The 224,039-nt window shown below is 69.5% G+C and carries 219 protein-coding genes, 1 tRNA gene, 1 pseudogene and 1 riboswitch (2 of these 222 only partly in view); of the genes and pseudogenes, 129 read left to right on the top strand and 92 right to left on the bottom strand.

Going from position 1 to position 224,039, the window contains the following annotated elements:
- Together pheS and pheT are read left to right on the top strand one after the other, a co-directional pair.
- Nucleotides 1-726, top strand: the 3' portion of a protein-coding gene (gene pheS / locus ACIA03_RS06705; RefSeq protein WP_396980506.1) for a phenylalanine--tRNA ligase subunit alpha. It extends 381 nt beyond the left edge of the window; only the last 726 of its 1,107 coding nucleotides appear in the window; its start codon lies beyond the left edge, outside the window; it ends in the stop codon at nucleotides 724-726.
- Nucleotides 723-3,218 (top strand): phenylalanine--tRNA ligase subunit beta, encoded by a 2,496-nt coding sequence (gene pheT / locus ACIA03_RS06700; RefSeq protein ID WP_396980504.1) that lies wholly within the window; start codon nucleotides 723-725, stop codon nucleotides 3,216-3,218. The genes pheS and pheT overlap by 4 nt, the downstream gene beginning before the upstream one ends.
- A gap of 69 nt (nucleotides 3,219-3,287) precedes the next feature.
- On the opposite strand, the gene ACIA03_RS06695 is transcribed toward pheT, so the two are convergent.
- The 3 genes from ACIA03_RS06695 to ACIA03_RS06685 all read right to left on the bottom strand — a co-directional run bounded on the left by ACIA03_RS06695 (nucleotide 3,288) and on the right by ACIA03_RS06685 (nucleotide 7,502).
- The gene (locus ACIA03_RS06695) at nucleotides 3,288-5,471 is read right to left on the bottom strand and encodes an acyltransferase family protein (RefSeq protein ID WP_396980502.1); all 2,184 of its coding nucleotides are present in this window, start codon (nucleotides 5,469-5,471) and stop codon (nucleotides 3,288-3,290) included.
- Between the two features lie 61 nt (nucleotides 5,472-5,532).
- Nucleotides 5,533-6,564 (bottom strand): threonine aldolase family protein, encoded by a 1,032-nt coding sequence (locus ACIA03_RS06690; protein WP_396980500.1) that lies wholly within the window; start codon nucleotides 6,562-6,564, stop codon nucleotides 5,533-5,535.
- Nucleotides 6,561-7,502, bottom strand: a complete 942-nt coding sequence (locus tag ACIA03_RS06685) for a GntR family transcriptional regulator (RefSeq protein WP_396980498.1) — start codon at nucleotides 7,500-7,502, stop codon at nucleotides 6,561-6,563. Before ACIA03_RS06685 ends, ACIA03_RS06690 begins: the two co-directional genes overlap by 4 nt.
- Before the next feature lie 147 nt (nucleotides 7,503-7,649).
- Here ACIA03_RS06685 and ACIA03_RS06680 point away from each other — a divergent pair, with 147 nt between their 5' ends.
- Together ACIA03_RS06680 and ACIA03_RS06675 are read left to right on the top strand one after the other, a co-directional pair.
- A complete protein-coding gene (locus ACIA03_RS06680) occupies nucleotides 7,650-8,768 on the top strand; it encodes an FAD-dependent monooxygenase (RefSeq protein WP_396980495.1) in 1,119 nt (372 codons plus the stop codon).
- A gap of 152 nt (nucleotides 8,769-8,920) precedes the next feature.
- Entirely contained in the window at nucleotides 8,921-11,902 is a 2,982-nt protein-coding gene (locus ACIA03_RS06675) for a BTAD domain-containing putative transcriptional regulator (protein ID WP_396980493.1), read from the top strand.
- Here ACIA03_RS06675 and ACIA03_RS06670 read toward each other — a convergent pair.
- From ACIA03_RS06670 to ACIA03_RS06605, 14 genes are all read right to left on the bottom strand, one after another.
- Entirely contained in the window at nucleotides 11,899-12,717 is an 819-nt protein-coding gene (locus tag ACIA03_RS06670; RefSeq protein ID WP_396980491.1) for an ABC transporter permease, read from the bottom strand. The two genes, ACIA03_RS06675 and ACIA03_RS06670, sit on opposite strands and share 4 nt — an antisense overlap.
- A 1-nt stretch (nucleotide 12,718) precedes the next feature.
- A complete protein-coding gene (locus tag ACIA03_RS06665; protein ID WP_396980489.1) occupies nucleotides 12,719-13,717 on the bottom strand; it encodes an ATP-binding cassette domain-containing protein in 999 nt (332 codons plus the stop codon).
- Nucleotides 13,718-13,784: 67 nt separating this feature from the next.
- The gene (locus ACIA03_RS06660; protein ID WP_396980487.1) at nucleotides 13,785-14,339 is read right to left on the bottom strand and encodes a TIGR00730 family Rossman fold protein; all 555 of its coding nucleotides are present in this window, start codon (nucleotides 14,337-14,339) and stop codon (nucleotides 13,785-13,787) included.
- Nucleotides 14,340-14,349: 10 nt separating this feature from the next.
- A complete protein-coding gene (locus ACIA03_RS06655; RefSeq protein WP_396980485.1) occupies nucleotides 14,350-15,180 on the bottom strand; it encodes a maleylpyruvate isomerase family mycothiol-dependent enzyme in 831 nt (276 codons plus the stop codon).
- A 99-nt stretch (nucleotides 15,181-15,279) separates the two neighbouring features.
- Entirely contained in the window at nucleotides 15,280-16,074 is a 795-nt protein-coding gene (locus tag ACIA03_RS06650; RefSeq protein ID WP_396980483.1) for a GntR family transcriptional regulator, read from the bottom strand.
- A 90-nt stretch (nucleotides 16,075-16,164) separates the two neighbouring features.
- Nucleotides 16,165-16,935, bottom strand: a complete 771-nt coding sequence (gene fabG, locus ACIA03_RS06645; RefSeq protein WP_396980481.1) for a 3-oxoacyl-ACP reductase FabG — start codon at nucleotides 16,933-16,935, stop codon at nucleotides 16,165-16,167.
- 29 nt (nucleotides 16,936-16,964) lie between these two features.
- Entirely contained in the window at nucleotides 16,965-17,963 is a 999-nt protein-coding gene (locus ACIA03_RS06640) for a phosphotransferase enzyme family protein (RefSeq protein ID WP_396980479.1), read from the bottom strand.
- The gene (locus tag ACIA03_RS06635; RefSeq protein ID WP_396980477.1) at nucleotides 17,963-18,613 is read right to left on the bottom strand and encodes a microcompartment protein; all 651 of its coding nucleotides are present in this window, start codon (nucleotides 18,611-18,613) and stop codon (nucleotides 17,963-17,965) included. Before ACIA03_RS06635 ends, ACIA03_RS06640 begins: the two co-directional genes overlap by 1 nt.
- Before the next feature lie 33 nt (nucleotides 18,614-18,646).
- On the bottom strand, nucleotides 18,647-18,928 hold the full coding sequence (locus ACIA03_RS06630; RefSeq protein ID WP_396980475.1) for a BMC domain-containing protein: 282 nt from the start codon (nucleotides 18,926-18,928) through the stop codon (nucleotides 18,647-18,649).
- 79 nt (nucleotides 18,929-19,007) lie between these two features.
- On the bottom strand, nucleotides 19,008-19,301 hold the full coding sequence (locus tag ACIA03_RS06625; RefSeq protein WP_396980473.1) for a EutN/CcmL family microcompartment protein: 294 nt from the start codon (nucleotides 19,299-19,301) through the stop codon (nucleotides 19,008-19,010).
- The gene (locus ACIA03_RS06620; RefSeq protein WP_396980471.1) at nucleotides 19,301-19,795 is read right to left on the bottom strand and encodes a hypothetical protein; all 495 of its coding nucleotides are present in this window, start codon (nucleotides 19,793-19,795) and stop codon (nucleotides 19,301-19,303) included. The genes ACIA03_RS06625 and ACIA03_RS06620 overlap by 1 nt, the downstream gene beginning before the upstream one ends.
- A complete protein-coding gene (locus ACIA03_RS06615; RefSeq protein ID WP_396980469.1) occupies nucleotides 19,792-20,394 on the bottom strand; it encodes a BMC domain-containing protein in 603 nt (200 codons plus the stop codon). The genes ACIA03_RS06620 and ACIA03_RS06615 overlap by 4 nt, the downstream gene beginning before the upstream one ends.
- Before the next feature lie 5 nt (nucleotides 20,395-20,399).
- The gene (locus tag ACIA03_RS06610) at nucleotides 20,400-21,980 is read right to left on the bottom strand and encodes an aldehyde dehydrogenase family protein (RefSeq protein WP_396980467.1); all 1,581 of its coding nucleotides are present in this window, start codon (nucleotides 21,978-21,980) and stop codon (nucleotides 20,400-20,402) included.
- Nucleotides 21,980-23,266: an aspartate aminotransferase family protein gene (locus ACIA03_RS06605; protein WP_396980465.1), complete on the bottom strand. Its 1,287-nt coding sequence runs from the start codon at nucleotides 23,264-23,266 to the stop codon at nucleotides 21,980-21,982. Before ACIA03_RS06605 ends, ACIA03_RS06610 begins: the two co-directional genes overlap by 1 nt.
- A gap of 196 nt (nucleotides 23,267-23,462) precedes the next feature.
- Between ACIA03_RS06605 and ACIA03_RS06600 the strand changes: the two genes are divergently transcribed.
- The 10 genes from ACIA03_RS06600 to ACIA03_RS06555 all read left to right on the top strand — a co-directional run bounded on the left by ACIA03_RS06600 (nucleotide 23,463) and on the right by ACIA03_RS06555 (nucleotide 34,138).
- Nucleotides 23,463-25,043: an APC family permease gene (locus ACIA03_RS06600; RefSeq protein WP_396980463.1), complete on the top strand. Its 1,581-nt coding sequence runs from the start codon at nucleotides 23,463-23,465 to the stop codon at nucleotides 25,041-25,043.
- Nucleotides 25,044-25,369: 326 nt separating this feature from the next.
- Nucleotides 25,370-26,407 carry an N-acetyl-gamma-glutamyl-phosphate reductase gene (gene argC, locus ACIA03_RS06595; RefSeq protein WP_396980461.1) on the top strand — a complete coding sequence of 346 codons (1,038 nt, stop codon included), beginning with the start codon at nucleotides 25,370-25,372 and terminating at the stop codon, nucleotides 26,405-26,407.
- On the top strand, nucleotides 26,404-27,345 hold the full coding sequence (gene argB, locus ACIA03_RS06590; protein WP_396980459.1) for an acetylglutamate kinase: 942 nt from the start codon (nucleotides 26,404-26,406) through the stop codon (nucleotides 27,343-27,345). Before argC ends, argB begins: the two co-directional genes overlap by 4 nt.
- Complete coding sequence (locus tag ACIA03_RS06585) at nucleotides 27,342-28,595, top strand: acetylornithine transaminase (protein WP_396980457.1); 1,254 nt, start codon at nucleotides 27,342-27,344, stop codon at nucleotides 28,593-28,595. The genes argB and ACIA03_RS06585 overlap by 4 nt, the downstream gene beginning before the upstream one ends.
- A complete protein-coding gene (argF, locus tag ACIA03_RS06580; RefSeq protein ID WP_396980455.1) occupies nucleotides 28,592-29,515 on the top strand; it encodes an ornithine carbamoyltransferase in 924 nt (307 codons plus the stop codon). The genes ACIA03_RS06585 and argF overlap by 4 nt, the downstream gene beginning before the upstream one ends.
- Nucleotides 29,512-30,039 carry an arginine repressor gene (locus ACIA03_RS06575; protein WP_396980453.1) on the top strand — a complete coding sequence of 176 codons (528 nt, stop codon included), beginning with the start codon at nucleotides 29,512-29,514 and terminating at the stop codon, nucleotides 30,037-30,039. Before argF ends, ACIA03_RS06575 begins: the two co-directional genes overlap by 4 nt.
- A 26-nt stretch (nucleotides 30,040-30,065) precedes the next feature.
- Nucleotides 30,066-31,523, top strand: a complete 1,458-nt coding sequence (gene argG, locus ACIA03_RS06570; protein ID WP_396980451.1) for an argininosuccinate synthase — start codon at nucleotides 30,066-30,068, stop codon at nucleotides 31,521-31,523.
- Nucleotides 31,523-32,947 carry an argininosuccinate lyase gene (gene argH / locus ACIA03_RS06565; protein ID WP_396980449.1) on the top strand — a complete coding sequence of 475 codons (1,425 nt, stop codon included), beginning with the start codon at nucleotides 31,523-31,525 and terminating at the stop codon, nucleotides 32,945-32,947. The genes argG and argH overlap by 1 nt, the downstream gene beginning before the upstream one ends.
- Nucleotides 32,947-33,516, top strand: coding sequence for a DNA-3-methyladenine glycosylase (locus tag ACIA03_RS06560; RefSeq protein ID WP_396980447.1), 570 nt, complete (start codon nucleotides 32,947-32,949; stop codon nucleotides 33,514-33,516). The genes argH and ACIA03_RS06560 overlap by 1 nt, the downstream gene beginning before the upstream one ends.
- 202 nt (nucleotides 33,517-33,718) lie before the next feature.
- Entirely contained in the window at nucleotides 33,719-34,138 is a 420-nt protein-coding gene (locus ACIA03_RS06555) for a single-stranded DNA-binding protein (RefSeq protein WP_396980445.1), read from the top strand.
- Here the strand turns inward: ACIA03_RS06555 and ACIA03_RS06550 are convergent.
- Entirely contained in the window at nucleotides 34,135-35,295 is a 1,161-nt protein-coding gene (locus ACIA03_RS06550) for a DUF1015 family protein (protein WP_396980443.1), read from the bottom strand. The two genes, ACIA03_RS06555 and ACIA03_RS06550, sit on opposite strands and share 4 nt — an antisense overlap.
- Nucleotides 35,296-35,360: 65 nt before the next feature.
- On the opposite strand from ACIA03_RS06550, the gene ACIA03_RS06545 reads away from it, so the two are divergent.
- The 7 genes from ACIA03_RS06545 to ACIA03_RS06515 all read left to right on the top strand — a co-directional run bounded on the left by ACIA03_RS06545 (nucleotide 35,361) and on the right by ACIA03_RS06515 (nucleotide 44,123).
- The gene (locus tag ACIA03_RS06545; RefSeq protein WP_396980441.1) at nucleotides 35,361-36,410 is read left to right on the top strand and encodes an HAD-IIA family hydrolase; all 1,050 of its coding nucleotides are present in this window, start codon (nucleotides 35,361-35,363) and stop codon (nucleotides 36,408-36,410) included.
- Nucleotides 36,407-36,679, top strand: coding sequence for a hypothetical protein (locus ACIA03_RS06540; RefSeq protein ID WP_396980439.1), 273 nt, complete (start codon nucleotides 36,407-36,409; stop codon nucleotides 36,677-36,679). Before ACIA03_RS06545 ends, ACIA03_RS06540 begins: the two co-directional genes overlap by 4 nt.
- An 11-nt stretch (nucleotides 36,680-36,690) precedes the next feature.
- A complete protein-coding gene (locus ACIA03_RS06535) occupies nucleotides 36,691-37,554 on the top strand; it encodes a TlyA family RNA methyltransferase (protein ID WP_396980437.1) in 864 nt (287 codons plus the stop codon).
- Nucleotides 37,551-38,546 (top strand): NAD kinase, encoded by a 996-nt coding sequence (locus ACIA03_RS06530; RefSeq protein ID WP_396980435.1) that lies wholly within the window; start codon nucleotides 37,551-37,553, stop codon nucleotides 38,544-38,546. Before ACIA03_RS06535 ends, ACIA03_RS06530 begins: the two co-directional genes overlap by 4 nt.
- On the top strand, nucleotides 38,539-40,302 hold the full coding sequence (gene recN, locus ACIA03_RS06525) for a DNA repair protein RecN (RefSeq protein WP_396980433.1): 1,764 nt from the start codon (nucleotides 38,539-38,541) through the stop codon (nucleotides 40,300-40,302). Before ACIA03_RS06530 ends, recN begins: the two co-directional genes overlap by 8 nt.
- A gap of 168 nt (nucleotides 40,303-40,470) precedes the next feature.
- Nucleotides 40,471-42,396: a putative cytokinetic ring protein SteA gene (gene steA, locus ACIA03_RS06520; RefSeq protein ID WP_396980431.1), complete on the top strand. Its 1,926-nt coding sequence runs from the start codon at nucleotides 40,471-40,473 to the stop codon at nucleotides 42,394-42,396.
- A gap of 14 nt (nucleotides 42,397-42,410) precedes the next feature.
- On the top strand, nucleotides 42,411-44,123 hold the full coding sequence (locus ACIA03_RS06515; RefSeq protein ID WP_396980429.1) for a CTP synthase: 1,713 nt from the start codon (nucleotides 42,411-42,413) through the stop codon (nucleotides 44,121-44,123).
- A gap of 64 nt (nucleotides 44,124-44,187) precedes the next feature.
- On the opposite strand, the gene ACIA03_RS06510 is transcribed toward ACIA03_RS06515, so the two are convergent.
- Together ACIA03_RS06510 and pepN (ACIA03_RS06505) are read right to left on the bottom strand one after the other, a co-directional pair.
- Entirely contained in the window at nucleotides 44,188-44,661 is a 474-nt protein-coding gene (locus tag ACIA03_RS06510) for an SRPBCC family protein (RefSeq protein WP_396980427.1), read from the bottom strand.
- 94 nt (nucleotides 44,662-44,755) lie between these two features.
- A complete protein-coding gene (gene pepN, locus ACIA03_RS06505) occupies nucleotides 44,756-47,194 on the bottom strand; it encodes an aminopeptidase N (protein WP_396980425.1) in 2,439 nt (812 codons plus the stop codon).
- A 22-nt stretch (nucleotides 47,195-47,216) separates the two neighbouring features.
- Between pepN (ACIA03_RS06505) and ACIA03_RS06500 the strand changes: the two genes are divergently transcribed.
- The 17 genes from ACIA03_RS06500 (at nucleotide 47,217) to der (ending at nucleotide 63,657) form a co-directional block, all read left to right on the top strand.
- Nucleotides 47,217-47,858 (top strand): NUDIX domain-containing protein, encoded by a 642-nt coding sequence (locus tag ACIA03_RS06500; RefSeq protein WP_396980423.1) that lies wholly within the window; start codon nucleotides 47,217-47,219, stop codon nucleotides 47,856-47,858.
- Nucleotides 47,859-47,989: 131 nt separating this feature from the next.
- The gene (gene ald, locus ACIA03_RS06495) at nucleotides 47,990-49,105 is read left to right on the top strand and encodes an alanine dehydrogenase (protein WP_396980421.1); all 1,116 of its coding nucleotides are present in this window, start codon (nucleotides 47,990-47,992) and stop codon (nucleotides 49,103-49,105) included.
- A gap of 165 nt (nucleotides 49,106-49,270) precedes the next feature.
- Complete coding sequence (xerD, locus tag ACIA03_RS06490) at nucleotides 49,271-50,167, top strand: site-specific tyrosine recombinase XerD (protein WP_396980419.1); 897 nt, start codon at nucleotides 49,271-49,273, stop codon at nucleotides 50,165-50,167.
- Complete coding sequence (locus ACIA03_RS06485) at nucleotides 50,164-52,785, top strand: DEAD/DEAH box helicase (RefSeq protein ID WP_396980417.1); 2,622 nt, start codon at nucleotides 50,164-50,166, stop codon at nucleotides 52,783-52,785. The genes xerD and ACIA03_RS06485 overlap by 4 nt, the downstream gene beginning before the upstream one ends.
- A 30-nt stretch (nucleotides 52,786-52,815) precedes the next feature.
- Entirely contained in the window at nucleotides 52,816-52,962 is a 147-nt protein-coding gene (locus tag ACIA03_RS06480; protein WP_160146579.1) for a hypothetical protein, read from the top strand.
- Between the two features lie 411 nt (nucleotides 52,963-53,373).
- Nucleotides 53,374-54,210, top strand: a complete 837-nt coding sequence (locus tag ACIA03_RS06475; RefSeq protein WP_396981776.1) for a ParA family protein — start codon at nucleotides 53,374-53,376, stop codon at nucleotides 54,208-54,210.
- On the top strand, nucleotides 54,192-54,563 hold the full coding sequence (locus ACIA03_RS06470; RefSeq protein WP_396980415.1) for a hypothetical protein: 372 nt from the start codon (nucleotides 54,192-54,194) through the stop codon (nucleotides 54,561-54,563). The genes ACIA03_RS06475 and ACIA03_RS06470 overlap by 19 nt, the downstream gene beginning before the upstream one ends.
- An 11-nt stretch (nucleotides 54,564-54,574) precedes the next feature.
- Nucleotides 54,575-55,465 (top strand): segregation and condensation protein A, encoded by an 891-nt coding sequence (locus ACIA03_RS06465; protein ID WP_396980413.1) that lies wholly within the window; start codon nucleotides 54,575-54,577, stop codon nucleotides 55,463-55,465.
- Nucleotides 55,458-56,138: an SMC-Scp complex subunit ScpB gene (gene scpB, locus ACIA03_RS06460; protein WP_396980411.1), complete on the top strand. Its 681-nt coding sequence runs from the start codon at nucleotides 55,458-55,460 to the stop codon at nucleotides 56,136-56,138. Before ACIA03_RS06465 ends, scpB begins: the two co-directional genes overlap by 8 nt.
- Nucleotides 56,135-56,902, top strand: a complete 768-nt coding sequence (locus ACIA03_RS06455) for a pseudouridine synthase (protein ID WP_350828288.1) — start codon at nucleotides 56,135-56,137, stop codon at nucleotides 56,900-56,902. The genes scpB and ACIA03_RS06455 overlap by 4 nt, the downstream gene beginning before the upstream one ends.
- Before the next feature lie 205 nt (nucleotides 56,903-57,107).
- Nucleotides 57,108-58,364, top strand: a complete 1,257-nt coding sequence (gene thrS, locus ACIA03_RS06450) for a threonine--tRNA ligase (protein WP_396980408.1) — start codon at nucleotides 57,108-57,110, stop codon at nucleotides 58,362-58,364.
- A 112-nt stretch (nucleotides 58,365-58,476) separates the two neighbouring features.
- Complete coding sequence (locus ACIA03_RS06445) at nucleotides 58,477-59,262, top strand: helix-turn-helix domain-containing protein (protein ID WP_396980406.1); 786 nt, start codon at nucleotides 58,477-58,479, stop codon at nucleotides 59,260-59,262.
- A gap of 16 nt (nucleotides 59,263-59,278) precedes the next feature.
- Nucleotides 59,279-59,662 (top strand): VOC family protein, encoded by a 384-nt coding sequence (locus ACIA03_RS06440; RefSeq protein WP_396980404.1) that lies wholly within the window; start codon nucleotides 59,279-59,281, stop codon nucleotides 59,660-59,662.
- A 103-nt stretch (nucleotides 59,663-59,765) separates the two neighbouring features.
- Entirely contained in the window at nucleotides 59,766-60,866 is a 1,101-nt protein-coding gene (locus tag ACIA03_RS06435; protein WP_396980402.1) for a prephenate dehydrogenase, read from the top strand.
- A 10-nt stretch (nucleotides 60,867-60,876) separates the two neighbouring features.
- Nucleotides 60,877-61,572 carry a (d)CMP kinase gene (gene cmk, locus ACIA03_RS06430; protein WP_396980400.1) on the top strand — a complete coding sequence of 232 codons (696 nt, stop codon included), beginning with the start codon at nucleotides 60,877-60,879 and terminating at the stop codon, nucleotides 61,570-61,572.
- Nucleotides 61,569-62,279, top strand: coding sequence for a lysophospholipid acyltransferase family protein (locus tag ACIA03_RS06425; protein ID WP_396980398.1), 711 nt, complete (start codon nucleotides 61,569-61,571; stop codon nucleotides 62,277-62,279). Before cmk ends, ACIA03_RS06425 begins: the two co-directional genes overlap by 4 nt.
- Nucleotides 62,272-63,657, top strand: coding sequence for a ribosome biogenesis GTPase Der (gene der, locus ACIA03_RS06420; RefSeq protein ID WP_396980396.1), 1,386 nt, complete (start codon nucleotides 62,272-62,274; stop codon nucleotides 63,655-63,657). Before ACIA03_RS06425 ends, der begins: the two co-directional genes overlap by 8 nt.
- Before the next feature lie 91 nt (nucleotides 63,658-63,748).
- On the opposite strand, the gene ACIA03_RS06415 is transcribed toward der, so the two are convergent.
- Nucleotides 63,749-64,240, bottom strand: a complete 492-nt coding sequence (locus ACIA03_RS06415) for a MarR family winged helix-turn-helix transcriptional regulator (RefSeq protein WP_396980394.1) — start codon at nucleotides 64,238-64,240, stop codon at nucleotides 63,749-63,751.
- A 101-nt stretch (nucleotides 64,241-64,341) separates the two neighbouring features.
- Here ACIA03_RS06415 and ACIA03_RS06410 point away from each other — a divergent pair, with 101 nt between their 5' ends.
- Complete coding sequence (locus ACIA03_RS06410) at nucleotides 64,342-64,836, top strand: VOC family protein (protein ID WP_396980392.1); 495 nt, start codon at nucleotides 64,342-64,344, stop codon at nucleotides 64,834-64,836.
- A 16-nt stretch (nucleotides 64,837-64,852) separates the two neighbouring features.
- On the opposite strand, the gene ACIA03_RS06405 is transcribed toward ACIA03_RS06410, so the two are convergent.
- From ACIA03_RS06405 to ACIA03_RS06395, 3 genes are all read right to left on the bottom strand, one after another.
- Nucleotides 64,853-65,449: a hypothetical protein gene (locus tag ACIA03_RS06405; RefSeq protein WP_396980390.1), complete on the bottom strand. Its 597-nt coding sequence runs from the start codon at nucleotides 65,447-65,449 to the stop codon at nucleotides 64,853-64,855.
- Between the two features lie 81 nt (nucleotides 65,450-65,530).
- Nucleotides 65,531-66,919, bottom strand: coding sequence for a GntP family permease (locus ACIA03_RS06400; RefSeq protein WP_396980388.1), 1,389 nt, complete (start codon nucleotides 66,917-66,919; stop codon nucleotides 65,531-65,533).
- Nucleotides 66,916-67,416, bottom strand: coding sequence for a gluconokinase (locus tag ACIA03_RS06395; RefSeq protein ID WP_396981774.1), 501 nt, complete (start codon nucleotides 67,414-67,416; stop codon nucleotides 66,916-66,918). Before ACIA03_RS06395 ends, ACIA03_RS06400 begins: the two co-directional genes overlap by 4 nt.
- Nucleotides 67,417-67,565: 149 nt before the next feature.
- Here ACIA03_RS06395 and ACIA03_RS06390 point away from each other — a divergent pair, with 149 nt between their 5' ends.
- On the top strand, nucleotides 67,566-68,279 hold the full coding sequence (locus tag ACIA03_RS06390; protein ID WP_396980386.1) for a FadR/GntR family transcriptional regulator: 714 nt from the start codon (nucleotides 67,566-67,568) through the stop codon (nucleotides 68,277-68,279).
- 26 nt (nucleotides 68,280-68,305) lie between these two features.
- Here the strand turns inward: ACIA03_RS06390 and ACIA03_RS06385 are convergent, their stop codons facing one another.
- A complete protein-coding gene (locus tag ACIA03_RS06385; protein ID WP_396980384.1) occupies nucleotides 68,306-68,626 on the bottom strand; it encodes a hypothetical protein in 321 nt (106 codons plus the stop codon).
- Nucleotides 68,623-69,030 (bottom strand): hypothetical protein, encoded by a 408-nt coding sequence (locus tag ACIA03_RS06380; RefSeq protein WP_396980382.1) that lies wholly within the window; start codon nucleotides 69,028-69,030, stop codon nucleotides 68,623-68,625. Before ACIA03_RS06380 ends, ACIA03_RS06385 begins: the two co-directional genes overlap by 4 nt.
- 155 nt (nucleotides 69,031-69,185) lie before the next feature.
- Between ACIA03_RS06380 and ACIA03_RS06375 the strand changes: the two genes are divergently transcribed.
- From ACIA03_RS06375 to ACIA03_RS06365, 3 genes are all read left to right on the top strand, one after another.
- Nucleotides 69,186-69,842 carry a response regulator gene (locus tag ACIA03_RS06375; RefSeq protein ID WP_396980380.1) on the top strand — a complete coding sequence of 219 codons (657 nt, stop codon included), beginning with the start codon at nucleotides 69,186-69,188 and terminating at the stop codon, nucleotides 69,840-69,842.
- Nucleotides 69,839-71,629: a histidine kinase gene (locus ACIA03_RS06370; protein WP_396980378.1), complete on the top strand. Its 1,791-nt coding sequence runs from the start codon at nucleotides 69,839-69,841 to the stop codon at nucleotides 71,627-71,629. The genes ACIA03_RS06375 and ACIA03_RS06370 overlap by 4 nt, the downstream gene beginning before the upstream one ends.
- Nucleotides 71,630-71,732: 103 nt before the next feature.
- Nucleotides 71,733-71,806, top strand: a tRNA-Pro gene (locus tag ACIA03_RS06365).
- Between the two features lie 236 nt (nucleotides 71,807-72,042).
- Here the strand turns inward: ACIA03_RS06365 and ACIA03_RS06360 are convergent.
- A complete protein-coding gene (locus ACIA03_RS06360; RefSeq protein WP_396980376.1) occupies nucleotides 72,043-72,429 on the bottom strand; it encodes a hypothetical protein in 387 nt (128 codons plus the stop codon).
- A 391-nt stretch (nucleotides 72,430-72,820) separates the two neighbouring features.
- Between ACIA03_RS06360 and ACIA03_RS06355 the strand changes: the two genes are divergently transcribed.
- From ACIA03_RS06355 to ACIA03_RS06345, 3 genes and pseudogenes are all read left to right on the top strand, one after another.
- Complete coding sequence (locus tag ACIA03_RS06355) at nucleotides 72,821-73,888, top strand: hypothetical protein (RefSeq protein WP_396980374.1); 1,068 nt, start codon at nucleotides 72,821-72,823, stop codon at nucleotides 73,886-73,888.
- A gap of 3 nt (nucleotides 73,889-73,891) precedes the next feature.
- Nucleotides 73,892-74,335: a transposase gene (locus tag ACIA03_RS06350; RefSeq protein ID WP_396980372.1), complete on the top strand. Its 444-nt coding sequence runs from the start codon at nucleotides 73,892-73,894 to the stop codon at nucleotides 74,333-74,335.
- Nucleotides 74,274-74,858: pseudogene (locus tag ACIA03_RS06345) on the top strand (IS3 family transposase); the annotation flags it as partial. The gene ACIA03_RS06350 and the pseudogene ACIA03_RS06345, both read left to right, overlap by 62 nt.
- 320 nt (nucleotides 74,859-75,178) lie before the next feature.
- On the opposite strand, the gene ACIA03_RS06340 reads toward ACIA03_RS06345, so the two are convergent.
- Genes ACIA03_RS06340 through ACIA03_RS06325 form a run of 4 tightly spaced genes read right to left on the bottom strand, consistent with a single transcriptional unit; the run spans nucleotide 75,179 to nucleotide 79,391 of the window.
- Complete coding sequence (locus tag ACIA03_RS06340) at nucleotides 75,179-75,964, bottom strand: crotonase/enoyl-CoA hydratase family protein (protein WP_396980370.1); 786 nt, start codon at nucleotides 75,962-75,964, stop codon at nucleotides 75,179-75,181.
- A complete protein-coding gene (locus tag ACIA03_RS06335) occupies nucleotides 75,961-77,778 on the bottom strand; it encodes an AMP-dependent synthetase/ligase (protein WP_396980368.1) in 1,818 nt (605 codons plus the stop codon). The genes ACIA03_RS06340 and ACIA03_RS06335 overlap by 4 nt, the downstream gene beginning before the upstream one ends.
- Before the next feature lie 7 nt (nucleotides 77,779-77,785).
- Nucleotides 77,786-78,580: an enoyl-CoA hydratase/isomerase family protein gene (locus tag ACIA03_RS06330; RefSeq protein WP_396980366.1), complete on the bottom strand. Its 795-nt coding sequence runs from the start codon at nucleotides 78,578-78,580 to the stop codon at nucleotides 77,786-77,788.
- A gap of 58 nt (nucleotides 78,581-78,638) precedes the next feature.
- A complete protein-coding gene (locus tag ACIA03_RS06325; protein WP_396980364.1) occupies nucleotides 78,639-79,391 on the bottom strand; it encodes an alpha/beta fold hydrolase in 753 nt (250 codons plus the stop codon).
- Between the two features lie 1,001 nt (nucleotides 79,392-80,392).
- On the opposite strand from ACIA03_RS06325, the gene ACIA03_RS06320 reads away from it, so the two are divergent.
- Nucleotides 80,393-81,166 carry an AraC family transcriptional regulator gene (locus ACIA03_RS06320; RefSeq protein WP_396980362.1) on the top strand — a complete coding sequence of 258 codons (774 nt, stop codon included), beginning with the start codon at nucleotides 80,393-80,395 and terminating at the stop codon, nucleotides 81,164-81,166.
- A gap of 276 nt (nucleotides 81,167-81,442) precedes the next feature.
- Here ACIA03_RS06320 and ACIA03_RS06315 read toward each other — a convergent pair whose 3' ends face one another.
- Entirely contained in the window at nucleotides 81,443-82,345 is a 903-nt protein-coding gene (locus ACIA03_RS06315; protein WP_396980360.1) for an alpha/beta hydrolase, read from the bottom strand.
- A gap of 370 nt (nucleotides 82,346-82,715) precedes the next feature.
- On the opposite strand from ACIA03_RS06315, the gene ACIA03_RS06310 reads away from it, so the two are divergent.
- The 8 genes from ACIA03_RS06310 (at nucleotide 82,716) to ACIA03_RS06275 (ending at nucleotide 91,335) form a co-directional block, all read left to right on the top strand.
- A complete protein-coding gene (locus tag ACIA03_RS06310) occupies nucleotides 82,716-83,606 on the top strand; it encodes an MBL fold metallo-hydrolase (protein ID WP_396980358.1) in 891 nt (296 codons plus the stop codon).
- Nucleotides 83,607-83,791: 185 nt separating this feature from the next.
- Complete coding sequence (locus ACIA03_RS06305) at nucleotides 83,792-84,640, top strand: alpha/beta fold hydrolase (RefSeq protein ID WP_396980356.1); 849 nt, start codon at nucleotides 83,792-83,794, stop codon at nucleotides 84,638-84,640.
- Nucleotides 84,641-84,707: 67 nt separating this feature from the next.
- Nucleotides 84,708-85,754 carry an AraC family transcriptional regulator gene (locus tag ACIA03_RS06300; RefSeq protein ID WP_396980354.1) on the top strand — a complete coding sequence of 349 codons (1,047 nt, stop codon included), beginning with the start codon at nucleotides 84,708-84,710 and terminating at the stop codon, nucleotides 85,752-85,754.
- A gap of 234 nt (nucleotides 85,755-85,988) precedes the next feature.
- The gene (locus tag ACIA03_RS06295; RefSeq protein WP_396980352.1) at nucleotides 85,989-86,429 is read left to right on the top strand and encodes a tautomerase family protein; all 441 of its coding nucleotides are present in this window, start codon (nucleotides 85,989-85,991) and stop codon (nucleotides 86,427-86,429) included.
- Nucleotides 86,430-86,563: 134 nt separating this feature from the next.
- On the top strand, nucleotides 86,564-87,616 hold the full coding sequence (locus ACIA03_RS06290; RefSeq protein WP_396980350.1) for a thioesterase family protein: 1,053 nt from the start codon (nucleotides 86,564-86,566) through the stop codon (nucleotides 87,614-87,616).
- Between the two features lie 94 nt (nucleotides 87,617-87,710).
- On the top strand, nucleotides 87,711-89,621 hold the full coding sequence (locus ACIA03_RS06285) for an NAD(P)-binding domain-containing protein (protein WP_396980348.1): 1,911 nt from the start codon (nucleotides 87,711-87,713) through the stop codon (nucleotides 89,619-89,621).
- Nucleotides 89,618-90,565, top strand: a complete 948-nt coding sequence (locus ACIA03_RS06280) for a dihydrodipicolinate synthase family protein (protein ID WP_396980346.1) — start codon at nucleotides 89,618-89,620, stop codon at nucleotides 90,563-90,565. The genes ACIA03_RS06285 and ACIA03_RS06280 overlap by 4 nt, the downstream gene beginning before the upstream one ends.
- On the top strand, nucleotides 90,562-91,335 hold the full coding sequence (locus ACIA03_RS06275; RefSeq protein WP_396980344.1) for an alpha/beta fold hydrolase: 774 nt from the start codon (nucleotides 90,562-90,564) through the stop codon (nucleotides 91,333-91,335). The genes ACIA03_RS06280 and ACIA03_RS06275 overlap by 4 nt, the downstream gene beginning before the upstream one ends.
- Nucleotides 91,336-91,508: 173 nt before the next feature.
- Here ACIA03_RS06275 and ACIA03_RS06270 read toward each other — a convergent pair whose 3' ends face one another.
- A complete protein-coding gene (locus tag ACIA03_RS06270) occupies nucleotides 91,509-91,907 on the bottom strand; it encodes a bile acid:sodium symporter family protein (protein ID WP_396980342.1) in 399 nt (132 codons plus the stop codon).
- Between the two features lie 188 nt (nucleotides 91,908-92,095).
- Between ACIA03_RS06270 and ACIA03_RS06265 the strand changes: the two genes are divergently transcribed.
- Both ACIA03_RS06265 and ACIA03_RS06260 read left to right on the top strand, forming a co-directional pair.
- Nucleotides 92,096-92,620: a hypothetical protein gene (locus ACIA03_RS06265; protein ID WP_396980340.1), complete on the top strand. Its 525-nt coding sequence runs from the start codon at nucleotides 92,096-92,098 to the stop codon at nucleotides 92,618-92,620.
- Nucleotides 92,620-93,615, top strand: a complete 996-nt coding sequence (locus ACIA03_RS06260) for a DUF5937 family protein (protein WP_396980338.1) — start codon at nucleotides 92,620-92,622, stop codon at nucleotides 93,613-93,615. Before ACIA03_RS06265 ends, ACIA03_RS06260 begins: the two co-directional genes overlap by 1 nt.
- 36 nt (nucleotides 93,616-93,651) lie before the next feature.
- On the opposite strand, the gene ACIA03_RS06255 is transcribed toward ACIA03_RS06260, so the two are convergent.
- Together ACIA03_RS06255 and ACIA03_RS06250 are read right to left on the bottom strand one after the other, a co-directional pair.
- Nucleotides 93,652-95,274, bottom strand: a complete 1,623-nt coding sequence (locus ACIA03_RS06255; RefSeq protein WP_396980336.1) for a LuxR C-terminal-related transcriptional regulator — start codon at nucleotides 95,272-95,274, stop codon at nucleotides 93,652-93,654.
- A gap of 32 nt (nucleotides 95,275-95,306) precedes the next feature.
- Nucleotides 95,307-96,407, bottom strand: coding sequence for a flavin-containing monooxygenase (locus ACIA03_RS06250; RefSeq protein WP_396980334.1), 1,101 nt, complete (start codon nucleotides 96,405-96,407; stop codon nucleotides 95,307-95,309).
- A 150-nt stretch (nucleotides 96,408-96,557) separates the two neighbouring features.
- Here ACIA03_RS06250 and ACIA03_RS06245 point away from each other — a divergent pair, with 150 nt between their 5' ends.
- The 6 genes from ACIA03_RS06245 to ACIA03_RS06220 all read left to right on the top strand — a co-directional run bounded on the left by ACIA03_RS06245 (nucleotide 96,558) and on the right by ACIA03_RS06220 (nucleotide 103,036).
- Nucleotides 96,558-97,649 carry a threonine aldolase family protein gene (locus ACIA03_RS06245; RefSeq protein ID WP_396980332.1) on the top strand — a complete coding sequence of 364 codons (1,092 nt, stop codon included), beginning with the start codon at nucleotides 96,558-96,560 and terminating at the stop codon, nucleotides 97,647-97,649.
- Nucleotides 97,650-97,743: 94 nt separating this feature from the next.
- A complete protein-coding gene (locus ACIA03_RS06240) occupies nucleotides 97,744-97,968 on the top strand; it encodes a heavy-metal-associated domain-containing protein (protein ID WP_396980330.1) in 225 nt (74 codons plus the stop codon).
- An 18-nt stretch (nucleotides 97,969-97,986) separates the two neighbouring features.
- The gene (locus ACIA03_RS06235; RefSeq protein WP_396980328.1) at nucleotides 97,987-99,165 is read left to right on the top strand and encodes an aminotransferase class V-fold PLP-dependent enzyme; all 1,179 of its coding nucleotides are present in this window, start codon (nucleotides 97,987-97,989) and stop codon (nucleotides 99,163-99,165) included.
- A gap of 3 nt (nucleotides 99,166-99,168) precedes the next feature.
- The gene (locus ACIA03_RS06230; protein WP_396980326.1) at nucleotides 99,169-100,383 is read left to right on the top strand and encodes a copper chaperone; all 1,215 of its coding nucleotides are present in this window, start codon (nucleotides 99,169-99,171) and stop codon (nucleotides 100,381-100,383) included.
- Nucleotides 100,380-101,756, top strand: a complete 1,377-nt coding sequence (locus tag ACIA03_RS06225; protein WP_396980324.1) for an alanine racemase — start codon at nucleotides 100,380-100,382, stop codon at nucleotides 101,754-101,756. The genes ACIA03_RS06230 and ACIA03_RS06225 overlap by 4 nt, the downstream gene beginning before the upstream one ends.
- Before the next feature lie 2 nt (nucleotides 101,757-101,758).
- Entirely contained in the window at nucleotides 101,759-103,036 is a 1,278-nt protein-coding gene (locus tag ACIA03_RS06220) for a pyridoxal-phosphate dependent enzyme (protein WP_396980322.1), read from the top strand.
- Nucleotides 103,037-103,046: 10 nt separating this feature from the next.
- Here the strand turns inward: ACIA03_RS06220 and ACIA03_RS06215 are convergent, their stop codons facing one another.
- The 5 genes from ACIA03_RS06215 to ACIA03_RS06195 all read right to left on the bottom strand — a co-directional run bounded on the left by ACIA03_RS06215 (nucleotide 103,047) and on the right by ACIA03_RS06195 (nucleotide 107,865).
- On the bottom strand, nucleotides 103,047-103,655 hold the full coding sequence (locus tag ACIA03_RS06215) for a DUF5134 domain-containing protein (RefSeq protein WP_396980320.1): 609 nt from the start codon (nucleotides 103,653-103,655) through the stop codon (nucleotides 103,047-103,049).
- Between the two features lie 144 nt (nucleotides 103,656-103,799).
- A complete protein-coding gene (locus ACIA03_RS06210; RefSeq protein WP_045551770.1) occupies nucleotides 103,800-104,057 on the bottom strand; it encodes an HPr family phosphocarrier protein in 258 nt (85 codons plus the stop codon).
- 30 nt (nucleotides 104,058-104,087) lie between these two features.
- The gene (locus ACIA03_RS06205; protein ID WP_396981772.1) at nucleotides 104,088-106,145 is read right to left on the bottom strand and encodes a fructose-specific PTS transporter subunit EIIC; all 2,058 of its coding nucleotides are present in this window, start codon (nucleotides 106,143-106,145) and stop codon (nucleotides 104,088-104,090) included.
- Complete coding sequence (locus ACIA03_RS06200) at nucleotides 106,142-107,101, bottom strand: 1-phosphofructokinase family hexose kinase (protein WP_396980318.1); 960 nt, start codon at nucleotides 107,099-107,101, stop codon at nucleotides 106,142-106,144. The genes ACIA03_RS06205 and ACIA03_RS06200 overlap by 4 nt, the downstream gene beginning before the upstream one ends.
- Complete coding sequence (locus tag ACIA03_RS06195; RefSeq protein ID WP_396980316.1) at nucleotides 107,098-107,865, bottom strand: DeoR/GlpR family DNA-binding transcription regulator; 768 nt, start codon at nucleotides 107,863-107,865, stop codon at nucleotides 107,098-107,100. The genes ACIA03_RS06200 and ACIA03_RS06195 overlap by 4 nt, the downstream gene beginning before the upstream one ends.
- A 121-nt stretch (nucleotides 107,866-107,986) precedes the next feature.
- Between ACIA03_RS06195 and ptsP the strand changes: the two genes are divergently transcribed.
- Nucleotides 107,987-109,663: a phosphoenolpyruvate--protein phosphotransferase gene (ptsP, locus tag ACIA03_RS06190; RefSeq protein ID WP_396980314.1), complete on the top strand. Its 1,677-nt coding sequence runs from the start codon at nucleotides 107,987-107,989 to the stop codon at nucleotides 109,661-109,663.
- A 14-nt stretch (nucleotides 109,664-109,677) separates the two neighbouring features.
- The gene (locus tag ACIA03_RS06185) at nucleotides 109,678-110,112 is read left to right on the top strand and encodes an SRPBCC family protein (protein ID WP_396980312.1); all 435 of its coding nucleotides are present in this window, start codon (nucleotides 109,678-109,680) and stop codon (nucleotides 110,110-110,112) included.
- Here the strand turns inward: ACIA03_RS06185 and ACIA03_RS06180 are convergent.
- Nucleotides 110,109-111,287, bottom strand: coding sequence for an Ig-like domain-containing protein (locus ACIA03_RS06180; RefSeq protein WP_396980310.1), 1,179 nt, complete (start codon nucleotides 111,285-111,287; stop codon nucleotides 110,109-110,111). The two genes, ACIA03_RS06185 and ACIA03_RS06180, sit on opposite strands and share 4 nt — an antisense overlap.
- Nucleotides 111,288-111,386: 99 nt before the next feature.
- Between ACIA03_RS06180 and ACIA03_RS06175 the strand changes: the two genes are divergently transcribed.
- The 4 genes from ACIA03_RS06175 to ACIA03_RS06160 are packed head-to-tail and all read left to right on the top strand — an operon-like array spanning nucleotide 111,387 to nucleotide 118,192.
- The gene (locus tag ACIA03_RS06175; protein WP_396980308.1) at nucleotides 111,387-112,910 is read left to right on the top strand and encodes a DUF3375 domain-containing protein; all 1,524 of its coding nucleotides are present in this window, start codon (nucleotides 111,387-111,389) and stop codon (nucleotides 112,908-112,910) included.
- Nucleotides 112,903-113,640, top strand: coding sequence for a DUF4194 domain-containing protein (locus tag ACIA03_RS06170; protein ID WP_396980306.1), 738 nt, complete (start codon nucleotides 112,903-112,905; stop codon nucleotides 113,638-113,640). The genes ACIA03_RS06175 and ACIA03_RS06170 overlap by 8 nt, the downstream gene beginning before the upstream one ends.
- 2 nt (nucleotides 113,641-113,642) lie before the next feature.
- A complete protein-coding gene (locus tag ACIA03_RS06165) occupies nucleotides 113,643-116,999 on the top strand; it encodes an ATP-binding protein (RefSeq protein WP_396981771.1) in 3,357 nt (1,118 codons plus the stop codon).
- A complete protein-coding gene (locus ACIA03_RS06160; protein ID WP_396980304.1) occupies nucleotides 116,996-118,192 on the top strand; it encodes a Wadjet anti-phage system protein JetD domain-containing protein in 1,197 nt (398 codons plus the stop codon). The genes ACIA03_RS06165 and ACIA03_RS06160 overlap by 4 nt, the downstream gene beginning before the upstream one ends.
- Nucleotides 118,193-118,210: 18 nt before the next feature.
- On the opposite strand, the gene ACIA03_RS06155 is transcribed toward ACIA03_RS06160, so the two are convergent.
- On the bottom strand, nucleotides 118,211-119,332 hold the full coding sequence (locus ACIA03_RS06155) for a calcium:proton antiporter (protein ID WP_396980302.1): 1,122 nt from the start codon (nucleotides 119,330-119,332) through the stop codon (nucleotides 118,211-118,213).
- 166 nt (nucleotides 119,333-119,498) lie between these two features.
- Here ACIA03_RS06155 and ACIA03_RS06150 point away from each other — a divergent pair, with 166 nt between their 5' ends.
- From ACIA03_RS06150 to ACIA03_RS06070, 17 genes are all read left to right on the top strand, one after another.
- Nucleotides 119,499-121,139 carry an ABC transporter substrate-binding protein gene (locus tag ACIA03_RS06150; protein WP_396980300.1) on the top strand — a complete coding sequence of 547 codons (1,641 nt, stop codon included), beginning with the start codon at nucleotides 119,499-119,501 and terminating at the stop codon, nucleotides 121,137-121,139.
- Complete coding sequence (locus ACIA03_RS06145; RefSeq protein ID WP_396980299.1) at nucleotides 121,139-122,092, top strand: ABC transporter permease; 954 nt, start codon at nucleotides 121,139-121,141, stop codon at nucleotides 122,090-122,092. Before ACIA03_RS06150 ends, ACIA03_RS06145 begins: the two co-directional genes overlap by 1 nt.
- Complete coding sequence (locus ACIA03_RS06140) at nucleotides 122,089-122,961, top strand: ABC transporter permease (RefSeq protein WP_396980298.1); 873 nt, start codon at nucleotides 122,089-122,091, stop codon at nucleotides 122,959-122,961. The genes ACIA03_RS06145 and ACIA03_RS06140 overlap by 4 nt, the downstream gene beginning before the upstream one ends.
- Nucleotides 122,958-124,742 (top strand): gamma-glutamyltransferase family protein, encoded by a 1,785-nt coding sequence (locus ACIA03_RS06135; RefSeq protein WP_396980296.1) that lies wholly within the window; start codon nucleotides 122,958-122,960, stop codon nucleotides 124,740-124,742. The genes ACIA03_RS06140 and ACIA03_RS06135 overlap by 4 nt, the downstream gene beginning before the upstream one ends.
- Nucleotides 124,726-126,324, top strand: coding sequence for a dipeptide ABC transporter ATP-binding protein (locus tag ACIA03_RS06130; protein WP_396980294.1), 1,599 nt, complete (start codon nucleotides 124,726-124,728; stop codon nucleotides 126,322-126,324). Before ACIA03_RS06135 ends, ACIA03_RS06130 begins: the two co-directional genes overlap by 17 nt.
- Nucleotides 126,305-127,054 carry a GntR family transcriptional regulator gene (locus tag ACIA03_RS06125; protein ID WP_396980292.1) on the top strand — a complete coding sequence of 250 codons (750 nt, stop codon included), beginning with the start codon at nucleotides 126,305-126,307 and terminating at the stop codon, nucleotides 127,052-127,054. Before ACIA03_RS06130 ends, ACIA03_RS06125 begins: the two co-directional genes overlap by 20 nt.
- A 368-nt stretch (nucleotides 127,055-127,422) precedes the next feature.
- Nucleotides 127,423-128,562 (top strand): DUF222 domain-containing protein, encoded by a 1,140-nt coding sequence (locus ACIA03_RS06120; protein ID WP_396980290.1) that lies wholly within the window; start codon nucleotides 127,423-127,425, stop codon nucleotides 128,560-128,562.
- Complete coding sequence (locus ACIA03_RS06115; RefSeq protein WP_396980288.1) at nucleotides 128,559-130,394, top strand: recombinase family protein; 1,836 nt, start codon at nucleotides 128,559-128,561, stop codon at nucleotides 130,392-130,394. Before ACIA03_RS06120 ends, ACIA03_RS06115 begins: the two co-directional genes overlap by 4 nt.
- 390 nt (nucleotides 130,395-130,784) lie before the next feature.
- On the top strand, nucleotides 130,785-130,985 hold the full coding sequence (locus ACIA03_RS06110) for an excisionase family DNA-binding protein (protein WP_396980286.1): 201 nt from the start codon (nucleotides 130,785-130,787) through the stop codon (nucleotides 130,983-130,985).
- The gene (locus ACIA03_RS06105) at nucleotides 130,982-131,194 is read left to right on the top strand and encodes a hypothetical protein (RefSeq protein WP_396980284.1); all 213 of its coding nucleotides are present in this window, start codon (nucleotides 130,982-130,984) and stop codon (nucleotides 131,192-131,194) included. Before ACIA03_RS06110 ends, ACIA03_RS06105 begins: the two co-directional genes overlap by 4 nt.
- 300 nt (nucleotides 131,195-131,494) lie before the next feature.
- A complete protein-coding gene (locus ACIA03_RS06100) occupies nucleotides 131,495-132,622 on the top strand; it encodes an AAA family ATPase (RefSeq protein WP_396980282.1) in 1,128 nt (375 codons plus the stop codon).
- 763 nt (nucleotides 132,623-133,385) lie between these two features.
- Nucleotides 133,386-134,258, top strand: a complete 873-nt coding sequence (locus tag ACIA03_RS06095; protein WP_396980280.1) for a hypothetical protein — start codon at nucleotides 133,386-133,388, stop codon at nucleotides 134,256-134,258.
- 229 nt (nucleotides 134,259-134,487) lie between these two features.
- The gene (locus ACIA03_RS06090; protein ID WP_396980279.1) at nucleotides 134,488-134,883 is read left to right on the top strand and encodes a hypothetical protein; all 396 of its coding nucleotides are present in this window, start codon (nucleotides 134,488-134,490) and stop codon (nucleotides 134,881-134,883) included.
- A 237-nt stretch (nucleotides 134,884-135,120) separates the two neighbouring features.
- The gene (locus tag ACIA03_RS06085) at nucleotides 135,121-135,714 is read left to right on the top strand and encodes a hypothetical protein (RefSeq protein ID WP_396980278.1); all 594 of its coding nucleotides are present in this window, start codon (nucleotides 135,121-135,123) and stop codon (nucleotides 135,712-135,714) included.
- Between the two features lie 594 nt (nucleotides 135,715-136,308).
- Nucleotides 136,309-137,544, top strand: coding sequence for a helix-turn-helix domain-containing protein (locus ACIA03_RS06080; RefSeq protein WP_396980277.1), 1,236 nt, complete (start codon nucleotides 136,309-136,311; stop codon nucleotides 137,542-137,544).
- 43 nt (nucleotides 137,545-137,587) lie between these two features.
- A complete protein-coding gene (locus ACIA03_RS06075; RefSeq protein WP_396980276.1) occupies nucleotides 137,588-138,106 on the top strand; it encodes a hypothetical protein in 519 nt (172 codons plus the stop codon).
- Between the two features lie 362 nt (nucleotides 138,107-138,468).
- Nucleotides 138,469-138,804 (top strand): DUF1048 domain-containing protein, encoded by a 336-nt coding sequence (locus tag ACIA03_RS06070; RefSeq protein WP_396980275.1) that lies wholly within the window; start codon nucleotides 138,469-138,471, stop codon nucleotides 138,802-138,804.
- 164 nt (nucleotides 138,805-138,968) lie between these two features.
- On the opposite strand, the gene ACIA03_RS06065 is transcribed toward ACIA03_RS06070, so the two are convergent.
- On the bottom strand, nucleotides 138,969-140,582 hold the full coding sequence (locus ACIA03_RS06065) for a GMC oxidoreductase (RefSeq protein ID WP_396980274.1): 1,614 nt from the start codon (nucleotides 140,580-140,582) through the stop codon (nucleotides 138,969-138,971).
- A 243-nt stretch (nucleotides 140,583-140,825) separates the two neighbouring features.
- Between ACIA03_RS06065 and ACIA03_RS06060 the strand changes: the two genes are divergently transcribed.
- The 10 genes from ACIA03_RS06060 (at nucleotide 140,826) to ACIA03_RS06015 (ending at nucleotide 148,946) form a co-directional block, all read left to right on the top strand.
- Entirely contained in the window at nucleotides 140,826-142,214 is a 1,389-nt protein-coding gene (locus tag ACIA03_RS06060; protein WP_396980273.1) for a hemolysin family protein, read from the top strand.
- Entirely contained in the window at nucleotides 142,214-143,272 is a 1,059-nt protein-coding gene (locus ACIA03_RS06055; protein WP_396980272.1) for a hemolysin family protein, read from the top strand. The genes ACIA03_RS06060 and ACIA03_RS06055 overlap by 1 nt, the downstream gene beginning before the upstream one ends.
- A gap of 49 nt (nucleotides 143,273-143,321) precedes the next feature.
- On the top strand, nucleotides 143,322-144,014 hold the full coding sequence (locus ACIA03_RS06050; protein WP_396980270.1) for a CDP-alcohol phosphatidyltransferase family protein: 693 nt from the start codon (nucleotides 143,322-143,324) through the stop codon (nucleotides 144,012-144,014).
- The gene (locus ACIA03_RS06045) at nucleotides 144,007-144,945 is read left to right on the top strand and encodes a DUF881 domain-containing protein (RefSeq protein WP_396980268.1); all 939 of its coding nucleotides are present in this window, start codon (nucleotides 144,007-144,009) and stop codon (nucleotides 144,943-144,945) included. Before ACIA03_RS06050 ends, ACIA03_RS06045 begins: the two co-directional genes overlap by 8 nt.
- On the top strand, nucleotides 144,942-145,274 hold the full coding sequence (locus tag ACIA03_RS06040; protein WP_396980266.1) for a small basic family protein: 333 nt from the start codon (nucleotides 144,942-144,944) through the stop codon (nucleotides 145,272-145,274). Before ACIA03_RS06045 ends, ACIA03_RS06040 begins: the two co-directional genes overlap by 4 nt.
- 19 nt (nucleotides 145,275-145,293) lie before the next feature.
- Nucleotides 145,294-146,604, top strand: coding sequence for a DUF881 domain-containing protein (locus tag ACIA03_RS06035; RefSeq protein ID WP_396980264.1), 1,311 nt, complete (start codon nucleotides 145,294-145,296; stop codon nucleotides 146,602-146,604).
- A 93-nt stretch (nucleotides 146,605-146,697) separates the two neighbouring features.
- On the top strand, nucleotides 146,698-147,084 hold the full coding sequence (gcvH, locus tag ACIA03_RS06030) for a glycine cleavage system protein GcvH (RefSeq protein ID WP_378901631.1): 387 nt from the start codon (nucleotides 146,698-146,700) through the stop codon (nucleotides 147,082-147,084).
- A gap of 113 nt (nucleotides 147,085-147,197) precedes the next feature.
- Nucleotides 147,198-147,680 carry an FHA domain-containing protein gene (locus ACIA03_RS06025; protein WP_091042036.1) on the top strand — a complete coding sequence of 161 codons (483 nt, stop codon included), beginning with the start codon at nucleotides 147,198-147,200 and terminating at the stop codon, nucleotides 147,678-147,680.
- 3 nt (nucleotides 147,681-147,683) lie between these two features.
- The gene (locus tag ACIA03_RS06020; protein WP_396980262.1) at nucleotides 147,684-148,436 is read left to right on the top strand and encodes a MerR family transcriptional regulator; all 753 of its coding nucleotides are present in this window, start codon (nucleotides 147,684-147,686) and stop codon (nucleotides 148,434-148,436) included.
- Nucleotides 148,437-148,478: 42 nt separating this feature from the next.
- Complete coding sequence (locus ACIA03_RS06015) at nucleotides 148,479-148,946, top strand: bifunctional nuclease family protein (protein ID WP_040755456.1); 468 nt, start codon at nucleotides 148,479-148,481, stop codon at nucleotides 148,944-148,946.
- A 6-nt stretch (nucleotides 148,947-148,952) separates the two neighbouring features.
- Here the strand turns inward: ACIA03_RS06015 and ACIA03_RS06010 are convergent, their stop codons facing one another.
- Entirely contained in the window at nucleotides 148,953-149,789 is an 837-nt protein-coding gene (locus ACIA03_RS06010) for a helix-turn-helix transcriptional regulator (RefSeq protein WP_396980259.1), read from the bottom strand.
- Between the two features lie 142 nt (nucleotides 149,790-149,931).
- On the opposite strand from ACIA03_RS06010, the gene ACIA03_RS06005 reads away from it, so the two are divergent.
- The 3 genes from ACIA03_RS06005 (at nucleotide 149,932) to gcvP (ending at nucleotide 155,223) form a co-directional block, all read left to right on the top strand.
- A complete protein-coding gene (locus ACIA03_RS06005; protein WP_396980257.1) occupies nucleotides 149,932-151,332 on the top strand; it encodes an MFS transporter in 1,401 nt (466 codons plus the stop codon).
- A gap of 152 nt (nucleotides 151,333-151,484) precedes the next feature.
- Nucleotides 151,485-152,102, top strand: a complete 618-nt coding sequence (locus tag ACIA03_RS06000; RefSeq protein ID WP_396980255.1) for a MerR family transcriptional regulator — start codon at nucleotides 151,485-151,487, stop codon at nucleotides 152,100-152,102.
- 82 nt (nucleotides 152,103-152,184) lie between these two features.
- A riboswitch (glycine riboswitch) is annotated at nucleotides 152,185-152,275 on the top strand.
- A 59-nt stretch (nucleotides 152,276-152,334) separates the two neighbouring features.
- Nucleotides 152,335-155,223, top strand: a complete 2,889-nt coding sequence (gene gcvP / locus ACIA03_RS05995; RefSeq protein ID WP_396980253.1) for an aminomethyl-transferring glycine dehydrogenase — start codon at nucleotides 152,335-152,337, stop codon at nucleotides 155,221-155,223.
- A gap of 78 nt (nucleotides 155,224-155,301) precedes the next feature.
- On the opposite strand, the gene ACIA03_RS05990 is transcribed toward gcvP, so the two are convergent.
- From ACIA03_RS05990 to pepN (ACIA03_RS05960), 7 genes are all read right to left on the bottom strand, one after another.
- The gene (locus ACIA03_RS05990; RefSeq protein ID WP_396980251.1) at nucleotides 155,302-155,631 is read right to left on the bottom strand and encodes a hypothetical protein; all 330 of its coding nucleotides are present in this window, start codon (nucleotides 155,629-155,631) and stop codon (nucleotides 155,302-155,304) included.
- 106 nt (nucleotides 155,632-155,737) lie between these two features.
- Nucleotides 155,738-156,253, bottom strand: a complete 516-nt coding sequence (locus ACIA03_RS05985) for a DUF302 domain-containing protein (RefSeq protein ID WP_396980249.1) — start codon at nucleotides 156,251-156,253, stop codon at nucleotides 155,738-155,740.
- Between the two features lie 48 nt (nucleotides 156,254-156,301).
- A complete protein-coding gene (locus ACIA03_RS05980) occupies nucleotides 156,302-157,174 on the bottom strand; it encodes an alpha/beta fold hydrolase (protein WP_396980247.1) in 873 nt (290 codons plus the stop codon).
- 84 nt (nucleotides 157,175-157,258) lie between these two features.
- Nucleotides 157,259-157,834, bottom strand: a complete 576-nt coding sequence (locus ACIA03_RS05975) for a TetR/AcrR family transcriptional regulator (protein WP_396980245.1) — start codon at nucleotides 157,832-157,834, stop codon at nucleotides 157,259-157,261.
- A gap of 92 nt (nucleotides 157,835-157,926) precedes the next feature.
- Nucleotides 157,927-160,848 carry an AAA family ATPase gene (locus ACIA03_RS05970; RefSeq protein WP_396980243.1) on the bottom strand — a complete coding sequence of 974 codons (2,922 nt, stop codon included), beginning with the start codon at nucleotides 160,846-160,848 and terminating at the stop codon, nucleotides 157,927-157,929.
- Entirely contained in the window at nucleotides 160,848-162,047 is a 1,200-nt protein-coding gene (locus ACIA03_RS05965; RefSeq protein WP_396980241.1) for an exonuclease SbcCD subunit D, read from the bottom strand. The genes ACIA03_RS05970 and ACIA03_RS05965 overlap by 1 nt, the downstream gene beginning before the upstream one ends.
- 61 nt (nucleotides 162,048-162,108) lie before the next feature.
- Nucleotides 162,109-164,559: an aminopeptidase N gene (pepN, locus tag ACIA03_RS05960; RefSeq protein ID WP_396980239.1), complete on the bottom strand. Its 2,451-nt coding sequence runs from the start codon at nucleotides 164,557-164,559 to the stop codon at nucleotides 162,109-162,111.
- 37 nt (nucleotides 164,560-164,596) lie between these two features.
- On the opposite strand from pepN (ACIA03_RS05960), the gene ACIA03_RS05955 reads away from it, so the two are divergent.
- The gene (locus tag ACIA03_RS05955) at nucleotides 164,597-165,034 is read left to right on the top strand and encodes an OsmC family protein (RefSeq protein ID WP_396980237.1); all 438 of its coding nucleotides are present in this window, start codon (nucleotides 164,597-164,599) and stop codon (nucleotides 165,032-165,034) included.
- Nucleotides 165,035-165,044: 10 nt separating this feature from the next.
- On the opposite strand, the gene ACIA03_RS05950 is transcribed toward ACIA03_RS05955, so the two are convergent.
- Both ACIA03_RS05950 and ACIA03_RS05945 read right to left on the bottom strand, forming a co-directional pair.
- A complete protein-coding gene (locus tag ACIA03_RS05950; RefSeq protein ID WP_396980235.1) occupies nucleotides 165,045-166,106 on the bottom strand; it encodes an S-adenosylmethionine:tRNA ribosyltransferase-isomerase in 1,062 nt (353 codons plus the stop codon).
- Nucleotides 166,103-166,801: an SDR family NAD(P)-dependent oxidoreductase gene (locus ACIA03_RS05945; RefSeq protein ID WP_396980233.1), complete on the bottom strand. Its 699-nt coding sequence runs from the start codon at nucleotides 166,799-166,801 to the stop codon at nucleotides 166,103-166,105. Before ACIA03_RS05945 ends, ACIA03_RS05950 begins: the two co-directional genes overlap by 4 nt.
- A gap of 61 nt (nucleotides 166,802-166,862) precedes the next feature.
- Between ACIA03_RS05945 and soxR the strand changes: the two genes are divergently transcribed.
- Nucleotides 166,863-167,336, top strand: a complete 474-nt coding sequence (gene soxR / locus ACIA03_RS05940; RefSeq protein WP_396980231.1) for a redox-sensitive transcriptional activator SoxR — start codon at nucleotides 166,863-166,865, stop codon at nucleotides 167,334-167,336.
- An 84-nt stretch (nucleotides 167,337-167,420) separates the two neighbouring features.
- Here soxR and ACIA03_RS05935 read toward each other — a convergent pair whose 3' ends face one another.
- Nucleotides 167,421-168,149: a peptidylprolyl isomerase gene (locus ACIA03_RS05935; protein WP_396980229.1), complete on the bottom strand. Its 729-nt coding sequence runs from the start codon at nucleotides 168,147-168,149 to the stop codon at nucleotides 167,421-167,423.
- Between the two features lie 186 nt (nucleotides 168,150-168,335).
- On the opposite strand from ACIA03_RS05935, the gene ACIA03_RS05930 reads away from it, so the two are divergent.
- Nucleotides 168,336-168,806 (top strand): GNAT family N-acetyltransferase, encoded by a 471-nt coding sequence (locus ACIA03_RS05930; RefSeq protein WP_396980227.1) that lies wholly within the window; start codon nucleotides 168,336-168,338, stop codon nucleotides 168,804-168,806.
- Here ACIA03_RS05930 and ACIA03_RS05925 read toward each other — a convergent pair.
- From ACIA03_RS05925 to ACIA03_RS05905, 5 genes are all read right to left on the bottom strand, one after another.
- Nucleotides 168,761-169,288 carry a MauE/DoxX family redox-associated membrane protein gene (locus tag ACIA03_RS05925; RefSeq protein ID WP_396980225.1) on the bottom strand — a complete coding sequence of 176 codons (528 nt, stop codon included), beginning with the start codon at nucleotides 169,286-169,288 and terminating at the stop codon, nucleotides 168,761-168,763. The two genes, ACIA03_RS05930 and ACIA03_RS05925, sit on opposite strands and share 46 nt — an antisense overlap.
- Nucleotides 169,285-169,476 carry a hypothetical protein gene (locus ACIA03_RS05920; protein ID WP_396980223.1) on the bottom strand — a complete coding sequence of 64 codons (192 nt, stop codon included), beginning with the start codon at nucleotides 169,474-169,476 and terminating at the stop codon, nucleotides 169,285-169,287. Before ACIA03_RS05920 ends, ACIA03_RS05925 begins: the two co-directional genes overlap by 4 nt.
- Before the next feature lie 98 nt (nucleotides 169,477-169,574).
- Nucleotides 169,575-170,699 (bottom strand): endonuclease/exonuclease/phosphatase family protein, encoded by a 1,125-nt coding sequence (locus ACIA03_RS05915; RefSeq protein WP_396980221.1) that lies wholly within the window; start codon nucleotides 170,697-170,699, stop codon nucleotides 169,575-169,577.
- A 9-nt stretch (nucleotides 170,700-170,708) separates the two neighbouring features.
- The gene (locus ACIA03_RS05910; RefSeq protein ID WP_396980219.1) at nucleotides 170,709-171,458 is read right to left on the bottom strand and encodes a VOC family protein; all 750 of its coding nucleotides are present in this window, start codon (nucleotides 171,456-171,458) and stop codon (nucleotides 170,709-170,711) included.
- A gap of 96 nt (nucleotides 171,459-171,554) precedes the next feature.
- On the bottom strand, nucleotides 171,555-171,830 hold the full coding sequence (locus tag ACIA03_RS05905) for a Fe-S cluster assembly protein HesB (protein WP_336737993.1): 276 nt from the start codon (nucleotides 171,828-171,830) through the stop codon (nucleotides 171,555-171,557).
- A 279-nt stretch (nucleotides 171,831-172,109) separates the two neighbouring features.
- On the opposite strand from ACIA03_RS05905, the gene ACIA03_RS05900 reads away from it, so the two are divergent.
- A complete protein-coding gene (locus ACIA03_RS05900) occupies nucleotides 172,110-172,529 on the top strand; it encodes an SPW repeat protein (protein WP_396980217.1) in 420 nt (139 codons plus the stop codon).
- Nucleotides 172,530-172,592: 63 nt separating this feature from the next.
- Here the strand turns inward: ACIA03_RS05900 and ACIA03_RS05895 are convergent, their stop codons facing one another.
- A complete protein-coding gene (locus ACIA03_RS05895) occupies nucleotides 172,593-173,015 on the bottom strand; it encodes a PPOX class F420-dependent oxidoreductase (RefSeq protein ID WP_396980215.1) in 423 nt (140 codons plus the stop codon).
- Nucleotides 173,016-173,132: 117 nt separating this feature from the next.
- On the opposite strand from ACIA03_RS05895, the gene ACIA03_RS05890 reads away from it, so the two are divergent.
- From ACIA03_RS05890 to ACIA03_RS05880, 3 genes are all read left to right on the top strand, one after another.
- Nucleotides 173,133-174,554 carry a S28 family serine protease gene (locus tag ACIA03_RS05890; RefSeq protein WP_396980212.1) on the top strand — a complete coding sequence of 474 codons (1,422 nt, stop codon included), beginning with the start codon at nucleotides 173,133-173,135 and terminating at the stop codon, nucleotides 174,552-174,554.
- 68 nt (nucleotides 174,555-174,622) lie between these two features.
- Nucleotides 174,623-175,501 carry an LLM class F420-dependent oxidoreductase gene (locus ACIA03_RS05885; protein ID WP_396980210.1) on the top strand — a complete coding sequence of 293 codons (879 nt, stop codon included), beginning with the start codon at nucleotides 174,623-174,625 and terminating at the stop codon, nucleotides 175,499-175,501.
- A 96-nt stretch (nucleotides 175,502-175,597) separates the two neighbouring features.
- A complete protein-coding gene (locus tag ACIA03_RS05880) occupies nucleotides 175,598-176,101 on the top strand; it encodes a DUF5994 family protein (protein WP_396980208.1) in 504 nt (167 codons plus the stop codon).
- Here ACIA03_RS05880 and ACIA03_RS05875 read toward each other — a convergent pair.
- The gene (locus ACIA03_RS05875; protein WP_396980206.1) at nucleotides 176,098-177,594 is read right to left on the bottom strand and encodes an acyl-CoA carboxylase subunit beta; all 1,497 of its coding nucleotides are present in this window, start codon (nucleotides 177,592-177,594) and stop codon (nucleotides 176,098-176,100) included. The two genes, ACIA03_RS05880 and ACIA03_RS05875, sit on opposite strands and share 4 nt — an antisense overlap.
- An 86-nt stretch (nucleotides 177,595-177,680) precedes the next feature.
- Here ACIA03_RS05875 and ACIA03_RS05870 point away from each other — a divergent pair, with 86 nt between their 5' ends.
- Nucleotides 177,681-178,193, top strand: coding sequence for a hypothetical protein (locus tag ACIA03_RS05870; protein WP_396980204.1), 513 nt, complete (start codon nucleotides 177,681-177,683; stop codon nucleotides 178,191-178,193).
- Between the two features lie 54 nt (nucleotides 178,194-178,247).
- Here ACIA03_RS05870 and ACIA03_RS05865 read toward each other — a convergent pair whose 3' ends face one another.
- Nucleotides 178,248-178,751, bottom strand: a complete 504-nt coding sequence (locus tag ACIA03_RS05865) for a hypothetical protein (RefSeq protein ID WP_396980202.1) — start codon at nucleotides 178,749-178,751, stop codon at nucleotides 178,248-178,250.
- A gap of 290 nt (nucleotides 178,752-179,041) precedes the next feature.
- Here ACIA03_RS05865 and ACIA03_RS05860 point away from each other — a divergent pair, with 290 nt between their 5' ends.
- Complete coding sequence (locus tag ACIA03_RS05860; protein ID WP_396980200.1) at nucleotides 179,042-179,416, top strand: hypothetical protein; 375 nt, start codon at nucleotides 179,042-179,044, stop codon at nucleotides 179,414-179,416.
- 19 nt (nucleotides 179,417-179,435) lie between these two features.
- On the opposite strand, the gene ACIA03_RS05855 is transcribed toward ACIA03_RS05860, so the two are convergent.
- Together ACIA03_RS05855 and ACIA03_RS05850 are read right to left on the bottom strand one after the other, a co-directional pair.
- Nucleotides 179,436-179,876 carry a DUF3592 domain-containing protein gene (locus tag ACIA03_RS05855; RefSeq protein WP_396980198.1) on the bottom strand — a complete coding sequence of 147 codons (441 nt, stop codon included), beginning with the start codon at nucleotides 179,874-179,876 and terminating at the stop codon, nucleotides 179,436-179,438.
- Between the two features lie 133 nt (nucleotides 179,877-180,009).
- Nucleotides 180,010-181,371, bottom strand: coding sequence for an FAD-binding oxidoreductase (locus tag ACIA03_RS05850; RefSeq protein WP_396980196.1), 1,362 nt, complete (start codon nucleotides 181,369-181,371; stop codon nucleotides 180,010-180,012).
- Nucleotides 181,372-181,564: 193 nt separating this feature from the next.
- Between ACIA03_RS05850 and ACIA03_RS05845 the strand changes: the two genes are divergently transcribed.
- Nucleotides 181,565-182,341 (top strand): class I SAM-dependent methyltransferase, encoded by a 777-nt coding sequence (locus tag ACIA03_RS05845; RefSeq protein WP_396980194.1) that lies wholly within the window; start codon nucleotides 181,565-181,567, stop codon nucleotides 182,339-182,341.
- On the opposite strand, the gene ACIA03_RS05840 is transcribed toward ACIA03_RS05845, so the two are convergent.
- Both ACIA03_RS05840 and ACIA03_RS05835 read right to left on the bottom strand, forming a co-directional pair.
- On the bottom strand, nucleotides 182,342-183,361 hold the full coding sequence (locus ACIA03_RS05840) for a tyrosine-type recombinase/integrase (RefSeq protein ID WP_396980192.1): 1,020 nt from the start codon (nucleotides 183,359-183,361) through the stop codon (nucleotides 182,342-182,344). It abuts the gene before it with no gap.
- Between the two features lie 71 nt (nucleotides 183,362-183,432).
- Nucleotides 183,433-183,822, bottom strand: a complete 390-nt coding sequence (locus tag ACIA03_RS05835; RefSeq protein ID WP_396980190.1) for a DUF1304 domain-containing protein — start codon at nucleotides 183,820-183,822, stop codon at nucleotides 183,433-183,435.
- Nucleotides 183,823-183,891: 69 nt separating this feature from the next.
- On the opposite strand from ACIA03_RS05835, the gene ACIA03_RS05830 reads away from it, so the two are divergent.
- Nucleotides 183,892-184,032, top strand: coding sequence for a hypothetical protein (locus ACIA03_RS05830; RefSeq protein WP_396980188.1), 141 nt, complete (start codon nucleotides 183,892-183,894; stop codon nucleotides 184,030-184,032).
- 7 nt (nucleotides 184,033-184,039) lie between these two features.
- Here the strand turns inward: ACIA03_RS05830 and ACIA03_RS05825 are convergent, their stop codons facing one another.
- Entirely contained in the window at nucleotides 184,040-184,342 is a 303-nt protein-coding gene (locus tag ACIA03_RS05825) for a hypothetical protein (RefSeq protein ID WP_396980186.1), read from the bottom strand.
- Nucleotides 184,339-185,244: a LysR family transcriptional regulator gene (locus tag ACIA03_RS05820; RefSeq protein ID WP_396980184.1), complete on the bottom strand. Its 906-nt coding sequence runs from the start codon at nucleotides 185,242-185,244 to the stop codon at nucleotides 184,339-184,341. The genes ACIA03_RS05825 and ACIA03_RS05820 overlap by 4 nt, the downstream gene beginning before the upstream one ends.
- 84 nt (nucleotides 185,245-185,328) lie before the next feature.
- Here ACIA03_RS05820 and ACIA03_RS05815 point away from each other — a divergent pair, with 84 nt between their 5' ends.
- Nucleotides 185,329-186,264 (top strand): EamA family transporter, encoded by a 936-nt coding sequence (locus ACIA03_RS05815; protein ID WP_396980182.1) that lies wholly within the window; start codon nucleotides 185,329-185,331, stop codon nucleotides 186,262-186,264.
- Here ACIA03_RS05815 and ACIA03_RS05810 read toward each other — a convergent pair.
- Both ACIA03_RS05810 and ACIA03_RS05805 read right to left on the bottom strand, forming a co-directional pair.
- The gene (locus tag ACIA03_RS05810; RefSeq protein WP_396980180.1) at nucleotides 186,261-186,776 is read right to left on the bottom strand and encodes a putative immunity protein; all 516 of its coding nucleotides are present in this window, start codon (nucleotides 186,774-186,776) and stop codon (nucleotides 186,261-186,263) included. The genes ACIA03_RS05815 and ACIA03_RS05810 overlap by 4 nt on opposite strands.
- Nucleotides 186,773-187,162 carry an MmcQ/YjbR family DNA-binding protein gene (locus tag ACIA03_RS05805; RefSeq protein WP_396980178.1) on the bottom strand — a complete coding sequence of 130 codons (390 nt, stop codon included), beginning with the start codon at nucleotides 187,160-187,162 and terminating at the stop codon, nucleotides 186,773-186,775. The genes ACIA03_RS05810 and ACIA03_RS05805 overlap by 4 nt, the downstream gene beginning before the upstream one ends.
- Before the next feature lie 183 nt (nucleotides 187,163-187,345).
- Here ACIA03_RS05805 and ACIA03_RS05800 point away from each other — a divergent pair, with 183 nt between their 5' ends.
- From ACIA03_RS05800 to ACIA03_RS05790, 3 genes are all read left to right on the top strand, one after another.
- The gene (locus tag ACIA03_RS05800) at nucleotides 187,346-188,275 is read left to right on the top strand and encodes a zinc metalloprotease (RefSeq protein WP_396980176.1); all 930 of its coding nucleotides are present in this window, start codon (nucleotides 187,346-187,348) and stop codon (nucleotides 188,273-188,275) included.
- 146 nt (nucleotides 188,276-188,421) lie between these two features.
- A complete protein-coding gene (locus ACIA03_RS05795) occupies nucleotides 188,422-189,045 on the top strand; it encodes a GyrI-like domain-containing protein (protein ID WP_396980174.1) in 624 nt (207 codons plus the stop codon).
- Between the two features lie 87 nt (nucleotides 189,046-189,132).
- Nucleotides 189,133-190,473 carry a lipase family protein gene (locus ACIA03_RS05790; RefSeq protein WP_396980172.1) on the top strand — a complete coding sequence of 447 codons (1,341 nt, stop codon included), beginning with the start codon at nucleotides 189,133-189,135 and terminating at the stop codon, nucleotides 190,471-190,473.
- On the opposite strand, the gene ddaH is transcribed toward ACIA03_RS05790, so the two are convergent.
- Nucleotides 190,464-191,234 (bottom strand): dimethylargininase, encoded by a 771-nt coding sequence (gene ddaH, locus ACIA03_RS05785; protein ID WP_396980170.1) that lies wholly within the window; start codon nucleotides 191,232-191,234, stop codon nucleotides 190,464-190,466. The two genes, ACIA03_RS05790 and ddaH, sit on opposite strands and share 10 nt — an antisense overlap.
- 104 nt (nucleotides 191,235-191,338) lie before the next feature.
- Between ddaH and ACIA03_RS05780 the strand changes: the two genes are divergently transcribed.
- A complete protein-coding gene (locus tag ACIA03_RS05780) occupies nucleotides 191,339-191,971 on the top strand; it encodes a class I SAM-dependent methyltransferase (RefSeq protein WP_396980168.1) in 633 nt (210 codons plus the stop codon).
- On the opposite strand, the gene ACIA03_RS05775 is transcribed toward ACIA03_RS05780, so the two are convergent.
- From ACIA03_RS05775 to ACIA03_RS05750, 6 genes are all read right to left on the bottom strand, one after another.
- Nucleotides 191,968-192,450 carry a GNAT family N-acetyltransferase gene (locus ACIA03_RS05775; RefSeq protein ID WP_396980166.1) on the bottom strand — a complete coding sequence of 161 codons (483 nt, stop codon included), beginning with the start codon at nucleotides 192,448-192,450 and terminating at the stop codon, nucleotides 191,968-191,970. The genes ACIA03_RS05780 and ACIA03_RS05775 overlap by 4 nt on opposite strands.
- A gap of 33 nt (nucleotides 192,451-192,483) precedes the next feature.
- Nucleotides 192,484-193,326, bottom strand: a complete 843-nt coding sequence (locus tag ACIA03_RS05770) for an alpha/beta fold hydrolase (RefSeq protein WP_396980164.1) — start codon at nucleotides 193,324-193,326, stop codon at nucleotides 192,484-192,486.
- A 62-nt stretch (nucleotides 193,327-193,388) separates the two neighbouring features.
- Entirely contained in the window at nucleotides 193,389-193,859 is a 471-nt protein-coding gene (locus tag ACIA03_RS05765; RefSeq protein WP_396980162.1) for a VOC family protein, read from the bottom strand.
- 45 nt (nucleotides 193,860-193,904) lie between these two features.
- Nucleotides 193,905-196,277 (bottom strand): ATP-binding cassette domain-containing protein, encoded by a 2,373-nt coding sequence (locus tag ACIA03_RS05760; RefSeq protein ID WP_396980160.1) that lies wholly within the window; start codon nucleotides 196,275-196,277, stop codon nucleotides 193,905-193,907.
- A 49-nt stretch (nucleotides 196,278-196,326) separates the two neighbouring features.
- Nucleotides 196,327-196,749 (bottom strand): VOC family protein, encoded by a 423-nt coding sequence (locus ACIA03_RS05755; protein ID WP_396980158.1) that lies wholly within the window; start codon nucleotides 196,747-196,749, stop codon nucleotides 196,327-196,329.
- A 5-nt stretch (nucleotides 196,750-196,754) separates the two neighbouring features.
- Nucleotides 196,755-197,243, bottom strand: coding sequence for a helix-turn-helix transcriptional regulator (locus tag ACIA03_RS05750; RefSeq protein WP_396980156.1), 489 nt, complete (start codon nucleotides 197,241-197,243; stop codon nucleotides 196,755-196,757).
- Nucleotides 197,244-197,355: 112 nt separating this feature from the next.
- Between ACIA03_RS05750 and ACIA03_RS05745 the strand changes: the two genes are divergently transcribed.
- Nucleotides 197,356-197,520 carry a hypothetical protein gene (locus ACIA03_RS05745; protein WP_396980154.1) on the top strand — a complete coding sequence of 55 codons (165 nt, stop codon included), beginning with the start codon at nucleotides 197,356-197,358 and terminating at the stop codon, nucleotides 197,518-197,520.
- Here ACIA03_RS05745 and ACIA03_RS05740 read toward each other — a convergent pair.
- Both ACIA03_RS05740 and ACIA03_RS05735 read right to left on the bottom strand, forming a co-directional pair.
- A complete protein-coding gene (locus tag ACIA03_RS05740) occupies nucleotides 197,517-198,188 on the bottom strand; it encodes a response regulator (protein ID WP_396980152.1) in 672 nt (223 codons plus the stop codon). The two genes, ACIA03_RS05745 and ACIA03_RS05740, sit on opposite strands and share 4 nt — an antisense overlap.
- Complete coding sequence (locus ACIA03_RS05735; protein ID WP_396980150.1) at nucleotides 198,185-199,378, bottom strand: sensor histidine kinase; 1,194 nt, start codon at nucleotides 199,376-199,378, stop codon at nucleotides 198,185-198,187. The genes ACIA03_RS05740 and ACIA03_RS05735 overlap by 4 nt, the downstream gene beginning before the upstream one ends.
- 132 nt (nucleotides 199,379-199,510) lie before the next feature.
- Between ACIA03_RS05735 and ACIA03_RS05730 the strand changes: the two genes are divergently transcribed.
- From ACIA03_RS05730 to ACIA03_RS05710, 5 genes are all read left to right on the top strand, one after another.
- A complete protein-coding gene (locus ACIA03_RS05730; RefSeq protein ID WP_396980148.1) occupies nucleotides 199,511-200,419 on the top strand; it encodes an ABC transporter ATP-binding protein in 909 nt (302 codons plus the stop codon).
- Entirely contained in the window at nucleotides 200,416-201,261 is an 846-nt protein-coding gene (locus ACIA03_RS05725) for an ABC transporter permease (protein WP_396980146.1), read from the top strand. The genes ACIA03_RS05730 and ACIA03_RS05725 overlap by 4 nt, the downstream gene beginning before the upstream one ends.
- A gap of 148 nt (nucleotides 201,262-201,409) precedes the next feature.
- Complete coding sequence (locus ACIA03_RS05720) at nucleotides 201,410-202,348, top strand: MetQ/NlpA family ABC transporter substrate-binding protein (RefSeq protein ID WP_396980144.1); 939 nt, start codon at nucleotides 201,410-201,412, stop codon at nucleotides 202,346-202,348.
- The gene (locus ACIA03_RS05715) at nucleotides 202,345-203,391 is read left to right on the top strand and encodes a methionine ABC transporter ATP-binding protein (RefSeq protein ID WP_396980142.1); all 1,047 of its coding nucleotides are present in this window, start codon (nucleotides 202,345-202,347) and stop codon (nucleotides 203,389-203,391) included. The genes ACIA03_RS05720 and ACIA03_RS05715 overlap by 4 nt, the downstream gene beginning before the upstream one ends.
- Complete coding sequence (locus tag ACIA03_RS05710; protein WP_396980140.1) at nucleotides 203,391-204,065, top strand: methionine ABC transporter permease; 675 nt, start codon at nucleotides 203,391-203,393, stop codon at nucleotides 204,063-204,065. The genes ACIA03_RS05715 and ACIA03_RS05710 overlap by 1 nt, the downstream gene beginning before the upstream one ends.
- A 10-nt stretch (nucleotides 204,066-204,075) precedes the next feature.
- On the opposite strand, the gene ACIA03_RS05705 is transcribed toward ACIA03_RS05710, so the two are convergent.
- The 4 genes from ACIA03_RS05705 to ACIA03_RS05690 form a co-directional block, all read right to left on the bottom strand.
- Nucleotides 204,076-204,867 carry a class I SAM-dependent methyltransferase gene (locus ACIA03_RS05705; protein ID WP_396980138.1) on the bottom strand — a complete coding sequence of 264 codons (792 nt, stop codon included), beginning with the start codon at nucleotides 204,865-204,867 and terminating at the stop codon, nucleotides 204,076-204,078.
- A gap of 47 nt (nucleotides 204,868-204,914) precedes the next feature.
- Entirely contained in the window at nucleotides 204,915-205,217 is a 303-nt protein-coding gene (locus ACIA03_RS05700; protein WP_396980136.1) for a hypothetical protein, read from the bottom strand.
- A gap of 105 nt (nucleotides 205,218-205,322) precedes the next feature.
- A complete protein-coding gene (locus ACIA03_RS05695) occupies nucleotides 205,323-205,820 on the bottom strand; it encodes a DUF4919 domain-containing protein (RefSeq protein WP_396980134.1) in 498 nt (165 codons plus the stop codon).
- Between the two features lie 118 nt (nucleotides 205,821-205,938).
- Nucleotides 205,939-206,961, bottom strand: coding sequence for an LLM class flavin-dependent oxidoreductase (locus ACIA03_RS05690; protein ID WP_396980132.1), 1,023 nt, complete (start codon nucleotides 206,959-206,961; stop codon nucleotides 205,939-205,941).
- A gap of 710 nt (nucleotides 206,962-207,671) precedes the next feature.
- On the opposite strand from ACIA03_RS05690, the gene ACIA03_RS05685 reads away from it, so the two are divergent.
- The gene (locus ACIA03_RS05685; RefSeq protein WP_396980130.1) at nucleotides 207,672-208,361 is read left to right on the top strand and encodes an alpha/beta fold hydrolase; all 690 of its coding nucleotides are present in this window, start codon (nucleotides 207,672-207,674) and stop codon (nucleotides 208,359-208,361) included.
- 10 nt (nucleotides 208,362-208,371) lie between these two features.
- Nucleotides 208,372-209,259 (top strand): transglycosylase SLT domain-containing protein, encoded by an 888-nt coding sequence (locus ACIA03_RS05680; protein WP_396980128.1) that lies wholly within the window; start codon nucleotides 208,372-208,374, stop codon nucleotides 209,257-209,259.
- On the opposite strand, the gene ACIA03_RS05675 is transcribed toward ACIA03_RS05680, so the two are convergent.
- Together ACIA03_RS05675 and ACIA03_RS05670 are read right to left on the bottom strand one after the other, a co-directional pair.
- Nucleotides 209,256-209,759, bottom strand: coding sequence for a GNAT family N-acetyltransferase (locus ACIA03_RS05675; RefSeq protein ID WP_396980126.1), 504 nt, complete (start codon nucleotides 209,757-209,759; stop codon nucleotides 209,256-209,258). The two genes, ACIA03_RS05680 and ACIA03_RS05675, sit on opposite strands and share 4 nt — an antisense overlap.
- A 57-nt stretch (nucleotides 209,760-209,816) precedes the next feature.
- Entirely contained in the window at nucleotides 209,817-210,845 is a 1,029-nt protein-coding gene (locus ACIA03_RS05670; RefSeq protein WP_396980124.1) for a zinc-dependent alcohol dehydrogenase family protein, read from the bottom strand.
- A 139-nt stretch (nucleotides 210,846-210,984) separates the two neighbouring features.
- On the opposite strand from ACIA03_RS05670, the gene ACIA03_RS05665 reads away from it, so the two are divergent.
- From ACIA03_RS05665 to ACIA03_RS05650, 4 genes are all read left to right on the top strand, one after another.
- Nucleotides 210,985-212,511: a UDP-N-acetylglucosamine 1-carboxyvinyltransferase gene (locus ACIA03_RS05665; RefSeq protein WP_396980122.1), complete on the top strand. Its 1,527-nt coding sequence runs from the start codon at nucleotides 210,985-210,987 to the stop codon at nucleotides 212,509-212,511.
- 137 nt (nucleotides 212,512-212,648) lie between these two features.
- Nucleotides 212,649-213,482 (top strand): glycerophosphodiester phosphodiesterase, encoded by an 834-nt coding sequence (locus ACIA03_RS05660; protein ID WP_396980120.1) that lies wholly within the window; start codon nucleotides 212,649-212,651, stop codon nucleotides 213,480-213,482.
- Nucleotides 213,479-214,834 (top strand): MFS transporter, encoded by a 1,356-nt coding sequence (locus ACIA03_RS05655; protein ID WP_396980118.1) that lies wholly within the window; start codon nucleotides 213,479-213,481, stop codon nucleotides 214,832-214,834. Before ACIA03_RS05660 ends, ACIA03_RS05655 begins: the two co-directional genes overlap by 4 nt.
- A gap of 242 nt (nucleotides 214,835-215,076) precedes the next feature.
- On the top strand, nucleotides 215,077-215,463 hold the full coding sequence (locus ACIA03_RS05650) for an RNA polymerase-binding protein RbpA (protein WP_008359714.1): 387 nt from the start codon (nucleotides 215,077-215,079) through the stop codon (nucleotides 215,461-215,463).
- 98 nt (nucleotides 215,464-215,561) lie between these two features.
- On the opposite strand, the gene ACIA03_RS05645 is transcribed toward ACIA03_RS05650, so the two are convergent.
- The 6 genes from ACIA03_RS05645 to ACIA03_RS05620 form a co-directional block, all read right to left on the bottom strand.
- A complete protein-coding gene (locus ACIA03_RS05645) occupies nucleotides 215,562-216,038 on the bottom strand; it encodes an FxsA family protein (protein ID WP_396980115.1) in 477 nt (158 codons plus the stop codon).
- A complete protein-coding gene (locus tag ACIA03_RS05640; protein WP_396981769.1) occupies nucleotides 216,035-216,787 on the bottom strand; it encodes a polyprenol monophosphomannose synthase in 753 nt (250 codons plus the stop codon). Before ACIA03_RS05640 ends, ACIA03_RS05645 begins: the two co-directional genes overlap by 4 nt.
- A gap of 498 nt (nucleotides 216,788-217,285) precedes the next feature.
- Nucleotides 217,286-217,684 (bottom strand): hotdog domain-containing protein, encoded by a 399-nt coding sequence (locus tag ACIA03_RS05635; RefSeq protein ID WP_396980113.1) that lies wholly within the window; start codon nucleotides 217,682-217,684, stop codon nucleotides 217,286-217,288.
- Nucleotides 217,681-218,421, bottom strand: a complete 741-nt coding sequence (locus tag ACIA03_RS05630) for an OAM dimerization domain-containing protein (protein WP_396980111.1) — start codon at nucleotides 218,419-218,421, stop codon at nucleotides 217,681-217,683. The genes ACIA03_RS05635 and ACIA03_RS05630 overlap by 4 nt, the downstream gene beginning before the upstream one ends.
- A complete protein-coding gene (locus ACIA03_RS05625; protein ID WP_396980109.1) occupies nucleotides 218,418-219,974 on the bottom strand; it encodes a lysine 5,6-aminomutase subunit alpha in 1,557 nt (518 codons plus the stop codon). The genes ACIA03_RS05630 and ACIA03_RS05625 overlap by 4 nt, the downstream gene beginning before the upstream one ends.
- Nucleotides 219,971-221,017 (bottom strand): L-erythro-3,5-diaminohexanoate dehydrogenase, encoded by a 1,047-nt coding sequence (locus ACIA03_RS05620; RefSeq protein ID WP_396980107.1) that lies wholly within the window; start codon nucleotides 221,015-221,017, stop codon nucleotides 219,971-219,973. The genes ACIA03_RS05625 and ACIA03_RS05620 overlap by 4 nt, the downstream gene beginning before the upstream one ends.
- Nucleotides 221,018-221,128: 111 nt before the next feature.
- On the opposite strand from ACIA03_RS05620, the gene ACIA03_RS05615 reads away from it, so the two are divergent.
- Nucleotides 221,129-222,508, top strand: coding sequence for a KamA family radical SAM protein (locus tag ACIA03_RS05615; RefSeq protein ID WP_396980106.1), 1,380 nt, complete (start codon nucleotides 221,129-221,131; stop codon nucleotides 222,506-222,508).
- 26 nt (nucleotides 222,509-222,534) lie between these two features.
- Here the strand turns inward: ACIA03_RS05615 and ACIA03_RS05610 are convergent, their stop codons facing one another.
- Nucleotides 222,535-222,978, bottom strand: coding sequence for an Lrp/AsnC family transcriptional regulator (locus ACIA03_RS05610; protein ID WP_396981767.1), 444 nt, complete (start codon nucleotides 222,976-222,978; stop codon nucleotides 222,535-222,537).
- A 195-nt stretch (nucleotides 222,979-223,173) separates the two neighbouring features.
- Here ACIA03_RS05610 and ACIA03_RS05605 point away from each other — a divergent pair, with 195 nt between their 5' ends.
- A protein-coding gene (locus ACIA03_RS05605) for a 5'-3' exonuclease H3TH domain-containing protein (RefSeq protein WP_396981765.1) crosses the window boundary here: on the top strand, nucleotides 223,174-224,039 show its 5' portion. It continues 43 nt past the right edge of the window; 866 of the gene's 909 nt are visible here — the first part of the coding sequence; its start codon is at nucleotides 223,174-223,176; its stop codon lies off the right edge, out of view.

Raw genomic sequence — 224,039 nt, 5'->3', positions numbered from 1 at the left:
ACCGGCGCCGAATACATCGCCGACATCTTCGTGGCGATGGGCTGGGAGGTCGCCGAGGGTCCGCTCATCGAGGCCGAGTGGCTCAACTTCGACGCCCTCAACCTGGGCCCGGACCACCCTGCTCGCACCATGCAGGACACCTTCTGGACCGAGCCGGCCGAGAACCACGTGGTCCTCCGGACCCACACCAGCCCGGTCCAGGCGCGCACGATGCTCACCCGCGAGGCGCCGATCTACGTGGTGTGCCCGGGACGGGTCTTCCGCACCGACGAGTACGACGCGACCCATTCGCCGATGTTCCACCAGGTCGAGGGGCTGGCCATCGACGAGGGCATCTCGATGGCGAACCTGAAGGGCACCCTGGACCACTTCGCCACCCAGATGTTCGGCGAGGGCATCGTGACCCGGTTCCGCCCGTCCTACTTCCCCTTCACCGAGCCCTCGGCCGAGGTCGACCTGACCTGCTTCGTCTGCCGTGGCGCCCAGGTGATCGACGGCGTGACTTGTCGCACCTGCAAGGGCGAGGGCTGGATCGAGTGGGGCGGCTGCGGGATCGTGAACCCGCGCGTGCTGGTCGCGTGCGGCGTCGACCCGGAGAAGTACAGCGGCTTCGCGTTCGGGATGGGCATCGACCGCACCCTGATGTTCCGCACCGGCCTCTCCGACCTGCGCACCCTGTTCGAGGGTGACGTCCGGCTTACTACTGCATTCGGGAGTGAACTGTGAAGGCCCCCCTCTCCTGGATCAAGGAGTACGTTTCGCTGCCCGAGGGTCTCGGGGTCGAGGAGATCACCGACCGGCTGACCGCGCTCGGCCTCAAGCTGGAGGCGATCGAGACCTCCGGCGCCGGCATCGAGGGCCCGCTCGTCGTGGGCCAGGTGCTCACCGCCGAGAAGGAGCCGCAGAAGAACGGCAAGACGATCAACTGGTGCACCGTGGACGTCGGTGACGCCAACGGCACCGGCGAGCCGCAGGGCATCGTCTGCGGTGCGCACAACTTCGTCCCCGGTGACAAGGTCGTCGTGATCCTGCCCGGTGGCGTGCTGCCCGGCAACTTCCAGATCTCGGCCCGCAAGACCTACGGCCACCTGAGCGCCGGAATGATCTGTTCCGCCCGCGAGCTCGGCCTGGGGGAGGAGGCCGACGGCATCATCGTCCTGCCCGCCGACGCCCCCGCGCCCGGGACCGACGCCCGCGAGGTGCTCGGGCTCGGTGAGGAGGTCATCGAGTTCGAGATCAACCCGGACCGTGCCTACGCGCTCTCGATGCGCGGCATCGCGCGGGACACGGCGCTGGGCTTCGACGTACCGTTCCACGACCCGGCGCAGCGGGATGTTCCGCTCGCCAACGCCGATGGTTACCCGGTGAGGATCGAGGACGAGACCGGCTGCGACTACTTCGTCGCTCGCACGGTGACCGGGTTCGACCCGACCGCTCCGACGCCCGAGTTCATCAAGAAGCGCCTCGAGCAGGTCGGCGTACGCTCCATCTCGCTGGGCGTGGACATCACCAACTACGTGATGTTCGAGCTCGGTCACCCGATCCATGCCTACGACCGGGCCAAGCTGACCGGTCCGATCGTGGTCCGCCGGGCGCACGAGGGAGAGAAGCTCACCACCCTCGACGACACCGTGCGCGAGCTCGATCCCGAGGACCTCGTCGTCTGCGACGACACCGGTCCGATCGGGATGGGTGGCGTGATGGGTGGCGCCTCGACGGAGATCTCCGAGACCACCACCGACCTGCTCGTCGAGGTCGCCCACTGGGATCCGCGCTCGATGTTCCGCACCGGCCGCCGGCACAAGCTCACCAGTGAGGCCGGAAAGCGCAACGAACGAGGCGTCGACCCGCTGCTGCCGCCGATCGCTGCCGACCGCGTCGTGGAGCTTCTGGTGGAGTACGGCGGGGGCGTTGCCGAGCCGGGCGTGACCGAGGTCGGTCCGGGTGCCTCGCCCGAGACGCGCAAGCCGCTCACGACGATCACCATCCCGACGTCGCTGCCGGCGAGGATCATCGGCATCGACCTCGGCGAAGACACCGTGGTCAAGTGCTTGGAACTGATCGGAGCCCAGGTGCAGGTCGAGGGTGACATGCTCACCGTGACCGTCCCGACCTACCGCACCGACCTCAACGACCCCTACGACCTGGTCGAGGAGGTCGCCAGGATCGTCGGCTACGACCAGGTCCCCTCGGTGCTGCCGCGGCGGGCAACCGGTCGCGGTCTGACCCGCGCCCAGCAGCTGCGCCGCCGCATCGGCCGTGCGCTCGCCGGTGCCGGGCTGGTGGAGGTCGTCGACTTCCCGTTCGTGGGCGAGGCCGACTTCGATCGCCTCGGGCTGCCCGCCGACGACGTGCTGCGGCACACCGTGAAGCTGGCCAACCCGCTCAGCAGCGAGGAGCCGGGCTACACGACGACCCTTCTCCCCGGGTTGCTGAAGGTCGCCGCCCGCAACATCTCCCGAGGTCAGGACGGGGTCTCCCTCTTCGAGACCGCGACGGTCGCCTTCCCGGTGGACCAGGCCGCGCCGATCTACGGCGTCGACCGTCGCCCGACCGCCGAGGAGCTCGACAAGCTCCTCGCCGCGATCCCGCGGCAGCCGCTGCACCTCGGCGTCGTGCTCGCCGGGGAGCGTACGCGGGGTGGCTGGTGGGGCTCCGCCGAGGCCGCCTCGTGGGCCGACGCCATCGACGTCGTACGCCGCCTGGGCGCCGAGCTCGGGGTTCCGGTCGAGGTCGCCTCGGCCTCGCGGGCGCCGTGGCACCCGGGTCGCTGCGCGGTCGTCTCGGTCGATGGGGTCGAGTTCGGCCACGCTGGGGAGCTGCACCCCAACGTGTGCAAGGCGTTCGGGCTGCCGGCCCGCTCGGCGGCGGTCGAGATCGACCTCGACTTCCTGATCTCGAAGGTGCCCGCCACCGTTGCCGGCCCGGTCTTCTCGACCATGCCGGTCGCGAAGGAGGACGTCGCGCTGACCGTGTCTGTCGATGTCACCGTCGCGGCCGTCGAGGCGGCGCTGCGTGAGGGCGCCGGCGAGCTGCTGGAGACCGTGCGGCTCTTCGACGTCTACGAGGGCGACCAGGTCGGCGAGGGCAAGAAGTCGCTCGCCTTCGCGCTGCGCTTCCGCGCTCCCGACCGCACCTTGACGGCCGAGGAGACCGCGGCCGCACGCGGCGCGGCGGTCGCCAGGGCGGCCGAGCTCACCGGCGCCGTCCAGCGCTGAGGATCGTCTGAACCGAGGAGGGCCGCTCGCGCGTCGTCGCGAGCGGCCCTCCTCGGTTGCGTACGGCGCCTATCCGCGGTCGCCGAGACCCATCCTGCGGGCCAGCGGCCTGGCGAGCCGGGGTGCGTACTGGTGCGACATGTGCGTGTCGTCGTAGTGGGTGATCGTGTCGCCGACGACAGCGGGGCAGGAGCCGTCCCAGCAGAAGTAGGAGCTCATGTCGACGACGTCGACACCGACCTTCTCGGCTGCCCGGACCTGCACGTCGATCGACTTCTCCCGCTCCTCGTCGGCGTCCATCAGGCAGTCGCCCAACGTGGCGCCGGGCCGGGACAGGCAGGTCCCGGCGTTGGTGTCGAAGGCCTGGATGTCGCGGATCAGCACCGTACGCCCGGTGTGCTTCTCCACCTTGCGCAGGAAGCGGGTGTAGGCCGGGCGCATCAGCTCGTCGACCCGGCGGGTGTCGCCGACCCAGGTGCCGTCCTCGTCGAACACGCCCTGGATGGGTGGCGCGGTGGAGACGACGGTCAGGTCGGGGTCGAGGCGCTTGAACTGTTTGAAGGCCCAGCGGTTGAAGTCGTCGCACTCGGTGTAGGGGTCCTTCTCCTCGCCGCGGTCGGTGGTGATCGAGGCGGAGACGCAGCGGTTCTTGACCAGGAAGTAGACCCGGAAGCCGTGCTTCTTCGCGACCCGGTTCAGCGTCGGCACCCAGTGCAGGGCGTGGGAGTTGCCGAAGACCACCATCGTCCGGTCGCCATCGGGGTCGCCGTCGACGCACAGGTCGCGCTCGGTGTCGTCGGTGTAGTCGCACCGGGTCCGGTGTGGCTTGAGCGAGTCGAGGTCGGTGAGCGGCGGACGCAGCTCGGTCGGGATCGGCGTGTTGTCGCGCGCTGCGAGCACCGACGCCCGCACCAGCGCCTCCTGCCTGTCCAGCGACGGGTCGGCCGCGGGCACGTCGGCGAGGGTCACCGCCGGCTGGTAGGAGCCGCGGGTGGCCTCGAAGTCGGCGTAGGCGGTGCCGCCGAACGCGATGGCCGCCACGAGCGCGATGCTGACCGGGTAGAAGGTCAGCGCACGCCGGGTCGGCCGCCAGAGGGCCCCTTCGCGGAACGGCGCCTCGACAAGCCGGAAGGACACGTACGCCAGGACGAACGCGCCCGCGACGGCCGCTCCGCGTTCGGGCCAGGTGAGCTCACGCTGGAGGGCGATCTCGGGCACCACCAGGAGCGGCCAGTGCCACAGGTAGAGCGAGAAGGACCAGCCACCGATCGCCCGCATCGGCGGAACCGACAGCAGGCGGGCACCGAACGTCGCGGCTCCCGACCGCACGGCGCCGGCGAGGATGACGGCCGCCGAGCCGAGCACCGGGAGGGCGGCGTGGTAGCCGGGGAACGGGGTGGACTCGTCGTAGGTCAGGCAGGCGAGCACGATCGCGGCGAGCCCGGCCAGGACGAGCACCTCGCGGGCCCAGCGAGCGCCAGCGAGGCGCTGCATCACCCGGCCGCTGGTGACCAGGATCGCCAGCGCCGCGCCGATCCCGAGCTCCCAGGCACGGGTGAGCGAGGAGAAGTAGGCCGCGGTGGCCTCCCCGGGGGTGTGGACGACCGACCAGGCCAGGCTCGCGACGGTGATGAGAGCGATCGCGGCGAGCAGAAGACGGCGCGCACGGGCGGAGCCCTGTTCGCCGCCTCGGGACGCGCCGACCCTGCCCGCCAGGACGATGCAGATCAGCGCGACGAGCGGCCACACCAGATAGAACTGCTCCTCGACGGCCAGGGACCAGAAGTGCTGGACCGGTGAGGGCGGCAGCTCGGCCTGGAAGTAGTCGGTCCCGGAGATGGTCATGCGGATGTTGGCGGCGAACGCCGAGGCCCAGACCGCGTCGACGGCGAGCGGGGCGACCTGGGCCGGCCCCAGCAGGAGGACCGCGGCGACCACGGTGGCCGCGAGGGTGAGGGTGGCGGCCGGGAGGATGCGCCGGGCCCGGCGCGCGTAGAACCGCCGCAGGGATATCCGGCCGGTGCGGCCGAGCTCACCGACGAGCTGCTGGGTGATGAGAAAGCCGGAGATCACGAAGAAGACGTCGACGCCGACGAAGCCGCCGGCGAACCAGGAGACGCCTGCGTGGGCGGCCAGGACGGTCAGGATCGCGACGGCGCGCAATCCCTGGACGTCGCCACGCAGCTGTTTCGCCGGGGGTTTCGAATCGGTCGCGCCGTGGGTCGGAAGGGGGACCTGGAGGTCATGAGACATAGGCGGACGAGGCTACCGAGTTCACCCCCGTGTATCCCAGATTTCGACTGTGGGCCGCGTCTCAGCCCTGGCCGGCGGCGCCGAGGAGGCGCAGGACGGTCCGGATCTCGTCGGTCGTGGTCTGCCACGACGTCACGAACCGGACCTGGCCGTCGAGGCGGTGGAAGAGCACCCCGGCGGCCTCCAGGTGGTCGGCCGTCTCCTCGGGGAGGGCGACCCAGGCGAGGTTGGCGTCGACCGAGTTGGTGATGCGTACCCCTGCCGTCCGGAGGCCGGCGGCGAGCTCGGCCATCCGCTCGTTGGCGTTGCGGGCGTTGCGGAGCCAGAGGTCATCGGTCAGGTAGGCGAGCAGCTGGGCCGACTGGTAGCGCATCTTCGAGGTGACGTGCCCGCTGCGCTTGGTGCGGTAGACGAGCTCGTCGGCGGGGGCGTCGGTGAAGCACACGATCGCCTCGGCCGAGAGGGCGCCGTTCTTGGTCGCACCCAGGGAGAGTACGTCGACGCCGGCCCGCCAGCTGAGGTCGGCCGGGGTGGCGCCGGTGGCCACGACGGCGTTCGCGAAGCGGGCGCCGTCCAGGTGCACCCGCAGGTCGCGGGTCTTCGCGATGGCGGTGAGGTCGGTGATCTCCCGAGGCGAGTAGACCGTGCCGTAGTCGGACGGTGAGGTCAGCGAGAGGACGGCCGGCTGGGACTGGTGCGGGTCGCCCCAACGTACGCCGTCCAGGTGGGTCTGCAGCGCCTCGGGCGCCATCTTGTAGTCCTCGCCGGCGATGCCGGTCATCACCGCGCCGCCGCTGAGGAAGGAGGTGGCGCCGCCCTCGCTGCCCAGGATGTGCGCGGTCTGGTGGCACACCACCGAGCCCCAGGGCGGGGTCATCGCAGAGAGCGAGAGCGCGTTGGCGGCGGTGCCGCTGAGCACCGGGAAGACGCGCGCCGTCGGGTGCTCGAAGACCTCTCGGACCCGCTTCTCGAGCGCAGCGGTGACCTCGTCACCTCCATAGGCGAGCGCGGAGCCGGAGTTGACGGCGGCCATCGCCTCCAGGATCGCGGGGGAGACGGCGGCGGCGTTGTCTGAGCGCAGTTCGACGGTCACGGACCCATTCTGGCCTGCCGCTGGGCGTACGCCTCGATGCCGTCGAGCAGGAGGCCGAAGCCGAGCTCGAAGAGCTCGTCGATGTCCATGTCGTAGCCGTCGGCGAGCAGGGAGGTCGGGCCGAAGAGGCGGGCGACGTGCGGGAAGCGGTCGCGGAAGACGTCGTCGCTGAAGTGGGGGACGTACTGGCGGTCGGTCCACTCCTCGGCCGAGACCCCGGTCAGGGACATCGCCTCGTCCTCACGCTCGATGTTCGCGGCCAGCCCGGCGACGTGGTTGTAGAGCAGCACGTGCATGTCGAACTGGGTCTTCGGGGGCAGCCCGAGGCCCTCGAGCGCGCCGAGGAGGCGGTCGCCGAAGCGGAGCAGGTTGGGGAGCAGCATCGGGCGGGTCAGCGGCTGGGTGCGGCCCAGCCACGGGTGGTCGCGATGGAGCCGCCACAGCTCGCGGCCGAGCGACTCGGCACGCTCGCGCCACGGGGCGTCGGGATCGAGGGCGAACGGGGAGGCCGCATAGACCGAGTCGGCCATCGCCGCGACCAGCTCGTCCTTGCCCTCGACGAAGCGGTACAGCGACATCGGGGCGACGCCGCAGCGTCCGGCCACCGCACGCATCGAGACCGCGTCCATGCCCTCGGCATCGGCGATCGCCACGGCCTCGGCGAGGACCTGACGGCGGGTGAGCGCCTTGGCCCCGGAGCCGCGTGAGGTGTCGGTGCGTGGCGCGACCACGGTGCCCGAGCGCGGGCGGGTGATCACGAGCCCACCGGCCCGCAGCACGTCGAGCGCCTTCGTCGCGGTCGCGAGCGCGACGCCGAACTCCTGGGCGATCTGGCGGGTCGAGGGCACCTTGCCCCCGGGCGCGATCTCGGCCTGGTCGATGCGCCGGGTCAGCTCGGCGGCGATGCGGACGTACGTCGGTTCGGTCGAGCCGGCCACGGTGGCCTCCTTCATCTCTGTGCTAGGACAGATTCTAGCCTCAACTGCACTGTGCTAGTCCAGAAGAATATGTGTATTGCCAGGTCAGAGGCGAGTTCGCTACGGTCTTTCCCAACCTAGATATACAGCGTATCGGAAGGATCTCCCATGACCACCGCCCTCATCTCCGGCTCCAGCATCGCCGGCACCGCTCTCGCCTTCTGGCTCCGCGAGCAGGGCCTGACACCCGTCGTGGTCGAGCGCGCGCCGGCGCTGCGGCGAGGCGGCCAGGCCGTCGACGTCCGCGGCGCCGCACTCACCGTCCTGCGCCGCATGGGGCTCGAAGCGCCGGCCCGGGCGTTGAAGAACGAGTCCCTCGGCATGAACATGCTCGACGCCGACGGCAACGAGCTGATGCGCTCGGAGGAGTTCGCGCTCTCCTCGGGCCAGCTCGACTCCGAGGACATCGAGATCCTCCGCGAGGACCTCGTCGACCTCGTCCACGCCCGCCTCGACGGCGTCGAGCATCTCTTCGGCGACTCGATCACCGCGATCCGGGAGGAGGCCGACGGTGTGCTGGTCGAGTTCGAGCACGCCGACCCCCGCCGCTTCGACCTCGTCGTCGGCGCCGACGGTCTCCACTCCAACACCCGCCGCCTCGTCTTCGGGCCCGAGGCCGACTACATCCACCACCTCGGCACCTACCTGTCGGTGTTCAGCCAGGACAACTTCCTCGGGATGGACCGCTGGCAGACCTGGATCAACAACGGTCGCGACGGCGGTGCCGTGATGACCGTGCGCGACAACCAGGAGCTGCGGATCTTCCTGGGTTTCGCGGCCGACCCCATCGACTACGACTACCGCGACATCGATGCGCAGAAGCGGCTCGTCGCCGAGCATGTGACCGGCTTCGGCTGGGAGGTGCCCCAGCTCCTCGAGCGGATGTGGACGGCCGAGGACTTCTACTTCGACTCGATGGCCCAGATCCGGATGGACTCCTGGTCCCGCGGTCGCACCGTCCTCCTCGGCGACGCCGCCCACTGCGCCGCGCCGCTGTCGGGCCAGGGCACGAGCCTCGCGCTCGTCGGCGCGTACGTGCTCGCCCTCGAGCTGGGTCGCGCGGCGGACCACGCCGAGGCCTTCGCGAGCTACGAGAAGCGGATGCGGCCGTTCGTCGAGGCCAACCAGGAGCTCGCCCTCATCGACCGCCAGGCGGTCGACCCGGACGAGGCGACGCGCCGCGTCGATGCCGTCAAGGACCTGATCGAGCTGGACGCGGTCGGCTAGAACGCGGGGTAACACGTTGTTCGTAGGACTGCTCGCCCTATCTAATGGGGCGAGCAGTCCTACGAACGACGTGTTACATGCGGGCGGCGCGTCGAGGAGAGGCTGATTTATCCCGTACGTACGCGATATATCGCTATGACAGAATGGCGGCTGTGACGACGCTGAGTGTGCTGGACGAGGTGACCTGGGCGGGGGCGCCGGTGGCCGGCGAACGAACCCGGGCGCTGCTGCGCGCCCTGGTCGAGGCCGGTCCGCGGGGTGCCTCTGAGGAGGCTCTGGTCGAGGAGATCTGGGGTCTCGACGACGTTCCCGCCAACCCGTCCAAGGCGCTCCAGGTGGTGGTCTCCCGAGCCCGGACGGCCACCGAGGCCGGCGCGATCGAACGTACGCCGCGGGGCTACCGCCTCAGCCTCGGCCCTGGCGAGGTCGATGCCTGGTCGCTGCGGCCGGAGGCACTGAGGCTGGCCGCCGAGAAGCGCTATGCCGACGCGCTCCCGCTGCTCGAACGTCTCGACCGGATCGACCCCGACGAAGAGGTCACCGAGGCGCTGCTGCGGGCGGTCGCGGCGGCGCACGGTGTGCCGGCGGCGCTGGAGCGCTTCGAGACCTACCGGTCCGGGCTGGCCGACGGGCTCGGTGTCGACCCGAGCCCGCGGCTGCGGGCGGTCCACACCGAGCTGCTCGCTCGCGACCGGCCGGTGCGCTCGGGGCTGCGCCACGACGCCGACGTGCTGATCGGCCGGGAGCAGGACACCGCCGAGGTCTCGGCTCTGCTGAAGAGCTCGCGGGTGGTCACGATCCTCGGGCCCGGTGGGCTGGGGAAGACCAGCCTCGCCCAGGTGATCGCCCACGGCGCCGAGCAGCCGGTCGTCCACTTCGTCGAGCTGGTCGGGGTGACCGCTCCCGACGACCTGGTCAGCGAGGTCGGCTCGGCGCTCGGCGTCCGCGACTCGGTCGCCCACCGTGACCGGCTCACGCCCGAGCAGCGGGCCGACGTGCGCTCGCGGATCGCGCAGCAGCTCGACGGCGCGCCCACGCTCCTCGTGCTCGACAACTGCGAGCACATCGTGGCCGTCGTCGCCGACCTGGTCGCCTTCCTGGTGGCGACGGTCCGCGACCTGACCGTCCTGACCACCTCCCGCAGCCCGCTCGCCATCGGGGCGGAGCGGGTCTACCCGCTCGGCCGGCTGGGGACGTACGACGGCAGTGAGCTGTTCCGCCGCCGCGCGGTCGCGGCGCGACCGGGCGTCCACCTCGACGAGGCACGGGTCGACGAGATCGTCACCCGGCTCGACGGCCTGCCGCTGGCGATCGAGCTGGCCGCGGTGAAGGTGCGGGCGATGTCGGTCGACGACATCGCGCGGCGGCTGGAGAACCGCTTCGAGCTGCTGCGCGGCGGTGACCGCAACGCCCCCGACCGCCACCAGACCCTGGTCGCGGTCATCGACTGGTCCTGGAACCTCCTGGCCGACCGCGAGCGGCGGGCGATGCGCTGGCTCTCGGTCTTCCATGACGGGTTCACCCTCGCGGCGGCCGAGGCGATGCTCGGCGCCGACACGTTCGCCGCGATCGAGGAGCTCGTCGACCAGTCGCTGCTGACGGTGGTCGAGGCACCGCTGGGGTTCCGCTACCGGATGCTGGAGACCGTCCGCGAGTTCGGCCGGGTGCAGCTGATCGACGCCGGTGAGGACGCCGCGGCCCGGGCGGCGCAGCGCGCGTGGGCGCGGGACTACGCGGACGCGAGCGCGGGCCGGGTCTACTCCCCGGAGCAGTTCGACGCCATGGACGAGCTGCGCGCGGAGGAGAGCAACCTCGCCGACATCCTGCGCCAGGTCCTGGCCGACGACGAGGCCGAGTCCGTGATCCGGCTCTTCTGCGCGATGGGCGTCTTCTGGACGATCGCGGGCGAGCACCAGCGGGTGATCATGCTCGCCGGGCCGGTCGCCGATCTGCTCGCCGAGTGGGAGCCGCCTGCGGAGTTGCTGGAGAAGACCCGGCTCGTGCTGGCGCTGCTGCTCTTCGGTGCCGCCGTCACCGGTGGCACCGGTCTCGAGCGGCTGATGACGATCCTCGCCCGGGTCGGCGCCGAGGCAGCGGACCCACAGCTCAGGGTCATGCTGAGGGTCATGCAGGCGATGGCCGGTTCCGTCGCCCGCAGCGGTCCCGCCCGGCCGCTGGGGGACGAGCTGGCCGACCTGGTCACCGACCCCGACCCGGAGGTGCGGGCTCGTGCCTACACCTTCCTCAGCCACGAACGCGAGAACCTCGGCGATCCCGAGGGCGCGGTCGACGCGGGGAAGGAGGCGCTGCGCCTGACCGGCACCGCCGGCGGCCCCTGGCCGCGGGCGATGCTGCATGCCCAGCTCAGCGGCCTCTACGCCCAGATCGGCCGCCTCGGCGAGGCCGCGCACCACGCTGCCGAGGCCGTCCCGGTCCTGCGCCGCCTCGGTGCCGACGACGACCTGGTCCAGACCCACGCGATCCTGGTGACGTACGCCATCGAGCAGGGCCGCCTCGAGGAGGCCGCCGAGATCCTCGCCGAGCTCTCCGAGAAGCAGCCGCGCGGCGGCTTCGGCTCCCGAGGTGCCGTCCACGGCGCCCGGGCCCAGCTCTTCCTCGCCCAGGGGCGGGTCGGCGAGGGCCTGGCGCTGTTCCGTGAGGTCGTGGCGACGATGGGCGAGATGCCGTTCCCCGGGTTCACCGACGACCCCGATCTGGTGCCGTGGCGCGTCGCCGCCGAAGCGGTCACCGTGGTCACCTGCGCTCGGCATGGGGACGGCGCCGACGGCGCCGATCTCTTCGATGCCCTGATGGACAAGGCACCGCGTCTGCTCTCCGAGGAGCGCAGGTCTCAGGACTATCCCGTCACCGGGATGGTGCTGTTCGCCCTCGGGCTGTGGGGTCTGCGGCGCGACGCGGTCCCGCGCGAGGAGTCGGTGCGGCTGCTGGTGCTGGCGGATCGGTTCGGCTACTCCCGCTCGTTCCTCGACATGCGCTGGGAGTCGGCCGTCGCCGACGCGGCCCGGCTCGCGCCGGGCGTACTCGAACGGGTCTCGGAGGAGTACGGCGAACGCCGCGGGCTCGCCCTGGTGGACGAGGCCCGCGGCGTGGTCGCGCGTTTGGCTCCGGTCTAGAGCTTCTTGCTGTAGCTCCACACCGAGATCGGCGCGAAGATCGCGACGACGACGGCGCAGCCGGCGAGCGCCCACACGACACTCAGGGTGAGGTCGCCGGCGTTCATCAGGTCGCGGGTGGCGTTGATGACCAGCGTGACCGGGTTGACGTCGACGAAGTGCTGCAGCCAGTTCGGCATGGTCTCCTTCGGTACGAACGCGGGGGAGAGGAAGGTCAGCGGGAACATGATCATCATGCCCAGGCCCTGCACCCCACCGGCGGTCTTCAGGACCGTGCCGAGCCAGGTGAAGATCCAGCTCAGCGACCAGCCGGCGAAGATGGTCAGCGCCCAGCCGGCGATCACACCGCCGACGCCACCACCGGGCCGGTAGCCCATCAGCAGGCCGACCAGGATCGTCAGCGTCGCCGCGATCCCGTAGCGGAGCAGGTCCGCGACGGCCGGTCCGGCCAGTGGCGCGATCCGGGCGATCGGGAGCGCCTTGAACCGGTCGAAGACGCCCTTGTCCATGTCCTCGCGCAGCTGGGTGCCGCGAGCCATCGAGGCGGTCAGCGCGGTCTGGGCGAGGATGCCGGTGATGATGGTCGGCAGGTAGGTCCTCACGTCACCGGAGATCGCGCCGCCGAAGATGTAGGCGAACATCGCGGTGAACAGCAGCGGCTGGATCGTCACGTCGAAGAACTGCTCGGGGTTGCGCATCATCTTGATCAGTGCGCGCCGGGCCATGGTGAGGGTCTGGGAGATCGTCTCGCCGACGCCGGGGTGGGTCTTGAGCGGGCGGTCGGCGACGGCGTACGTGGAGATCAGTGCAGCCATCTCAGGCCACCTCCTCGGTGTGGATGTCGGTGTGGTCGGGGTCTTGCGAGGTCTCGGTGCCGTGGCCGGTCAGGGCGAGGAAGACCTCGTCCAGGGTCGGCTGCTGCACGTTGGCGGTGGTGATCGAGATGTCGGCGTGGCGAAGGCCGATGAGCACGTCGGCGGCCCGGTCGGCATCGGCCAGCGGTACGTTGACGCCGCCCGCCTCGGGGGTGAGGACCGGATGCTCGCCGGTGACCTTCTCGACCACGGCCGCGGCGGTGGCGACCTGCGTCTTGTCGCTCAGGCGCAGGTGCAGGGTGGAGTTGCCGACGGAGGTCTTGAGCTCCTCCGAGGTGCCCTCGGCGACCTTGACGCCGCGGTCGATGACCGCGATCCGGTCGGCGAGCTGGTCGGCCTCGTCGAGGTACTGCGTGGTCAGCAGGACGGTGGAGCCGCCGGCCACCAGCGTACGGATGGTGTCCCACATCTGGCCCCGGGTGCGCGGGTCCAGGCCGGTGGTCGGCTCGTCGAGGAAGATCAGCGGCGGGCGGGAGAGGAGCGAGGCGGCGAGGTCGAGACGCCGGCGCATGCCGCCGGAGAACTTCGAGATCTGCCGCTTGGCCGCCTCTTGCAGCCCGAAGGACTCCAGCAGCTCCTCCGAGGCGGCCCGGGCAGCCTTGCCGGACATGCCCAGCAGGCGGCCGAAGAGGACCAGGTTCTCGGTGGCGGTGAGGTTCTCGTCGACGGAGGCGTACTGCCCCGTCACGCCGACGAGCTGACGCACCTGGTGGGGGTGCGCCTTGACGTCGACCCCGAAGATCTCCGCCTTGCCGGCGTCGATCGGGAGCAGGGTCGCGAGCATCTTGAGGGTCGTGGTCTTGCCGGCGCCGTTGGGGCCCAGCACGCCGAAGACCTCGCCGCGGCGGATCTCGAGGTCGATCCCGTCGACCGCGGTGAAGTCGCCGAAGGTCTTGACCAGACCTGAGGCCGATACGGCCAGTTCGGTGTTGGTTGTCATGCTCCCACAGTGAGGCGCCCCGGTTTCAGCGCGCCTTCACCGTGGTTTCACGACTCCTCGGCCGGTTTCAGCGGGCCGCGTCGAGGCGGGAGAGGACGTCGTCGAGGTCGTCGCCGACCACCAGCGTCTCGGCGGGGGAGCCGTGCAGGAACCCCGCGGCGGCGATGCGCTCCATCATCTCCACGAGCGGGTCCCAGAAGCCGTTGACGTTGAGCAGGCCCACCGGCTTGCCGTGCAGCGACAGGGTCTGCCAGGTCCATACCTCGAAGAGCTCCTCGAGCGTGCCGATCCCGCCGGGAAGGGCGAGGAACGCCTCGGCGCGCTCGGCCATCATGGCCTTGCGCTCGTGCATCGTTTCGACCACGACCGTCTGCATCCCCGGCGCGCCTTCGACGCGACCCCACTCACGGTCGACCATGAACCGCGGGATCACGCCGAAGACCTTGCCGTCGCCGTCGATGGCGCCCTGGGATATCTGGCCCATCAGGCCTCCGCCGCCCGCTCCGTAGACCAGCTCGATCTCGCGCTCGGCGAGCCCCTTGCCGACCTCGTAGGCCAACTCCCCGAAGGCCGGGTCGTTGCCGTCGCGGGAACCGAGAAAGACCGCCAGGTGCTTGATCATGCGGCGAAGATTAGTCGTCGGTGATCGGCTGGTTCGTCAACGCGCGGAAGCGGTCGTAGATGTCCTTCTCGCCGGTCACCCTGATACCGGCGTCGTCGCGCCGGCGCCAGAGCCAGGCGTCGAGGTCACCGGCGGTGCCCTCGATGACGACGTCGGGCTCGATGCCGGCCGGGACATCCTCGTGGGCGACGACGCTGAGGTCGGGCTCGTCCTCGAGGCGGTCGCCGTTGGGCCGGGTGCCGGAGACGAGGCCGAGCTGGACCCACGTCTGGGTGTCGGTGTCGATCGCGTCGACGCGCACGTAGTGGTCGCCACCCGCGAAGCTGGCCCAGTCGGGCTTGCCGCCGTAGAACACGTCGAGGAGCTCGTCGATCCCGTCCGCGGCGAGCGCGGGGTCGAGGGGCGTCACGGTGCCCGCGGTGAGCTCGGCGTCGAGACGGTGGATGAGGATCTCGTGGGCCTGTCGCCGATAGGTGAACCCGGCGGTCCGGTCGTTCGACCAGGACCAGGTCGGCTCCTCGGGCGCGGTCTGCTCGAGCGTCTTGATGAACCGGTCGCTGAGCTCGTCGAAGTGGGCGAGCCGCTCCTGGTAGGTCGCGTCCTCGGGGCGCTCCGGACCTGCATAGGTATCCTCGGTCGGCTCCGCCGGCCGGCTCTCCAGGACGTACGTCCAGAAGTGCTGCACCTCGGCGGCGACGTGCCACAGCAGGTCGGCGGCGGTCCACTCCGGAGCGCTCGGGACCGGGGCGGTGGGGTCCGTGTCCGCGAGTACGGCACGGAAGCGCGCCGACTCCGACCGGATGTGGTCGAGGTAGGCGGTGGGTGCGAGGCGGGTTGTCATGGAGCGAACACTAGAGGATTGATGCAACGGCCGATCTGGGGTTTATGGGGTCAGGGTCCCTAGGACCGGGGCTCTGACGCGGTCGTTGTGCCAGATCGGTCAACCAGTCACGGGTACGGAGGAGATGGTCGCGAAGTGCGAGGCGTCGCTGTGCTCGGAGGCTCCGCGCAGCCCGCGGCCTGGCGTGCGGACCGTGATCCGGATGCGGTCGGAGCGGAACAGGTCGTGCGAGAACTCGATTGCTGTGCCTGTGGTGTCGTAGGTCGTCCGCGTGATCGACACCAACGCGTCACCGACAGCAACTGCCAGCAGAGCGGCCTCCTCGTCAGTTGCGTGCACGACCTCGACGATCTCTTCGGCGTCCGCAATTCGTACGCCGTAATGCTTCTCGATGAGCTCGTAGAGCGATCCGCCGAGAGACTGTTCGAGCAGGCCCGGGAAGCGATCGGCCGGAAACCGCGCGTGGTCCAGCGAGAACGGCGTGCCGTCGGCGAGCCGCAGGCGTCGAACGTCGACCACGAGGTCGCCCTCGCCGAGCTGGAGGGCGCGACGGGTCGGGACATCCGCGACGCCCATCCTGGTGGCGACCACGCGCGTGCCGGCGGAATACCCCTGTCTTGCGAGGTAGGCCGGCACGCCGACCACCTTGGTCAGGTCGTGCTCGACCTTGGCGTGATTTACGAACGTGCCGCCGCCGCGGCCCGCCACGCGGCGAACCAGTCCGGCCTCCTCGAGTGCCGCGAGAACCTGTCGCAGCGTGGACCGGCTCACGCCGTAATGGTCGGCAAGCTCGCGCTCGCTGCCCAGGCGTGCGCCCGGCGGCAGGGTGCCGGCACTGAGCTCCGTCAGCATCCGGCGGCGAAGGCTCTCTGCGACGGCGTGCTCGGTGGCCATGGCTCCGTTCCTCTCATTACCGTCCGCGTCGGTCTGTCCGATCCGACGAATGGTCCGACCAGACAATCTACCTTGTGTACTGCATCGGATTCAGATCTCCGCCAGGGCCTGCAGCGACTCCGGTAACACCTGCCCGCCGTCGACGACGAGCGTCTGCCCCGTGATGTAGGAGGCCTCCTCGGTCGCGAAGAAGAGGGCGGCGTTGCCGATGTCGGTGACTGCACCGAGCCGCCTCTGCGGGATGCTGGCGGTCATCGCGTCGAGGTAGTCCTCCCCGAGCCCGTCGAGTCCCTCGGTAGCGATGTTGCCCGGCAGTACGGCATTGATGGTGATGCCGCGCGGCGCGAGCTCGAGGGCCGCCGTGCGGACGAAGCCGAGTTGGGCCGCCTTGCTGGCGCCGTAGTGGGACCAGCCTGGGTAGCCGGTGTGTGGGCCGGTGATCGACGAGGTCACCACGACGCGCCCGCGCCCGGTGGTGGTCAGCGCGTCCAGGCAGGCCTGGACCGCGAACACTGTGCCGTTGAGATTCGTCGCGATCACCCGATTGAGATCGGCGGCCGTCATCTGGTCAAGCCGCGCGGCTGGGAAGATGCCCGCGTTGGCGCAGAGGACGTCGATGCCGCCGTGCCGTTCGATCGTGGTCGCGGCCATCCGGTCGCAGTCTTCGCGAAGGCTCACGTCTCCGATGACGTACGAAGTGGCGCCGCCGATTTCGTTGCAGGCGGTCTCGAGGGAAGCCTTGTCTCGTCCGGTGACGACAACCCGAGCGCCGGCACGGGCGAAGGCGGTGGCGATGCCTCGGCCGATGCCCTTGCTGCCACCGGTGACGACGACGGAGCGTCCGGCGATTGATGTGAACATTGATTTCTCCGATTCGTTGAGCGACCTGGTCAGCTGATGGAGGCGCCGTCCGACGCAACGTACCGCCGCGCCAGTTCGACTGAGTTGGCGGTGTAGCCGGGACCCAGCTCCTGACACTCGCGAGAGTGCGCGTGCGAGCCCATCCATGCGACCAGGAGCAGCCGGCGCAGCATCACGAAGGTCGTGAGCATCGCCTCGTGTTCGCTCGACAGGTCGGTGACGGAGCGGTAGCCGCGCAGCCACGCGGCCTGCCAGTCCGGCAGCCTCGGATCGTGTTCGATGAAGGACACAGCGGTGCCGAAGTCGTACATGAACCACGAGAGGCCGCAGTCGTCGAAGTCGATCACCGTGACGAGGTCGCCTTCGACCAGAAGGTTTGCCAACCGGAGGTCGGCGTGCACGAGACCGAATCGGTCAGGTTCTGTCCCGTATGACGAGAGCCGCTCACGCACGACCTGCACCGCTGCGCCGAGCGCCGTCTCCTCCACCGGTCCGACGTCGATGCCGTCTTGCCAGCGTCCCCAGCGCGGTGTGTCACCGAGGGTGTGCTCCCAATCCCAGCTGAACCGGTGGAAACCCGGCGGTGGTGTCCACCCGCGGGCGTGCTGGTGCATCTGTGCGGTGATCGTGCCGAGCGTCTCGAAGTCCGAGGTGCCGAGAGCGATCTCGTCCGGCTCGGTCCCGGGCACGACGTCGAAGAGGACCGCGTGCCGCTCCACGCCGTCGACGACAACCGTGGTGACCAGCTCGTCGTCTGTGTTCGGCAGCACCCTGGACGTCGCAACGCCGGACTCCTCGCGCAGCGCGGCGAGCCAGGACAGCTCGCTCTCGATGTCGGCGCGCGTGTGGTAGCCCACCCGATGCACGCGGAGGACTGCGCTCCGGTCGTCGTCATGGACCAGGAAGGTGGCGTTCTCCGACAGGTTGATCATCCGCAGTGTGTGCTCCGGCCCGAAGCCGTAGCGCGGCAGCGCCTGCTCGGCGACGCGGGTGTCGAGTGCGGCGGTGGCGGCCGTAGCGGGACTCATCAGTGCTCCCGTCCCTCGATCGACTCCAGCACCTTGGTGATCCTGTCCCGGGCCACCTCGACGTCCTCGGTGCTGCCACTGAGGTAGAGCCGTCCGGCGGCGCCGATCATCTGCACGTCGACCACGGTGATTCCTGGCGCGGCGCGCTCGGCCTCGTTCGCGGCGACCGCGGCGAAGAGGGCGGGCGTCATCTCGTACACGAGTAGCGATTCTCCCGGCATCACCATCGAGCCTTGCCGGTTACGGTTGAGGATGACCGCATGCTGGTCAGTGACCTGCTCGATGATGTCGTGGTAGAGCACCCGCGGGCGTAGCTGGTCGCCGGCCGAGCTGCCGGTGCCCTCGAGCACCGCCTGGCCGGCGGCGGTGACGTCCGCCAGCGAGGCACCGTGCAGCTCGAGGACGCCGAACTGCCGCTCGACGAAGAGGATTCCCGGCTCGACGCTGGGCATCTCGCGCATCGCCAGGTCGATCACCCGCTCGATCGCCAGCGCCGGCGCCACCTCGATGACGAGCGCGTGGTCGCCGGCGAAGGGTGGGTAGCCCCGTGCCCTGGTGGGCGTGCCGAGGTATGCGGCGAACTGCTGCTGGAGGTCCTCCACCATGAGGTAGACCCGCAGCTCGGTGCGCCTGGTGGTGTCGTCGGGCATGGCGCCCCTCTCGTCGTAAGGCGGAAGCGGGTGCTACTTCGAGCTGACGTCGAAGTGGTTGCCGAGCTCTGCGTGTGGCCGCGGGATCACGTAGACGCTGACGAGTTCGCCGATCTGCGAGGCGGTCTCCGCGCCGGCCTCGGTGGCGGCCTTGACCGCGCCGACCTCGCCGGCCACGACGACCGCGACCAGGCCGTCGCCGACCTCCTGGCGATCGGTGATGGTCACGTTCGCGGCCTTCACCATGGCGTCCGCGGCCGCGAGAGCAGCGACGAAGCCCTTGGTCTCGATCATGCCGATGGCGGTGCTGGACATGTGTTGCTCCTTGTTGTGCTGCAGCGGCTGCTGCGGTGGATGGGTCGGCCGGGCCGGTGGCGCCGGACGTTCTGGTAAGTCAGCCGGCCGTCTTCGCGGTCCGGCGAGTGCGGCGGGTCGCGGGCTCAGCGGGCATCGCGTCGACCGAGCCGATGATCAGCGCGTCTACCGGCGGCGGTGCGCCGGGGAACCAGGTTGCGGCCACCGAGCCCAGGGCCACCAGAACCTGCTCGCCGATGCCGCTGCCGAGGACGTCGAAGGCGACGATCTTCGCGCCGTCGCCGTGCAGCTCGACCTCGAGGAAGGCGCCGTTCGGCAGGCCGTCGATCCGTTTTGTCGACCAGACGCTGCCGGTCACTACTGCTCTTTGCATCATGGCTCCTTCTCGATTGGAACCCCCAGGGTGCGAGCCCTCTCGCGCCCCAGGGGAGTTAGCACGGCGCGGCGGCCGAGCACGAGCCTGTGGCCTGCCTCTGCGGCGGCCTTGACCTGCCTCTCGGTGACGGCACCACTGTCGACCCGGGTGGCCGGCCGGTCCGCCGGCACCGCGGTCGTGCTGCCGCGATCTAGCCGGAACCGGAGGCGTCCGGCGCGCAGGTCCTGACGGTTCTTCGGGTTCTCGAAGAGTGCCAGCAGGTGCCGGGCGAACTGGTCCAGGTCAGAGTCGTCGGTGATCCGTACCCTGTCGGTTCGGATCCGTCCGTCTGCCGGTACGGGGGCGGCAGCCACCGACGGGGAGACCGGTGGTGCTGGCGCCGCCGGCCCGCCGGCGAACTGCTGGCGGGCCAGGTCGCCGACCGCCTCGGCGACGAGCTCGCGAACCGTCTCGGCGAGCAGCGCGCGCAGGTCGAGCGGGGGAACGGTCATGAGAGACCTCGAAGCGCGTCCTCGGCCGCCTCGGCCGCCTGGCGGACGTCGGCTTCCTTGCCGGCGAGGTAGACCCGGCCGGTGGCGCCGATCATCCGGTAGTCGACGACCTTGATGTCCGCGGCCTTCTCGGCCTCGTTGGTCGCCACGATCGCATACGAGGCGGGCTGGACCTCCAGCACGTACATCGACTCACCCGGCAGCACCATGGAGCCGATCTTGTTGCGGTTGATCAGGAACGCGTGCTGGCGGTCGACCGAGCTGATGATCTTGCTGGCCAGGATGGTCGGCCGCACCGCGCTGCCGGAGTCTGCCCCGAGCTCGTCGAGGACGCCGTCGGCGGCGGCCTTCACCGCGCCGGTCTCGCCGTGGAACTCCAGGTAGCCGAACTGCCGCTCGACCACCAGGACGCCGGCGGCCACCTCGGCGTGCTTGAGGGCCACGTCGGTGATCGGCTCGATGTCGAGGCCAGGGGCCACCTCGATGATCTGTGCGGCGACGTCGGCACGCGGCAAGGTGCCCTTGATCCAGGTGCCGAGGTAGCACATCGTCTGCGGCTGGAGCCGGTCGATGAAGATGAAGGAACGCAGTTCAGCCATGTCGATCAGCCCTTGATGAGGTGGGAGAGTTCTTCGGCGACGAGGCGACGGATGTCCTCGCGGAACGCGGCGTCGGCTCCCGCTGGAGCGGTCGCTGCTATCCGGGAGGCGACCCGGTCGAGGTAGGAGGTTCGGTCGAGGGGTGGCAGCGCCGCGCGCTCGTCGTTGGACGCCAGCGGGTAGGCCGGCACCGGCCGGTCGTGGTCCTCCCACGGACTGAGCCCGTCGTAGGTGGGCATCGGCTCGGCGGCGTCGGCGTTGTAGGCGATCCTGGTCCAGTTCACCAGGTGCTTGGGCTCCAGGTTCTCGCCGAGCGAGCTGCGGCCGACGAAGCCGGTGCCGATCGTCATCGTCGTGGCCAGGTTGGTGTCGAGGCCGGAGCTGCCGGTGCTGTTGCCGACGTTCACCGAAACCCGGAGCACCGGCACCTCGGCGGCGTACCGCATCACCGTGGCCGGGTCGGACGAGTGCACCGCCGCGCTGTGCCCGGCACCGGCGATTCGGACGATCGCTCGAGCCGTGGCTATGCCTGCGGCGGCGTCCGGGACCCGGATCATGCCGAGCACCGGCGAGAGCTTCTCGGAGGTGAGCGGCTCCTCGGGTATAGCGACGTCGAACGGCGCCACCAGAACCTTCGTCCTCGGGCCGACCCGGATTCCGGCCTGCTGGGCGATCCAGGAGGCGTCCTTGCCGACCACGTCGACGTTGAGACGGCGGAGCGGGAACATGTAGTCGCGCAGCCGCTGGGCGCCGTCGGCGTCGAGGAAGGCAGCGCCGGCCCGCTCCATCTCGCGGGTCAGCCGGTCGGCGACTGCTTCCTCGACGATGAGCACCGACTCGTTGGTGCAGAGCACCGAGTTGTCGAAGGCCTTGCTCTCCACGAGCCGTTTGGCCGCGGCGCGCACGTCCGCGGTGGCGTCGACGAGCACCGGGACGTTGCCGGGGCCGACGCCGATCGCGGGGTTGCCCGAGCCGTACGCCGCCCGCACCATGCTGGTGCCGCCGGTGGCCAGGATGACGTTGGTGCGTACGTCGGCCATCAGCGCCTCGACCAGCGGGATCGTCGGCTCGGCGACACACTGGACGACACCGTCGGGAGCGCCCGCCTCGACCGCGGTCTTGGCGAGCAGCCGCGCCGCGTCGTGGCAGCACTCCTTCGCCATCGGGTGCGGGCTGATCACCACGGCATTGCGGGTCATCAGCGCGAGCAGCACCTTGAAGTACACAGTGGCCACCGGGTTGGTCGACGGGGTCAGCGCGAGCACCACGCCGGCCTGACGGGGGACCTCGACGATCTTGGCGTCGTGATCGATCCGCGGGGTGACGAAGTCGTGCCCTGCGTAGGTGTCCACGATGCCGCGCGAGCACGCCTCGTTCTTGCGCACCTTGTGCTCGACCACGCCGAACCCGGTCTCGCGGACCGCCCACTCGGCGTACTTGGCGGCGTTGGCGTGGGCGACCTCGGCGACGGCGCGTACGATCCTGTCGACGTCGCGGGCGGAGTAGGTGGCGTAGGCGCGGGCCGCCCACCGGGACCGCTCCAGCATGTGGCCGGCGGCGGCAAGCGCAGAGCTGGTCTCGGACATCAGCTCGCCTTCCGTCCGGACCCGGCGGCGGTGTGTGCCGCGCGGGCGATGGCCAGGGACGTTCGGTCGAGGAGCTCCTCGACGAGATCCGGGGCCATCAGGATCCCCGGCTTGTACTGCAGGACGCGCGGGTCGAGCGTGGAGAAGATCGCCCAGACACCCAGCTGATAGAGCTCGCGCATCACGAACTTGGCGCCCTCCGGGTGGGCGAACTCCAGGCCGAGGACCACACCGTTCTGGCGGATGGCGGTGAACCACTCCGGGTGCGCGGCCTGCACCTCCTGCAGCCCGGAGCCGACCAGGTCGGCGATGTAGTGCACCATCGAGCGGACCTCGGGACGGTTGCTGATCTCCAGGGTCTTGAGCGCCGCCACGCAACCGAGCTCGGCACCGCCGAAGGTGGAGATGTGGCCGAACCCGTCCTCGCGCAGCCACGCGCCGGACTGCTCACTGAGCAGCACCGCCGCGATCGGATAGATGCCGCCGGAGAGACCCTTCCCGGTGACCAGGATGTCCGGTGCGATGTTGTGCTTGGCGATGGCCCAGAGCTCGCCGGTGCGCATCAGCCCGGTCTGCACCTCGTCCGCGATGTAGAGGGCCCCGTACTTCTCGCAGATGACCTTGACCTGCTCCAGGTAGCCCGGCTGCGGCAGCGGAAACCCGTACGTCGCCGGAATTGTCTCCATGATCACCGCGGCGACGTCGCGTCCCGACAGGGCATGTTCCATCGCGGCGATGTCGTTGAAGGGGACTTGGGGGAACTCCGCCGGCCGGTCGGCCAGGAAGAGCTTGGAGAAGCGGTCGTCGCCGGTGGCCACGGCCAGGCCGGTGTGGCCGTGGTACGCCTTCACGATCGAGACGATCTTGCGCTTCTGGGTGGCGTGCCGGGCGCTCTTGATGGCGATGTCGATCGCCTCGCCACCACCGGAGGCGTAGGCGACCTTCGTCAGTCCCTCGGGCGCGGTGGAGATCAGCGCCTCGGCCAGGGCGGTCCGGCCGAGGGAGGGGAAGTGGTGGTTGCCGATGTCGAATTGGTCCATCGCCGCCTTAACCGCGCCGACCACTTCGGGGTTGCGGTGGCCGAGGTTGTACGTGCCACCGTTCAGGTGCACGTCGATGAGCCGGCGGCCGTCCATGTCCCAGAGCAGGTAGCCCTCCCTGCGGTCGATCACAAGGTCGACGCCGCTGTCGGACCAGAACCGGGTCTTGTCCGGGTTCCAGTACTGCTCGGACTTCTCCAGCATCTCTGCCTTCGAGTCGAAGCGGAACGTGTCGTAGTCGTGCATCGCCATCCTGTCGCCGAAGCCTGCGTAGAGACCAATGTGGCTGGTCCGACCAAAAAAGTCAATGGTCTGAAACAGACCCGAAACGTTTGGCTTGGAGACTTGATTTGGTCTGATAGGTAGTGCCAATATTCGGTCTCGATGTGAGACAGCTCACAATGTCTGAACGTGCCGTCGAGGCACGGGAGAGAAGGTCCTTATGTCCGCAGACGACACGCGCGCAGTGTCCGAGGAGGGGGCTGTTCCGGGCGCCAGTTCGACGCAGCGCCTCAAGCCGAACGCCGTCGGCCTGATCGGAGTTCTGTTCATGGCGGTGGCCACTGCGGCACCGATCACCGCGATGGTTGGCAACGTGCCGATCGCCATCGGGTTCGGCAACGGCAGCCACGCGCCCGCCGGGTACCTGGTTGCGACCATCGTGCTCAGCCTGTTCTCGCTGGGCTACTCGGCGATGGCCAAGCACATCACCGCGACCGGCGCCTTCTACGGGTTCATCTCCTACGGCCTGGGCCGCATCGTCGGCATGGGCGCGGGCGCGCTGACCACCCTGGCGTACGTCGTCTTCGAGGCGTCCCTGGTCGGCATCTTCGCGTTCTTCGCGAAGACCTTCGCCTCGGCGCACCTGGGACTCGAGGTCAGCTGGATCTGGTTCGCGCTGCTGATGCTCGCCGTCAACGCGCTGCTCACCTACTTCGACATCAACCTGGCCGCCAAGGTGCTCGGCCTCTTCTTGGTAGCCGAGATCCTGATGCTCGGCCTGATGACGCTGACCGTGCTGTTCTCCGGTGGCGGCCCCGACGGCTGGACGCTGGACTCGCTGAATCCGATCGCGGCCTTCCAGAACCTCTCCGCCAATGTCACCGGTCCGGACGGCAAGACCATCGCCGCCACTGGCTCCGCGGGCATCGGCCTGTTCTTCGCGTTCTGGTCTTGGGTGGGATTCGAGTCCACCGCCATGTACGGCGAGGAGTCGCGCGAGCCGAAGAAGATGATCCCCAAGGCGATCATGCTCTCGGTGGTCGGCATCGGCCTGTTCTACGTCATCGTCTCCTGGTCCGCCATCGTCGGGACCGGCCCGGACCGCGCGATCGCGCTTGCCCAGGACAGTGCCACCGCGGGACAGATCTTCTTCGGCCCGGTCGAGCAGCACCTCGGGCACTGGGCCGTGGTCATGTTCGACTTCCTGCTGATGACCGGTTCATACGCCTGCGGCATGGCCTTCCACAACTGCGCCGCCAGGTACATCTACGCGATCGGCCGTGAGGACCTTGTGCCCGGCTTCGGCAAGACCATCGGCGCCACCCACCCGGTGCACGGATCACCGCATGTGGCCGGCTTCGTGCAGACCGCCATCGCCACGGCCATCGTCGGCTGGTTCTTCCTCACGGGCCGCGATCCGTACGGCCAGCTCTATGCGCTGATGGCCATCCTCGGCACCACTGCGATCCTGATCGTGCAGGCTCTGGCGGCCTTCTCCAGCATCGCCTTCTTCCATGTCGGCAAGGACCGGCCCAGCGGCGCACACTGGTTCCGCACCTTCATTGCCCCATTGATCGGCGGCATCGGGATGCTCTACGTCATCTGGCTGCTGATCCAGAACGCCGGCTTCGCGGCCGGCGCGGCCTCCAGTGACATCGTGTTCAAGCTGACCCCGTGGATCGTGGGCGCGGTTGGCATCGGCGGGGTGCTCTTCGCGTTGTGGTGCCGCCAGTTCTCCTCGGAGCGCTATGAAATCATCGGGCGCGTCGTCCTGGATGACGTCCAAGTGCGCGAGGAGTGAGCGGATCGGGCGGTTCGTGCCCGGGGCCGGCACTTCGACGATGCTGAGCTGGTCACGTCGGCGGTAATGCGGGCGTTGAGGTGAAGCAGGCGTTGTGGCAGATCCCGAAGGAGCCTCGGATCTTGCGGTTCGCCCGGGCTTGGCTGCTTGCGATGTCCCGACGCTGCCGTTCCAGTCGACCTACAACCGGCGCCTCCGGGCGCTCGCGGCGACGATGGGCTGGCTGGCCGGGATGCTCGCGGGCCGGGTTTTCGTTCGGCGACGCGCCCGGTGTGTCTCAGCCGGCGAACAGACTTTGCCAGATTCATGCAGTGTGACGTATGTTCATGCACATGACGAAGAAGCGCGTCGCCGTCGCCGGTGCCAGTGGATATGCCGGAGGTGAGCTGCTCAGGCTGCTGCTGGCCCACCCCGAGGTGGAGATCGGTGCCCTGACCGCCGCCTCCAGCGCGGGCAAGACCCTGGGGAGCCTCCAGCCCCACCTGCTCCCGCTCGCCGACCGAGTGCTCGAGCCCACCGATGCCGAGACCCTGGCCGGTCACGACGTCGTCTTCCTGGCGCTGCCGCACGGCGAGTCCGGTCCGATCGCGGCCGGCCTCCCCGACGACGTCGTCGTGATCGACTGCGGCGCCGACTACCGGCTCGCCGACGCCGAGACGTGGACGAAGTTCTACGGCACCGACCACGCCGGTACCTGGCCCTACGGCCTTCCCGAGCTGCCCGGGCAGCGCGCAGCGCTCTCCGCGGCCAACCGGATCGCGGTGCCGGGCTGCTTCCCGACCGTCTCCACCTTGGCTCTGGCTCCGGCGGTCGAGGCCGGGATCGTCGACCCCGACGTCGTCGTGGTCGCCGCCACCGGCACCAGCGGCGCCGGGAAGTCGTCCAAGCCGCACCTGATCGGTGCCGAGGTGATGGGCAATGTGAGCGCCTACGGCGTCGGCGGCGTCCACCGCCACACCCCCGAGATCGTCCAGAACCTCTCCGCGCTGGTCGACGGCGAGGTGACGGTCTCCTTCACCCCGGTCCTGGTGCCGATGCCGCGCGGCATCCTGGCCACCTGCTCGGCCAAGCTCGCCGCCGGCGTGACGGCGGCGGATGCTCGCGCCGTCTATGAGAAGGCGTACGGGGACGAGCCCTTCGTCCACCTGCTCCCCGAGGGCCAGTGGCCGCAGACGCAGGCGGTGCTCGGCTCCAACGCGGTCCACCTGCAGGTGACCGTCGACGAGGCCGCCGGGCGGCTGGTCGTCGTCGGTGCCGAGGACAACCTCGCCAAGGGCACCGCCGGGGGAGCCATCCAGTGCATGAACCTCGCGCTCGGCCTCGAGGAGACCACCGGGCTGAGCACGGTCGGAGTGGCCCCGTGATCGATCTCGAGACGATCGCCCACGAGCCGGGTCGCCCCGACCCCGCCAAGGCCCGCACCCTCGCCGGCGCCCTGCCGTGGCTGAAGGAGTATCACGGCAAGATCGTCGTGGTGAAGTACGGCGGCAACGCCATGACCGACGACACGCTCAAGCGCGCCTTCGCCGAGGACATCGCCTTCATGCGGTTCGCCGGCTTCAAGCCGGTCGTCGTCCACGGCGGCGGCCCGCAGATCTCGAGCATGCTCGACCGGCTCGGCATCGAGTCCGAGTTCCGCGGCGGGCTGCGGGTGACCACCCCCGAGGCCATGGACGTCGTCCGGATGGTCCTGGTCGGCCAGGTCCAGCGCGAGCTCGTCGGGCTGATCAACGAGCACGGCCCGCTCGCGGTCGGGCTCTCCGGCGAGGACGCCGGCCTCTTCACCGCCGAGCCGGCCAGCACCGTCATCGACGGCGAGGAGATCGACCTCGGCCAGGTCGGCGAGGTCGTCGACGTACTGCCCGCCGCCGTCCTCGACATCATCCAGGCCGGCCGGATCCCGGTCGTCTCCAGCGTCGCCCCCGACGCCGACGGCGTGATCTACAACGTCAACGCCGACCGCGCCGCCTCGGCCCTCGCGATCGCGCTGGAAGCCGAGAAGCTGCTGGTCCTCACCGACGTCGAGGGTCTTTACCTCGACTGGCCCGACCCCGAGGAGGTCATCGGCGAGATCAGCCCCGAGGCCCTCGAAGGCATCCTCCCCGACCTCGCCAGCGGGATGATCCCGAAGATGAGCGCCTGCCTCGAGGCGGTCAAGGGCGGCGTCAAGCGCGCCACCGTCGTCGACGGCCGCGAGCAGCACGCCGTGCTGCTGGAGCTGTTCACCGCCGAGGGAGTCGGCACCCAGGTGCTCCCCGGCGTCACCACCAAGACCCGCAAAGCAAGGGAGCTGGACCGATGAGCACCTATGGAGAGCGCTACGCCGCCTCCCTGATGAACACCTTCGGCGCTCCCAAGCTGGTCCTCACCCGAGGCGAGGGCGCCCACGTGTGGGACGAGAACGGCAAGGAGTACGTCGACCTGCTGGCCGGCATCGCGGTCAACGCCCTGGGCCATGCCCACCCGGCGCTGGTCTCCGCGGTGACCTCCCAGATGGAGACCCTCGGCCACGTGTCCAACTTCTTCACCTCCCACCCGCAGGTGGAGCTGGCCGAGGCGCTGCTGGCCCGGGTCCCCGGAGGCGAGACCGGACGGGTCTTCTTCGCCAACTCCGGCACCGAGGCCAACGAGGCCGGGTTCAAGCTGACCCGGCGCACCGGCCGCAAGCACATCGTGGCCGCCACGGGCGCCTTCCACGGCCGTTCGATGGGTGCGCTCGCGCTGACCGCCAAGGAGGCCTACCGGGCTCCCTTCGAGCCGCTTCCGGGCGAGGTCACCTTCGTCCCCTACGGTGACGCCTCGGCGTTGGCGGCAGCGGTCACCGACGAGACCGCCGCGATCATCCTGGAGCCGATCCAGGGCGAGGCCGGCGTCGTCGTCCCGCCCGCCGACTACCTGGCGGCCGCGCGGGCCGCGGCCGACGAGCACGGCGCGCTGCTGTGGCTCGACGAGGTGCAGTCCGGCCTGGGCCGCACCGGCCGCTGGTTCGCCCACGAGACCTCCGGCGTCACCGCCGACATCGTCACCCTCGCCAAGGGCCTCGGCGGCGGCTTCCCGATCGGTGCCTGCATCGGCCTGGGCCGCGCGGCCACGCTCTTCGAGCCCGGCAACCACGGCACCACCTTCGGTGGCAACCCGGTCGCCTGCGCAGCGGGGCTCGCGGTGATCGAGACCATCGAGTCCGAGGGGCTCCTCGAGCACGTCACCGTGCTCGGGCAGAAGCTGCGCGACGGCCTCGCCGCCGACCCGCGGGTCGCGCGTGTCGATGGTGAGGGCCTCTTCATCGGAGTCGTGCTCGCCGGTCCCGACTCGGGCGCCGTCGCGGCGGCCGCGCTCGAGGCCGGGTTCATCCTCAACAACGCCACCCCCGAGCGGATCCGGATCGTCCCGCCGCTCGTGCTCACCTCGGACGACGCCGAGAGCCTTCTGGCCGCGTGGCCCGCCATCCTGGACAAGGCGGAGACGACCGAAGCGAGGTCGAGCGGCGAGCTTGCTCGTCCGCTCGCGCCGAGCGAGGGAGTGACCGAGCGCAGCGAGGAGGGGGCGAAGTGACCAGACACTTCCTTCGCGACGACGACCTCACCCCGGCCGAGCAGGCCGAGGTGCTGGCGCTCGCGGCGGCGATGAAGCAGGATCCGTACGCCGCCAAGCCCCTCGCCGGTCCGGTGACCGTGGCCACGATCTACGACAAGCCGACGCTGCGCACCCAGGCGTCGTTCTCCTCCGGGATCGCCGAGCTCGGCGGCCACTCGATGCTCGTCGACGGCCGCCTCGCCGGGATCGGTGAGCGGGAGTCGGTCGCCGACGTCGCCCGGGTGCTCGGCCGGCAGGCGGGCGAGATCGTGTGGCGTACGTTCGCACAGAGGGACCTCGAGGAGATGGCCGCCCACTCCGGGGTTCCGGTCGTCAACGCCCTCACCGACGAGTTCCACCCCTGCCAGCTGCTCGCCGACCTGCAGACGCTGCAGGAGCACAAGGGATCGCTGACGGGGCTGACCGCGGCCTTCCTCGGCGACGCTGCCTGCAACATGGGCAACTCCTGGGCGCTGGCCGGAGCGATCGCCGGGATGCACGTCCGGTTCGGCGCGCCGGAGGGCTACGCGCCCGACGCGGAGGTGCTGGTCAGGGCGAAGGAGATCGCCGAGGAGACCGGCGGCTCGGTCACGGTGACCTCGGACCCGGTCGCGGCGGCAGCCGGGGCCGACGTACTCATCACCGACACCTGGGTCTCGATGGGCAAGGAGAGCGAGGCGGCCGCCCGGATCGCGGTGTTCTCGCCCTACGCGCTCACCAGCGAGCTGCTCGGCCACGCCGACGCCGACGCGGTCGTGCTGCACTGCCTGCCCGCCTACCGCGGCAAGGAGATCGAGGCCGAGGTGCTCGACGGTCCGCGGAGCCTGGTGTGGGACGAGGCGGAGAACCGCCGCCACGCCCAGAAGGCGATCCTGGCCTTCTTGTGGGAGCGACGATGACCGCGAATGAGACCCAGCGGCCGGCGACCAAGGGAGCGCGCCAGTCCCTGATCGTCGACATCATCTGGGGCCGGGAGATCCGGTCCCAGACCGAGCTCTCCGAGGCGCTGCTCGCCCACGGGGTGCACGTCACCCAGGCGACGCTGTCGCGCGATCTGGACGAGCTCGACGCGGTGAAGGTGCGGGCACCATCCGGCGCGCTGGTCTATGCCGTCCCCGGCGAGGGCGGTGACCGCACCGCGGTGGCCCCGGGGGAGTCGGCCAGCGGACGCAGCAAGCTCGGCCGACTCGCCCGCGAGCTGTTGGTGAGCGCCGACGGGAGTGCGAACCTGGTGGTGCTGCGTACTCCTGCGGGTGGCGCCCAATACTTCGCCTCCGCGATCGACCGGGCCGAATACCCCGACATCCTCGGCACCATCGCCGGCGACGACACCGTGCTCGTCATCGGCCGCGAGCCCAAGGGTGGAGCGGCGCTCGTCAACCGCTTCCTCAGCCTCGCCGGCAAGACCACAGACATTCCGTAAGTTTTCAGATCAAGGAGCAACATCTCGTGAGCAAGGTCCTGACCTCCCTCCCCAAGGGTGAGCGCGTCGGCATCGCCTTCTCCGGAGGCCTCGACACCTCCGTGGCGGTCGCCTGGATGCGCGACAAGGGTGCGGTTCCGTGCACCTACACCGCCGACATCGGGCAGTACGACGAGCCCGACATCTCCGGCGTCCCGGACCGCGCGATGGCCTACGGCGCGGAGATCGCCCGCGCCATCGACATCAAGCCGCAGCTCGTCGAGGAGGGTCTGGCCGCGCTCGCCTGCGGCGCCTTCCACATCCGCTCCGGTGGCCGTGCCTACTTCAACACCACGCCCCTGGGGCGTGCCGTCACCGGCACCATGCTGGTGCGCGCCATGCACGCCGACGACGTCAACATCTGGGGCGACGGCTCGACCTTCAAGGGCAACGACATCGAGCGGTTCTACCGCTACGGCCTGATGGCCAACCCCGAGCTGCGCATCTACAAGCCGTGGCTCGACGCCGACTTCGTCCACGAGCTCGGTGGCCGCCACGAGATGTCGGAGTGGCTGGTCGCGCACAACCTGCCCTACCGCGACTCCACCGAGAAGGCCTACTCCACCGACGCCAACATCTGGGGCGCCACCCACGAGGCCAAGACGCTGGAGCACCTCGACGTCTCCCTGGAGACCGTCGAGCCGATCATGGGCGTGAAGTTCTGGGACCCCTCGGTGGCCATCGAGACCGAGGACGTCTCGATCACCTTCGTCGAGGGCCGCCCGGTGGCGATCAACGGCAAGTCCTACTCCGACGCGGTGGAGCTGGTCTACGAGGCCAACGCGATCGGCGGCCGCCACGGCCTGGGCATGTCGGACCAGATCGAGAACCGGATCATCGAGGCCAAGTCCCGTGGCATCTACGAGGCGCCGGGCATGGCGCTGCTGTGGGCGGCCTACGAGCGGCTGCTCAACGCGGTGCACAACGAGGACACCATGTCCAACTACTACAACGAGGGCCGCAAGCTCGGCCGGCTGCTCTACGAGGGTCGCTGGCTCGACCCGCAGGCGCTCATGCTGCGCGAGTCGATCCAGCGCTGGATCGCCTCGCTGGTCTCCGGCACGGTCACCCTGCGGCTGCGCCGCGGCGAGGACTACACGATCCTCAACACCGAGGGTTCGCACTTCTCCTACCACCCCGAGAAGCTCTCCATGGAGCGTGTCGAGAACGCCGCCTTCGGCCCCGTCGACCGCATCGGCCAGCTCACCATGCGCAACCTCGACATCGCCGACTCGCGCTCCAAGCTGGAGATCTACGCCGGGCATCCGTTGGATCAGGGCACGGTTCTGGTCGAGCACGGCACCCTCTTCGGCGAGCTGCCCGCCGGTGGGTTCGACCGCATCGCCGCCGCCGACGGCAAGCCCTCCGCGGCTCTCCCGGTCGAGGAGGCCGTCCTGGACGACACCGTCCTCGACGACGTCGCGATCGAGTCGGGCAACGACTGATGTCGAACACACCTGCCAACACCACGAATGAGGGCAAGCTCTGGGGCGGCCGGTTCGCCGGCGGTCCCTCGCCCGAGCTCGAGGCGCTCTCGCGCTCGACGCAGTTCGACTGGCGGCTGGCGCTCTACGACATCGCCGGGTCGCACGCCCACGCCAAGGCGCTGGGGGCGGCCGGGCTGCTGAGCGGTGACGAGGAGAACGAGATCCACCGGGGTCTCGACGTACTCGCCGACCGGTTCACCGCCGGACGGCTTCTTCCGGCCGCCTCCGACGAGGACGTGCACGGCGCGCTGGAGCGGCTGCTGATCGAGGAGATCGGTCCAGAGGTCGGCGGCAAGCTGCGCGCCGGGCGCTCCCGCAACGACCAGATCGCGACCCTCTTCCGCAGCTACCTGCTCGATCACGAGCGGGTGCTGCGTGGGCTCGTGCTCGACCTGATCGACGCGCTCGCCGCCCAGGCGGAGGAGAACATGGGCGCGATCATGCCGGGACGTACGCACCTCCAGCATGCCCAGCCGGTGCTGCTCTCGCACCACCTGATGGCCCACGCCTGGTCGCTGCTGCGCGACGTCGACAGGCTCAGCGACTGGCAGGCGCGGGTGGTGTGTGACTCGCCCTACGGGTCCGGGGCGCTCGCGGGACAGTCGCTCGGGCTCGACCCCGAGCTGGTCGCCGCCGAGCTCGGCTTCACCGGGTCGAGCGCCAACTCGATCGACGGCACCGCCTCGCGCGACTTCGTCGCCGAGTTCGCCTACGTGTGCGCCCAGATCGGCGTCGACATCAGCCGGATCGCCGAGGAGATCATCCTGTGGGCGACCAAGGAGTTCGACTTCGTCACGCTGCACGACTCCTGGTCGACGGGCTCGAGCATCATGCCGCAGAAGAAGAACCCCGACATCTCCGAGCTCGCCCGCGGCAAGGCCGGACGTCTGGTCGGCAACCTGACCGGGTTGCTGACGACGCTGAAGGCGCTGCCGCTGGCCTACAACCGTGATCTGCAGGAGGACAAGGAGCCGGTCTTCGACTCCCTGGACACCCTGGAGGTGCTGCTCCCGGCCTTCACCGGGCAGGTCGCGACGCTGGTCTACAACACCGACCGGATGGCCGAGCTGGCCCCGCAGGGCTTCTCGCTGGCCACCGACATCGCCGAGTGGCTGGTCCGGCAGGGCACCCCGTTCCGGATCGCCCACGAGCTCGCCGGCGCCTGCGTCCAGGCGGCGGAGAAGCGAGGCGTGGAGCTGGACGCGCTCACCGACGAGGAGTTCGCGACGATCTCGCCGGCGCTGACTCCTGACGTACGTCTGGTGCTGACGATCGAGGGATCGGTCTCCTCGCGCGACGGCCGCGGCGGGACGGCTCCCGGCCGGGTCGCCGAGCAGCTCGCCGAGCTGCGGGCCAAGGCAGCCGGGTTCCGTCCGTCCTAGTGCGACTCACGGACCTGTTGCACCAGCGCCCCGAGGTGACCGCTCCGCGGCTCCTCGGGGCGACGCTGTCGTTCGACGGGGTGACGGTGCGGCTCACCGAGGTGGAGGCGTACGCGGCCGACGACCCCGGCTCGCACGCCTTCCGGGGCGAGACGAACCGCAACCGGGTGATGTTCGGGCCGCCGGGACGGCTCTACGTCTACTTCACCTACGGGATGCACTACTGCGCCAACCTCGTCTGCCATCCGGCCGGCGAACCCGGCGGCATCCTGCTCCGTGCCGGTGAGGTGACCGAGGGGATCGAGGTCGCCCGGGAACGACGTGGATCCGTACGCGACGTCGACCTCGCCCGGGGACCGGCGCGGCTCGCCTCGGCGCTGGGCCTGGACCTGTCGATGAACGGGACCGGCGACTTCGAGCTGGACCTGGCGCCCGAGGAGACCTGGGCGGGGATCGAGGTGGCCGCCGGACCGCGGGTCGGGCTGCGCCTCGCCCCGGAGCGCCCATGGCGGTTCTGGGTGGCTGGTGACCCGACGGTCTCGCGCTACCGGCCGGCGAAGGCTCTCTGAGCCTGGCTCGGTCGGAGAGCCGGAGCGAACGGCTCAGTCCGCCGCGTCGCCCGCTCGGGTTGGTGGATCCAGGCCACGAGGTCGCCGGACGGGCCGTTCACCGTCCACAGGCCCTGTTCGGACCGGGGTTCTCCACAGGCCGCGACGGCCCGGGCAGAATTGTCGGCGCCCCCGCACAGGATGGTGGTCGGAGGTGATCGAGATGACGGTCGCAAGGGTAGAGAAGGAGCCATCACCGGATGATGGCGAGCGGGTGGTGCCGGCCGGTGGGCTGGCGACGGTCAACGAGGTGCGGTTGATCGGCCGGCTCTCGCTGGCCGCGGAGGAGAAGGAGCTGCCGAGCGGCGACCAGCTCACCGCGTTCCGGGTGGTCGTGAACAGGCCACGCGACAAACGCCGGGGGAGCCGGGTGCAGATCGACGCGCTCGAATGCCACACCTGGGTCGCCCGGGTCCGCCGGGCGGCGATGACCTGGCAGGTCGGAGACGTGATCGAGGTCAACGGCGCTCTGCGCCGCCGGTTCTTCAAGACCGGTGGTCGGCTGCAGTCGATGACCGAGGTGGAGGTGCAGTCGGCCAGGCGGGTGAGCCGCGCCGCCGCGGCGGCCAGACAGGCCAGCTAATGACGCGACTTCTCCAGGCGCGCGGCATCGAGGAGCCGGATGAGCACACCAGGATGCGGCTTCGGCTGGAAGGAGGTGGCCTTCTCCGGGAGCAGCTGCCCGATCGAGGCGGAGGAGAGGATGGTGTCGAAGGTCGGCGCCGCCAGCAGGACTGCGACGTCGCGGCCCGGGCGGGCCCGTTTGAGGGCGGCATCGACCTGGTGCGCGTGCAGCACCCGCGACGGCTGCCGGCTCAGCGCGGGGAGGAGCCGGTCGTGCAGATAGCCGACGTCGCCGGTGATCGGACCCGCAGAGGTATCGATGTCGAGCGTGGCCCAGCCACGGCCGTCACTGAGCACGATGACGCCGGGCCCGAGCCTGCCCAGAGCGGCGTCGCGACTGCCCGCGGTCCACTCGGCGCCGACGGACTCTGCCGCGGACCGTAGGTCGCGCAGATTCACCCCGGGGAGCACCCGGTGGATCGCACCGAGCTGCAACGGCGTGTCGTCCTGGTCGATGAGCATCGCCAGGCCGAAGTCCGTCGCGGCCTCGTCACCGGGCTCGGCGAGCCCCTGGAGCTCGGCGTACGCCGCGTAGCGGTGGTGTCCGTCGGCGATCAGCGCCTGCTGGGTCGACCACGTGTCGCGGAGCTGGGCGATCAGCGCCTTGTCCGTGATCGCCCAGACCCGATGGTGCTGGCCGCCGTGGTCGTCGTACTGCTCCTCGGGAGGGCTGCTCTGCACCCGGTCGAGCAGCGCGGCGACGCCGTCGGGCGCGTGGTAGGTGAGCAGGATCGGCGCCGGGTGCACCCGCATCTGACGCATCCGGGAGGCGAGCTGCTCGGCCTGTGCGGTGTGTACTCCCTCGTGGGGGAGGACGGCGGCCTCACCGGGGTCGTCGGTGCGGTGGGAGACGTCGAGGATCCCGACGACGCCACGCACGACGATCCCGGCAGCGGTGTACTCGTGGAGGTAGAGCGCGAGCTCCTGGTGCTCACGCAGATCGCCGCGCGCCAGCCAGGAGCTGATCCGGGAGGCGACCCCGCGATAGGGGCGGGAGTAGAGCCGTGCCGAGGTCGGGTCCCCGATCCGCGACGGCGCCAACGAGAGCGCTCGAAATGGCTCCAGGCGCAGCGGACGCCGGAGGTACGGCGCCCTGACCACACCCGTATCGTCCATCCGCACATCGTAGGGTCACACTGGTGCCATTCGCCGAACCCCCGACTCAGAGTAAGGAACTCCGTGTGCTGACCGGCCATCAGTTGAAGGGCTCAGAACAGCCACTCGCCTCCGTCTACGACGTGGCGATGCTCGACCTCGACGGGGTGGTCTACATCGGTGGCGCCGCGGTCCCGCGCGCTCCCGAGTCGCTCGCCGCGGCACGCGAGGCCGGGCTGCATGTGGCGTTCATCACCAACAATGCCGCCAGGACTCCGGCCAAGGTCGCCGCGAACATCCGAAACCTCGGGATCGAGACGACCGCCGAGGACGTGGTCACCTCGGCGCAGGCCGCCGCTCATGTTCTCGCCGAGCGACTCGCCCCGGGTGCGAAGGTGGTCAACCTGGGCGCCGCCGGCCTGCGCGAGCCGCTCGAGGCCGCCGGCCTGGTGCCGGTGGCCGTCGACGAGGACGCCGAGGCGATCGTGACGGGCTACAACCCCGAGCTGCTGTGGAAGGACATCCTCCGTGCGGCCGTACGGATCAAGGACGGGCTCTTCTGGGTCGCCAGCAACACCGACATGACCTTCCCCGCGGCCTACGGGATCGCGCCGGGTCACGGTGTCCTGGTCGACACCCTGCGCCGGTTCTCCGGCGTCGAGCCGGTCGTCGCGGGCAAGCCGTCGCGGCCGCTGCTCGAGGAGACCATCCGACGCACCGCGGCCGAGCACCCGCTGATGGTCGGCGACCGGCTCGACACCGACATCGAGGGTGGCCGCAACATCGGCATCGACACGCTGCTCGTGCTCACCGGCGTCACCGATCTCGCGCACCTGGTGGCGGCCGAGCCACAGCGGCGGCCGTCCTACATCTCCTCCGACCTGGGCGGGTTGCTGGAGACCCACGCCGCGCCGGAGACCGACGACACGACGGCGCGACTCGGTGGCTGGACGGCAGAGGTACGCGACGGGGAGCTGCTGGTCACCGGCCAGGGACACCCCGACGACTGGTGGCGGGTCGCCGCGGCCAGCGCCTGGGCCCACCTGGACGCCTCCGGATCGGTGGTCACGATCGGCGCACAGGCCGTGCCGCCTGGCCCGGATGCCGACGGCGGGACGGTAGTCTCGGCCTCATGAGCGAGCAGCACTTCGACGAGACTCCGGCCGAGGCCTCGGCCGGGCTGGGTGGCACCGGCAGGGCGCCGCACACCGGTGTCGCCCGCGTCGACGCGGTCCTCGAGACGCTCGACCGGCTCGACGAGCTGCCGCTGACCGAGCACGTCGGCGTCTTCGAGGCCGCCCACACCGAGCTGCGCCGCGCACTGGACCCCGACACCGAGGCCCACGACGCGATGGCCCGGATCGCCGCGGCGTCCGGCGAGCCGCAGCCGACCGACCAGCCCTGAGAGGCGAGCGCATGCCTCCTCGCCGCCTGCGTCTCGACGCCGAGCTGGTCCGGCGCAAGCTGGCCCGGTCCCGCGAGCACGCCAGCGAGCTGATCGCCGCCGGCCGGGTCACGGTCTCGGGAAACCGCGCCACCAAGCCGGCCACGGGCGTCACCACCGACGTCGCCATCGTGGTGACCGAGGACCCCGACCGTCCCGACTTCGTCTCCCGCGGCGGCCACAAGCTCGCCGGAGCACTCGCCGCGTTCAAGCCGCTCGGACTCTCGGTCGCGGGCCGCCGCTGCCTGGACGCCGGCGCATCGACGGGCGGGTTCACCGACGTACTGCTGCGCAACGAGGCCCGACAGGTCGTCGCCGTCGACGTCGGCTACGGCCAGCTCGCCTGGCGGCTGCAGCAGGACGAACGGGTGATCGTCCACGACCGCACCAACATCCGCGACCTCTCCCTCGAGGTCATCGGCGACCCCGTGGACGTCGTCGTCGGGGACCTCTCCTTCATCTCCCTCGAGCTCGTCCTGGACGCACTGATCCGGGTCACCAGCCCCGACGGCGACCTGGCGCTGATGGTCAAGCCGCAGTTCGAGGTCGGCAAGGACCGCGTCGGGAAGGGCGGCGTCGTCCGCGACCCGGCGCTGCGCGCCGAGGCCGTCAACGCTGTCGCCGCGGCCGCCGCGCGGCGTGGCTGGGGCGCCCGCGCGGTCACGACCAGCCCGCTTCCGGGCCCGTCGGGCAACGTCGAGTTCTTCCTGTGGCTGCGCCGCGGCGAGGCCACCATCACCGAGGACGAGATCGAGGAGGCCGTGCGCGAACAGCGCGGCCTGGAGAGCCCCGCCACCGGGATTGTGTCGGTGCCGTCTGAGAAGGTTGATCCGTGACCGACGCCGATACCCCTGCTGTGGACCCAGCTCCCGTGGACCCAGCCGAGGTCCGGCGCGTCCTGATGCTCATCCACACCGGCCGCGAGGAGGCCCGCGAGGTCGGCCTCGCCTGTGCCAAGTCGCTCGCGGTCCACGGGATCGTGGTCAGGATGCTGGCCAGCGAGGCCGCCGACCTGGGCATCGACCCGGCGGCGTACGAACCGAAGCTCGAGCTCGCCGACGGCGAGGACGACGCGAGCCGCGACTGCGAGCTGGCGCTCGTCATCGGCGGCGACGGCACCATCCTGCGGGCCGCGGAGATCGTCCAGCCGCATCGCACCCCGGTGCTCGGGGTCAACCTGGGACATGTCGGCTTCCTGGCCGAGGCGGAGTACGACGACGTCGAGTCGACCATCGAGGCGATCGTGCAGCGTCGCTACACCTCCGAGGACCGCCTCGCGCTGGAGGTCAGCGTCTTCGAGGACGGCCAGAAGGTCTTCCGTACGTTCGCGGTCAACGAGGCCAGTGTCGAGAAGGCCGCCCGCGAGCGGATGCTCGAGGTGGTCGTCGAGATCGACGGCCGGCCGCTGTCGAGGTGGGGCTGCGACGGCGTCGTCTGCGCGACCCCGACCGGTTCGACGGCCTACAACTTCTCCGCCGGCGGCCCGGTCGTCTGGCCGGGCGTCGAAGCGTTGCTGCTCACCCCGATCAGCGCCCACGCGCTGTTCGCGCGGCCGATGGTGGTCGCGCCGACCTCGGTTCTCGCGGTGGAGGTGATCACCCGGGCCGACGGCGCCGGAGTGCTCTGGTGCGACGGCCGGCGCTCCTACGAGCTCGGCCCGGGCGCCCGGATAGAGGTCACCCGGGGGGCGGAGCCTGTCAGACTCGTCCGCCTGCACCAGGCCCCGTTCACGGATCGTCTGGTGCGGAAGTTCGGACTGTCCGTGGAGGGATGGCGAGGCGCCGCTGAACGGCGTCCGTTCAGGATGAACGGAGGCGAGAATGCTTGAGGAGATCAGGATCTCCGGGCTCGGGATCATCGAGTCCTCGACCCTGGAGCTCGGACCGGGGCTGACCGTGGTGACCGGTGAGACCGGTGCGGGCAAGACGATGATCGTGACCGCGCTCGGGCTGCTCCTGGGCGGCCGTGGTGACGCCGGCTCGGTCCGCAAGGGCAAGAAGGCGGCCCGGGTCGAGGGTGTCATCGACGCCCGCTCGCTGCCCGGCGTCGTCGATGCGACCGAGGAGGCCGGGGGAGAGGTCGAGGAGGGCCGCGTCCTCGTCGCCCGCACCGTCGCCGCCGAAGGACGCGCGAGGGCGTACGTCGGTGGAGCGACCGTCCCGGTCGCGACCCTCGGTGCGGTGACCTCACCGCTGGTCGCCGTCCACGGCCAGTCCGACCAGCACCGGCTGCTGCAGCCGCGTGCCCAGCGCGACTCGCTGGACCGCTTCGGCGGCGAGGCCGTCGCCAAGCTGATCGCGGCCTACGGCGACATCCACGCCCAGCTCCAGAAGGTCGAGCGCGAGCTCGACGAGGTCACCACCCACGCCCGGGAGCGGGCGCAGGAGGCCGACCTGCTCCGCTTCGGCCTCGGTGAGGTCGAGGAGGTCTCGCCCGAGTCCGGCGAGGACGTCACGCTCGCTCAGGAGGAGGAGAAGCTCGGCTACGCCGACACCCTGCGCACCGCCGCGGAGCAGGCCCGCGAAGCGCTCTCCTCGGAGGTCGACGCCCCCGATGCCCTGGGTGCGATCTCCGCGGCGCGTCAGGCCCTCGACGGGGTGCGCGACCACGACCCCGACGCGGCGTCCCTGGCCGACCGCCTGGCGGAGGTCTCCTACCTGCTCTCCGATCTGGCCGCCGACGTGGCCTCCTACGCGACCGCGATCGAGACCGACCCGGCCCGGTTGTCCGTCGTCTCCGAGCGGCGCGCGGCCCTGACCGCGCTGACGAGGAAGTACGGCGAGACCATCGATGAGGTGCTCGCCTGGGCCGAGACCGGCGCCAAGCGTCTGCTCGAGCTCGACTCCGACGACGACCGGATCGAGGAGCTTCGCGGGGAGCGCACCCGGCTGCGGGCCGCCCTCGCCGAGGCCGGTCTCGCGCTCTCGGCGGCGCGCACCGACGCCGCCGGTGCCCTGGCCGAGGCGGTCAGCGACGAGCTCACCGGGCTGGCCATGCCGCATGCGCGACTGGTGGTCGACGTACGCCAGAAGGAGACCGACGCGCCCGCCTCCGAGGACGAGCCACACGCCCCGCTGAAGGTCGGCTCGGGCAAGAACCACCGCTGGCTGCGTTACGGATCCAACGGCCTCGACGAGGTCGAGCTGCTGCTGGCGGCCAACACCGGCTCCGAGCCGCGCCCGCTTCACAAGGGCGCCTCCGGCGGTGAGCTCTCCCGGGTGATGCTGGCCATCGAGGTGGTCCTGGCTGCCACCAGCCCGGTTCCGACCTTCGTCTTCGACGAGGTCGACGCCGGTGTCGGCGGCACCGCCGCGGTCGAGATCGGTCGCCGCCTCGCCCACCTCGCGCGCACCGCCCAGGTCCTGGTCGTCACCCACCTCCCGCAGGTCGCCGCCTTCGCCGATCACCACGTCGCGGTCGAGAAGACCAGCGACGGCGTGGTCACCAGCTCCGGCCTCACCGTCCTCGACGACGAGTCCCGCGAGCGCGAGCTCTCCCGGATGCTCGCCGGGCTGACGGCCTCCGACACGGCCATCGCGCACGCCCGCGAGCTCCTCGAGGTGGCCCGCGCCGCCAAGGCCTGACCCGCCGAGACCTCAGTTGTGGCGGGCGAGTCCGCAGTTGTGGCCAACGACACACGCCACAACTGCTGATTCGGCCGCCAAACGCGCGCATCCGGCCGCCACAGCGACCGACTCGCCGGATGGGAGATCCGGGGACGCGCACGGATACCGGGGGAGGATTGACGAGCCATGAGACTGCCTACTCGCCAGATTCCTTCCGTACTCCCGGGCATCCGCGGCACGCTCCGCTCGGGGCGGCCCACCCGGGCGCTGATCCCGCGGCTCAAAGAGGGCGACATCGCGGTCATCGACCACGTCGACCTGGACCGGACCACCGCGCTGGCGATCGCCGCCAAGGGCGTGATCGCCGTGGTCAACGCCCAGCCGATGGTGTCGGGGCGCTACCCCAACAGGGGTCCGCAGACGTTGGCCGATGCCGGCATCGTGCTGATCGACAGGATCGGCGAGGCGGGTCTGGAGAAGCTGGTCGACGGGCGGAAGGCCCGGCTGCTCGACGGCGAGGTCTTCGACGGTGAGCAGCTGCTGACCTCAGGCCGGGCGCTCGACCAGGAGTCGCTCGAGAGCGACCTCGAGAACGCCAAGCGAGGCCTGAGCTCACACCTGGACCTCTTCACCCACAACAGCAGCGAGCTGCTCAAGCGCGAGGAGGAGGTGTTGCTGCACGGCAGCGGCGTACCTCCTCTCGACACGCCGCTGGCCGGCCGCCCCGTCGTGGTGGTCGCCGACCATCCCGACCTGGACCGGTTCCTGGGCGACCTCGACGGCTTCCTGCGCGAGCGGCGCCCGGCGATCATCGCGGTGGGTGCCGCGGCGAAGAGGCTGACCAAGAAGCAGGTACGCCACGCCGTGCTCGTCCTGGGCCCGGACCCCGACACCTACCCCGAACCGAAGGTGCTCACCGGCGCCGCCGAGGTCGTCCTCGCGCCCGGCGCCTCCGCGAGCGACAGCGCCGCCGAGCTCCTCGACCGGGTCGGGGTGCAGCCGAAGCGCTTCGAGTCAGCCCTCGCCCCCGAGGACGCGGCCCTCCTGGTCGCCTACGCGCAGCACCCCTCGCTGGTCATCGGGGCCGGGCTGAGCACCACCCTGACCGACTTCCTCGAGGACCAGCGCCCGGGCCTGGCCGGCACCTATCTGACCCGGCTCGCGCTTGGCCCGACGCTGATCGACGCCTCCGCGGTCCCGGTGGTGCGCCGCAAGGAGTCGCGTGGCCGCCGGCTCGTCCTCCCGGTCCTGGCCGTGGTGACGGCGCTGGCGATCGGCGTACCCGCCGGCATCTGGGCCGCCGACCACGACCTCACCGCGATCGGCGCCGGACTCGGGGCCGGCGACGGAGCCGAGGCCAGCACCACCTCCGGCGAGAGCGGGCCAGGCACCGGGAAGGACCCGCAGCCCACCGCCGAGTCGCGGTTCGTGGAGGAGGCAGGCGCAGCGCTGCTGCCCGGCAAGCTCACCGGCCGAAAGGTCGCGGTCCTCACCTTCCCCGGTGCGGACCGGAAGACGGTCGAGGCGCTCACGACCAACATCAAGACGGCCGGTGGCGCGACGACGGGGGTGCTCGACGTACGACCGAACCTGCTGGACCCGGACCGCCGCCAGTATGTCGACAGCCTGGCCACCCAGCTGGTCAAGCAGCTCGGCCGCGGCGACGCCGAGCAGGCCACCTACCAGCGGATGGGGCAGGTGATCGGCGAGACCTACGCCGGGAAGACGCCGCCCGCAGAGTTCGACCAGCCCGCCAAGACCGCCGCTGTGGCGTTGCTCACCGGCGACCTGGTCAAGGCCCAGGGGCGACCCACCGGACCGGCCGACCTCGTCCTGGTCGTCCTCGGCGAGGACAGCCAGGACACCACCGCGGTCGAAGGCCTGACCGAGGGACTCGGAGCGACCACGAAAGGGCTGGTCGTGACGGCTCCCACCGATTCCGAGGACCTCGAGAAGCTCCGCGCCAACGACTGGCCGGGATGGTTCGCGTCGGTCGACGGGATCGAGACCCTCAGCGGCCAGGTGGCCGCACCGCTCGCGCTGGCTCGGCAGACCAGCCAACAAGGTGGCGATTTCGGTGCGTCAGGTTTCGGTGGGCTGCTGAAGCGTTGATAGGATTGAGGCCCATGAAGTCGGCGAGCTTGACCAAGCACATTTTTGTCACCGGGGGCGTCGCCTCCTCATTGGGAAAGGGCCTGACGGCATCGTCCCTCGGCCGTCTTCTCCGTTCGCGTGGCCTGAGCGTCACCATGCAGAAGCTGGACCCGTACCTCAACGTGGACCCCGGCACGATGAACCCGTTCCAGCACGGTGAGGTCTTCGTGACCAACGACGGGGCCGAGACCGACCTCGACATCGGCCACTACGAGCGGTTCCTCGACACCGACCTGGTCGGCCACGCCAACGTGACCACCGGACAGGTCTACTCCAACGTGATCGCCAAGGAGCGTCGCGGCGACTACCTGGGCGAGACCGTCCAGGTGATCCCGCACATCACCGACGAGATCTCCGAGCGGATCCTCGCGATGCACGGCCCCGAGGTCGACGTGGTGATCACCGAGATCGGTGGCACCGTCGGCGACATCGAGTCGCTGCCGTTCCTCGAGGCCGCCCGCCAGGTGCGCCAGCGCCTCGGCCGCGACAACGTCTTCTTCGTCCACGTCTCCCTGGTGCCCTACATCGGCCCGTCCAAGGAGCTCAAGACGAAGCCGACCCAGCACTCGGTGATGGCTCTGCGCCAGATCGGCATCCAGCCCGACGCCATCGTGTGCCGCGCCGACCGCGAGCTGCCCGAGGGCATCAAGCGCAAGATCGCGCTCATGTGCGACGTCGACGAGGACGCCGTGGTGACCGCCGCCGACGCGCCGAGCATCTACGACATCCCGAAGGTCCTCCACCGCGAGGGTCTGGACGCCTACGTGGTCCGCAAGCTCGACCTGCCCTTCCGCGACGTCGACTGGGCGCTGTGGGAGGACCTGCTCCGCCGGGTCCACCACCCCAAGGAGGAGCTCACCATCGGTCTGGTCGGGAAATACATCGACCTCCCCGACGCCTACCTGAGCGTCGGCGAGGCGCTGCGCGCCGGCGGCTTCGCCAACGAGGCCAAGGTCAACATCCGCTGGATCCCCTCCGACGAGTGCGAGACCCCCGAGGGCGCCGCCAAGAACCTCCACGACGTCGACGCCGTCTGCGTCCCCGGCGGCTTCGGCATCCGTGGCCTGGAGGGCAAGCTCGGCGCGCTGACCTACACCCGCACCCACCAGATCCCGACCCTGGGCCTGTGCCTGGGCCTGCAGTGCATGGTCATCGAGTACGCCCGCAACGTGCTCGGCCTGGAGAAGGCCGACTCCACCGAGTTCGACGCCGAGACCCCCGAGCCCGTCATCGCCACGATGGAGGAGCAGAAGGCGTACGTCGAGGGCGCGGGCGACCTGGGCGGCACCATGCGCCTGGGGCTCTACCCGGCCGAGCTCAAGAAGGGCTCGATCGCGGCCGAGGTCTACGGCCAGACCTCCATCGAGGAGCGTCACCGCCACCGCTACGAGGTCAACAACTCCTACCGCGACCAGCTCGAGGACGCCGGCCTGGTCTTCTCCGGCCTCTCACCCGACAACCAGCTCGTCGAGTTCGTCGAGCTGCCCCGTGACGTACACCCCTACTACGTCTCCACCCAGGCCCACCCCGAGCTCCGCTCGCGGCCGACCCGCCCCCACCCGCTCTTCGCCGGGCTTGTGAAGGCGGCCCTCGACCGGCAGAAGGAGCAGCGGTTCCCGATCGACGAGACCAACCTGCGCCGTGAGGTCAGCGAGGTCGAGCTGCCGGAGCCGGCTGAGGCCTGAACATCCACTGACAGAGCCCCTGGGGTCGGCGTGCGCCGGATCCAGGGGCTCTGCGTCTGTGTTTCTAGCGACGTACCTCGCCGGTCGGCTTCACCTCGCCGCGCCAGGCACCGGACTCGGTGCCACGCTCCTCGATGAAGTCCTTGAACCGCTCGAGGTCTCCCTTGGCTCGCATGTCGACGATCTTGAGCAGGTCGCCGGTCTTCTCGACCGCGCCCTCGGGCTCGTACTCGAGGCGCAGCGTCACCTGGGTCGCCTTGCCCATCTCGTCCGGGGAGAACGACACCGTGCCCTGGTTCTTGGTGCCCTCGACGGCACGCCAGGTGATCCGCTCGTCGGGCACCTGGTGGACGATCTCGGCGTCCCACTCCCGGGTGACGCCGCCGATCTCGGCCTTCCAGTGCAGGTGCTTGTCGTCGAGCTGCTGGACCGACTCGACGCCCTCCATGAACTGAGGGAAGGTCTCGAACTGGGTCCACTGGTCATACGCGGTGTGGACCGGAACTCCGACGTGAACGCTCTTCTCGATCGTGCTCATGTCTCTGGTCTCCTCTCGATTGCGTACGACACCCGGGGTACCCGACAACCCCGGGAGCCATACCTTCTCGAGACCTTCTCGAGCCGGAACGAGCTCACCGAGCGCGAGCCGCGACCTGCCGCGAGTGCACGTCGGCCAGGCGGACGATCGTCTGACGCACGAACGGGACCAGGGCGTCGCCCTCGCAGGCCTTCCGGGCGGCAGCTGCCACGTCCTCACCGGCCTGCGCCGGGTAGAACCGGAGCTGGAGCCCGTAGGCGAGCAGGCCACCACCCCTGATCTCGCGCGCGGCGTCGAGATAGCGCTGTGCGTACGGCGCCAGGATCTCGTCCTGGCCGGGCCGCCAGAACGCCGAGCTCAGCGCGTAGGCGCTGTCGGTGCGCGGCAGCCGACGCTCGACCATGGTCACCTGCCAGGCCTCCTCCTTGGCCTCGGCGAGCGGCTGCGCGGTGCGTACGCCCAGGGCGCTGACCCACGACTCGGGGTCCGGGTCGCGGGCCTCGAGGGCGGCGACCGCCTCGGCGTCGTAGTCGCCCAGCTCGGCGCGTCGGCCGAGTAGCCGCCAGGCCACCTGTACGTCCTCGGCGGCGCCGGTCTCGGCCAGGGCGAGCTGCTCGGGCGTGGTCGCGTGCGAGGCGAGGACACGCATCGCGGTGTCGCGGTTGGCCGGGTCCTCGGCGAGCGCCGCGGCGGCTCCGGCGACCAGCGCACGCTGCTCGGCCACCCGGTCGGGCGCCGTCCAGAGCTCCGCCGCGCCCACGGCCATGCCGAGGAACTCGCCGGTGACCTGCGGGTTCTTCTCGCGCTCCAGCACCGACAGGACCCGCGAGACGACCTCGGGACCGCCGATCTCGCCGCGGAAGAGCGCCGACCAGGCGCTGTTGACGGCGACCGCTCGTGCGACCGCGTCCGGCAGCAGCCCGGCGTGCTGACCGAGCCACGCCTCGCTGGCCTCGTCGGAGCGGACCGCCGCGAAGGTCACGTCGGTGGCGTTGACCAGGTGGGCGGCCGCGTCCGGGAGCGAGACCGCGACGGGCTCGCCCTCGACGGTGACCGGCGTGGTCGCGAGCAGGGCGCCGGAGTTGTCGTAGGAGGCGATGTCGAGCCGGTGCGGACGTACGGTGCCGTCGGCGCTGGTGACCGACACCTTGCCGTCGGCGAGGGTGATCACGTCGGTGCCGGCGTGGTCGAGCCACGCCGTCGTCCAGCCGGAGAGGTCCTTGCCGGCGGCCGCCCCGAAGGCGCCCATCAGGTCGTCGAGGACGGTGTTGCCGTAGGCGTGCTCGGCGAAGTAGGCCTGCAGCCCGGCGAGGTAGGCCTCCTCGCCGATGTAGGCGTGCAGCTGCTGGAGCACCGCCTGGCCCTTCATGTAGGTGATCGCGTCGAAGTTGGCCATCGCGACGTCGACGCTGGGCACGACCCCGCGGATCGGGTGGGTGGCGGGCGTGGCGTCGATGTCGTAACCCGCCTTCTTCTCGGTCAGCGCGATCGAGGCCCACACGTCGGCGTAGTCGGGGAGCGCCGCCGAGGCCCACACGGCCGCCCAGGAGGCGAACGCCTCGTTGAGCCACAGGTCGTCCCACCAGCGCATCGTGACCAGGTCGCCGAACCACATGTGTGCCATCTCGTGCAGGATCACGTTCGTACGCTCGGTGCGATCGGCGTGGGTCGGTGCCGTGCGGTAGAGGAACATGTCGCTGTGGGTGACCGCGCCCCAGTTCTCCATCGCACCACCCATGTCGGGCACGAAGATCTGGTCGTATCTGGTCTGCGGGAACGGCATCGCGAACTTGCTCCCGAACCAGGCCAGCCCGTGCTCGGTGACGTCGAGGATCTCCTCACGGTCCCGCTCGAGCTGGCTCGCCAGCGACCGACGGGCGTAGAGCCCGAGGTCGTAGCCACCGCGCTCGGCGCGGACCTCCACGAACGGACCGGCGTTGACCACCACGACGTACGTCGAGAGCGGGGGAGTGTCCTCGAAGACCCAGGTCCGCGCCCCCTCCGCCGGGTCCGAGACGTCCGCCGGTGCGGTGTTGGACAGGACCGTCCACTCCTCGGGCGCGGTCACGGTGAACGCGTGCACCGCCTTGAGGTCGGGCTGGTCGAAGCAGGCCCACAGCCGGCGGGCGTCGTCCGGCTCGAAGGAGGTCCACACGTAGACGTTGCCGTCGGACGGGTCGACAGTTCGCAGCACGCCCTCGGAGGAGGCGGTGTCGGACTGGGAGGCGGTGACGACCAGGGTGTTGGTCTCGGCGAGGTCCTCGAGCGGGATGCGTCCGGCGCTGATCGTGGCCAGGTCGAGCTCCGCGCCGTTGAGGGTGGCAGCCGAGACCTCGGCCACGCAGTCGACGAACGTGCTCGATCCAGGGGTCGCGGAGAAGGTGATCGTGGAGACGCTGGAGAGCGTCTCGCCCTCCAGCAGGCCGGTCATGTCGAGCGAGATGTCGTAGTGCTCGACGGTGACCGTGGCGGCCCGCGCGGCCGCCTCCTCCTGGGTCAGTGAGGCAGGGGCGGCGGGGGAGGTGGCAGACATGAGCCGAGGGTAGCCTCGGGCCATGACATCGGACGCACGAATTTCGGACTCGCCCGTGCCGCTGGACCAGGGACCGCTCACCGAGTGGGACACCCCCGAGAGCTGGCCGGTCGCCTCGAGCGAGGACCTCCACCGCGACGGTTGGGTGGTCGCGCTGCGCGCCGACCGGATCAACCGCCCCGGTCACGAGGACGAGGAGCCGTTCCGGCGCCTGGTGGTCGAGCACCCGGGTGCCGCGGTCGTGCTGGCGCTTGACGAGGAGGAGCGGGCCCTGGTCATCACCCAGTACCGTCATCCCGCCAAGCGGCGCTTCGTGGAGCTGCCGGCCGGCCTGATCGACTATCCCGGCGAGGACCCGCTCGATGTCGCCGTGCGCGAGCTGCGCGAGGAGGTGGCCCACGAGGCGGCCGAGTGGACGCCGCTGCTCTCGACGTACGCCTCACCCGGGCTCACCGAGGAGATCCACCACTTCTTCCTCGCCCGCGGCCTCACCGCCAGTGACCGCGACGGCTTCGAGCTCGAGCACGAGGAGGCCGAGATGAGCGTCCACTGGGTGCCCTTCGAGGAGCTTCTGGAGGCCGTGCTGAGCGGTCGCGCGACCGACTCGCCGGTGGTCCAGGCCGTCCTTGCGTACGCCACCCTCAAAGCACGTGGCAGAGTCTGATCAGGCGACTGGTCGATGACCGAACGACGTGGTTTTGGTGACTTGCGCCACACCGGGTTAGACATGCCGCATCAGGCGGCGAACATCCGGCTGACCCGTAACCCACGGACCACCACATTCAGGGGAGAGACATGAGAATCGGCGTACCCAAGGAAGTCAAGAACCACGAGTACCGGGTGGCGATCACCCCCTCGGGCGTTCACGAGCTGGTGGCCAACGGCCACGAGGTCTTCGTCGAGGCCGGTGCCGGCGTCGGCTCCTCGATCTCCGATGGCGAGTACGCCGCGGTGGGCGCCAAGATCCTCGGCGACGCCGACGAGACCTGGGGCAACGCCGACATGGTGCTGAAGGTCAAGGAGCCGGTCGCGGAGGAGTACCACCGCCTGCGCGAGGGCCTGACCCTGTTCACCTACCTCCACCTGGCCGCCGACAAGCCGCTGACGCAGGAGCTGTTGGCCAAGAAGGTCACCGCGATCGCGTACGAGACCGTGGAGCTGCCCAACCGGGCGCTGCCGCTGCTCTACCCGATGTCGGAGGTCGCCGGCTGCCTGGCGCCCCAGGTCGGCGCCTACAACCTGCTCAAGGCCCAGGGCGGCCGCGGCACGCTGATGGGTGGTGTCGGCGGTGTCGCCAACGCCAAGGTCGTCATCATCGGTGCCGGCGTCTCCGGCCAGAACGCCGCCAACATCGCTCTCGGCATGGGCGCGGACGTCACCCTGCTCGACACCGACCTGGAGAAGCTGCGGATGTCGTTCTGGCGCTACTCCAACCAGGTCCACGGGCTGGCGTCGAACAAGCTCGCGCTGGAGGAGCAGGTGCTCGGTGCCGACCTGGTCATCGGCGCTGTGCTGATCCCGGGCGCGGCCGCGCCGAAGCTGGTCAGCAACGACCTGGTCTCGCGGATGAAGCCGGGCTCGGTGCTCGTCGACATCGCCATCGACCAGGGTGGCTGCTTCGAGGACTCCCACGCCACCACCCACGCGGACCCGACCTACCAGGTCCACAACTCGACGTTCTACTGCGTGGCCAACATGCCCGGTGCGGTGCCGAACACCTCGACCTACGCCCTCACCAACGCGACAATGCCGTACGCCGTCGCGCTGGCCAACAAGGGCTGGGCCCAGGCGCTGCGTGACGACGCCGCGCTCGCCAAGGGCCTCAACACCCACGCCGGCCAGCTGACCAACGCGCCCGTGGGCGAGGCCGTCGGCATCGACGCCGTCGCGCTGGAGACCGTCCTCGCCTGACGCCGAGTCGGCGCGTTCTGACGTGCAAACCCGCCGAGTCGGCTCGTCATGACGAGCCGACTCGGCGGCATTTCTGGTCAAGATGAGCCGACTCGGCGGTGTTTTCGGTCAGGATGAGCCGACTCGGCTGGTTGGATGGGGAGGGTGACAGCGGTGGAGCACGCGATGCGTACGTATCTCGACCACCTCACGGTCGAGCGGGGGCTTGCGGCCAACACGCTGTCGTCCTACCGGCGCGACCTGAGGAGGTACGCCGAGTTCCTCGCCCAGCAGAGCGTCGATGACCTCGCCGGGGTCTCGGAGGCGACGGTGTCGGGGTTCCTGGCGCACCTGCGCGAGGGCAGCGAGGAGCATCCGGCGCTGAGCGCGACCTCGGCGGCGCGGACGGTGGTCGCGGTGCGCGGGTTCCACAAGTTCGCGGTGGCCGACGGCCTGGTCGAGGCCAACCCGGCCGGCCACGTGAAGCCGCCGCGCGCGGAGAAGCGGCTCCCGAAGGCGCTCCCGCTGGCCGACGTCGAGGCGATCCTGGAGGCGGCCGGCGCCCCCGGCACCCCGCTCGCGCTGCGCGACCGGGCGCTCCTGGAGGTGCTCTACGGCACCGGCGCCCGGATCTCCGAGGCGGTCGGGCTCGACGTCGACGACCTCGACCGGGTCGACCATGTCGTCCTGCTGCGCGGCAAGGGCGGCAAGGAGCGGATCGTCCCGGTCGGCTCCTACGCCATCGAGGCGGTCGAGGCCTACCTGACCCGCGCCCGTCCCGACCTCGCCTCCACCCGCTCGGGAGGCGCGCTCTTCCTCAACGCCCGCGGCGGCCGTCTCTCCCGCCAGTCGGCCTGGACGGTCCTGACCCGTGCCGCCGAGCGCGCCGGGATCGACAAGGACGTCTCGCCCCACACCCTGCGCCACTCCTTCGCCACCCACCTGCTGGACGGGGGCGCCGACGTACGTGTGGTGCAGGAGCTGCTGGGCCATGCATCGGTGACCACGACGCAGATCTACACTCTTGTCACCGTGGACAATCTCCGAGAGGTCTTCGCGACCGCACACCCGAGGGCCCTGTGACAGACATCGCGACGGGCACGACCGACTGGATCCCCAAGGTCGGCGCGAGTGCCGACGACGTCTACGAGGCGGTCGTGGAGTGGGCCGAGGGGAGTGGCCGCAGCCTCTACCCCCACCAGGACGAGGCGATCATGTCCATCCTGGCCGGCGACAACGTCATTCTGGCGACGCCGACCGGCTCGGGGAAGTCGCTGGTCGCGGCGGCGGCGCACGCGGCGGCGCTGGCCGAGGACAAGGTCTCCTTCTACACCGCGCCGATCAAGGCCCTGGTCAGCGAGAAGTTCTTCGACCTGGTCGAGACCTTCGGCGCCGAGAACGTCGGCATGCTCACCGGCGACGCGTCGGTCAACGCCGACGCCCCGATCATCTGCTGCACCGCCGAGGTGCTCGCCAATCTGGCGCTTCGTGAGGGCAAGCACGCCGACGTCGGGCTCGTCATCATGGACGAGTTCCACTATTACGGCGAGCCCGACCGTGGCTGGGCGTGGCAGGTGCCGCTGCTCGAGCTCCCGCAGGCACAGTTCCTGCTGCTGAGCGCGACCCTGGGTGACACCAGCGCCCTCGCCAAGGACCTGACCAGGCGAAACGGCCGCGAGACCGTGCTGGTCGACCAGGCGGAACGACCCGTTCCGCTGACCTTCGACTGGCGCCTGACCCCGCTCCCGGAGACCCTCGAGGAGCTCGTCACCACCGGACAGGCACCGGTCTACGTCGTCCACTTCACCCAGAAGGACGCCGTCACCCACGGCACCTCGCTGCTCAACGCGAGCTGGCTGAAGCTCTCCACCGAGGAGAAGGACCAGATCGCCCGGCGGCTCGAACCGGTCCGCTTCGCGGCCGGTTTCGGCAAGACCCTGGCCAAGCTCCTGCGCAAGGGCATCGGCGTCCATCACGCCGGCATGCTGCCCCGCTACCGGCGGCTGGTGGAGCAGCTGGCCCAGGCCGGTCTGCTCAAGGTCATCGCCGGCACCGACACCCTCGGCGTCGGCATCAACGTCCCGATCCGCACGGTGCTCTTCACCGGCCTCGCCAAGTTCGACGGCCGCCGCCAGCGCATCCTGCGCACGCGGGAGTTCCTCCAGATCGCCGGCCGCGCCGGCCGGGCCGGCTTCGACACCCAGGGCTACGTCGTCGTCCAGGCGCCCGAGCACATCATCGAGAACGAGAAGGCCAAGGCGAAGTCCGAGGAGCGCCGCAAGGCCGGCAAGAAGAACTCCAAGGCCCAGCTCAAGAAGCCGCCCGAGGGCACGGTCGTGTGGACCGAGGCGACCTTCACCAAGCTCGTCGACGGCGCTCCGGAGCCGCTGCAGAGCCGGATGAAGGTCGACAACTCGATGATCCTCAACGTCGTCGCCCGCGACGAGGACGCGTTCGCGGTGATGCGCCGGATCACCATGGACAACCACGAGGACCGGCGCACCCAGCTCAAGCTCGCCCGCCGGGCCCTGCGGCTGACCCGCTCGCTGGTGCACAGCGGGGTGCTCACCCGGCTGGCCGAGCCCGACGCGTACGGGCGCCGCTATGTCCTCACCGAAGCGCTCCCGGCCGACTTCGCGCTCAACCAGCCGCTGGCCCACTTCGCCCTCGCCGCGCTGGACACGCTCGACCCGGAGTCGCCGGAGCACACCCTGGAGATCGTCTCGGTGATCGAGTCGGTCCTCGAGCCGCCGCGCCAGATCCTCTTCGCCCAGCAGCACGAGGCCCGCGGCAAGGCGATCGAGAACCTGAAGGCCGACGGTGTCGAGTACGACGAGCGGATGGCTCTCATCGAGGAGATCACCTGGCCCAAGCCGATGGCCGAACGGCTCGAGGCCCTCTTCGAGGTCTACCGCGGCACCCACCCGTGGCTGCCTGAGGACGCCCTCGACCCGAAGTCGATCCTGCGCGAGATGTACGAGCAGGGCATGACCTTCACCGACGTCGTACGCCGCTACCAGCTCGCCCGCTCCGAGGGCCTGGTGCTGCGCTACCTGACCGACGCCTACCGCACCTTCCGGCACACGGTCCCCGAGACCTACAAGACCCCCGAGGTCGAGGACCTGATCGAGTGGCTGGGGGAGACCATCCGGCAGACCGACTCGAGCCTGCTGGACGAGTGGGAGGCGCTCTCCGATCCCGAGCACATCCCCTCGGCGGTGGCCCACCACGAGGCACCGCCGCCCCCGCGGTCCCTGTCGCAACAGCTTCGCGCCTTCGAGATCATGGTTCGCAACGCGATGTGGGCCCGGGTCGACGCGGTCTCGCGCGACGACCTGGACGGCCTGATGCGTCTGGAGCGCGCGGCTGCCGACCGCTTCGAGCCCGCGCGCGAGGTCGTGATGACCCGGTCCCGCTGGGACGACGCCCTGGAGGCCTACTTCGCCGAGCACGACGACGTCGGCATCTCCGCCGACTCGCGCTCCCCGAAGCTGCTCACCTGGACCGCCGAGCGGGGCGCGCCGGCGGGCGTGGACGAGGACGACGAGACCCATGACGACACCCGGGTCTGGCGGATCACCCAGACCATCGACGACCCCGCCGGCGACCACGACTGGGTGATCGAGGCGGTGGCCGATCTGGATGCGAGCGACGAGGCCGGCGAGCTGGTTCTGGCGACCGTGTCGATGCGTCGGCTGTGACTGGTTGCTTGCTTCCGCTAGCGTTGAGGCGTGCGCAAGCTACTGAAGAACCCCGTCGTCGTCGCGGCGATCGCCAAGATCGCCGACGAGGCTCGCAAGCCCGAGAACCAGAAGAAGATCAAGGACGCTGCGAGCAAGGCGTACGACCAGTTCCAGAAGCGCCGTCGGTCGCGCTGAGGGCGGCCGATCGAGCGGAGATCCGTCCACAGGTTTCTCCACATCGAAGGCCCTTCCTGTGGGCCAGGCGCGGCGCCAAGTGCACAGGTCATCAACAGATTCGGATCGCGTAGCAGAATCACCTGGATTTGCCTTGTGACACGCCCGGCGCGGCTCCTAGAGTCGCGCAGATCTGGGTCTTAGAGTCGCCGTGTCGACATATAGACCCGCACGCCGTGATCGTTCCAGGGCCGCGGCAACTCAACCGGGGGTGGAGGAATGGAAGACAGCTATTTCGGAGCAGGTGGCGCGACAGCGCCGCAGATGCCTCCGCAGACGCCGGCGCCGCCGGCCTATCCGCCCTCGGCCCGGCTGCGCGCCAACGCCCCCGAGCCCGATGCGGGTTCCTTCGATTCCCCGGGCAAGAACAAGATGGGTCCGACCGGTCGGCCCTGGCCCCACCTCCCCGAGCCCGGCCCCGCCACCGGCGGCCCGGCGCGTACGGTCGCGATGGTCAACCAGAAGGGTGGCGTCGGCAAGACCACGACCACCATCAACCTGGGTGCCGCGCTGGCCGAGCACGGCCGCAAGGTCCTCCTCGTCGACTTCGACCCGCAGGGGTCGCTCTCGGTCGGTCTGGGGCTCCAGCCCAACGAGATCGAGCTGACCGTCTACAACCTGCTGATGGAGCGTGACATCACGCTCGAGGACGTCGTCGTCCCCTCCGGCATCGACGGCGTCGACCTGCTCCCGGCCAACATCGACCTCTCCGCCGCCGAGGTGCAGCTGGTCCAGGAGGTCGCCCGCGAGCAGACCCTGGCCCGCGCCCTGGCTCCGGCCGTCGCCGACTACGACGTCATCCTCATCGACTGCCAGCCGAGCCTGGGGCTGCTGACCGTCAACGCGCTGACCGCCTCCGACTCCGTGGTCGTGCCGCTGGAGTGCGAATACTTCGCGCTGCGCGGCGTCGCGCTGCTCAAGGACACCATCGACAAGGTTCAGGAGCGGCTCAACCCGCGTCTGAAGATCGACGGAATACTGGGCACGATGTACGACAGCCGCACCATGCACAGCCGCGAGGTCATGGAGACCCTGGTCAACGGCTGGGGCGACCGGGTCTTCCACAGCGTCATCCGCCGCACTGTGAAGTTCGCCGACTCCACCGTGGTCGGCGAGCCGATCACCGAGTACGCGTCCAGCTCCACCGGTGCCGACTCCTACCGGATGCTCGCCAAGGAGGTGCTGGCCCGATGGCAACGAGGCGAGTGAGGGTTCCCGCCGCTGACGACCTCTTCCGGCGTACGTCCGACGGTGCTGCCACCGCGGCGGCTGCCGAGGCGAAGGCCCGCCCGGTGCACGCCGTGCCCGAGCCGGCCGAGGAGGCGCCGGCCGCGAAGAAGCGGTCGAGCGGCCGCGTACGTCATGACGAGAAGATGACGGTCTACATCACCTCCGAGGAGCTGCTCGACCTCGAGCACGCCCGGCTCAACCTGCGCGCCAAGCACGGCATCGCGGTCGACCGCGGCCGGCTGGTGCGCGAGGCGCTCGCGATCGTGCTGGCCGACCTGGAGGAGTACGGGGACGACAGCGCCCTCGTGCACCGGCTCGCCGACCCACGGTGACGGCAACACAGATGACACCAGCCCCGGACGGGGCCGAGGAGCAGGAGTCGAGCGGCGCCGGTGGTTTCGAGGTGCACCTCGGCAACTTCGAGGGCCCCTTCGACCTGCTGCTCAGCCTGATCGCCAAGCACAAGCTCGACATCACCGAGGTCTCCCTGGCCACGGTCACCGACGAGTTCATCGCGTACGTCAAGAAGGGTGCCGCCGAGAGTGGGAAGGGTGCCTGGGACCTCGACCAGACCTCGAACTTCCTGCTGGTCGCGAGCACGCTGCTCGACCTGAAGGCGGCCCGGCTGCTGCCGCAGGGCGATGTCGAGGACGAGGAGGACCTCGCGCTGCTCGAGGCGCGTGACCTGCTCTTCGCGCGGCTGCTGCAGTACAAGGCGTTCAAGCAGGTCGCGGCCGTGTTCGGCGATCGGCTGGCGAAGGAGTCCAAGCGCCACCCGCGCTCGGTCCAGCTCGAGCCGCGCTACGCCGGCCTGCTGCCCGAGGTGCTCATCGGGATCGGGCTGGACCAGTTCGCCCAGCTCGCCGCGGCGGCGATGGCGCCCAAGCCGGGGCCGCCCGAGATCGGGCTGGCGCACATCCACGGCTCGAGGGTGTCGGTCAAGGAGCAGGCGGCCCTGGTCATCGAACGGCTGCGCGCCTCGGGACAGGTCACCTTCCGCGGCCTGTGCGCCGACTCGCCCGACACGCTGACCACCGTGGCCCGGTTCCTCTCGCTGCTGGAGCTCTTCCGCGAAGGTGCGGTCGCGTTCGACCAGGTCACCGCGCTGGGCGAGCTGACCGTACGTTGGACCGGCGACGAGGCGCTCGATGTCGACGAGCTGATCCAGGACGAGTTCGAGGGGCAGCCGCCCGTGGAGGGCGGCGCCGAGGATGGGGAGAAGGACGATGACTGAGGCCTCCGAAGAGACGCTGGCGATCGAGCTGGCCGACCTGCGTCCGGCGCTCGAGGCGGTGCTGATGGTCGCGGACGAGCCGCTCGAGGCGGCCGCGCTGGCCTCGGCCGTGGCTCATCCGACGGCGACGGTGGTCGAGGCCCTGGAGGGTCTGTCCGCCGAATACACCGAGCAGGGGCGCGGCTTCGACCTGCGCAACGTCGCGGGTGGCTGGCGGTTCTACACCCGTGAGGAGTACGCGAGCGTCGTCGGGGGCTTCGTGCTCGAGGGCCAGCAGGCCCGGCTGACCCAGGCGGCCCTGGAGACGCTGGCCGTGGTGGCCTACAAGCAGCCGGTCTCGCGCGCCCGGGTCTCCGCGATCCGCGGAGTCAACGTCGACGGTGTGATGCGCACCCTGCTCACCCGCGGTCTCGTCGAGGAGGCCGGCCAGGACCACGAGACCGGCGCCAACCTCTACCGCACCACCGGCTACTTCCTCGAGCGGATCGGCATCACCGACCTCGGTGAGCTGCCCGAGCTCGCTCCCTACCTGCCCGACCTCGCCGACATGGAGGAGGAGCTGACCGAGCAGGTCAGCCAGGAGGCGCTCGCCGCGCAACCGGAGGCTGGGCCGGATCTTGGGTCAGCGACGAATGGGCCCGACTCCGAGGATGCGGGAGAATCCAACTCGTGAGTGACCTTCCTGAGCGTGACGATCTGCCGCTGGACGACGAGGGCCTGATCCGGCTCCAGAAGCTGCTGGCCCTGGCCGGCATCGCGTCGCGCCGCGGCAGCGAGATCCTGATGCTCAACGGCTCCGTCGAAGTCAACGGCGAGGTCGTCACCCGCCTCGGCACCAAGGTCGACCCCGGCAAGGACGTCGTACGCGTCGACGGCAAGCGTCTCCCGCCGATCTCCGGCAAGGTCTACCTCGTCCTCAACAAGCCGCGTGGTGTGGTCTCGACGATGAGCGACCCGGAGGGCCGGCGCAACCTGTCGGACCTGGTCGCCGACCGCCCGGAGCGGCTCTTCCACGTCGGCCGGCTCGACACCGACACCGAGGGCCTGATCATCCTCACCAACGACGGTGACTTCGCCCACCGGCTGGCCCACCCCAGCTACGAGGTCGACAAGACCTATGTCGCCGAGGTCAAGGGTGAGATCTTCCCCAACGTACGCAAGCGGCTGCTCGCCGGCGTCACCCTCGAGGACGGCCCGGTCACCGTGACCAAGGCTCGGATCATGGAGACCCGCAAGGACAAGTCGATCATCGAGCTGGTCATCCACGAGGGCCGCAACCGCATCGTGCGCCGCCTCCTCGACCACGTCGGCCACCCGGTCACCCGCCTGACCCGCACCCGGATCGGCCCGGTCCGGCTCGGCACGATGAAGCCGGGCGACATGCGCGACCTCTCCCGCGAGGAGCTGGGCGAGCTCCTCGACAACACCGAGCTCTGAGGCTCGAATCCTGGATGCGTACGCCATCTCGAACCGCTAAGGTGAGTGACATGCAGCAGCGCGCGATGAGCACGACGACGCCGGACCCACTCCGGCGCTGACCTGCTGTCCACCCTTTTCGCAGACCGCCCCGGAGCAGTGCTCCGGGGCGGTTCTTCGTCCTCGGCGGTGATGCTCCCGGGCCCTTGAACTCTGGAGCACATCCATGAACCTCGACCCTGCTGACCGTCTCGGGCTTCGCTTCGACCATCGAGACCTCAATCGCGACCTCGACATCTTCGCCACCGACCCGCTGGCCGGCTCCGGGCTGCCGTTGTGGCTGCCAGACGGCGCCATCGTCTTCGCCGAGCTGGAGCGGCTGGCCGCCGAGCTGGCCAGGGCCGACGGCTGCGTACCCGTCAAGACCCCGGTGCTCGGCAAACGCGCGCTCTTCGAACGCTCGGGACACTGGGCGAAGTTCGCCGAGGACATGTTCCCGCCGATGTCGATGGGAGTGGGGGCGGAGGAGGACGACCTGGTTCTTCGTCCCGCCAACTGCCCCCACCATGCGCTGGTCTACAAGGCGCGCCCGCACTCCTATCGTGAGCTCCCGATCCGGCTCCACGAGCTCGCCCCGATGTTCCGCGCCGAACGGTCCGGGGTGCTGTCCGGTCTGAGCCGGGTACGCCAGATCAACCTCGACGACACCCATGTCTTCTGCCGCCCCGACCAGGTCGCCGACGAGGCGGGGAAGGCGTTGCGTTCGGCGCTGAAGGCGCAGCGGATCCTCGGCCTCCGGGTCGACTACGTACGCCTCTCCCTCCGCGACTCCTCGCCGTCCTACCTCGGCTCCTCCGAGCAGTGGCGCGATGCCGAGGAGGCGCTGCGAAAGGCTGCGTCCGAGGCTGGTGTCGAGGTCGTCGAGGCGCCGGGTGAGGCCGCCTTCTACGGCCCCAAGCTCGACCTCCAGGTCGGCGACGCGGCTCACGAGGAGACCATCGCCACCGTCCAGGTCGACTTCAACCAGCCCGAGCGCTTCGACCTCAGCTACGACGCCGCCGACGGCTCCCGGCAGCGGGTCGTGATGGTCCACCGCGGCACCGTCGGTTCCATGGAGCGCGTCACCGCGGCGGTGCTCGAGCGCTACCAGGGCCGCCTCCCGCTGTGGCTCGCGCCCGTCCAGATCGCCGTCCTGCCGGTCTCCTCGTCCCAGGACGATGCTGCCCGGGCGCTCGTCGACGCGCTCCTCGCCGAAGGCCTCCGCCCGCGTCTGGATCCTGGCGGGTCGCTCGGCGCTCGCATCCGCGACTCCCGGCGTCGGCGTGAGCCGCTCATCGCGGTCATCGGGGCGAACGAGGCCGAGGCGGGGGAGGTGCAGGTACGCGACGTCGCGGCCGGGGGCGAGCACCGGCTCTCGGTTGCTGGGGTGGTAGGGGCGATGAAGGACGCCTATCGCGCACGTGCGAGTGAGGTCTGCTGGTGAGGTTGGGGTCGGCTGCCGACCTTGCCAACACCGCGCCGCGCTATCGCACGGCCGACCCGCCACCGGCGATAGTGCATGGGCAACCCGCACCGACCGTGGCACCATCGAGGACATGACCGTGCCGGAGGTCCTGCGGCCCTACGTCACCTCGCTGGTCGCCTACGACGTGGACTTCGGGGCGCCGGGGGTGCACCGCGGGATGCCGTCGACCGAAGTCACCTTCGTGCTGCCGGTCGACGACCCGCTGGTCACCTCCTGGGGGAGCGGGACGGAGCCCGTGACGGCGTGGTCGCTGGTCTCGGGCCTGCACACCCGGTCGGCGGCGATCCACCATCCCGGGCATCAGCGGGGCGTGCAGCTGGGGCTGACCACTGCCGGGGTGCGGGCGTTGTTCGGGATGCCGGCCGCGGCCTGGCGGGGTGAGCTCCTGGCGCTCGAGGAGGTGACGGCACCTGGTGGCGTACGGCATCTTCCGGAGCGGCTGGCCGAGGCAGATCCGCGGCGCTGGGAGCGGTTGGTCGTGACCGGCCTGGTCGACGCGCTGGCTCGGCACGGCGAGGCGGGGCCGAGAGCCGAGGTCGGGCGGGCGCTGGCGCTGCTGACCGGGGGAGCGGGGGTGCAGGAGGTGGCCGACGACGTGGGCTACAGCCGCCGGCGGATCAGCGACCTGGTGCGCGCGGAGACGGGGGTTGCGCCGAAGCAGTTCCAGCGGCTGGCACGCTTCGACCGCTCCCGCGGCCTCGTCGTCGAGCGGGTGTCGCTGGCGGAGACGGCGAGCAGATGCGGTTACGCCGACCAGGCGCACCTGACGCGGGAGTGGCAGGAGTTCGCCGGGTGTACGCCGACGACATGGCTGCGGGAGGAGTTCCCATTCGTTCAAGACCTCGCCGACCGCTGAGCGGTTGACTCGAGGCATGAACGAGGTAGCGAAGATCAAGTACTGGCAGTCGATGGCGTTCCGGGACGCCGAGGCGATGATGACGTGGCTGAGCGCCGTCGGCTTCGTCGAGCACGCCACCTACCGCGAGGGTGGCATCGTGATCCACGCGGAGTGGCTCTGGCCCGGCGGGGGAGGGCTGATGTTCGGGCAGGTACGCGAGGACGGCGGCATCAAGTCCACCGGCGGCTCCTCGGCCTACCTGATCGACGACGACCCCGACGCCGTCTTCGAGAAGGCGGTCGCCGCCGGCGCCACCGTGGACCGGCCGATGGTCGACCAGGACTACGGCGGCCGCGGCGGCACGGTCACCGACCCCGAGGGCAACTCCTGGTCCTTCGGCAGCTACCAGCCCTCCTGATCGCAAGGCGATATCGCACACCCTGGTCGTCGGCGGCGATAGCGCACCAACCGCCGCTGAGACGAAGAGGGCCTTGCGCGAGCGACCCTTTAGCCTTGGATGCATGAGAAGGACCGGGGAAGCAGGGGGAGGGCAGTCGACTCTGACCGGCCCGGTCGAGATCGTCGGGGTCGGGCTGCTCGGCACCTCGGTCGCACTGGCGTGCGCGGCGGCCGGCGTCGACGTGCTCCTCAGCGACTCGGTCGCCAGCCACGTACGCACCGCGACCGGCCTCGGCGCCGGCCGCCGGCGCAAGCCCGGCGACACGCCGCAGCTGGTCGTCGTCGCGGTCCCGCCGGCCCACCTCGGTGAGGTGATCACCCGAGCCCTCGCCGACAGCCCGGGCGCGGTCGTCACTGACGTCGGCAGCGTGAAGGCGTCGCCGCTGGCGTTCGTGCGCGAGCACGGCCCGGACGACGTACGCCGCTACGTCGGTGGCCACCCGATGGCCGGCAGCGAACGCTCCGGCCCGCTGGCCGCGACGGCGACCCTGTTCGAGGGCCGGCCGTGGGCGGTCACGCCGCACACGGAGGCCGATCCGGGCGCCACCGAGCTCGTCGAGCAGCTCGCCACGCTGTGCGGCGCCGTGCCGCTCACCCTCAGCCCGGAGGAGCACGACCAGGCGGTCGCCCGCACGTCCCACGTACCGCACCTGATGGCCGCCCTCGTGGCCGGCCGGCTCGCGGTGGCCCCCGAGGGACACCTCGGCCTCAGCGGCCAAGGGGTGCGCGACGTGACCCGGGTCGCGGCCGGCGACCCCGGCCTCTACGGGCAGATCGTGGCCGGCAACGCCCGGGCGGTGACCGACTTGCTCACCGAGGTGCGCGCCCAGCTCGACGAGATGATCACGGCCGTCGGCACCGGTGACGCGGCTGCCCTGGACGTACTGCTCAAAGAAGGTCAGGCCGGGACACGAGCGATCCCGGGTAAGCACGGCGGCCCGCAGACCGCGCAGGCGAGCGTCTATGTCACGGTTCCCGACGAGCCCGGCAACCTGGCCCGGCTCTTCGCCGACGCGGGGGAGAGCGGCGTCAACATCGAGGACGTACGCATCGATCACGACCCCGGTCGCCCGGTCGGTGTCATGGAGCTGATCGTGGCCGACGACGCGGCCGACCGGATGCAGGCGGTTCTGGAGTCCCGGGGTTGGGTCGCTCACCGGTAGGCTCCCGCCCGTGAGCAGCAGCAACCCCATCAGTGACCCCGTACGCATCGTCATCGCCGTCGACGGCACCTCCGGCTCCGGGAAGTCGAGCACCTCGCGCGGGGTCGCCGACCGCCTGGGGATGCGCTACCTCGACACCGGTGCGATGTACCGGGCGATGACCTGGTGGATGCTCAGCAACGACATCGACGTGCACGACGCCGACGCGGTCGCCGCCGCGGCCGGCAAGCCGGTGATCACCTCCGGCACCGACCCGCTCGGCCCCACGATCGCCCTCGACGGAGCCGACGTATCGGTCGAGATCCGCAGCGACCGGGTCAACGCCGCCGTCTCCCCGGTCGCCACCGTCCCCGAGGTCCGCGCCCGCCTGATCGCCCTCCAGAAGCAGGAGATCGAGCAGACCCTCGCCGCCGGCTCCGGCATCGTGGTCGAGGGTCGCGACATCGGCACCGCGGTCTGGCCCGAGGCCGACCTGAAGCTGTACGTCACCGCCGACCCCGCCGCCCGCGCCGCCCGCCGCGCGGCCGAGGAGGGCGGCACCGACGCGGAGGCCGTCCGTGCGTCGCTGGAGAACCGCGACAAGATCGACTCGACCAAGGGCGGTGCGGCGGTGCCGGAGGGCGCCACGCATCTCGACACGACGCCCTACACGCTGGAGGAGGTCATCCAGCAGGTGATCGAGCTGGTGCAGAAGGCTGGGGAGTGAGCGACCTTCCGCGCACGGATGGAGTCGAGCACCCCACCCGCTGGCCGCTCTATCACCTCAACGTCTACGCCCGGTGGCTGATCCGGCGCCGATTCGACGTCCGGCTGCACGAGACAGCCAACATCCCGGCGACGGGGCCGGTCGTCTTCGCCTCCAACCACATCGGCATCATCGACGGTCCGCTCCTGGCGATCTTCACGCCACGTCCGGTGCATGCGCTGACCAAGCTCGAGATGTTCGAGCACTGGTTCCTCGGTCCGTTCCTGCGCTGGGCGGGCCAGGTGCCGCTCTACCGGCTGGGCAGCGACCCGGCGGCGGTGAAGACGACGCTGCGGGTCTTGCGCGAGGGCAACGCCGTGGGGATCTATCCGGAGGGCCACCGGGGCGCGGGCGACCTGGCGCGCTTCAAGCGAGGGGCGGCCTACTTCGCGCTGGTCTCCGGTGCCCCGGTGGTGCCGGTGACCATGCTCGGCAGCCGCGACCCGGGTGGCGGCGTCTCGTCGTTGCCGCACAAAGGTGCCCGGATCGACATCGTCTATGGCGAGCCTTTCCACGTCGAGCGCGTAGGCTGGCCGCGTACCAGGGAACAAGTCGGGCATGTCTCGGGTTTGCTCCAGAAGCACATGCAGGTCCAACAGGACCATGCCCTGGCGTTGACCGGTCGCGAATTGCCCGGTCCGCTACCTACCGAGGAGAACGATGACTGACCCCGACGTTTCGTACGAAGAGGTACGAGACACCACCGAGACCGACGAGACCCCGACCGGCCCGCTGCCGGTGCTGGCGGTCGTCGGCCGCCCGAACGTCGGGAAGTCGACCCTGGTCAACCGGATCATCGGCCGCCGCGAGGCGGTCGTCCAGGACGTACCCGGCGTGACCCGCGACCGCGTCTCCTACGACGCCGACTGGAACGGCAAGGCGTTCACGCTGGTCGACACCGGCGGCTGGGACCCCGACGCCCAGGGCCTGGCCGAGCGGATCGCCGCCCAGGCCGAGATCGCGGTCTCCCTGGCCGACGCCGTGCTCTTCGTGGTCGACGCGACGGTCGGCATCACCGACGCCGACGAGGCAGTCGTACGCATCCTGCGCAAGTCCGGCAAGCCGGTCGTCCTGGCCGCCAACAAGGTCGACGACCTGCGCACCGAGGCCGAGGCGGCCGCGCTGTGGAACCTCGGGCTCGGTGAGCCCTGGCCGGTCTCCGCGCTGCACGGCCGTGGCTCGGGCGACATGCTCGACGCGATCCTCGCAGTGCTGCCCGACCCGCCGCCGCTCCCGGAGGGCGCCGAGATCGGTGGCCCGCGAAGGGTCGCGCTGGTCGGCAAGCCCAACGTCGGCAAGTCGTCGCTGCTCAACAAGCTGGCCAAGGAGGAGCGGGCGGTCGTCGACAATGTCGCCGGCACCACGGTCGACCCGGTCGACGAGCTGATCGAGCTCGGTGGCCGCGAGTGGCGCTTCATCGACACCGCCGGGATCCGCAAGCGGGTCAAGGAGGCGTCGGGCCACGAGTACTACGCGTCCCTGAGAACCACGACCGCGATCGACCGCGCCGAGGTGGCCGTGCTGGTCCTCGACGGCGGCGAGAAGATCTCCGAGCAGGACATCCGCATCCTGCAGACCGTCCGCGAGGCCGGCCGCGCGCTGGTGATCGCTTTCAACAAGTGGGACCTCGTCGACGAGGACCGCCGCTGGCAGCTCGACCGTGAGATCGAGCGCGACCTCGTGCAGGTGCAGTGGGCGCCGCGGATCAACATCACCGCGCGCACCGGCTGGCACGTCGACCGGCTGGTCCCGGCTCTCGACAAGGCCCTCGAGGGCTGGGAGACGCGCATCGGCACCGGCGCGCTCAACTCGTTCCTGGGTCGCCTCGTCGCCGAGCACCCGCACCCGGTCCGGTCCGGCAAGCAGCCGAAGATCCTCTTCGGCACCCAGCCCTCGACCGCGCCGCCGACGTTCGTCCTGTTCACCAGCGGCAAGCTCGACGCCTCCTACGAGCGCTTCATCGAGCGCCGTCTGCGCGAGGAGTTCGGCTTCGTCGGCACCCCGATCGTGCTCCAGCAGCGGGTTCGGGAGAAGCGCAAGCGCTAGTCGCCGGCAGCGCAACGAACAGGCCCGCAGGTCACCGGTGGTGACCTGCGGGCCTGCCGTACGTTCTGGGCTGCCTGTGTGGGCTGCCGGGCTAGGCGGCGGAGCCGTCCGCTGTGACCGAGGGAGCCTTGACCTCGAGGCGCTCCAGCACGCCCTGGTAGAGCTTGGTCAGGGCGGCGACCTCCTCGGGGGTGAACGCGTCGAACATGACCTGGCGGATCAGCTTCACGTGCTCAGGGGCGGCCGCCTCGATGGCCTCGAGCCCGGCCGGGGTGAGGTCGACGTAGGCACCACGCCGGTCGTCGAGGCACTCGCGGCGCTCGACGAGGCCGCGTGCGGCCATCCGCATCACCTGGCGCGAGAGCCGGCTCTTCTCCCACTGCAGCTTGTCGCCGAGCTCGAACATCCGCAGCGACCGGTCGGGGACGTCGGTCAGGTTGACCAGGACGTCGTAGTCGGCGAGGGAGAGTCCGTTCTTGGCCTGGAGGTCGCGGTTCATGCGTGCGGTGAGCTGTGCGTTGACGGCGAGCCAGGAGCGCCACGCGACCTGTTCGTCGTTGCTGAGCCACTTGACCTCGTCCATGAGGTACACCTTACCGAGTCGGAACCGGCGTCTTCAGCAGCACCGCCCGCTCCCGCAACGGTTGATGCAGCAACTAGACTCGGGTGCATGAGGAGCGCACGATGAGCATCGACATGGACTTCATCACGAAGGACCGTGAGCGGATCAAGCAGGAGTACCTCCGCGAGGAGGGCGCCCGCCCGGCCAGCACGGCCCGGGGGATCCACCACACCGCGCTGCTCTCCTCCGACGTACGCAGGTCGATCGACTTCTACCAGGGGCTCCTGGAGTTCCCGCTGACCGAGATCTTCGAGAACCGCGACTACGCCGGCTCCGACCACTTCTTCTTCGACGTCGGGGCGGGCAACCTGCTGGCCTTCTTCACCCTCCCGGGGCTCGACCTGGGTCCGTACGCCGAGGTGCTCGGCGGGCTGCACCACATCGCGATCTCGGTCACCCGGGAGAAGTGGGACTACCTGCGCGCCAAGCTGGACGACGCGAAGGTCGACTACATCGTCGAGTCGAAGTCGTCGATCTACTTCAACGGACCCGACGGCGAGCGGCTCGAGCTCCTCGCCGACCCCCTGGGGGAGATGTACGGCACCAAGGTGCTCTGAGCCGTCGCCGATCCGGTCACGGACGATCGAACGGGTCCTCGGGCACCTCGAGCTCGAGCTGCTCGGCGTAGACCTGCTCCTCGGCCCGCCGGTCGGCGAGCCACGCGGTCAGCGCCACCACGACCAGCTGCGAGCGGGACTCCGCGGCCATCTCGTGGACCATGGCATCGAGCACGTCGACGTTCGTTGCCAGCAGGCGCAGGGGCATCGTGACGTACGGGTCCTCGAGGCGTTTCGGCTGCGGGACGGTGCGCAGGAAGGTGCCGTCGGAGACGGGCCTGGTCTTCTCGCGCAGCGCGGCCTGGTGGGCCCGCAGGAGGACCGGGAGCCGGGGGCGGGTCGCGGCGACGGCGTCGAGCATGACGTCGACCAGCGAGCGCGGGACCTCTTGGCTGTAGGTCTTCCACTGCGCGGCCAGCGATGCCGGCACGGAGAGGCTGATCGCCTGCACCGGCATCCCCTGACGCCGCCCAGCGCCCTCCCGCTTCGACCTCGTGCGGTGGGCAGGGGTGCCCTTGCGGGAGATCGGGTCGAGCTTGCCGGAGAGCGCTGGGCTGTCGGTCGAGTCGGTGCTGGTCGGGGCTGTGTTGGATGGGGAAGGTGTATCCGACACGGTGTGCTCCTGTGGTGGGTGTGATCCATGTGTCAGGAGTGATTGTGTCGGACACCACCGACAGTTTGGTGAGGGTGGGTGTCAGATCACCAGGCTCAGCGCCAGCACGAACACCAGCCCGGACACCGAGAGCACCGTCTCCATCAGCGACCAGGACTTGATCGTCTGGACCACGTCGAGGCCGAAGTACTCCTTGACCAGCCAGAACCCGGCGTCGTTGACGTGCGAGAAGAACACCGAGCCGGCGCCGACGGCCAGCACCACGAGCGAGACCTCGGCGGTGGGCATGTTGGCGACCAGATCGACCACCAGCGAGGAGGCGGTGATCGTGGCGACGGTCGCCGAGCCGGTGGCGAGGCGGATGAGGACCGCGAGCACCCAGGCGAGGACGATCGCGGAGACGCCGGATCCCTGGGCCCACTCGGCGAGCTGGGTGCCGATGCCGGTGTCGATCAGCGACTGCTTGAACCCGCCGCCGGCGGCGACGATGAGCACGATGCCCGCGATCGGCGGGAGCGACTGCTCGACGGTCTTGGCGATCTCACGGCGGTCCATCCCGGCGCCGCGGCCGAGGGTGAACATGGCGACGACGACCGCGATGGTCAGCGCGACGAGCGGGTAGCCGATCACGTCGAAGATCTGCTGGACCTGGTTCTCCGGGTCGTTGACGACGATGTCGACGATCGCCTTGGCGAGCATCAGGACGAGCGGCAGCAGGACGCTGAACAGGGTGACGCCGAAGGAGGGGCGGCGAATGTCGCCGGAGCCTTCGGTCACCGGCGAGGCGTCGAAGGTGTGCGGCGCCTCGACGACGACCCAGCGGCCCGCGAGCCGGCCGAACAGCGGACCGCTGACGACGATGACCGGGATGGCGACGAGTACGCCGAGCGCGAGCGTCGTGCCGAGGTCGGCCTGGAGCGCTCCGATGGCGGCCAGCGGACCCGGGTGCGGCGGCACCAGGCCGTGCATCGCGGAGAGGCCGGCGAGGGTCGGGATGCCGACCGTGATCAGTGAGACCTGGGCGCGACGGGCGACCAGGTAGATGACCGGCATCAGCAGCACCAGGCCGATCTCGAAGAACATCGGCAGGCCGATGATCGCGCCGACGAGCGCCATCGCCCACGGCAGCGTACGCACCGAGGACTTGCCCACGATCGTGTCGACGATCTGGTCGGCGCCGCCGGAGTCGGAGAGGAGCTTGGCGAACATCGCGCCCAGCGCGATCAGCAGGCCGACGCCGGTGGCGGTCGAGCCGAAGCCTTCGCCGAAGGAGGTGATCACGTCCATCACGTTGCGCCCGGACAGCACGCCGACCGCGATGCCGCCGAGCAGCAGCGCGAGGAACGGGTGCAGCTTGACGTAGGTGATGAGGACGACGATCAGCGCGATCGCGGCCAGGGCGGCGGCGAGCAGCACGCCTCCTGAGGCGACCGGTGCGACCGGCTCGATCGCGGCGGCGAGGATGTTCATGCGGATTCCTTGTTCAGGTTCGAAGTGGGGTTGAGGGTGGCCAGGTAGCGCTCGACGATCGCATCGATGTCCTGATCGATGTCGATGGTCGTGCCCTGCTCGTCGGGAGCGAGGGGCTCGAGGGTCGCGAACTGCGAGCGCAGCAACGAGGGTGGCATGAAGTGGCCCGCACGGGCGGCGAGGCGAGCCTCGACCACCTCCGGGGTGCCGCTGAGGTGGAGCAGCCGGAGGCCGCGCGCCCGACGGTGGAGCAGGTCGCGATAGCTGCGCTTGAGCGCCGAGCAGCTCAGCACCGCACCGGTGTGCTCGTGCTCGGCGAGCCAGCCGCCGAGCGTGTCCAGCCAGGGTTGCCGGTCGTGATCGTCGAGCGGACGGCCCGAGGCCATCTTCGCGATGTTCTCCGGCGGGTGGAAGTCGTCGGCGTCGGCGAAGGGGACCCGGAGGCGCTGGGCGATCGCCGCGCCGACGGTCGACTTGCCGGAGCCGGAGACTCCCATGACGACGAGGAGGCGGTGTCCTGAGCCTGTCGAAGGGGGGTTCTGTGTCACGCGTCACAGCGTGCATCAAAAGGCATCCGTTTGGCAAGGCGAGGCGGTGTAAAGGATTCTGATTGCGGCCGACTGGGGGATGATGCGACGATGCGACCGTGACGACTTCGAGCGGTGAGTCCGCCCATCGACTGCACCAGAGCGTCCGGGACGCCTTGGGACGCCAGATCGTCTCTGCCGAGCTGCCGCCAGGCTCGGTGCTCACGCTGGAGGGGATCCAGGCGACGTACGAGGTCTCGCGGCCGGTCGCGCGGGAGGCGGTGCGTGTCCTGCAGTCGATGAGCCTGGTCACGACGCGGCGACGTGTCGGGATCACCGTCCTGCCGCGGCAGGAGTGGAACGTCTTCGACCCGCTGGTCATCCGCTGGCGGCTCGACGGTGAGGGCCGGCGCGAGCAGCTGCTGTCGCTCTCCGAGCTCCGGCTCGGGTTCGAGCCGATCGCGGCCCGGCTCGCCGCCGAACGGGCGGAGCCGGCGCACCACGGCGAGCTGGCCCGAGCCGTGGCCGACATGGTCGTCCACGCCGCCGCCGGTGATCTGGAGGCCTATCTCGAGGCCGACACGATCTTCCACCGCGTGCTCCTCAACGCCTGCGGCAACGACATGCTCGCCGCGTTCGGCGATCTTGTCGCCGAGCTGCTCGCCGGACGTACGCACCACCACCTGATGCCGGCGAAACCGAACCCCACCGCCATCGAGCTGCACGAGAAGGTCGCCCTCGCGGTCCGCAACGGCGACCCGGACGCTGCCGAGGCAGCCATGCGGGCCATCATCGACGAGGCCGCCGAGGCCCTCGCGTCCGCTGAGGACTGAAGGGCTGCGGCGGCTTCATGGTGGCCTCAGTCCGTGAACGCCACCTTGTCCCGCTGGTGCACCGGGACGGTCCTGCCGCGCCGCGCGGCGACAAACCGGCCGAGTGCGACCAGCCCGAACCCGGCGACGAAGATCCCGAGCGCGACCACGCCGTACGACAGCGGGAACTCGCCCACCTCGAACGCGGGTGCCGACGCATCCGGCTGCAGCGTGTCGAGCATGAGGTACAGCGTCTGGAAGACGAACGCCCACAGATAGGCGATGGCGTAGGTGGTGTTGGCGGCCAGGTGGGACCGCAGGAAGTAGCCCAGCGGGAAGGCGGCCAGGAGGGTGATCACCGCGATCATCGGGGCTCACCGCCCTCGAACGCCGTCGATCGGGGAGAGGCCGCGAACATCAGGTAGACCGCGGCGACGGTCCACAGGACCGATACGCCGACCAGGATCCTGACGCCCGCTGGAATGCCTTCCACGAAGAAGGCCGGCAACCCGGTCAGGGTCGCGATGATGAGGGCGCCGGCGGCGATCCGCGCGGCGACGCGGTTGCCGCGCCATGCCACGAACACCGCGGCCAGGCCGACGATGCCGAGGACCGAGCCGGCCACGAGGACTCCGATCGGCGGCCCAGCTTCACCGTCGGGTGTCGGGAACAGGACGCTCGAGATGTTGCCGGCGCTCATCAGACCGGCCAGGACCAGGCCGACCTTCTGACGGGTGCTGGGCCCGGTGTGACGAGTGGTCATGGTGCTCATGGTGACTCCTTCGGTGAGTGGGTGTGTCCCCAACCTGCGCCTTTCGGGGTTCCTGGAGTCAGGTCCGAACCACCCGCGTCGTTCCCGAGGCATCCCGGTCATCACGGGAAACAGTTCCTGGGACGGCGTGCAGGGGCGGCGTACATGATGGGTTCATGACCGTGCGGATCCTGCTCGCCGACGACCATCCGGTCGTACGCGGCGGTCTGCGCGCGCTCCTCGAGACCATCGACGGGCTCGAGGTCGTGGGCGAGGTCGGTGACGGAGAGGCGGCCGTACGCGAGGTCCAGCTGTCCCGGCCCGACGTGATCCTGATGGACGTACGGATGCCGGTGCTCGACGGGGTCGAGGCGACTCGGCGGATCCGGGCCGCGGTGCCGGAGACCGCCGTGCTCATGCTGACGATGTACGACGACGACGCGACCGTGTTCACCGCGATGCAGGCCGGCGCCCGCGGCTATCTCCTCAAGGGCGCCGAGCAGGACGAGATCGTCGGAGCGGTCCGGGCCGTCGTCGCCGGGCAGGCGATCTTCGGGCCAGGCGTCGCGGCGCGGGTGCTCGCCCACTTCAGCGCTGCCCCTGCCCGGGTCGAGGTCCCGTTTCCCGAGCTGACCGAACGTGAGCGCGAGATCCTCGACCTGCTCGCCGCGGGGTCGCGCACCGGTGCGATCGCCCAGCAGCTGTTCCTGTCGCCGAAGACCGTGAGCAACCACCTCACCAGCATCTTCGCCAAGCTCCAGGTGGCCGACCGCGCCGCTGCGATCATCCGGGCTCGCGAGGGCGGGCTGGGTGAGGGCGGCCGGGCACCATGACGTATCCCGAGCTCGTCGGCATCGCGGCGCTCGGGCTCAGCACGCTGGTCAGCGGTGTGGCGATGCTGGGCAGGACTCGGGCCGCGGCACCGGGCGTGCCGCTCGCCCTGGGCGGGTTGGCCATCCTCGCCGGCGCCCTCGCGTGGCGGGCCGACCCAGGCCTCGCCCGGTGGGCGTTCGTCGGCGGAGGTTCGCTGTTGCTGCCGCTGGCCGTCACGGCTTACCCCCGGCTGCGCTGGCGGAGCCCCGTCGACTTCGTGGCCCTGGTGGTCGTGTGCGGAGCCGGGCTGTTCGCGGTCGCCTCGCTGAGCCTGACCGGCCCCTGGGGCTATTCCGGCGTCCTGCTGCCGGCCGGGGTCACGACCGCGGTGACCTGCCTCTTGCACATCTGGTGGAAGCTCGAGCGCAGCGACGGCGCCGACCGCCGGGCGCTGACCTGGATGGGGCTGAGCCTGGTCAGCGCCGGCGTGGTCTTCTTCTTCATCGTGTTCGCGCTGGACGGCGTGACCGGCCGGAGCACCGGAGCCGGGATCGTCTACGGCGCGGGGTTCGCGCTCTTCGCCGTCATTGGCCCCGCGATGTTCGTCGGGCTCAGGAGGCCGGAGGTCGTCGACGTACGCGGGCTCGTCGTCCAGGCCGTTGTGCTCCTGACCGCGGTCGTCGTCTACATGGCGGTGTACGCCACGATCGAGGGAGTCCTGGAGCTGCTCGGCGGTCGCCCGCCGAGCGTGGGCACGATCGCGCTCGCCGCGGCGCTGGCAGCCGCCCTGTTCCACCCGCTTCAGCTCGCCATGCGCGGCGTCATCGACGAGCTGCTGTTCGGCACCCGTCCGGACCCGCTCGGCGCCGCCGGCCACGTCGCCGAGAACATCGGTGACGACCCCGCGCTGGCGCTGCGCGTGATCCGGGAGGCCCTCGTGCTCTCCTACGGCGAGCTCCGGGTCGAGGGCGTGGTGATGGCCACCTCGGGCACGGCCGTCACCCACACCCGTACGCTGCCGCTCGACATCGGAGACGGTCGCACCGGCGAGCTCGTGGTCGGGCTCCGAGCAGGTGACCTCGCCCTGACCGCCGGCGACAAGCACGTGCTCGATCTCGCCCGGCCACTGCTCGCGCAGCTGCTGCGCGCCGGGATGCTCGCCGACCAGCTGCAGGAGTCGCGTGAGCAGACGGTCAGTGCGATCGAGGAGGAGCGGCGGCGGCTGCGGCGGGAGCTCCACGACGGCCTCGGGCCACGGCTCTCCGGGATCGCCTTCACCGCCGACGCCGCGCGCAACACGATGCGCGAGGACCCGGAGTCGGCGGCCGGTCTGCTGCGCGCGCTCCGGGCCGAGACCGGCACGGCCATCCGCGAGATCCGCGAGCTGGTCTACGGCATGCGCCCACCCGCCCTCGACGAGCTCGGCCTGGTCTCGGCCGTACGCCAGCAGGCCGAGACGCTGCGTACGCCGGACGGGCGGTCGATGCGGATCACCATCGCCGCCGCCGACCTCCCACCGCTCGCCGCGGCCGTCGAGGTCGCGGCGTACCGGATCACGGTCGAGGCGCTCCGCAACGCTGCTCGGCACAGCGGTTCGCAGGTAGCTGAGGCCACCCTCCGTGTCGATGGTGGCGATCTGGTCGTCACGGTGCGCGACCACGGCTCGGTGGGGCAGCCGTGGACCCGCGGCGTCGGGTTGACCTCGATGCGCGAGCGCGCCGAAGAGCTCGGCGGCACCCTGGAGGCGGGCTACGCCGACGGCGGCGGCCGTGTCGTCGCCGTGCTGCCCCTGTCGCCGTCAGGTTGACGGCCTTCGCCGATGACGCGCCGAGGGGATACCGATTGGTGAGCGCGTGGCGCCGTGCGGTAATGTTCGGAGCGCTTCGAGGGGAGTTATCCACTCGCAGTTTCGGGCTGTGGCGCAGCTTGGTAGCGCACTTGACTGGGGGTCAAGGGGCCGCAGGTTCAAATCCTGTCAGCCCGACCGAAGCAAACTGGCTCTGACCTGGGTAAACGGGTCAGAGCCAGTTCGCTTTTGCCGGTCTGTCACGGACGAGCCACCAAACCGGATTCTTGTCCGATCTTGTCTCGAACGTCGAACGGTTTGGTGCCTCCGTTGCGACGCGATTGCGAGGTGCGTCAGGCGCACCTCGCTCGTGTCACGACCCGACAGCGAGGAGCTCGCGACGTCGACGAGAAGGTGGCGCTTGCCAGTAGGAGTTACTCGCGCCGCTCGACGCGTCCGATCGGCGCGAGGCAGAGTACGAGGCCGATCGAAAGAAGCAGCGTCGGGAGGAAAATCCATTGCCGCTTCTCCAGCGTGGCCAACGCACAGTCGGCGCGGATGCGGTCATCGCTGATGCTGTCGCTGACCTTGTTGCGGTCGCCGACGTACGCGCGGCGCTCGTAAGTCCGGACCACAGGTGTGGTGTCGGTCGGCTCGTACCTGTCCCATACGCAGCGGAGCTTGACTGGCCGGGGGTTCTCGCTGCCGCTCCCGGCCTCGTCATAGGTGACCGAGGTGGGCCACAGAAGCAGGACGATGCCAATCAGGCCCAGGACGGTGAGGGCGATGCCGTTGGTCTTGATCTTGCGTCGCTCGGTCATGCATAGGGCATATCTCGCCGCGCGGCAGAAGGGACGCTGATCACGCGTGTGTCGCCGAGAACGGGTCCAGTTTGGCCAAAGGCGTCAATGCTTCGCCGAATCAGTAGCTCCATCGGACCCGACCAGAGTCCTCACGACGGCGATCGTCATGATGGCCAGCATAGGCGACCTATTCACTGGCCTACTGGGCGGCAGTGTGAACCGGAGCGGCGGACAGCCGTTAGCCGGTTAGGGAGCGGATCGGACTGCTGCAGGATCGTCGCAAGCATCGCGATCTTGGGCTGCAGTCAAGATGAGGGCGCGCGGTGGCGCCGTGCGGGGGCGGTGGCATGGCACTGTTTGCGTCGACAACAGGAAGCGGTCGAACAAAGTATTCGGATCGGAGACACCGATGAGACTCATGCTCGGGGTTGGGGTCGCAGGCTTGGTGCTGGGTCTGTCGGGGTGCGGGCCGTTTGATGGGGACGCAGCCTTGGAGAAAGACCTCCTGAAGATGTCCGGAGTCGAGAAGGTCGATGTCGATGACCAGCGGGTGGTGTTCTCTGACGTCAAGGAGAGCGACCTGAAACCGGTCGCCGATCGGATCGCCGAGTGGGACGACGACGGAGGTCTCGCGACCGGGCTTGATGGCTGGGATCTGATGAGCAACGGCGTGGTCGTGGGCTCTGACGTGGCGCAGCAGCAACTACCCAACGACGCCGTTGCCGGGTTCGTGGAGTTAGCGGGTCTGGGCCTCGATCGATACACCTCTGAGGAGATCAAGCCGTTTGGTTCGGGAGGGATCGATGACTCTTTCCGGGTGTCGCTGAAGGGCGTTGAGGACCCGATGGGAGTCACCATCAGTGTGCTGAAGGCACTGGGGGACCATGCGACTCGTTACGGCACGCTTTCAGTCGAGGCACCGGGAGGATTTCACGTCCTGGTGGCGATGGACAAGCTCGACGGGAGCCTGATCGGCAGCGTCGTGACGGACCTTGAAAGCCTGCCGGACTGGAGTGCCTATGACGGCGCGTCGGTTCAGGTCGGCGGCCTCAATGAGAAGCCGAACAAGATCGGACTCCACTTCAATGTTCCCTTGGCCGACACGGTCGATGCCAACAGGTCGGGTCTCGCGGCGCAGGCGAAGCTGACCAACCCGAACGACCTTTTCGTGTCGGTCACCGACGTGCCTTCTAACGGAATCCTGCTTGTGATGGGCACGGTCGCGGAGGTCGAGGCTGAGGTTGCGGTGCTCGAAGGTTTGAAGGATTCGCCGATCGCGAGCGTCACCTTCATCGGCGGTGGGACCGACACTTGGTTGGTGCTGACCGTCAAGACGCAAGCTGACCTCCTCGCCGTCGCACAGGACGCGGAGCGGGTCGGCGTCAGCCGGCTGGAGATGTCGATCGAAGGGCAGGACCCGCTCGGTGACAAGGTCGAAGGTACGCCGGCGGAGTTGATCAAGCAGCTGAGCCGCTAGGCAATGCGTGGTCGGGCATCGTCGTGTTCGGGATTCGTCAGGGGCCAGTACCCGCTGGAGTTGAGGGAGCGGGCCACGCGTTTGGCGGTGGAGGCGCGGCAAGATCCGGCGGCGCGGGTGGGTGCGGTGAAGCGGATCGCGGACCAGCTTGGGGTTCATCCGGAGGCGTTGCGGACGTGGGTGAAGCAGGCGGAGGTCGACGCCGGCACGGTGCCGGGCGGGACGAGCAGCGAGGCTGCCAGGATCGCTGAGCTGGAGCGGGAGAACCGTGAGCTGCGTCGGGCGAACTCGATTCTGAAGTCGGCAGCCTCGTTTTCGCGGCGGAGTTGGACCGTCCGACGAGGTAGAGCTACCGACGGTGTTGAAGGTCGAGTTCGTGGACGCGATGAGCGAGGTCCACGGCGGCGTCCAGCCGGTCTTGGCGGCCCTGGAAGGGTCGCCAGCTGAGATCGCGTCGTCGACCTACTACGCCGTCAAGGCCCGGCCGCCATCGGCCAGGTCGATCCGGGATGCGCAGTTGATCGAGGAGATTCGCCAGGTGTGGGTGAAGAACAAGCAGGTCTACGGGGCCACGAAGGTCTGGCACGAGTTCGGCCGTCAGGGACGCCCCGTGGCGCGGTGCACCATCGAGCGCCTGATGCGTCAGGCCGGGCTCAGGGGTGTGGTCCGGGATCAGTCACCGCGGACCACGAGGCCGGCTGCGGAGACGGAACGGCCTGCTGACCTGGTCGATCGCGACTTCACCGCGTCGCGTCCGAACCAGTTGTGGGTGGCGGATCTGACCTATGTGAAGACCGCGTCGGGGTGGGTCTATGTCGCGTTTGTCCTCGATGTGTTCTCGCGGATGATCGTGGGCTGGCAGGCATCGAGGAGCCTGTACACCGAGCTCGCGCTGGATGCGCTGCAGATGGGCATCTGGCGGCGCCAAGACGCCGGCCAGGACGTGACCGGGCTGGTCCACCACAGCGACAGGGGCGTGCAAGGCGAATTCAACTGGTCGTCGCAACACCCTGATGGTGGAGGTGTTGGATGTGACGGCCGAGGAAGCAGGCGCCGCAGGTGCCGGCCGGGGCGCGACGTCAGTGGGCTGCGGACAGGGCGATGCGGGCGCCGATGCGCTCACCCGGCCGTCCCGAACCGTCGCGTGCGGTGCAGCGGGAGTTCTGGCGCCTGATCGCATCCGGCATCACAACGGTCCAGGCCACCGAGGTCTTGGCGATAGCAGGATCCAACTAAATCAGTCTCCACAAAACCCGGGGCTTGACAGCAGCCGCCGTCCCGACATCGTGGTCATCGTCCAACGAACACGGGGGGACTGCCAGGTTCCCTGAAGGTGTCGATGCCGGCTTGACCGTCGACCGAGTTGAAGGTCTGCTGCGCTAGACGCGGCATCTCGAGCTCGGCCGCGGCCACGCCGTCACGCACTGCCCGACGACTGTTCTCGAGTACAGCCTTGATCGCGAGTGGTGCTTGGCGAGCGATCTTCTCGGCGAGCTGCATAGCTCGCGTCAGGTGGTCGCCGTCGTCCACCACCTCCTGGACCAAACCGATGCGGTGGGCTTCCTGGGCGCCGTACTCCTCGCAGGTAAGGAGCCATCTCATCGCGTTTCCCCAGCCGGCGCGCTGAGGAAGCCGGGTGGTGCCTCCGCCGAACGGGAACAGCCCCACCTGCGGCTCCAGGGTGGCAAAGCTCGACGAGGCGCTGCAGACCGCGATGTCGGCTGCGAGGACCAGTTCGATGCCCAGAGTCAGGCACTTCCCGTGCACGGCGGCGATCAGGGGCTTGGAGAGGCTCTCGCCTTCGACCTGCCATGGATTCATACCGCCGGGAGCGAGCAAGGAGTCCCCGGCTGAAACCTGGGGGGCGACCTCGCGCAGATCCATTCCGGCAGTGAAGTGTCTGCCGACTCCGTGGAGCACGCCCGCGCGAATGGAGTCGTCAGCGTCGAGCGCCGCGTAAGCGCTGGAGAGCTCGCGGATGGCCTGCTGGTTCAAGGCGTTGGCCTTCTCGGGCCGGTTGATGCCGATCACCATGACGGGGCCATGGCGCTCCACCTGCACGTAGTCGTAGTTCATGATGCTCCGTCTCTGGATTCTTCATAGAGGTTGTCGATGACGCCCGCGTAGCGGTTCAGGACAGCCCGCCGTCGCAACTTGAGCGTGGGGGTCAGGTCTCCGGAGTCGACCGACCACTGATCGGCGACGAGACGGAACCGCTTGATTCGCTCGGGCCTGGACAGACGCTCGTTGGCCAGGTCGACAATCCGCTGAGCTTCATCGAGCACGGCTGGATGACCGATCAGCTCCGACACGTCGCCCTCGAGGCCGCGCTCATCGGCGAATGAAAGAAGGGCAGGTTCGCTGACGGTCATCAGCCCGGTGACGTACCGTCTCCCGTCGCCGACTGCAACGACCTGGTTGATGAAGCTACGGCCCGCAATCTTCTCCTCGATCGCGGTGGGCGAGATGTTCTTGCCGGCTCCGTTCACGATGAGCTCCTTCTTACGGTCAGTCACGTGGAGGCGACCACTCTCATCGAGATGGCCGACGTCTCCGGTGGCGAGCCACCCGTCGACGAAGAGCCCGGACTCTTCGGTGCTCATGTTGCGATAGCCGGGCGTGTTGCCCGGACTTCGTACGAGGATTTCGCCGTCCTCCGCGATTGCGATCTCCGCCCCAGGAATGGCGTAGCCGACACTTCCTCGGCTCGCGCCGCCGATGCGCTCCCACACGGCGACGCCCGTCGTCTCGGATAGTCCGTACGCCTGGGTCAGGTCCACGCCGATCGAGCGCCAGAAGTCGCGGAGGTCTTCGGACAGTGCGGCTGCTCCGCACGCTGCGTTGACGGTCCAGTCGAGGCCGAGGTCACGCCTGAGGTCGGCGAGGACACCCTCGCGGGCCTTCAGTACTCGGACGTGTTGATCGGGAGCGAGACCGCCGCGCTGCATCAGGGGCCATGCCTCGGCGAGCACTTCACGGTCCACGGCAACCTCCGCCGCCCGGTCGGCGTAGGGCTCGGCCGAGAGCATCGTCAATGCGGCGGCACGCAGCTTCTCCCAGACGCGCGGCACCCCCATGAAGTAGCTCGGACGCTGGATACGCAGATATGTCAGTAGCTGGCTCTGATCAGGACAGAGCAAGACGTGACCGCCGGTCCTCAGCGGGAAGTAGAGGCTCCAGAGTCGCTCGGCGATGTGAGCCAGAGGTAGATAGGAGATCACCCGATACCCGCCGATGAAGTAGCCCATCTGATCGAACGCGTCGATCTCGAACCGGAGGTTGGCGTGGGTCACGATCACGCCCTTCGGCATCCCGGTGGTCCCCGACGTATAGACGTACGTCGCCACATCGTCGCCGCTCGAGCCGGCAAGTCGGCGATTGAGCTCTTCCTCGTTCGCGCCGAGACGCGCCGCGCCGTCCTCGCGCACCTTGGCCCAGGAGACGTACGCGCTGTCCGACTCTTCGTGTGGCCCTCGGACACATACGAAGCGGGCACTCAAGTCGTCGGGCAGCGCACGGCGGACGCGGTCGGCGGCAACTGTGTCCGCGGCAACCACCACGACGGGCCGTGCGTCGCCGACGATGTGCCCGAGCTGCTCCTCGGAAAGCGTCGGATACAGGCTGACGGTGGCCGCTCCGCAGAGCACGGCTGCCAGGTCTGCGACGTAGTGCTCGGCGATGTTCGGCGCCAGGATCGCCACGGTCTCGCCACGCTGCACGCCCATCTCCAGGAATCGAGACGCAACGTCCCAGACCTGCTGTCGGTACTCGGCCCAGGTGAGCGTGTGCAGGCTGTCTTCTACCAGCCAGGACAGCACCGGATGGTCCGGCGTGTGCTGTGCCTGTTGATCCAGCAGATGAACCACGTTGGACGGCTTCGAGGACTCCATCGGTCCACTACTCGCCACGGAAGTCGACGGGTCGGGGGTCGGCCATGAAGTCTCGCGATCCCTTGGTCAGCATCACGTCCACTGCGGCTTGCATATCCGCGGTCTCCAGCAGGGCCGGTCCGAGCTGCAGGAGCAGCGCGTCCGCCTCGGGAATGCCATCGGCCCGGGCCGTGCGGAGGACGCGCTTGGTGACTCGATGCGCTGCGGTCGGACCGGATGCCAGCGATGTCGCCAATGACATCGCCTTCGTCTCGAAGTTGTCCACGTCGACCACCTTGGAGACGATTCCCCACGACGCGAAGGCGTCCGCGGTATACAGCGATCCCGAGTAGGTGATGTCGAGGGCACGCGATGTGCCACACCGTTCTGCCAGTCGTTGGGTGCCGCCGAGGAACGTCACCCCGCCCAGTCGCGCTTCGACCTGCCCGAACATCGTGCCCTTCTGCGCCAGGATCAGGTCACATGCCAGGGACATCTCGAGTCCTCCTCCGAGGCACATACCCTGAACCGCGGCGACCGTCGGAACCTCCAGTCGCTCGATCTCGTGCACGACGCTCATGAAATCGGTGAACATCGTGCGTGCCTCGGCTTCGCTCATGCCTTTGAAGCTGGCCACGTCGGCGCCGGCGAGGAAGATGTGCCCATCCGCTCGTAGGAGCAGAGCCCGGCACTCATCGGCTCGCGCTTTGCTCACCTGTGTGATGAGCTGATCCATCAGACTGCTGGTGAGCACCGGGGCGCCCTCGTGGCAGAGGGTCAGGACGGCGAGGCCGTCTTCGAATTCATAGGTGACACTGGACATGTTTGACAGTTCCCATCAGGAGGTTGGGGCGACGCGAGGACTTCAGGCGGGGCCCGAGTCAGCGGCCGTCGATGTGGTGGAAGAAGTCGCGGAGAAGGTCAGCTGTCTCGCCCGGATGCGAGATGTTCGGCGAATGGCCGGCCTCGAGGCGCCTCACGCGGACGTCCTTCAGGTGCAGCGCCAGCTTCTCCTCCCAGCCTTGCTCGAGCATCCGATCGAGCGTCCCAGCCACCAAGAACGTCGGCACCGTGCTGGATGCCAGTACGTCGGGGAAGTCCCAGGGTCGCTTCTGCTCGGGCTCGACGGGGGTGCGCAGCGTGGGCGCCATCATGGACTCCCACTGACCGGGGCGAAGGCTGCTCTCCAGACGCGCCTGCGCGTGCTCCTCGTCCTGGGCGCCCGGGTGCAGGATCCAGCTGTCTATCCGCCGGGCGTCCTCGACGCTCGGGACGTACGCAGCCAGCTCCTTCAGAGCCTGCGGGGTCCGGAACGGCCCGCCGGTTCCAGAGATGCTGGTCGCGGACCTCATCCGCCATGCCGTCTCGCCGCGAATCGAGAGCCGGAGAACCATGCCGCCACCGAACGAGTTGCCAACGAAGTGCGCGTCCTGTAGATCGAGGGTGTCCAAGAACGCGGCCAGGTGGCGGAGCCGCGGCTCGTACGGATTCTCTCCGAAGAAGATTGCCTTGTCGGTCCCGCCGAAACCGAGCATCTCCGGAAGCACCAAGTAGTACTCCTCGGCCAGTCGCTCGATGAGCCGCCCATACGTGTTCAGCGCATCCCCGCCAAAGGCGCCCTCGTGGATCAGCACGACCGTAGGTCCGGATGACCTCCCGCCCTCGAAGTAACGAGTCCTGACAGGTCCCAGCTTGACGTGATGTTCTCTCAACACCGTGAGACACCTTTCAGTTGAGTCATCGGCCACGGCGGTACGGGGCCTCGACCAACGTTAGGAACCGATGACGGTGCTCCTCTAGGACTCACGCGCCAAGGCGCCGGTACGGGCGTGCCTCCGGGCAGGAGTCGTCGTGGGTTCGTTCTCGTGAGGTCGGCCCGACGCGATCCAAGGTTGGTGGTGTCCGAGGGCCAGACGCGGACCCCGAGCAAGGTGTCACCTGCTGGCGGCGCTGTGAGTTGGAGCCTATGAGCAAGGTATGCGCACAGAATCTGTTCAACGTCGCGCACCGGGGAGGAGTACCTGGCCTACGCCCGACGCTCGACGACAGAGATCACCGCACACGGCCCGGAATCCGCGCCCTCGGGGGGCGGTACAACCTCCCTGGGCATCACCGCTGATGTGTAGCGCGATTCCGATTGATGATCCGCAGGTCGAGCTGTCCCATTTGGGGCGGAGCTCTCGACGCCCGCGTTCGATGTCGGTCCCCTGGTTGTCGCTTTGAGACAAATTGTTGTCGCGTTGAGACGAGCGAACCCGATGTGACGAGCGGCACACTGCAATCAATCGGCGGTGTCGCAATCAGGACGGCGTCGAGTCGCGAACCCTCGGGACCTGAAGACTGAACGCGGGGGCGCCGCTCTCGGCGACACACGGGCCAGGAGTAGACCATGACACTTACCCAATCGGGGCTGCGACCCGCTCCCGACGAGTATGACGACGGACAGGACCGGTGGCGCTCGCTAGTTGGTGATCGTCTGGCTACCATCGACGTACGCCTGACCGGAGATCCCCGGAGGTTCCCATCGGCCACGTGTCGTGACCTGGCGGACCTCAAGATCACCGACTGGGACAGTCCGGCGCTCGAGGGCGTCCGTTCGGTTCGGACGGCGAAGCGTGAGTCGGAGGCGGTGATCTTGTTCACCGTCTTCGGCGGTAGGCAGATCGTTGAGACACCGCAGCAGGAGATGGTCCTTGGGCCAGGCGACGTCATGGTCATGAGCACCCGGGCCAGTGCCCGAATTGCCGTGCCGGAGAGGTTGAGGAAGCGCTCGGTGCGGATACCAGCGATCGCACTGTCGTCCTTCGACACGGGGAGTGGGATCCCTGAGTGTGTGCTGCTGACGACGGCGCAACATCCGTTGGCGGGTCTCGCGCACGACTATCTGTTGGGCATGGGCCGGCAGATCGGCCGGATGTCGCCGGAGGAGGTCCAGGGTGCTCGTCACGCGTTGCTTGCGCTCACCGACGGTTTGATCCGCTCGAGCCGTCCCGACGAGACCGGGTTCCTGCCGCTGCTGCGTCGGCAGCTCGAGACGTGGATCCTGGAGCATCTCGCTGCCGGCCCCATCAGGGTGCAGGACCTCGCTGTGGCGCACAATGTCGCGCCACGGACTGTGCATCGCGCGTTTGCGATCACGGGGGAGACGGCCGGATCCGTCGTTCGGTCCTATCGCATCGCGGCTGCGCGCTTCGACCTGGTGAACACTTCCTCCGCCGTCGGGACCATTGCCCATCGGTGGGGGTTCTGCGACACAAGTCATCTGGGCCGTGAGTTCCGACGGGAGTTCTCCATGTCGCCCAGTGACTACCGCGAGGCTCACTCCGTTCTGTGGGCAGTACCGAGCGAGCCGACCGGCCTGTCTCCCTCTCAGGCGTCCTCGGGATCTGGGTATCCAGGGGCGGACTGATTCGCACGGGGATTTCGTTCCGCACTCTTGACCGGGTTGGGAACGATGCCGAACAAACTCAGAAGAGATGCGTGAGCGCAGCGGATGGTCGCTGAGGTGCTGCCGGACCGTCCGAACCAGATGTCTGCGATCCGTCACGTCGCGGAGGAGGTTGGCTGAGGGAATGTCGTGTACCTGGGCACGATGTGGTTCGCGTGTCCGGAACGGCCAGTTCGGGGGTGATCGCCCCCGAACTGGCCTATCAGGTGTGCTGCATGCGTGTGTCCAACGGTGACGTCACACGCCGAGGTGCTTGACGAAATGGTCGCGCGCCGCTGACGCGCTTTCCTCGAAGCCGACTCCTTCGTACGCGTCGAAGTGACCGCCTGGGATCACTCGGATCTCTTTGGGCTCGCGGGCCTCCTGGTAGGCATCCAGCGCGAGCTGGACAGGAGCAACCGCGTCCTCGGTGGCCACGATCATGAGCAGCGGCGTCGGAGAGATTCGGCTGATGTAGCTGCCGGGCTCGTACTCCACCGCCATCTCCATGCTGCGGGCGGTCAGCTCGTTCTTCCAGTTGGGCGCCCGTTCCGGAATCTTCTGGAACCACTCGAAAGCATCGGCCGCGGGCATGACTGCTTGGTCCATGGGGTTCGCGGTCACCGCCGGGAGCATCGTCGGTTCGCCGCCGGTGAACCGGTGCAGCCGGTCACCGTCGAACTGTGCTCGTGCGTGGGCGAGGAAGTCAGGCCGCACGGCTCGGTTCAACATGCCGGAGCCCGACACGCCGGGCACCTGGGAGACAACCGCCTTGACGCGGCGATCGATCGCAGCCACGACCATCACGTGGCCACCGGAGTAGCTGGTACCCCAGATGCCGATCCTCGCGCCGTCGACCTCAGGGCGAGTGATGGCGTAGGTGATCGCGTTGCGAATGTCCCGGTACTGCAGGACGGGGTCGGCCTCCTGGCGGGGAAGACCGTCGCTGTCACCGAAGTTGCGGTGGTCGTAGACGATGACGTTGAGCCCTGCCTTGGCGAAGTACTCGGCGTAGTCATCGAGGTACATCTCCTTGACCCCGGACAGACCGTGCGTCACTACGATCGCTGGACCCGGCCCCGAGGAGTTGCGTGCTGGGTAGAACCAACCGCGAAGCGTCACGTCGCCTTCGCCCTGGAACTCAATGTCTTCGCGGGTCATGGCCGCCTCCTGTTTCGTGGTCATCTGACATGACGAGCGTCAGTTCCAGGGGGGCGAGTCTCATAGAACGATCGCGCCCCTCTTCGGGTATCTGACTGCCTACGAGGTCGGGCCGCGACATCAGGCTGCCGATTTGCCCTGACTGGCCGCAGTTGGCGTGTGGTGGTGACTGGTCGTCCCAGCGAGCTGCTCTGCCGATCGGGCATGAGTGCCGTCACAGCACCGAAGTCTCCAGGTTGGTGATGGGCGCGCCTGTACCTCCGGGCTGGCGCACATGTCCTATGCGGGCGTTGTTCCGCCTCCTAGCGTGTTGATTCCCCGGCGAAGACAGCCCGGTCCGCCGGCCGAGAGAAGCACAACGGAGGCACTCGTGGAAACGGCCCTGAACTCATCCCAGTCGAGCAACCCGCCCATCCGGGCCACGGTGTTCGTGGGGAGCTGGCCCAAGATCCCGGCGGAGCCCGGCGAGGTTCCGCCCGGAACGTTCTCGCCGACCACAGCGACGCTCATCAGCGGCCCGACTGAGATCGTCCTCATTGACGCGCTCCACCTCAAGGATGAGGTCGACCAGCTCGGAGACCTGATCGAGCGCACGGGAAAGCGGCTGACCACGATCTACATCACGCATGACCACGCCGACCACTACCTCGGCTTCGGTCCGCTGTTGGAGCGCTTCCCGGAAGCCAGGTGTGTGACCCTGCCCAGCATCCTGGAGTCGATGAAAGCGACCTTCGACTTGCAGAGGGATCAGTGGAAGATGTTCTTCGGTGATCGATGTGTCCAGCACGGACCCATGCCGGAGGCGCTGGACGGGACGACCATTCACGTCGATGGCTACCCGATCAACATCATCGAGGTGAAGCAGGCCGACATCCATCCCACCAGCATCGTCCACGTTCCAGAGATCGACGCGGTGGTCGCCGGCGACGCCATCTACAACGAGATCTATCCGATGCTGGCCCTCTCGACCCCCGAGGAGTGGCAGCACTGGCTCGAGACCGTTCAGGTCGTGGAGGACCTGCGTCCCCGGATGATCGTGGCCGGACACCGCAGGCCCGATGGCGACGACTATGCGGTAGCGGCGATGATCTCCCAGACGCGGTCCTACATCCAGGACTTCGCAGCGGCCTTCGAGGATGCGAAGGACACCGAGGAGCTGGTCACCGCAATGGCGAAGAAGTACCCGCACCACGGCAACTTCTGGACGTTGATGGTCTCGGCGGAGTGGGCGATGCAGCGTCGGGCCGCTGCGGCTTCCTGATGGCGACATGGGCACCAAGCCCCGACGGCGCCATCGCCACGAAGTGAGCGACCGCGATCCCCAGGCACACCCACCGAGTTCTCCGAGACACAGCTGGTGGCGCTCTTGGAGTGTGGCCCTCACCTACGGATCTCCAGCTCGCCCATCGTGCCGGTTTCGCCTAGCACTTGGCGGAAGGGGAGGCCATGAGTGCTGATCGCCGGCGCCTGAAGTCCTACTCGCGGGCGGCTTGGCGTTTTGACGTCGTGGATACGGGGCCGCTGGACGGAGAGGTGATCGTTCTGTTGCACGGGTTTCCCCAGCGGGCGACGGAGTGGGCGAAGGTGATGCGGCGGCTCAACATTGCCGGCTACCGCACGATCGCTCCGGACCAGCGTGGCTATTCACCGGGAGCGCGGCCGCGAGGGCGCTACGCCTATCGGATGAGCGAACTATCCGCCGATGTGGCCGAGCTCATCGCCACCATCGACGCAGGTCCCGTGCACCTCGTCGGGCATGACTGGGGCGCGAGCATCAGTGCCGTCGTCGCCGCTCGATATCCTGAGCACGTCAAGTCGCTCACGTCGATATCGGTTCCCCATCCGTCGGCCTACGTGCATTCGATCCTGTTGAGCACTCAGCTGGCACGGTCGTGGTACTTCGCGTTCTTCCAGCTGCCTGTCATCCCGGAGTTCGTGCTGACCCGCCTCGTCAAGCTGCGCGAGTGGGCGCTGGCTCGAACGGGCATGGACAGCGACATGCTCGAGTGCTTCGCGACGGAGATCATCGACGGTGGCGCCCTTCGCGGCGCGCTGGCCTACTACCGTGGGCTGCCCTTCGTCGGGCGCACACCCAAGGTGTGCGTTCCGACGACCCACGTGTGGAGCAGCGGCGAAACCTTGCTCGTACGCCGTGGGGCGACGTTGAACGCGAGGTACGTGCAGGCCCCGTACGAACTCGCGGTCCTGGATGGAGTGAGTCACTGGGTTCCCGACCATGCGCCGGCGGCGCTGGCCGACATCGTGGTGGCGAGGGCCCGTTCCGTAGCGGGGTGAGACCCGCCCTTCCAGACAGCAGACCGCTTCCGGCCCCGAATCCCGTCTCGGATGATAGGAAGGTCGTGTGCCCAAGGCCGACGTGCCCACGCAGGCGTCACTGCTGTGCGGGCTCCCGGCGCTCGTGAGCGAACTCGGTGGCCGTGGGGAGACCTTTCTCGATACCTACGGCCTCGACGAGCAGATGCTTACGCGTCCGGGAGCCGTCATCAGCCTGCGTCTTTTCGAGCGGGTTCTGGCGGGTGCCGCCGAGCAGCTGGGGTGCAACGACTTCGGTCTGCGCATGGCCGGCCAACAGGACATCCACATCCTCGGCCCTCTTGCGATCGCCATGGAGAACGCGCCCACAATGGGCGATGCGCTGGAGTGCGCCAGCCGCTATCTGTTCGTCTTCAGCCCGGCCTTCTCGCACGCGGTGATCGACGATCCACTCGGTCACGAGGGCGTCATGGGGATCCGCTTCGCCAGCTCTCTCAGCCAATCCGCCCCGCAGGTCATCGACTATGGGGTCGGGATCGTCCATCGTGTGAACAACCTGCTCGCCGCCGGCCGGGGCTACGGCCTTCGTTCGGTGCTCTTGCCGCATCCTCGGATCGCTCCCGTGGAGTCCTATCGCGAGTACTTCGGCACCGAGGTCTCCTTCGACAGCGCCGAGGCGGTGCTGCGGGTGCCGTCCAGTCTGATCGCGGCGCCCATCGCCGGCAGTGACAACCTGCTCCACACCATAGCCGTGGGGTTTCTCGACTCCCGGTTCCAGCACGGCAAGCTCCATGTCTCCGAGCGCATCCTCGAGATTCTCGACGGCCAGGCGCATTCGGATATGCCGGATCTCGCGAAGGTGGGACGGCTGCTGAGCCTCCATCCACGCTCCATCCAGCGGATGCTTGCGCAGGACGGTGTGAGCTTCCGCGATCTGGTGGACCAGGTACGCCGTGAGCGTGCCCACACTCTGATCACCACGACCGACCTGCCGTTCTCGCAGATCGCCACTCGAGTGGGTCTGGGTGAACAGTCCAGTCTGACCCGAGCAGCACGCCGATGGTTCGGGTGCTCGCCCTCCGCGCTGCGGGACGGGACGGGTACGCACACTCACACGCCGGAGGACGCTCGTTAAGCCCGGCCGGTAGCGGCTCCGATGCAGGTGACATCCCTCTCGGAAACCTGAGAGGCGCGCGGCGTACGGCAGATGACGACACCGGCGATGCGGATGCGCGCACAACAACGGCACACGACCGGGATCGGCCAGACATGCGAGTCCCACGCGCAGGGCGCGCTCGTTCTACGTGACTGGCATCACATGATTCTACGGTCGATGTGTACATCACCACTCGAACATCAAGGAGCAGTAATGCCATTCTGGCAGGTCTTCACCCCTGAGGGTGCCTACACTGACGACGATAAGCAGGCACTGGCGCAAGCCATCACGGACGCATGCATCAGCTTTGCCGAGATCCCGGCCTTCTTCGTCAACGTCTACTTCCACGAGATGGCGGCGAACAACACGTACCTGGGTGGCCAGCAGCGGGACGACTTCATCCACATCGCGACCGACATCGTCGCGCGGCAGCTACCTACACCGGAGATCCGTGCGGCCTGCATGAGTGTCATCAACGACACCATCCGGCCGTTCGTACAGGATCGCGGCTTCCACGTCGAGATCCACCTGGACCAGACCCCCGTCGAGCTCTGGCGCGTGGAGGGGATCACCGCCCCTCTGGACTACCCGGAGCTCTTCGACCAGTGGATCAAGGAGAACCGGGCGGTTCCGTGGGAGGTGCCCGTTCCCTAGTGCCCGTCACCGGCACATGGGTCGAAGACCCGGCCGGCTCCGCGCGCGGAGCCGGCCGTCCGCGTCAGCCAAGTTGCGCGCAGCACGTGACGGGCGCAGGCGTCGGCGTACCAGCACCCAGTCAGTTCGGTTCTATGGCGACGAAGTTCTCCGCTCCTAGCCTGGTCACGTCCGTGTTGGCCCTGCGGACCGCCCAGCGCCCTCGTGTATACCCGTCAGCCGTCCCCAACACCTCCGGCCCACGTCACGATCGGAAGCCTTACCAGTGTCTACTGTCACGTACCAGCTCCACGACGGCCTCGCCGTGCCTTCGCGACTTCATGGATCATGACGTGAGACGGACGAGCGCAGCAGGTCCAGCCGCGACCAACGGGGCATCGGTCACCAACCACGCTGACCTGGCGACGCTGCTGTTCTCGGAACCGTCCGAGCTGACTCAGGTGCCGTCGTTCGCATGGGGATTCGGAGGTCTCCACGGTGGTATAGCTCTCTCCCTGGCCGCCGCGCGGATGGCCGCCAGCGTGCCCGACCACAGCCTGCGGTCTGTCGTGGGTCAGTTCCACCGGCCGATCCGGGAGACGTTCGCGCTGGAGTCGCACGTCATCCGCTCGGGCCGGTCGGCTGGAGCGGCCCAGGCCACGGCGACCGACACACAGGGTGTGTGCCTCACCGCCACTGCCGTCCTCGGGTCCAACCAGGCTGGAAGTGTGCCGGCCTGGGCGCCGGCTGCCCGCGGCGTGCCTCTCCCCAACTCCCTGGCATCGGTGCAGGGTCTCGAGAAACACTCAGCGGTGCTTGGACAGGTAGATCTGCGGCCGGTGGGATCCATCGATGTCCACGTCGGTTCGTCGGAGAGAACGATGACGGCTTGGGTTCGGATCTTGGGCAGCGACGAACCGGTGTCTCCGTCCGCTGTCATCTTCTTTCTGGACGTCCTGCCGCCGTCGTACGCGAGAGTTCTGACGCGCGCCTCGGCACGTCCCGTCCCGACCGTCGAGCTCGCAGCCCACCTGGCCCCGCACCGAGCGGCCTCACCTTGGGTGCTGGTGCGATCACACACGGTGAGTGCGGAGGCAAGCGGCTGGGTTACCGAGATGGTCCACGCCTGGGACATCGACGGTGTTCACCTCGGGTCGGCCCAGCAACTGCGACTTGCGGTGTCCCACCCCGAGCCGGGACGTGCATGACGACAACCAGACGCCACCACACGGGCTTGGCACCGACAGCGCAGCCCACCCCGAACATTCGGATGCATCACGAGCAGAGCTTCAAAGGAGCGGTATGAGGACCAACGAACACGACATCGAACGGTTCGTGAGAGCGGCAGAACTGATTCCTCTGCTGTGCGCCGTCGCAGAGCTGACTGGAGACCGGTCCCTGATCTCCGACGACCTGCGGCCCAGCCTCGATGCGGAGATGATCGCGATCCCCGCGGCCGGCGGGCTCTCGGACGAGGCGGCTGAACGAGCCGTCCAGCGCTCTGCTCGAGCCTTGGCGCACTACTTGTCTCACGGGTCGTCGTCGAGTGGAGCGGTAGCGCCCGCCGAGATCATCGACTTCATGACAAACGGCGACAGCGGCTACGCCGACCTGATGCGGCACGAGCTCGGCCTGACTGAACCGGTCGGTTGGACCAAGCAGAACATCGACGATCGTCGTGGCTTCGTCGTCGGCATCATCGGCGCCGGACAGGCCGGTCTGGCTATGGCCCGGGAACTACGGCGACACGGCATCGACTTCGTCATGTTCGAGAAGGCCGACAAGGTCGGCGGCACCTGGCGATGGAACGCCTATCCCGGCTGTCGGCTCGACACCAGCACGCTGGCCTACAGCTACTCGTTCTTCCAGAAGGAGACGTGGCGGCACCACTTCGCGGTGCGGGAGTCACTGGAGGACTACTTCCGGGAGTTCGCCGAGCAGGAGGACCTGTTGCGGACGATCCGGTTCTGCTCCGACGTCGTGCGCGCGACGTGGGACGAGAACGGCTCGCGATGGGAGCTCTTGGTCAAAGACGGCCGAACGGGCGCTGAGTCGACGGAGCGGGTCGACGCGCTCATCAGCGCCGTAGGCTTCCTCAACCAGCCCAACGTCCCACAGTTCGCGGGCCTCGACGCCTACAGCGGCGAGACGGTGCACTCGGCCGAGTGGACTCCCGAGGTCGACCACCGTGGCAAGCGAGTGAACATCATCGGCACGGGCGCCAGCGCCTACCAGATCGCTCCGGCCATCGTCGACGAGGTCGAGTCACTCACGATCTTCCAGCGCAGCGCCCCGTGGATGCTGCCGGCACCTCTCTACCAGGCCGAGGTGGGTGCCGAGCGCCAGTGGCTCATGGAGAACATCCCCGGCTACCACCGGTGGCTGCGGCTGTGGGAGTTCTGGCACTCGACGATCGGCAAGTACGCCCTGACCCGGGCCGACCCCGAGTGGTCGTCCACCGAGTCGGTGTCCGAGCCCAACCAGCGCTTCCGTGACGCCCTGGTGGCCAATGCTCGCGCACAGTACGTCGGTCACGAGGAACTCCTCGAGTCGGTGATTCCGCGATACCCCGTTGGCGTCAAACGTATGCTGCGCGACAACGGAGCGTGGGCCCGGACCCTGCAGCAGCCTCACACGACGCTGGCGACGACCGCGATCGATCACTTCGACGCCGACGGCATCACGACGGTCGACGGTCAGCACCATCCTGCCGACCTGACGATCTTCGCCACCGGTTTCCACGCCACCAACTACCTCGGCACGATCGACGTGCGTGGTCGGGACGGCATCAGCCTGAGGGAGTTCTGGGGCGAGGAGTCACGGGCGTACCTCGGCGTGGGAGTGCCGTTCTTCCCGAACCTGTTCTGCCTCGGCGGTCCCAACACCGGCCTGGTGGCCATCGGCAGTCAGACGTTCATGGCCGAGAGTGCGATCCACTACGTCGGTGCGTGCCTCCGGCACCTACTGGAGACGAGTGCCGCCTCGATCGAGCCGACCGAGGCCGCTTACAACCGCTACGTCGAGTGGGTCGATGAGGGAAACCGTGGCATGGCATGGGCGGCGGTGGCCGAGAGGAGCTGGTACCGCAACGCCAGCGGCACCAATACCGTGGTCTGGCCCTATCCGCTGCTCACCTACTACGAGATCACCCGATCGGTAGACCTGGCCGACATGGTCGTGCGAAGCCGTGCTGGTTGCGAGGTGACGGCATGATCGAGCAGGTCGTGCAGGATCGGGCGAGGGGCGGCGCGGACGTCCCGTGGAAGGGGTATATCGCCGCCGCGCCCACGCCGTTCGACCGCGACGGCGGCGTGGACACGGCACGCCTGCGAGCGGTCCTGGCCTGGTTCCAGGACCAGGGGGCTCACGGTGTCGTGGTCAACGGAACGACCGGCGAGTGGGTGGCGCAGACGGTCGAGGAGCGGCAGACGGTGCTCGAGGTCGCCCGTGACGCCGTTGCCCCCGAAACGCCGTTGCTGGTGGGGATCGGAAGCATCCGTCCCGAAGAGAGCGTCGCGCTGGGTCAGCACGCCGCGTCGGCCGGCGTCGACGGCGCACTGCTGACCATCCCGCCGTCGCGATGGCTGCGAGATGACGAGATTTTCGCCTTCTACGCCGAGATGGCCCTGCGGATCCCCCTGCCACTCGTCGTCTACAACGTGCCGGTCGTGACCGGCTACGACATCCCGACCGCGCTGCTGGCCCGACTGCTCACGATCGACGGCATCGTCGGTGTGAAGGACAACACCCCGTCCGTCGACCGGCGGGTCGCCACGCTGCGGCAGCTGGGCGAGGATCACGCCGTCTTCTCCGACGTCCTGGAGCCATCGTCGTTCTCGGTCTTCGCCGAGGAACATCGCGGTCGGGGGCAGATCGGCAGCGGCATGCCGTTGGGGCGCCGGCTGGCCGACGCCTTCGAGCTGGTGTGGGCGGGCGACGTCGAGCGGGCACGCGTCGTCGTCGACGACCTGACGGCGTTCAAGACCGCGGTCGTCGAGGTGCTCGGCCCCCGGCAGCCGTGGCATGCCCAGAGCAAGGCGCTGATGGTCGCTGCTGGGGTTGACGCCGGCTACCCGCGCTTTCCCACGGCGTCGATCCGTGACGATGAGCCGGCCATGGCTCGTCTCGAGACCATCGTGAAGAGGTACCTGTCATGACCACATTGCACGTCCGGTATGAGTCGACCAACCCGCAGGGGTCGGTCACGGTGATCCTGGGCTCCTCGCTTGGCACGGACCGTGCCATGTGGAGCGAGCAGCTCGAGCTGTTGCCGCAGGAGTGGAACGTCGTTGCGTTCGACCTGCGGGGCCACGGCCTCTCCCCGCTGAGCCCGCAGACACCGACGATCGACGACTTCGCCGACGATGTGGTCGGTGTAGCCGATGAGATGGGCGTCGACCGCTTCGCGTTCTGCGGTCTGTCGATCGGTGGAGCGATCGGCCAGAGCCTCGCGGCGCGGCACCCCGACCGGATCAGCTCGTTGGTCCTGGCCTCGACCGGCTTGACGATCCTGAGCCGGCAGGGACTGCTCGACCGATCTGCCCGGGTGCTCGACGAGGGCACCGCCTGGGTCGCCGACGTTTCGGCGACACGGTGGTTCAGCGATCGCTTCCGGGCCGATCATCCCGAGGTCGTCAGGACGAAGATGCAGCACCTGCGCAACATGCCGGCGCGTGCGTACTCCGACGCCTGCTTGGCCCTATCTGAGTTCGACGGTCGCTCGATAGCGTCGAAGATCGTCGCGCCGACCCTTGTGGTGGCCGGTGACCAGGACCTCGCCACGCCTGTGGTCGGCAGCGTCGAGCTCGCGGACGCGATCCCTCAGGCCAAGCTGCGTACGCTGCCCGACAGCGCCCACCTCTGCAACGTCGAGCAGCCGCAGGCTTTCACCGAGCTCGTGCGCGAGCACGTCGAGGCGCACTGCTAGGAGCAACGTGACGGGCTGCCAGCTCACCTGCTCGCCTGGACGAGCGGCACGTCGAGCTGGCGCCGCGGGTCCTCGGCAGACGTCCCGGAGGTCTCGACGACCGTCGCCGGACTCGGCGCCGATGACCTCGCGTCGGGACCGCCCGAAGCGTGTCCGTTGAGGTGTGCGAGGGATCAGGAGCTGACTGCCGCACCCCGGTCGCTGTCACGCGAGGCGTCCTCGCCCGCGATGGGCCGTCGCGACCAGTAGCTCGCCAGGGTGGATCCGGACACGTTGTGCCACACCGAGAAGATCGCGGCAGGCAGTGCGGCGGCGGCCGGCGAGAAGTGGACGGTGGCGAGTGCGGCAGCGAGGCCGGAGTTCTGCATCCCCACCTCGATGCTGATGGCGCGCCGGCTCGAGATCGGCATGCCGCAGAGTCGGCCGACCGTGTATCCCAGTGCCAGGCCGGCGACGTTGTGCGGCACCACGGCGAGCACGACCAGGAGGCCGACCGAGAGCAGGGGGAGTACGTCGACGATAGGCGCGACGAGGCGGGGGAGCAGCAGCCGCAGGACAAGGCCGAGCAGCACCGGACGAGCACGATCTTCACGATCGAGACGAACAGCTCGCTCGCAGAGACGGGCAGGTCCTCCCCGATCAGGAAGAGGACGAGCACGGGGGCGGAGGCGACCGTTCGGTCTGGATCTAATCGTCGCGGTCATCGAGGTTCCTCTCCACGATGGGCGTGTCCGATTTCCTCAGCATCACAGGAGCAACCATGGGTAAGACCCTGCGACGACTTGTACCGATCGGCGCGGCGATGGTGGCGGTGAACGCCATCGTCCCGGCGGCCTTCGCGGATGAGGGAGGCAGCTCCGGGTGGGAGCAGACCTTCACACCACCGTTCCACCTCGCGGCCGGGGAGAGCTGCGCCTTCGAGCTGCAGGCAGACGTTCTGTACGACCACGAGATCACTCGGGTGGTGGAGACGTTCCCCGACGGCTCACCGCGGGTGATCGACACCCAGGGTTCGCTCGGGTTCCGCTTCACCAACGTCGACAGCGGCGAGTCGATCCGTCGCGACACCTCCGGCACGCTGCGCGCGACGATCGGCGAGGACGGCGGGATCGACTTCCGATTCCAGGGCAACGGGCTGGCGGTGATCCGGGTGCCGAACGCGCTCACCGCGCCGGGCGTCTACGTCGTCTCCGGGAACGTCGACTATCTCCGGCACGCTGACGGGCAGCGAGAGTTCGCGGAGGTCGACGGCACCCTCGAGAACGTGTGCCAGACTCTCGACTGATGATCCAGCTGCGGCTCAGCTCCGCCGTGCTCGCCCGAACACGCTTCGCGTTCTCGCCGTTGGCCGAGGCCGTGAAGAGCTTGTACGTGGTCCATTCCGGCGCCATCCATCCACTGCACCGCGGCTGGTATGACCGGGTGCGCGGCGACCTGCGGCGGGCCGACAGCGACCTGCTCCGGGGGATCGTGCCGCCGGGGGGACACGTCGCCGAGTTCCTCTTCGTCGGCGCCACCAGCACGGAGACCACCATCGAGGAGCAGCTCCAGCTGGTGGCGGGCTGGCCGCACGAGCAACTCCTGCTGGAGCTGCAGCGGGCCTGGCGCGGGGTCGGTGTCACCCCGGCCGTACGTCAGGTCCTCGAGGACCCTGACGCTCCTCAACGGGTTGCCGTGGAGCTCGAGCGTTACTGGCACCAGGTGCTCGAGCCCTACTGGCCCAGACTGCGAGGAGTCCTCGACGCCGACGTGGCCTACCGCCTGGACCGGCTGGCCCGCGGTGGCATCGCCTCGTTGCTCTCGGACCTGCACCCCTCGCTGCAGTTCACAGATCAGGCGATCCGCATCAACAGCGCCACCGACAGCGACGTCGACGGCGGAAGCCTCACCCTGGTCCCGAGCGTCTTCGTTTGGCCGCGGATGTGGGTCGAGCTCGGTCTCCTCGGTGAGCCGAGCCTGACGTACGGCGCGCGGGGCATCGGCACCTTGTGGGCGGAGCGGCCCATGCCGGTGGACCGGGAAGACGCGCTCGGCGAGCTGCTGGGCCGGAGCCGGAGCGAGATCTTGATGAGCCTGCAGGTCCCGCGCTCGACGACCGATCTGGCCCGGGAGATCGGACTCGCAGCCGCCACCGTGAGCTCCCATCTGTCCGTGCTCCGGCGTACCGGCTTGGTCACCTGCTGGCGGAGCGGCCGTCGAGTGCTCTACCAGCGCACCGCGCTCGCTTCCGTGATGGTCACCGCCGGCCAGGCCGAAGACTGGGACGAGGCACAGGGCTGAGCGCCGCCCGCTGGGGAAGATCGTCGACGCCAGATGTCAGACCACGCCGTGCTCGAACGCGAAGGCCGTGGCGGCGGTGCGGGAGCGGACGTCGAGCTTGGTGAAGATGTTGGAGAGATGACGGGCGACGGTCTTCTCGCTGAGGACCAGGTCGGCGGCGATCTGGGCGTTGCTGCGCCCGGAGGCGACCAGGCGGAGCACCTCGGCCTCCCGGGCGGTGAGGCCGGCGGGCAACGACGCCGGGGCGAGGAGGCTGTCGGCCGAATCTGCGGCGGGGCGGGCGCCGATCTGGCGGAACACCGTACGCGCCGCCTCGAGCTCGCGACGCGAGGACTCGGTGTCGCCGACCTCTGCCAGCGCGCGACCGGTCAGCAACCGCGCCTGGCTCCGCTCGTAGGTCGCCTCGGCCCGCGCCCACAGCTGCTGAGCCTTGCGCAGGTAGGGGAGGGCGCCGGCGGCGTCGCCCGCGGCCAGCTCGACCGCGCCGTGGGCGTGCGCGGCGGCGGCCTCGAGGCCAACGCAGCCGAAGTGCCCGGCCAGTCCGTCGAGCTCGGCGGCGACGTCGCGGGCGCGGTCGATCTCGCCGGCGTCGAGCAGCACCTCGACGGCGGCAGGCAGGAGCCGGCACCGCTGCACGGGACCGTCCGTCTCCGCCAGCAACCGGTCGACCGCGGCCAGCGCCGCCGCGCTCTGCCCGCGGGACAGCCACAGCAGCGCGAGTCCGGGCTGTGGGTCGAAGCCCCGGTCGGCGGAGCGCTCGTAGGCGGCATCCGCCTCGGCGAGCTCACCGCGCAGGCGGAGCACCTCACCGGCCTCGTACGCCGCCAGCCCGACCGCGTCGGGCGCGTTCACCTCCTGGTAGCGGCGGGTGGCGCGCTCGAACTCCTCCAAGGCCTGCTGCCACTCGCCGTGCAGCCGCAGCAGCTGGCCGCGGTGGACGGCGCACTGGCCGGTGAACGTCAACAGGCCGGGCTGGGCGGCGCACCAGCGTTCGAGGGCGGCCGTCCACTCCGCGACCCGGCCGAAGTCGCTGATCTCCTGGCAGCCCTCGATCGCGGTGCAGTAGACATGCCCGGCCACGACGGGGGAGGCCTCGCCCGCGAGCACCCGGACCATCGCCTCGTCGAGCCGGGCCAGGCCCTCGAGGACCCGCCCGGAGTAGATCGCCATCCGGCCCTGCGAGCAGAGTCCCAGGGCAGTGAGGTCGGGTTCTGCGAAGCGCCGGCCGCGCTCGGCCACCTCGTCGGCGCAGCTGCCCGCCGTGGCGAAGTCACCGGCGTCCAGCGCGCGGAACATCCGCAGGAAAGCCACCCAGCCGAGCTCGACGCCGTCGTCGAGGTCGGCGACCAAGCTCTCCGCCCGCGAGGTCCAGCCACGAGCGAGGGCGCTCTCCCCGTGGACGTAGGAGGTCATCGTGATCCGGAAGGCGCAACGGACCGAGCGGGTGAGGTCGGAGACCTCCTGGCTCCGGTGGAAGGCCCGGTTCAGGGCAGAGATGGTCTCGTCGTGGTGTCCGGTCAGCTCGGCCGTGACGGCGAAGTCCTCGAGCTCCTCGGCCGAGAGCGTGTCGGGGTCGGCGACCGACCAGGCGGCGTACGCAGCGCCCCAGTCACCGCGCGCGTGGGCGGACCGAGCGCTCTCCGGCTGGATGTCGGCCATGGCAGGCACCTCCACCGGAGAGCGTACTCGGATCAGGCGGTCACGGAGACCCGTGCGGCCTGCCGCATCCGGGAGGCGATCCTGTCGGCGACCAGTGCCGCGTCGCGTCCGGCACCCGCGAGCAGCATCGAGCTGAAGGCGTACTGGAAGCTCAGGCCGCAGAAGAACAGCCCGTCTGCCTCCGCCACCACACCGCGCATCTCCCGCGGCCAGCCGTCCTCGTCGAGCACCGGGAGGTGGATCCAGTCGAAGGCCTGCTTGAAGCCGGTGGCCCACACGACGTTGGCGACCTCGCGCGGGGTGCCGTCGACCACGGGCAACCCGTCGCGGACCTCCTCGATCCGCGAGGTGACCCGCTCGACGCCCCGGCCGGCGAGGTCCGAGCGCTTCACCCGCAGCATCGGCCCGCCGTGGTGCCGGATCTCGGGCATCTCCTTGCGACCGATCGGCGTACGCCGGGTGATGACGTGCCGCCACGCGAAGAGCAGGACCGGGAAGATCACGTGCATGACCGGCGAGTCCAGGCGCGGCGGGATCTCGCCGCAGTCGCGCCCGGCCAGGATCGTCGGCCGGGACTCGGCGACCTCGAAGGCGATGTCGCAGCCGGAGTGGCTGGCGCCGACGACCAGCACGGGGCCGTCGCGCAGCTGTCCGGGACGGCGGTACTCGCTGGAGTGGAGCTGCAGGATCGACGGGTCGAGCTCCGCCGAGATGGCCGGCACGTTCGGCGTACGCCCGAAGCTGCCGGTCGCGACCACGACGTTGTCGCAGGTCCAGACGCCGCGGTCGGTCGTCACCCGGAACCCGTCGCCGTCGGGCTCGAGCCCGGTGATCCGGGTCTCGAGCTGCACCGGGAGCTCGAAGGTGCGGGCGTACGTCTCGAGGTAGTCGCCGACGTCGTCCTTCCCGGGGAACGCCCATCTCTTCGCCGGGAACGCCATCCCGGGGAGGCCGTCGTACTTGGCCGGCGAGTAGAGCCGGAGCGAGTCCCACTGGCGCCGCCAGTTGTCCCCGACCCGCGCGTTGGCGTCGAGGATCACGAACGGGCGTCCCCGGCGTCGTAGGTGGTAACCGGTCGCCAGACCTGCTTGGCCGGCGCCGATGATGATCGTCTCGATGTGTGTGGTGTCCATGCTGCGACGCTAGGTCCGCACGTCACCTGGCCGCGTCGGTCGTACGGCGCATTCGGCCGGAGAGCTCAGTGGGTCGATCTACCCACGTGTGGGGCACTCCGCCGAAAACCCACGCGACGGCGATGGCGAGCGACCCCTAGGGTGAGCCGCGTGGACGAGCCTGAGAAGTCGTTGGACCAGCGTCTCCTGGAGGCGACGATCGCCTGCCGTGACACCATCTTCGCGGTCTACCGGAGCCCGGCGGAGGTCTTCGACGGGCTCGCCCAGGCGTGCCGGGAGCTGGGGATCGAGGAGTGGGACTTCTACGCCGAGCGCGGGCCGGTCGCGCGCCTGGAGGCGGAGGTCGGCGAGCTGCTCGGGAAGCCGGCGGCGTACTTCCCCTCGGGAGTGATGGCGCAGCAGGTCGCGCTGCGGATCCACGCCGATACGGCCGGCAACCGGCGGGTTGCGATGCCCGACCTCTCGCACCTGCTCGTCCACGAGGACGACGGGCCGAGGATCCTCCAGGACCTGCGGATCGAGCACCTCACCACCGGGCGCGAGACCGCGACGAAGGCGCACCTGGACGCGATCCCGGGGCCGCTGGCGGCGTGCCTGGTCGAGCTTCCGCTGCGCGACGCCGGCTGCCTGCTGCCGACCTTCGACGAGCTCGCAGAGCTGGCCGAGGGTTGCCATGAGCGTGGGATCGCGTTCCACATCGACGGCGCCCGGATCTGGGAGTCGCAGCAGTGGTTCGGGAAGCCCCTCGCCGAGATCGCGGGTCTGGCGGACACCGTCTACACCAGCTTCTACAAGGGCCTCGGCGGTCTCGCCGGCGCGGCGCTGCTGGGCGATGACGACTTCGTCGCGCAGGCGCGGCTGTGGCGGCACCGGATGGGCGGCACGCTCTACCGTTCCACCGCCGAGGCGGTCGCCGCGCTGGTCGGCCTCCGCGACCGGCTCCCGCACATCGGCGAGTGCGTGGCGTGGGGGAGGACCCTGGCGGCCGCACTCCCTGCGGAGATCACCGTCCAGCCGCCGGTGCCGCACACCAACACCTTCCTGCTGTACGCCGCGGGCGACCCGGACGAGATCAACACCCGTCTCCTCTCCGCGCTGGAGGAGCACTCGCTCGCGTTCAGCAGACCCTGGACGGCGAGCGACGAGCCGGGCCGGGTGGTGACCGAGGTGACGGTCGGGCAGGGCGCGCTCGATCTGGACCCCGACACCGTCGCCGGCCACGTCGCCGCTCTCGTGGTGTGAGACGGAGGCAGGAGACGAGCCCAAAGCGGGCACGCGAGCATGCGGCCGGTGATATTTTCGAACAACCAGCGAAGTCCTACTGAAGGGCAGTCCCGTGTCGGTTCAGTTCGAAGTGCGCATCGATGGAATGACCTGCAACCGCTGTGTCGAGACGGTGACGAGCGCTCTCGGTGACCTGGACGGTGTCCACGGCGTCGAGGTCGATCTGAACCCGGGAGCGGTCTCGAGCGCCCGCGTCACCGCAGACCAACCGCTCGAGCCGAGGGTCCTCAGATCAACCCTCGCCAAGGCCGGCTTCTCGATCGCGCGCGAACCCTGACCGGCGGCGGAGTCGTCCGTGCTCGGCTCTCGTCGGCACTTCCCGGCCCTCACCGCCGAACCTGATCTCGTCTACCTCGACGCCGCCTCCGGCACCCCGTGTCCGGAACCGGTCATCGCCCAGCTCACCGCCGAGCTGCGTGGCCCCGCCGCCAACCCCGGCCGGGGCGGACACCCGTGGGCCCGCGACGCGCTGCGCCGTGTCGAGGAGGCCCGGGCCGCGGTTGCCGCGTTCCTCGGCGCATCCTTCCCCGACGAGGTTGCCTTCACCCGTGGCGCCACCGGCGCGATGGCGTTCCTCGCCGACCGGTGGGGACCCGCCGCGCTCGCGGACGGCGGCGACATCCTCTACTGCCCCGGCGACCACCTCTCGACGGTGCGGCCCTGGCTCCGGCTCGCCGAACGGATGAGGCAGCAGGGGGTGCGGGCGGTGCCTTACCGGCGGGACCGCCTGGGACGTATCGATCCCGACGACTTCGCGCGAGCGGCGAGCACCCGCACCGCGGTCGTCGTCGCCACCGACGTCCACAACCTCCACGGCACCCGAACCGACCTCGACGCGCTGACGATCCCGCCGGCCGCCACGGTCTGCCTCGACTGCTCCCAGAGCACAGGACGGCTGCCCCTGCGGCTGGCCGAGTCGCGAGCAGAGCTCGCTGTCGTCTCCGGCCACAAGATGTTCGGGCCTCCTGGCACGGGCACCGTCTACGTACGTCGTGGTCAGCATCATCGGATCGCGGTCGACCGGGCCGCCGCACGGAGCGGTCCGGCGCGCCACGTCTCGCCCCTCACCGACGCCGCCGAGGAGGGCAGTCTCGACGGCGCGGGTGCGGTGGCGCTCGCGGGCGCCACGGCGTTCCTCGACGGCATCGGGATCGACCGCGTCGGAGGCCACCTGGCCGCCCTCGCCTCCCGGTTCGCGGACGGCGCCTCCCGGATCGGCGGGGTCACGCTCCTCGGGCCGCCGGTGGAGGCGGGCGGCCCGCACAGCGGCATCTCCGCGTTCGCCGTCGACGGCCAGGCCGGCGCCGACGTGGCCTTCGCCCTCGAACGCCGCCGTGTCTACGTACGCGCGGGTGACCACTGTCTCGACGGCCCGCGGGAGGACGCAGTCCGGGTGAGCTTCCACCTCTACAACGACGAGGACGACGTCGACCGACTCCTGCAGGGGCTCGCCGCCGCTGCCGAAAGGAACTGACACGTGGAGAACGAAGGCATCCGGTACGACCGTGCCGCCGCCGCCCGCATCCTGGCCGAGGTCGCCGGCGCCGACTTCCTGGCCGGGCCGGCCCCGGCCGTCGGTGCGGTCTCGATGGAGTACCGCCTCGAGGAGCTCCGGCCCGAACCCGGGGGCGTGCTCACGACCGGTCAGCGCCGCTACCTCGAGGCCTACATGCGGCCCTGCCGGCCCGACCAGGTCGTCACCGCCACGCACCGCGTCACCTGGCGCGACTCCCGCGGGATCGCGAACAGCGGCCACATCGGGCCCGGACCGCTCGGACCTATCCTGCCGATCGCCGCCCGGGAGGCCGTGATCGCGGTCGGCGACGCGATCGCGGCCGCGGAGCCGGTCACCGCCCGCTCGGACGCACTCGGCGACGACGACCTCGACACGCTCGCCGACACCACCACCGACCAGGAGCCCGCCGAGATCTTCCGCGTCGGCGCCGAGGCCGCGGGCCGCGCGCTCGTCCAGCACGGCATGCTCGCCGGACAGGTCGGCATCGGCGACCCGGTCGAGTTCGCCGAGGCGATGCACTCCTCCGGGCTGTACGGCACGGTGGCCTCGACCTGGTTCTGGGAGCTGCAGGCGTCCAGCTACCGGCGAGGCATGATCCCCGCGAGCCTCGAAGAATCGGGCGGCCGGCTGCGCTACACCGCCGACACCGTCGCGCTGCTCGCCGAGATGAAGCGCCGCACCATCGCCGACGCCCACGAGGTCATGGACCGGGCGCGCGCGGAGGGCCTGGGCGTGCGGGCCGCCATCCAGCGCTACCACGTCGAGCTCGACCAGATCTCGCGACAGTACGCCCTGCTGCCGGTCGGGGAGCGCCCGGTCTGTCTCGGGCAGCGCGCCCATCAGGTCGACGGCGCACGGGTCCAGCCGCTCGCCGCTGTCGCGGAGGCGCTGACGGGCGCGTTCCGGTCCGCGGTCGGGTCGGTGCGGATCGCGGAGTCTCCCGCATCCTCAACGGATGCCCGGTTCGCCGCAGGGGAGCAGGAGTTCGGGGTCCCGGACATGACCTGCCGGCACTGCCGGGTGACGATCACCGCCGTCTTCGACGCCCAGGCCGCCGAGCTGATCGACGTGGACCTCGTCGGGAAGCGCGTGCGGGCGAACTTCACCGACGCCGACCAGCGCGACCGGGTCTTCGCCGACCTGCGCGACTGCGGCTACACGGTGGCCGAGGGGTGAGTCCTCGCTATCCGCTCCCGGCGGCACGGCACCCGATCGCCGACCGCTTCCTCGCCGACGGTCAGGCGATACGCGAGGCGATCGAGCGGTTCGGGTGCCCGCTCCATCTGGTCTTTCCCCAGGTCATGGCTGAGAACACGGCTGCGCTCGCGGCCGTGCTGCAGCGCCACGGGGTGCCGTACGACATCTTCTACGCGCACAAGGTGAACGCCTCGGCCGCGCTCCTCGACCAGGCATGTGGCGCGGGGCTCGGGGTGGACGTGACCTCCGCGGCCGAGCTCGACCGGGCTCTGGCCGCGGGCTTCGGGCCGGACCGGATCGAGGCCACCGGGCCGAAGTCGCCGGCCTTCATCGAGCGGATCGCCGCGCTCGGGGTCACCGCGAACGCCGACGATCTCTGGGAGCTCGACCGGCTGGCCGCCGCGGCGCCGACCGGCACCAGGGTCCCGGTCCTGCTCCGACTCTCCGGCTTCGCCTCGCCGGCGGTGCCGCCGTCCCGGTTCGGCATCGACCTCGCCGACGCCGACGCCGCTCTCGAGACCGTACGCCGCGCCCCCGGCCTCGACCTGCGCGGCGTGGCTTTCCACCTCGACACCGCCGACCCCGCCGCCCGGGTGGACGCGCTGACCGAGTCGATGGCGGTCGTGGCCGCCGCGCACCGGAAGGGTCTGCGGCCGTCGGTGGTCGACATCGGCGGCGGGTTCCGGCAGCGCTTCGTCGAGGACCCCGAGCCGTTCCAGCGGTATGCGCGGGCGCTCGCCGCCGCGGATCCGGGCGAGCTGGCGTGGCCGGGGCACGAGCTCGGACTCCGTCATTCCGGGGCGGCCGCGCACAAGTACGCCAACCACCGCCCGGCCACCGAGGTGCTCGAGCGGTTCCTGACCGCCGAGATCGAGCGGCGACCGGTCGCCGAGGTCCTGCGCGAGTGCATGCTCACGCTGTGGATCGAGCCGGGCAAGGCCCTGGTCGACCATGCCGGCCTCACCCTGGCCGAGGTGCTCTACCGCAAGCGGGCGGCCGGACGGGAGCTGGTGGTGCTCGACCTGTCCCGCAACCAGATCACCCCGGCCGACCAGGAGGTCCTGCTCGACCCTGTTCTCGTCGACGGCCGCGGCGACCCGCCGGACGAAGGGGTGTTCCTGGCCGGGCGGCTCTGCCTGGAGTCCGACCTGGTCAGCCGCCGGAAGGTGTTCCTCGACGCCGAGCCGGCCAGCGGCGACGTACTCGCGTTCGCGAACACCGCCGCCTATCAGATGGACCTGTCGGCGTCGTCCGCCGGCGGGCATCCGCCGCCGCCCAAGGTCGCGGCGGTCCTGAACGGCGACCGATTCACCTTCAGCGCCGACGTGCCCGACGACCATCAGGGGAGCTGACCATGCGTTACGACAGCGTGCTCGACATGATCGGCGACACCCCGCTGCTGCGGCTCGACCCGGCCGCGCACGGCGTCCCCGAGGCCGAGATCTTCCTGAAGCTGGAGTCGGCCAACCCGTTCGGCTCCGTCAAGGACCGGGTCGCCTGGGCGCTGCTGCGCGACCACATCGGCGAGATCGTCGAGGACGAGCAGGTCGTCCTGGAGGCCTCGAGCGGCAACACCGCGAAGGCGCTCCAGATCATCGCCTCGATGCACGGGGTCGGGTTCCGTGCCTTCACCAACCGGGTCCGGGTGCGCGAGGTCCGCGAGATGCTGTCGCTGCTGGGCGCCGACGTGACCGAGATGCCCGGCCTCTCTGAGTGCCCGGACCCGACCGCGCCCAACGACGTGTTCGGGGTGATCGGCGACCTCATGGAGCGCGAGCCCGGCCGCTATCACCACACCTCGCAATACACCAACGAGGACAACCTGCGAGCCCACTACGAGCAGACCGGCCGCGAGATCCACCGCGACGTGGGCGAGGTCGACCTGCTCGTCGGCGGGCTCGGGACCACCGGGTCGACCCGAGGGGCCGCGACGTACCTGCGCGAACGCAACCCGGCCACGGCCGTGGTCGGCGTCGTCGCCGCCGAAGGTGACTTCATCCCCGGCATCCGCTCGGCGGCGGAGATGTGGGAGGTGGGGCTCTTCGACCCCGGCTTCTACGACGCCATCGCCGCCGTCGACTCGGCCGACGCCATCACCGCGAGCCTCGAGCTCGCGCGGCGACACGGGGTGCTCGCCGGGCCGACGACGGGAGCGGCCTACGCGGCGGCACGGGAACGGCTCCTGTCCGGGCCCGGGGGACCGGTCACGGCGGTCGTCATCGCGTGCGACCGGATGGAGCCGTACCTCTCCTACTACCGCCACCGCCGTCCCGACCTGTTCGGGGCGACCCGACCCGCCTTCGCCGAGGCCGCGCCGGCGGTCGCCCCTGAGGAGATGGAGGCGTGGACCGCCGCGGGCGAGCACGTCGTCGTCGTGGACGTACGCACGGCGCTGGCGTTCCAGGCCGGCCACATCCCGGGCGCGATCAACCTCCGCGACGACCTGCTCGAGCAGGTCATGGAGGCCGGGATGCCGTTCTCCGAGGCGTCCCGGGTGGTGTTCACCTGCCCGACGGGGGACCGGTCGGCACGGTTCGCCGCCCGTGCCGCTGCCGCCGGGCGGCGGGCCTACAACCTCGAGGGCGGCGTGCTCGGCTGGCGCGACAGCGGACGGCCGCTGTCCGGCGTGTGAGGTTCCGGCCTCACGCGGGCATGAGGAGGAGCATCGTGCCCATCCCGGTGGCCATGAGCCCATGACCGAGAGCGGGCAGCCGGTGCTCGCGTACCGCTGCCGCGCGCAGCAGCCACCAGATCAAGCCGGCCGCGCACGCGGCGACGAAGAGCGAGTTGACCAGGATCGCCCAGCCCGGCGCGGCCGCAGCGGCCGCGGTCGGCGGGAGGGCTGCTACGGAACCGCTGTGGCCGGCATGCCCCGCGATGCCTGCGGTGTGGGGCCCGTCCGCATGGGCGTTCGTCATGAGCAACGGCATCGCGGCGAGCATCCAGATCATCGCCGCGTTGAGCGCGAGATGTCCGACGACGTCGGCACGCCGCGCCCGGCTGCTCGTGCGGCGCAGGGCGGGCAGCAGTGCCAGGGTCAGGATCACGAACACGGCGACCTGAGCCCATACGGCGACGTCTCGGAGGATCACCCAGATCATCAGGATCATCGTGGCGCTCATCACGGTGTGGTTGACGTGCAGGACCGTCTGCCCACCGGACCCGGGACAGACCACGAGGGTCCAGATTCCCGAGGTGCCGGTGAGCACGAAGGCCACGGTCAGCAGTAGGTCCCAAGGCGGATCGACCACCCGACCAACGTACCGTCACCCCCTGTTGTGTGGTGGCGGTTGCCGTGATCAGTGCCGCAGACCGGCAAACCAGGCCGAGGCGTCAGACAGGTCGGCCGAGTGGGCGTGTATGTGCCCACTCGACCGACCGGGGTGACGCCTCGCTCAGGCGTCGAGATCCTGGGCGACGAGCGCGGCGATCGTGTCGACCGCGGCCTGGTCGGGCCCGGTGACCTCGACCTTGTCCCCGTTGCCGGCGCCCAGGGTCATGATCAGCAGGGACGAGCCGGCGTCGACGGGCTCGCCGCCGGGGACGGCGAGGGTGATCTCGGCGCCGAGCTCCTCGACCTTCTCGGAGATGATCGCGGCGGGCCGGGCGTGCAGGCCGACGGCGGAGCCGACGGTCACGGTCTGGGTGGGCATGATGCTCCTTCGGTTGATGGGATCTGTGGGTCAGCTGGTGGCGGCGGCCGAGACCGGGGCGCGACCGACGGACTTGAGGGCGATCACGGTCGCGGCACCGACGACCACGCCGGCGGCGAGGGCGATCAAGTAGCCGAGCACGTTGGTGACGGCGAAGAGGACGAAGATGCCGCCGTGCGGTGCGCGGACGCCGACCTCGAAGAGCTCGGAGAGGCCACCGGTGACCGCGCTGCCGACCATGATGGCCGGGATCACGCGCATCGGGTCGGCGGCGGCGAACGGGATGGCGCCCTCGGTGATGAACGAGGCGCCGAGCAGCCAGCCGGCCTTGCCGTTCTCGTGCTCGGCGGTGGTGAACAGCTGAGGACGTACGACGGTGGCCAGTGCGAGCGCGATCGGCGGGACCATGCCGCTGAGCATGACCGCGGCCATGATCCGCAGCTCGGGCGCGTTCGCGGCGAGCGAGGCGGCGCCGACGCCGGTGGCGGCGAAGCTGTAGGCGACCTTGTTGAGCGGGCCGCCCATGTCGAAGGCCATCATCAGGCCGAGCACGGCGCCGAGGACGACGGCACTGCTGCCGTCGAGGGCGCCCAGGCCGTCGGTGAGCCGCTCCATCAGCCAGTTGATCGGCTTGCCGAGCACCACGATCATCACCAGGCCGGCCAGGATCGAGGTCACCAGCGGGATCACCAGCACCGGCATCAGGCCACGGGCCCAGCTCGGCACCCGCCAGCCGCTGACCCAGTGGGCGATCACGCCGGCGAGCACACCGCCCGCGATCGCGCCGAGGAACCCGGTCGCCGGCGCCGAGACGCCGTCGGCGTTGGCGACGCCGAACAGGTTGGCGGCCAGCGCACCCATGATGAAGCCGGGGGCGATGCCGGGGCGGTCGGCGATGGCGTACGCGATGTAGCCGGCCAGCGCGGGGATGAACAGCATGAACGCGGTCTTGCCGATGACGAAGAACAGCGCGCCGAGGTAGACGGCGAGGCCGCTGTCGAAGAGCGCGTGCTCGAGACCGAGAGCCTGTGCGTCGGGCAGGTTGGTGATCGTGTTGTCGACCATCACCGCGCCGTAGACGTTGGTGATGTCATAGCCGCCGAGCAGGAAGCTCAGCGCGATCAGCAGGCCGCCGGCGGCGACGAACGGGATCATGTAGGAGACCCCGGTCATCAGGATCCGGCGGGTCCGGCCGCCCCAGCTCTCCGAGGCGGTCGAGGAGGACTCGGAGGAGTCGCTCCTGCCGGACTCGACGCGCGCCGCGTTCGGGTTCTCGGCCGCGGCCAGCGCCTCGGCGATCATCGCGTCGGCGTCGTCGATCGGACGCTTGACGCTGGAGGAGATCAGCGGCTTGCCGGCGAAGCGGCTCCGGTCACGGACGCCGACGTCGACGGCGAAGATGGCCGCGTCGGCCTTTGCGATCGTCTCTGCAGGCAGTGGGGTCGCGCCGGCCGAGCCCTGGGTCTCGACCGCGATCTCCACCCCGGCCCGCGCGGCCGCGGCCTGGAGGGCCTCGGCGGCCATGTAGGTGTGGGCGATGCCGGTCGGGCAGGCGGTCACGGCGACGAGCGAGCGCTTCTGCGCGGGAGCGGACTCGGGGGCAGGCGCCGGCGTCTGGCTCTGTGCTGCCGGCGCGTCGCTGACCGCGTCGAGGATGGTCCGGGCAGCCTCCTCGGCCGACTCGGTCTCGCGCAGCTTCGCGCCGAACTCGGGTCGGGCCAGAGCGCGGGCCAGCTTGGTCAGGATGGTCAGGTGGGTGGCGTCGCCGCCCGCCGGTGCACCGATGAGGAAGGCGAGGTCGGCCGGGCCGTCCTTGGCGCCGAAGTCGACCGGCGGCGAGAGCCGGGCGAAGGCTACGACCGGCTCGTCGACCCCGGACGTACGGCAGTGCGGGATCGCCAGGCCGCCGGGCAGGCCGGTGGCCGAGACCTCCTCGCGGGCGAACGCGTCGGCGACGAGCGCGTCGAGGTCGGTGGCGCGCCCGGCGTCGGTCACCCGCTGGGCCAGCGCACGGATGACATCGTGCTTGTCAGGTCCGAGGTCGGCGTCGAGGGCGACGAGCTCGGGGGCGATGAGTGCGGACATCAGAGTCCTCCGGTGATGGGGTCGAGGTCGCGTACCTTCACGAGGTCGGCGCGAACCTGGGGTGGGGTGGGGAGGGTGGTGCCGGGGAGGCCGGCGGCTGCACTGCCGTACGCGACGGCGAGCCCGAGACGTTCAGGCGCGGAGAGTCCGCGCAGGTCGGCGAGGAGATAGCCGAACAGCGAGCTGTCGCCGGCACCGACCGTGCTGACGACGGCGGTGGGCGGCGGGGTGGCGTGCCACGTACCTTCCGCGGAGACGAGGACGGCGCCGTGTCCGCCGAGGGTCGCGAGCACGGCGGCGACGCCGCGGTCGACCAGGGTCCGGGCCGCCGCCGCGGCGGCGGCCGGGTCCTCGAGGGCGGCCGGCTCGGAGCCGGTGATGGAGGCCAGCTCCTCGGCGTTGGGCTTGAGCAGGTCGGGCGCACTGCCCGGGAGCCCGGCGGCGAGCGCCTGCAGGGGCGCCTCGCTGGTGTCGACGGCGATGCGGGTGCCGGTGGCGCGGAGCGCCGTCACGACCTCGGCGTACCAGCCGGCCGGGGCCTCGGGCGGCAGGGAGCCGGCCAGGACGACCCAGGTGGCCCGCTCGGCCTCCTGGACGAGGCGGGCTGCCAGGGCGTCGAGCAGCGCAGGGGTCGCGGTGGTGCCCGGTCCGTTGAGCTTGGTCGTCGTGCCGTCGGGCTCGGTGACGGTGGTGTTGATACGCGGCCGGCCCGCCGGTCCGACGGTGACCACGTCGAGGCCGGAGGCCCGCAGCTCGGTGACCATCGGGTCGAGGTCCGGGCAGGGCAGCACGGCGCGCGTCGGCACCCCGGCGGCGTACGCGGCCCCGGAGATGTTCACGCCCTTGCCGCCGGGCTGGGAGCTGGTCGTCGCGGCGCGCAGCACCTCGCCGCGACGCAGCGGGCTGGTGAGCATCACCGTGTGGTCGATGCTCGGGTTGGCGGTCAGGGTGAGGATCATGCGATCCGCACCTCCAGGCCGCTCTCGCGGAGCTCGTCGGCGACGTCGTCGTCGATGTCGCTGTCGGTGACGAGCACGTCGACGTTGCCCAGCGCGGCGAAGCGCAGCGTGGTCTCGACGCCGATCTTGCTGGAGTCGGTCAGGCACACGACCCGGCGGGCGGCGTTGACCAGAGCGCGTTTGGTCGCGGCCTCCTCGTGGTCGGGGGTGGAGAGGCCGTGGGCCAGGGTCAGCCCGTTGGTCGCCACGAAGCTGACGTCGACCCGCAGGCGGCTCAGCGCGTCCACGGTCTCGGCGCCGACCGCGGCCTGGGTGGCCGGACGGACGCGACCGGGCAGCAGGTGGAGCTCGATCTGGGGGCTGCCGGCCAGCATCGCCGCGACGGGGACGGCATGGGTCACCACCGTGAGCTGGTGGTCGCGGGGGAGGGCGTGGGCGAACCGGCTGGTGGTCGTCCCGGCGTCGATGGCGATGGTGCCACCGGCGGTGGGGAGGAGGTCGAGCGCGGCCTGGGCGATCCGGTCCTTCTGGGCGGTGAAGGTCTGCTCCCGCTCGCCGAGCGCGGACTCGAGCACGGCCATGGTCTCCGCCGGCACCGCGCCGCCGTGCACGCGGCGGACGAGGCCGCGTCGTTCCAACGTGGACAGGTCACGGCGCACCGTCTCGGTGGTGACCTCGAACCGCTCGGCGATGTCGGCCACGGATATCCGCCCGCGCTCGGCGACGAGACGGGCCGTCGCGATCTGCCGCTCTTCGGCGTACATCGCGGCCTCCTTCAGGATCGGTGTGGTTTCGAGTGGGTTTCGGACCTGTGAATGCCCACATGTGTTGTTTTATGCCCGAATGTGTTGACTCGTCAAGGGGTTAGGGCAGATATTTGTGGTCATGGTCACGTCTCACTCATCTGTCCTCTCCGGCACTCCGGTGGTTCCCGGGATCGTGCTGGCGCCCGTCCACGTGGTGCGCACCGAGGTCGATCCCGCCGCGCTCGAGGCCTTGGCGCGACGCGGCTTCGACCAGCCCGAGGACGCCCTCGCGGCCTACGCGGCAGCCGCCACCGCCGTCGCCGACGGCTACGCCCGCCGCGCCGCAACCGCCTCGGGAGCGGCCGCCTCTGTGCTGAGCGCGAGCGCCGGCCTGGCCCGGGACAAGGGCTTGCGGGTCGCCGTGGAGAAGCACCTGCGCTCCGGGGCGGACCTGGTCGCCGCCGTCGGCGCGGCGGTGGAGCAGTTCGCCACGCTGTTCAGCGGGATGGGCGGCCTGATGGCCGAGCGGGTCACCGACCTGCGCGACATCGAGCGCCGGGTCCTGGCCCACCTCGCCGGTGAGCCCGAGCCCGGTGTCGACGTGCCCGAGGGTTCGTGCGTGCTGGTCGCCGCCGACCTGGCACCCTCCGACACCGCCGCCCTCGACCCCGCCCGTGTGGTCGCTCTGGTCACCGAGCGGGGCGGCCCGACCAGCCACACCGCGATCATCGCCCGCCAGCTCGGCATCCCATGTCTGGTCGGCGTGGCCTCCGCGACCGCAGTCGCGGAGGGGACCCTGGTGCTCGTCGACGGCCAGGCCGGCCTCGTCGACCTGGACCCGGGCCCGGACGCCGCTGCCCGTGCCGAGGCCGACCTGGCCCGGCGCCAGGCGGTGGCCGCCTGGACCGGGCCGGGTCGCACGGCCGACGGCCATCCCGTGGCGCTCCTCGCCAACGTCGCCGACGGCTCCTCGGCGCGCGACGCTGCCGCCGGCCAGGTCGAGGGTGTCGGTCTCTTCCGCACCGAGCTCTGCTTCCTCGACCGGCGCGAGGAGCCCACCGTGGCCGAGCAGGCCGACGTCTACGCCGAGGTGCTCGCGCCCTTCGCCGGCCGCGGCCATGTCGTCGTACGCACCCTGGACGCGGGCTCCGACAAGCCGATCGCCTTCGCGACCCATGAGGGCGAGGAGAACCCGGCCCTCGGCGTACGTGGCCTGCGGCTCGCCGCGGACAACCCCGGTCTGCTGGAGCGTCAGCTCGACGCCATCGCGATCGCCGCCGAGCGCAGCGGTGCCGACACCTGGGTGATGGCGCCGATGGTCGCCACCGTCCAGGAGGCCGCCGACTTCGCCGCGCTCGTCCGCGCCCGCGGGCTCAAGCCCGGCGTCATGGTGGAGGTGCCGGCCGCGGCCTTGATGGCACACCGGATGCTGGAGGTGGTCGACTTCCTCTCCATCGGCACCAATGACCTGACCCAGTACGCCATGGCCGCCGACCGGCTGGCCACCGACCTGGCCCACCTGACCGATCCCTGGCAGTCCGCGGTGCTGCAGCTCGTCGCGATCACCGCCGAGGCGGGGCGTACGGCCGGCAAGCCCGTCGGGATCTGCGGCGAGGCGGCGGCCGACCCGCTGCTGGCGCCGGTGCTCGTGGGGCTGGGGATCACGTCGCTGTCGATGGCTCCCGCGGCAGTCGCGGCCGTCGGTGCCCGGCTCGGCTCGGTGACCGCCGGGCTGTGCGACGACGCGGCCGAGGCCGCGCTCGGTGCGCTGTCCCCCGCCCAGGGCCGCGAGGCGGTCGCGACTCTCCTGGGGTGATGCACACTGGGCCCATGGCCGCGCACTACGAGTTCGCCGAGACCTGGGAGCTACCGTTGTCGCCCGAGGACGCGCGCGACGTACTCGTCGATCTCGAGCGCTACCCGCAGTGGTGGCCGCAGGTGCGGGCGGTGGCGAAGCTCGGCGAGGACGATGCGCTGCTGGTGTGCCGCTCGGCGCTTCCCTACGACCTGGAGATCGTGCTGCACGCGGTCAGCCGCGACCTGCCGACGCTCGAGGTGGGCATCGGCGGCGACCTGGACGGCTTCGCCCGGTGGACCCTGACGCGGGCGCCGGGCGGGAGCCGGATGGTGTTCGAGCAGGAGGTCGTCGTAGACGGCCTGCTCGGCCTCGCCTCGCTCGCGCTGCGGCCGGTGCTCGCCTGGAACCACCGGCAGATGATGCTCGGCTGCCGTCAGGGGCTGGTGGCTGCTGTCGGTGCGGCCTAGAGGGCCGAGCCCTTCTGGTATTCGGCCCAGGAGAGGTTCCAGTCGCCGAAGCCGTTGTCCCACTCCATCTTCCGGTCGGTGCCGGTGGTCTCGACGACGTCGCCGATGCGGGCCAGGCCGTAGAGCCAGGCGGCGTTGTCGGTGGAGATGCCGGTGCAGCCGTGGGAGACGTTGGCGTAGCCCTGGGAGCCGGTCGACCACGGCGCGGCGTGGATGAACTCGCCGGAGTTGGTCAGGCGCATGGCGTACTGGACGTCGTCGAGGGAGTAGTAGTCGCTCGAGCCCTGGTCTGAGATGCCGATCGTCTCCGAGCGCATCTCCTTGACCCGGTGCTTCTCGGAGATGACCTTGATCCCCGAACGGGTGGTGAAGCCGGGCTTGCCGGTGGTCGCCGGGATCGTACGCAGCAGCTTGCCGTTGCTGAAGACCTTCATCTGATGGGTGCGGGCGTTGACCTTGATGACGTGCGCGTCACCGACCTTGTAGGTGGCGGTGCGGCTGTGCTGGCCGTAGACGCCCGCGCCGGCGGAGGCGCCGTTGAGGTCGAGGTCGACCTTGATGGTGGTGCCGGGCTTCCAGTAGCGCTGCGGGCGGTAGCGGGCCTCGGTGTCGGAGACCCAGTACCAGGACCCGGTCTGAGCCGGGGTGGCGGTGACGTGCATTCGCTTCTCGAACGAGGCGTGGTCCTTGACCGGGACGTCGAAGTAGACCGCGACCGGCATTCCGACGCCGACCTCGGACTTGTCGACGGGGACGATGGTGGCGAAGGTCTGCTGCGCCAGCGAGAGCGTGCGGGTGGTGAAGCTGCTCTTCACGGTGCCGGTCTCGCCGGTGGCGGTGACCGTGTAGCGCAGCGCCGGGTCGAGCAGGTGGTTGGCGGTCCACCTCTTCTTGTCCGCCGAGAGCGAGCCGGGCACGGTGCGTCCGTCGGGCTTGGCGACCTTCACGCTCGTGAACTCACCCGAGGTCGCGGTCACGGTGACCTGCTTGTCGACGGGGACGTCCGTGGCGCCGTCGGCGGGAATGATCTCAGCGGCGAGGGGCTTGGCGGACGGCGATGCACTCGCCGACTCTCCCTTCGCGGCCGATTCCGGAGACTCCGGGACCTCGGCACAGCCGGAGAGCACGATCAAGGCCACCGAGGCCACCACGAGAGTAAAAGGACGAACCCGCATGGGATAACTATGGGGTAGGCGGCAACCGAATTCTCGGCGCGTCCGCGCGTGTGACGAAGGTTGTGGTCTTGTCGGTGGTGCCACGTACGGTATCTGCCGATGAGTGACACTCGCGTCGAGGCGGCGTACGCCGGGGCTCTGGCCGCCTTCAAGAACCCGATGCTCGATCTTCTGCACGGCCGGTTCGCGCCGTTCGTGGTGGCGGTGCTCTCGGTGACGTTCACCTCCGAGCGGGCCTCGGTCCCGGTGGTGGACGCGCACGCCGAGATCGGCGACATGCTGGACCGGCTCCGGGCCACCGGCTATGCCGAGGGCGAGGGCGGTGAGGTGATGCTCCCGGTCGGCACGGCCCGCGAGCTGTGCCGCCAGTGGGTGCGTGCCGGCTGGCTGCTGCGCCAGATCGAGGGCGAGGACGAGGTCTACCGGCTCTCCGCGCACGCCGTCGGCGCCCTGGAGATCGCCGGCCGGGCGAGCGGGTCGCGGGCGCGGGTCTCCGAGTCGCGGGTCCGGACGCTGCTGGAGGCGGTCGAACGGCTCGCCCAGGACGCCGACCCCGACGTGCTGACCCGGGTCGCGCGGCTGACCGAGGAGATCGCCGAGCGCCGGGCCGAGATCGCCCGCCTGGACCGCACCGGCGTCGTCGACACCGTCGAGGACGACACGCTGCTCGAGCAGGCCGAGAACATCCTCCACCTGACCCGCGAGCTCCCGGCCGACTTCGCGCGCGTCGTCGAGTCGATCCGGGCGATGCAGCGTGACGTGGTGACCGACCTGCGCCAGGACGTACGCCCGGCCGGAGAGGTCCTGCGTGAGTATCTGCAGCGCGGCAAGGACGTGATGGCCTCCACGCCCGAGGGCAAGGCGTTCGCCGGTGCGCTGCGGATGATCGGCGACCCGCGTCGCCTCGACGACCTGGCCACCAACCTGCGTACGGTGCTGCGACACCGGTTCACGAAGGCGATGGGGCCGACCGAGCGGGCCGAGCTCGCCGCGGTCGGGCGCCGGATCGAGACCGGCGTCGCCGAGGTCCTGGCCGCCCAGCAGACCGCCTCCCACGTGATCACCACCCAGGTGCGTACGCACGACCCGGCCCGCGACCGGCAGGTCGACGACCTGCTGCGCGACGTGATGGTCGGCTTCCAGGCGTGGATGCCGTCCTCACGGCCGTCCGAGGCCGTCGAGCCGCTGCGCCGGCTGCCGCTCGCCGACCTCGTCCACCTGCGCCAGTCGGTCAGCGAGCTGCGGCCTCCCGAGCCACCGGCACCGCTCGCCGACTGGGGCGACGTGGAGAGCGCGGTCGAGGACACCAAGGCCTGGGGCGGACCCGGCTACCGGGCGATCGAGACCCATCTGACCGCCTATCTCGCCGCTCATGAGGGCGAGGGGCCGGTCGACGTGGCCGAGGTCTTCGCGGCCGCGCCGGAGGAGATCCGGCGCCCGGTCGACCTGCTCGGGCTGCTCGAGATCGCGCACCGCCGCGGGATGGCCGAGACGGGTGAGATCTCGACCATCGAGGCGGTCCGGGCGGACGGCGTACGCCGGAGGTTCGCGTTCGGTGGAGTGAGGATGACTGGTGGCAGTGGAACTGGCGATGGAACTGGCGAAGGGGCCGACGTTGACTGAGACCGAGACCGAGGCGGTCGCCTACGGGAGCGAGCCGGAGGGCTTCATCGAGCCGGTCTCGATGGAGGACGACCCGACCGAGCTCTTCGTCGGCGACCGCGGCGTCCTGGACGCCGACGTACGCCGGGTGCTGGTCCAGCTCCTGCGCCGTCGGTTCATCACCGCGGAGCGGAGCCCGCGCCAGTGGCGTACGTTGCTCGAGCACCAGGCGGTGATCGAGTCGCGGCTCCACGACCTGTTCGTCCGGCTCGTCGTCGACCACGACCGCGGGATCGCCTACAAGCGGCAGGTGCGCTCGGAGGAGTTGGACGTGCCGGTGCTCCTCAAGGACGACGCCTACTCGCGGGCCGAGACGCTCGTGCTGGTGCACCTGCGGACCGTCTTCCAGCGCGAGCGCGGTGCGGGGGAGAGCTCCGCACGCGTGGACGCCGACGAGCTGGAGCAGACCGTGCTCACCTACTTCGACGTCGCCAGCGGCGACGCCGCGGCACGCCGCGAGATCCGGCGGGCGGTCGAGCGGCTCGCCCGGGAAGGCCTGATCGAGGAGGAGTCCGAGGACCGCTACCGGATCACGCCGCTGGTCGAGATCGTGCTGAGCGTCGAGAAGCTGACCGAGCTCAAGGCGTGGCTGAAGGACCCGACGGGTACGTCCAGGGTCGAGGTCGTCGAGCACGCCGAGGACGCTGAGGACGCTGAGGACACCGAGGACACCGAGGAGACCGAGCAGTGAACATGATCGACAGTCTCTTCGGCCTCATCCCGGCCCGCTCGACCGGCCGGCAGTGGGTCGCGAGCGAGCTGCAGCTGGTCAACTGGGGCGGCTACGACGGCGCCCACCGGGTGCGCTTCTCGCCGACCGCGACCCTGCTCACCGGAGGCTCCGGGTCGGGCAAGTCGACGCTGATGGACGCCTACATCGCGCTGATCATGCCGCACACGACACCCTTCAACGGCGCCTCCAACGGCGGCGTCGTGGGCCGGCCCCGGGGCCAGGACCAGCGCAACATCCTCTCCTACGCTCGCGGCAAGATCGACGAGGCCAAGACCGCCGACGGCACCAAGATCCGGGTCCTGCGCGGCGACGGCCGGGACACCTGGTCGGCGATCGCGATGACCTGGGCGGACCAGACCGGTGCCCGCTTCACCGCGGTCCGGGCCTGGTACGTCCCCGCGTCCGCCAAGAACCTCGACGACGTGACCAAGCTCCGTGCCGTGGCCGAGGCAGGCTTCGACGTACGCGATCTGGAGCCGGTCGCCGCTCACCGGTTCACGCGCACCGCGGTCGCCGAGGTCGGGCTGACCCCGATCGACACCGACCGCGACTTCACCGCGCGGATCCACTCCGCGCTCGGGATCGGTGCCGCGGGCGACGGCGAGAAGGCCGTCAACCTGCTGGGGAGGATCCAGGCGGGCCAGCAGATCACCACGGTCGACGACCTCTACAAGAAGATGGTCCTCGAGGAGCCCGAGACCCTCGCCACCGCCGACGGCGTGGTGGCCCACTTCGACGAGCTCTCCGCGACCCGCGACCGGATGGTCACCGCACAGCAGCAGGTGCGGGCGCTGATGCCGATCCGCGAGCACCGCGCGGCGATCGAGGACGCCGCGTCCAGGCTGGAGGTCATCGACGGGATCGGTGTCTTCGGTGACGAGGCGACGCCCGCCGGGCTGTGGCGGGCGGGCAAGCGGGTCGACCTGCTCAGCGAGCTCGAGGCCGACCTCAGCTCCCGCAGGAGCGCCGCGGAGAAGGCGGTCGCCGAGAAGCAGGCGCTCATCGACGCCGCCGAGTCCGAGCGCGACGGCCTCGCGGTCACCGTCGCGGCCTCCGGCGGCCGCCGCCTCGAGGAGGCCACCCGCGAGATCAAGTCCGCCGAGAGCCGGGCCGACCAGGTACGCCGCGCCCGCGAGGCGCTCGAGGCCGAGCTCACGATCCTCAGTGCCGAGGTGACGACCCAGGCCGAGTTCGAGGCCGTCCAGGCGACCGCGCAGGAGGCGCTGGTCGACGACGACGCCCGCACCACCGCCCTCAACGTCTATGCCGCCGCGCGGTCCGCCGAGGCCGACGCGATCAAGCTGGTCGGCCGGCTCGAGGTCGAGCTCGCCGATGCCGAGAAGACGAAGAACAACATCCCGGAGCCGCTGCGCGCGGCCCGGGCCGTGCTGGCCGAGGCGGCCGGGCTGAGCCCGGCGGAGATGCCGTTCGTCGGCGAACTGGTCGAGGTACGCACCGAGCACGAGGCCTGGCGCGAGGCGTTCAACCTGGCGCTGGGCGGGTTCGCGACCACGATGCTCGTCGACGCCGCTCATGTCGGCGCCTTCCGGGCTGCGATCGACTCGATGCGGCAGCGCACGCGGATCCGCTACGAGGCCGTCCACACCGGCATGCAGGACAACACCCTCCTCGACGAGGGCACCCTTCCGGGACGCCTCGACTACCGCCGCGGCGTGTTCACCGGCTGGCTCAAGAAGCGGCTGACCGAACGACACAACTACGTCTGCGTGCAGACCCCGGCGCTGCTCGGCCAGCACCGGATGGCGCTGACCGTGACCGGCCAGGTCTCCCAGGGGATGCGCGGCGCCCACGGCGGCCACGGCGCCGGCAACGTGCTCGGCTTCACCAACACCCGTCGGGTCGCGGAGCTCACCGAGCTCCTCGCGACCGCCCGCACCGATGCGGAGAGGGCGACGGTGGCGGTCGGCGAGGCCGAGCTGGCCATCAAGCAGCTCGACCTGCGGCGTACGTCCTTCAAAGCGGTCTCCGCGCTGACCTGGGACCAGGTCGACATCGCCGGGGCCACCGCCGAGCGCGACCGGTGGGCGGCGGTGATCGAGGAGGTCACCGCCGGCAACCCGCAGATCGCCACGCTCCAGGAGCGGCTGAAGGAGGCCCGGGCCAAGGTCGACTCGCTGCGCGAGGGCATCGGTGCCGCCAAGAGCGCCTTCAAGGACCTCGACGAGCGGTGGAGCGACGTCGTCGAGCAGGTCGACCGGGCCAAGGACGCGCTGGAGGACGCGGCCGCCTCGGGCACCGAGGTCGCTCCTGCTCAGGCCGACTACCTCGAGCAGCTCTTCAAGGCGGCAGGCGGCGAGGAGGCCGGCCGCCGCGAGGACGCGCTCGCCGAGCTCGATGCGGTCTTCGCCCGCGCGGGGGAGAGCCTTGACGCCGACCGCGCCGGTGCGCAGGAGACGATCGGTGCCGCCCGCGTCCAGCTGCAGCAGACGTTCGAGGCGTTCCTGGAACGCTGGCCCAACCCGAATCTCCACACCGACCCCGACGCCTCCTACGCCGACTTCGACCGGCTTCTCGACGAGCTGCAGACCAGCGGCCTGCACGAGCTCGAGGTCGAGTGGCGCGACTCCCTGCTCAACCTGTCGGGCAACGACCTGACCAACCTGGACTCGACGCTGTCGCGGGCCGTGCGCGAGATCCGCGACCGGATCGACCCGATCAACCAGATCCTCGGCGAGCTGCCGTTCAACGACGATGCCCACCGGCTGCGGATCGACACCCAGGAGGGCCAGTCGGCCGTCCGCGGTCGCTTCCGTCGCGAGCTGCGCGCCGTGCGCGACCTCATCGAGAAGGCGACGACCAACGAGACCCGGGAGCAGGCCTACACCCGGATGTCCCGCCTCATCGACCGGATGCGCCGCACGGCTCCCGACTTCGCGGATCTGATCGACGTACGCAACCACGTCCGCGTCAGTGCCGAGAAGGTCACCGCCGACACCGGTGAGCACGTCGCCCTCTACGACCACATCGGCGAGAAGTCCGGTGGCGAGTCGCAGGAGCTGGTCGCCTTCATCGTCGGTGCCGCGCTCCGCTACCAGCTCGGCGACGCCGGTGCTGAGCGACCGCGCTACGCCCCGGTCTTCCTCGACGAGGCGCTGATCAAGGCCGACGCCCGCTTCACCGGCCGCGCCATCGGTGCCTGGCGAGGCCTCGGCTTCCAGCTCATCATCGGTGCCCCCAACGACAAGCACAGCGCCATCGAGCCGCACGTGGATGTGCAGTACACCGTGCTCAAGGACGCCGAGGGTCACTCCTTCCCGAAGCTCGAGGTCGGGCTCGAGGAGATCCCGGGCACGTGAACGCACGGTTGGTGAGCCCGGCCGAGGCGGGCGTGAAGCTCGCCGTCCAGATCGGCAGAAGGTGGGCCGATGCGGTCTGCGCGGAGGCGCAGGGAGACGGATATCCGTTCAAGATCCCGCTGCGTCCGAACGTGACCAGCGGTGCCGTCGTCGAGCGGCATCTGATGGGCGACTGGGGTGACTGGCGAGCCGCGTGGCGACATCTCGGGCTGCCGGACGAAGCCGGTTCGGGTGCTTGGGTGGCCAGTGCCGAGCTGTCGGTAGCGGGATCGGTGACGTATGCGCCGAAGTGGTTCCACGCGCCCGACCTGGATTCCGCGGCCGCAGCGCTCGGCACCATGGGCGGCGGGCCGGTCAAGGTCGACCTCGCCCGAGCCCGGGAGATCGCCCGACGTCTGCGAGCGGGCCAGGCGCTGCTGACGGCGGGTGCGCTCAAACGACTCGTCGGCTTCTCGGAGACGGACCTGGTCGCCCTCTTGCGAGTCCTCGACTTCCTCACCACCCACCCCGACGTGAGCCGCTGGAGCGCTCGTCAGCTCCCGATCCCCGGGGTGCACACCAAGTGGCTCGATTCCCACATGGCCCTGGTGCGCGGTCTGTCCGGCCGCGACCTCGATGCCGAGCTGCGCCGGCGGCCGACAGCCATCCATCTGACGTACGTCGATCCCGACTACCTGGCCGACCAGGATCGGCGTCGCCACGACGCCTGGACGGCAGGGGATGAGCATCAGCTCGCCTATCGCCCGCGAACGGTGGTGGTCGTGGAGAACCGTGACTGTCGGCTCTTCTTCCCGCCGCTGGAGGGTGCGGTCGTCGTGGAGGGCGTCGGGTTCGCGGCGGCCGCGCTGGTGGCCGAGATCCCATGGGTCCGCGACGCCGAGCGGGTCGTCTACTGGGGCGACATGGACGCGGAGGGCTACGCGATCCTCAATCGCTTTCGCGCGGCCATGCCGACCAAGGTCGACTCGATCCTCATGGACCTCGTCACCATGAGCCGATTCGCAGAGCAGGGCGTGAGCGTGGACAAGGACGGCAGGCCGCTGAAGCCGTGTCCGACCCAGTTGCCGGAGCTCGACGATGCCGAAGCCGCGGCGTACGCGACGATCGCGGCGGCCGGTGAGGCCGAGTTCCGCAGGATCGAGCAGGAGAAGCTTCCGATCGAAGAGGCGGCAGCGCTGTTGGCTTCGAGATGAGCGTCTCCGGCGCAGGACCTACGGCTGGATCGACAGGAACAGGAACGACGCCAGCAGGACCAGGTGGACGAACCCCTGGAGTGCGTAGACGCGGCCCTGGACGACGGTGAGCCCGGTGACGAAGACGGTGATCACGAGCAGCACGATCTGGGTCGGCTCGAGGCCGAGCTCGAGGGGGCCGCTGAGCCAGATCATCGCGACGGCGATGGCGGGGATGGTGAGACCGATCGAGGCCATTGCGGAGCCGTAGGCGAGGTTGAGGCTGGTCTGCACCCGGTCGCGGCCGGCGTTGCGGACGGCGGCGATGGACTCGGGAGCCAGGACGAGGAGGGCGATCACGACGCCCACGACGGCGTAGGGGAACCCGAGGCTCTTGACGGTGCTCTCGATCGTGGGGGAGAGGACCTTCGCCAGGCCGACCACCGAGATCAGCGAGACCAGGAGCAGGCCCAGGCTGAGCCCGGCCTCGCCGGCCGAGGGCGGGTCCGCGTGGCCGTCGTCGTCGAGGTCGAGCAGCCCGGTCATCCGGCCGTGCTCGTCGCTGGTGACGGGGAGGAAGAAGTCGCGGTGGCGGACTGTCTGGGTGAAGAGGAAGGCGACGTAGAGCGCCAGCGACGCGACGGCGGCGAAGGCGAGCTGCGAGGGTGAGTACTGCGGGCCCGGCGCCGATGTCGTGAACGTCGGCAGCACCAGGGTGAGGCCGGCCAGCGCGATGACCGTGGCGACCGCCGAGCCGGTGCCGGCGGCGTTGAAGCTGACCAGCCCGTGCTTGAGGGCGCCGACCATCAGCGAGAGCCCGACGATGCCGTTGAGGGTGATCATCACCGCAGCGAAGACCGTGTCGCGCGCATAGGTGCTGGTGCTGTCGCCGCCGCTGGTCATCAACATCACGATCAGGCCGACCTCGATCACGGTGACCGCGATCGCGAGGATCAGCGAGCCGAACGGCTCGCCGACCTTGTGGGCGACGACCTCGGCGTGGTGGACCGCGCTGAGCACCGCTCCGATCAGCACCGCCGCCACCACGGCGAGGATCGTCCAGTGGTCGTGGCGGATCCACGCGAACACCAGCACCACCAGGGCGAGGATCGGCACGACCACTGACCACTGCAGGCGGCCCCGGACCGCTGGTGCGCTCATGAGTCGACCTTAACGGCCGGGACTCGCGCACCCGTCGCCTGACACCGGCCGGGGCACGTGACCTTGGCCGATTTACCCAATCGGCACACGTTGTATACAACCTTGGTGAATCCTTGATGATTGCATTCAGTTCGTTGCCCGCGTTCCCCCACCCCCAGGAGCAGCCATGCCTCGGATACCTCGCCTTGCTGCGTACGCCGCCGTCTTCGCCCTCGCCCTGAGCGCGAGTGCCTGCAGCGAGGTCCAGAAGACCTCGACCCAGTCCTCCGACGAGGTCGCGGGTGATGTCGTCACCACGATCGGGATCGGCGACAAGGAGATCAAGGAGGGTGGGACGCTCACCATGGGCCTCTCCGCCGACCCGGACGCGCTCGACCCGACCACGTCGTCCTCGCTCTACACGCGCTACGTGATGGAGACCGTCTGCCAGAAGCTCTACGACATCGACGCCGACGGCGGGATCGTACCGATGCTGGCCACGGCGCTTCCCGAGCTCTCCGAGGGCGGCCTGGTCGCCACCTTCCCGGTCAAGGAAGGCGTGAAGTTCGCCGACGGGACGCCGTTCGACGCGGCAGCCGTGGTGACCACGCTGAAGCGGAACCTCACCAAGCCGGACTCCTCGCGCGCCAGCGAGCTCGGGACGCTGAGCACGGTCGAGGCGAGCGGACCGTACGAGGTGCGGCTGAGGTTCAAGGAGCCGTTCTCGCCGCTGACGGCCTCGCTGGCCGACCGCGCCGGGATGATCATGTCGCCCACCGCGCTGAAGAAGATGGGCGACAACTTCGCCGACCACCCGACCTGTGTCGGGCCGTTCAAGTTCGTCGACCGGGTGCCCGGCACCTCCATCACCGTCGAGAAGGACCCCGGCTACTACGACGCCGAGAACGTCCACCTGGACAAGATCGTCTACCGGATCATGACCGACGCCTCGATCCGCGCGGCCAACCTCAAGTCGGGTGACGTCCAGGTCGCCGACTCGCTCGCGCCGGCTGACATGGCCGACCTCCGCAAGGACAGCGAGCTGTCGATGATGCAGGTGGGCTCCTTCGGCTACCAGGGCGTCCAGATCAACATCGGCAACCAGAACGGTGTCGGCACCCCGGTCGCGCAGATCGACACCCCGATCGCGAAGAGCAAGGCGGTACGCCAGGCGTTCTCGATGGCGGTCGACCGCGAGCAGCTGGTCCAGAGCGTCTTCCACGGCTACTACGACCCGACCTGCTCGCCGATCGCGGACAGCAGCGCGTTCGCCACCGACGCCTCCCAGGCGTGCCCGGAGCACGACCCGGCAGGAGCCAAGAAGCTGCTCGAGGAGGCGGGTGTCACGACCCCTCTGAAGGTCACGATGCAGACCTCCAACACCCCGAGCAGCCTGCAGTTCGCGCAGGCCCTCCAGGCCCAGGTGAAGGCGGCCGGTTTCGACCTGCGGATCGAGCCGGTGGAGTACACCACGCTCCTGGACAACAACGACCGCGGTGCCTTCGAGGCGATGCAGCTGGGCTGGTCCGGCCGTGTCGATCCCAACGGCAACACCTTCAACTTCCTCACCACCGGCGCGGGCCAGAACACCATGGGCTACAGCAACGCCGAGGTCGACAAGCTCCTCACCGACGCCGCCTCGGAGACGGATACCGCCGAGCGCGCCGATCTCTACGGCAAGGCGATCGCCCAGGTCCACGAGGACAACCCGATCGTCTACCTCTACCGCCAGCGGAACCTGACCGGGCTGTCGAAGCAGATCGCCGGCGTCTCCGTCTTCTCCGACGGCGTCGTACGCATCAGCGGCGCCGCCTACCTGGCCGGCTGATGGGGGCCTATCTCCTCACCAGGACGTGGCACTCGCTGCTCACGATCGTGCTCTCCTCGATGGTGATCTTCGCCGGCGTACGCATGCTGCCCGGCGACCCCGCGCTGGCGATGGCAGGGGAGGAGGCGAGCCCGGAGCGGATCGCCGCGGTCCGCGCCGACCTCGGGCTCGACCAGGCGCTCTGGGTGCAGTACGCCACCTGGGTCCGGAACTACGTGCACGGCGACTTCGGGCGCTCCCTGCGCACCGGCACGCCGGTCACCGAGCTGCTCGGCAGCACGCTCCCGGTGACACTGTGGCTGGCGGCGTACGCGCTGGTCATCGCCGTCGTCGTGGGGCTTGCCCTCGGAGTCATCGCCGAGCGGCGCCGCGGCCGGTGGCCGGAGCTCCTCGCCAACGGGGTCGCGATGGTGGGGCTCTCGGTGCCGAGCTTCTGGCTCGGGCTGCTGGCGATCCTCTACCTGTCGGTGCGGCTCTCGCTCTTCCCGGCCTCCGGCTACGTGCCGATGCTCGAGAACCCGCTGGATGCGATCTACCACCTGACCCTGCCGGCGCTGATCCTCTCGCTCGCGATCGCCGCCGCGGTGATGCGGCAGACCCGGGCCTCGATGATCGAGACGATGGGATCCGACTTCGTCCGCACCGCCCGGGCCAAGGGCCTGGGCGGGCGGCGGGTGCTGCTGGCTTACGGCCTGCGCAACTCGCTCCTGGTCGTGGTCACCATCGTCGGGCTGCAGCTCGGCGGGCTCATCTCGGGGGCGGTGGTCACCGAGAGCATCTTCGGGCTGCCCGGGTTCGGCAAGCTCACCCTCAACAGCGTGTTCACCCGGGACTACCCGGTCATCGAAGCAGTCGTCGTGATCATCACCGTCGGATACGTCCTGATCAACCTGGCGGTCGACGTGCTCTACTCCGTCCTCGACCCCCGGATCCGCGTGGCAGGTGCCGCATGACGACAACCACGACCACAACGTACGCCGGGCCCAGCACCTGGTGGCGACGGATGCGGTCCAACCGGACCGCCATGGCGGGCGGCGTGATCCTCGGCATCGTCGTGCTGGCGGCCGTGCTGGCGCCGGTGCTCGCACCGTACGGCCCGACGACGACCCACTTCGACGCCCCCTTCCAGCGGCCGGGCACGATCGGGTTCGCGCTCGGCACCGACAACCTGGGCCGCGACACGCTCTCCCGGATGCTCTACGGGGCTAGGGCGTCCCTGCAGGTCGGGGTGCTGTCGGTGCTGGTGGCGACGGTCGTCGGGGTCCCGCTCGGCCTGGTCGCCGGGTCCTGGCGCTGGGCCGACGCGCTGGTGTCACGCTTCACCGACGTTGCGCTCGCGTTCCCGTTCCTGATCCTCGCCGTCGGACTCGCCGCCATCCGCGGAGCGAGCCTGTCCAACGTGGTCCTGGCGCTCGGGATCGCTCATGTGCCCCAGATGATCCGGGTCGTACGCGGCGAGGCGCTGCGACTGCGGACCACCGACTTCGTGGCGGCCGCGGTGACCATGAACGCCGGCAGCCTGCGTGTCATGGGCCGGCACATCCTGCCCAACGCCCTGTCCGCGGTCATCGTGCAGGCGACGATCATCATGCCCTCCGCGGTGCTGGGGGAGGCGGTGCTCTCCTTCCTCGGGCTGGGCATCCAGCCGCCCGAGGCGAGTCTCGGGGTGATGCTCTCCGACGCGCAGCAGTACCTGACCCAGGACGCGTGGCTCGGTGTGTTCCCAGGCGCCCTGATCGCGATCATCTGTCTCAGCTTCAACCTCTTCGGGGACGGGCTGCGCGACAGCCTCGACCCGGCCAACGACGAGAGGACGTCATGACCTACACACCTGCCCCCGAGTTCAAGACCCGGCCCGACCTGCTCGGCAGGTTCGGGATGGTCGCCTCGACCCACTGGCTGGCCAGCGGGGCCGCGCAGGCGGTGCTGGAGCGGGGCGGCAACGCCTTCGACGCTGCCGTGGCGGGCGGCTTCGTGCTGCACGTCGTCGAACCCCATCTCAACGGCCCGGGCGGTGATCTCGTCGGGATCTTCGCGACCTCCGGCGGCGAGCCGACGGTCCTGATGGGTCAGGGCCCCGCACCCGCGGGAGCCTCCGTCGAGCACATGCGCGCCGAGGGGCTCGAGCTGGTCCCCGGGGCGGGAGCGCTCGCCGCGGCCGTCCCCGGCGCGGTCGAGGCGTGGCTGATGCTGCTGCGCGACCACGGCACCTGGGAGCTCGGCGACATCCTCGCCTACGCGATCGACTACGCCCGCAACGGTCACCCGATCCTGGGCCGCGCCGTCGCCACGATCGCCACGGTGGCCGACCTCTTCCGCGACCACTGGCCCACCTCGGCCGAGCACTGGCTCGTCGACGGCGAGCTGCCGGAGCCCGACACCATGGTCCGCAACGAGACCTACGCCTCGGTGCTCGAGCGGCTCGTCGCCGCAGGCGAGGGGGCTCCGACCAGGCAGGCGCGGATCGACGCGGCCCGGGCGGCCTGGGGGAGCGGGTTCGTCGCCGAGGCGATCGAGGAGTTCGTACGCACCCCGCACCGCCACGCCTCCGGAACCGATCATTCTGGGGTGATCACGGCGGCCGACATGGCCGGGTTCTCCGCTGCGTACGAGACGCCGGTGAGCACGTCGTTCCGGGGCCACACGATCGCCAAGGCCGGGCCGTGGACGCAGGGGCCGGTCCTGCTCCAGATCCTCAACCTGCTCGACCCGCTGGACGACGCGCTGCTCGACCCGTGCAACCCCGAGGGGGCGCACACGATCCTGGAGGCGACCAAGCTGGCCTTCGCCGACCGCGACGCACACTATGGCGACGGCGCCGACGCGGAGCGGATGGAGATCCTGCTCTCCCAGGAGTACGCCGCCGCCCGCCGTGCCCTGATCGGCGACGTGGCCAGCCGGGAGGTCCGTCCCGGCCTGGACGCGAAGGAGCTCCCTCCGTTGCGGGAGACCTACGATCCTGCCGCCGCGGCGGCGGGTGTAGGTGAGCCCACCGTCTCGCCGACCGGGGACGTACGCGGCGACACCTGCCACATCGACGTCGCCGACCGGTGGGGCAACATCATCGCGGTGACCCCGTCGGGCGGTTGGCTGCAGTCCTCCCCGACGATCCCGGCTCTCGGGTTCTGCCTCGGCACCCGGCTGCAGATGACCTGGCTGGAGCCCGGTCTCCCGTCCACCCTGCAGCCCGGGCGCCGACCGCGCACGACGCTCACCCCGACGCTGGTGCTGCGCGACGGCGAGGCGGTCACTGCGGTGGGGTCTCCCGGCGGTGACCAGCAGGACCAGTGGCAGCTGCTCTACCTGCTGCGCACGATCGTGGGCGGCTACACGCCTCAGCAGGCGATCGACGCGCCCGCACTCCACTCGACCTCGTTCCCCGGGTCCTTCTGGCCGCGCACCTGGACGCCGGCGGGCGCCGTCGTGGAGGACAGGCTCGGCGAGGCGCTCATCGAGAGCCTGCGCGAGCGCGGCCATGCCGTCGAGGCGGCCGGCGACTGGTCGCTGGGCCGGCTCTCCGCGGTGACCAGGGACCCGGCGACCGGGACGCTCTCCGCCGCCGCCAACCCGAGGGGGGCGCAGGGCTATGCCGTCGGACGCTGAGATGCTGTCGGTCACCGGTCTCCGGGTCGCGTTCGGTCGCACGGAGGTGCTGCACGGTGTGGATCTGACCGTTGGTCACGGTGAGCGGGTCGCGGTCGTCGGCCAGTCGGGCTCGGGGAAGTCGACGCTGGTCGCGGCGATCCTGGGCCTGCTGCCCGGGACGGGGCATGTCACCGGCGGCTCGATCAGGCTCGGCGAGGACGAGCTGACGGGACGTACGGAGAGGGCGTGGCGGGGGCTGCGGGGCGAGCGCATCGGCCTGGTTCCGCAGGACCCGATGACCAACCTCAACCCCGCGATGAAGGTCGGTGCTCAGATCGCGGACGCGCTCGTCGCCGCGGGGCTGCGCGGCCCGGCGGTCGAGGAGCGGGTGCTCGAGCTGCTCACCGAGGCGGGGATCCCCGAGGCGGAGCGCCGGGCGGGGCAGTATCCGCACGAGTTCTCCGGGGGGATGCGTCAGCGCGTCCTGATCGCGATGGCGCTGGCCCGCGAGCCGAAGCTGCTGATCGCCGACGAGCCCACCAGTGCGCTGGACGTGACCGTGCAGCGGCGGATCCTCGACCACCTCGAGACCCTCGTCGCAGCCCATGGCACCTCTCTGCTCTTCGTCACCCATGACCTCGGGCTCGCGGCGGACCGGGCCGACCGAGTGGTCGTGATGCACGACGGCGTCATCGTCGAGACCGGGCCGGCGGCCCAGATCCTCAGGGACCCGCAGCACGACTACACCAGGCGGCTGATCGCGGCGACCCCGTCGCTGGACCGGGAGGGCGGCACGCCGTCCCTCCAGGATGGCACCGATCCGATCCTCGTGGTGGAGGACCTGGTCAAGGAGTTCAGGCTCCGCGGCCGGCGCGGCGAGACGTTCCGAGCCGTCGACCATGCCTCCTTCTCCGTCTCGCGCGGCACCACGACCGCGGTCGTGGGGGAGTCGGGATCCGGGAAGTCGACGATCGCCAAGATGGTCCTCGGCCTGGAGACACCGACCTCCGGCACCGCGCGGATCGACGGCCGCAGCATCGCCGGGGCATCGCGCGCCGAGCGGGCCGATCTGCGCCGTCGCGTGCAGCCCGTCTTCCAGGACCCCTACAGCTCCCTGGACCCCACCTACACCGTCGCCCAGCTGGTCGCCGAGCCGCTGCACATCCACCGGGTCGGCGAGCGGAAGGACCGGCAGCGCCGCGTACGCGAGCTCCTCGACCAGGTCGCGCTGCCCGAGTCCGTCGCCGGGCGACGACCCAGCGAGCTCTCCGGGGGCCAGCGGCAGCGGGTCGCGATCGCCCGGGCGCTGGCCCTCGACCCGGAGCTGGTGATCTGTGACGAGGCGGTCTCCGCGCTCGACGTGCTCGTCCAGGACCAGATCCTCACCCTGCTGGCCGACCTGCAGCGTGATCTCGGCCTCAGCTACCTGTTCATCACCCACGATCTCGCCGTCGTACGCCAGATCGCACATAGAGTCGTGGTCATGCACAAGGGCAGGATCGTCGAGCACGACACCGTGGACCAGATCTTCACCGCACCGACCTCGGCCTACACCGCCGAGCTGCTGGAAGCGATCCCCGGTGCGGCTCTCGCCGGCTGAGGGGGGTCGCCCGGCCGGTGCCCTGACCGCAGCCGTACGGCGCGACATCATCGCCGGGGAGCTGACCCCCGGGACCAGGGTGACCGAGGCGTTCCTGGCCCAGCGCTACGGCGTCAGCCGGGTGCCGGTGCGCGAGGCGCTGCGGGCATTGGAGGCGGAGGGGTTCATCGAGTCGACGCCGCACATCGGGTCGAAGGTCGGCCACGTCCCGTTCGACGAGGCCGACGACCTCTTCGCGGTGCGTGAGGCGCTCGAGATCGCGACCGCTCGCCGCGCGGCGGAACGGGCCAGAGGTCTCTTCGACGAGCCCGAGCCCAACCAGGCGTGGTTCGAGGTCCGGCGCGAGCTCGCGCAGATCCTCGACGAGGGGGACGAGTGGGTGGCCCGCGACGATCTGGAGCCCCTGGTCGCGCTCAACGACCGCTTCCACATCCTGGTCGCCGAGCTCAGCGGCAGCAGGACGCTGGCCACGTTGCTGCGTCAGCTCTCGCACAAGATCGAGTGGCTCTACGCGCTCGACACCTTCTCCCGCGGCAAGCGGCTCTGGCCCGACCACCGGCGCATCCTGGCCGCGATCGATGCCGGTGACTGCGACCGCGCCGCCGAGCTGATGGGCTGGCACGTACGTGAGTCGCGGATCGGCTATGCGTTGCGCAGCGCGCCGCCGGAGAAGGTCGAGGAGCTGAGGGCCGTCCCGCCTGTTCCGGGTGGTGGGCGTCCGCCCGCCTGAGCCGCCTAGCTCCGCTGGTCGAGCCGCCGGAGCCGCTGGGCGGAGGCGTGTCGAGACCAACACAGTCGTTTCTGGGGTTGGGGAAAGCTCGGTTTGGCGACTGTGTTTTCGGGTCGGGGTTCGCCGCCGACCCGTTCTTTGAGTGTTTCTCGATCGCGCACCGCGTCAAGGACGGGCTTCGCCCGCCGCTTCGCGGTGGCCTTCGGCCATCCTTGACCCGGCACCCGATCGAGAAAGATTTCGCCTATATCGGGACGGCGGCGAGGGTGTGGCGCAGCAGCACGTGTCTGGTTCGCGGACTGCGTAACTGTCATCTGACCAGCCTAAATAGGTCGCGCCAAGTTGTTCGAACGCATATAATAAGGCGCATGAACGAGACCATCGACCACCTCCTCGCTGGGCTGCCATCGGGCGTGTCCGAGCATGAGCTGGTCGACTGGATCGCTCGTCTCGAAGCAGTCAAGTGCACCGCCGAGGCCGTTCAGGCACAAGCGGCGGTACGTCTGGAGGAAGCCGCCCGCGTCCGGCAGACCGCCGCTGGGGTGCCTGCCCGCAAGCTCGGTGAAGGGGTGGCCTCCCAGATCGCGTTGGCGCGGCGGGTCTCCCCGGCCAAGGGCGCGAAGCTGCTCGGGTTGGCGAAGATCCTCCTCACCGAGATGCCGCACACGTTCAGGTTGATGAAGGCCGGCCTGTTTTCGCAGTGGCAGGCCACCATTCTCGCCCGGGAGACCGCCTGCCTGTCGTTGGAGGACCGCCGTGTCATCGACGACCAGCTCTGCGCCACCGGCCCCAACGGCCGGCCCGCGAAGGCGGTGACGATGGGACTGCGGCAGCTCGAGAACGCTGCCAAGAAACTCGCGATCACCCTGGATCAGGAATCCGTGGTCGCCCGTGCCGCGAATGCGGAGAAGGACCGCCGGGTCAGCCTCCGGCCGGCCCCGGACACGATGACCTGGCTCGGGGCGCTGCTCCCGGTCAAGGACGGTGTCGCCGTCTACGCGGCGCTGGACCAGGCCGCGAACGCGGCCCGTGCTGCGGGTGATGAGCGGACTCGTGGTCAGGTCATGGCCGACACCCTCGTCGACCGGGTCACCGGCCGCGAAGCGGGGGTGAAGCCGCGGATCGAGGTCAAGATCGTGATGACCGCCGACTCCCTCGCCAACACCAACGATCAGCCCGCCATGGTCGAGGGCCACGGCCCTGTTCCCGCCGCCTGGGCCCGCGAAGCGCTGGCCGACGCCGAGGTCTTCGTCCGACGTCTGTTCACCGACCCGGTTGGCCAACTGGTGGCGATGGAGTCCCGCTCCCGCAAAGCCCCCGACGGGCTGGCCGAGTTCATCGCCACCCGCGATGGCGGGATCTGCCGCACCCTCGGCTGCGATGCCCCGATCCGCAACATCGACCACATCGAACGTCACGCCGACGGCGGCGAAACCAGCGCCCAGAACCTCCAAGGCTTGTGCGAGCGGTGCAATCTAGATCGGGAGTTTAGTACCCTTGAGGTGTGAACACCGCCACCCAAGAACGACCAGTAGCCGTCCAGGCTGACATGGAATGGCTCGCCGCCCTGATGGCGACGAACCGTGACCTCATCAACACGATCACGATGACCGAGCCCACCCGGCTCGTCACCTACTCCCGCATCTCCGACACCTCCCACGCCGAGGACGGCGAAGGTGTCGGGGAGCAGCGCGACGACTCGATCCTGTACGCCGAGCGCCACTATCCCGACGCTGTCATCGTCGGCCACTACATCGACGATGACACCTCCGCCTACAAGGAAACCGTGGTCCGCGAGGACTTCGACCGGATGCTGCGAGACGCCAAAGCCGGAGCCTTCGACGGGGTCATCGTCCGCGACTCCGACCGCCTCTACCGACGGCTGGACGAACTGCCCCGGATCACCAAGCAGTTGGTCCCGTACGCCCGCGTCATCGCCCGTCACGAAGGCGAAGTGGACCTCACGACGGCGGCCGGGATCATGATGGCCCAGATCAAAGGAGCCGTCGCCGAACACTCGTCGCGTCGCCAAGCCGAACGCATCCGCGACAACGCACGCCACCGCGCGCAAGGAGGCCGCATGACCAGCAGCACCCGCCCGTTCGCCTGGGCCTGGAGGGAACCCTGTGATGCCGGGGAGGGTTGCCGTCACAAGGGCCGCCCCTGCAAGGCGTGCAAGGCCGCGAAGAGGTCCAAGGACTGCGAGCACAAGACGTGGCACGCCCCCGGGGAACTCCCGCTCATCGGGTCCCGGCAGGGCCTCGTCCCGCACCCCGTGGAGGGCCCGCTGCTGGCGAAGGCCTACGACATGGTGGCCGAGGGGGGCGAGTTGCGGACCGTCGGACGGTGGCTGGCCTCCCAGGGTGCCCGTGGTGTCGGTGGTGGCGTCTTCCGCCCCGACTCACTGCTCTACATGCTCCGGTCCCCGAGACATGCCGGGCTGGTGGCTCACGGCCGCTACACCGAGGAGGAGGCCAAGAAGGTCGGGAAGCGTCCCGGTGAGTGGCGGGTCGTGGCTGAGAGCGCCAGCGGTCACCGGATCGTGGACGTCGACCTCTGGCAACAGGTCCAGACGGTCCTGGACGCCTCGGCGAAGCGGAAGACCCCGGGCCGTCCGGCGAACAACTTCTTGACCGGGATCGCGAAGTGCGGCCGGGTCATCTGCGAGACCTGCGCGAAGGACGAGCCCGACCGCCGTCACCATGGTGGAGGTGACCCGGACTCCCAGGTGGAGGCCGAGCAGCCCCACACCTACGAGCCGATGGTGTGTGGTGCTCCGATGGTCGCCGGAACCAAGCACAACACCCGTGCCAGCGGCGAGAAGGTGAAGTCGCCGACCTACCAATGCTCCCGGTACGTCCACACCCGCAAGGGTCGTGCCGACGTCGACAACTACGTGCTCGACGCCGTGGGGGTCTACGTGATCGAGCACGCCGAGATGCTGGCCGCGAAGGCGACCGTCGGTCCTGGTGCCGCTGAGCAGTTGGCGGCCCGGGAGGTTGACCGCCTGGGAGAACAGATCAAGTCCTACCAGGGGCTCGCCACCGACTTCGACCCGGCCGACCTGGCCGCGATCCTGGCCGATCTGAGGGCCAAGCAGACCGAGGCCAAGCGCAAGGCCGTCGTCATCGCTCCGCGTCCGGCCGTGGCTGCCCTGGTGGCCTCCGGCAACGTGCCCGCCGCCTGGGATGCGCTGGTGGAGGACGAGGACCGCGACCCGGTGCGCACGGTGCTGCGGGAACTGCTGGATGAGGTGACGATCCGTCCGACGGGGAGGCGCGGCACCCCGGTCGACCAGTCGGTTGAGATCATGTGGGGGTCCTGGGTCAACGCCTCCTGACCCCGTACGACCGCACCGAGGTCGAGGCCCCGTTCACCTGCTGGTGGGCGGGGCCTCTGGTGTCCCTGGAGGTGCTCCCGGGATGGACCGAGGGTGACGCCGGAGTCCGATACCCGGTGAATTCCTGATCTGTGGACTGGTTCTCGAATTCGGTGCATAACCACCTGGACGCGGTGGATAACGCTGTGAATGTTGGCCCCGCCAAACAAGTTAATCGGTGACCATACAAGTCACCCGCGATATTGCTTGTAAACCCCATGGGTCGCCGTATTAGGTGAAGACAAATGAACTCCGCATCACCACCAAATACGTGGCGGGATGACCGGCTGGAACACCGCCAAGCATTCGACCGGTCACCCCGCTGCCAACCCTCAGGAAGGCGGTTCCATCATGGCACGACACCCAGTTGAACCGGCGTTCGGCGACCTCTCCGCCGGAGCGGTCTACCTCGGCACCAGCCGCAGAACCATCGTCCGGCTGGTCGAGAGCGGTCGCATCCCCGTCTACCGGCTCGGCCCGCGAGGCAACCGGCGCATCAAGTTCTCCGACCTGGACGACCTGCTCGTCGTGGAGGAGGCCAACGCATCATGAAGGCCACCACCGCCGCATGGCTGCGGTCCCGGCTGACTGCCCGGATCAAGCCCGGTGACGACTCCCACGAAGCCAACGCCGAGCGTGACCAGTGGTTCGCCGCTGTCGACCGGACCCTGGTCAACGCACCGCCGTTGACCGACGAGAAGGCCCAGCGCCTCGCCAACCTCCTCGGCCTGAAAGTCGGAGGTGGCGCAGATGCCGCGTGACCAGAAGCCACCCGGAGACGGCAGGAGCCGCCCTGCCCAGGCGGCCCCCGTGATCCCGTCCTCGAAGATCGACACCAGCCTAACCCGTCCACGGCCCCGGCGCATCGGCTGCGTTTGTGGCCACCAGGACGGCGAGGACTGTGTCTTCGATACCCCGGCTGTCGACCGGTACCGGGCCCGCTTGGGGCTGCCGCCCGTCGGACCCAACCCGGGAACCTGTCGGTGTCAGCGGGCCTGCTGGGTCGGCAGCCCCGAGCAGGGGAACGCTCGCTTCGTGTGCGTGTGCCGACAGGAGGCCTCGTGACGATCAATTCCACTGACACCACCGCCCCGGCCCTGGGAGCCACCCACCCGGAGGACTGGTCGACCGAGCCCAGCCCGGAGCCCGCACACCTCGCCGATGGTGGTGGTCCCGATGCAACCCATGGTTCACCGCCGGAGGAGGAGCAGCGGGAGCCCCTCCTGAAGTTCGAGGTCACCACCGCCGACAAGCTTCGCGACCTCCTCCCAGACCCGCCACCGCCACGGATCGCCGGGGTGCTCCCTGGACGTGGTGGGGCGGTCCTCATCGCCCAGGCCGGGGCCGGGAAGACCACCATGCTCGCCAACCTGGCCCGGGATCTCCTGGAGGGCACCCCGTTCCTCGGTGAGCGGCCTGTCCGACAGGTCGGCGGGCGCGTAGCGTTGCTGTCCTACGAGATGGACGCCGCCGAACTCATCGACTGGTGCGACTCGGCTGGCGTCGACCTGGCTCGGCTAGTGGTCCTCAACCTCCGCGACGTCCCCAACCCGCTGCGGGACGTGAACGAGCGCGTAGTCCTGGCCAAGGCCCTCGACCTGCTGGAGGTCGAGATCATCATGGTCGACACCTTCGCCCGGGCCTTCACCGGCGACTCCCAAGACTCGGCCTCCGACGTGACCCCCTGGTTCGCGATGCTCAACGAGTTCACCCGGTCTATGGTCGGGGCCAAGGAGTGGATCGTGGCCGCTCACGCCGGGTGGACGGACGGCCGAGGCCGGGGGTCCTCCGCACTCCACGACGCACCTGATGCCGTCCTGATCTACAAGCGGGACCGGGACACCGACACCCGCACCCTCCGGGTCGACAAATTCCGGGGCCGGGACCCGATGCCCGAGGTCACCGTGACGATGGACCCGGACACGTTGCGACTGTCGTCGGAGGCCACCACCACGAAGTCGCAGACCTACGCCGCCGGAGTGCTCGCGTACGTGACCGAACACCCGGGCTGTACCCAACGGGACGTACGCGCTGGGGTGCCAGGCAACGAGAAGTCGGTGACCGACGCCCTGAATTCACTGGTCCGCCAGGGGGTTGTCGAACGGGGCCAGGGACCCCGGAATTCATGGCTCCACACCATCTCAACCACGAGTGGTGCCACTGGTGCCGACCGGTGCCGGCACCAGTAGTGGTGAGTGGTGCCCCCTCTTTATAAGGGGCACCACTCACCACTCACCAAACACCAGACCTAGGCGGCACCAGTCGCCACCCGGAATTAAGGAGGACCGGCCGTGAGCGTCACGTTTATGAACGACCCGTATTACGACCTCGACAACGCACCAGATCACCTCCTGGTGTGCCGTCATTGCCACCAGTCCTACCGGCTCGTCGGCAAAGGGGACGGACGCCGAATCGTGCCCGCTCACCGACCGTGGTGCAGGTGGCGCCGGCCCGACCCCTCCGGCCCTCCAGCGGGCCCGGCGAGCCCCGAGCAGGCCTCCAGCGTCCCCGAGGTCCACGGGGAACCCACCAGGGGCCTCAGGGACAGCGCAGGGGGTGCAGCGTGACCAGCCGACTCGAGGTCCCGCACCGTGCCGGGTGTCAGGGGTCCTCTGGCCTCCGACGCCACGGCGACCTCCTCACCTGTCGAGGCTGCGGCATGTCCGTTCCGATCCCGACCGGCAGCCCGGAGCCAGCGGCCAGCACACCGGGGCCGCCACCAGGACCACCGGCCCCGTACGTGCTCGTCTGCATCGACTGCGACCGCTCCATGTGGACCACCAACCCCAAGCCGCGCGTCCCACTCTGCGAGCGCTGCCGACAGGCCCGAGCCAAGCGGCCCAAGCCGAGCCCGGCGTCCCCATCGGACTCCGCCGTCTGACCCTCAACGCCCATCGCCCTGGTCGACACCCAGACCGCACACCCACCAGCCCCACGACAAGGAGCACCACCATGACCAGCAGCACCAGCCCGTTCAGCGCCAACCTCAACTCCACCATCAACGTGCTGACCTCGGCCCTCCGTGACCTCGGCCACGACCTGCCCGACGACCTCACCGCCGAACTCGATGCCATCGACGCCGCCACCCAGATCCCCAACGACCTGATCCCCGACTCCGAGCAGGCCGCCCGGCGCTGGTACGACCTCCATCGCGAAGGCCAGGACCCTTCCAAGGACAAGAGCGTGGCGGCGCTCCTCAGCCGCAACCGCGACACCACCTACGGGCTGGAGATCGGGCTCAAGAAGATCAAGGAGGAGGCCAAGTACGACGCCGTCACCGACGCCGCCGACGGGATCATCGACACCCTCCGTAACGACGTCGCCGAAGCCCAAGAGGTGATCGACGAAGCGCGTCGACACATCGGGGGCGTCACCACCGAGACCCGAGTCTCCGGGCTCAGCCCAGACGGCCACCGCGAGCACGCCCGCGCCCGGGAAGCTTTCGTCCGGGCCGACCTCGCCCGGCGAGCCTGGACCGTCCTCGCCCAGCACACCAGGGCCGCCACCTGGCGTCCCGGGCACATCGAGGAACTCCTCAACGTCTGTGACCTCACCCTTGACGAACTCCACGCGCTCAACGAGACCGTCAACCTGGCCAGGACCCGAGGCGGCATCGGGCCCCGCGTCGACAGGCACGACGCCCGCACCATCGTCGCCCACGGTCACCGGCTCGCCCTCGCCACCTTCGCCGAGTACAACGAGCGCAAGGCCCGCCTCACCAAGGAGGCCGAACACCAGCGGGCCGCCGCTCAGGAGGCGTTCCGCCGTGACATCGCCTCGGGTGGCGCGATGGCCGTGCCCATCCACGGACCCGGCGGACGCTGACCCCGGGCAAACTGTCGACTTAGCCACCGGACCTGTAACCACCGTCGGGGCAACCGGCTCCCTGGTGAGACCACGTCACCCCGGAGGGACCCGGACGGCGACGATCAGGACCAGCCGGACACGGTGAGGGGGTAGGGGGAGGACCCCCACCCCCACCTCCGGCAGCCACCCCTTGGCATAGGGCTAATACCCCCCTGCTGGGGAACCCCCATCTTGGAGAACTCAGCCCATGCCCCGTCCGAACCCAGAACGAGACGCCCAAGCCCTCCGGCTCCACCTGGCCGGGGCCTCCTACGCCGACATCGCCAAGGCCATGGGATGGGCCCACAAGCCAGCCGCCTTCAAAGCCGTGCGGCGAGCCCTGGCCAGTGCCCGGACCACCGTGGACCTGCGGGAAGCCGCCGACACCGAACTGCTGCGACTGGACGCCATGCTGACCGGGCTTTGGCCCAAAGCTCGTCGCGGTGAGCCGGAGGCCGTGGACCGGGTGCTGAGGATCAGTCGACGCCAGGGGGAACTGCGGGACCTGCTGGACCAGGAACCCCCGCCACCCCCGGACCGGGAGACGGGGCTGTCTGAGTTCGAGCGCCGGATGCGGGAGCGGGAACACCGCCGTCACCAGTGACACGCGCGGGTGGCACCACCCGCGCGTAGACCGACCTCCGCGACCAGCATCATCAGGTTGGTCACGACCATCACGACGGCCGGGTCTACCCAACCCCCGACGTCGCCAACTAGCGGGTGATCCGGCCCCGCGTCTTGGCTGCTGGCGTCGCCTTGACTGCGCCTGCGCGTGACGCATTCTCGTGCTTGGAAAGACGCCGGGAAACACCCGGTGACCTGCCCAAAGGAGAGAAAGACCATGACCGAGAACACCACCACCGCCACCGTCACCCGTGAAGCCCTCAAGAACGGCAAGTTCCGGTTCCGGGTCAACGGCGAGGTCACCCTCAAGGCCAGCGTCCGGGGGTACGACTGGGCCAGCCTCTACAAGGACACCGACGGCAAGGTCCACGCCTGGTTCCACGCTCGCCAGGACCTGGCCATGAAGGGGAACGCCGACGCCAACAAGGTCCCCGGCCTGACCCAGTTAGGGATCGCCGAGATCACCGAGTACGTCCCCGCCGAGACCACGAAGGCCGCCAAGAAGGAGACCGCCGTGACCAAGACCGACGCCAAGCCGGAGACCAAGAAGACCCCCGCGAAGCGGGTCGAGTACACCCCGCAGGGCCGGATCAACGCGAAGAAGGAGTACACCGTCCAGGAGGCCGCCGACCTGATGGGCATGTCGGCCAACGCGATGAACCACTGGTTCCGCCGGGACTACTTCCCCACGGAGTGGATCACCCGCGACGGGTCGGCTCGGAAGGTCCGCGTGGTCAAGGGTGCCGACCTGTCCACCTACGTCAAGACCCGTGCCGCCGAGGTCAAGGCCAAGGCGACGACCAAGGCCTGAGACCTGCACGAACAACGACCCGGGACCCCAGGAGGGGGACCGGGTCGTTTGCCGTTCCCGCTGGCTACCTGCGCGGACGGCTGCACGGCCGTGGGGATCGTGATGGAGGTCGTGGACCTGTCAGGGCTGCCAGGACCGCAGATCGGCTATGCGTGTGAAGACCGATCCAGCCCCCTACGCCGACTCCGGCTCCAGGTCGTCCGGGGCCGACGTCGACCGGTTCAAGGCTGCCGCCACCAGGGCTCGACGCTCGTCGCTGGGCAGTTTCAAGCATGGTGGGTGGGAGCCGATTCCACCCCACCGCAGGTGGCACGTCGTGCAGACCTCTGCGTCATCCATCCCTGGCCCTCGAATCCCGTCGCGTCGTTGGATCGCCCCACTGCCACGGCGTACGTCGGAGACCACGGCCCTTTGTGGTTCCAACCCCCTGGCAGCGGGGCGTATCTCAACCCTGATCGGTGCGACCAGTGGGCGTAGGTGGGCGCAAACCACCACGTCAGGTGGGGGTGATCTCCCCACCTGACGTGGTGGTGGGCCATCACCTCCGACCCCTATCCTGGGATTGGTCCCACTCTCGTGCCTAAGGCCAGGCCCATGCCGACTTCACCGAACCCCGACGTACTTGCCGCCCGCGCCATCGGCGAGCGCATCCAGAACATCCGCACCCGCACCGGCCGTACCCGAGCCGTCATCGCCGGTCTCGTCGGCCGGTCCGAAGACTGGCTGCGCGACGTCGAGAAAGGTCGCCTCCAACACCCGCCGGGACTGGAGATGTTGCTCAAGATCGGCCAGGCCCTCGGCGTACGCGACCTGACCGAGATCACCGGGGAACACCAGTTGCTGGTCGGCATCAGTCGCCGAGCCGGACACCCCGTCGTCCCCGCCATCCGGGAGGCCATTGAAGGCGTCGACCTCCAGCCCCTCCCGACGCCGGTCGACACCACCGAGTTGGCCGCCCGGGTCGAACGGGCCTGGAGGCTGTGGCACACCTCCACCACCCCACGTGCAGACGCCGGGGCGATGCTCCCCGAACTGATCCGTGACGGCCGTCGTGCCCTGCGGACCCTGGAAGGACAGGAGCGCCGGGACGCTGCCGCCGCACTGTCCGGTGCCTACGCCCTGTCCGAGCAGGTCCTGGCCTGGGTCGCCGACGCCCCACTGCTGTGGCTCGCCGCTGACCGGTGCATGGCCGCTGCCGAGATCGCCGACGACCCGGTGACCCTAGCCTCGGCCTCCTGGGTGATCGGGAACGTGTGGCGCTCCACGGGTCGTGAGGACGACGCCTACCGGCTCGCCACCGACGCTGTGGCCCTGCTGGAGCCCCACCTGGACGACAACGAGGACGCCCAAGCCATGTGGGGTGCCTGCCAGTTGCACGGCGCGATCACAGCCGCCCGGATCGGTCGGGAGGGTGACGCACTGCGTGGGATCGACCAGGCCATGACCATGGCGCGCGCGTTACCCGCCGGGTCGGCTCACCCCTGGACCCTGTTCGGCGTGGCCAACACCGACATCAGTGCCGTGTCCGTCCAGGTGGACCTCCGCAAGTCCGGCGGCGCATTGGACGTCGCGAGCGCGGTGGACCCCGACGCGGTCCCCTCGGTGGACCGACGGGCCAGGCTGTGGCTGGAACTGTCCCGGGCCTACGCCCAGCAGCAGGACTGGCTCGGCAGCCTCGGGGCGCTACGCACCGGCACCGGCATCAGCGAGGAGTCGATGCGGTCCCACCCGCTGGCGCGGTCCCTGGCCTCCGAGTTGGTCACGCATGGCGGTCGCCTCAACGAACGAGAGTCCCGGGCGCTGGCCACCCGGCTTGGGGTCACTGCCTAGTTCCCGCCCCATCGCCACGGAATCTCGACCATCATGGCGAGTTGTGGACACAGCATGGATCAGCGCGGGCAGCGGTCTCCTCGGCGCTCTCATCGGCGCAGGGACCGCCCTGGCCGCCAAGTTCGTCGATACGCGTCACGAGCGCGCGATGGAGAGTCGCCGCCAGGTGGAAGACGTCCTCATGAAGTTCTGGGAGGCCATCGACCGTGGATGGCGTACCCACGAGGCGTCGGAGTACACGATCGGGGAGATGCAGATCGAGCAGGAGGCAGGGAACTCGATCGAGGACCTCGAGGCCCGACGCCGCAGCCAGTTGAGGGAGGTGGCCGAGGCTGGTCGGGAGGCTCGGTTCCTAGCGGCGCGCATGAGGTTTCTCGGGTGGCCTATCGCCGACACGGCCGATGCGCTCCGAACCGCCACGGGCTGGGTGGATCTCGACAGCGCAGAGTGCATTCGGAAACGAGAGGCAGCCCTGGCCAAGTTCCAGGCGGAGGCGACGGAGGCTATCGGGAAGGCGGATCGTCGTGGCTGGCCGCGGGGTACCAAATCCCCCAACTTGTAATCAGGCCAAAGAGGCCATCGGGTGGCAGGCCAGACCCGGACCCGACGGCAGCATCACCACCATCACACCCACCGGGCACACCTACACCAGCCCGCCACCCGACACCTGGGCACAAGACCCACCAGACGAGTCAGCAGCGATGCACTCGGCCATGCCTCAAGCCATGTCTCAAGCCATGTCTCCAGGCGAGATCCGGCTGCGCAACCTGCTCCTCGAGCACCACGACGCGGCCTGACGCCCCCGGCTCGAGGAACGTTCTTCGGATCGGTGCTTGACCTTGACGCTACGTCAGGCCTGCACGCTTCTTCCACGGCCCCAAACCGAGGACCAGACAACAGGCACCGAAACGAAGGAGCACCACCATGTCCACCATCCTCACCCGCCTCATCGGCGACAAGAAGGACTGGAAGCGCACGGAAGCCCGCGCCGCCGAACTCCCCGCCGACTACCGCACCGTCTACGGCGAGATGAAGAACTATCTGTGGCGCTTCACCACCGGCGACGGCATGGACATCGTCGAGATCCTGCGCGACATTCTGGATCTCTTCGAGACCGAGGCTGCCGCCGGGCGCAGCGTCCTCGAGGTCACCGGACCCGACCTGGCCGCGTTCTGCGACGCCCGGCTGCCCGAGCAGCACGACGCCTACCGCGCCAAGCTGCGGGCCAACCTCAACCAGGTCGCCCAGAGGCTGGCATGAGGTGGCGGGAAAACGTAAGAGCCCCGCTGGCGTCTCGGGTCACCAGCGGGGCAAGAACAATGTTGCCGCATCACCTAAGGGGTTGTCACCCCCTTTCGGCAAAATCTGCAGAATTTTGCATTGCAAGATCCTGGTGGGCCCGAAACGGCTGCAGGCGGCACCCGTCAGATGACCGTCCCGACGTCGTTGGCGACGATGTTGTCCATCGCGCGCTCGGCGACGGCGGCGATGGTCATCGACGGGTTGCAGGCGCCGGTCGTCCCCGGGATGAGCGCGCCGTCGAGGACGTAGAGGCCGTCCTGGCCCTGCACCCGGCCTTCGAGGTCGCACACGGTGCCCATGTTGGCGCCGCCGAGCGGGTGCCAGGTGCTGTTGACGATGGTGTTGGTGTCGATCAGGGCGCCGATCCCGCCGCTGATCCGGGAGACCCGCTCGTTGATCACGCGATAGCTGGCCGAGTCGCCGCCGAAGGGGAAGCGCAGGCTCACCGAGTCGGTCAGCGAGCTGTAGCGGAAGCTGCCACGGTCCGCGCTGACCCCGAAGCCGACCAGCATCGTGGCGCCCAGGTCGAGGCCGAGGGGGAGAGGCGGCAGCGATGCCTGGATGACGGTGTTGGCCGTGGCCGGGTCGGCCCACTCCTGGCTCTGGTAGACGACGGGCCCACCCTGCGTACCGGTGAGGTCCTCGTCGAAGGGGCGCCACATGTAGATCCGGTCGCCGTTGGTGCCCCAACCCTGGCCGAGCTGCTCGGGAAGGTCCGGGATGGTGCCCGTCGCGGCGGCACGGACCAGCAGCTTGCTGGTGTTGAGCGAGCCGGCCGCCATCACCAGCGCACGGGTGGTCAGGATCTTCTGCTCGACCACGTCGCCGACGTCGTTCGTGCGGTCGACGTGCACCTCCCAGCGGCCGTCGGCGGCCCGGGCGACCGACGTCACGTTGTGACGGGTGGCGACGTGCACCAGGCCGGTGGCCTCGGCCTGCTTGATGTAGGTGACGTCGACGGAGTGCTTGCCGCCGTTGTTGACGCCGAGCGCGCAGTCGCCGTTGGTGTAGGACGGCGCCATCTCGCCGCGCAGCTCCGCGAGCGCGTAGGACCAGTCGATCGGCATCGGGATCTTCCGCAGGTCGTAGCCAGCAGCGCGTACGCGTTCGCCGAACGTACGCGAGACCCGGTAGTTGTCCGAGGCGATCAGCTCGTCGGGTGCGGTCGCGGCGCCCAGCATCCTGGCGACACGCGGGTAGTGGACCCGGTCCATCAGGTCGTAGTCGAGCTCGTTCGGGAACCAGGTGTTGAAGACCTCGGCGGAGGGCTGCAGCGTCATGCCCTGGTAGACCAGCGAGCCGCCGCCGACCCCGGCCGCGCACATGGCGAGCATGTTCTGACCGAGGACGGGCTCGAGCAGACCGACGTACGGACCGAAGTCCAGGGGAGTGCCGAGCAGGTTCTGCAGCGGCTTGACGGCCTCGGGCGTGGTGGTGTGGAACAGCACCCGCTTGTCGAGCGAACGGATCGTCGGAAAGGTCTGCGCGTCCGGGCCCGTCGGCCAGCGGCGGCCGCGCTCGAGCACGGTGACGGGTACGCCGGCCTCGGCCAGCCGCAGCGCGGCCACCCCGCCGCCGAACCCGGACCCGATGACGACCGCCCGGTGCTCTTCCCGCACCAGGGAGACCCGGCGGGGAGAGGTGGCTGTGGCAGGGCCGGCGAGCAGCCCGGTCGCGGCAGCGCCGGCAGCGCCGGCAGCACCGGCCAGAAACGTACGTCGTGAGGCTGAGGACATGGTCAAGGGGACTCCCTCGGCTCGTGAATCGTCGGCTACTGCCGCGTAAGAGTTGACGAACGGGCGAGGTGTGTCAAGGTTCACAGCCGCGTTCTGGACAACTGTGTCCGGAACGCGACACGTCCCCGAGCCCGCCGCGCAGCAACGCAGGTGGCGTAACCGCAGCCATGTAGGCTGACCGCACTTCCAACAGCTAAGGACGATCTGAACCCCGATGGACGGACCGCAACCCGGCCAATATCCATGCTCGCTGTCCGATCCGAGGCCGTGCCGATCGAGGTCGGCGTGATGACCGAGATCCTGTTCATCTTCCTGGCACTGCTGCTGGTCGCCGCCTGTGGAGTGTTCGTGGCGGCCGAGTTCTCCCTGGTCACGGTCGACCACGCCCAGGTGGAGATGGCCGCCGAGCAGGGCGACAAGGGCGCCCAGGGCGTGCTGCGCGCCATGAAGGAGCTCTCCAGCAACCTCTCCGGCGCGCAGGTGGGCATCACCGTCACCAACCTCGGCATCGGCTGGATGTCCGAGCCGGCGATCGCCGAGCTGATCGACGCGCCGCTGCTCGCCACCGGGCTGCCCGAGGGTGCGGTGGCGGCGATCGCGGTCGCGATCGCGCTGATCCTCTCCACGATCGTGACCATGCTCTTCGGTGAGCTCGTCCCCAAGAACCTCGCACTTGCCCTGCCCCTGGAGACCGCACGCGTCACGCAGGCCCCGATGCGGGCCTTCACCCGGCTCATGCGCGGCCCGATCAAGGTGCTCAACGGCACCGCCAACGCGATCGTGCGCCGCCTGGGCATGGAGCCCCAGGAGGAGCTGCGCTCGGCGCGCAGCTCGGCCGAGCTCTCCTCGCTGATCCAGCGCAGCGCCCACGAGGGCACCCTCGACGCCGACACCGCCGAGCTGATGGAGCGCTCGGTCGAGTTCGGCACCCGCACCGCGGGGGAGATCATGACCCCGCGCGTACGTGTCCACAGCCTCGACCACAACGACCGCGCCGAGGCGCTGATCGAGCTCACCCGGCGTACGGGCAACTCCCGCTTCCCGGTGCTCGACGACAACGAGGCCGTGGTCGGCACCGTGCACGTCAAGGCCGCCGTGGCGCTGCCGGTGCACGAGCGGCCCACGGCGAAGGTCAAGCACCTGATGGTGCCGCCGGTGGTCGTGCCCGACTCGCTGCGCCTGGACCCGCTGATGGCACTGCTGCGCGCCGAGGGGTTCCAGCTGGCCGTGGTGCTCGACGAGTACGGCGACCAGGCCGGCATCGTCACCCTCGAGGACGTCATCGAGGAGATCGTCGGCGATATCGCAGACGAGCACGACCCGCTCAGCGCCCGGGCCCGGCTGCGCCGCGACGGCGGCTGGTCCCTGTCGGGGCTGCTGCGCCCCGACGAGGTCGAGGACATCACCGGTGTCGCGCTGCCCGAGGGGGAGGACTACGACACCGTCGCCGGTCTGATGCTGAGCCTGCTGGGCCGCATCCCGGAGCCGGGCGCGAGCGCGGAGCTGACCGTGCCCGGCAACCCGCCGCCCGACTCCGACGACGACGACGTCTACGCGAGATACGTGAAGCTGACCGTGGAGATCATGGACGGGCGCCGGATCGACCGGATCTCGATGCAGGTGATCGGCTGATGTCGACCACGATGGGACTCCTGCTCGGCCTGGTGCTGCTGCTCGCCAACGCCTTCTTCGTGGGTTCGGAGTTCGCCCTGGTCTCGGCCCGGCGCAGCCAGATCGAGCCCGCCGCCCAGGCCGGCTCGCAGATGGCCAGGATCACGCTGCGGGCGATGGAGAACATCAGCCTGATGATGGCCGGCGCCCAGCTGGGCATCACCGTCTGCTCGGTGCTGCTGCTGGCGATCACCGAGCCGGCGCTCGCCCACCTGCTCGAGCCCGGCTTCGACCTGATCGGTCTCCCCGAAGGGTTCCACCACCCGGTCGCGTTCGTGATCGCGATGCTCGTCGTCACCTATCTGCACGTCGTGGTCGGCGAGATGGTGCCGAAGAACATCGCGCTGGCCGGACCCGACAAGGCGGCCCTGGTCCTCGGCCCGGCCATCTACGCGATCGTCTACGTGCTGCGCCCGATCATCGTCGGCTTCAACTACGTCGCCAACGTCTGCGTCCGGGCGCTCGGCATCGAGCCCAAGGACGAGGTGAGCTCCGCCTTCACCCGCGCCGAGGTGGCCGCGATGGTCGAGGAGTCCCGCGGCGAAGGGCTCCTGGAGGAGGACGAGTACGGCCGCCTGGCCGGCGCGCTCGGCTTCACCGAGAAGACGGTCGCCAAGGTCACCATCCCGATCGCCGACTGGACGATCGTGCCGCGCGGCGCCTCGGGCGCCGACATCGAGGCGGTGTGCGCCACGACCGGCTACAGCCGGTTCCCGGTCGCCGACGACGGCGGCGATCTGGTCGGCTACCTGCACATCAAGGACGTGCTCGAGCCCGATGACGTACGCCGCCGGCAGCCGGTCCAGAACAAGTGGATCCGGCCCTTCGCGACGGTCACCCCCGACGACGCGCTCCACGAGACGCTGGAGACCCTCCAGCGCCGCGGCGCCCACCTGGCACGCGTCGTCCGCGAGGACGGCAGCACCATCGGGCTGGCCACGCTGGAGGACGTCATCGAGGAGCTGGTCGGCGAGATCCGCGACGCCGCCCATGCCGATGACTCGACGACTACCGAGTAACCACTAGGGTTTGTCCGTGCCGCGTCTGGTGACAGAGGAGAGCCCGCAGATGCCCAACCGTCGATCCGGTGATCCCCGCCTGCAACATGGCCGGGGCTCGCGGCAGCGACCGCAGGGCTCGGCCGACCGCAACCAGCCCGCGCTCGGCAAGCTGCTCAGCATCCTGCGGCTCGTCTACGCGCCGGTGATGCTGTGGGCGGTGGTGATCGCCAAGGACGACACCATCGCGCTGGCCGCGTTCGGTCTCGCGGTGGTCACCGACCTGCTCGACAGCTGGCTGAACCGCAAGCAGCTCGGCCGCCGCCGTTCGGGCGAGGTGCTCGACGTGGCGGCCAACACCGTCTTCGTCCTGGCCGGAACGTTCGCGCTCTGGCAGATCGACGTGGTTCCGTGGCCGATCGCGCTGCTGGTGCCGCTGCGGCTCGCGGGTCTGCTGGCGATGATCCCGGCGCTGCGCAGCCGTGGGGTGCGTACGCTGCCGGTCCATCTGCTCGGCAAGGTCGGCGCCTTCTTCATGCTGGCCTTCTTCCCGCTGCTCTATCTCAGCCATGACATCCCCGAGACCCTCGACCTCGGCCTGGAGCCGAGCCTCCCGATCCAGCTGGCGCAGGCGTTCGGCTGGGCGTTCGCGCTGTGGGGGATCCTGCTGCTGTGGTGGAGCCTGGTGCTCTACGCCCAGGAGGTGCGTCGTCTGATGGCCACCACGCCGCCGTTGGAGAAGGGCGGGGCCACCCGTGCCTGACCAGATCCCCGGCTCCGAGGACCTTCGCGCCTACGTCACCAAGCCACTGCTCGACCGCATCACCGACCAGGCGATCGACTCCGACTACAAGGCCGCCGCCGCGCGGCGGGAGCCCTCGGAGGAGGACTCGACACGACGGCGCCGGCCGGGACTGCGGGCGATGGTGATCGTGGGCCTCTTCGCACTGCTCGCCACGACGGCCGCGGTGCAGACCTCTCGCACCGAGGACATCCGCCAGACCAGCAGACAGGTCCTGGTCGACCGCATCGAGCAGCGCCAGGCTCGGATCGCCGACCTGCACCGCCAGATCTCCTCGCTCCGGGAGGACAACCAGCGGAGCGAGGCGTCGCTGAACTCCCTCGGCCTGCGGGCCAAGTCGGCGTCCTCGACCGCTGTCTCGACCGCGGAGGAGACCGGGTTCGCACCGGTGACCGGCTCGGGGATCCGGATCACGATCGACAACGCCGCCGACGGCAACGAGGGCGGCACGGTCCGCGACTACGATCTCGCCGTGATCGTCAACGGGCTGTGGGAGGCGGGCGCCACCGCGGTGTCCGTCGACGGCCAGCGGGTCACCCCGCGCAGCGGCGTGATCACCTCCGGCGCCACGCTCCGGATGAACGACGTCTCGCTCTCGCCGCCCTATGAGGTCTCGGCCATCGGCGACACGCGTACGCTGGCCGCACGCTTCGCCGAGACGGTCTCCGGTGCGATGATCCGCACCACGACGCAGGACTACGGAATGCCCTTCGAGATCGAGAACATCGACCGGCTCACCCTTCCCGCGGCGCCACCTGATCTGCTGGAGTTGACCCAGCTCGGGACCGAGTCCGACGACAAGGACTCCGAGGGCACCAAGGGCTCTGCGAGGCCTACTGACAACACCGACGAAGACAAGCAAGAGAGCAGCGAAGGGGACCGCGAAGAATGATCGCCGTCATCGGCCTAGTGATCGGCATCGTGCTGGGACTGTTCTTCCAGCCTGACGTACCCGTCGGGTTGGCGCCTTACCTGCCGATCGCCGTCGTCGCCGCGCTGGACGCCGTCTTCGGCGCGCTGCGCGCGTTCATGGACGGCATCTTCGACGACAAGGTCTTCGTCGTCTCGTTCATCAGCAACGTCGTCATCGCCGCCGGCATCGTCTACCTCGGTGACCGCCTCGGCGTCGGCGGCCAGCTGTCCACGGGCGTCATCGTCGTCCTCGGCATCCGCATCTTCACCAACGTCGCAGCCATCCGGAGGCACATCTTCCATGCCTGACCGGAAGAGGAGGCCACCGGTGAAGCGCACCGCGGCCAAGCGGACCCCGGCCAAGAAGGCACCGGCTACGAAGCCCGCCGAGCCCGTGGAGGAGGCGGTGACCGAGCCGACCGAGACCGTGGCCGACGACGGCGACACCCCGGAAGCTGAGGACGAAGGTACTCAGGCCGCCGAGCAGGCTTCGACCGGTGAGTCTGCCGAGGTGGCCGAGGCTGCCGAGTTGTCGGGCACGGACGAGGCTGATGAGGCGACGTCTGATGAGGCTGAGGAGCCTGTGGACGACGCGGCCGGGTCCGAGGAGACGCCCGAGGAGCCGGACGACGCCGAGGAGGCGGAGGACGGGCCTGTCGAGTCGACCGACGAACTGGCTGACGTCGAGGATGCCGATCCGGGCGAGGAACCCGCCGACGGTCCGGAGTCCGATGCTGACGCGCCGGCTGAGGTTGCTGAGGTGGCTGAGGCGGAGGAGCCCGCGGCCGACGAGGTCGACGCGATCGAGGAGGCCGGGGAGTCAGACGAACCTGCCGAGTCAGACGAGCCCGCTGAGAGCGACAAGCCCGTTGCGGCCGAAGAGGGCTCTGAGACCGACGAGGTCGCCGAGGCCGAGGAGGAGCCGGCGCCGCTGGTGGGCAGGGCACGGCTCTTCGACGCGCTCACCCACTTCCGGCGCGGCCAGGCGGCCGTGGCGGTCCTGCTCTGCGTACTCGGCTATGCGGCCGTGGTGCAGGTCCAGACGAACACCGAGGACTCGACGTACGCCGGTCTGCGTGAGCAGGAGCTGATCGACATCCTCTCCGGCCTGGCCGGTACGACGCAGAAGGCCCAGGAGCAGATCGAGGAGCTCGAGGACACCCGCGACGAGCTCGAGGACCAGACCCTCCAGCAGCAGACCGCGCTGCAGCGCGCCGAGGAGCAGGTCGACACGCTCCGGGTGATCGCCGGGACCGTGCCGGTCAGCGGGCCGGGGGTCACGATCGAGATCGACCCCGGCCCCGACCCGCTGCGGCTGACCGCTCTGCTCGACCTGATCGAGGAGCTGCGCACCAGCGGCGCCGAGGCGATGGAGATCGAGGGCGCCGACGGGGAGGCCGTACGCCTGGTCGCGTCGTCCTCGATCGAGGTCAGCCAGCCCGCTCCCGGACTCAACGTCGCCGGCGAGCTGATCAGTCCGCCCTACCGTCTCAAGGTGATCGGGCCGCCCGACACGCTGGCCGGTGCGATCGACTTCTACCAGGGGCCGCAGGACCAGCTCGAGCAGCAGGGCGCGGAGGTCAAGGTGGAGTCGGAGGAGAAGATCGACATCGAGTCGATCCACACCGTGTCCCGCTGAACCTTTCGTCGGTGGGTCGCAGTAGGGTTTCGTCAACAGGTTCGCGGGACGATCTTTCGCGGCCAGACCAGTACGCCTGATGAGGAGATGCCCGTGTACCCCGAGGACCTGAAGTACACCAGCGAGCACGAGTGGCTGCGCAACCCTGGCGAGACCGAGGGCTCCGTACGGATCGGGATCACCAACTACGCCCAGGACGCCCTCGGCGACATCGTCTACGTCTCGATGCCGGCGGTCGGTGACACGATCAAGGCGGGGGAGAGCTGCGGCGAGCTCGAGTCGACCAAGTCGGTCAGCGACATCTACGCGCCGATCTCCGGCGAGGTCGTGGCGGTCAACGGCTCGCTCGACGCCACGCCCGAGCTGGTCAACGACGACCCCTACGGCGGCGGGTGGCTCTTCGAGGTCACCCCGGCCGATCCCGCCGAGCTGGAGAGCCTCCTCGACGCCGCGGCGTACGAGGCATCACTCGACGCCTAAGAAATGGGCGCAGCCCGACCGAACACCTGGGCCGACCTGATAGGTTTCGAATACCATCCCTCAACGTTGACTTGAGGGTGTGTGCCGGCCCTCGATGAACCTGGAGCTACAAAATGTCCGTGTGCCCCGCTTGCGGCAGCCAGAACCCCGACGAAGCGCGGTTCTGCTCGCAGTGTGGCGTAAGCCTGACCGGGACCGACCAGACCTCGACGATTCAGCTCGGGGCTGACGCCGACACCTCCGACCGGGTGCTCAGCCCGATCGAGGCGGCCACCGTCGAGGCCCTGCCACGAGGCAACGGCATGCTCGTCGTGCAGCGTGGTCCCGGAGCCGGAAGCCGCTTCCTCCTCGACCAGGACACCGTGGTCGCGGGTCGTCACCCGGACAGCGACATCTTCCTCGATGACGTCACCGTCTCGCGTCGCCACGCGGAGTTCGCGCGCACCGGCGACACCTTCGAGGTCTCCGACGTCGGCAGCCTCAACGGCACCTACGTCAACCGCGACCGCATCGAGAAGGTCGTCCTCAAGGACGGCGACGAGGTCCAGGTCGGGAAGTTCCGGCTCGTCTTCTACGCCGGGCACGAAGGGGCGTAGCCGATGGCCGCCGCCGCGATGCCTGACCCTCAACGGCCGGCTAGCGACTCGGGGGAGCGGCTCAACATCGGGCAGGTCCTGGACCAGTTGCGTCCTGACTTTCCCGCGGTCACCATCCCGAAGATCCGGTTTCTCGAGGACAAGGGACTGATCAAGCCGGAGCGTACGCCCGCGGGCTACCGCAAGTTCTCCCGCCGCGACGTGGAGCGGTTGCGCTACATCCTGCGGATGCAGCGTGACCACTACCTGCCGCTGAAGGTCATCGGTGAGCATCTCGACGCGATCGACCGCGGCCTCGAGCCGCCGGCGATCGAGCCGACCGTGCCCACCGTCCCGACGGTCGCTCTGACGCCCGACGGCGCGCCGGGAGCGGAGTCGTTCCGGCGTACGGACCACATGCGGATCTCGCGACGCGAGCTGCTGAAGATCGCCGAGGTCGACGACGCGCTGCTGACCGAGCTGGAGAAGATGGCGCTGGTGGTGCCGCTGCGCAGCGGTCACTACGACACCGACGCCCTCGCGATCGCGCGCACGGCCAAGGAGCTTGCCGAGTTCGGCATCGAGCCCCGTCACCTGCGCGGCATGAAGGCCGCAGCCGACCGCGAGGTCGGTCTGATCGAGCAGATCGTGGCGCCGCTGCGGCGCCCGGGTAATGCCGGAGCGCAGGGCCGGGCCGAGGAGATCGGCAGCGAGATCGCGTCTCTGGCGGTCCGTCTGCACGCCACATTGGTGAAGTCCGGGCTGCGCGCCCGCTGACCGGGCTGCTGTCGTGCCCCGGAGACGGGTAGGGTGGATGACATGCGCGAGGTCGATGTGCTCGGAGTCCGAGTGGAGATGCCCTCCAACCAGCCGATCGTGCTGTTGCGCGAGGTGGCGGGTGAGCGATACCTGCCCATCTGGATCGGTGCGGTGGAGGCGACCGCGATCGCCTTCGCCCAGCAGGGTGTGGTGCCGCCGAGGCCGTTGACCCACGACCTGCTCAAGGACGTGGTGGAGGCGACCGGCAACGAGCTCACCGAGGTGCAGATCACCTCGGTGACCGACCGCGTCTTCTACGCCAACCTGGTCTTCGCCTCGGGCGTCGAGGTGAGCGCACGGCCCTCGGACTCGATCGCGCTGGCGCTGCGTACGGGGACCAAGATCGTGGTCGCCGACGAGGTCCTCGACGAGGCGGGGCTCGCCGTCCCGGCCGAGCAGGAGGACGAGATCGAGAAGTTCCGCGAGTTCCTCGACGAGATCACGCCCGAGGACTTCGAGTCCCACTAGGCACGTTCACTCGCTGAGTGCGAGCATCGCCTTCTCGTCGACCGTGTCGGCTTCGGCCTGGTAGACGACCATGCGCTGACCGCCGGTGCGGGCGAGCTGCATGACCTCGTAGGTGAGCGTCATCCGGCCCACTCGCGGATGCTCGAACGTCTTGGTGCCGCCGCTGCGCTCGCACACGTCATAGAGCTCCCAGATCTCGGCGAACTCCGGCGACTTGAGCAGCAGCTCGCCGACCAGCGCGGCCAGACGGGGTGAGTCGACGTCGGTGCCGCCGACGGCGCGCAGGTTGGCCACCGAGCTGGCCACCGTCTCGCGCCACGGGTCGAGCAGATGTCGCCCGACCGGGTCGAGGAAGAGGTAGCGGGTCAGGTTCCGGTGCTCGCCGGGCCCGTCCCACAGGCCGGGGTAGAGCCGCCGTCCGGGCCGGTTGGTCGCGAGGATGTCGTTGTGCCGGCTGACCACGAAGGCGGGCAGCGGCCGCAGGGTCTCGAGCATGACGAGCACCGAGGGACGTACGGTCATGTCGGTCGTCGCCCGCGGCTCGCTGAAGCGTCCGGAGGCGACCTCGGCGAGCTCGTGCAGGCGCTGGTGGGCGTCGCCGGTGAGGCGCAGCGTACGGGCCAGGGAGTCCAGGACCGCCGTGGACGGGTTGGTCTCGCGGCCGCGCTCCAGCCGGGTGTAGTAGTCGACCGACACGCCCGCGAGGGCAGCCAGCTCCTCACGCCGGAGCCCCGGGGTACGCCGCACTCCCGTGCCTGCGGGCAGACCTGCCTCTTCGGGGGTCACCCGTGCGCGGCGGGCCCGCAGGTAGCGCCCGAGCTCAGTCGCAGCCATCTCGCTCATCCCCACCAGTGTGCCGTACGTCGCCGCGATGTGAGGGGCCGTGTCATACCCACCCCTGGCGGCACCTCGGCATCGCGCGGTCTGCCTCATCGCGCGACGCGCGGCCAGACTCTTCGGCAGGACGATCCTGAGGAGGAACCCGATGACCGTACTTGCCGACGAGACGTCGACACGACACCTGGCTGCGCTGCCGGCGGGGAGCGTTCGAGCGCTGCTGGCCGCGTTGCTGGGCTTCACCGTGATCACCGTCGACGTCTCCGCGGTGAACATCGCCCTGCCCTATCTGCACCGGGATCTCGGCGGAGGGATGGCCGGCCTGCAATGGGTGGTGGACGCGTACACGTTGATGTTCGCGGCGCTGATGCTCTCCGCGGGCGCGGTGACCGACCGCATCGGTCCGGTGCGCGCCTACGGGCTGGGTGTCGTGCTGTTCACCGCTGCGTCGCTGGCGTGCGCGGCGGCCCCGGTGATGCCGGTGCTCATCGCGGCGCGGGTGTTCCAGGGTGCCGCCGCGGCGCTGGTGATGCCGGCCTCGCTCGCCCTGGTCCGGGCGGCCTACGACGACGCCCGGGCCCGCGCGCAGGCCATCGCGGTGTGGACGATCGGGGGATCGGCGGCGATGGCGCTGGGGCCGGTGGCCGGTGGCCTGCTGAGCGAGTACGCCGGCTGGCGCTGGGTCTTCCTGGTCAACGTGCCGATCGGGATCCTGATCGTGGCCCTGCTCGCCGGCCTGCGGATCGGGCAGCTGCGCCACCGCGCACCGCTCGACCTCCCCGGCCAGGCGCTCGCCGTGGTCGCGCTGTCCACGTTGACGTACGCCGTCATCGAGGCCGGTCACACCGGCTGGCACACGGGCGCCCTGCTCGCAGCGGCGGCATCGGCTGCGGCAGCCGTCGCCTTCGTCGTGGTCGAGCGCCGCTCCGCGGCGCCGGTGCTGCCGCTCGGCCTGCTGGCCCGCGGCAGGGTGGCGGTCGCCCTGGTCTCCGGGTTCGGCATCAACTTCGGGTTCTACGGCGGCATCTTCCTGCTCGGCCTCTACTACCAGCAGGTGCGGGGCTGGACCGGTGCGGAGGCCGGGTTGATGTTCGTCATCCCGGCGGCCCTCACCACCTGCGCCAACATCGTGGCACCGCGGCTGGCGCATGTCGTCGGCCGGCGTCCGCTCATCGTCGGGGGCCAACTGATCCTGGGGGTGGCGATGCTCGTGCTGCTCCCGCTCGCGACGACCACTCCGGTCTGGCTGGTCCTCGTCCTCCTGGTCCCGTTCGCGACCGGCGGAGCCCTGGCGATCACCCTCGTCACCGCTGACCTGATCGACGCCGTCGAGCCCGCCCGGGTGGGTGTCGCCACCGGTGCGCTCAGCACCTTTCGGCAGACGGGTGGCGCGATCGCGGTCGCCGTGTTCGGGGGTCTCGGTGCCGGCGCGACCGGCATCCTCACCCTGCCCGGGATGCGGGTCTGCCTCCTCGTCGGTGCCGTCGTGCTGCTGCTGACGGCGCTGGTCGCCACCGGCGGGGCGCGCAAAGCCTCAGCCTCTGCTTGAGGGTTAGGCCCAGCGACACGCCGGAGGGGGTTCTTTGACCAGGGACCTTGCGGCGCTTACCTTGTAGTTGTCTCTGTTGTAACTCCAACGATGTGGTCCCCCCGCCGCAGCCGTTCATTCCCCGAGTGGAGTTACGCTCAACGGAGTAGACGATGGAGGACATCGTGTTCGACCACGAGCAGAAGCCCGGCCACGGCGCCGACGACGCGCAACGCGCGGCGGAGCAGGCTGACGAGCAGGGCCTTCTCTTCACCGACGATGTCTCGCCACTGCCGAGCGACACCGGCTACCGCGGTCCGACGGCCTGCAACGCGGCCGGGATCAGCTACCGCCAGCTCGACTACTGGGCGCGCACCGGCCTTGTCGAGCCGAGCGTGCGCGGCGCCACCGGCTCCGGCACCCAGCGGCTCTACTCCTTCCGCGACATCCTGATCCTCAAGGTGATCAAGCGACTCCTGGACGCCGGTATCTCGCTCCAGCAGATTCGTGCCGCCGTGCAGCACCTGCGTGAGCGGGGCACCGACGACCTGACCCGCGTCACCCTGATGAGCGACGGCGCCTCGGTCTACGAGTGCACCAGCAACGACGAGGTCATCGACCTGCTCCAGGGTGGGCAGGGCGTCTTCGGCATCGCCATCGGCGGCGTCTGGCGCGAGATCGAGGGGACCCTCTCCGAGCTGCCCAGCGAGCGTACGGCCGACGACGGCGACCAGGTCGCGTCGGCCGCCGACGAGCTGGCCGCCCGCCGCGCCGCCCGCAACGCCGGGTGACGTAGGACTCAGTCGACACAGGGCCTCGTGGTCCCGCAGAGGCGGGACCACGAGGCCCTGTCGTTTATGCTGGTGGTGCTGACCATCCCGCACGGGAGAGCCCCACTCGTTGGGGCGCCGAAGGGGCAATTCCTCCCCGGAAACTCTCAGGCACCCACGACTGTGCGGACCAGGCAACTCTGAAGCTGCACAGGTGCGGTGACAGAGGGGGAGGGCTTACGAGTTGTCTTAGATGCCCTCAGGAGCCACTGTGTCCGACACGCCCACCCTGTCCGAGCTCGATGCCGCCTCCCCGTTCGTGGAGCGCCACGTCGGGCTCTCGGCCGCCGACGAGGCGAGCATGCTCTCGCGGCTCGGGTACGACTCGGTAGCAGCGATGATGGACGCCGCCGTCCCGGCGGGGATCCGCTCGGTGGAGTCCCTCGACCTGCCGGCCGCGCTGACCGAGGCGCAGGTCGCGTCGCTGGCGCGCGAGATCGCCGCGTCCAACAAGCCCGGTGAGGCGATGATCGGGCTCGGCTACCACGCCACGATCACGCCGCCGGTGATCCGTCGCAACGTGCTCGAGGACCCGAGCTGGTACACCGCCTACACGCCCTACCAGCCCGAGATCTCCCAGGGTCGCCTCGAGGCGCTGATCAACTTCCAGACGATGGTCGGTGACCTGACCGGCCTGCCGGTGGCCAACTCGTCCCTCCTGGACGAGGGCACCGCGGCCGCCGAGGCGCTGGCTCTCGTGCACCGGGCCAACCGGAAGGGATCCGGCCCGTTCGTGATCGACGCCGACGCGCTGCCGCAGTCGATCGAGGTCGTCAAGGTGCGCGCCGAGGCGATGGGCCTCGAGGTCGTCGTCGCCGACCTCTCCCAGGGGCTGCCCGAGGGCGATGTGATCGGCGTGCTGGTGCAGTACCCCGGCGCCTCCGGGCGTGTGCCGGACCTGAAGCCGATCATCGACACCGCCCACGAGCGTGGTGCGCTGGCCGTCGTCGCCGCCGACCTGCTCGCGCTGACCGTCCTGGAGTCGCCCGGCGCCCTCGGCGCCGACGTCGTCGTCGGCTCGACCCAGCGCTTCGGCATCCCGCTCTTCTACGGCGGCCCGCACGCCGGCTACATGGCCGTCCACGAGGGGATCGAGCGTCACCTGCCCGGTCGCCTGGTCGGCGTCTCCGTCGATGCCGAGGGGCGGCCTGCGTACCGGCTCGCGCTGCAGACCCGTGAGCAGCACATCCGTCGCGAGAAGGCGACCTCCAACATCTGCACCGCGCAGGTGCTGCTCGCCGTCGGCGCTTCGATGTACGCCGTCTACCACGGCCCCGCCGGGCTGAAGACGATCGCGACCCGCACCCACCGCTACGCCGCCGTGCTGGCCGCCGCGCTCCGGTCGGCCGGGCTGCCGCTGGTCTCGGAGACGTTCTTCGACACGCTGGGCGTCACCGTGCCCGGGCGGGCGGCCGATGTGGTCACCGCGGCGCGTCGCTTCGGCGTGCATCTGCGTCTCGTGGACGCAGATACGGTCGGCATCTCGACCTCGGAGGCAACCACCCGTTCGACCCTGTCGGCCGTGCTCAACGCGTTCGGCGTCTCGGGCGTGGACCTGGAGGAGATCGACCGCACCACGGCGAGCGCGCTGCCCGAGGGTCTGCAGCGTACGACCGACTACCTCACCCACGAGGTCTTCAACGCGCACCACAGCGAGACCCAGATGCTGCGCTACCTGCACAAGCTCTCCGCGCGCGACTACGCGCTCGACAAGGGCATGATCCCGCTCGGCTCGTGCACCATGAAGCTGAACGCGACCACCGAGATGGAGCCGATCTCGCTGCCCGGCTTCGCCGACCTGCACCCGTTCGTGCCCGCCGAGGACGCCGCCGGATACGCGCGTCTCGTCGGGGAGCTGGAGGGGTGGCTGGCCGAGGTCACCGGCTACGACGAGGTCTCGATCCAGCCGAACGCCGGCTCGCAGGGCGAGTTCGCCGGCCTGATGGCGATCCGTGGCTACCTCGAGGCGCAGGGCGAGGGTCACCGCGACATCTGCCTGATGCCGTCCTCGGCCCACGGCACCAACGCCGCCTCGGCAGCGATGGCGGGCATGAAGGTCCAGGTCGTGAAGTCGACCGAGGACGGCACCGTCGACCTGGACGACCTGCGCGCGAAGCTGGCCGACCACGGCGAGAAGGTGGCGGCGATCATGGTCACCTACCCCTCGACCCACGGGGTCTACGAGGAGGGCATCACCGAGGTCTGCTCCCTGGTCCACGAGGCCGGCGGTCAGGTCTACATCGACGGCGCCAACTTCAACGCGCTCCTGGGCTACGCCAAGCCCGGCGAGTTCGGTGGCGACGTCTCCCACCTCAACCTGCACAAGACCTTCTGCATCCCGCACGGCGGTGGTGGCCCGGGGGTCGGCCCGGTGGCGGTCCGCTCCCACCTGGCGCCCTACCTGCCGTCGCACTCGTTGCACCCGGACGCCTCCAAGCGCTCGGGCATCGGCGCGATCTCGGCGGCGCCGTACGGCTCGGCGGGCATCCTGCCGATCTCGTGGGCCTACATCCGGCTGATGGGCGCCGAGGGTCTGACCCGTGCCACCGCGGCCGCCGTGCTGTCGGCCAACTACGTCGCCGCCCGCCTCAACGAACACTTCCCGGTGCTCTACCGCGGCGAGACCGGCCTGGTCGCGCACGAGTGCATCCTCGACCTGCGGCCGATGACCAAGGAGACGGGTGTCACTGTCGACGACGTCGCCAAGCGGCTCATCGACTACGGCTTCCACGCCCCGACGATGTCCTTCCCGGTCGCCGGCACGCTCATGGTCGAGCCCACCGAGTCCGAGGACCTCGCCGAGCTGGACCGGTTCATCGACGCGATGATCGCGATCAAGGGCGAGGTGGACCGGGTGGCCTCGGGCGAGTGGACCGCGGAGACCTCCGTCCTGCGCGGCGCTCCGCACACCTCCCGTGCCCTCGTCGGGGAGTGGGACCGCCCCTACTCCCGCGAGGAGGCCGTCTTCCCCCGCGGCATCGACCCCGACAAGTACTGGCCTCCCGTCGCCCGCATCGACAACACCTACGGCGACCGCAACCTGGTCTGCTCCTGCCCGCCGGTCGAGTCGTTCGCCGAGTAACCGCCGAGGCGTCACGTACGTCGGCCGAGCCGTCACCCAAGTGAGGACTCGGCCGACCGGAGTGACGGCTCGGCAGGTTCAGCTGAGGGTCATGATGGGCTCGCCGTTGGCGTTGAGCCCGGTGCCGTGGGTGCAGGTGCCGGACCTCGGCGCGCCGCCGTTGTAGGCCTGGCGCAGGCAGTTACGCAGGGCCAGCTGGCCCCAGTAGTTGGGGTGCAGGCTCTCCTGGATGTAGTAGTTGCCGCTCGCGGTGGAGACGGTGCGGATCTGGTTGGCCCACTCGGTCTTGTCGACCGCACCGGAGACCTGCCAGCTCGAGAGCTGGTGAGACGAGGCACGGGAAACCTCCGGGTGGTCTGGGACGGCTTCCGCGGTGCGGAGCCGCCTCAGGCTAGTGACGTACGTCACTCCGGGGGAATGGATGGGAGGTAACAGCTCTCGACCGCCGGGCAAATTTTCGCCTGCGGAGAACGAGCACGAGCTGTCTCTCCTGCGGCATCGGCACGACGTGAGGTCAGGCTGTGATCAGCTCCGGTGGGACCGGAAGTCCCATGAGACGGAGCAGGTTCGCGACCTTGGCGTCGAGTTGTGCTCCGACTTCGGCGATTCGGGGATCGCCGAAGCTGGCGAACTTGTTCGAGGGCTGGTCGATGCTGATCTGTACGCCTCCAGCGGCGGTCTCGTAGATCGCGGTGCGCAGCGGGGCGTACAGCATGATGCCGGGGTCGTGGCGGAACATGGTCTCCGCGATGACGTTGTTCCCCATCAGGTAGGTGACGGCGCGGAGTTGGTGTCCTGACAGCCGCATCACCGGCGACGTGTCCAGGGTCCAGAAGATGGCGAACGAATGGGGTGTGCGGTCGGCGGTGTAGGCATGCAGTGCCTCGAGGTCACCTGTCTTGACCACCTCGACGAGTTCGACGAAATCGATGGCGGGTACCAGTGATTCGTAGCGTTGACGGACGTTGTCGAAGGTGTCATCGGCGTCGATGACAAGCCGGTTGACGAGGTGAGGGATAACTTGAGTCATGGTTCGTCCTCATTTCTCCGCGTGTTGGCGGAAGGGTGATTGCTTGGGTCAGGCGGCGTCGAGCAGGATCCGCGCCACGTCGTCGGGGCGCTCCAGTGCGGAGAAGTGGCCGGTGCGGGGCAGGGTGATGCGGTGGACGTCGGCCAGCGCGTCGGCCACGCGGTCTCGCTCGGCAGGCCGGGACCAGTCGTTTTCGCTGTAGACGAGCGTGACAGGAGCCGACACCTGCGGGTAACGCTCCCTGGACCGGTCGAATCCCTTGAGACTGCGGTAGGTCCCTCGAGCCACCTTGTCGTAGCCCTGCCTGCGGCCGCTTCTGATCAGGTCTGCGACGAAGTCCTCGGGCAGCTTGCTCTTGTCGACGTAACCACCCTGCAGGATGGTCCGCAGGACGGGCAGTGGCTCGACGGGGGCGAAGAGCGGACCCAGCACCGGCATCCGCACGGCGGTCATGATGAACCGGGCGATCCAGTTTCCCCGCTCGGCGCCCTGGGGGTAGTCGTAGCTGTTGAACGCAACGATCCGGCTGACCCGGTCCTTCAGGTCGACCGATGCCGACAGGGACAGGGCGCCGCCGAGTGATTCCCCGGACAGGGTGACGTCGTGAAGGTCCAGTCCGCGGACGAAGTCGACGACCGCGGCCCGCAGCTGCGGCTCCTCGTATCGTGCGCCTGGCACGATGTCGGACCATCCCATCCCGGGCAGATCCAGCGCGTAGACCGTGTAGTGGTCCCACAACTGCGGAATCACCCGCTGGAAGTAGTCCAGCTGGCCGCGCACGGTGTGCAGCAGCACAAGGGCGGGGCCGGTACCCACGGTGTAGTAGCGCAACCGCGAGCCATCGGACCGAGTGAAGAACCGCACCTCACCGCGGCCTTCGCTCCAAGTGCTCGTGTACGTCGTGTCGGGGAGTTCGTTCATGATCTTCTCTTTCCTGGGAGTTGCAGATTATTGAACTAGAGGTCAAAAATTCGGGCGCAAGAGACTGCCGCGAAGTGTGCTGCGTCAGATGGCCGCGAGAGCCGTGTCGATGACTCGATACAGCGACTGCCGGTCGAATGTCTTGGCCATGACACGCAGTCCGGCGAGGGTGGCGTAGAGGGACAGCGCCTGCGCCCTGGCGTCGATACCCCGGTCGATGTCACCGTCCAGTTGCCCCTGCTGGATGCGGGCGACGAACAGCTCGATGATGCCCTCCGCGACGCCGCGTGCCGCGCGGGTGGCTTCCGGGTCGCGTCCACGGAGCTCCCCGACCGTGTTCTGGGCCAGGCATCCGCGCTTGACTGGCCCGTCCAGGTCTGCGTCCACGAGCATCGTGAGGTAGGCGCGGATGCGCTCCCTGGTGGCGCCTGGCATCGAGAGGAACTCCTTGGTCCGCTCGATCTGCATCTGGTGGTAGAGGTCCAGAGCCTTGCCGAACAGCTCACGCTTGGATCCGAAGGAGTGGTACAGGCTGCCCTTGGCCACCCCGGTCACCTCTGCGAGCTCGGCAGGGGAGGTGTCGGCGTAGCCCTTGGTCCAGAACGTCTCCATCGCCTGCGCGATGACTGCGTCCGGTTCGAAGTTCTTCGGCCTTCCCATGCTTCTAATGTAGCGAGTATTAGACCTCAAGGTCAAATACTCGCCCTGCGAACGGCTCCGAAGGTCCGCGGGGTCGCTTGCGCCGGTCGGGATCAGGTGGTCTGGAGCTCGAGGACCGAGCCTTCGCGACGCTTGACGACGGCCAGCTGGGTGGGGATGCGCTCGCGCATCTCGGTGACGTGGCTGACCACGCCGATGATGCGGCCGCCCTCGCGGAGGGTGTCGAGGACGTCGAGGACGTCGTCGAGAGTGTCGGCATCCAGGGAGCCGAAGCCCTCGTCGACGAAGAGGGTGTCGAGCATCTGGCCGCCGGCCTCGTTCATGATCACGTCGGCCAGACCCAGCGCCAGGGCGAGGGAGACCACGAAGGTCTCGCCACCGGAGAGCGTGGCGGGGTCGCGCGACTCGCCGGACCAGTCGTCACGGACCATCAGCGCGAGGCCGCCGCGGCGGTCGCCGGCGCCCTTGGCCGCAGAGTGCTCCAGGGCGTAGCGCTGGTCGCTCATCTTCGCCAGCCGCTCGTTGGCGGCCGCGACGACCTGGGTGAGCCGGTAGGCGACGACGTAGGCCGACAGGCTCATCTGGAGCTGGTTGTCGCTGCTCTTGCCCTCGGCGAACGAGGCGATCCGGGCGGCGATCTCGAGGTCGTCGCGTACGGGTGCCCAGGTCGAGAGCGCCCGGTTCAGGTCGCGCTGGAGGGAGTCGAGGCGGGCGGCTCGGGTGGCGGCGGTGTCGGCCGCGGAACGGGCCGCGTCGGCGGCGTCGGCGGCCGTGCGGTGGGCGATGGTGAGCGCCGGCAGGTCGGGCTCGTCGGTGGCCAGGATCTCGGCAGCCCCGGGGGAGTCGAGGGTCGCTCGGGCGGCCGCCAGGCTGTCGGCGTACGTCTTGATCTGGCTGTTCAGCGCGGCGACCCGTTCCGGCGGCAGCGCGGCGGCGAGGGCGCTCTGCGGAGTGTCGAAGCCGGCCCTGACCGCGGTGGCGGAGAGGGTGTTCTCAGCCCCGGCGAGCGCCTCGGCTGCGCGCGCGGCCGCCTCGAGGCGCTCGAAGGCGGTGGAGGCCGCTCGGTGATCACGGTCGAGCGCGGTGAGGAGGGCGTCGAGATCGGGGTGGTCGCCCCGGACGTCGCGCAGCTGCTCCTCGAGCCGCTCGCGTTCGCCGGTGAGATGACGCAGCGTGGTCTCGAGCTCGGCGGCGCGGGTCTCGAGCTCGGCACGGAGCGTCGCCGAGCGGGCCTTCGCCTCCTCGGCGGCGGTGAGCTGGGCGCGCAGGCTCGGCTCGCGCGCGGCGGCACGCTCCAGGCCGGCCAGGCGCTCGGCCAGTGACGCTGCCGGCTCGTCGGTCTCGCCGGCGGCCTCCTGGGCGAGCTGGAGCCGGGTGGTGAGGTCGCGCACGTGCTGGTCGCGGGCGTGCTCCTCGGCGCTGGCGTTGTCATAGGTCGCCTGCGCCGCCTTCTCGGCGGCCGCGTCGGGGGCACCGTCGGCGGGGGAGGCCTTGTGGGGATGCTCGTGGGATCCGCACACCGGGCAGTCCGCGCCGACCGCGAGCGCACCGGCGAGCTCGGCGGCGATGCCGTCCAGCCGGGCCTGGCGTACGTCGAGATAGCGGGTGCGCGCCTCCATGGCGGCCGTCCTGGCCGACTCGTGCCTGGCTCGGGCATCGGCGAGATCGCGGGTGAGCCGGCCGACCTCGGTGAGTGCCGCCACCTGAGCGCGCAGCAGCGGGATCGCCTCGGCGGCCTCGGTGGCCGCGGCCAGCTCCGCGGTGAGCGCCTCGGTCTGCTGGGGCAGCTCCTCGGCGAGCCGTGCCTGCTCGCGCATCTGGGTGAGCACGCGGTCCCGCTGCACCCCCGTGGTCGCGAGCTCGCGGCCGACCTCGCTGAGGCGGCGCTGGACCGGCACGAGGGCACGGGCGTGGGTGAGCCGTGCCGAGACCTGGTCGACCGCTGCCTTGGCATCGCTCAGGGTCAGGTCGCTCGGGGCGAGCGCTGCCGCCTTCGAATGCTCGCGCCGAGCCTGGTCGGCGAGCTCGCTGACCCCGGCCACGGCTTCGGCCCGCTGGGCGGCCTCCACGCGGCGTACCCGCTCCTCCTGCTCCTCGGCCGCGGCGACGAGGCGGCTCTCGGCGGCGGCAGCGGCGCGGAGGCCGCGCTGCTTCTCGGCCATCGCGCGGGCGGCGTCGAGGGCGGCGAGGGTCTCCGACTCGGCGGCCAGGGCCTCCATCGCGGCGCCGGAGGTGACGGCCTGCGACTCGGTGGCCTCCTCGGCCAGAGTGTGGGCCCAGGTGGCGATCGCGCCGTCACCGGCGGGGAGGCCGAGGTCGTGGACGTCCCAGTCCTCCGGGAGCGTGACCGCGGCGGTCTCGCTGATCCGGCTGACCACCTCGGCGACGCCGGCGTTGAGCTCCTCGGAGCGGCGCCTGAGCTCGACGCGGCGCTCCCGCAGCCAGCGCTCGACATCGGCGAAGCGCTCGGTGCGGAAGAGTCGTTCGAGAAGTCGCTTGCGTTCCTCGGCGCTGGAGCGCAGGAAGGCTTGGAAGCGGCCCTGGGGGAGCATCGCGACCTGCACGAACTGGGTCAGCGTCATCCCGAGGAGGTCCGAGACCAGGTGGCCGGCCTCGTCGAGGCGGGTGGTGAGGGTGCGCCACTCCTCGCCGACCTGCTCCATGAGCACGACGGAGGCCTGCTGGGTCGTGGTGCCGGCGCCACGCCGCTTGGGCCGCTCCCACGACGGCGAGCGGGTGATCCGGAAGCGTCGCTGGGCGAGCGTCGCCTCCAGGACGACGCGGGTGGCGACCTCGGCCGGGGCCTGGTCGCTGCGCAGCCGCTTGGCGACCGAACGGTCGCCGGGGACGTCGCCGTAGAGCGCGAAGCAGACCGCGTCCAGGACGCTCGTCTTGCCGGCGCCGGTGGCACCGGAGAGCAGGAAGAGCCCGGCCTCGGAGAGCTGGTCGAAGTCGACCTCCACCGTGCCCGTGAACGGGCCGAACGCGGTCACCTCCAGATGGTGGAGGCGCATCAGAAGAGCACCTCGAGCCACTCCTCTTCCTCGGCCCCGCCGGCGGCGGAGTCGAGGGAGTCGACCTCGGGGTCCTCGCAGCAGGCGTCCACGGCGGTCTGCAGCAGGGCCAGCTCGGCCTTGGCCGCCGGTTCGCCGCGCAGCTCGGCCACGAACTCGGTGACCAGGTCGATGTCGCGTCGCGGCCGGGCCGGGTCGGGCTGCGAGAGCGCACCCAGGACCGGCGCGGTCGACTCGAAACCCAGCACGAGGGTGTGCGGGAACCGCCTCCGCAGCCGTTCCATGGCCTGCGCCGGGCGGATCCGGTCGGTCAGGGTGATCTGCAGCCACGACTGCTCCTGGACCTCGTGGCGGGGGTCGCTCAGCAGCTCCTCGAGCGTGCCTCGCAGCCTGGCCAGCTTGCGCGGGACCGGCGCCTCCACGAACTCGCTGGCGACGAAACCGGACTCGTCGAGATCGATGAGCCAGGACCCCTTGAGGTGGGTGGCCTCGGAGAAGGAGTAGGCCAGCGGTGAGCCGCTGTAGCGCACCGTGTCCGTGATCGTGTGGCGGCCGTGGAGGTGGCCGAGGGCGGCGTAGGAGATGTCCTCGAAGAGGCTGGCGGGCACCATCGAGACGCCGCCGACGGAGATGTCGCGCTCGGAGTCGGAGGGTTCCGCCCCGGTGACGAAGGCATGGGCCATCACCACGCTTCGGCCACCGCGCCCGTCGAGATCGGCACGGACCCGTCGCATCGCCTCGCCCAGCGCCGCCTGGTGGGAGCGCGACTCCAGCCCCCACGACGCCCTGGCGGCGTCGGGATCGAGGTAGGGGAGACCGTAGAAGGCCACCTCGCCGTGCTCGTCGGGGAGCATCACTGGGCGGCCGACCCCGGCCAGGTCGGTGCGGATGAAGATGCCGGCGGCGTCGATCAGCTCGGAGCCGAAGCCGAGTCGCTGGGCCGAGTCGTGGTTGCCGCTGGTGATGACGACCTTGGCCCGCGAGGCGGCCAGGCGGGCGAGCGCCTCCGAGGCCAGCCGCACGGCGTCGACCTGCGGAAGTGCACGGTCGTACACATCACCCGAGACGCACACCACGTCGACCTCTCCCTGCTCCACCACGGAGAGGAGATGGTCGACGTACGCCGCCTGGTGCCCGAGCATGCCCTCCCGGTGGAAGGACCGGCCTAGGTGCCAGTCGGAGGTGTGCAGGATCCGCATGAAACGAAAACTATCGGTGAGCACGGACACTCGTGTCGCCGACTCACCGCCGACGCCTCGGCTACGCGGGATAGGTCACCTTCACCGCCAGCTGCCGCTGCAGGTTGTCGGCCGCGTCAGAGACCCGCCGGCGTACGCCCGGGTCCAGATCCAGCTCGATGACGGCCCGCGCGGCAGCGAGGGTCTGCTCGGTCACCGACCGGCTCGGGAAGAACGCCTCGGCGGCCTCGGCCAGGCTCCAGCCCGAGCGCTTCTCCGCGGTGGCGGGAAGCTCGGCGAAGTAGCGCTCGACGTAGCCCTCGGTGAGCTCGGCCGGACCGGTCCAGAACGCCCGCCCGGCAGCCAGGATGTCGTAGTTGGGCAGGTCGGTCTCGCCGGTGAACACCGACCAGCCGTACGCCTTCGCCTCCGCGTCGGGAATGCTGACCAGCGCGCCGTTGAGGTGGATGCGGGCATCGTTGGCGGGTTCGGCGTCGTAAGCGGCCTGCAGCTCCTCGCGGGACGCGAAGCCGTTCTCGGCGAGCTTGGCGAGGATGCGCCAGCGCAGGTCGAGGTCGGTCTCGATGCCGACCGGGGGAGCGGCCAGCCACCCCCGCAGCAGCGACTCGGAGGTCGCCGAGCGGATCGCCGTGCGGTAGGCCGAGAGCTGCAGCTCCGAGCCGGGGGCGACCTCGTCGAGCTTGCGAAGAGCCGCCTCGTGCAGCCGCTCGCGAGCCCCGGCGGGTGCCAGCGGCACCACGGACCCGAAGAGCCACGGCATCGTGCGGCGAGGGGTGTCCTCGATGTCCTCGATCGGCAGCGACGCCTCGGCGATGTCGATGACGTCGGCCGGGTCGACCGCGGCGTTGAACCAGGCGCTGCGCAGGTTGTTCCACACCCCCGCGCGCAGGCCGCCGTCGGTGACCTCCGGAAGCGCTGCCTTGAGCGCCTGGACCGTCTCCCAGTCGGGGATCGCGGCGGCCCAGGTGTCGTCGTAGGGGTCGAGCACGACCGCGTTGGCGGCGACCTGGAGCGGCGTCTGGTCACCGCTCACCGTGATCTCCTCAGTGGTCCACTGCGTGCCGTTGAGGATCGCCGCGCGGAAGGTGTGGGAGCGGTCGGCGGGGTGCAACGACGGCGCGGTGCGGTTGACGACCATCTTCGCCGGGTCCCACGAGAGAGTGTCGGGTCCGGCGGTGAGCAGCCACTGGGAGGTGAAGGTGTCGAGGTCGAACTCGACCCCCGCGGCAGCCGCCGCGGAAGCCCAGGACGCGAACAGGTCGTGCATCGTCGCGTTGCCGAACCGGTGCCGGGTGAAGTGGTCGATCGCGCCCGCGAAGAAGACCTCGTCGCCCAGGGAGGCGGCCAGCTGGCGCAGGATCGCCGAGCCCTTGGAGTAGGAGATCCCGTCGAAGTTCTGCAGTGCCGAGACCGCGTCCTCGGCGCCGTTGCCGGCGACCGAGTGGGTCGAGCCGCGCTGGTCGGCGGTCAGCCCCCACTGGCGGCGGGCGTAGGACATGTCGGCCCAGGCGTCGTCGTACTCGGTGACCTCGGCGGTCACCCGGTTGCCCATGTATTCGGCGAACGACTCGTTGAGCCACAGGTCGTCCCACCACTGGGGCGTGACCAGGTCGCCGAACCACTGGTGGGCCATCTCGTGGGCGACGGTGGTGGCGCGCTGGATCCGCATGCCGCGGGTCACCCGCGAGGTGAAGACGAGCGGGTCGCGGAAGGTCACGCAGCCCGGGTTCTCCATCGCGCCCGCGTTGAACTCCGGCACGAACGCCTGGTGGTAGTTGCCGAACGGGTAGCGGATGCCGAAGAGCCGGTGGAACTCGTCGAAGCACTGCTTGGTGATCGTGAAGAGCTCCTCGGCGTCCTTGTCGAGGTCGGCGGCGATGCTCTGCCGCGAGCTCAGCGAGAGCGGGATGCCGTCGTGCTCGTCATGGATCATGTGCCACGGGCCGGCGACGAGCGTGACGAAGTACGTCGACAGCGGCTGACTCCGCTCGAGCTCCCACTCGCCGGGAGAGGTCTGGGTGCCCGGCGCGTTGCCGATCACCGTCCAGTCGTGCGGCGCGGTGACGTGGAAGGTGTAGGGCGCCTTCAGGTCCGGCTGGTCGAAGCAGGCGAAGATCGTCGGGGCGGCATCCATGAAGCACATCCCGTAGACGTAGGCCTTCCCGTCGGCCGGGTCGACGCTGCGGTGCAGCCCCTCGCCGTCGTTGCGGAACGGCATGGTCGCCTCGACGACGAGCTCGTTGGCGCCTTCCGCCGTGGTGATCGGGAGGCGTCCTTTGGCGAGCGTCGCGGGGTCGACGGGGCTGCCATTGAGGCTGATCCGTGCCACCGAGACCGGCTTCAGGTCGACGAACGTCGGCCCGCCCTTCGAGGTGAACCGGATCGTCGTCACCGAGTGGAAGGTCTCCTCGCTGGAGGCCAGGTCGAGACGTACGTGGTAGTCCTCGATCTTCAGCAGTCCGGCACGGGCGATTGCCTCGTCACGGCGTAGGGGCAGGCTCTGGGTGGTCACGTCGCACAGGCTAACGGTCGGGTGGCACTCTTACCCCATGACTTCTGATGCGGCAGACCAGCGCTCGGTATCTCTGGAGAAGATCGGCGAGCACCGCTTCCGGGCCACCAACGTACGCGGCGGCACCGTGGTGATGGGCCACGGCGACGACCCCGACTTCAGCCCGGTCGAGCTGCTCCTCGCCGCCCTGGCGGGCTGCAGTGCCCTGGACGTCGACTTCATCACCGGCAAGCGCTCGCCGATGGAGACCTTCGAGGCCCTCGCCGCGGCTACCAAGATCCGTGACGAGCAGGGCAACCGACTCGTCGACATCTCGGTAACCTTCGACATCAGCTTCCCCGAGGGCGAGGCCGGCGACGCTGCCCGCAAGGTCCTCCCGGACGCGATCAAGAAGTCCGAGACCCGGCTGTGCACCGTCGGCCGTACCGTCGCCGTCGGCACCCCTGTCGCCTACGGCGAGGGTGCCCTGTCCTGACCGACCGCCCTCAGGGGAGCAGGAGGGCGGAGTCGCCGAACTCGTGCCACAGATAGCCCTCGGCGACCGCGGCGTCGTAGGCCTGCTGGGTGAGCTCGGGACCGGCGACCGCCTCGACGAGCAGCAGGTGGCTGGCCTGCGGGTCGTGCCAGCCGGTGATGAGCCCGTTGACGACGTACGGCGGGTTGGCGGGCGTGATGACCCGGTCGGTCCATCCGCTCGCCGCCCGGACCGCACCGGTCGCCGGGACGACCGCCGACTCGAGAGCCCGGGTGACGGTGGTACCGGCCGCGACGACGCGGCCACCGGCGTACCTGGTCTGCTCCACCAGCCGGGCCGTGGTCGCGGAGACCTCGAACCACTCCGCGCCGGGAGCCTCGCCGGCCTCCTGTGAGGAGACGCCGGTGTGCAGGGTGACCGGGGCGATCTGGATGCCGCGCGTCACCAGCTCGGTGACCAGCGGATGGGTGAACGGCCGCGCCGCCGACGGCATCTCTGCACTCCCAGGGCGGTGCCCGAAGACCGTCTGGTAGGCGTCGAGCGGGTAGCGCCGGTCGAGATAGCCGTACGCGATCGGGCGGCCGGACCGCGCGAGCTCGGCGGCCACGTCGCCGGTGACCTCGGCGCGCCAGAGCCGGTTGCCTGCTCCGGTGGGGGAAGACGGGCGGCCGTCGGGATAGGGCTGGCGCAGGGTGACCCGCAGGCCGGCGGTCACCACCACATCACCTTCGGCCGCGTCGAGCACGGACCGCGAGGCGTCCGGCGCGGAGCGGATCTCCACGGCCCAGCCCGTGTCGAGCCGCTGGGCGAGGTGGAGCACCACCCGGCCACGCCCGATCAGGTCCGCGTCGAGCTGGCGCGCCTCGGTCACCGAGTCGTTGACCACGACCAGGTCGCCGGGGGAGAGGTGGTCGGCAAGGTTGCGGAACCTCGCATGTCGTACGCCGCCAGGGGTCGCCACGAGGAGGCGCACACCGTCACGCTCGAGGCCGCGCCACTCCGCGGGCGCGGGGGCGGTGGTCTCCTCGGGGAAGGGAAACGTGGTGGTCGGTCGTTCGGCGAGCATCGTCATCGGGTCGCTCCCACGGGTGCGAGATCGGCGGCGCGGTAGCGCCCTGAGGGCTCGTCGCAGGAGAGCAGCGCGAGCAGGTGCGGAACGACCGATTCCGGGAGCGGGCGGTCGGAGATGTCCTCGCCGGGGAAGGCGGCCTGGTGCATCGCGGTGCGCATGTCGCCCGGGTCGACGGCATACGCGCGGATGCCGTTCTCCGCACCGAGGGTCAGGATCAGATGGTCGAGGGCGGCCTTGCTCGCTGCGTACGTCCCCCAGGTCGGGTAGTGCTCGACGGCCGCGTCGCTGGAGATGCCGACAAGGGTGCCGCGCGAGGCGATCAGGTAGGGGAGGAGCCGCTGGGTGAGTGCGAGCGGGGCGAGCAGGTTAGTCTCGAGCACCTGGGAGAAGAGGCTCTCGGTGACCTCGACCAGCGGAAGCATCGGGCCGAGCTCGCTGGCGTTGTGCACGAGCAGGTCCAGTCGGCCGTGCCGCGCGACGGCGGCTGCGATCGCGTCCTGATGATCCCGGTCGCGTACGTCGCCCGCCAGGCTCGTCACTCGCGAGCTGTCCGGCAGGGCGGCGTGGAGGCGGTCGGCGTCGCGGGCGTCGGTGACGACGTGCCATCCCGCTTCGAGGAGCACCGTGGCGAGGGCGAGTCCCAGCCCCGCGGAGCCGCCGGTGACGACGGCTACTTCGTTGTGTGATCTGGTCATGCTGGCTAGCATTCAACCTAAAGTGAACTTGAGATCAAGGGCCGTGACAGAAAAGAGTGAGATGAACACCCACGACCTGCTCACGATGGGCGAGGTGACCCGCCGCAGCGGCTATGCGGCCTCCGCGGTGCGCTACTACGAGAGCCAGGGACTGATCCAGGCCGCGCGATCCGCCGGGGGACAACGTACGTTCGAGCGCAGCGTCCTGCGTCGCCTCGCCTTCATCCGAGCCGCGGCCAACGTCGGGCTGTCGCTCGACGAGATCAAGGCCGAGCTCGACTGCCTGCCGGGGGACCGGACGCCCACCAAGGCCGACTGGGCGCGGATGTCGAAGCACTGGCGACGCCGCCTCGAGGAGCAGATCAACGCCCTCGAGCGGCTGCGCGACAACCTCGACTCCTGCATCGGCTGCGGCTGCCTCTCGCTCCAGCGCTGCCGCATCTCCAACCCCAACGACGCCGCGGGCGCCGAGAGCTCCGGTGCTGTCTATCTCCCCAAGGTCCTGCGCCGCGACCCACCCCGCCGCCGCGTCTGATCCTGCCGAGGCGTCACCCCCGTCGGCCGAGGCGTCACGTACGTGCCAACTCGGCCGACCTAGGTGACGCCTCGGCGGGGTTTTTCAGCCGACGGTGATCGTCTTGAAGTCGACCGGAGTCTTCGGGGCGCCGGTGCCGTCGGGACCGGGCTCACCCACGCCTGCCTCGCCGACCTTCTGGAGGGTCTTGATGGCGGCGTCGTCGAGGGTGCCGAAGACGGTGTAGGCGGGCGGGAGCTGGGTGTCGCCGAAGACCATGAAGAACTGGCTGCCGCCGGAGTTCGGCTGACCGGTGTTGGCCATGGCGAGCGTGCCGGCGGGGAAGGTGTCGCTGTCCTTGAACTCGTCGGGGATGGTGTAGCCCGGGCCGCCGGTGCCCTGACCGGTCGGGTCGCCGCACTGCAGCAGCTCGAAGCCGGGGTTGGCGCCGAGGCGGTGGCAGCTGGTGCCGTCGTAGTAGTCCTGCGAGGCCAGCGAGAGGAACGAGTTGACCGTGCAGGGCGCCTTGTCGGCGTCGAGGCTGATCGCGAGCGGGCCGGCGGAGGTGTTGATGGTGGCGGCGACCTTGCCGGTGTACTGCGCGGTCTTCTCCGGCTGGTCCACCTCCTTCGAGGCGCCCATCGGATCCTCGACGTAGTCGCAGTCCGTCGAGCCGGGCTTCACGATCGACTTCCAGTCGCTGGACTCGCTCGACTTCGGGCCCTTGCTCTCCGCGGCGGGGTCGGAAGCGGACCCGGCGTCGTCGGAACCACAGGCGGAGAGCGTCAGGAGCAGGGCAGCGGCGGCTACGGCCGGGAGCGCACGAGAAGGCATGCCCAGATGCTAGGGGAGCAGCCCGAATGATCCCTCGACGGACCCCGCATGGCGATGCCGCCAGCATCTCCTGCCAGCGTTGGGGTCGCGCACTATCGCACACCTTGGTTGCCGGCCGCGATACTGCACCAGCCTCACCGCACCCCAGAAAGCCGCGACGGGGGAGCGCTCGGTTAACCTCCAGCCGTGCCACTGCTCTCCCTGCGCTTCGAGCTCGACGACCTGACCCGGCCCGAGGTGGTCCGGATCCTCGAGGAGCACCTCGAGGACATGTACGCCGTGACCCCGGCCGAGTCGGTGCACGCGCTCGACCTCGCCGCGCTGAAGGTGCCCGAGATCGCGTTCTGGTCGGCCTGGGAGGGCACCGAGCTCGTCGGCTGCGGTGCGCTGAAGTCGCTCGGCGAGGGCGACTACGAGCTCAAGTCGATGCGCACCACGGCCGCCGCCCGTGGCCGTGGCGTCGCGACCGCGGTGCTCCGCCATCTCATCGAGCAGGCCAGGTCACAGGGCGGTCGCCGGGTGCTCCTGGAGACCGGCACCGAGGCCTTCTACGAGCCCGCCCGTCGCCTCTACGCGGGCAACGGCTTCACCGAGCGCCCGCCGTTCGGCAGCTACCTGCTCGACCCCAACTCGGTCTTCTTCGAGCTCTCGCTGTAGTCGTCGACCGAGGGCGTTCCCCGCCGGAAGAGCAGGTCGTCGAGGGCGAGCTTGGTGCGGCGTACGAGGATCAGGTAGACGGCGATCGCCAGCCAGCCGAGATCGCGGAAGGTGTCGGCGAGATAGGCGGGATCGGCCGAGGCACCGCCACCACCGAAGCAGCCGCAGTCGATGTTGAGCCCGCGCGCCCAGGCCGAGGTGATCCCGATGAGGAACGAGCACAGGCCGAGCGCCGTCGCCAACGCCGCGGTCCGGGTGAACAGCCCGAGGATCAGCAGCACGCCGAGCACGATCTCGGTGACCGGCATCGCGATGGCGTACGCCGGGGCCAGCTGCCATGGCAGCAGCTGGTAGCCGCGCACCGCCTGCTCGGTGATCGCCGGCTCGGGCAGCTTGGCGAGCCCGGCGGCGAGGAACACGAAGCCGAGGTAGAGGCGGCCGGCGAGACCGATCCAGCCCATCAGGTCGGCGCGGGTCCTCATGAGAGCACCACCCAGGACGTGCGGAGCACGCCGAAGACGACGAGCGCCGCCACGACCGCATAGCCGGCCCACAGCACCGGCGCCGGGGAGACCTCGTCCCGGATCTCGCGCCGCACGAACCACACCCCGAGCGCCAGCACGGCCACGGAGACCGCGACCAGCCCGACGACGTACCACACCTCGTTCACCTCGCCAGAGTGCCACAGCCGAGGCCCGCAACCATCGCCCGGACGCCCGCCCTCAGCGCATCTTCAGGCTTGCGGGCAGACTTCTCAGACTTCCCGGCTCACAGGTCGGTGAAGTCGGCGTAGAGACAGGCGTGGTCGGAGGCCGCGTGCTGCTCCGCGGTCAGCGTCGGGAACAGGTCCCACGGGTCCTTGGTGCGCGGACCGTGCCACACGCCCTTGCGGAAGACTCCGCCCCCGGTCTGCTTCGCGCGCAGGGCGGGGGAGAGGAGCAGGTAGTCGATCTTCTCGTCCTCGTTGCCGGAACCGTACGTTCCGCGGCGGTGGTTCCAGTCCCAGTGCTCGTGCTCGCTGGCATCGACGAGCCCGGAGACCGACAGCAGCGGCGCGAGCGCCTCGCTGGACGGCGAGTCGTTGAGGTCGCCGGCCACGCAGACGTGCTCGAAGCCCTCCTCGAGCAGCCCCTGGTAGATGTCCGCGACCCGCTTCGCCTGCCGGGTGCGCCGCTTGGCCCCCTGGGGGTCGCCCTTCTCCGAGTAGCCCTTGGACTTGAAGTGGTTGGCGAGCACCACGATCCGCGCACCGCTGGGCGCCTCGAGGTGATACTCGCAGCAGTCGCGGGAGAAGATCACGCCCTCCTCGTCGCGGTCGAAGATGTGGGTGCGGATCTGCACCAGGCGATAGCCGTCACCGACCATCACCCCGACGTCGATGCCGCGCTCGTCGTTGCCCTCCACGACCATCACCTGCTCGTACGCCTCGGCACCGACCTCCGGCAGCAGGGTCTGGGAGAACATGTGCAGCCCCGGCCGGTCGTCGGCCTCGACGACCACCGCGACCTCGGCCCGCAGCTCGGCGAAGACGCGTGCGGTGTTCTCCGTGGCGACCTCATCGACGGCGACGGTCTTGAGCTCGACGAACCCGACCCAGTCGTTGCGCCCCTGGGCGACCAGCTGTACGTCGCCCGACCGTGGCCGCTTCAGGAGCGCGCCGCGCAGCTTCCGCAGCCGCGCGAACTCGCCCTCGTCGCTCCTCAGCAGCCCGAGCTTCGCGAGGTTGTCCAGGATCTCCTGCTCGTGACCCTGATAGCTGGGCTCGGCGAGAAGGGTGGAGACGCGGGAGTGGGCGGTCAGGACCGCCCGCCGCGTCTTGGCGTCGGCCGCGTCGGCGTCCATCGCCTTCGGCCTGGCGAAGAGGTTCTCGACGTTGAACGATGCGAGCCGCATCTTCCAAGGTTAGGCCACTCGACCCGTCACCGGGTCGCGATCGGTGAGGCAGTAGATCTGCCCGTACGGCGCACGCATCACCGTCCACCACTCGAAGACGCCGACCGTCTCGGCGCCGAGCGCCTCGTGACGGCAGGTCTCCGAGGCACGGTGGGCGACGGCGACGTCCGGGTGCGCCCGGACGTCGCCGTCCTCGTCCTCGAGCCGTTGCAGCAGGATCCGGAGCCCGCCGTGAGCGTCGGGGTCGGCGAGGCGTACGAACTCGGGGGACTTGGTCTGCTCGGGAACGCGCCCGGTGATCTCGGCCCAGAAGGCGACCTCCTGGTCCCAACGGGAGCGGGGGATGTCGATGCAGACCTGGTCGAGAACCCGTTCGGGCTCCGCGCGCGCGGAGCGGGGACGTGACTCCTCACCGAGCGTGTGGCAGAAGAGCATGCCGCCGGGGGAGCGCATCACCGGCACCTCGTCGTACGTCCATGCCGGACTCGCTCCGTGCGACACCGACCGCTCGACGGCGGCGGCACGATCGGCGGCATCGAGATCGACATGGACCCGCGGCTCGGCGTCGTCGACAGCCTGCATCTTCAGCCAGGCGTCGCCCGTCTGCGGCACCAGGGTGAGGAACTGGCCGCGCTCGCCCCTCGGCGACGAGAGCGCCCATCCGGTCGCCGCCGACCAGAATCCGACCGCCTCCTCCCAGCGTTCCCGCGGGACGTCGAGGAAGAGATGGAACCAGTCAGGTACGCCGGCGGTACTCATGCCCGCGACCCTACGCGTGCGGCGAGGCGGATGGGCCGAAAAACGACGTACGCCGGGGCGCACCGCGACTGCGGCACACCCCGGCGTAGCGCGGGATCATCCCTGCTGAGAGATCCCGAACTGTACGTTGCCGGAGGCATCCATCCCGGCGTCGAGGACCTTGTCGTCGAGCTCGGCGGCAGCGCCCTGGTCGAGGAAGACCCGTGCGCCCTCCTGCTCGATGACCTGGTCCTCCGCCTCGGCGGCGGGAACCAGCGCGGCGCTCAATGCACCGTCCGGTTCTGCGTTGGAGGCGAGCCGGAGGCCGGCGCCCTGGGACTGCTCGGAGATCGAGCGGACGATCGTGGTGGCGTTCTCGGTCAGCTGAAGCATGTCGAGATCTTCCATGGTTGGGTACGGAGTACCCGCTCCACCATTCCTCACCGCACGGCCTCGTTCAAGCCCGCCGCTCCGGCATCAGGCGTCCCAGCCCTCCGGACGGAGCAGCGACTTCACGTCCATGGCGACCGTATTGCCATCGGCCAAAGGTCCCTCGCGCGGCGACTTTTGGGTAGGTCAATTGCCGCGGCGCGGGCCTAGAATGATCGCGAGGACAGTAGTTCTTCCTTTGGCATTGGGCTGAGGAGGTGAATTCAAATGTCGTCTGAACACATGTCCATTCAGGAACATCCCGACATCGCCGCACTCCGAGACCGGTTCGATCTGACCGGCTCCTCCGCCACCGCTCAGGTGGTCGACGGTGTCACGTTGATGGCCGGTCTCTACCTGGCCATATCGCCCTGGGTCGTGGGCTTCAACACCACGGCATCATCCCTGATGGTCAGCAACCTGATCATCGGTCTCGCGGTCTCTCTGCTGGCGCTCGGCTTCGCGTCGGCCTTCGGCCGCACACACGGTCTGGCATGGACCGTCCCGCTCATGGGGGCATGGGCAATCGTCTCGCTGTGGCTCATGAACGGCGTGGACACCACTGGAGGGATGATCGCTTCCAACGTCATCGTTGGAGCAGTCATCGCGCTGTGCGGACTCGGTTCGTCCGGGCTCGGCACGCTGTTCAATCCGCGTAGGTAGCGCCCGCGGAACCACCATCGACCGGCCGAGCGAGGAGCTCGGCCGGCCTTCCGTCGGGGCGGATCAGCCCAGGTCCGCGCCGTAGACCTTCGTGACCGCGATGGTGATGAGCACCCGTCGGTCCGCGACCATGACCTCGCGATACTCGTTCCAGTCGGGGTGCTCGCCCGCGCCACGCCGGTAGTAGTCCACCAGAGCGTCGACCTCGGGGGAGTCGGGAGAGGCACCGGGACCGGTGAGCGTGACCGTGCCCTCGGCCGTCGCCCAGGAGCGCCCTGCGGGGCCATCGACCTCGATCGCCGCCCGCGGGTCCCGGCGGAGGTTCTTGGTCTTCGCCAGACCCTCGCGGGTGGAGATCAGGATCTCGCTGCGTTCGCGGTCGTAGAACTGCCACACGGGCGAGAGCTGCGGCAGCCCGTTGGCCTTGATCGTGGCCAGGATCCCGTGACGCGTGGTGGCGAGCAGCTCGTGCGGGTCGAACGTCATGTTCTCCCGAACGCATCGCGCTGCGACTTGCTTCCCTGAGGAGGCATCCGGAATTCGGAGGTGCCCGGCGCGGGGACCGGCTAGGTTGCCGGGGACCCGCACCGAAGGAGACCCCACATGCGTGCATTCATCGGCAGGATCCTGGTGGCGATGGGGCTGGTATCCCTGCTCCTCGCCACACCCGCCAACCCCGCGACCGCGGCCGAGGACGACATCCTCGACCGCCTGCTGGCCATCGACGGCGTCAGCCTGATCCAGGAGAAGCCGGTCGCCGGCTACCGCTACTTCGTCCTGAGCTTCACCCAGCCGGTCGACCACCGGCATCCCGATGGCGACACCTTCCAGCAGCGCTTCACCGTGCTCCACAAGGACACCGCCCGCCCGACCGTGTTCCACACCAGCGGCTACAACGTCTCGACCAACCCGGGCCGCAGCGAGCCAACCCGGATCGTGGACGGCAACCAGGTCTCGATGGAATACCGCTTCTTCACCCCGTCGCGCCCCGACCCGGCCGACTGGGACGACCTCGACATCTGGCAGGCGGCCAGCGACCAGCACGCCATCTACACGGCGCTGAAGTCGATCTACTCCGCCAACTGGCTCGCCACCGGCGGCTCCAAGGGCGGCATGACGGCGACCTACTTCGAGCGCTTCTACCCCCGCGACATGGACGGCGTCGTGGCCTACGTGGCGCCGAACGACGTGGTCAACCGCGAGGACTCCGCCTACGACGACTTCTTCGCCACGGTCGGCACCGACGACTGCCGCGACCGCCTCAACGGCGTCCAGCGCGAGGCGCTCGTCCGCCGCGAGCCGCTGAAGGCGAAGTACGCCGACCTGGCGGCGGCCGAGGACTACACCTTCGACACCGTGGGCAGCCTGGACGCGGCGTACGAGATGGTCGTGCTCGACTACGTCTGGGCCTTCTGGCAGTACGCCGGCACCTCCCAGTGCGCGAACATCCCCGCCGACGCGGCGACCGCCACCGACCAGGCGATCTGGGACTCGATCGACTACTACTCCGGCTTCAGCTTCTACACTGACCAGGGCCTGAGCCCCTACACGCCGTACTACTACCAGGCCGGCACCGAGCTCGGTGCGCCGACGATCGGCTTCCCGCACATCGAGGACGAGCTGATCCACTACGGCTACCAGCCGCCGCGCAGCTTCGTCCCGCGCGACATCGACATGCGGTTCGACCCCTCGGCGATGCGTGACGTCGACTCCTGGGTGCGCAAGCACGCTCACCAGATGCTCTTCGTCTACGGCGAGGCCGACCCGTGGGGTGCCGAGCGCTTCCGCCCGGGTGTGCTCGCCACCGACTCCTACGTCTTCACCGCGCCGGGGATGAACCACGGCGCCAACGTCGCGGGTCTGGTCGCCGACGAGCGTGAGCTCGCCACCGCCCGGATCCTGGAGTGGGCCGGCGTCGCGAGCGCCGCCGTCGAGGCCGACGCGACGAAGGCGAAGCCGTTGGCTGCGTACGACGCCAAGCTCGACAAGCGTGACCTGCGTCAGGAGCGGAGCATGCGCCCGTAGATGAACAATGGGGTCCGAACGGATTGGCCCTTGTCTTCGAGCGCACTCGAAGCCCTAGCGTCTGAGGTATGGATCTTGGACTCCACTACTTCACGTTCACCCATCCCGAGTGGGAGACCACGCTCGCCGACAAGCTGACCGAGACGGCCCGGATCGCAGACGAGGGTGGCGTCGACCTGTTCACCGTCATGGACCACTGGTTCCAGATGGAGCAGGCCGGCGGCCCCTTCGAGCCGATGCTCGAGGGCTACACGACCTTGGGCTACCTGGCCGGGATCACCGACAACGTACGTCTCAGCCTGCTCGTCACCGGGGTGACCTACCGTCACCCCGGGCTGCTCGCCAAGACCGTCACCACCCTCGACCGGCTCTCCGGCGGCCGCGCGCTCCTGGGCATCGGCGCGGCGTGGTACGAGCGTGAGCACCAGGGCCTCGGCGTGCCCTACCCGCCGACCGCCGAGCGGTTCGAGCGCCTGGAGGAGACCCTGGAGATCTGCCGCCAGATGTGGTCGGACAACGACGGCGCCTACGAGGGCAAGCACTACCAGCTCGCCGAGACGATCTCGCTCCCGCAGCCCGTCAACGGCACGGTCCCGGTGCTGATCGGCGGGGGAGGCGAGAAGAAGACCCTCCGCCTGGTCGCCAAGTACGGCCAGGGCACCAACCTCTTCGGTGCCCCCGGCCCGGAGGCGCTCGCGACGGTCAAGCACAAGCTCGAGGTGCTGCGCGGGCACTGCGACGACCTCGGCACCGACTACGACGCGATCGAGAAGACGATCCTCTTCCAGGGCCCCTCGGTCGAGGACCCGGACGGGTTCCTGAAGTCCATGGAGGAGTACGCCGCCCTCGGCATCACCCTGGTCGGGCTCATGCCCACGCCGTACGTCGACCCGGTGCCGTGGACCACGTCGATGGTCGACCTCGTACCCCGGTTGCGGGAGATCTAGACGGTTGGGTCCGACTCGGCAGAGAGGTAGACTTATGTTAACCAGGCTGCCGGTCGGACTCGCCGAGTCCGCAGGGCAGCACGAAGGGTGGGCGTCATGATGACGTCACCGATTCAAGAGCATCAGACCACCGTTCGCGCTGAGCTTCGGATCCGACTCGACAACAGTTTCACGTCGGGGCCGCTCGACGGCGCTTGGTGGCCTCAGTCGCGCGACCTTCAGATCGAGGCCGCCGACCTCATCGACAACTTTCCCCACCGTGTCGGCCGGATCTCTCGACTGTTGTTCTCCAGGCCCGACTGGGACACGGCGTCGGGCGAGCCGAGCGTCCGCAAGATCCGTGCCGCGCGTGGGATCGTCAAGGTCGGCTCGTTCCCGTCCGACGACACCCACATCATGATCCTGGCGATGGCGACCGGGGAGCGGCTCCGACTGCTGGTGGTGCCCCACGACACCCCGCCCGAGCTCGCCGAGAGGATCATGGAGCAGGCCGCAGACGACCGGAACACCCTCAGTCCGGCCCAGCTGCTGGGACTCTCCGGTCCCGACCAGAGCCACATCGGTGAGCAGATCTGGGACGACGACGGCGGGGCCTCCTAGGCGCGGCGTAGCGTCGCAGCCACGACCGCACGGGTCTCGGCGGGATCGATGACGTCGTCGATCTCGAACATACGTGCGGCGTTGAGCGCGCTCGCCTGCTTGCGGTACTCGTCGGTGAGCGCGGCGACCCGCCCTTCTCGCTCGTCCTCGGGCATCGCGGCGAGCTCGGCGGCCATCGAGAGGCGTACGGCGCCCTCCAGGCCCATCGGGCCGAGGTGGGCGTCGGGCCAGGCGACGGTGAGCAGCGGGCGGTGGGTGCTGCCGCCGAGCATCGCCTGCGCGCCGAGCCCGTAGCCGCGACGGAGGACGATCCCGACCAGCGGAGTGGACAGCTGGGCACCGGCGACGACCATCCGGGAGGCGTGCCGGACCAGGCCGCCGCGTTCTGCCTCGGGACCGACCATGAAGCCCGGGGTGTCGACCAGCGAGACGACCGGGAGGGCCCAGCGGCCGCAGAGCGCGAGGAAGTCGGCGGCCTTGACCGACGCGTCGCTGGTGAGTGCCCCGGCCAGGTGCGTCGACTGGTTGGCGATCACACCGACCGGAATCCCGTCGATCCGGGCCAGCGCGGTGACCAGCTCGGGTGCGTACGCCTCGCGGAGCCAGGTGACCGAGTCGATGTCGGCGAGCGTCTCGACGACAGGGCGTACGTCGAAGGCCTCCCGGTCATTGTGGGGGAGGAACGTCCGCAGCTCGGCCTGGTCGACGGCCTCGCCGCCATCGGCGGTCGGCTCGAGACAGGAGAGGACCCTGCGTACGGCCTCGACGGCTGCGGCCTCGTCCTCGACGATCAGGTCGATGACACCGTTCGCGGTCTGGTCCTTCATCGGGCCGATCTCCTCGGGGGCGAAGCTGCCGAGCCCACCACCGGCGATCATGGCCGGGCCGGCCATACCGAGGTTGGCGTCGGGTGTGGCGATGCGGAGGTCGGCGCAGCCGGCCAGGACCGCGTTGCCGGCGAAGCAGCGCCCGGAGACGACGGCGATCCGCGGCACGAGGCCCTCGAGCTCGCCCCAGAGTGCGAACGAGCCGACGTCGAGCGCCGAGACCAGCGGGATGTCGGTGTCGCCGGGACGACCGCCGCCGCCCTCGGTGAAGAAGACGGTCGGCAGCCGCATCCGCCCGATGATCTCGATCAGCCGGTCCGACTTACGATGCCCGCGCATGCCCTGGGTACCGGCCATCACCAGGTAGTCGTAGGACAGCACCGCGCACGGCTTCCCGCCGACGGTCGCGGAGCCGCCGATGATCCCGTCGCCGGGCGTCTCGACGACGAGCTCGGCCAGGTCACGACGCTGCTCCTGGGCGGCGGTGATGAACCTCCCGTACTCGACGAACGAGCCCGGATCGACCAGGTCGGCGATGTTCTCCCGAGCCGTACGCCGCCCCTTGGCGTGCCACCGGGCCACCTTGTCGGCTCGCGCCGCGTCCGTGGTCAGGAAACGGCGCGCGTGCAGCTCGGTCAGCCCGGTCACGGGTGTGTCGTCGGTCACCCCGACACGATAGGGAACGTCGGCTGCGTGCCTGCTCCTGGGGCGGCGCCCTTGATTTCGTCGTGCTAGCGAGTAAGCATGATTACATGCTTACAAACGAGTTGCGCGGGTGGTTCAGCGGACGGCTGCCCGATGGTGTGTACGACGAGATCGTCGATGTCGTGGTCGACCGCGAGGAGATCACGGTCGTCGGGCGGATCAAGGAGCCGAAGACCGCCGAAGGCGCTTCGGACGAAGAGCGAGCAGCGGCCAACGAGGGGCGGGCGAGCGAGTTCCGCGAGCGCACCCGCGAGGACCGGATGGCTGTCGCGCGGCAGGCGGAGCGACGCTTCGACCGGAAGGTGTCCTGGGGTGTGGAGGTCGGGGGAGAGCGCCACATGTTCACCACCGTCTCCGCACCGGTGATGACCCGGCTGCGCCAGCCCGAGCGTGCGGTCCTGGACCTGCTGGTCTCCGGCGGTGTCGCCCGGAGCCGGAGCGACGCGCTCGGCTGGTGCGTCAAGCTCGTCCAGCAGCACTCGAGCGAGTGGCTCGACGAGCTCCAGCAGTCGCTGGTCAACGTCGAGCGGGTACGTGCCAACGGTCCTGACAAGAGCTGAGACCTCCATCGGGGCCGGCCCGATGGAGGTCTCAGAGGTGTCGCGAACGGGGCGTCAGTCGACCGGCTTGCCGAAGGAGTACGTGCCTGCGACGGCGACCGTCGCCGAGGTGTCCTCGTCGGTGACCGAGATGTTCGACCACGTCGACACCGTGTGCACCGACGTCTGCCCGCTCGGGCAGTCGAGAACACTGCGTGGCGCGGGTGCGGTCACCGTCAAGGAGCCGGTGACGTTGCCGTTCCTGGCGGCCGTGAACTCGCCGGACTTCGAGTAGTCGCCGCTGATCACGGTCTTCTTCGGGTCATCCGGGTTGTGGCCACCGCGGTTGACGCACTGATAGGTCGCCTCGAGGTGAGCGGTCACGGTGATCGTCTCGACCGAACCGCTCTCGAGGCCGGCCTCCTTGAACGCGACGGTGATCGAGGACAGATCGGCGTCGGTGACCTTGGTCAGGTTCGTGATGAAGTGCGGGCTGCCGCTTGCGAAGGCCGGGGCGGCTGCCAAGACCGTCGCGCCGGCGGTGGCCGCGATCGCGGCGATGATGCTCTGGATGCGCATGCTCATGTTCCCCCGTAGATGAAATGTGCTGGGCGCAGTTGCCCGGACGCGGGCAGTCTGGCAGGTCGATTCGAGAGGAGACCATAGTCCGTTCAGCCTATTTGGGCGATAACGGAATCAAGAGCAGGCCAATGACTCCGTACACATGCTCCAGCAGTGATTCAACTGATTCTCGATGGGACTACCGGCACGATGTGCCGTCGGACCGCGGACCTTCGTCCTTGCGGCCGTCGACACGGCGGGGCGACGATCGGATCGGAGTCATCGATGTGCGCAGGAGAGGGGGCGTGATGTCCGGACCTGCGGGCCCGCCTGCCGAAGCGAGTGGATCGGCTCGCCGAGTCCTGCGTACGGGCTGGGTCGTGTTCGCCCTTCTCCCGGTCGCGTTCGTCGGGGCTGCGATCCTGGGGGACTGGCTGCTCTCACTTCAGGGCTACTCGAGCGGAGACGAGGGTCTGCCGACCGCGGTCGTCCTCAGGGCCGGACTTCCTGCGCTCCTGGTGCTGCTCGTGCCCTCGATCGCCGGTGCATGGTGTGGCCGCAGGGCCGAGCGTCTCGGCCATCCGGGAGGTCGCGCGTTGTTCATCGTCGGAGCTGTCGTCGCGGCAGCGTCGGTCTTCCTCAACCTCGTCCAGGTGCTCACTTCATGGGTTCTCGGGCTCTGACCCGTCATGGCCACTCGTCTCAGCTGACGGTGACGCCCGTCAGCGCCCAGCCGATCATCGCGAAGACCCCGCCGAAGAGGGTGAAGGGGATCGCCATCGCGACCAGGCATCCGATCGGCGCGCCTTCGGATGCGACCATCGAGCGACTCGGGTTCAGCGGGTCGACGACGATGGCCAGGGGGAGTGCCGAACCGTCGACCGCGAACCGCTGGTTGTCCAGGGCGCCCTCGCCGGCGTACTCCTCCCCGTTGGGGCCGCGATACTCGTAGTGCGCGATCAGCTTGGTCCGTGAGCCGTGCTGTCCGCTGCTCACCCTGCGGGTCTCGAACTCGCGGATCGTCGCCGTCGTCGGCGTCCAGCTCCGGAGTCGCTGCCGCTGGATCACGCCCCAGACGACGAACCAGATCCCGAACGCGGCAAAGACCAGCCCGAAGAGGAAGAACGCCCACCCGATCACCATGTGCGACATGGAATCACGAGTCGCGGTCCAGCAAAGGGCGACGCACCTACGCTCGGCTGCGGATCACCAGCCGTCGGGACAGGATCGTTCCATGGACATCGAGAGTGCGCGGCGCGCGGGACGAGAGTCCTCCCTAGGGTGTGATGTTCTGGTTGTGGCTGAACAGGTTCCCCGGGTCGTAGGTCTGCTTGACCTTCCTGAGTCGCGCGTAGTTGCTGCCGTAGGTGTCGGTGACGCGGCCCTGGTCGTCCTCGGACATGAAGTTCACGTAGCCGCCGGGCTCGGAGTGCGGCGTGAGGGCGGCGGCGTAGTCGCGCACCCAGGCGATGTTGGCGGCGTCGTCCGAGGCGTCCGGCCATGCCGAGACGATGACCGTCGAGAACGTCGCGTGGCGGTAGGAGAATGCGGTGTCCGTCGCGCCGACGCGGGAAGCGGCACCGTTGATCGGGTACAGGTGCATCGTCGAGCTCGCGTTCGGTGCCTTCGGGCCGTGGGCCAGGTGCACCTCGATCGCCTCGTCGGTCAGCTCGGTGACGTAGTTGCCCTTCCAGTAGCTGCGTACGCCACGGGGGAACAGCTCGTCGAACGCGCTGTTGAGCCACGGATAGGGCATGGGCCCGACCATCTCGCCGACGCGCGGCGCGAGGTCGCGGAACGGCTGCATCACCGCCTCGCCCTCCTCGAGCGGCCCGCTCCAGTGGACGACCGCGACGCAGAACGTGTCGCCGTGGCGCTCCTCCGGGAGGAAGGGCAGGGGAGGGGCGACCTGGAATGCCGGGAAGCCGCCGAAGCGCTCGTCGGCGTCGGCGATCCAGGTGCGGAAGAAGCGCAGCAGGTCCCCGGCGTGCTCGAGCTCGTAGAAGAAGAGCCCGACGACCACCTGGTCCACGGGGTGCAGGTCGAACTCGAAGGTCGTGACGACCCCGAAGTTCCCGCTGCCTCCACGCAGCGCCCAGAACAGGTCGGGGTTCTCGGACTCGCTGGCGCGACGGAGCTGGCCGTCCGCGGTGACGACGTCGGCCGAACGGAGGTTGTCGATCGAGAGCCCGAAACCCCGGGTAAGGTAGCCGATGCCGCCGCCGAGCGTCAGGCCGCCGACGCCGGTCGTCGACACGATCCCGCCCGGCGTGGCGAGGCCGTGCGCGTGGGTGGCGTCATTGAGGTCCGCCAGGGTCGCGCCGCCACCGACACGAGCAGTTCGAGCGGCGGCGTCGACGTCGACGGAACGCATGGGGGACAGGTCGATGACCAGGCCGTCGTCGATCGTTCCGAAACCTGGTGCGCTGTGTCCGCCTCCGCGCACGGCCAGCGGCAGACCGGCATCGCGGGCGAAGTTCACCGCGGCGATGACGTCGTCTGCGTTCTCGGCCGGCACGACAGCGGCCGGCCGACGGTCGATCATGCCGTTCCAGACAGCCCGAGCGTCGTCGTAGTCGGAGTCGTCGGGCGTGATGACCCGGGTGACGTGTTTGCGAAGTTCGTCGATGGATGTCATGACGCCAGCGTCATCCGCCGCCGTCACGACGCTCTGTCCCGAGGCGCCACGTCATCGAGTTCCGGTACGCGGCTCCGAAACCCCGGGGGACCAGTCGGAGGTCCTTTCCCCGCGTCAGTTGACATAATGTGCATTATCGGCGCTATAGACATGACGGGCTAGAGCGCCCCGGGGGCCGTTAAAGTGCACTGCTGTGACAGAGGACTTCGACCCGGTTGCCCACAACCGCGTCGCCTGGGACGGGCTGGTCGACAGCGACAACGAATGGTCCCGGCCGGTTGGCCCAGAGGCGATCGCACGAGCGCGTGACGGTGACTGGCCCGTGGTGCTCATCGGCCACGAGCCGACGCCACGCGATTGGCTGCCTGCCGACCTGGCCGGCGTACGTGTGCTGTGCCTGGCGTCCGGCGGTGGCCAGCAGGGACCGATTCTCGCCGCGGCAGGCGCCGAGGTGACCGTCTTCGACAACTCGCCCAAGCAGCTGGCTCGCGACGACGAGGTGGCCGTTCGCGAGGGCCTGGAGCTGCGCACCGTGCTCGGCGACATGCGCGACCTCGGTGTCTTCGACGACGGCAGCTTCGACGTCATCGTCAATCCTGTCTCGAACGTGTTCAGTCCTGAGCTGAAGCCGGTGTGGAACGAGGCGTTCCGCGTGCTGCGCTCCGGCGGGACGCTCCTGACGGGGTTCATGAACCCGGACGTCTACATCTTCGACGAGGTGGCGCTCGACCGGCGGGAGCTGGTGGTGCGTCATCGGCTTCCGTTCAGCTCCCTCGACCTCTCCGAGGCCGATCGGATGCGCGCCTACGGCGACGGCCCGATCGAATACAGCCACTCGCTGACCGAGCAGATCGGCGGGCAGCTGGCCGCAGGATTCGTCCTGACGCACCTGAGCGAAGCGCCCCATCATGCGGACGTCACGGCAGAGCACTTCCCTGCCTACATCGCGACCCGGGCGCTCAGGCCCTAGTCACTCGGGACGCTCGAACGGCTCCGCCGTCTCGCGCAGCACCTCACGTGCGGGAGAGAGCAGGACGGCGTCGCGGGTGTCGGAGGCGGTCGCCTTGACGTAGATCCCGGTGGTCTTGAGGTCTTCGTGACCGAGCAGTCCCTGGACGGCAGGCACCGGTACGCCGGAACGGATCAGCCCCTTGGCGGCGCTGTGCCGAAAGGCATGCGCGGCTTCGCCAGGCTGCTTCGGGACGCCGGCGAGGCGGATCCAGGTCTCGACCAGATGGTTGAGCGCGCCCGGACGCAGCTGCTTGCCCGAGGTCAGCACGAACAGGCTGTCTGCGGCGTCGCGAGCGCCGAAACGGGCTTCCAGCTCGGCCAGGTAGGCATCGACCGCATCCACGGCCTCGGGTGGCAGCGGCAGGTTGCGCTGCTTGTCGCCCTTCCCGATGACCCGCACCAGCGTCTCGCCGTCGGGCTCGCGCCGGAGGGAGCCGACGGTGAGCCCGCACAGCTCCGCGGCACGTACGCCGGTGGTGACCAGCACCGCGAAGATCGCCCGGTCGCGGGCCGGCCAGCGGCGCCGGTCGGTGCCTTCGCGTGGTGTCGAGGCAACCCGCGCCAGACGACGCAGCTCGTCGACGCTCCAGCCTGCCGGCAGCCGGCTGGGCCGCTCGGGCGCCTCGATACGCAGCGTCGGGTCGACCAGCAGGTGCCCCTCGAGCTGCAGCCAGTGCGTGAAGAGCCGCAGCGTGCCGACCCGGCGCTGACAGGTCGCCGCGGCCGAGCCCTCCCGCAGCGACCTGTAGGCGATGCGTACGTTCTGGTCGGTCAGCGCGGAGATCGGGACCAGCGCCAGCACATCGCTGTCAGGATCGCCGCCGGCGTCGGCGTGCAGCTGCCGGGCCCAGGCGGCGATGTCCTGCCGGTAGGCGTTGCGGGACTTGTCGTTGAGGCCGCGGCGCGTGAGCGTGGCCCGGTCGGTCAGGAAGTCCTCGACGACGTCGCCGAACATCACACCATCGTCAGGTACGCTCACATCCCCCGATATTACAGTCTTTTCGAACATTTCTGCGATAGGGGGTACTATCGCGGAAATCGACGCTGAACTCAGCCGAGCGAGCCGACGAGGAGCGCGACCACGGCGAGCAGCGGGACGAGTCCCTGCTTGAGCGCGGCGCCCCGCTTGCCGGGCGAGGAGACGAACAGCACCGTCGCGGCGGCTGCCATCGATCCGGCGCCCGCGAAGACCAGCGCGGCACCCGCGGCCTCCGAGTCCACGGCGATCAGGACGATGCCGACCGCTGTGACGATCGCCAGGAACAGGTTGTAGAAGCCCTGGTTGAAGGCGAGCTCCTTGGTCGCCTCGGCCTCCTCGGCGCTCGTCCCGAAAACGGCGCGCGTCTTCGCGCTCGTCCAGGTCACCGACTCCATCACGAAGATGTAGACGTGCACCAACGCAGCCAGACCGGCGAGCACCAACGCCACAACGACCATCATGGGCTGAGCGTAACCGGCTCAGCAGCGCTTGACGCGCGCCCTCCCCGAGACGGCTCCGCGGCGGTCCTGGTGCTCGCGGTCGTGGCGGCGGCAACCGGTGTCTCTCTGGGCTGGTCGCTGCTGATCGTGGCCGCGGCGCCGTACGTGACGGTCGTCGTCTACGAGAGCTGGGGCTATCAGCACGTGGCGGCGGACGTCGAGGCCATCTGAGCGGACCTCAGAAGCGCACCGGGAACAGCTCCGTCCGGGCGACGGCCGCGTCCCGCTCGGCAGCCAGCGACGTACGCCGCTCGTCGTTCAGATACGCGTCGAGTGCAGTCTGGCCCGTGAACCGGAAGAGCTGGACCTCGTCTGGCTGGCCGGGGGTGTCGGCGAGGGCACGCTGGACCACCTCTCCCCCGTGCTCCTGGATCAGCTCGAGGACACGGTCCTCATAGGCATGCAGGGCTTCGGCCTTTCCCTCGTGCGCCCACAGCAGGCAGCACAGCAGGATCGGATCTTCGGATGAACGTGCCGTCATCGTTGTCCGGCTCTCCCCTCGGTCGAAGAACGGGCATGGCCAGTTTGCGTCAGTCGGTTCAGCACCGCCCGCAGAGGCGGCCATCGCTCGCGCCCGCGGCGGGTCATGGCGAAGGCGCGCAGGCGCACCGTGGGATCGGTCAACGGCCGCACCGCCACGCCACGCCGGGAGGTGCGTCCGCGCGGCAACAACGCGAGCCCGTGGCCGGCGAGAATGAGGTCGTCCACGAGCTCGAGCGCATCGACCCGGTGGACGACACGAGGGGTGAATCCCGCCATCGACGCGAGGGTGCGGAGCACCTCCTCGTCGGCTGTGTGGCGCGAGTTCACGATCCAGTCCCGGTCGGCGAAGGTCGCGAGCGGGGCGCGTGGCTCCTGGGACCGCATGCCGAGGCCCCAGGTGACCTCCCACAGCGGGTGGGTGTCGAAATCGCTGCTCCAGGCGGCGGGAGCGACGTTGTAGTCGTAGACGAGCGCCAGGTCGACGTCGTCACGTGCGAGCAGTCCCAGTGCCTCGGGTGGCTCGTGTTCGCGCAACCGCACCTCGATGCCGGGGTGGTCGTGCCGGAGGTCGTCGATAGCGGGCATGAGAGATCGTCGGATCGCGGTGGCGAAGCCGGCCACCCGAAGCACGCCCGCCGGCTCGGCGTCCGGGTCGAGGTCGAGGCGAGCGGCCTCGACCGCCGCGAGGATGGCCGCGGCGTGCTCAGCGAGCCGGTGGCCCGCAGGAGTGAGGCGTACGCGCCGGCCGTCGGGTTCGACGAGGGCCGTTCCGACCTCTCGCGCGAGGGCTGCGACGGCTTGCGAGACGCTGGACGTGCTCGTGCCGATCTCGGCGGCGACCTCGTGCATCGAACCGAGGCGCGAGAGCTCGAGCAGCATCTGGAGCCTGCGTACGTCCACAGCCCTCATTGTTTCGATATCGCGAACGTATTGTCCAGCAATGTCACGTGGACGCGAACGGATTTCATGGGTTCACTGGAACGCATGACCACCTCACACCCCGCCCGCAACGGTGCCTCCATGGCGATGGCCGCCATGCTCTGCGTACAGCTGGGCCTTGCGGCGTCGGTGGGTCTCATCGACCAGCTCGGCCCGGCGGGAGTGGCCTGGTTGCGTCTGTCCTGGGCCGGCATTCTTCTGCTGGTCCTCGTCCGGCCGCGCCCTTCGGCATTCAGCCGGGAGACGCTGCTGTGCGGCGTCGCGCTGGGTGTGGTCACTTCCGGCCTGACGCTGCTGTTCATGGCTGCACTGGCCCGGCTCCCGCTCGGTACCGCCGCTGCGCTGGAGTTCCTCGGGCCGTTGGGGGTGGCCGTCGTCCGCAGCCGCGGCACGGCACGTGCATGGGCGCTCGTGGCCGCCGGAGGTGTGCTGTGCCTGACCCAGCCGTGGAACGGCGCGGCGGACGCGCTCGGTGTCGCGTTCGCTCTGAGCGCGGCCGCCTGCTGGGCGTCCTACATCCTGTTGACGCAGCGGGTCGGCGATGCGGTCAGCGGCATCGGTGGACTCGCGATCTCCATGCCGGTCGCGGCCGTGGTCGCCACTGTCGTCGTCGGACCCGGCATCGTGGAGCGACTCACGCCCGAGCTCCTGCTCGCCGGCCTTGGCCTGGCCCTCCTGGTGCCGGTGGTGCCCTTCGCCCTGGAGATGATGGCGCTACGTCGCCTCACCGCCGGTGCCTTCGGGACGCTCATGGCGCTCGAGCCGGCGTTGGCGCTGGTGATCGGGTTCGTCGCTCTCCACCAGGTGCCGAACCTCATCGCCGTGCTCGGGATCGGGCTCGTGGTCGCGGCTGGGGTGGGGGCCGAACGTGCCGGCGGGCGCACGCCGGCCGTCGAAGGGGGCACTCCCCCGGCTCAGCGCCCCCTGGATGCGCACGTAATGCAGGTGCGCGCGTCCGAGCGCTCCCTTTCCAGCCGTTAGCGATCTCGGTCGCTCATTCGAAGACCCCCCAGCAGATGTCGTTGCGGATCCGCTGGTCGTCGAGGACGAGCTCGCGGACGGGGTCCGGGAGCTGCTCCCGCTGCCAGCGGCACTCCTGGCGCCCGGCCGGGAGGCGCGGCGTCGCGTACGGCCTTGATGGCGTACGCAGCCGCCCCCAGGTCGTGGGCGGCGACATGGGCGACCACGCCCGCCTGACCGGCGGCATAGGCGGCGTTGCGGGCGGCCCCGCGCAACGGCCGGGCCGCACCCATCGCGTGGCCGCCGAGAGTGCGGGCCTCCATCATCTTCAGTTCACCGCGCGTCCAGGCGCGGGCCGCCTCGATGGCCTCGCGCGGACGTGGGTCGTCGGGGCACTCGGACTCGAAGAGATGGAGGACGTGCTCGGCGCAGGTGGCCGCCCACAGCGCGAGCAGATGGTGGTCGGCATCGGTGAGCGTCCCGCCACGACGGAGCGTGATCAGGCGCGGGTCGCGCTCCTTGGCCAGGATCATCGCTCGCCTCGGTTCATCGGGTGGTCCGGTCCGGGGCCGCCGGGGTGGGCGAGGTCGTAGGCGGCGGAGACCTTCTTCGGTACGCAGAGCCGCCAGGCGTCCACGACGAACTCGCACGCCTCGATCGGGTCGAGCTCACCCAGGGACGACTCGACCCAGTTGAACCGCATCTCCGACTCGCGGGGCATGTGGAACTTCTCGGGTGTGCCGGCGACCAGCGCGGCCCGCTCCTCCTTCGGGAAGCCGAAACCCATCTCGGTCTCGTCCAGGGAGAAGGCGACGTAGACGATCGAGCCGACCCGGAACTTCAGCCGGCCGCGTACGAAAACCTCGTAGGACCTCTCGAGGCTGGAGCCGAGCCACCGGACATCTTCCACGGTTGCCATGGTCCGGAGCGTACCCATGTCTCCATGGCGGCGGCGGCCGTTACGGATCAGTTAAATCCCTCCGGCCATGGACAAATCTGCGGCCGTTACATTCCCGTGCAATGAAATTTGGTGTTGAGTCAGCGTTCGAAATCCGGGCCCCAGACCCCGTGGGCCCGGACTGAGTGAGAGGACCCTCATCACATGACGTTGAACCGTTCAGCTCGCATCGCAGCCACGGCACTCAGCCTGGCCCTCGGCGCCGCCTCGGTGGCCATGACCGCCGTCCCGGCAGCGGCGTGGGCACCGGAATCGAAGGCCGCCTGCCTCGAGCCCACCGGCCATGACGAGGCCGACGCCGCCCGAGGTGGCTCCGGCGGAGACCACCGCGACATCTCCGCGGCGGAGCAGCAGCGGATCGAGGCCCGCACGGCGGCGATCCTCGCCAAGAAGGGCAGCAACGCGCGCACCGCGGCCACCGTTCCCGTCTACATCCACAAGATGCTCGGCACCGACGGATCCGGCGACGTGACCCAGGCGCAGATCGACGCGCAGATCGCCGAGCTCAACCAGGACTTCGCTGGTCAGGAGCTGGCCGGCACGGCGGCAGACACCGGTTTCACCTTCACGCTCGCCGGCGTCGACACCTACTACAACAACCAGTGGCACAAGGACCGCCAGTCGACGACCTACCGCACCCAGACCCGCCTGGGCGGCAAGAACGCGCTCAACATCTGGCTCGTCGACTTCGGTTACCTCGGCATCGCGACGTTCCCGTGGGACTACTCGCGCAACCCGGGCATCGACGGCATCCGCGTGCAGTACAGCTCGCTCCCCGGCGGCTCGGCCACCAACTACAACGACGGCAAGACCGCGACCCACGAGGCCGGCCACTGGTTCGGGCTGTACCACACCTTCCAGGGTGGCTGCACCACGACCAACGACGAGGTCGCGGACACCCCGGCCCAGGCCAGCTCGACCTCGGGCTGCCCCGCCGGCCGTGACTCCTGCGACCTGCCCGGCCTCGACCCGATCCACAACTACATGGACTACAGCTACGACAGCTGCTACAACCAGTTCACCCTGGGTCAGAGCACCCGGATGGACCAGATGTGGGCGGCGTACCGAGCCTGATCACGGGGCCTGATCACGGGGCCTGATCATCGGGCCTGATCATCGGGCCTGATCATCGGGCCTGATCATCACCGCTGCTCGTCTGGCGTGTCCCTCGTGACTCGCCAGGCGAGCAGCAGCCCTGTCCGGGGCGGCATCATGTCCCTATGGTGGCGAAGACGGATCTGAAGAAGACGCTCGACGGCTATCGGGCGCGGCGGGGCGAGTTCCGGGTGCTCGAGGTGCCGCCACTCCCCTACCTGATGGTCGACGGGCACGGCGATCCCAACACTGCCCAGGAGTACGCGGACGCGCTCGCGGCGCTCTACCCGGTGGCGTACAAGCTGAAGTTCGCCAGCAAGAAGGACGGCCGCGACTATGTGGTGCCACCGCTGGAGGCGCTGTGGTGGGCCGAAGACATGGAAGCGTTCACCCGGGCGCGCGACAAGTCGCAGTGGGACTGGACGGCGATGATCCTGACGCCGGACTGGATCACCGGGTCGATGGTCGAGGCGGCGATCGAGAACGTCGCCGCCAAGGACCGGCCGGCGAGCCTGGACAAGGTCCGCTGGGAGACGCTGAGCGAAGGCACCTGCGTGCAGACCCTGCACCTCGGGCCGTACGACGAGGAGGGCCCGGTCCTCGCGGAGATGCACGAGCGGTTCATCCCCGAGCACGGGCTGCGGATGACCGGCAAGCATCACGAGATCTATCTCGGTGATCCGCGGAGGGTCGAGCCGGCGAAGCTGCGGACGATCCTGCGCCAGCCGGTTTCGGTGAACGAATGTTGACTCAAACCCTTGTCGACGTGAGCGTGCTCACATTACTCTTCAGTAACTCGGGACGGAGTGGTCCCGCTCACGTGAGGAGAGTCCCCCATGTCTCAGCACGCACCACGATTGCTCGTCGCCACCGCACTGGCCGTCGCCGCGATCACACCGGCCGCCCTCGCCGCCCCCGCCGTAGCCGCTGACAGCGGCACCACCGTCGTCTCCCGCGGTGTCGAGATCCCGGAGTTCTACAACCCGCCGGCGACGCTTCCGTCGGCCGACGGCGAGCTCGTACGCACCGAGCCCCTCCCCCTCGGTGCCGGACTCTCGATCCCCGGCATCGGCTCGCTGCCGGGCACCGCGACCCGGGTCATGTACAAGACGACCGACAACAACGGTGCTCCCGCAGCTGTGACCGGCGCCTACATCGAGCCGTTCGCCGCCTGGAGCGGCGCGGGCGACCGGCCGCTCGTGGTCGTCGCGCCCGGCACCATGGGACAGGGCGACCAGTGCTCCGCCTCGCTCGGGCTGGAGCGACCGATCTTCTTCAACGGCAGGACCGTCTCGGTGGGCTACGAGGACATCGGGATCTATCGCCTCCTGGCGCGCGGTGTGGCCGTGATGGTGACCGACTACGTCGGCCTGGGCGCCACCGACCGGCTCCACACCTATGTCGACCGGGTCGACGGCGGCCACGCCGTCCTCGACGCGGCGCGCGCGGCCCGCGGCGTTCCGGACGCATCGGTGACCAGCGGGTCACGCGTGGCGCTCTACGGCTACAGCCAGGGCGGCGGTGCGACCGGATCGGCCGCCGAGCTCGCCGCGACGTATGCACCGGACGTCAACCTCGTCGGTGCCTATGTCGGGGCGCCGCCCGCCGATCTGCGGGCGACCGCGCTGGGCATCGACGGCTCCGCGCTCGTGGCGGCGCTCGGCTGGACCATCAACGGTCTGGCGCAGTCGAACCCGGAGCTGCAGCCGATCCTGGACGAGAACCTGAACGACAAGGGGCAGGCGGCGCTCGAGGACCTCTCGACGGCCTGCGTCGGGGACGGCATCGTCAGCTACCCGTTCCAGCGGAGCAGCAGCTGGACCACGACCGGCGAGAGCCTCGACGCCATCATCGAGCGCGAGCCCACGGTGCGGGCGATCATGGCCGAGCAGAAGCTCGGCAACCTGGCTCCGCGGATCCCGGTCCGTCTCGCCACCGGCACCCAGGACGACATCGTCCCGCACCGGCAGGCCCGTCAGCTCGCCGTCGACTGGTGTGGTCAGGGCGCCAAGGTGACCTACCAGGCGGTCGTGCTGCCCAACCTCGGCGACGGTCTGATCACCAACCACATCACGCCGCTCCTGGTCGACCAGACCGCCGCGATCAACTGGATCACCGATCGGGTCGGTGGTGTCGCGGCTGGGTCGAACTGCTCGACGCTGCCGGTTCAGCCCTGAGCTGCGCGTAGCCGGACGGACAGGCACGTGACGCATCCTTCGAGCTTCTCGAACTCGGAGATGTCGACCGCCACGACGGTGTAGCCACGCTCTTCGAAGATCGCCCTGCTCAGCGGAGCCGAGGCGGCCATCAGCAGGGTGCGGTCGTCGAGAACGACCACGTGGGAGCCCGATTCCTCCGGGACCGGCAGGAACCGGGCTCCCCACACGTTCGGGTCGTCGACGAGCGGTTCGTGGCCGATGACGGTGCCGTCGGGCAGCGCGGTGACGGCCGACTTGAGGTGGAGCACCTTGGCGACCGGGACGGCGACGACCTCGGCACCCAGGGGCGCCAGCAGCGCCCGGAGCTGGGCGATCCCCTCGGCGTTCGTACGCCCGCCCTCCCCCACCCACACGGTGTCGCCGTGCTTGAGCACGTCCCCGCCGTCGAGCGTGCCGGGCGCCTCGATGTGGGCGATCCGGTATCCCCGCGCCCGGACGGCGTCCTCGGCCGCGGCGGTCTCCGGACGCCGCTCCAAGGCGCCCGGGCGGCTGATCACGGCAAGGTCCCCGAACACCACCATCGTGTCCTCGACGAAGACCGAGTCCGGGCAGTCGTCGGCGGGGTCGACCTCGTGCGTCGTCCAGCCGGCGGCTTGCATCGCGGAGACGTACGCCTCCCACTGGGAGCCGGCGAGGTCGAGGTCGATCGGGCTCCGCTCGATGTGGGTGACCAGCCCGTCGGCGAGTCGGGGCGAGGGGCGGCGTACGAGAGCGTGCATGGGTGAAGTATCCCTATCCGATCCAGAATTCGCCGGTCAGGCAACCACATGGCGTGCTTCGAACGCACCAGGCTTTGGCCGGGGCGAGGACTAGATTGAGCGTCATGAGCGAGGACGAGGGACGCGAGATGTTCGAGCCGGAGTCGTGGGAGGAGCGCTACGCCGGTGAGCAGAAGGTCTGGAGCGGCAACCCGAACCCTCAGCTCGTCGCCGAGGTCTCCGCGCTGACGCCGGGCACGGCGCTCGATGTCGGCTGTGGCGAGGGTGGCGACGTCATCTGGCTCGCCCAGCAGGGCTGGACCGTGACCGGGGCCGACTTCTCGGCCAACGGGCTCGCCCGGGCGCGTTGGCATGCCGAGGAGGCCGGGGTGGCGGAGCGTACGTCCTGGTGGCAGGTCGATGCCCGCACGTTCGACGCCGAGGGCCGGGAGTTCGACCTGGTCACGTGCCACTTCCTGCACACGCCCGACGGGAGCATGGTCGACGTCGCCGGCCGGCTGGCCACCGCGGTCGCGCCCGGTGGTCACCTGCTCGTGGTCGGTCACGCGCCCTCCGAGGTGTTCGCGCGCCACGCTCGCCACAACGCGATGTTCCTCGCCTCGGACCTGCTCCCCGGGCTGCCGAACGGGTTCGAGCCGGTCGTCGTCGAGCAGCGCCCCCGCCTGACGATTCGCGACGGCGTCCCGGTCGAGATCGACGACTCGACCCTGCTCGCCCGCCGACCGCTGGGCGCTTAGGCCCTGACCATGCGGCGCTCGACGCCGACCGGTTCGGTCTTGGTCATGCCGTCGAACCGGAAGCCCTGACGCTCGTAGAACGCCGTGGCGCGCCGGTTGCCGTCGAGAACCCAGAGGTACGCCGCCGAGGACCCGATCACCTTCTCGAGCAGCCGGTGGCCGAGGCCGGTGCCGTACCTCTCCGCGCGGACATAGAGGGCGGAGAGCTCCAGCGGCGGCAGCCCGGGATCGGCGTCACGAGCCGGCCCGGCGCTCGCGAAGCCGAGCAGCCGTCCCGGCTCGTCGTCCTCGGCGACCAGGGTCGAGATCGGCCCGGTCCCGATGTTCGTGCGCCACCGGTCGATCCGCTCCAACCGCTGGGAGCGGCGCTCGATGAAGATCGAGTCCGGCATCAGGCCGGCGTACGCCTCCTCCCACACGTCGAGGTGGAGGTCGGTCAACGCCTCGGCGTCGTTGACGACGGCTGGCCTCATCAACATGGCGCGAGGATAGGGGGAAGATCAGGTGGCCCGCTATTCGGCCCACGCTGCGATCCGTTCCGCGATCGCTTCGGGGGCCTCGATGTGCGGGAAGTGACCGATGTCGGGGACGACCTCGAGTGTGTGCGGGCCGGTGAACCGATGCCGGTCGTCGACCGTCGGGGGGAGGATGCAGCGGTCGTCGGCGCCGTGCAGTTGCAGCAGGGGCATCGTGATCGGCCGACTCATGCTGCGCGACGCCCTGATGATGCCGGGTCGAAGAAAGCCGCGGTAGTACTCGAGGGGCGCGGGCATGCTCTCCCGCAGGCACACGTGTAGCTCCTCCCGGCGACCTGGATCGAGCGTGAGGCCTGGCGACCACTGACGCCAGAGGCGGTCGATGAAGGCGAGATCGCGGGCTTTGACCACCAAGCCGCTTCCTGGGAGCTGAAAAAAGGCCATGTACCAGCTCAGGCGTAGCTGAGCGGGGCGCGGCCGGCCCAGGAACGTGAGCGGATGAGGGAATGCGAGCGTGACCGCGCGCTCTATCCGCTCCGGCGCGGTGACGCAGGCAGAGTAGGTGAGCACAGCTCCCCAGTCGTGGCCAACCAGCTCCACGGGCCGCTCGGGAGACCAGCGGTCGATCAGCGCGATCACGTCGCTGGTGAGGGAACCGATGTCGAACGGACCCGCCGTCGGGGATGGCGCATAGCCGCGAAGCCACGGTGCAGCGACGTGACGTCCCCGCCTGCCGAGCTCGACAAGGAAAGGCGTCGCCGTCGGCGGATGGTCCGGGAAGCCGTGCAAGACCAGGGTGGGCCGACCCTCTGGATCACCACCCTGTAGCGCGTGGAAGGTGCCGTGCGGCAGGTCGAATGTGGCGTGTTGAAACTCCACATAAACCAGACTATTCCAATTGTCAAGCCCGGGATTTTGTGGAGGCTAATTTGGAGCGGGATTCAGTCCAGGCACCACTCGTTTCCCTCGGGGTCCTGCATCACGATGAAGCCGAGGCTCATCGGCGGGTCTGGATCGAATCGGCGGACCCGGGTTGCTCCGAGGGCGACGACGCGCTCGCACTCCGCCTCCAGCGCGGCCATCCGCTCCTCGCCCTGCAGCCCGGGTGCGGCTCGGACGTCGAGGTGGACCCGGTTCTTGGCTGTCTTCGACTCCGGAACGCGCTGGAAGAAGACGCGCGGGCCGGCACCGGTCGGGTCCTCGATCGCGGAGGCGTTGTTGCGCTGGTCGGACGGCACTCCGACCTGCTCGAGGAAGGCGTCCCAGGCGTCCAGTGGGTCGCTGCCCTCGGGGACGGCGACCCCTGGAGGCCCCGGGTGTACGTAGCCGAGCACGTCACGCCAGAACGTGGAGAGCGCGCGTGGGTCGTGTGCGTCGAAGGTGACCTGGAAGGTTCGAGCCGCGGGTGCCATGGCCCCACCATGGCACCTAAACAGGACGGTCGGCGTCCGCTATCGTCATGCGCCCACGTACGCCGCCAGGTGCTCGCCGGTGAGCGTCGACCTCTTCGCGACGAGCTCGGCGGGCGTACCTTCGAAGACGACCAGGCCGCCGTCGTGACCGGCGCCCGGGCCGAGGTCGATGATCCAGTCGGCGTGCGCCATCACGGCCTGGTGATGCTCGATCACGATGACCGACTTGCCGGCGTCGACCAGCTTGTCGAGCAGCGCGAGCAGGTTGTCGACGTCGGCGAGATGGAGGCCGGTGGTCGGCTCGTCCAGAACGTACGTCCCGCCCTTCTCCCCCAGGTGCATGGCCAGCTTGATCCGCTGGCGTTCGCCGCCGGAGAGAGTGTTGAGGGGCTGGCCGAGCTTGAGGTAGCCGAGGCCGACGTCGGTCATCCGCTCGAGGATCTTGGCGGCCGGGGGCACCTTCGACTCGCCCGCGGAGAAGAACTCGTGCGCCTTGGCGACCGACAGGTCGAGCACCTCGGCGATGTTGAGCCCCCCGAGACGGTATTCGAGCACCAGCGCCTGGAACCGCTTGCCGCCGCAGTCCTCACAGGGCGAGGCGACGGTCTCCATGAACCCGAGCTCGGTGTAGATCATCCCGTTGCCCTTGCAGGTCGGGCAGGCACCCTCGGAGTTCGCCGAGAAGAGCGCCGGCTTGACCCCGTTGGCCTTCGCGAACGCCTTGCGGATCGGCTCGAGGAGACCGGTGTAGGTCGCCGGGTTGCTGCGTCGCGACCCCTTGATCGCGCTCTGGTCGACGAACTCGACGTCCTCGGTCGCCGGGATGGATCCGTGGATCAGCGACGACTTCCCGGAACCGGCCACACCGGTGACGACCGTCAGCACACCGAGCGGCACATCGACGTCGACGTTGCGCAGGTTGTGGGAGGTCGCCCCGCGGATCTCCAGCTGCCCCTTCGGGGTGCGGACCGTCTCCTTCAGCGACGCGCGGTGACCGAGGTGGCGCCCGGTGAGCGTGTCGGCGGCCGCGAGCCCTGCGTAGGTGCCCTCGAAGCAGATCGTGCCGCCGTCGCTGCCGGCGCCGGGGCCGAGGTCGACGACGTGGTCGGCGATCGCGATCGTCTCAGGCTTGTGCTCGACCACCAGGACGGTGTTGCCCTTGTCGCGCAGGTCGAGGAGCAGCTTGTTCATCCGCTGGATGTCGTGCGGGTGCAGCCCGACGGTCGGCTCGTCGAAGACATAGGTCACGTCGGTCAGCGCGGAGCCGAGGTGACGGACCATCTTCGTACGCTGCGCCTCACCGCCGCTCAGGGTCCCCGAGGGCCGGTCGAGGGAGAGATAGCCCAGACCGATCTCGACGAACGAGTCGAACAGGTGCAGCAGCCCGGCGACCAGCGGCGCCACGCCCGGGTCGTCGATGCTCCGCAGCCAATCCGCGGCGTCGGTGACCTGCATCGCGCACACGTCCGCGATCGACTTGCCGCGGATCTTCGAGGAGAGAGCGGACTCGTTGAGCCGGGTCCCGCCACAGGCCGGGCACGGCTTGAAGACGGCCGCCGCCTCCACGAACTTCTTGATGTGGGGCTGCAGCGCCTCGACGTCCTTGCTGAACATCGACTTGCGGATCTTCGGGATCAGGCCCTCATAGGTCGCGTTGATGCCCTCGAGCTTGATCTTGCGCGGCTCGGCGTAGAGCAGGTCGTGGCGCTGCTCCTCGGTGAGGTCCTTGATGGGTACGTCCGCGGGCACGACCACCTTGAACGCGGCCACCATCCACCCGTCGGCGGTGTAGCCCGGCACCAGGATCGCCCCGTCGACCAGCGACTTCGACTCGTCGATGATCACCGCGAGGTCGAGGTCGGAGATCGTCCCGCGGCCCTCGCACTCGGCACACATGCCGCCGAGGTAGACCGCGTCCTTGACGATCCTCTTCTCCCCCTTCGGTCCCGTCATCACGCCCGACGCCCGGGTGGTGGGGATGTTGAAGGAGAACGCCGTCGGCCCACCGATGAACGGATCCCCCAGCCGGCTGAACAGCGAGCGCAGCATCGCATGGGCGTCGGTGACCGTGCCCAGCGTCGAGCGCGGGTTGGCGCCGAGCCGCTCCTGGTCGACCAGGATGGCGGTGGTCAGCCCCTCCATCGCGTCGACCTCGGGCCGCGGCAGGCTCGGCATGAACCCCTGGATGAAGGTCGAGTAGGTCTCGTCGATCAGCCGCCGCGACTCGGCCGCGATCGTCCCGAAGACCAGCGAGGACTTGCCGGATCCCGACACGCCGGTGAACACCGAGAGCCGGCGTTTGGGGATCTCGACCGAGATGTCCTTGAGGTTGTTCTGCCGGGCCCCCTGGACTCGGATCAGGTCGTGCGTGTCTGCGCTGTGCTCGCTGCTGTGCTCGTTCGAGCCCGGGTCCGTCATGGCGATCAGGCTAGTCGGCGGCGTGAATCCAGGCCTGCACATTTGTGCCTCACTTGACCTGCTGGAGGCGGATCGTGTTGCCGGCCGGGTCGCGGAATGAGCAGTCCCGCATGCCCCAGTCCTGGTCGGTCGGCTCCGACATGATCTCGCCACCGGCGGCATCGATGCCCGCCTGGATCTTCTCGAAGGCCGCGTCGACGTCCGGCGAGGAGAGCATGAGGCTGGCGAAGGTGCCCTTGGCCATCATCTCCTGGATGGTCCGGCCCTCGTCCTCGCTGATGTTCGGGTCGGCGAGCGGCGGGTAGAGCACGACGCTCACACCGGGCTGGGAGGGCGGTCCGACGGTGAGCCAGCGCATCGCCTCGTACCCGACGTCCTTCCGCACCTCGAATCCCAGCAGGTCGCGGTAGAACTTCAGCGAGGCCTCGGGGTCGGTGTGCGGAAGGTAGCTGTGGCAGATGTTGATGTCCATGGACCTCAACCTATGTAGGGGTCCGGCACCTTCGCTTCTCCATTCCTGATCGAACTCCGCCTGACCGGTCTGGTGACCTGTTTGGAGACGCACGGCGGGATCCCGCCGCCACCAGAGGTGGCCTTGTCGCGGTAGACGCTCGGCGACATCCCGACGAGCTCGCTGAACCGCGTGGAGAACGTGCCCAGCGAACCGAAGCCGACGGCGAAGCAGATGTCGGTGACGCTGAGATCACCACGCCGCAGCAGGGTCATGGCCCGCTCCACCCGGCGGGTCATCAGGTAGGAGTAGGGCGGCTCGCCATAGGCCTTGCGGAACTCCCGGCTCAGGTGACCGGCAGACATGTGTACGCCACTGGCCAGCGCCTCCACGTCCAGCGGCTGTGCGTACTCCCGGTCGATGCGGTCCTTGACCTTCCGCAGCAGCTTCAGGTCACGCAACCGCTGCTCCTGGCCCTGCCCACCGCCGGGCCCATCACCGGGTTTGGTCGTCACCCTGTCATCCTCCCATTTGATGAATCTTCCGCGTGTCGAAGTAAAGATGTCGAAATCGGACGCGCACACTCGTGGAGTAGGTGAAGGCACACAACGCGGATAGGAGAAAGTCATGTGGGACACAGCTCAGAGCACCGAGAACGTACACAGCTTCCCGATGTCGCACTTCCTGCCGTGCCCGCGCTGCGGACACGAGGTGCACACCTACCTGGCCTGCAGCGACACCTGCTCCTGCGCCCCAGTGGTGATGCCGGGCAGCGTCCGGCTCGCAGCCTAGATCTTCAGGCCCGACTCGATCGCGAAGACCACGAGCTGGGCGCGGTCACGGGCATGCAGCTTCACCATCGCGCGCGAGACGTGGGTGCGGACCGTGTCGGGACTGACCACGAGCTCGGCGGCGATCTCGGCGTTGGAGCGGCCGGTGGCCACCCAGGCGACCATCTCCCGCTCACGCTCGGTCAGGTCACCAAGACGCGGATGCGGGTTGGCAGCCCGGCGTGAGGAGCCGAACTCCTCGATCACCCGCCGGGTCACCGTCGGCGCGAGCAGCGAGCCACCCTCGGCCACGACCCGGATGGCATCCAGCAACGCGACCGGCTCGGCGTCCTTGAGCAGGAACCCGCTCGCACCCAGGCGCAGCGCCTCGAAGACGTACTCGTCGAGCTCGAAGGTCGTCAGCATCACCACCCGTACGTCCTTCAGGGAAGCGTCGCGAGTCACCTGCTCCAGCATCCCGAGCCCGTCGAGGACCGGCATCCGGATGTCGCAGAGCACGACGTCGGGGTGGGTGCGGCGCAGCATCGGCAGCGCCGCGCTGCCGTCGGAGGCCTCGCCGACGACCTCGAGATCGGGCTCGGCGCCGATCATCGTCGCCAGGCCCATGCGAACGAGGGGCTGGTCATCGACCAGAGCAACCGTGATCAGCGTGTGATCCGTGCTGCTCATGCCAGCCCCTCCGCGCCACCCGCCGAGGACCCAGAAAGCGGGATGGAAGCCCGCAGCCGGAAGCCCCGTACCTCCGGCCCCGCCTCTAGGGTGCCCCCCAGCGCCTCCACGCGCGACCGCATTCCCACAATTCCCATCCCAGGGCGCCTTTCTTTGCCTGACATGTCCGATCCCCGCCCGTCGTCGCGCACCGTCACGACCATCTCGGCCGCCGAGGCGGCGCCTGTGCGGACCACCGAGACCTCGGCATGGGTGGCCCCCGCGTGCCGCAGCACGTTGGTGAGCCCCTCCTGGACCACGGCGTACGCAGCCCGCTCCGCCTCCGGGGGAACCCGCTCCGCATCGAGTCGGAGCGAGATCTCGAGCCCACCGGTGCGGACCCGCTCGACCAGAGCGGGGATGTCCGCGAGCCCATGCTCCGGGGCCCGTGGCGCCGACCCGCCCTCGACCTCCGTCTCGGTCAGCCGGGCCAGCTGCCGGCGCAGCAGGTCGAGGGAGTCCTTGCTCTCGGCCCGGATCGCCTCCAGGTTGCGGCGGGCGGCCTCCGGGTCGCGATCGAGCACGTGCAGGGCGGCACCGGCCTGCATCGCGATCACCGCCAGTCCGTGGCCAACGCCGTCGTGCAGGTCGGTGGCCATCCGGACCCGCTCGTCGCTGACCGCGCGGCGCTGGCGCTGGGCGCGGGCCTCGTTGCGGGAGCGCAGCGCGCTGGCCACCGCGCCGCACGCCGCGATGAGCGCCACCTGACCGAAGGCCTGCCACAGCGACAGATCACCCTCGGGGCCACGGCCGTCGGCCCACGGCCCGCGTCCGGGACCGCCCTCGAACCGGGCACCTTCCGGGTTCAGGATCATCCCGGCCGCCACCAACGCGGCCCCGACCACCGCCCACCCGACCCAGCGGCGCGTGGGCAGCGACAGCGCCAGCGCGAAGGTGACCACCGGGAGCGCCATGAAGATCGGTCCTGCGGCGTATCCCGCGGCGAAGTAGCCGCCGGCGCAGGCTCCGCTGGTCGCGATCATCCAGCCACGCGGCTGGGCCAGTACCACCGGCAGGACCGCGACCAGGGCGAGCAGCACACCCACCAGGACCGGCCCGCGGGGATCGCTCTGGGCGTTGCTGCCCAGCGAGCCGACCAGCACCACCACGACGACCAGCCACGGCAGCCAGTGGCGACGGATCCGGGACATGGACACACCGTAGTTCGCGCGGGCGCCCGAGGCGTACGACAGACATGGCCGGTCACGTACGCAGATCTGCGTAACCCGGAGCCTCTACGGCGCCGACGCCGACCAGGGGTCCCCCGGGAGAGCGTAGGAGACATGAACGAACTCGTGGTTGAGACCGACGGGCTGACCAAGCGGTACGGCGACAGGCTCGCCGTCGACCGGGTCAGCATGACCGTCATGCGCGGCGAGGTGTACGGCTTCCTCGGCCCCAACGGGGCCGGCAAGACCACCACCTTGCGGATGATGCTCGGCCTGATCCGGCCCACGGCCGGTTCGGCGCGCATCCTGGGGCTGCCCGCCGGGCGCCCCGACGTCACCGCACGCATCGGGGCCCTGGTCGAGGGTCCCGGCTTCTACCCCTACCTCAGCGGCCGCGACAACCTGCGGACGCTCGCCCGCTACCGTCGCCTGCCCAACACCGAGGTCGACCGGGTGCTGGAGCTGGTCGACCTCGCCGACCGCGCGAAGGACGCCTTCAAGAGCTACTCGCTCGGCATGAAGCAGCGCCTCGGCGTCGCCGCCGCGATGCTCGGCTCCCCCGACCTGCTCGTGCTCGACGAGCCCACCAACGGGCTCGACCCGGCCGGCATGGCCGACATGCGCGCCCTGGTCGTCTCGCTCGCCGAGGCCGGCCAGACGGTGATCCTGTCGAGCCACATCCTGGCCGAGGTGCAGGAGATCTGCGACCGCGTCGGCGTCATCAACAACGGCGAGCTCCTGCGGGAGTCCACCGTCGCCGACCTGCGCGGCGGAGCGACGCTTCGCCTCCGGGCCACCCCCGAGGACGCCGCCCTGGCGGCCGTCATGCGGGTGGCCGGCGAGGACGGCGTACGCCGCCTCGGCAACGGCACGCTCGAGATCGATCTGCCCGCCACCGCCGCTCCCCGGCTCGTCAAGGACCTGGTCGGAGCCGGGGTCGACGTCCACGAGGTCACCGCCGCGGAGCGGTCCCTCGAGGACGTGTTCTTCGAGATGACCAGCACGAAGGAGCTCGTGTCATGAATGCACTGATCAACAGCACCAGCGCAGAGCTGCTGCGCCTGCGCAAGTGGTCGGCGACCTGGGTCGTCGTGGGCGCGTGGATGGCGCTGGCCCTCGCTTTCGGCTACGTCTTCAACTACGTGGCGTACGTCTCGGGCGAGGAGAACTTCACCAGCGACGGTGGCACCCGCGCGGGTCTGCTCGCCCAGATGCTCCCGCCGGCCCTGCCGGACATCCTGGTCCAGGGGCTGCCGATGTTCGGGGGTGCGCTCGCCATGGTGATCGGCGCCCTGGCCGCCGGCAACGGCTTCGGCTGGGGCACCTGGAAGACGGTCTTCACCCAGGGTCCGTCGCGGCTGGCGACCGTCGGCGGCTCGCTGCTCGCGGTAACCCTCATCGTCGTGGCGATGATCACCGCGACACTCGCGCTCTACCTCGGCGTCTCGTCCCTGATCGCCGTCACCGAGGGTCAGGAGATCGTGATGCCGTCGCTGGAGGCGGTCCTCGAGGCGTACGGCACCGGGTTCCTGGTCCTGGAGATGTGGGCGGTGCTGGGGTTCCTGGTCGGCGTGCTCGCCAAGGGGCCGTCCATCGCGGTCGGCCTGGGGCTGGTCTGGGCGCTGGTCGTCGAGAACCTGCTGCGCGGTGTCGGCGGGCTGATCTCCGCGGTCGAGACCTTCACCCACGTGCTCCCGGGCACCGCCGGTGGATCGCTGGTCGGCGCGCTAGTCGGCGAGCGGTCCGGGACTCCGGGTGTCGTCACCACGATCGGCGGCGAGCAGGCGCTGATCACCGTCGCCGCGTACGTCCTGGTCGCCGGCGTTGCCGCTGTGGTGTTGATGAGGCGCCGCGACCTGGCGTGAACGGCACCTAACACACCCCGAGGCATGTCGTTGACATGATCTCGGGGTGTGGCCGCGTACGCGGGTGTGATCTTCGTTAAGTCTACTGTGTTTGTGGACAACAACCGCGTTGTCCAGCATTCTCGACATTCAGAAGAGGTTCCCACCCGTGTCCTCCAGCACGCCCGAGCCCACCCCGCTCATCGAGGCTCCCAAGTCCAAGCTCCCGCTCATCGTCGGGATCGTCATCGCCGCCGCGATCGTGATCGGGGGCCTCGCCTTCTTCCTCACCCGCGACGAAGACTCCGGCACCGACCTGACCAAGGTCACCATCGGCGTCGTCGGTGCCGACGACCCCTACTGGAAGACCTTCCAGGACGCCGCTCGCGAGGAGGGCATCGATCTCGAGGTCAAGAACTTCGGTGACTACAACCAGCCCAACCCGGCGCTGTCGGAGGGCGAGCTGGACCTCAACCAGTTCCAGCACATCATCTTCCTGGCCGACTACAACGTCCAGAACGACGACGACCTCGTCGCCCTCGGCTCGACCGCGACCTATCCCCTGGGTCTCTACTCCTCCAAGTACGAGAGCCTCGACGACATCAAGGCCGGCGAGACCGTGATCGTCCCTGACGACGAGACCAACCAGGCCCGCGGCCTGGTCCTCCTCCAGTCGAAGGGCCTGATCGAGCTCACCGACGGCGGCACGCCGTTCAGCACCATCAAGGAGGTCGACACGGCCGCCTCCAAGGTGAAGGTCAAGGCGGTCCAGGCCTCGATCACCGCTTCCTCGCTCCCCGACGTCGCCGCGGCGATCATCAACAACGACTTCGTCGAGGACGCCGGCCTGAAGTTCGAGGACGCGCTCGCGACCGACGACCCGTCCGACCCGAAGGCGCTGCCCTACGTCAACATCTTCGCCGTACGCGCCGAGGACAAGGACAACCCGACCTACCAGAAGCTCGTCAAGATCTTCCAGACGAACGAGGACGTGCAGGAGGGGGTCTACGAGACCTCCGGCAACACCGCCGAGCTCGTCAAGATCCCGGTCGAGGACCTGCAGAAGTCGCTCGACGACACCGAGAAGCAGGTTGAGGAGCGTCAGTGACGCACGCCGCCGCTGCCGCGGAGCCGCTGGTGCGGCTCCGCGGCGTCACCAAGACCTACCCGGCGGCCCGGGGTCGCAACGAGGTCCGCGCGGTCGACGACGTCGACCTGGACATCGCCGCCGGTGACATCCAGGCGATCGTCGGCTACTCGGGCGCCGGCAAGTCCACCCTCGTACGCCTCCTCAACGGCCTCGAACCAGCCACCTCCGGCTCCATCCAGGTCGGCGGCACCGAGCTGGTCGGCCTGCACGAGCGGCAGCTGCGGCCGATCCGACTGGGGATCGGGATGATCTTCCAGCAGTTCAACCTCTTCGAGTCGCGTACGGTCTGGGGCAACCTCGCCTATCCGCTGCAGATCGCCGGTGTCGCCAAGGCCGAGCAGCAGCGCCGGATCTCGGAGCTGCTGCACTTCGTCGGCCTCCCCGACAAGGCCCACACCTACCCTCGCAACCTCTCGGGCGGGCAGAAGCAGCGCGTCGGCATCGCCCGCGCGCTGACCACCAACCCCTCCCTCCTGCTCGCCGACGAGGCCACCAGCGCGCTCGACCCGGAGACCACCCACGAGGTGCTGCGGCTGCTGAAGCGGGTCAACGAGGAGTTCGGCACCACCATCGTGGCGATCACCCACGAGATGGAGGTCGTCCGCGAGCTCGCCGACCACGTCGCGGTCATGGAGAACGGTCGCGTGGTCGAGTCCGGAGCCGTCTACGACGTCTTCTCCGCACCCAGGGAGCCGGTGACGCGGCGCTTCGTCGGCACCGTCGTCGACGACGAGCCTGCCCCCGACGCGCTGGCCGCCCTTCGGTCCCGCCACGCCGGCCGGTTCGTGAAGGTCGAGCTGCGTGAGGGCGGCCCCCGCCAGACCGACATCTTCGCGGTCCTGCTCGAGCGCGGGATCGCGTTCGAGCTCGTCTTCGGCGGCATCGAGGAGATCCAGGGAGCCACCTTCGGCAACCTGACGCTCGCCCTCGACGGTCCCGCGGCCTCGGTCGACGAGGCCGTACGCGAGCTGGCCGCCCTCGTCCCCGCCAAGGAGCTGTGATGCTTCTCCCCACCGATACCCGCCTCGGCGAGCTGTGGCCCGACATCTGGCAGGCCACCGGCGAGACGCTGCTGATGGTGGCGCTGACCATGCTGATCGGCGGCGCGCTCGGCCTGCTGCTCGCGCTCGGGCTCTACCTGACCCGCAAGGGCGGGCTCTACGAGAACGCCGTCGTCTCGGTCGTCCTCAACGTGCTGGTCAACTTCTTCCGGCCGATCCCGTTCATCATCTTCATCGCCGCCGTCCAGCCGGCCGCGCGGCTGATCGTCGGCACCGGGATCGGGATGCCGGCGGTGATCTTCTCGCTGATCCTCGCCGCGATGTTCGGCATCGCCCGGATCATCGAGCAGAACCTGGTGACCGTCCCACCGGGAGTCATCGAGGCGGCCCGTGCGATGGGCGCAAGCCGTGCCCGGATCGCCGCGACCGTCGTACTCCCCGAGGCGCTGGCGCCGATCATCCTCGGCTACACCTTCGCCTTCGTCGCGGTCGTCGACATGTCCGCGGTCGCCGGCCTGATCGCCGGTGGCGGTCTGGGCAGCTTCGCCCAGACCTTCGGCTACCGGCAGTACGACCCGACCGTCACCTGGGTCTGTGTGCTCATCCTGGTCGCGCTGGTGCAGGTCATCCAGCTGCTCGGCAACACGCTCTCCTCGCGGATCATGCATCGCTGAGCCTGGAACCTCAAGCGCGAGCCAGGATCTCGCCGTGGAGGACGGAGAACCAACCGTCCTCCGCCTCGGCCCACGACCGCCACCCGTCCGCGACCCGGGCGAGGTCGGCGGTCGTGGCGTCTCCGGAGTCGACGAGCTGGCGGGCGACCGCGGAGTCGGTGAACCGGTCGGCCCACATCCCGCCCCACCACGCCCGATCCTCGGGGTCGGCGAAGCTCCAGGTGCTCGAGGTGGCCGCGATGTCGGCGAAGCCTGCCGCGCGCGCCCAGGAGACCAGGCGCCGGCCCGCGTCGGGCTCACCGCCGTTGGCCCGCGCGGCGAGCTGGTAGAGCCGCAGCCACTCGGTCAGCTCGGCCGACTCCGGCCACCAGACGAAGCCCGCGTAGTCGCTGTCACGCACGGCCACGACGCCCCCGGGCTTCGTCACCCGCCGCAGCTCCCGCAGCGCCTGCACCGGGTCCGCCACGTGCTGCAGCACCTGATGCGCATGAACGACGTCGTACGCAGCGTCCTCGATGCTCAACGCGTGCACGTCCTCGACCCGGAAGTCGATGTTCGTGACTCCCCCGTTCTCGGCCGCACGCCGGGAGAGCTCGAGCTCGGTCTCGCCGATCTCGGTCGCGGTCACCTGAGCGACCCTGCCGGCGAGGTCGAGCGTGATCGTCCCCGGCCCGGCACCCACGTCGAGCAGTCGCTGCTCGGGGCTCAGCTGCGGCAGCAGGTAGGCCGAGGAGTTCTCTGCCGTGCGCCACCTGTGCGAGCGCAGCACCGACTCGTGATGGCCATGGGTGTAGGTCGACATGGATCGACCTTAGGCGGGGAATCCCGAGAAATGAGACGCAATTCTCGCTATACGGACATTCGAGGCAGTGCGGTGTCGGTGCAGCCGAGCCGCCGTCGACCCCAGAGGATCCCGCCCAGGAGCACGCCGAGGAGCAGCGTGTTGAGCCCGATCACCACGGCCGTCTCGAACGGCGCTGCACCGCCACCGGGCCGCGCGTCCTCCGGCGCCACCTCGTGGCGCTCGAACACAGCCTGGCCCTGGTCGGAATCGCGCGGCACGTCGGCCATCGCCCACGAGCTGAGCGCTGCTGAGGCGAAGACGGCGGCGACCATCCCGGCGAGCAGGATCGGCAAGGTGCGACTCATCATGCTCACGAGCGTGAGTGCCGGTTCCGTCAGGAACCCGACGCACACCGTCCCTACCGGCAACAACCCGGTGAACAATCAGAACGGGTCTTCCGCGCGCCTTCGCGGTCAGGTCCTGGCGAAGTCGTTGCTCGTGTCGAAGAACCAGACCGTCGAGTCGGTGCACACGATCCGGTCGAGCTTGCCGACCGCGACCTGTGACCGAGGCGTCTTGCCCGAGGCCAGGACCACGTCGTACGCATCGCTGGTGCGCAGCACCGTCCACGGCTCGGACTCGGTGCCCTCGCCCGTGCTGATGATGCTGTCGAGAGCGGCCTGGGCCAGGATCGACTCACGCTGGGCCTGCTCGGGGTTGCCGAGGCCGCGCTGGGCGTCGGCGAGCGCGGCGTGGGCGGACGGGCTGAAGATCGCGCCCGGCATCAGGGCGTGGACAGCTGCAACGGCGCCGGCGTAGTCGCCGGCCGACATCATCGGGGCGATCATCTCGGTGATCTCGAGATCGGGCCGGAAGTTGGGAGCCTCGAGGATCGCCTCGCGTAGGGCTCTCAGTGACTCCGGGCCAGGATCGCGAAGGTAGCCGTCCAGCAGCTCAGCGTACGTAGCCAACAGGGTCCCCCTTGAATAACGGTCGCCGTGCACGGTAGCCAATGGCGCGGCCACGTGGGGCGGATGACAACGATTATGCGCCCTTTTGTGACCCGGAAGTTGCGCGACCCGGAGGTTTCTAGCGCCAGCCGAGACCGGGTGCGACATGGGTCAGGATGCTCCCCAGGGCATGCGTGTTGTAGTCGACGCCGAGCTGGTTGGGGACGGTGAGCAGCAGCGTGTCCGCGGCCTGGATCGCCTCGTCTCCGGCCAGCTCCTCGATCAGGACATCGGGCTCGGCGGCGTAGGAGCGCCCGAAGATGGCGCGGGTCTGGTCGTCGATGTTGCCGATCTGGTCCTTCGTCTGCCGATCGAGGCCGAAGTAGCGCCGGTCCTCGTCGTTGACGAGGGCGAAGATGGAGCGCGAGACCGAGACGCGCGGCTCCCGCTCGTGACCGGCCTCCTTCCAGGCTTCGCGGTAGGCCTCGATCTGCTCGCGCTGCTGAACGTGGAACGGCTTGCCGTTCTCGTCGTTCTTCAGCGTCGAGCTCTGCAGGTTCATACCGAGCCCGGCGGCCCAGCGTGCGGTCGCCAGCGAGCTCGAGCCCCACCAGATGCGGTCGCGCAGGGTCTCGGAGTAGGGCTCGACCCGGAGCTTCCCGGGCGGGTTCGGGAACATCGGGCGCGGGTTCGGCTCGGCGAACTTCGCCCCCTCGATGATCTTGAGGTAGGTCTCGGTGTGGGCGCGGGCCATGTCGGCCTCGGTGGCGTTCTCGCCGGGGTCGTAGCCGAAGTAGCGCCAGCCCTCGATGACCTGCTCGGGTGAGCCGCGGCTGATCCCGAGCTGCAGACGCTCGCCGGAGATCAGGTCGGCGGCCGCCGAGTCCTCGGCCATGTAGAGCGGGTTCTCGTAGCGCATGTCGATGACGCCGGTGCCGATCTCGATCGTCGAGGTGCGGGCGCCGATCGCGGAGAGCAGCGGGAAGGGCGAGGCGTACTGGCGGGCGAAGTGATGGACCCGGAAGTACGCGCCGTCGATGCCGAGCTCCTCGGCGGCGACCGCGAGCTCGATCCCCTGGATCAGTGCATCCCGTGCCGACCGTGTCTGGGAGTAGGGCGACGGTGTCCAGTGACCGAACGACAAGAATCCGATGTTCTTCACGGTAGTAGAACTCTCAACGGCCCTGCAGGATTCCCGCGATCGGCGCCTGTGCTCGACCGTGCCATCCCGGCCAGGGCGGCCAGGACCTTCGCCTCTGGCGGTTCTGCAGACCGGAACCGCCTCTACCGCGTCACCACCTTGTCGGTGGTGGCGCGGCGTTCCGCGTTCTGCTTTCAATCGATCCACAGCCGAGAACGCTCTCGTGCACGCAGTAAAGCGGACGTCTACACGGCATCAACAGGAGTCCCTTATGAGTTTATCTATCGGTCGACCGAATACGCATATCGGTCGACTGACCAGGGAAAACATTGTCTCGGCGTGTTGTCCGAGCCCTTCCAAAGTCGCGGATTATCGTGTTACATATCAGCCAGCTTCACCGATAAACACCGATCACCATTCTCTGGGGGATGAATAGAAATGTGGGACACCGTTGAGGTGCAAAGCTTCACGCTTTCTCACGACATGCCGTGCCGCGACTGCGGCCACGCACGTCATCGCTTCTTGCCGTGTGACGCCGATTGCGACTGCCGCGCCCACGAGGTTGCGGAGCTACTGGAGGGCGCCGGCGCTCGCTGAACCACCTGGCGTCAGCTGTCTCGGGCGGCCAGAGAACGGTGATCACTGCATCTGCGGTGGTCACCGTTCTTCTGTTTGAAAAGATTTCTGGGTGGCGGAAGCGGATCGTCCGCAACCGGGCAGAGGATCGTGTCATGGACATCGTTCTCGTACCCGGCCTCTGGCTGGACGCAACCTCCTGGGACCTCGTCGTCCCTCATCTGACCGACGCCGGCCACACCGTGCGGCCGCTCACCCTGCCGGGCCTCGAGTCGGCCGAGACCGACCGGTCCGACGTGCACGTCGCCGACCAAGTCGCCGCTGTCGTGGCCGCCATCGACGAGTCGGACGGCCAGGTGATCCTCGTCGGTCACTCGATGGGCTGCGCGGTGGCCGGCGCGGCCCTCGATGCTCGCGTCGACAAGGTGGCGACCGTGGTCTACGTCGGCGGCTGGCCGGCGGAGCCGGGCATGATCCCGGCCAAGAACTTCCCCACCGACGGCGCCGACCTGCCGCCGGTGCCCTGGGAGGAGTTCGACGAGTCCGACGTGCGCGACCTCGACCGCGCCGCCTTCGAGGCGCTGCTGCGGCCCTCCCCTGCCAGCCTCACCTCCGAGCCGTTCGAGCTCGGCGACGAGCGCCGTTACTCGGTCCCGGCGGTCTTCGTCTGCCCCGAATACACCGCCGCCAACCTGAAGGAGTGGATCGCCGACGGCACCGAGTCGGTCGCCGCCATCCCCAAGCACAAGGACGTCACCTACGTCGACCTGCCCACCGGCCACTGGCCGCAGCTGAGCAAGCCGGCCGAGCTCGCGGCCATCATCGGGGACGCCGCCGTCCGGTAGCGTCGGGTGCGTGCGCACCCGGCTCGCTGCCCTGACCGCCATCACGGCCCTGTCGGCGCTCGTCGCCGGCTGTGGCGGTGAGTCCTCCGCGGAACCGTCCCGCAGCCCGTCGGCGTCGTCGTCGGCCCCGCCCCCGACGACGCCGACGACGCCGACGCTCGACGACGCCTCGGTGCCGCTGGCCGAGCGCCTCACCCGGGCGATGGCGACGGTCGCTTCGGGGGAATCGGGGGCCGAGGACGTACGGGAGGCCGCGCTGTTCGAGCAGACGACCGCCCGCCACCTCGCCCGCGGGTCGAAGGCGGAGACCGACGACGTGCTGGGCGCGCTCGGCCGTGCCGACCGCGCCCAGCTCGCTGCGGACATCGCCGCGGCGCGCGAGCTCCTGGCGATGACCGACCCTCAGCCGAAGCTGCCGGAGTGGAGGATCCTGACGCCACCGGCGCCCGAGGAGCTGAGACCGCTCTATCGCGAGGCACAACAGGAGACCGGGACGCCGTGGCAGTACCTTGCCGCCGTCCATCTGGTCGAGACCCGCATGGGGCGCATCCGCGGCACGAGCACCGCGGGCGCCCAGGGCCCGATGCAGTTCCTGCCCTCGACCTTCGCGCAGTACGGCGCCGGCGGCGACATCAACGACCCGGGCGACGCGATCATGGCCGCCGGCCGCATGCTCGCCTCCAACGGCGCTCCCCGCGACATGGCCGGTGCCCTGTGGGCCTACAACCATTCCGGCCGCTACGTGGCGGCCGTCAGCGCCTATGCCGAGCAGATGAAGCGGTCTCCCGCTGCGTACGACCTGTACTGGCACTGGCAGGTCCTCTACCGCCACCGGGACGGCACGATGCTGCTCCCCGAGGGCTACCCGGACCAGAAGCCCGTACGCATCGCCGACTAGTAGGGGCGCTCGACGGCGTACTGGACGAGGCTGACGTCCTCGCCGCGGTAGGTGTCGGTGCCGTGACGGCCGGTCTCGATGAAACCCGTCGCGTCGAAGAGCTTCTGGGCGCGGGTGTTGGTCTCGTGCGTCTCGGCCCAGATCCGGGTCAGGTCGAGGACGGAGAAGCCGTAGGTGAGCGCGGTCTTGATGGCCCGCTGGCCGAGGCCCTGGCCCCATCGCGAGCTCGGGCCGATGGCGATGCCGAGCTCGCGGGTGTCGGGCGCCAGGCCGTGGAGATCGGCGTAGCCGACGACATCCTCGTCGACCTCCACCGCGAGCCGGATCAGCTCGGGCGGCGGAGCCTCGATCAGCCGGCGCCAGTGGCGGAGGTGACCGTCGCGTTCGCGCTCCGGCCAGCCGTTGGCCACCCGGAACTCCTCATCGCGTGCCCAGTCGGCGTAGACGTGTTCGTCGCCCGGTGACAGCGGGCGCAGGCGCATGGTGTCGGTACGGGGCATCGACCGAGTCTGTCAGACGTACGGCCCGGCCGATCCCCCGCCCGGGATGACGACCGGTCAGTAGGTGAGCTGGACCTTGGTCGCGAGCCGCTCGTCCATGAGGCGGTATCCCTCGGCGGCCCCGGTGAACGGCAGCGCCTTGTCGAAGACCAGGCCGGGGTTGATGGTGCCATCCAGGGTGAGGCGGAGGAGGTCGGGGAGGTAGCGGCGTACGGGCGCCATCCCGCCCTTGAGGCCGACGTTGGTGCGGAAGAGCGCGTTGACCGGGAGGTTGACGTCGTGCGGCACCCCGACGAACCCGACCGTCGCGCCCGGGCGGGCGACCTTGGAGGCGGTCTTGAAGGACTGGTCGGTGCCGACGCACTCCAGGACGTAGTCGGCCCCGATGCCGCCGGTGAGCTCGCGGACGGCCGCCTCGCCCTCCTTGCCGCGGGCGGCGATGATGTCGGTGGCGCCGAACTTCTTGGCGATCTCCTGGCGGGCCTCGTGGCGCGACATCGCCACGACCCGTTCGGCGCCGAGCTGGGCAGCAGCCAGCACGCCGCACAGGCCGACCGCGCCGTCACCGACCACGACCGCGGTGCCGCCCTTGGCACCGGACCCGAGGCCGGACATCACCGCGGCGTGCCAGCCGGTGGCCATCACGTCGGTGAGCGCGAGCAGGTCGGGGTACATCGCCGCGTCGGGCGTCTCGTCGAGCTTGACCAGCGAGCCGTCGGCCTGGTTGACCAGGGCGTACTCGCTCTGTCCGCTGACCGTGAAGCCGAGGTTCTCGCAGACCGACTGGACTCCCGCGAGGCAGTGCGGGCAGGTGTTGTCGCAGTGGTCGAAGGGGACGATGACGAAGTCGCCGGCCTTGAAGTCGCGTACGTCGGCGCCGACCTCCTCGATGATGCCGATGCACTCGTGACCGATGGTGCGTGGCTCCTCGATCTCGCCGTTGGACCCGCGGTAGTTCCACAGATCGGAGCCGCAGATGCAGGAGCCCACGACCTTGACGATGGCGTCGGTGGGCTGTGTCAGAGCAGGATCGGGTACCTGGGTGGAGCGGATGTCGCCCACACCATGGATCGTCGTCGCGCGCATGGTGGCATCCTGTCACCCGGCGTAAAGAGATGTTGCACACGGTGGCCGTTCCACGAGCCAGGCAACAGCCCTGAAACGAAACGCCGACACTTCGCGGGGAATCCAGGCTTATCTCATATATGAGTTACGGTGGTGCACCATGACCGACGGATACAAAGGTCGTATCGGGAACTTGATTCGCGATGCGCGCAAGCACAAGGGTTTGACCCAGGCACAGCTCGCTGACCTTCTCAACACCAGCCAGAGTGCGATCAACCGCATCGAGCAGGGACAACAGAACCTGTCCCTGGAGATGATCGCCCGGGTCGGTGCCGCTCTCGACTCCTCCCTGGTCGACATCGGGGCGGGGCCGACGCACCTGCGCGTCACCGGTCCGACCACGCTGTCGGGTGAGATCACGGTCAAGACCTCGAAGAACGCCGGGGTCGCCCTTCTGGTCGGCTCGCTCCTCAACCGGGGCCGTACGACGCTGCGCAAGGTCGCGCGCATCGAAGAGGTGAACCGCATCATCGAGGTGCTCAACTCGATCGGTGTGCAGACCCGCTGGCTCAACGACGACAACGACCTCGAGATCGTGCCGCCGAAGGAGCTGCGCCTGGACGCCGTGGACGAGGCCGCCGCGCGCCGTACGCGCTCGGTGATCATGTTCCTCGGTCCGCTGCTGCACCGCCTGGACACCTTCGAGCTGCCCTACGCCGGCGGCTGCAACCTCGGCACCCGGACCGTCGAGCCGCACATGTCGGCCCTGCGCCCCTTCGGCCTCGAGGTCAAGGCGACCGACGGCGCCTACCACGCGAGCGTCAACCGGGAGATCCAGCCGGGCCGCCCGATCGTCCTGACCGAGCGTGGCGACACCGTCACCGAGAACGCTCTGATGGCCGCTGCGCTGCACCCGGGCACCACGGTGATCCGCAACGCGTCCTCCAACTACATGGTCCAGGACCTCTGCTTCTACCTGCAGAAGCTGGGCGTCGAGGTCGAGGGCATCGGCACCACGACGCTGCGCGTCACCGGCCGCGAGGTCATCGACGTCGACGTCGACTACGCGCCGAGCGAGGACCCGATCGAGGCGATGTCGCTGCTGACCGCCGCGATCGTGACCGACTCCGAGATCACCATCAAGCGGGTCCCGATCGAGTTCATGGAGATCGAGCTGGCGACGCTCGAGGAGATGGGCTTCAACTACACCCTCACCGAGGAATACCTCGCCCTCAACGGCAAGACCCGCCTGGTCGACATCAACACCAAGCACTCGGTCCTGCACGCGCCGCTGGACAAGATCCACCCGCTCCCCTTCCCCGGCCTCAACATCGACAACCTGCCGTTCTTCGCCGCGATCGCCGCGGTGGCGCAGGGTCAGACGCTGCTGCACGACTGGGTCTACGAGAACCGTGCGATCTACCTGACCGAGCTCAACAAGCTCGGCGGCAACGTCACGCTGATGGACCCGCACCGGGTGATGATCGAGGGCCCGACGCACTTCTCCGGGACCGAGATCGTCTGCCCGCCGGCGCTGCGTCCCGCCGTCGTCGTCCTGCTCGCGATGCTCGCCTCGAAGGGCACCTCGGTGCTCCGCTCGACCTACGTCATCGCCCGCGGCTACGAGGACCTCGCCGAGCGGCTCAACCAGCTCGGCGCGAACATCACTGCCTTCCGCGACATCTGAGGCTCTGAGCGAGCGCAAGCGAGCGAACATCGGGCAGAACATGCCGGCGACTGCGTATTCTCGATTCTCTACGCAGTTGCCGGCATGAGTCTCCGGGCTCATGTGAAGCAGACCTCACGGGTGGTTAGATGCTCCCCGTGAGGGAGCAGCAACGACGCGTACGCGCCTATGCGCACCGTGGTGGAGCGCTCCATCCCGACCTGGTCGGGATGGAGAACACCATGGAGGCGTTCCGACATGCGGTGGCGCTCGGCTACACGCATCTCGAGACCGATGTGCACGCCACCCGGGACGGGGTCCTGCTCGCCTTCCACGACGCGGCGCTCGACCGGGTGACCGACGTCAGCGGGCTGATCGCGGAGATGACGTACGCCGAGGTGCGGGCGGCCCGCATCGGCGGCCAGCACGGGGTGCCGACCCTGGCGGAGCTCTTCGCGGCGTTCCCCGAGGTCACCTTCAACATCGACCTCAAGTCCGACGGTGCCGTGGGTGCGCTCGCCGAGCTCCTCGCGGCGACCCGCCACGAGGACAAGGTCATCGTCGGCTCGTTCTCGGGCCGCCGGATCAAGCAGTTCCGGCGTCTGACCGAGGGGCGGGTGCGGACCTCGGCGAACCCTCGGGAGGTGCTGGCCTATGTGCTGTCCCCCACCTCAGGCATCGCCAGGCGGCTCGCAGGCGGAGAGTTCGACGCCCTCCAGATCCCCCACCACCAGCACCTTCTCGGCCCGCTGTCCATCCGGGTGGCGTCACGTGGCCTCGTCCGACGAGCCCACCGAGCCGGCAAGGAGGTCCACGTCTGGACCGTCGACGACCCGGCCGAGATGAAGCGGCTGATCGAGCGTGACGTCGACGGCCTGATGACGGACCGCACCGACGTACTCAAAGCGTTCCTGGAGGAGCGCGGTCTGTGGGAGGCTCAGCCATCTCGGGCTGAGCCCACCGAAGCGAACAACGAGGAGTCCGAGAAGTGACCGCATCAGCCGGGATCGGCGACTTCAGGCCCGTCGAGCGGGCGCGGGAGCAGAAGGGCTGGTTCTTCGTCGACTGGGCTGTGTCGGCCTTCCAGACGACAGTTGCCGGGGTTCTCTTCGCGCCCTACCTGATCGAGATCGCGAAGCAGGCGGCAGACGATCGAAACCGAATCTATTTGCTTGGGCTGCCGATCGACCCAGGCTCGCTCCCGTCGTACGTCATCACCTTCTCGACGATTCTCTCAGCACTGACCTATCCCCTGATCGGCGCGATCGCCGACCGTACGGCGCGCAAGAAGGACCTGATGGCGGCGTTCGCCTGGGCAGGTGCACTCGCCGCAGGCCTGTTGTTCTTCATGACCGGCGACAACTGGTTGTTCGGTTCGGTCATGTTCATCATCGCGAACTTGTGCGCTGGTTGCTCGGTCGTTGTCAGTGACTCGATTCTTCCGCTGATCTCGACCGAGAACGAACGAGATCGGACATCGTCGATCGGCTGGGCCTACGGCTACGCCGGTGGGGCCATCCTGCTTGCACTCAACTTCCTACTGATGAAGTTCGGTGGCTCGATCGGCATCGATACCGGCATGGCCGTACGCCTGAACCTGCTCTCGGCGGCCGTGTGGTGGGCGGTCTTCATCATCATCCCGTGGCGACGGATCAGGAATCGTGAACCGCGCGACGTCGAGGACGTTCAGGGCGGCTTGCTCGGGCGCTCGTTCGGTCAATTGTGGATCACCCTCAAGGAACTTCGCCGATACCCAGTTGCGATGACGTTCCTGATCGCCTACCTGTTCTTCAACGACGGCATCCAGACCGTGATCGGTTCGGCCGCGCAGTACGGCACCGAGGAGCTGGGGTTTGTCCTGGACACCATGCTGCTCGTCTATCTCTTGGTGCAGTTCGTGGCCGTTGGTGGGGCCGTGGTGTTCTCCCGGGCTGCGGCGCGCTTCGGCGCGAAGCACGTGATCCTCGCCGGCCTCGGCACCTGGATCTTGGTTGTCATCGGTGCGTTCCTGCTGCCCGAGAAGCAGTTGCCACTGCTGCTTGTCGTCGGCGTTGGTATCGGCCTGGTTCTCGGCGGCACCCAAGCCTTGGCACGCTCATACTTCTCACTCCTCATCCCCGCCGGCAAGGAGGCCGAGTTCTTCAGCCTGTATCACGCGATGGACCGGGGTACGTCGTGGATGGGGACGCTCGTCTTCGGGCTGGTCCACCAGTTCACCGGATCGTTCCGTCCGTCGATTCTTGCGCTGATCGCATTCTTCGTCATCGGTGGTGTGCTACTCGCCCGCGTTGACACAGCGAAGGGCATCGAGCAGGCGGGCAACCGCGCGCCCGAACGGATCTGAGAGCGCGCTCAGCAGCTGGCGGTTTCGAGACATCGACCACTCAGGACTCCCTCAGGGAGATCCGCAGGTCAGGTGGGTTCTGTGTCGAACAACACGGCGACTATCTCGACAATTCACGGAATCATCACCTCCTCTGTACCGTTGATGGTGTGAAGAGGTCTGACCGGCCTGCGTCATGAGTCCGCAGGCCGTCTCGCTCTTCAGCTCATCCAACGGGGGACGATCGACTCAGGAGGTGCTTCATGGCCGAGCGCACGTTGCGCGGCGCCCGACTGGGCGGACAAAGTTTTGAGGACGAACGCGGCATCGAGTTCGCGGGCCGTCAGCAGGTGGCCTACCGCTGCCCGCAGGGCCACGACTTCGAGATCACGATGTCGGACGAGGCCGAGGTTCCGGCGATCTGGGAGTGCCCGCGTTGCGGGATGGAGGCTCTCAACCTCTCCGGTGCCAAGCCGGAGGAGAAGGCCGAGAAGCCGGCGCGTACGCACTGGGACATGCTCCTGGAGCGGCGCTCGGAGAAGGAGCTCGAGGACATCCTCAAGGAGCGCCTCGACCTGCTTCGCGGTGGCGAGATCGGCCCGGCTCACCTGCACCGCAAGGGACCGGGCAAGAAGAAGGCCAACGCCTGATCTCACGCCGAGACGTCACGTACGCGAATCGAGTGGTCACTTCGGTGACCACTCGATTCGCATTTGTGACGCCTCGGCCGACGCGGGCGACGCCTGGGCTAGGAGGCGTCCTTGTCGATGACCTCGCCGGTGACGATGTCGTCGTTGCGGGGCCGGGCGCCGGGACCGAAGGTGGACGGCATCGCGGCGGTGACCAGGCGCTTCTGCACGAGCGTGGCCAGCATGCGGCGGAAGACGGGCCGGGTGAACGGCAGGATCAGCACGATGCCGAAGATGTCGGTCACGAAGCCGGGGCTGAGCATCAGCGCGCCACCGAGCAGGATCAGCGCGCCGTCGGCGCTCTCGTTGGACGGGAGCTTCCCGGAGGAGAGTGCCGTCGTCAGCGCGGTCCAGGCTCGCGACCCCTCGCGGCGCATCAGCCAGGCACCGAAGATCGAGTCGGCGACCAGCAGCAGGATCGTCCACCACACGCCGATCACCTGACCGACCTGGATGAGCACGAACAGCTCGGCCAGCGGCATCACCAGGAACAGGAGCACCAGCACCCAGGAGAACCGGCGGCGACGCGTCGTCATCGACGGCCTCCCACGAAACGGTCCAGCCCGAATCGGCGCAGCAGCCGGAGCAGCTGGTCGCGGCGCTCGGCCAGCCCCCAGCGGGTCACCCGGCGCATCGACTCGGCGGCGACCGCGGGGCTCATCTTCGACTCGCCCCGGACCCGCTCGATGAACTGGATCGGGACCTCCTTGACGGTGAGGCCGGCCCGCAGCGTACGCGTGACCATCTCGGTCTGAAAGACATAGCCGGTCGACTCGACGCTGCTCAGCTGCAGCTTCTCCAGCGTCGTACGCCGGAAGAGGCGGTAGCCCGCAGTGGCGTCGTGGACGCCGATCCCGAGCAGGAGCCGGACGTAGAAGTTGCCGCCCACCGACAGCAGCCGTCGCGACAGCGGCCAGTTGACCACCGAGCCGCCGCGGATCCAGCGGGCGCCGATCACCAGGTCGGCGGAAGTGAGCGCCTCCAGGAGGAGGTGGAGCTCCTCGGGCTGGTGGGAGCCGTCGGCGTCCATCTCCCCCACGATGTCGTAGCCCTGCTCCATGGCCCAGCCGAACCCGTGCAGGTACGCAGCCCCCAGCCCGGCCTTCTCGGTGCGGTGCAGCACGTGGATCTGGTCGTCGTTGTCGGCCAGCTCGTTGGCGATCGTGCCGGTGCCGTCGGGTGAACCGTCATCGACGATCAGCACGTCGACGCGCGGCTGTGCCTTGCGCAGCCGCCCGACGATCCAGGCGAGGTTGTCCGCCTCGTTGTAGGTCGGGATGACCATCACCGCCCGGCCGATCTCGGTCCAGGGTGGAAGCTGCTCGTTCGTCACGTACGCCGGCCTTGTCAAGAAAAGAGGGTGGAGATCACAGGATATCCGGCCGTTGGTCGCCGATCGAATGCCAGCCAGCAGAGGCACGGGAGGATCAAGACGTTCTTCGGGCCGTTCCGATCCCTGCTGGAGACAGGGGGACGATCGTTGTCTAAGGACGCCTCGGCCCTCCCGCGTTGCCCTCGCGGTCGTTGACCGCGTTCGCGAAAACGCGTCGAAGGCATGCCTGGCTCGACACCCCCGACCCGATTCGTCGAGCGCCGGTCCGCCAACCGCGACTCTGCATGAGCGAACGTTGCCACCATCACCCGCTGGCTCCGCGTAAGTCAACAAGCCGCTGACCTGCGGAAACAGATGTTTCCGCAGGTCAGCCATAGCCTTCCGGGCGCAAAAAAGTGAAGAATTCTCGAGGAACTTCGGCGTGTCGCCTACGCGTACTCGTTACGCCGCTCAGGGAACGACGACGGTCCCTCGCGCGGATGTCGCGAGGACCGGCTCGTCCAGTATCTCAGCAGCTCCTGGACGAGCCTCGGTTGCGGCTCCCCGGGCCACGACGTACACGGCGAACTCCATCACCCGGGACCGGGTTCCGGCCTTGACCAGCTCGCAGGTGATCTCCAGGACGTCGCCGGCGCGGACCGGTGCCTTGAACTGCACGTCGTCGTAGGAGGCGAAGAGGCCCTCGTCGCCGTCGGTGAGGATGCACATCTCGGTCGCGACGTCGCCGAAGAGACCCAGGCTGTAGGCCCCGTCGACCAGGTTCCCGGCGTAGTGGGCGTGCGAGTAGGGCACGTAGCGGCGGTGGACCACCTTGGTCCCGATCGCGGGCCCGGTCTCGGGTGACGTCATGCGGCAGGCTCCTTCATGGTGGTGCGGTGGACGAGGTAGGAGGCGACCTCGGCAGGGGTGGTGCCGCGGCCGAAGATGCGGTCGACGCCGAGCTCGGCGGTCATGGACTCGTCGAAACGCGGCCCGCCGGCGACCAGGAGCGGCCGCTCCCCCGCCGGGTAGGCCTCCCGGAACGCTGCCGACATCTCCCGGGTGTTGAGCAGATGGGCATCACGCTGGGTGACGACCTGGGAGACGAGCACGGCGTCGGCACGACGGGTGACGGCTGCCTCGACCAGGGACGGCACCGAGACCTGGGCGCCGAGGTTCACGACCTCGATCTCCTTGTAGTACTCCAGGCCCTTCTCGCCGGCGAACCCCTTGATGTTGAGGATCGCGTCGATGCCGACGGTGTGGGCGTCGGTGCCGATGCAGGCGCCGACGACGACCATCGGTCGCCGCAGCGTCTCCTTGATCACCGCGTTGGCCTCCTTGGGCGTCAGCAGCGGGAAGTCGCGTTCGACGACCTGCACCTTGTCGGTGTCGACGAGATGGTTGACCTGGCCGTAGACGACGAAGAAGGTGAAGTCGTCGCCCATCGGCTTGGAGTGGACGACCATCGCCGGCTCCATGCCCATCTTGTTGGCCAGCTGCAGCGCGGCGCCGTCGGCGACCTTGCTGTGCTTGATCGGCAGCGTGAAGGAGACCTGCACCATGCCGTCGCCGGTGGTGTCGCCGTACGGCCTGATGATGCTCATTCCTCACCCTCCAAGATGGTGCTAGCGGGGTTGTAGTAGGCCTCGGACTTCTCGGCCACGCCCTCGAGTCCCTTGCCGGCGTTCGCGGGGCGCTTCATCAGGCCGAAGGTGCCGTCCGCGATCGCGTCCAGGAGCCCGTTGGGCTCGGCGATGATCTTCCCGAGCAGGTCGATCGACTCCCCCAGCACCTCGCGGGCCCGGTTGGCGATGAACCCGTCAGGAGCCGGGTGGAAGTCCTCGCCGAGGCGTCCGGCCGCGTCCATGACGTACCTGACGTTCTGCAGGGCCAGGTCGCGGTCCGAGAGCCAGGGCGTCACCACCGCTTCGGTCATCATCCCGACCAGCAGGATGCCCTGGTCGGTCATCGCGCCGGCGAGGTTGAAGAACCCGTCGAGCAGGTAGCCCTTGAAGATGTCGCCGGTCATGTGCCGGGTCGGCGGCATCCACTTCAGCGGGGCGTCGGGGAAGATCGTCTTCGCCAGCAGCGCGTGGGCGAGCTCGAGCCGGAACGAGTCGGGCACGTCAGGGTTGATCTCGAAGGCGTGACCGAGGCCGAGCTGCCAGTCCTCGAGTCCGGCCTCCTTGGCGAAGTACTCGTTGAGCAGCTGGCTCGTGGTCACGGTGTGGGCCGCCTCGACCGCGTCGGCGGTGGTGAGGTAGTTGTCCTCGCCCGTGTTGATGATGATCCCCGCCCGAGCGTGGATCTGACGCGAGAGCCGCTGGTCGACGAACGTACGCACCGGGTTGATGTCGCGGAACAGGATCCCGTACATCGAGTCGTTGAGCATCATGTCGAGACGCTCCATGCCGGCCAACGCGGCGATCTCGGGCATGCACAGCCCGCTCGCGTAGTTGGTGAGCCGTACGTAGCGGCCCAGCTCGCGGCTCGTCTCGTCGAGGGCCGCGCGCATGAGCCGGAAGTTCTCCTGCGTCGCGTACGTCCCGGCGAACCCTTCCCGGGTGGCGCCCTCGGGCACGTAGTCGAGGAGCGACTGGCCGGTCGAGCGGATCACCGCGATGATGTCGGCGCCCTCGCGTGCGGCCGCCTGCGCCTGCGGGATGTCCTCGTAGATGTCGCCGGTCGCGACGATCAGGTAGATCCACGGCTTGCGGGGCGCGTCGCCGATCTCGGTGATCATCCGCTCACGGGCCATCCGGCTGGCGTCGAGCCGGGCGATGCCGGCCCCGACCGCCTCGCGGGCGTGCTTCGCGGCCAGCTCGGCCTCGGCACCTTCGGGCAGGCGGAAGGTCACCTGGCCCGCGGCTGCCTCCTCGGCCAGACGGGACAGGTCGTTGCCGTGGGCGGCCAGGGCCTGCCAGACCGGCAGCGCGACGCCGTGCTCCAGACCGATGTCGGCGCGTACCGCGTCGACCAGGTGGTTCACCCACGGGGTGCCGTCCGGATCGGCGCCGGCGAGCCCGGCCAGTCGCAGCGTGGCTCGCTCGACGGCGACGGTCGTGTGCTTCTTGGCCATCTCGACGATCGGGTCGCCGACCTTCGCGGCCAGCGCGCGTGCCTGGGCGATCGTGCGTGGGTCCAGATCGAGTCTCACTGGGCCAGTCTCCCCTCGAAGAGTGCCCGGACGCCTCGGTTCGCGCGGAGAAGATCCAGCGCATAGGCGGCGTGCCCGGGGACGTAGCCGTTGCCGACGAGCATCGTGACGTCGGCGGCGAGGCCTTCGGCACCGAGCGCGGCGGCGGAGAAGGAGGTCGCCATCGAGAAGAAGACGACCGTGCCCTGGTCGGCGGTCGCCAGGATGGCTCCGCCCTCGCAGCCGGGCACGTCGACACAGACGACAGTGACATCGGCCGGGCCACCGGCCTTCGCGACCGCGTCGCGCAGCGCGACCGGGTTGCGCGCGTCGGCGACCACGACCTCGTCGGCCAGGTCGGCCTCGCGAAGCCGGGACGCCTCGGCCTCGGTCGGGACGATGCCGATCAGGTGGCCGGCGCCAGCGTCACGAGCAGCGGCGAGCGAGAGCGATCCGGACTTGCCGCCGCCACCGATCACGGCGACGACGCCACCCGCGTAGCGCTCGGAGACGACCCGCCGGGTCAGCGCCGGGGCGCCGCACACGTCCATCACCGACAGCGCGAGCTCGGGGGCGAGATCGTCGGGAAGAACGGCGGCGATCGAGCGGCCGAAGAGGATGGCATAGCCGTCGCACGGCACCTGCTCCGAGTCGCCGGCCCAACCCTTGAGCCCGTCCTCGATCACCAACGGTGTCAGGGTCAGCGACACCAGCGTCGCGACCCGGTCGCCGGCCTTCAGGCCCAGGGGCGACTCGGGCCCGACCTCCTCGACGACGCCGACGAGCATGCCGCCCGACCCGGTCACCGGGTTCTGCATCTTGCCGCGCTCGGCGACGATGTCGAGCACCTCGCGGCGTGCGGCATCTCCGTCGCCGTCGTGTGCGGACTCGAGCTGCCGGAACGAGGCGGCGTCCAGGTTCAGTCGCTCCACCCGGATCCGCACCTCGTCGGGCCACAAGGTCCTTCGGGTGTCGAGTCTTCGGGCCGCCTGGGGCAGGGGCAACGAGCCGCCCACCGGCTCGTCGAGCACCCGGTGCAGGCCTGTCGGGTCAGAAGTGGTCATCGGTCGTACGCCTCCTTGCGTGCATCTCACGCCGGACCCTACCAGCGGTTGATGGAAGAATTGCGGCCTAGGCTTGCAAACACCGGACGATCTCCCGCTATGGTGGGGAACATGACCGCAACCATCGAGCCCACGACCCGAGACGGACAGCCCTACGCCTACCAGCGCGTTGAGCTGGCCGAGCCCGACTGGACCCGGTTCCCGGGGTGGGCCGACGTGACCGAGGAGCAGTGGCGCGACGTGCAGTGGCAGCGTGTCAACTGCATCAAGAACGTCCGCCAGCTGCGCGCCCTGATGGGCGATCTTCTCGACGAGCGGTTCTATGCCGACCTCGAGCGCGACATGGCCGAGCGGGCCACCATGTCGATGCTGGTGCCGCCGCAGATGATGAACACCATGGTGCCCACGGGTGCTTCGGCCGGCGAGGAGTTCACCGCCGCCTTCTACGCAGACCCGATTCGCCACTACATGATCCCGGTCTTCTCCGACCGTCGCACCGACTGGCCGTCCCACCCGCAGGCGAGCCGCGACTCGCTGCACGAGCACGACATGTGGGTCGCCGAGGGACTGACGCACCGCTACCCGACCAAGGTGCTCGCCGAACTGCTCTCCACCTGCCCGCAGTACTGCGGCCACTGCACCCGGATGGACCTGGTCGGCAACTCGACCCCGGTCATCGACAAGCTCAAGCTCACCGGCAAGCCGGTCGACCGCCACGAGGCGATGCTCGACTACCTGCGCAACACCCCGCAGGTGCGCGACGTGGTCGTCTCCGGCGGTGACGTCGCCAACCTGCCCTGGCCGCGGCTGGAGGACTTCCTCACCAAGCTGATGGCGATCGACAACATCCGCGACATCCGGCTGGCCACCAAGGGCCTGATCGGTCTCCCCCAGCACTGGCTCCAGGAGCCGCTCCTGGAGGGGATGAACCGGGTGACCACCATCGCCCGCGAGCGGGGCGTCTCACTGGCGGTCCACACCCACGCCAACCACGCCAACTCGGTCACCCCGCTGGTCGCCGAGGCGACTCGGGCGCTGCTGGACGCCGGCGTCCGCGACGTACGCAACCAGGGAGTGCTGCTCGCCGGCGTGAACGCCGACACCCACAGCCTGCTCGACCTCTGCTTCCGCCTCCTCGACGGCGCGCAGATCATGCCCTACTACTTCTACATGTGCGACATGATCCCGTTCAGCGAGCACTGGCGGGTCTCGGTCGCCGACGCGCAGCGGATGCAGCACGACCTGATGGGCTACCTGCCCGGGTTCGCCACCCCGCGCATCGTGTGCGACGTACCTTTCGTCGGCAAGCGGTGGGTCCACCAGCTCGCCGACTACGACACCGAGCGTGGCATCTCCTACTGGACCAAGAACTACCGCACCTCGATCGAGGCCTCCGACCCCGAGGCGCTGACCAGGACCTACGAGTACTACGACCCGATCCACACCCTGCCCGAGTCGGGCCAGGAGTGGTGGCGCACTCACGCGGAGTGAACCGGGCCCGCCCGGCCCGGACAGACTCAGTGCGTCAGGGTCGGGCGGTTCTCGTAGTAGGTGTACATCGCGATCGTGGTCCGGGTGGACACGTTGGCGACCGAGCGGATCCGGCCGAGCAGCTCTTCGAGCGCCTCAGGGGTGGCGACCCGCACCTTGAGCATGTAGGACTCGACGCCCGCGATCGACCAGCAGGCCTCGACCTCGGTGAGGTCGGCGACGCGCTCAGGGGTGTCGTCGGGCTGAGACGGGTCGATGGGCTGCACCGCGACGAACGCGGTCAGCGGCACACCGATCGCGGCGTAGTTCACGGTAGCGCCGTAGCCGGTGATGAGGCCACGCTGCTCGAGCCGCTTGACGCGCTGATGCACAGCCGAGGTCGACAGGCCGGTCGCCTTGCCCAGGTCGGTGTAGGACATCCGACCGTCCTCCGCGAGAAGCTGGAGGATTTTACGGTCGGTGGCCTCGATCTCAGGTGCAGTCACGGCGATAGCCTACCCACAACAGCAATATCTCCGCCTTTACGTCCCAACAACTGGTTGATGTCGAAAGATTTCCGGTTGTCCACCGGCGGGGTGGAGCGCTTCAGGAGTGGCCACGACGGCCATTCACCAGGCTCGCCCTCCGCGTCAGCGGATAATGTGCACAGCGTGGCTGAACCTCGAATGCTCCTGCTGGACACCGCGTCGCTCTACTTCCGGGCCTACTTCGGTGTGCCCGACATCAAGGCCGAGGACGGCACCCCGGTCAACGCCGTCCGCGGCCTGCTGGAGTTCATCTCCCGGCTGGTCAACGACTACTCCCCCACAGACCTGGTGTGCTGCTGGGACAACGACTGGCGGCCGCAGTGGCGAGTCGACCTGATCCCGTCCTACAAGGCCCACCGGGTGGTCGAGGAGCTCGAGACCGTGCCCGACGTAGAGGAGGTGCCCGACCCGCTGCAGGTGCAGGTGCCGATCATCCGTGAGGTGCTCGCCGCAGCCGGCATCTGTGTGATCGGCGCCGACGGCTACGAGGCCGACGACGTGATCGGCACCCTCGCCACCGGCGCCGGGATGCCGGTCGACGTCGTCACCGGCGACCGGGACCTCTTCCAGCTCGTCGACGACGCCGCCGGCGTACGCATCCTCTACCCGACGCGGGGTGTGGGCGACCCGGATCTGGTGGACGAGAAGTGGGTGCTCGCCAAGTACGGCATCAGCGCCGCGCAGTACGCCGACTTCGCCACCATGCGCGGGGACACCTCCGACGGGCTGCCGGGCGTGAAGGGCGTGGGCGAGAAGACCGCGGCCAAGCTGCTCGAGCAGTACGGAGACCTCGACGGGATCGTCGCCGCCGTCGCCGACCCGACCACCTCGCTCACGAAGGCGCAGCGGCAGAAGTTCATCGACGCGGTCCCGTATCTGGCCGTGGCGCCGAAGGTCGTGGCGGTGGCGCGCGACCTGGACTTGGACCGAAGCCGGACCGCGCTGCCGAGCGCTCCTGCCGACCCGGAGCGCCTGCGCGAGCTGGCCGCGACGTACAACCTGAG

The sequence above is a fragment of the Nocardioides sp. NPDC051685 genome (genome assembly GCF_044453405.1).
In the GTDB taxonomy this organism is placed as follows: domain Bacteria; phylum Actinomycetota; class Actinomycetes; order Propionibacteriales; family Nocardioidaceae; genus Nocardioides.
Note: the sequence above shows the minus strand (reverse complement) of the source record. Positions and strands in the feature narration are given on the sequence as shown.

Coding starts and splice junctions, on each gene's coding strand:
- ACIA03_RS05880 (WP_396980208.1), top strand. CDS start 175,598: ATGATGACGTCACCGATTCAAGAGCATCAGACCACCGTTCGCGCTGAG.
- argC (WP_396980461.1), top strand. CDS start 25,370: ATGCACATGACGAAGAAGCGCGTCGCCGTCGCCGGTGCCAGTGGATAT.
- ACIA03_RS05650 (WP_008359714.1), top strand. CDS start 215,077: ATGGCCGAGCGCACGTTGCGCGGCGCCCGACTGGGCGGACAAAGTTTT.
- ACIA03_RS06265 (WP_396980340.1), top strand. CDS start 92,096: ATGGGTAAGACCCTGCGACGACTTGTACCGATCGGCGCGGCGATGGTG.
- ACIA03_RS06315 (WP_396980360.1), bottom strand. CDS start 82,345: ATGACCCGCGAAGACATTGAGTTCCAGGGCGAAGGCGACGTGACGCTT.
- ACIA03_RS05760 (WP_396980160.1), bottom strand. CDS start 196,277: ATGACGGACCCGGGCTCGAACGAGCACAGCAGCGAGCACAGCGCAGAC.
- ACIA03_RS06020 (WP_396980262.1), top strand. CDS start 147,684: ATGGCCGCCGCCGCGATGCCTGACCCTCAACGGCCGGCTAGCGACTCG.
- ddaH (WP_396980170.1), bottom strand. CDS start 191,234: ATGCACGCTCTCGTACGCCGCCCCTCGCCCCGACTCGCCGACGGGCTG.
- ACIA03_RS06285 (WP_396980348.1), top strand. CDS start 87,711: ATGAGGACCAACGAACACGACATCGAACGGTTCGTGAGAGCGGCAGAA.
- ACIA03_RS06605 (WP_396980465.1), bottom strand. CDS start 23,266: ATGCACGACTACGACACGTTCCGCTTCGACTCGAAGGCAGAGATGCTG.
- ACIA03_RS05925 (WP_396980225.1), bottom strand. CDS start 169,288: ATGAGGACCCGCGCCGACCTGATGGGCTGGATCGGTCTCGCCGGCCGC.
- ACIA03_RS05775 (WP_396980166.1), bottom strand. CDS start 192,450: ATGTTGATGAGGCCAGCCGTCGTCAACGACGCCGAGGCGTTGACCGAC.
- ACIA03_RS05955 (WP_396980237.1), top strand. CDS start 164,597: ATGACTTCTGATGCGGCAGACCAGCGCTCGGTATCTCTGGAGAAGATC.
- ACIA03_RS06260 (WP_396980338.1), top strand. CDS start 92,620: ATGATCCAGCTGCGGCTCAGCTCCGCCGTGCTCGCCCGAACACGCTTC.
- ACIA03_RS06175 (WP_396980308.1), top strand. CDS start 111,387: ATGAGTGACACTCGCGTCGAGGCGGCGTACGCCGGGGCTCTGGCCGCC.
- ACIA03_RS05850 (WP_396980196.1), bottom strand. CDS start 181,371: ATGACATCCATCGACGAACTTCGCAAACACGTCACCCGGGTCATCACG.
- ACIA03_RS06400 (WP_396980388.1), bottom strand. CDS start 66,919: ATGAACATCCTCGCCGCCGCGATCGAGCCGGTCGCACCGGTCGCCTCA.
- ACIA03_RS06360 (WP_396980376.1), bottom strand. CDS start 72,429: ATGACCGAGCGACGCAAGATCAAGACCAACGGCATCGCCCTCACCGTC.
- ACIA03_RS06515 (WP_396980429.1), top strand. CDS start 42,411: ATGAAGTCGGCGAGCTTGACCAAGCACATTTTTGTCACCGGGGGCGTC.
- gcvP (WP_396980253.1), top strand. CDS start 152,335: ATGCCCTCAGGAGCCACTGTGTCCGACACGCCCACCCTGTCCGAGCTC.
- argH (WP_396980449.1), top strand. CDS start 31,523: ATGTCGAACACACCTGCCAACACCACGAATGAGGGCAAGCTCTGGGGC.
- ACIA03_RS05675 (WP_396980126.1), bottom strand. CDS start 209,759: ATGCCCCGTACCGACACCATGCGCCTGCGCCCGCTGTCACCGGGCGAC.
- ACIA03_RS05755 (WP_396980158.1), bottom strand. CDS start 196,749: ATGGACATCAACATCTGCCACAGCTACCTTCCGCACACCGACCCCGAG.
- ACIA03_RS06510 (WP_396980427.1), bottom strand. CDS start 44,661: ATGAGCACGATCGAGAAGAGCGTTCACGTCGGAGTTCCGGTCCACACC.
- ACIA03_RS05965 (WP_396980241.1), bottom strand. CDS start 162,047: ATGCGGATCCTGCACACCTCCGACTGGCACCTAGGCCGGTCCTTCCAC.
- ACIA03_RS06010 (WP_396980259.1), bottom strand. CDS start 149,789: ATGAGCGAGATGGCTGCGACTGAGCTCGGGCGCTACCTGCGGGCCCGC.
- ACIA03_RS05710 (WP_396980140.1), top strand. CDS start 203,391: ATGCTTCTCCCCACCGATACCCGCCTCGGCGAGCTGTGGCCCGACATC.
- ACIA03_RS05945 (WP_396980233.1), bottom strand. CDS start 166,801: ATGACCAGATCACACAACGAAGTAGCCGTCGTCACCGGCGGCTCCGCG.
- ACIA03_RS05815 (WP_396980182.1), top strand. CDS start 185,329: ATGACCACCTCACACCCCGCCCGCAACGGTGCCTCCATGGCGATGGCC.
- ACIA03_RS05740 (WP_396980152.1), bottom strand. CDS start 198,188: ATGAGCAGCACGGATCACACGCTGATCACGGTTGCTCTGGTCGATGAC.
- ACIA03_RS05805 (WP_396980178.1), bottom strand. CDS start 187,162: ATGGCAACCGTGGAAGATGTCCGGTGGCTCGGCTCCAGCCTCGAGAGG.
- ACIA03_RS06155 (WP_396980302.1), bottom strand. CDS start 119,332: ATGAGCGCACCAGCGGTCCGGGGCCGCCTGCAGTGGTCAGTGGTCGTG.
- ACIA03_RS06640 (WP_396980479.1), bottom strand. CDS start 17,963: ATGAGTCCCGCTACGGCCGCCACCGCCGCACTCGACACCCGCGTCGCC.
- ACIA03_RS06440 (WP_396980404.1), top strand. CDS start 59,279: ATGAACGAGGTAGCGAAGATCAAGTACTGGCAGTCGATGGCGTTCCGG.
- ACIA03_RS06090 (WP_396980279.1), top strand. CDS start 134,488: ATGCCCCGTCCGAACCCAGAACGAGACGCCCAAGCCCTCCGGCTCCAC.
- ACIA03_RS06055 (WP_396980272.1), top strand. CDS start 142,214: ATGTCGACCACGATGGGACTCCTGCTCGGCCTGGTGCTGCTGCTCGCC.
- ACIA03_RS06335 (WP_396980368.1), bottom strand. CDS start 77,778: ATGGAGTCCTCGAAGCCGTCCAACGTGGTTCATCTGCTGGATCAACAG.
- ACIA03_RS06095 (WP_396980280.1), top strand. CDS start 133,386: ATGACCAGCAGCACCAGCCCGTTCAGCGCCAACCTCAACTCCACCATC.
- ACIA03_RS05685 (WP_396980130.1), top strand. CDS start 207,672: ATGGACATCGTTCTCGTACCCGGCCTCTGGCTGGACGCAACCTCCTGG.
- ACIA03_RS05935 (WP_396980229.1), bottom strand. CDS start 168,149: ATGCCTTCTCGTGCGCTCCCGGCCGTAGCCGCCGCTGCCCTGCTCCTG.
- ACIA03_RS06650 (WP_396980483.1), bottom strand. CDS start 16,074: ATGGCCACCGAGCACGCCGTCGCAGAGAGCCTTCGCCGCCGGATGCTG.
- ACIA03_RS06080 (WP_396980277.1), top strand. CDS start 136,309: ATGCCGACTTCACCGAACCCCGACGTACTTGCCGCCCGCGCCATCGGC.
- ACIA03_RS06060 (WP_396980273.1), top strand. CDS start 140,826: ATGCTCGCTGTCCGATCCGAGGCCGTGCCGATCGAGGTCGGCGTGATG.
- thrS (WP_396980408.1), top strand. CDS start 57,108: ATGAACCTCGACCCTGCTGACCGTCTCGGGCTTCGCTTCGACCATCGA.
- ACIA03_RS06280 (WP_396980346.1), top strand. CDS start 89,618: ATGATCGAGCAGGTCGTGCAGGATCGGGCGAGGGGCGGCGCGGACGTC.
- ACIA03_RS05765 (WP_396980162.1), bottom strand. CDS start 193,859: ATGGCACCCGCGGCTCGAACCTTCCAGGTCACCTTCGACGCACACGAC.
- ACIA03_RS05895 (WP_396980215.1), bottom strand. CDS start 173,015: ATGACGTTCGACCCGCACGAGCTGCTCGCCACCACGCGTCACGGGATC.
- ACIA03_RS05670 (WP_396980124.1), bottom strand. CDS start 210,845: ATGCGCGCGACGACGATCCATGGTGTGGGCGACATCCGCTCCACCCAG.
- ACIA03_RS06380 (WP_396980382.1), bottom strand. CDS start 69,030: ATGAGCACCATGACCACTCGTCACACCGGGCCCAGCACCCGTCAGAAG.
- ACIA03_RS05735 (WP_396980150.1), bottom strand. CDS start 199,378: ATGTCCCGGATCCGTCGCCACTGGCTGCCGTGGCTGGTCGTCGTGGTG.
- ACIA03_RS05620 (WP_396980107.1), bottom strand. CDS start 221,017: ATGACCACTTCTGACCCGACAGGCCTGCACCGGGTGCTCGACGAGCCG.
- recN (WP_396980433.1), top strand. CDS start 38,539: ATGCTTGAGGAGATCAGGATCTCCGGGCTCGGGATCATCGAGTCCTCG.
- ACIA03_RS05640 (WP_396981769.1), bottom strand. CDS start 216,787: ATGGTCATCCCGACCTACAACGAGGCGGACAACCTCGCCTGGATCGTC.
- ald (WP_396980421.1), top strand. CDS start 47,990: ATGAGAATCGGCGTACCCAAGGAAGTCAAGAACCACGAGTACCGGGTG.
- ACIA03_RS06000 (WP_396980255.1), top strand. CDS start 151,485: ATGGAGGACATCGTGTTCGACCACGAGCAGAAGCCCGGCCACGGCGCC.
- ACIA03_RS05865 (WP_396980202.1), bottom strand. CDS start 178,751: ATGCGCATCCAGAGCATCATCGCCGCGATCGCGGCCACCGCCGGCGCG.
- ACIA03_RS06410 (WP_396980392.1), top strand. CDS start 64,342: ATGAGCATCGACATGGACTTCATCACGAAGGACCGTGAGCGGATCAAG.
- ACIA03_RS05790 (WP_396980172.1), top strand. CDS start 189,133: ATGTCTCAGCACGCACCACGATTGCTCGTCGCCACCGCACTGGCCGTC.
- ACIA03_RS06655 (WP_396980485.1), bottom strand. CDS start 15,180: ATGACAACCCGCCTCGCACCCACCGCCTACCTCGACCACATCCGGTCG.
- ACIA03_RS05970 (WP_396980243.1), bottom strand. CDS start 160,848: ATGCGCCTCCACCATCTGGAGGTGACCGCGTTCGGCCCGTTCACGGGC.
- ACIA03_RS05780 (WP_396980168.1), top strand. CDS start 191,339: ATGAGCGAGGACGAGGGACGCGAGATGTTCGAGCCGGAGTCGTGGGAG.
- pepN (WP_396980425.1), bottom strand. CDS start 47,194: ATGTCTGCCACCTCCCCCGCCGCCCCTGCCTCACTGACCCAGGAGGAG.
- ACIA03_RS06355 (WP_396980374.1), top strand. CDS start 72,821: ATGAGACTCATGCTCGGGGTTGGGGTCGCAGGCTTGGTGCTGGGTCTG.
- ACIA03_RS06630 (WP_396980475.1), bottom strand. CDS start 18,928: ATGTCCAGCACCGCCATCGGCATGATCGAGACCAAGGGCTTCGTCGCT.
- ACIA03_RS06005 (WP_396980257.1), top strand. CDS start 149,932: ATGACCGTACTTGCCGACGAGACGTCGACACGACACCTGGCTGCGCTG.
- ACIA03_RS06395 (WP_396981774.1), bottom strand. CDS start 67,416: ATGGGAGTCTCCGGCTCCGGCAAGTCGACCGTCGGCGCGGCGATCGCC.
- soxR (WP_396980231.1), top strand. CDS start 166,863: ATGAACACCCACGACCTGCTCACGATGGGCGAGGTGACCCGCCGCAGC.
- ACIA03_RS05725 (WP_396980146.1), top strand. CDS start 200,416: ATGAATGCACTGATCAACAGCACCAGCGCAGAGCTGCTGCGCCTGCGC.
- ACIA03_RS06350 (WP_396980372.1), top strand. CDS start 73,892: ATGCGTGGTCGGGCATCGTCGTGTTCGGGATTCGTCAGGGGCCAGTAC.
- ACIA03_RS05615 (WP_396980106.1), top strand. CDS start 221,129: ATGACCGCAACCATCGAGCCCACGACCCGAGACGGACAGCCCTACGCC.
- ACIA03_RS06145 (WP_396980299.1), top strand. CDS start 121,139: ATGGGGGCCTATCTCCTCACCAGGACGTGGCACTCGCTGCTCACGATC.
- ACIA03_RS05980 (WP_396980247.1), bottom strand. CDS start 157,174: ATGAACGAACTCCCCGACACGACGTACACGAGCACTTGGAGCGAAGGC.
- ACIA03_RS05900 (WP_396980217.1), top strand. CDS start 172,110: ATGTCCATTCAGGAACATCCCGACATCGCCGCACTCCGAGACCGGTTC.
- ACIA03_RS06600 (WP_396980463.1), top strand. CDS start 23,463: ATGTCCGCAGACGACACGCGCGCAGTGTCCGAGGAGGGGGCTGTTCCG.
- ACIA03_RS06445 (WP_396980406.1), top strand. CDS start 58,477: ATGACCGTGCCGGAGGTCCTGCGGCCCTACGTCACCTCGCTGGTCGCC.
- ACIA03_RS06375 (WP_396980380.1), top strand. CDS start 69,186: ATGACCGTGCGGATCCTGCTCGCCGACGACCATCCGGTCGTACGCGGC.
- ACIA03_RS06610 (WP_396980467.1), bottom strand. CDS start 21,980: ATGTCCGAGACCAGCTCTGCGCTTGCCGCCGCCGGCCACATGCTGGAG.
- ACIA03_RS06670 (WP_396980491.1), bottom strand. CDS start 12,717: ATGGCTGCACTGATCTCCACGTACGCCGTCGCCGACCGCCCGCTCAAG.
- ACIA03_RS06500 (WP_396980423.1), top strand. CDS start 47,217: ATGACATCGGACGCACGAATTTCGGACTCGCCCGTGCCGCTGGACCAG.
- ACIA03_RS06465 (WP_396980413.1), top strand. CDS start 54,575: ATGACACCAGCCCCGGACGGGGCCGAGGAGCAGGAGTCGAGCGGCGCC.
- ACIA03_RS06435 (WP_396980402.1), top strand. CDS start 59,766: ATGAGAAGGACCGGGGAAGCAGGGGGAGGGCAGTCGACTCTGACCGGC.
- ACIA03_RS06250 (WP_396980334.1), bottom strand. CDS start 96,407: ATGGACACCACACACATCGAGACGATCATCATCGGCGCCGGCCAAGCA.
- ACIA03_RS06070 (WP_396980275.1), top strand. CDS start 138,469: ATGTCCACCATCCTCACCCGCCTCATCGGCGACAAGAAGGACTGGAAG.
- ACIA03_RS05635 (WP_396980113.1), bottom strand. CDS start 217,684: ATGACGTCACCCGAGACCGGGCCCGCGATCGGGACCAAGGTGGTCCAC.
- ACIA03_RS06540 (WP_396980439.1), top strand. CDS start 36,407: ATGAGCGAGCAGCACTTCGACGAGACTCCGGCCGAGGCCTCGGCCGGG.
- ACIA03_RS06625 (WP_396980473.1), bottom strand. CDS start 19,301: ATGCAAAGAGCAGTAGTGACCGGCAGCGTCTGGTCGACAAAACGGATC.
- ACIA03_RS06255 (WP_396980336.1), bottom strand. CDS start 95,274: ATGGCCGACATCCAGCCGGAGAGCGCTCGGTCCGCCCACGCGCGCGGT.
- ACIA03_RS06135 (WP_396980296.1), top strand. CDS start 122,958: ATGACCTACACACCTGCCCCCGAGTTCAAGACCCGGCCCGACCTGCTC.
- ACIA03_RS05825 (WP_396980186.1), bottom strand. CDS start 184,342: ATGACGGCACGTTCATCCGAAGATCCGATCCTGCTGTGCTGCCTGCTG.
- ACIA03_RS06680 (WP_396980495.1), top strand. CDS start 7,650: ATGACCACCGCCCTCATCTCCGGCTCCAGCATCGCCGGCACCGCTCTC.
- ACIA03_RS05860 (WP_396980200.1), top strand. CDS start 179,042: ATGTCCGGACCTGCGGGCCCGCCTGCCGAAGCGAGTGGATCGGCTCGC.
- ACIA03_RS05835 (WP_396980190.1), bottom strand. CDS start 183,822: ATGATGGTCGTTGTGGCGTTGGTGCTCGCCGGTCTGGCTGCGTTGGTG.
- ACIA03_RS06140 (WP_396980298.1), top strand. CDS start 122,089: ATGACGACAACCACGACCACAACGTACGCCGGGCCCAGCACCTGGTGG.
- ACIA03_RS06470 (WP_396980415.1), top strand. CDS start 54,192: ATGGCAACGAGGCGAGTGAGGGTTCCCGCCGCTGACGACCTCTTCCGG.
- ACIA03_RS06200 (WP_396980318.1), bottom strand. CDS start 107,101: ATGATCCTCACCCTGACCGCCAACCCGAGCATCGACCACACGGTGATG.
- ACIA03_RS05890 (WP_396980212.1), top strand. CDS start 173,133: ATGCGTGCATTCATCGGCAGGATCCTGGTGGCGATGGGGCTGGTATCC.
- ACIA03_RS06295 (WP_396980352.1), top strand. CDS start 85,989: ATGCCATTCTGGCAGGTCTTCACCCCTGAGGGTGCCTACACTGACGAC.
- xerD (WP_396980419.1), top strand. CDS start 49,271: ATGCGTACGTATCTCGACCACCTCACGGTCGAGCGGGGGCTTGCGGCC.
- ACIA03_RS06385 (WP_396980384.1), bottom strand. CDS start 68,626: ATGATCGCGGTGATCACCCTCCTGGCCGCCTTCCCGCTGGGCTACTTC.
- ACIA03_RS05745 (WP_396980154.1), top strand. CDS start 197,356: ATGTGGGACACAGCTCAGAGCACCGAGAACGTACACAGCTTCCCGATG.
- ACIA03_RS05730 (WP_396980148.1), top strand. CDS start 199,511: ATGAACGAACTCGTGGTTGAGACCGACGGGCTGACCAAGCGGTACGGC.
- ACIA03_RS06210 (WP_045551770.1), bottom strand. CDS start 104,057: ATGCCCACCCAGACCGTGACCGTCGGCTCCGCCGTCGGCCTGCACGCC.
- ACIA03_RS06290 (WP_396980350.1), top strand. CDS start 86,564: ATGGCGACGAAGTTCTCCGCTCCTAGCCTGGTCACGTCCGTGTTGGCC.
- ACIA03_RS06275 (WP_396980344.1), top strand. CDS start 90,562: ATGACCACATTGCACGTCCGGTATGAGTCGACCAACCCGCAGGGGTCG.
- ACIA03_RS06615 (WP_396980469.1), bottom strand. CDS start 20,394: ATGGCTGAACTGCGTTCCTTCATCTTCATCGACCGGCTCCAGCCGCAG.
- ACIA03_RS05985 (WP_396980249.1), bottom strand. CDS start 156,253: ATGACTCAAGTTATCCCTCACCTCGTCAACCGGCTTGTCATCGACGCC.
- ACIA03_RS06150 (WP_396980300.1), top strand. CDS start 119,499: ATGCCTCGGATACCTCGCCTTGCTGCGTACGCCGCCGTCTTCGCCCTC.
- ACIA03_RS05910 (WP_396980219.1), bottom strand. CDS start 171,458: ATGAGTACCGCCGGCGTACCTGACTGGTTCCATCTCTTCCTCGACGTC.
- ACIA03_RS05810 (WP_396980180.1), bottom strand. CDS start 186,776: ATGATCCTGGCCAAGGAGCGCGACCCGCGCCTGATCACGCTCCGTCGT.
- ACIA03_RS06120 (WP_396980290.1), top strand. CDS start 127,423: ATGAACGAGACCATCGACCACCTCCTCGCTGGGCTGCCATCGGGCGTG.
- ACIA03_RS06085 (WP_396980278.1), top strand. CDS start 135,121: ATGACCGAGAACACCACCACCGCCACCGTCACCCGTGAAGCCCTCAAG.
- ACIA03_RS06475 (WP_396981776.1), top strand. CDS start 53,374: ATGGGTCCGACCGGTCGGCCCTGGCCCCACCTCCCCGAGCCCGGCCCC.
- ACIA03_RS06130 (WP_396980294.1), top strand. CDS start 124,726: ATGCCGTCGGACGCTGAGATGCTGTCGGTCACCGGTCTCCGGGTCGCG.
- ACIA03_RS05800 (WP_396980176.1), top strand. CDS start 187,346: ATGACGTTGAACCGTTCAGCTCGCATCGCAGCCACGGCACTCAGCCTG.
- ACIA03_RS05975 (WP_396980245.1), bottom strand. CDS start 157,834: ATGGGAAGGCCGAAGAACTTCGAACCGGACGCAGTCATCGCGCAGGCG.
- ACIA03_RS06180 (WP_396980310.1), bottom strand. CDS start 111,287: ATGCGGGTTCGTCCTTTTACTCTCGTGGTGGCCTCGGTGGCCTTGATC.
- ACIA03_RS06635 (WP_396980477.1), bottom strand. CDS start 18,613: ATGCCCGACGACACCACCAGGCGCACCGAGCTGCGGGTCTACCTCATG.
- ptsP (WP_396980314.1), top strand. CDS start 107,987: ATGGTCACGTCTCACTCATCTGTCCTCTCCGGCACTCCGGTGGTTCCC.
- ACIA03_RS06195 (WP_396980316.1), bottom strand. CDS start 107,865: ATGTACGCCGAAGAGCGGCAGATCGCGACGGCCCGTCTCGTCGCCGAG.
- ACIA03_RS06370 (WP_396980378.1), top strand. CDS start 69,839: ATGACGTATCCCGAGCTCGTCGGCATCGCGGCGCTCGGGCTCAGCACG.
- ACIA03_RS06340 (WP_396980370.1), bottom strand. CDS start 75,964: ATGAACTACGACTACGTGCAGGTGGAGCGCCATGGCCCCGTCATGGTG.
- ACIA03_RS05795 (WP_396980174.1), top strand. CDS start 188,422: ATGGTGGCGAAGACGGATCTGAAGAAGACGCTCGACGGCTATCGGGCG.
- ACIA03_RS06065 (WP_396980274.1), bottom strand. CDS start 140,582: ATGTCCTCAGCCTCACGACGTACGTTTCTGGCCGGTGCTGCCGGCGCT.
- ACIA03_RS06620 (WP_396980471.1), bottom strand. CDS start 19,795: ATGACCGTTCCCCCGCTCGACCTGCGCGCGCTGCTCGCCGAGACGGTT.
- ACIA03_RS06040 (WP_396980266.1), top strand. CDS start 144,942: ATGATCGCCGTCATCGGCCTAGTGATCGGCATCGTGCTGGGACTGTTC.
- ACIA03_RS06550 (WP_396980443.1), bottom strand. CDS start 35,295: ATGGACGATACGGGTGTGGTCAGGGCGCCGTACCTCCGGCGTCCGCTG.
- scpB (WP_396980411.1), top strand. CDS start 55,458: ATGACTGAGGCCTCCGAAGAGACGCTGGCGATCGAGCTGGCCGACCTG.
- der (WP_396980396.1), top strand. CDS start 62,272: ATGACTGACCCCGACGTTTCGTACGAAGAGGTACGAGACACCACCGAG.
- ACIA03_RS05645 (WP_396980115.1), bottom strand. CDS start 216,038: ATGACGACGCGTCGCCGCCGGTTCTCCTGGGTGCTGGTGCTCCTGTTC.
- ACIA03_RS05705 (WP_396980138.1), bottom strand. CDS start 204,867: ATGTCGACCTACACCCATGGCCATCACGAGTCGGTGCTGCGCTCGCAC.
- ACIA03_RS05870 (WP_396980204.1), top strand. CDS start 177,681: ATGCTTACAAACGAGTTGCGCGGGTGGTTCAGCGGACGGCTGCCCGAT.
- ACIA03_RS06305 (WP_396980356.1), top strand. CDS start 83,792: ATGAGTGCTGATCGCCGGCGCCTGAAGTCCTACTCGCGGGCGGCTTGG.
- ACIA03_RS05665 (WP_396980122.1), top strand. CDS start 210,985: ATGACCGACGGATACAAAGGTCGTATCGGGAACTTGATTCGCGATGCG.
- fabG (WP_396980481.1), bottom strand. CDS start 16,935: ATGTTCACATCAATCGCCGGACGCTCCGTCGTCGTCACCGGTGGCAGC.
- ACIA03_RS06220 (WP_396980322.1), top strand. CDS start 101,759: ATGCGTTACGACAGCGTGCTCGACATGATCGGCGACACCCCGCTGCTG.
- ACIA03_RS06015 (WP_040755456.1), top strand. CDS start 148,479: ATGCGCGAGGTCGATGTGCTCGGAGTCCGAGTGGAGATGCCCTCCAAC.
- ACIA03_RS06555 (WP_396980445.1), top strand. CDS start 33,719: ATGACGGTCGCAAGGGTAGAGAAGGAGCCATCACCGGATGATGGCGAG.
- ACIA03_RS06665 (WP_396980489.1), bottom strand. CDS start 13,717: ATGACAACCAACACCGAACTGGCCGTATCGGCCTCAGGTCTGGTCAAG.
- ACIA03_RS06165 (WP_396981771.1), top strand. CDS start 113,643: ATGATCGACAGTCTCTTCGGCCTCATCCCGGCCCGCTCGACCGGCCGG.
- ACIA03_RS06050 (WP_396980270.1), top strand. CDS start 143,322: ATGCCCAACCGTCGATCCGGTGATCCCCGCCTGCAACATGGCCGGGGC.
- ACIA03_RS05630 (WP_396980111.1), bottom strand. CDS start 218,421: ATGAGCATCATCAGGCCGTACGGCGACACCACCGGCGACGGCATGGTG.
- ACIA03_RS05855 (WP_396980198.1), bottom strand. CDS start 179,876: ATGGTGATCGGGTGGGCGTTCTTCCTCTTCGGGCTGGTCTTTGCCGCG.
- ACIA03_RS06415 (WP_396980394.1), bottom strand. CDS start 64,240: ATGGACGAGGTCAAGTGGCTCAGCAACGACGAACAGGTCGCGTGGCGC.
- ACIA03_RS06110 (WP_396980286.1), top strand. CDS start 130,785: ATGGCACGACACCCAGTTGAACCGGCGTTCGGCGACCTCTCCGCCGGA.
- ACIA03_RS05950 (WP_396980235.1), bottom strand. CDS start 166,106: ATGACGATGCTCGCCGAACGACCGACCACCACGTTTCCCTTCCCCGAG.
- steA (WP_396980431.1), top strand. CDS start 40,471: ATGAGACTGCCTACTCGCCAGATTCCTTCCGTACTCCCGGGCATCCGC.
- ACIA03_RS06695 (WP_396980502.1), bottom strand. CDS start 5,471: ATGTCTCATGACCTCCAGGTCCCCCTTCCGACCCACGGCGCGACCGAT.
- ACIA03_RS05885 (WP_396980210.1), top strand. CDS start 174,623: ATGGATCTTGGACTCCACTACTTCACGTTCACCCATCCCGAGTGGGAG.
- ACIA03_RS06330 (WP_396980366.1), bottom strand. CDS start 78,580: ATGTCCAGTGTCACCTATGAATTCGAAGACGGCCTCGCCGTCCTGACC.
- ACIA03_RS06585 (WP_396980457.1), top strand. CDS start 27,342: ATGAGCACCTATGGAGAGCGCTACGCCGCCTCCCTGATGAACACCTTC.
- ACIA03_RS06185 (WP_396980312.1), top strand. CDS start 109,678: ATGGCCGCGCACTACGAGTTCGCCGAGACCTGGGAGCTACCGTTGTCG.
- ACIA03_RS06025 (WP_091042036.1), top strand. CDS start 147,198: ATGTCCGTGTGCCCCGCTTGCGGCAGCCAGAACCCCGACGAAGCGCGG.
- ACIA03_RS06535 (WP_396980437.1), top strand. CDS start 36,691: ATGCCTCCTCGCCGCCTGCGTCTCGACGCCGAGCTGGTCCGGCGCAAG.
- ACIA03_RS06575 (WP_396980453.1), top strand. CDS start 29,512: ATGACCGCGAATGAGACCCAGCGGCCGGCGACCAAGGGAGCGCGCCAG.
- ACIA03_RS05915 (WP_396980221.1), bottom strand. CDS start 170,699: ATGCGGCTCGCATCGTTCAACGTCGAGAACCTCTTCGCCAGGCCGAAG.
- ACIA03_RS06105 (WP_396980284.1), top strand. CDS start 130,982: ATGAAGGCCACCACCGCCGCATGGCTGCGGTCCCGGCTGACTGCCCGG.
- ACIA03_RS06660 (WP_396980487.1), bottom strand. CDS start 14,339: ATGATCAAGCACCTGGCGGTCTTTCTCGGTTCCCGCGACGGCAACGAC.
- ACIA03_RS05700 (WP_396980136.1), bottom strand. CDS start 205,217: ATGATGAGTCGCACCTTGCCGATCCTGCTCGCCGGGATGGTCGCCGCC.
- ACIA03_RS05905 (WP_336737993.1), bottom strand. CDS start 171,830: ATGCTTCAGCTGACCGAGAACGCCACCACGATCGTCCGCTCGATCTCC.